The organism is Saccharomonospora sp. NPDC046836, from assembly GCF_040645195.1.
Classification (GTDB): Bacteria; Actinomycetota; Actinomycetes; order Mycobacteriales; family Pseudonocardiaceae; genus Prauserella_A.
Map to the genome: position 1 here is coordinate 113,493 of NZ_JBEYXW010000003.1, position 230,686 is coordinate 344,178.

At 67.7% G+C, this 230,686-nt stretch carries 148 protein-coding genes, 1 tRNA gene and 1 pseudogene (1 of these 150 running past the window's edge); 56 read left to right on the forward strand and 94 right to left on the reverse strand.

Annotated features, from left to right (window positions below; translation table 11 throughout):
- Positions 1 to 39 precede the first annotated feature (39 nt).
- The 3 genes from ABZ863_RS05645 to ABZ863_RS05655 are packed head-to-tail and all read left to right on the forward strand — an operon-like array spanning position 40 to position 2,855.
- The gene (locus tag ABZ863_RS05645) at positions 40 to 1,338 is read left to right on the forward strand and encodes a nicotinate phosphoribosyltransferase (RefSeq protein WP_358531445.1); all 1,299 of its coding nucleotides are present in this window, start codon (positions 40 to 42) and stop codon (positions 1,336 to 1,338) included.
- A gap of 12 nt (positions 1,339 to 1,350) precedes the next feature.
- Positions 1,351 to 1,923, forward strand: a complete 573-nt coding sequence (locus ABZ863_RS05650; RefSeq protein ID WP_358531447.1) for a nicotinamidase — start codon at positions 1,351 to 1,353, stop codon at positions 1,921 to 1,923.
- Positions 1,920 to 2,855: a sugar kinase gene (locus ABZ863_RS05655; RefSeq protein WP_358531449.1), complete on the forward strand. Its 936-nt coding sequence runs from the start codon at positions 1,920 to 1,922 to the stop codon at positions 2,853 to 2,855. Before ABZ863_RS05650 ends, ABZ863_RS05655 begins: the two co-directional genes overlap by 4 nt.
- Positions 2,856 to 2,863: 8 nt before the next feature.
- Here ABZ863_RS05655 and ABZ863_RS05660 read toward each other — a convergent pair whose 3' ends face one another.
- Positions 2,864 to 3,523: a choice-of-anchor P family protein gene (locus ABZ863_RS05660; RefSeq protein ID WP_358531451.1), complete on the reverse strand. Its 660-nt coding sequence runs from the start codon at positions 3,521 to 3,523 to the stop codon at positions 2,864 to 2,866.
- A gap of 138 nt (positions 3,524 to 3,661) precedes the next feature.
- On the reverse strand, positions 3,662 to 5,497 hold the full coding sequence (locus ABZ863_RS05665) for a glycerophosphodiester phosphodiesterase family protein (RefSeq protein ID WP_358531453.1): 1,836 nt from the start codon (positions 5,495 to 5,497) through the stop codon (positions 3,662 to 3,664).
- A gap of 163 nt (positions 5,498 to 5,660) precedes the next feature.
- Between ABZ863_RS05665 and ABZ863_RS05670 the strand changes: the two genes are divergently transcribed.
- Both ABZ863_RS05670 and ABZ863_RS05675 read left to right on the forward strand, forming a co-directional pair.
- The gene (locus tag ABZ863_RS05670; RefSeq protein WP_358531454.1) at positions 5,661 to 7,712 is read left to right on the forward strand and encodes an ATP-dependent DNA helicase; all 2,052 of its coding nucleotides are present in this window, start codon (positions 5,661 to 5,663) and stop codon (positions 7,710 to 7,712) included.
- Positions 7,713 to 7,766: 54 nt separating this feature from the next.
- Entirely contained in the window at positions 7,767 to 8,108 is a 342-nt protein-coding gene (locus tag ABZ863_RS05675) for a hypothetical protein (protein ID WP_358531456.1), read from the forward strand.
- A 100-nt stretch (positions 8,109 to 8,208) separates the two neighbouring features.
- On the opposite strand, the gene ABZ863_RS05680 is transcribed toward ABZ863_RS05675, so the two are convergent.
- From ABZ863_RS05680 to ABZ863_RS05705, 6 genes are all read right to left on the reverse strand, one after another.
- Positions 8,209 to 8,967 (reverse strand): peptidyl-tRNA hydrolase, encoded by a 759-nt coding sequence (locus ABZ863_RS05680; RefSeq protein ID WP_358531457.1) that lies wholly within the window; start codon positions 8,965 to 8,967, stop codon positions 8,209 to 8,211.
- On the reverse strand, positions 8,964 to 10,193 hold the full coding sequence (gene serB, locus ABZ863_RS05685; RefSeq protein ID WP_358531459.1) for a phosphoserine phosphatase SerB: 1,230 nt from the start codon (positions 10,191 to 10,193) through the stop codon (positions 8,964 to 8,966). Before serB ends, ABZ863_RS05680 begins: the two co-directional genes overlap by 4 nt.
- The gene (gene ctaD / locus ABZ863_RS05690; protein WP_358531460.1) at positions 10,190 to 11,971 is read right to left on the reverse strand and encodes a cytochrome c oxidase subunit I; all 1,782 of its coding nucleotides are present in this window, start codon (positions 11,969 to 11,971) and stop codon (positions 10,190 to 10,192) included. The genes serB and ctaD overlap by 4 nt, the downstream gene beginning before the upstream one ends.
- A 296-nt stretch (positions 11,972 to 12,267) precedes the next feature.
- Positions 12,268 to 13,014, reverse strand: coding sequence for an alpha/beta fold hydrolase (locus tag ABZ863_RS05695; protein ID WP_358531462.1), 747 nt, complete (start codon positions 13,012 to 13,014; stop codon positions 12,268 to 12,270).
- 33 nt (positions 13,015 to 13,047) lie between these two features.
- Positions 13,048 to 13,335, reverse strand: coding sequence for a hypothetical protein (locus tag ABZ863_RS05700; protein WP_358531463.1), 288 nt, complete (start codon positions 13,333 to 13,335; stop codon positions 13,048 to 13,050).
- A 34-nt stretch (positions 13,336 to 13,369) separates the two neighbouring features.
- A complete protein-coding gene (locus tag ABZ863_RS05705; protein WP_358531465.1) occupies positions 13,370 to 14,503 on the reverse strand; it encodes a nucleotide pyrophosphatase/phosphodiesterase family protein in 1,134 nt (377 codons plus the stop codon).
- Between the two features lie 46 nt (positions 14,504 to 14,549).
- On the opposite strand from ABZ863_RS05705, the gene ABZ863_RS05710 reads away from it, so the two are divergent.
- Together ABZ863_RS05710 and ABZ863_RS05715 are read left to right on the forward strand one after the other, a co-directional pair.
- Positions 14,550 to 14,762 carry a zinc ribbon domain-containing protein gene (locus ABZ863_RS05710; protein ID WP_358531466.1) on the forward strand — a complete coding sequence of 71 codons (213 nt, stop codon included), beginning with the start codon at positions 14,550 to 14,552 and terminating at the stop codon, positions 14,760 to 14,762.
- A 137-nt stretch (positions 14,763 to 14,899) separates the two neighbouring features.
- Positions 14,900 to 15,286 carry a hypothetical protein gene (locus tag ABZ863_RS05715; RefSeq protein WP_358531468.1) on the forward strand — a complete coding sequence of 129 codons (387 nt, stop codon included), beginning with the start codon at positions 14,900 to 14,902 and terminating at the stop codon, positions 15,284 to 15,286.
- Positions 15,287 to 15,359: 73 nt separating this feature from the next.
- Here ABZ863_RS05715 and ABZ863_RS05720 read toward each other — a convergent pair whose 3' ends face one another.
- The 9 genes from ABZ863_RS05720 to ABZ863_RS05760 all read right to left on the reverse strand — a co-directional run bounded on the left by ABZ863_RS05720 (position 15,360) and on the right by ABZ863_RS05760 (position 23,346).
- A complete protein-coding gene (locus ABZ863_RS05720; RefSeq protein WP_358531470.1) occupies positions 15,360 to 16,364 on the reverse strand; it encodes a hypothetical protein in 1,005 nt (334 codons plus the stop codon).
- Positions 16,365 to 16,374: 10 nt separating this feature from the next.
- On the reverse strand, positions 16,375 to 17,325 hold the full coding sequence (locus ABZ863_RS05725; RefSeq protein ID WP_358531471.1) for a hypothetical protein: 951 nt from the start codon (positions 17,323 to 17,325) through the stop codon (positions 16,375 to 16,377).
- A 73-nt stretch (positions 17,326 to 17,398) separates the two neighbouring features.
- Entirely contained in the window at positions 17,399 to 18,073 is a 675-nt protein-coding gene (gene dhaM, locus ABZ863_RS05730; protein ID WP_358531472.1) for a dihydroxyacetone kinase phosphoryl donor subunit DhaM, read from the reverse strand.
- Positions 18,070 to 18,693, reverse strand: coding sequence for a dihydroxyacetone kinase subunit DhaL (gene dhaL, locus ABZ863_RS05735; protein ID WP_358531473.1), 624 nt, complete (start codon positions 18,691 to 18,693; stop codon positions 18,070 to 18,072). The genes dhaM and dhaL overlap by 4 nt, the downstream gene beginning before the upstream one ends.
- Positions 18,693 to 19,694, reverse strand: a complete 1,002-nt coding sequence (dhaK, locus tag ABZ863_RS05740) for a dihydroxyacetone kinase subunit DhaK (protein ID WP_358531475.1) — start codon at positions 19,692 to 19,694, stop codon at positions 18,693 to 18,695. Before dhaK ends, dhaL begins: the two co-directional genes overlap by 1 nt.
- A gap of 86 nt (positions 19,695 to 19,780) precedes the next feature.
- Complete coding sequence (locus tag ABZ863_RS05745) at positions 19,781 to 20,773, reverse strand: hypothetical protein (RefSeq protein WP_358531476.1); 993 nt, start codon at positions 20,771 to 20,773, stop codon at positions 19,781 to 19,783.
- 64 nt (positions 20,774 to 20,837) lie between these two features.
- On the reverse strand, positions 20,838 to 21,125 hold the full coding sequence (locus ABZ863_RS05750; RefSeq protein ID WP_358531478.1) for a hypothetical protein: 288 nt from the start codon (positions 21,123 to 21,125) through the stop codon (positions 20,838 to 20,840).
- A gap of 12 nt (positions 21,126 to 21,137) precedes the next feature.
- A complete protein-coding gene (locus ABZ863_RS05755; RefSeq protein ID WP_358531480.1) occupies positions 21,138 to 22,838 on the reverse strand; it encodes a sodium:solute symporter family protein in 1,701 nt (566 codons plus the stop codon).
- A gap of 136 nt (positions 22,839 to 22,974) precedes the next feature.
- The gene (locus ABZ863_RS05760; RefSeq protein WP_358531482.1) at positions 22,975 to 23,346 is read right to left on the reverse strand and encodes a helix-turn-helix domain-containing protein; all 372 of its coding nucleotides are present in this window, start codon (positions 23,344 to 23,346) and stop codon (positions 22,975 to 22,977) included.
- Positions 23,347 to 23,409: 63 nt separating this feature from the next.
- Between ABZ863_RS05760 and ABZ863_RS05765 the strand changes: the two genes are divergently transcribed.
- Positions 23,410 to 24,108: a DsbA family oxidoreductase gene (locus ABZ863_RS05765; RefSeq protein ID WP_358531484.1), complete on the forward strand. Its 699-nt coding sequence runs from the start codon at positions 23,410 to 23,412 to the stop codon at positions 24,106 to 24,108.
- Here ABZ863_RS05765 and nucS read toward each other — a convergent pair.
- Entirely contained in the window at positions 24,060 to 24,719 is a 660-nt protein-coding gene (gene nucS / locus ABZ863_RS05770) for an endonuclease NucS (protein ID WP_358531485.1), read from the reverse strand. The genes ABZ863_RS05765 and nucS overlap by 49 nt on opposite strands.
- 35 nt (positions 24,720 to 24,754) lie before the next feature.
- Between nucS and ABZ863_RS05775 the strand changes: the two genes are divergently transcribed.
- Positions 24,755 to 25,288, forward strand: a complete 534-nt coding sequence (locus ABZ863_RS05775) for an NUDIX hydrolase (RefSeq protein WP_358531487.1) — start codon at positions 24,755 to 24,757, stop codon at positions 25,286 to 25,288.
- 4 nt (positions 25,289 to 25,292) lie between these two features.
- On the opposite strand, the gene ABZ863_RS05780 is transcribed toward ABZ863_RS05775, so the two are convergent.
- The 10 genes and pseudogenes from ABZ863_RS05780 to ABZ863_RS05825 all read right to left on the reverse strand — a co-directional run.
- Entirely contained in the window at positions 25,293 to 26,066 is a 774-nt protein-coding gene (locus tag ABZ863_RS05780) for an enoyl-CoA hydratase-related protein (RefSeq protein WP_358531489.1), read from the reverse strand.
- Positions 26,067 to 26,088: 22 nt separating this feature from the next.
- Positions 26,089 to 26,868: an ectoine/hydroxyectoine ABC transporter ATP-binding protein EhuA gene (ehuA, locus tag ABZ863_RS05785; RefSeq protein ID WP_358531490.1), complete on the reverse strand. Its 780-nt coding sequence runs from the start codon at positions 26,866 to 26,868 to the stop codon at positions 26,089 to 26,091.
- Positions 26,869 to 26,881: 13 nt separating this feature from the next.
- Positions 26,882 to 27,541, reverse strand: a complete 660-nt coding sequence (gene ehuD / locus ABZ863_RS05790; RefSeq protein WP_358531492.1) for an ectoine/hydroxyectoine ABC transporter permease subunit EhuD — start codon at positions 27,539 to 27,541, stop codon at positions 26,882 to 26,884.
- Positions 27,538 to 28,224 carry an ectoine/hydroxyectoine ABC transporter permease subunit EhuC gene (gene ehuC, locus ABZ863_RS05795; RefSeq protein ID WP_358531494.1) on the reverse strand — a complete coding sequence of 229 codons (687 nt, stop codon included), beginning with the start codon at positions 28,222 to 28,224 and terminating at the stop codon, positions 27,538 to 27,540. The genes ehuD (ABZ863_RS05790) and ehuC (ABZ863_RS05795) overlap by 4 nt, the downstream gene beginning before the upstream one ends.
- A gap of 10 nt (positions 28,225 to 28,234) precedes the next feature.
- Positions 28,235 to 29,152, reverse strand: a complete 918-nt coding sequence (gene ehuB, locus ABZ863_RS05800; protein WP_358531496.1) for an ectoine/hydroxyectoine ABC transporter substrate-binding protein EhuB — start codon at positions 29,150 to 29,152, stop codon at positions 28,235 to 28,237.
- A gap of 231 nt (positions 29,153 to 29,383) precedes the next feature.
- Positions 29,384 to 30,151 (reverse strand): ectoine/hydroxyectoine ABC transporter ATP-binding protein EhuA, encoded by a 768-nt coding sequence (gene ehuA / locus ABZ863_RS05805; protein ID WP_358531793.1) that lies wholly within the window; start codon positions 30,149 to 30,151, stop codon positions 29,384 to 29,386.
- Positions 30,152 to 30,170: 19 nt separating this feature from the next.
- The gene (gene ehuD, locus ABZ863_RS05810) at positions 30,171 to 30,827 is read right to left on the reverse strand and encodes an ectoine/hydroxyectoine ABC transporter permease subunit EhuD (protein WP_358531498.1); all 657 of its coding nucleotides are present in this window, start codon (positions 30,825 to 30,827) and stop codon (positions 30,171 to 30,173) included.
- Positions 30,827 to 31,540, reverse strand: a complete 714-nt coding sequence (gene ehuC, locus ABZ863_RS05815; protein WP_358531500.1) for an ectoine/hydroxyectoine ABC transporter permease subunit EhuC — start codon at positions 31,538 to 31,540, stop codon at positions 30,827 to 30,829. The genes ehuD (ABZ863_RS05810) and ehuC (ABZ863_RS05815) overlap by 1 nt, the downstream gene beginning before the upstream one ends.
- Before the next feature lie 76 nt (positions 31,541 to 31,616).
- Complete coding sequence (gene ehuB, locus ABZ863_RS05820; RefSeq protein ID WP_358531502.1) at positions 31,617 to 32,513, reverse strand: ectoine/hydroxyectoine ABC transporter substrate-binding protein EhuB; 897 nt, start codon at positions 32,511 to 32,513, stop codon at positions 31,617 to 31,619.
- Between the two features lie 185 nt (positions 32,514 to 32,698).
- A pseudogene (locus tag ABZ863_RS05825) lies at positions 32,699 to 32,933 on the reverse strand (hypothetical protein); the annotation flags it as partial.
- 139 nt (positions 32,934 to 33,072) lie between these two features.
- Between ABZ863_RS05825 and ABZ863_RS05830 the strand changes: the two are divergent.
- Positions 33,073 to 33,696, forward strand: coding sequence for a LysE family translocator (locus ABZ863_RS05830; RefSeq protein ID WP_358531504.1), 624 nt, complete (start codon positions 33,073 to 33,075; stop codon positions 33,694 to 33,696).
- Here ABZ863_RS05830 and ABZ863_RS05835 read toward each other — a convergent pair.
- Together ABZ863_RS05835 and murA are read right to left on the reverse strand one after the other, a co-directional pair.
- Positions 33,693 to 34,268 carry a Uma2 family endonuclease gene (locus tag ABZ863_RS05835; protein ID WP_358531505.1) on the reverse strand — a complete coding sequence of 192 codons (576 nt, stop codon included), beginning with the start codon at positions 34,266 to 34,268 and terminating at the stop codon, positions 33,693 to 33,695. The genes ABZ863_RS05830 and ABZ863_RS05835 overlap by 4 nt on opposite strands.
- Positions 34,269 to 34,330: 62 nt before the next feature.
- The gene (murA, locus tag ABZ863_RS05840; protein ID WP_358531507.1) at positions 34,331 to 35,605 is read right to left on the reverse strand and encodes a UDP-N-acetylglucosamine 1-carboxyvinyltransferase; all 1,275 of its coding nucleotides are present in this window, start codon (positions 35,603 to 35,605) and stop codon (positions 34,331 to 34,333) included.
- Between the two features lie 152 nt (positions 35,606 to 35,757).
- Between murA and ABZ863_RS05845 the strand changes: the two genes are divergently transcribed.
- On the forward strand, positions 35,758 to 36,384 hold the full coding sequence (locus ABZ863_RS05845) for a cob(I)yrinic acid a,c-diamide adenosyltransferase (RefSeq protein ID WP_358531509.1): 627 nt from the start codon (positions 35,758 to 35,760) through the stop codon (positions 36,382 to 36,384).
- A gap of 78 nt (positions 36,385 to 36,462) precedes the next feature.
- On the opposite strand, the gene ABZ863_RS05850 is transcribed toward ABZ863_RS05845, so the two are convergent.
- The 22 genes from ABZ863_RS05850 to argS all read right to left on the reverse strand — a co-directional run bounded on the left by ABZ863_RS05850 (position 36,463) and on the right by argS (position 58,350).
- Positions 36,463 to 36,756, reverse strand: a complete 294-nt coding sequence (locus ABZ863_RS05850) for a nucleotidyltransferase domain-containing protein (RefSeq protein WP_358531511.1) — start codon at positions 36,754 to 36,756, stop codon at positions 36,463 to 36,465.
- 47 nt (positions 36,757 to 36,803) lie between these two features.
- The gene (locus ABZ863_RS05855; protein ID WP_358531512.1) at positions 36,804 to 37,238 is read right to left on the reverse strand and encodes a DUF2550 domain-containing protein; all 435 of its coding nucleotides are present in this window, start codon (positions 37,236 to 37,238) and stop codon (positions 36,804 to 36,806) included.
- 26 nt (positions 37,239 to 37,264) lie between these two features.
- Entirely contained in the window at positions 37,265 to 37,630 is a 366-nt protein-coding gene (locus ABZ863_RS05860) for a F0F1 ATP synthase subunit epsilon (RefSeq protein ID WP_358531514.1), read from the reverse strand.
- 121 nt (positions 37,631 to 37,751) lie between these two features.
- Positions 37,752 to 39,176: a F0F1 ATP synthase subunit beta gene (atpD, locus tag ABZ863_RS05865; RefSeq protein WP_358531516.1), complete on the reverse strand. Its 1,425-nt coding sequence runs from the start codon at positions 39,174 to 39,176 to the stop codon at positions 37,752 to 37,754.
- A gap of 3 nt (positions 39,177 to 39,179) precedes the next feature.
- On the reverse strand, positions 39,180 to 40,118 hold the full coding sequence (locus ABZ863_RS05870; RefSeq protein WP_358531517.1) for a F0F1 ATP synthase subunit gamma: 939 nt from the start codon (positions 40,116 to 40,118) through the stop codon (positions 39,180 to 39,182).
- A gap of 12 nt (positions 40,119 to 40,130) precedes the next feature.
- A complete protein-coding gene (gene atpA, locus ABZ863_RS05875; protein ID WP_358531519.1) occupies positions 40,131 to 41,771 on the reverse strand; it encodes a F0F1 ATP synthase subunit alpha in 1,641 nt (546 codons plus the stop codon).
- Positions 41,772 to 41,834: 63 nt separating this feature from the next.
- A complete protein-coding gene (locus tag ABZ863_RS05880) occupies positions 41,835 to 42,656 on the reverse strand; it encodes a F0F1 ATP synthase subunit delta (protein WP_358531521.1) in 822 nt (273 codons plus the stop codon).
- Positions 42,657 to 42,668: 12 nt separating this feature from the next.
- Positions 42,669 to 43,229, reverse strand: coding sequence for a F0F1 ATP synthase subunit B (locus tag ABZ863_RS05885; protein WP_358531523.1), 561 nt, complete (start codon positions 43,227 to 43,229; stop codon positions 42,669 to 42,671).
- Positions 43,230 to 43,260: 31 nt separating this feature from the next.
- A complete protein-coding gene (locus ABZ863_RS05890; RefSeq protein WP_358531524.1) occupies positions 43,261 to 43,518 on the reverse strand; it encodes an ATP F0F1 synthase subunit C in 258 nt (85 codons plus the stop codon).
- A gap of 89 nt (positions 43,519 to 43,607) precedes the next feature.
- Positions 43,608 to 44,399, reverse strand: coding sequence for a F0F1 ATP synthase subunit A (atpB, locus tag ABZ863_RS05895; protein WP_358531526.1), 792 nt, complete (start codon positions 44,397 to 44,399; stop codon positions 43,608 to 43,610).
- Positions 44,400 to 44,671: 272 nt separating this feature from the next.
- The gene (locus ABZ863_RS05900) at positions 44,672 to 45,109 is read right to left on the reverse strand and encodes a hypothetical protein (protein ID WP_358531528.1); all 438 of its coding nucleotides are present in this window, start codon (positions 45,107 to 45,109) and stop codon (positions 44,672 to 44,674) included.
- Positions 45,106 to 46,269: an MraY family glycosyltransferase gene (locus ABZ863_RS05905; RefSeq protein ID WP_358531530.1), complete on the reverse strand. Its 1,164-nt coding sequence runs from the start codon at positions 46,267 to 46,269 to the stop codon at positions 45,106 to 45,108. Before ABZ863_RS05905 ends, ABZ863_RS05900 begins: the two co-directional genes overlap by 4 nt.
- A 70-nt stretch (positions 46,270 to 46,339) precedes the next feature.
- The gene (locus ABZ863_RS05910) at positions 46,340 to 46,990 is read right to left on the reverse strand and encodes an L-threonylcarbamoyladenylate synthase (protein WP_358531532.1); all 651 of its coding nucleotides are present in this window, start codon (positions 46,988 to 46,990) and stop codon (positions 46,340 to 46,342) included.
- Positions 46,991 to 47,061: 71 nt separating this feature from the next.
- Positions 47,062 to 47,925 carry a peptide chain release factor N(5)-glutamine methyltransferase gene (prmC, locus tag ABZ863_RS05915; protein WP_358531533.1) on the reverse strand — a complete coding sequence of 288 codons (864 nt, stop codon included), beginning with the start codon at positions 47,923 to 47,925 and terminating at the stop codon, positions 47,062 to 47,064.
- A 198-nt stretch (positions 47,926 to 48,123) separates the two neighbouring features.
- Positions 48,124 to 49,194 carry a peptide chain release factor 1 gene (gene prfA / locus ABZ863_RS05920; RefSeq protein WP_358531535.1) on the reverse strand — a complete coding sequence of 357 codons (1,071 nt, stop codon included), beginning with the start codon at positions 49,192 to 49,194 and terminating at the stop codon, positions 48,124 to 48,126.
- Between the two features lie 94 nt (positions 49,195 to 49,288).
- On the reverse strand, positions 49,289 to 49,516 hold the full coding sequence (gene rpmE, locus ABZ863_RS05925) for a 50S ribosomal protein L31 (RefSeq protein ID WP_358531536.1): 228 nt from the start codon (positions 49,514 to 49,516) through the stop codon (positions 49,289 to 49,291).
- Between the two features lie 146 nt (positions 49,517 to 49,662).
- On the reverse strand, positions 49,663 to 51,564 hold the full coding sequence (gene rho, locus ABZ863_RS05930) for a transcription termination factor Rho (protein WP_358531538.1): 1,902 nt from the start codon (positions 51,562 to 51,564) through the stop codon (positions 49,663 to 49,665).
- Between the two features lie 343 nt (positions 51,565 to 51,907).
- Complete coding sequence (gene thrB, locus ABZ863_RS05935) at positions 51,908 to 52,786, reverse strand: homoserine kinase (RefSeq protein WP_358531540.1); 879 nt, start codon at positions 52,784 to 52,786, stop codon at positions 51,908 to 51,910.
- Positions 52,783 to 53,856, reverse strand: a complete 1,074-nt coding sequence (gene thrC, locus ABZ863_RS05940; RefSeq protein ID WP_358531542.1) for a threonine synthase — start codon at positions 53,854 to 53,856, stop codon at positions 52,783 to 52,785. The genes thrB and thrC overlap by 4 nt, the downstream gene beginning before the upstream one ends.
- Positions 53,857 to 53,861: 5 nt before the next feature.
- On the reverse strand, positions 53,862 to 55,175 hold the full coding sequence (locus ABZ863_RS05945; protein WP_358531544.1) for a homoserine dehydrogenase: 1,314 nt from the start codon (positions 55,173 to 55,175) through the stop codon (positions 53,862 to 53,864).
- Between the two features lie 70 nt (positions 55,176 to 55,245).
- Positions 55,246 to 56,685, reverse strand: a complete 1,440-nt coding sequence (lysA, locus tag ABZ863_RS05950; protein ID WP_358531546.1) for a diaminopimelate decarboxylase — start codon at positions 56,683 to 56,685, stop codon at positions 55,246 to 55,248.
- Positions 56,686 to 56,694: 9 nt separating this feature from the next.
- Positions 56,695 to 58,350: an arginine--tRNA ligase gene (gene argS, locus ABZ863_RS05955; RefSeq protein WP_358531547.1), complete on the reverse strand. Its 1,656-nt coding sequence runs from the start codon at positions 58,348 to 58,350 to the stop codon at positions 56,695 to 56,697.
- Between the two features lie 144 nt (positions 58,351 to 58,494).
- Between argS and ABZ863_RS05960 the strand changes: the two genes are divergently transcribed.
- Both ABZ863_RS05960 and ABZ863_RS05965 read left to right on the forward strand, forming a co-directional pair.
- Positions 58,495 to 59,316 carry a DUF3105 domain-containing protein gene (locus ABZ863_RS05960; RefSeq protein ID WP_358531548.1) on the forward strand — a complete coding sequence of 274 codons (822 nt, stop codon included), beginning with the start codon at positions 58,495 to 58,497 and terminating at the stop codon, positions 59,314 to 59,316.
- 13 nt (positions 59,317 to 59,329) lie between these two features.
- Positions 59,330 to 60,022 (forward strand): DUF305 domain-containing protein, encoded by a 693-nt coding sequence (locus ABZ863_RS05965; RefSeq protein WP_358531550.1) that lies wholly within the window; start codon positions 59,330 to 59,332, stop codon positions 60,020 to 60,022.
- A gap of 4 nt (positions 60,023 to 60,026) precedes the next feature.
- Here ABZ863_RS05965 and ABZ863_RS05970 read toward each other — a convergent pair whose 3' ends face one another.
- The gene (locus ABZ863_RS05970) at positions 60,027 to 60,953 is read right to left on the reverse strand and encodes a cation diffusion facilitator family transporter (protein ID WP_358531552.1); all 927 of its coding nucleotides are present in this window, start codon (positions 60,951 to 60,953) and stop codon (positions 60,027 to 60,029) included.
- A 191-nt stretch (positions 60,954 to 61,144) separates the two neighbouring features.
- On the opposite strand from ABZ863_RS05970, the gene ABZ863_RS05975 reads away from it, so the two are divergent.
- A tRNA-Arg gene (locus ABZ863_RS05975) sits at positions 61,145 to 61,217 on the forward strand.
- 214 nt (positions 61,218 to 61,431) lie between these two features.
- Here the strand turns inward: ABZ863_RS05975 and ABZ863_RS05980 are convergent.
- Positions 61,432 to 66,855, reverse strand: a complete 5,424-nt coding sequence (locus ABZ863_RS05980) for a type I polyketide synthase (RefSeq protein ID WP_358531554.1) — start codon at positions 66,853 to 66,855, stop codon at positions 61,432 to 61,434.
- A 596-nt stretch (positions 66,856 to 67,451) separates the two neighbouring features.
- Between ABZ863_RS05980 and ABZ863_RS05985 the strand changes: the two genes are divergently transcribed.
- The 5 genes from ABZ863_RS05985 to ABZ863_RS06005 all read left to right on the forward strand — a co-directional run bounded on the left by ABZ863_RS05985 (position 67,452) and on the right by ABZ863_RS06005 (position 75,500).
- Positions 67,452 to 68,540, forward strand: coding sequence for an SDR family oxidoreductase (locus tag ABZ863_RS05985; protein ID WP_358531556.1), 1,089 nt, complete (start codon positions 67,452 to 67,454; stop codon positions 68,538 to 68,540).
- A 150-nt stretch (positions 68,541 to 68,690) separates the two neighbouring features.
- Entirely contained in the window at positions 68,691 to 69,935 is a 1,245-nt protein-coding gene (locus ABZ863_RS05990) for an acyltransferase domain-containing protein (RefSeq protein ID WP_358531558.1), read from the forward strand.
- A 9-nt stretch (positions 69,936 to 69,944) separates the two neighbouring features.
- Positions 69,945 to 70,427: an SDR family NAD(P)-dependent oxidoreductase gene (locus ABZ863_RS05995; RefSeq protein ID WP_358531560.1), complete on the forward strand. Its 483-nt coding sequence runs from the start codon at positions 69,945 to 69,947 to the stop codon at positions 70,425 to 70,427.
- Complete coding sequence (locus tag ABZ863_RS06000; protein ID WP_358531562.1) at positions 70,345 to 74,625, forward strand: SDR family oxidoreductase; 4,281 nt, start codon at positions 70,345 to 70,347, stop codon at positions 74,623 to 74,625. Before ABZ863_RS05995 ends, ABZ863_RS06000 begins: the two co-directional genes overlap by 83 nt.
- A complete protein-coding gene (locus tag ABZ863_RS06005; RefSeq protein ID WP_358531794.1) occupies positions 74,577 to 75,500 on the forward strand; it encodes a hypothetical protein in 924 nt (307 codons plus the stop codon). The genes ABZ863_RS06000 and ABZ863_RS06005 overlap by 49 nt, the downstream gene beginning before the upstream one ends.
- 5 nt (positions 75,501 to 75,505) lie before the next feature.
- Here the strand turns inward: ABZ863_RS06005 and ABZ863_RS06010 are convergent, their stop codons facing one another.
- Both ABZ863_RS06010 and ABZ863_RS06015 read right to left on the reverse strand, forming a co-directional pair.
- Entirely contained in the window at positions 75,506 to 76,537 is a 1,032-nt protein-coding gene (locus ABZ863_RS06010; protein WP_358531563.1) for a hypothetical protein, read from the reverse strand.
- Positions 76,538 to 76,575: 38 nt separating this feature from the next.
- On the reverse strand, positions 76,576 to 77,562 hold the full coding sequence (locus ABZ863_RS06015; RefSeq protein ID WP_358531565.1) for an SseB family protein: 987 nt from the start codon (positions 77,560 to 77,562) through the stop codon (positions 76,576 to 76,578).
- A gap of 225 nt (positions 77,563 to 77,787) precedes the next feature.
- Here ABZ863_RS06015 and ABZ863_RS06020 point away from each other — a divergent pair, with 225 nt between their 5' ends.
- On the forward strand, positions 77,788 to 79,398 hold the full coding sequence (locus tag ABZ863_RS06020) for a right-handed parallel beta-helix repeat-containing protein (protein ID WP_358531566.1): 1,611 nt from the start codon (positions 77,788 to 77,790) through the stop codon (positions 79,396 to 79,398).
- A 95-nt stretch (positions 79,399 to 79,493) separates the two neighbouring features.
- On the opposite strand, the gene ggt is transcribed toward ABZ863_RS06020, so the two are convergent.
- The 4 genes from ggt to ABZ863_RS06040 all read right to left on the reverse strand — a co-directional run bounded on the left by ggt (position 79,494) and on the right by ABZ863_RS06040 (position 146,347).
- Positions 79,494 to 81,308 carry a gamma-glutamyltransferase gene (gene ggt, locus ABZ863_RS06025; protein WP_358531568.1) on the reverse strand — a complete coding sequence of 605 codons (1,815 nt, stop codon included), beginning with the start codon at positions 81,306 to 81,308 and terminating at the stop codon, positions 79,494 to 79,496.
- Between the two features lie 88 nt (positions 81,309 to 81,396).
- Positions 81,397 to 145,482 carry a hypothetical protein gene (locus ABZ863_RS06030; protein WP_358531570.1) on the reverse strand — a complete coding sequence of 21,362 codons (64,086 nt, stop codon included), beginning with the start codon at positions 145,480 to 145,482 and terminating at the stop codon, positions 81,397 to 81,399.
- 101 nt (positions 145,483 to 145,583) lie between these two features.
- A complete protein-coding gene (locus ABZ863_RS06035; protein WP_358531572.1) occupies positions 145,584 to 145,931 on the reverse strand; it encodes a hypothetical protein in 348 nt (115 codons plus the stop codon).
- Positions 145,928 to 146,347, reverse strand: coding sequence for a YbaB/EbfC family nucleoid-associated protein (locus ABZ863_RS06040; RefSeq protein ID WP_358531574.1), 420 nt, complete (start codon positions 146,345 to 146,347; stop codon positions 145,928 to 145,930). Before ABZ863_RS06040 ends, ABZ863_RS06035 begins: the two co-directional genes overlap by 4 nt.
- A 92-nt stretch (positions 146,348 to 146,439) precedes the next feature.
- On the opposite strand from ABZ863_RS06040, the gene ABZ863_RS06045 reads away from it, so the two are divergent.
- Positions 146,440 to 147,726 (forward strand): S8 family serine peptidase, encoded by a 1,287-nt coding sequence (locus ABZ863_RS06045; protein ID WP_358531576.1) that lies wholly within the window; start codon positions 146,440 to 146,442, stop codon positions 147,724 to 147,726.
- 91 nt (positions 147,727 to 147,817) lie between these two features.
- On the opposite strand, the gene ABZ863_RS06050 is transcribed toward ABZ863_RS06045, so the two are convergent.
- From ABZ863_RS06050 to eccD, 4 genes are all read right to left on the reverse strand, one after another.
- The gene (locus tag ABZ863_RS06050; protein WP_358531578.1) at positions 147,818 to 148,117 is read right to left on the reverse strand and encodes a WXG100 family type VII secretion target; all 300 of its coding nucleotides are present in this window, start codon (positions 148,115 to 148,117) and stop codon (positions 147,818 to 147,820) included.
- The gene (locus ABZ863_RS06055; protein ID WP_358531580.1) at positions 148,110 to 148,463 is read right to left on the reverse strand and encodes a hypothetical protein; all 354 of its coding nucleotides are present in this window, start codon (positions 148,461 to 148,463) and stop codon (positions 148,110 to 148,112) included. Before ABZ863_RS06055 ends, ABZ863_RS06050 begins: the two co-directional genes overlap by 8 nt.
- Before the next feature lie 148 nt (positions 148,464 to 148,611).
- Entirely contained in the window at positions 148,612 to 150,030 is a 1,419-nt protein-coding gene (gene eccB, locus ABZ863_RS06060; RefSeq protein WP_358531582.1) for a type VII secretion protein EccB, read from the reverse strand.
- A 15-nt stretch (positions 150,031 to 150,045) separates the two neighbouring features.
- Positions 150,046 to 151,446, reverse strand: coding sequence for a type VII secretion integral membrane protein EccD (eccD, locus tag ABZ863_RS06065; RefSeq protein WP_358531583.1), 1,401 nt, complete (start codon positions 151,444 to 151,446; stop codon positions 150,046 to 150,048).
- A gap of 125 nt (positions 151,447 to 151,571) precedes the next feature.
- Here eccD and eccCa point away from each other — a divergent pair, with 125 nt between their 5' ends.
- The 3 genes from eccCa to ABZ863_RS06080 all read left to right on the forward strand — a co-directional run bounded on the left by eccCa (position 151,572) and on the right by ABZ863_RS06080 (position 158,843).
- A complete protein-coding gene (gene eccCa / locus ABZ863_RS06070) occupies positions 151,572 to 155,552 on the forward strand; it encodes a type VII secretion protein EccCa (protein WP_358531585.1) in 3,981 nt (1,326 codons plus the stop codon).
- Between the two features lie 208 nt (positions 155,553 to 155,760).
- Entirely contained in the window at positions 155,761 to 156,876 is a 1,116-nt protein-coding gene (locus tag ABZ863_RS06075; protein WP_358531587.1) for a hypothetical protein, read from the forward strand.
- Positions 156,877 to 156,932: 56 nt separating this feature from the next.
- A complete protein-coding gene (locus tag ABZ863_RS06080) occupies positions 156,933 to 158,843 on the forward strand; it encodes a hypothetical protein (RefSeq protein WP_358531589.1) in 1,911 nt (636 codons plus the stop codon).
- 67 nt (positions 158,844 to 158,910) lie between these two features.
- Here ABZ863_RS06080 and ABZ863_RS06085 read toward each other — a convergent pair whose 3' ends face one another.
- Both ABZ863_RS06085 and ABZ863_RS06090 read right to left on the reverse strand, forming a co-directional pair.
- Positions 158,911 to 160,065: a hypothetical protein gene (locus ABZ863_RS06085; RefSeq protein ID WP_358531590.1), complete on the reverse strand. Its 1,155-nt coding sequence runs from the start codon at positions 160,063 to 160,065 to the stop codon at positions 158,911 to 158,913.
- Complete coding sequence (locus ABZ863_RS06090) at positions 160,062 to 161,039, reverse strand: type VII secretion protein EccE (protein ID WP_358531592.1); 978 nt, start codon at positions 161,037 to 161,039, stop codon at positions 160,062 to 160,064. The genes ABZ863_RS06085 and ABZ863_RS06090 overlap by 4 nt, the downstream gene beginning before the upstream one ends.
- Positions 161,040 to 161,775: 736 nt before the next feature.
- Here ABZ863_RS06090 and ABZ863_RS06095 point away from each other — a divergent pair.
- Both ABZ863_RS06095 and ABZ863_RS06100 read left to right on the forward strand, forming a co-directional pair.
- Complete coding sequence (locus ABZ863_RS06095) at positions 161,776 to 162,684, forward strand: sigma-70 family RNA polymerase sigma factor (protein WP_358531594.1); 909 nt, start codon at positions 161,776 to 161,778, stop codon at positions 162,682 to 162,684.
- A gap of 238 nt (positions 162,685 to 162,922) precedes the next feature.
- Entirely contained in the window at positions 162,923 to 165,766 is a 2,844-nt protein-coding gene (locus ABZ863_RS06100) for a hypothetical protein (protein WP_358531596.1), read from the forward strand.
- A gap of 61 nt (positions 165,767 to 165,827) precedes the next feature.
- Here ABZ863_RS06100 and ABZ863_RS06105 read toward each other — a convergent pair whose 3' ends face one another.
- From ABZ863_RS06105 to adh, 3 genes are read right to left on the reverse strand one after another with little or no spacing between them, the layout of a single operon-like run.
- Positions 165,828 to 167,717 carry a propionyl-CoA synthetase gene (locus ABZ863_RS06105; RefSeq protein ID WP_358531598.1) on the reverse strand — a complete coding sequence of 630 codons (1,890 nt, stop codon included), beginning with the start codon at positions 167,715 to 167,717 and terminating at the stop codon, positions 165,828 to 165,830.
- Positions 167,718 to 167,736: 19 nt separating this feature from the next.
- On the reverse strand, positions 167,737 to 168,111 hold the full coding sequence (locus ABZ863_RS06110; protein ID WP_358531600.1) for a DUF779 domain-containing protein: 375 nt from the start codon (positions 168,109 to 168,111) through the stop codon (positions 167,737 to 167,739).
- 5 nt (positions 168,112 to 168,116) lie between these two features.
- Entirely contained in the window at positions 168,117 to 169,640 is a 1,524-nt protein-coding gene (gene adh, locus ABZ863_RS06115) for an aldehyde dehydrogenase (protein ID WP_358531602.1), read from the reverse strand.
- 196 nt (positions 169,641 to 169,836) lie between these two features.
- On the opposite strand from adh, the gene ABZ863_RS06120 reads away from it, so the two are divergent.
- Complete coding sequence (locus ABZ863_RS06120) at positions 169,837 to 171,348, forward strand: GAF domain-containing protein (RefSeq protein ID WP_358531604.1); 1,512 nt, start codon at positions 169,837 to 169,839, stop codon at positions 171,346 to 171,348.
- A gap of 7 nt (positions 171,349 to 171,355) precedes the next feature.
- Here ABZ863_RS06120 and ABZ863_RS06125 read toward each other — a convergent pair whose 3' ends face one another.
- Positions 171,356 to 172,264, reverse strand: coding sequence for an MIP/aquaporin family protein (locus ABZ863_RS06125; RefSeq protein WP_358531606.1), 909 nt, complete (start codon positions 172,262 to 172,264; stop codon positions 171,356 to 171,358).
- Positions 172,265 to 172,492: 228 nt separating this feature from the next.
- On the opposite strand from ABZ863_RS06125, the gene ABZ863_RS06130 reads away from it, so the two are divergent.
- The 6 genes from ABZ863_RS06130 to ABZ863_RS06155 are packed head-to-tail and all read left to right on the forward strand — an operon-like array spanning position 172,493 to position 177,898.
- Positions 172,493 to 172,921, forward strand: coding sequence for a diol dehydratase small subunit (locus tag ABZ863_RS06130; protein ID WP_358531608.1), 429 nt, complete (start codon positions 172,493 to 172,495; stop codon positions 172,919 to 172,921).
- Between the two features lie 22 nt (positions 172,922 to 172,943).
- On the forward strand, positions 172,944 to 174,626 hold the full coding sequence (locus ABZ863_RS06135) for a propanediol/glycerol family dehydratase large subunit (RefSeq protein ID WP_358531610.1): 1,683 nt from the start codon (positions 172,944 to 172,946) through the stop codon (positions 174,624 to 174,626).
- A gap of 11 nt (positions 174,627 to 174,637) precedes the next feature.
- On the forward strand, positions 174,638 to 175,228 hold the full coding sequence (locus tag ABZ863_RS06140; RefSeq protein WP_358531612.1) for a propanediol/glycerol family dehydratase medium subunit: 591 nt from the start codon (positions 174,638 to 174,640) through the stop codon (positions 175,226 to 175,228).
- Between the two features lie 11 nt (positions 175,229 to 175,239).
- The gene (locus ABZ863_RS06145) at positions 175,240 to 177,084 is read left to right on the forward strand and encodes a diol dehydratase reactivase subunit alpha (protein ID WP_358531614.1); all 1,845 of its coding nucleotides are present in this window, start codon (positions 175,240 to 175,242) and stop codon (positions 177,082 to 177,084) included.
- A gap of 5 nt (positions 177,085 to 177,089) precedes the next feature.
- Positions 177,090 to 177,467, forward strand: coding sequence for a glycerol dehydratase reactivase beta/small subunit family protein (locus ABZ863_RS06150; RefSeq protein WP_358531616.1), 378 nt, complete (start codon positions 177,090 to 177,092; stop codon positions 177,465 to 177,467).
- A complete protein-coding gene (locus ABZ863_RS06155; protein WP_358531618.1) occupies positions 177,464 to 177,898 on the forward strand; it encodes a heme-binding protein in 435 nt (144 codons plus the stop codon). Before ABZ863_RS06150 ends, ABZ863_RS06155 begins: the two co-directional genes overlap by 4 nt.
- On the opposite strand, the gene ABZ863_RS06160 is transcribed toward ABZ863_RS06155, so the two are convergent.
- Positions 177,895 to 178,803, reverse strand: coding sequence for an alpha/beta hydrolase (locus tag ABZ863_RS06160; protein WP_358531619.1), 909 nt, complete (start codon positions 178,801 to 178,803; stop codon positions 177,895 to 177,897). The two genes, ABZ863_RS06155 and ABZ863_RS06160, sit on opposite strands and share 4 nt — an antisense overlap.
- On the opposite strand from ABZ863_RS06160, the gene ABZ863_RS06165 reads away from it, so the two are divergent.
- Both ABZ863_RS06165 and ABZ863_RS06170 read left to right on the forward strand, forming a co-directional pair.
- Positions 178,802 to 179,440, forward strand: coding sequence for a TetR/AcrR family transcriptional regulator (locus ABZ863_RS06165; protein ID WP_358531621.1), 639 nt, complete (start codon positions 178,802 to 178,804; stop codon positions 179,438 to 179,440). The two genes, ABZ863_RS06160 and ABZ863_RS06165, sit on opposite strands and share 2 nt — an antisense overlap.
- Positions 179,441 to 179,522: 82 nt before the next feature.
- Positions 179,523 to 181,010, forward strand: coding sequence for an MFS transporter (locus tag ABZ863_RS06170; RefSeq protein WP_358531623.1), 1,488 nt, complete (start codon positions 179,523 to 179,525; stop codon positions 181,008 to 181,010).
- Here ABZ863_RS06170 and ABZ863_RS06175 read toward each other — a convergent pair.
- Positions 180,994 to 181,482, reverse strand: coding sequence for a GNAT family N-acetyltransferase (locus ABZ863_RS06175; RefSeq protein ID WP_358531625.1), 489 nt, complete (start codon positions 181,480 to 181,482; stop codon positions 180,994 to 180,996). The two genes, ABZ863_RS06170 and ABZ863_RS06175, sit on opposite strands and share 17 nt — an antisense overlap.
- A 535-nt stretch (positions 181,483 to 182,017) precedes the next feature.
- Entirely contained in the window at positions 182,018 to 182,359 is a 342-nt protein-coding gene (locus ABZ863_RS06180; protein ID WP_358531626.1) for a helix-turn-helix domain-containing protein, read from the reverse strand.
- Between the two features lie 94 nt (positions 182,360 to 182,453).
- Here ABZ863_RS06180 and ABZ863_RS06185 point away from each other — a divergent pair, with 94 nt between their 5' ends.
- The gene (locus tag ABZ863_RS06185) at positions 182,454 to 183,251 is read left to right on the forward strand and encodes a hypothetical protein (RefSeq protein ID WP_358531627.1); all 798 of its coding nucleotides are present in this window, start codon (positions 182,454 to 182,456) and stop codon (positions 183,249 to 183,251) included.
- Between the two features lie 35 nt (positions 183,252 to 183,286).
- On the opposite strand, the gene ABZ863_RS06190 is transcribed toward ABZ863_RS06185, so the two are convergent.
- Positions 183,287 to 184,390 (reverse strand): MFS transporter, encoded by a 1,104-nt coding sequence (locus ABZ863_RS06190; RefSeq protein WP_358531629.1) that lies wholly within the window; start codon positions 184,388 to 184,390, stop codon positions 183,287 to 183,289.
- Between the two features lie 177 nt (positions 184,391 to 184,567).
- Between ABZ863_RS06190 and ABZ863_RS06195 the strand changes: the two genes are divergently transcribed.
- On the forward strand, positions 184,568 to 184,948 hold the full coding sequence (locus ABZ863_RS06195; RefSeq protein ID WP_358531631.1) for a nitroreductase family deazaflavin-dependent oxidoreductase: 381 nt from the start codon (positions 184,568 to 184,570) through the stop codon (positions 184,946 to 184,948).
- A gap of 3 nt (positions 184,949 to 184,951) precedes the next feature.
- Here the strand turns inward: ABZ863_RS06195 and ABZ863_RS06200 are convergent, their stop codons facing one another.
- The 3 genes from ABZ863_RS06200 to ABZ863_RS06210 are packed head-to-tail and all read right to left on the reverse strand — an operon-like array spanning position 184,952 to position 188,064.
- A complete protein-coding gene (locus ABZ863_RS06200; RefSeq protein ID WP_358531633.1) occupies positions 184,952 to 185,356 on the reverse strand; it encodes a CoA-binding protein in 405 nt (134 codons plus the stop codon).
- Positions 185,357 to 185,381: 25 nt separating this feature from the next.
- Complete coding sequence (locus ABZ863_RS06205) at positions 185,382 to 187,016, reverse strand: thiamine pyrophosphate-binding protein (RefSeq protein WP_358531634.1); 1,635 nt, start codon at positions 187,014 to 187,016, stop codon at positions 185,382 to 185,384.
- A 46-nt stretch (positions 187,017 to 187,062) separates the two neighbouring features.
- Positions 187,063 to 188,064 carry a glutathione S-transferase C-terminal domain-containing protein gene (locus ABZ863_RS06210; protein WP_358531636.1) on the reverse strand — a complete coding sequence of 334 codons (1,002 nt, stop codon included), beginning with the start codon at positions 188,062 to 188,064 and terminating at the stop codon, positions 187,063 to 187,065.
- A 74-nt stretch (positions 188,065 to 188,138) separates the two neighbouring features.
- On the opposite strand from ABZ863_RS06210, the gene ABZ863_RS06215 reads away from it, so the two are divergent.
- The gene (locus ABZ863_RS06215) at positions 188,139 to 189,506 is read left to right on the forward strand and encodes a wax ester/triacylglycerol synthase family O-acyltransferase (protein ID WP_358531638.1); all 1,368 of its coding nucleotides are present in this window, start codon (positions 188,139 to 188,141) and stop codon (positions 189,504 to 189,506) included.
- A gap of 3 nt (positions 189,507 to 189,509) precedes the next feature.
- On the opposite strand, the gene ABZ863_RS06220 is transcribed toward ABZ863_RS06215, so the two are convergent.
- Positions 189,510 to 190,919 (reverse strand): amidase, encoded by a 1,410-nt coding sequence (locus ABZ863_RS06220; protein WP_358531640.1) that lies wholly within the window; start codon positions 190,917 to 190,919, stop codon positions 189,510 to 189,512.
- Between the two features lie 27 nt (positions 190,920 to 190,946).
- Complete coding sequence (locus ABZ863_RS06225; RefSeq protein WP_358531642.1) at positions 190,947 to 191,921, reverse strand: D-2-hydroxyacid dehydrogenase; 975 nt, start codon at positions 191,919 to 191,921, stop codon at positions 190,947 to 190,949.
- Positions 191,922 to 192,018: 97 nt separating this feature from the next.
- Between ABZ863_RS06225 and ABZ863_RS06230 the strand changes: the two genes are divergently transcribed.
- The 3 genes from ABZ863_RS06230 to ABZ863_RS06240 are packed head-to-tail and all read left to right on the forward strand — an operon-like array spanning position 192,019 to position 194,254.
- A complete protein-coding gene (locus ABZ863_RS06230; RefSeq protein WP_358531644.1) occupies positions 192,019 to 192,768 on the forward strand; it encodes an Asp/Glu/hydantoin racemase in 750 nt (249 codons plus the stop codon).
- A gap of 44 nt (positions 192,769 to 192,812) precedes the next feature.
- On the forward strand, positions 192,813 to 193,535 hold the full coding sequence (locus ABZ863_RS06235) for a maleate cis-trans isomerase (RefSeq protein ID WP_358531646.1): 723 nt from the start codon (positions 192,813 to 192,815) through the stop codon (positions 193,533 to 193,535).
- A 2-nt stretch (positions 193,536 to 193,537) separates the two neighbouring features.
- Positions 193,538 to 194,254, forward strand: a complete 717-nt coding sequence (locus tag ABZ863_RS06240) for a GntR family transcriptional regulator (RefSeq protein ID WP_358531648.1) — start codon at positions 193,538 to 193,540, stop codon at positions 194,252 to 194,254.
- Positions 194,255 to 194,259: 5 nt separating this feature from the next.
- On the opposite strand, the gene ABZ863_RS06245 is transcribed toward ABZ863_RS06240, so the two are convergent.
- From ABZ863_RS06245 to ABZ863_RS06255, 3 genes are all read right to left on the reverse strand, one after another.
- Positions 194,260 to 198,519, reverse strand: coding sequence for an HAD-IC family P-type ATPase (locus ABZ863_RS06245; protein WP_358531650.1), 4,260 nt, complete (start codon positions 198,517 to 198,519; stop codon positions 194,260 to 194,262).
- A gap of 181 nt (positions 198,520 to 198,700) precedes the next feature.
- On the reverse strand, positions 198,701 to 199,762 hold the full coding sequence (locus ABZ863_RS06250) for a tartrate dehydrogenase (protein WP_358531652.1): 1,062 nt from the start codon (positions 199,760 to 199,762) through the stop codon (positions 198,701 to 198,703).
- A complete protein-coding gene (locus ABZ863_RS06255; protein WP_358531654.1) occupies positions 199,759 to 201,222 on the reverse strand; it encodes an NAD-dependent succinate-semialdehyde dehydrogenase in 1,464 nt (487 codons plus the stop codon). Before ABZ863_RS06255 ends, ABZ863_RS06250 begins: the two co-directional genes overlap by 4 nt.
- Before the next feature lie 131 nt (positions 201,223 to 201,353).
- Here ABZ863_RS06255 and ABZ863_RS06260 point away from each other — a divergent pair, with 131 nt between their 5' ends.
- The 3 genes from ABZ863_RS06260 (at position 201,354) to ABZ863_RS06270 (ending at position 205,052) form a co-directional block, all read left to right on the forward strand.
- The gene (locus ABZ863_RS06260; protein WP_358531656.1) at positions 201,354 to 202,607 is read left to right on the forward strand and encodes an aminotransferase class III-fold pyridoxal phosphate-dependent enzyme; all 1,254 of its coding nucleotides are present in this window, start codon (positions 201,354 to 201,356) and stop codon (positions 202,605 to 202,607) included.
- A 10-nt stretch (positions 202,608 to 202,617) separates the two neighbouring features.
- Complete coding sequence (locus ABZ863_RS06265; protein ID WP_358531658.1) at positions 202,618 to 203,115, forward strand: DUF3830 family protein; 498 nt, start codon at positions 202,618 to 202,620, stop codon at positions 203,113 to 203,115.
- A gap of 563 nt (positions 203,116 to 203,678) precedes the next feature.
- Entirely contained in the window at positions 203,679 to 205,052 is a 1,374-nt protein-coding gene (locus ABZ863_RS06270) for an FAD-binding oxidoreductase (RefSeq protein WP_358531660.1), read from the forward strand.
- A gap of 92 nt (positions 205,053 to 205,144) precedes the next feature.
- Here ABZ863_RS06270 and ABZ863_RS06275 read toward each other — a convergent pair whose 3' ends face one another.
- Positions 205,145 to 205,933, reverse strand: a complete 789-nt coding sequence (locus ABZ863_RS06275) for a hypothetical protein (protein ID WP_358531662.1) — start codon at positions 205,931 to 205,933, stop codon at positions 205,145 to 205,147.
- Between the two features lie 348 nt (positions 205,934 to 206,281).
- Here ABZ863_RS06275 and ABZ863_RS06280 point away from each other — a divergent pair, with 348 nt between their 5' ends.
- Positions 206,282 to 207,835 carry an acetolactate synthase large subunit gene (locus tag ABZ863_RS06280; RefSeq protein ID WP_358531664.1) on the forward strand — a complete coding sequence of 518 codons (1,554 nt, stop codon included), beginning with the start codon at positions 206,282 to 206,284 and terminating at the stop codon, positions 207,833 to 207,835.
- Between the two features lie 241 nt (positions 207,836 to 208,076).
- Positions 208,077 to 208,787 carry a protein phosphatase 2C domain-containing protein gene (locus ABZ863_RS06285; RefSeq protein WP_358531796.1) on the forward strand — a complete coding sequence of 237 codons (711 nt, stop codon included), beginning with the start codon at positions 208,077 to 208,079 and terminating at the stop codon, positions 208,785 to 208,787.
- A 51-nt stretch (positions 208,788 to 208,838) separates the two neighbouring features.
- Here the strand turns inward: ABZ863_RS06285 and ABZ863_RS06290 are convergent, their stop codons facing one another.
- Entirely contained in the window at positions 208,839 to 211,010 is a 2,172-nt protein-coding gene (locus tag ABZ863_RS06290) for a 3-hydroxyacyl-CoA dehydrogenase NAD-binding domain-containing protein (protein ID WP_358531666.1), read from the reverse strand.
- Positions 211,007 to 212,218 (reverse strand): acetyl-CoA C-acetyltransferase, encoded by a 1,212-nt coding sequence (locus ABZ863_RS06295; protein ID WP_358531668.1) that lies wholly within the window; start codon positions 212,216 to 212,218, stop codon positions 211,007 to 211,009. Before ABZ863_RS06295 ends, ABZ863_RS06290 begins: the two co-directional genes overlap by 4 nt.
- Positions 212,219 to 212,335: 117 nt before the next feature.
- On the opposite strand from ABZ863_RS06295, the gene ABZ863_RS06300 reads away from it, so the two are divergent.
- From ABZ863_RS06300 to ABZ863_RS06310, 3 genes are all read left to right on the forward strand, one after another.
- On the forward strand, positions 212,336 to 213,535 hold the full coding sequence (locus ABZ863_RS06300; RefSeq protein ID WP_358531670.1) for a TetR/AcrR family transcriptional regulator: 1,200 nt from the start codon (positions 212,336 to 212,338) through the stop codon (positions 213,533 to 213,535).
- 78 nt (positions 213,536 to 213,613) lie between these two features.
- On the forward strand, positions 213,614 to 214,879 hold the full coding sequence (locus ABZ863_RS06305) for an acyl-CoA dehydrogenase family protein (protein ID WP_358531798.1): 1,266 nt from the start codon (positions 213,614 to 213,616) through the stop codon (positions 214,877 to 214,879).
- A 10-nt stretch (positions 214,880 to 214,889) separates the two neighbouring features.
- Positions 214,890 to 216,098: an acyl-CoA dehydrogenase family protein gene (locus tag ABZ863_RS06310; protein WP_358531671.1), complete on the forward strand. Its 1,209-nt coding sequence runs from the start codon at positions 214,890 to 214,892 to the stop codon at positions 216,096 to 216,098.
- A 350-nt stretch (positions 216,099 to 216,448) separates the two neighbouring features.
- Here the strand turns inward: ABZ863_RS06310 and ABZ863_RS06315 are convergent, their stop codons facing one another.
- Positions 216,449 to 217,639 (reverse strand): RtcB family protein, encoded by a 1,191-nt coding sequence (locus ABZ863_RS06315; RefSeq protein WP_358531673.1) that lies wholly within the window; start codon positions 217,637 to 217,639, stop codon positions 216,449 to 216,451.
- Positions 217,640 to 217,856: 217 nt separating this feature from the next.
- Between ABZ863_RS06315 and ABZ863_RS06320 the strand changes: the two genes are divergently transcribed.
- The gene (locus tag ABZ863_RS06320) at positions 217,857 to 218,954 is read left to right on the forward strand and encodes an LLM class flavin-dependent oxidoreductase (RefSeq protein ID WP_358531675.1); all 1,098 of its coding nucleotides are present in this window, start codon (positions 217,857 to 217,859) and stop codon (positions 218,952 to 218,954) included.
- Between the two features lie 15 nt (positions 218,955 to 218,969).
- Here ABZ863_RS06320 and ABZ863_RS06325 read toward each other — a convergent pair whose 3' ends face one another.
- From ABZ863_RS06325 to ABZ863_RS06355, 7 genes are all read right to left on the reverse strand, one after another.
- Positions 218,970 to 220,034, reverse strand: a complete 1,065-nt coding sequence (locus ABZ863_RS06325; protein WP_358531677.1) for an alpha/beta fold hydrolase — start codon at positions 220,032 to 220,034, stop codon at positions 218,970 to 218,972.
- Positions 220,035 to 220,050: 16 nt separating this feature from the next.
- Positions 220,051 to 220,581, reverse strand: a complete 531-nt coding sequence (locus tag ABZ863_RS06330) for a GNAT family N-acetyltransferase (RefSeq protein WP_358531679.1) — start codon at positions 220,579 to 220,581, stop codon at positions 220,051 to 220,053.
- Positions 220,578 to 221,345, reverse strand: coding sequence for a type I methionyl aminopeptidase (map, locus tag ABZ863_RS06335; protein WP_358531681.1), 768 nt, complete (start codon positions 221,343 to 221,345; stop codon positions 220,578 to 220,580). The genes ABZ863_RS06330 and map overlap by 4 nt, the downstream gene beginning before the upstream one ends.
- A gap of 70 nt (positions 221,346 to 221,415) precedes the next feature.
- Complete coding sequence (locus ABZ863_RS06340) at positions 221,416 to 222,570, reverse strand: acyl-CoA dehydrogenase family protein (RefSeq protein ID WP_358531682.1); 1,155 nt, start codon at positions 222,568 to 222,570, stop codon at positions 221,416 to 221,418.
- The gene (locus tag ABZ863_RS06345; protein WP_358531684.1) at positions 222,567 to 224,540 is read right to left on the reverse strand and encodes a biotin carboxylase N-terminal domain-containing protein; all 1,974 of its coding nucleotides are present in this window, start codon (positions 224,538 to 224,540) and stop codon (positions 222,567 to 222,569) included. Before ABZ863_RS06345 ends, ABZ863_RS06340 begins: the two co-directional genes overlap by 4 nt.
- A 7-nt stretch (positions 224,541 to 224,547) precedes the next feature.
- Positions 224,548 to 226,161, reverse strand: a complete 1,614-nt coding sequence (locus tag ABZ863_RS06350; RefSeq protein ID WP_358531800.1) for a carboxyl transferase domain-containing protein — start codon at positions 226,159 to 226,161, stop codon at positions 224,548 to 224,550.
- A gap of 53 nt (positions 226,162 to 226,214) precedes the next feature.
- A complete protein-coding gene (locus ABZ863_RS06355; RefSeq protein ID WP_358531685.1) occupies positions 226,215 to 227,003 on the reverse strand; it encodes an SGNH/GDSL hydrolase family protein in 789 nt (262 codons plus the stop codon).
- A gap of 140 nt (positions 227,004 to 227,143) precedes the next feature.
- On the opposite strand from ABZ863_RS06355, the gene ABZ863_RS06360 reads away from it, so the two are divergent.
- From ABZ863_RS06360 to ABZ863_RS06370, 3 genes are all read left to right on the forward strand, one after another.
- Positions 227,144 to 227,734, forward strand: coding sequence for a TetR/AcrR family transcriptional regulator (locus ABZ863_RS06360; protein WP_358531687.1), 591 nt, complete (start codon positions 227,144 to 227,146; stop codon positions 227,732 to 227,734).
- Positions 227,735 to 227,857: 123 nt separating this feature from the next.
- Complete coding sequence (locus tag ABZ863_RS06365; protein ID WP_358531801.1) at positions 227,858 to 228,280, forward strand: hypothetical protein; 423 nt, start codon at positions 227,858 to 227,860, stop codon at positions 228,278 to 228,280.
- Positions 228,281 to 228,375: 95 nt separating this feature from the next.
- Complete coding sequence (locus tag ABZ863_RS06370; protein WP_358531689.1) at positions 228,376 to 228,906, forward strand: hypothetical protein; 531 nt, start codon at positions 228,376 to 228,378, stop codon at positions 228,904 to 228,906.
- Here ABZ863_RS06370 and ABZ863_RS06375 read toward each other — a convergent pair.
- Positions 228,886 to 229,275: a VOC family protein gene (locus ABZ863_RS06375; protein WP_358531691.1), complete on the reverse strand. Its 390-nt coding sequence runs from the start codon at positions 229,273 to 229,275 to the stop codon at positions 228,886 to 228,888. The genes ABZ863_RS06370 and ABZ863_RS06375 overlap by 21 nt on opposite strands.
- A 62-nt stretch (positions 229,276 to 229,337) precedes the next feature.
- Between ABZ863_RS06375 and ABZ863_RS06380 the strand changes: the two genes are divergently transcribed.
- The 3 genes in view from ABZ863_RS06380 to ABZ863_RS06390 are tightly spaced (each overlapping or abutting the next) and all read left to right on the forward strand, a layout consistent with a single transcriptional unit that may run on beyond the window.
- A complete protein-coding gene (locus tag ABZ863_RS06380; RefSeq protein ID WP_358531692.1) occupies positions 229,338 to 229,694 on the forward strand; it encodes a PadR family transcriptional regulator in 357 nt (118 codons plus the stop codon).
- Positions 229,691 to 230,137 carry a VOC family protein gene (locus ABZ863_RS06385; RefSeq protein WP_358531693.1) on the forward strand — a complete coding sequence of 149 codons (447 nt, stop codon included), beginning with the start codon at positions 229,691 to 229,693 and terminating at the stop codon, positions 230,135 to 230,137. Before ABZ863_RS06380 ends, ABZ863_RS06385 begins: the two co-directional genes overlap by 4 nt.
- Positions 230,137 to 230,686: the 5' end (the start) of a helix-turn-helix domain-containing protein gene (locus tag ABZ863_RS06390; RefSeq protein WP_358531694.1), read on the forward strand. It continues 1,019 nt past the right edge of the window; only the first 550 of its 1,569 coding nucleotides appear in the window; it begins with the start codon at positions 230,137 to 230,139; its stop codon lies off the right edge, out of view. Before ABZ863_RS06385 ends, ABZ863_RS06390 begins: the two co-directional genes overlap by 1 nt.

Here is a 230,686-nt window from a genome sequence, read left to right on the forward strand (position 1 = left end):
GCAGTAGGTCACACCCCGCGGGTGAATACGCTGTGCCGCATGGCCGCTGCGGAACAGAGTGCGAGCAGCACAGCGCTGCTGACCGACCACTACGAGCTGACCATGCTGGGCAGCGCCCTCGCCGATGGCACCGAGCAGCGGGACTGCGTGTTCGAGGTGTTCGCACGCAGGCTGCCGGCGGGGCGGCGCTACGGCGTCGTCGCGGGTACCGGCCGGGTCCTCGACGCGATCGCGGACTTCCGCTTCGCCGATGCCGAGCTCGCACAGCTTGAAGCCACGGCGGTCGTCGACTCCGACACACTGAACTGGCTCGCGGGCTACCGCTTCTCCGGCGACATCGACGGCTATCCCGAAGGGGAGCTGTACTTTCCGGGCTCGCCGATCCTCACCGTGCGCGGCACCTTCGCCGAGTCGGTGCTGCTGGAGACCTTGGTGCTGTCGATCCTCAACCACGACAGCGCGGTCGCCTCCGCCGCGGCACGCATGTCGAGCGCGGCACACGGCAGGCCGATCATCGAGATGGGCAGCAGGCGCACCCACGAGGACGCCGCGGTCGCGGCGGCGCGGGCCGCCTACCTCGCCGGGTTCGCCACGACGTCCAACCTGGAATCGGGGCGGCGCTACGGAATTCCCACGCGCGGCACCGTCGCGCACGCGTTCATGCTGCTGCACGACACCGAGGAAGCCGCTTTCCGGGCACAGGTACAGAAGATGGGTGCCGACACCACGCTGCTGGTGGACACCTACGACATCACCGCGGGCATCGAAGCGGCCGTCCGCGTCGCGGGACCGGAGCTCGGCGCCATCCGGATCGACTCCGGCGACGTCGGCGTTCTCGCCCGCAAGGCGCGCGAACAGCTCGACTCGCTCGGCGCCAAGGACGCCCGCATCGTGGTGTCCGGCGATCTCGACGAGCACTCGATCGCGGCGCTGCGCGCCGAGCCCGTCGACGCCTACGGCGTCGGGACCTCGGTGGTCACCGGCTCCGGGGCGCCCACCGCCGGGATGGTCTACAAACTGGTCGAAGTGGACGGTAAGCCGGTCGCCAAACGTAGTGAGGACAAGGCGTCCCGTGGTGGCCGCAAGTCGGCGCTTCGCAGGCACAAGCCGACCGGCACCGCGCTGGAGGAGGTCGTCTACCCCACGGCGAACCCGCCGGAGAAGGGCAGGTACGACCGCGAGCTGCACATCCCGCTGATGCGCGCTGGACAACCGGTGGACGACCTGCCCACTCTGGAGGACGGGCGGCAGCGGCTGCGTCGCGCGCTGGTCAGCCTGCCGTGGGAAGGCCTGAAGCTGTCCAGCGGCGACCCGGCTGTCCCCACGACCTTCAGCTGAGGAGGAACGACCATGACGAGCGCGCTGATCGTGGTGGACGTGCAGAACGACTTCTGTGAGGGTGGTTCCCTCGCCGTGCGGGGTGGCGCCGCGGTCGCCGAGGCGATCTCCCGGCATCTCCATGCCGACGGCTATGCACACGTCGTCGCCACGCGGGACTATCACATCGACCCCGGTGCGCATTTCAGCGACGACCCGGACTTCGTGCGGTCCTGGCCACGGCACTGCGTGGCGGGGACCGCGGGCGCGAGCTTCCACCCGCAGCTGGACATCGCCCCGATCACCGCGGTGTTCTCCAAGGGCCAGTACAGCGACGGCTACTCCGGCTTCGAGGGCACGACGGATACCGGCGAGCGTCTCGCGGACTGGCTGCGTGAGCGCGCCGTCACCGCGGTGGATGTCGTCGGGATCGCGACCGACCACTGCGTCCGCGCGACCGCGCTGGACGCGGCGAGGGCCGGCTTCTCCGTGCGCGTGCTCGCCGATCTCACGGCCGGCGTCGCACGCTCCACTGTGGACGCCACGCTCGCAGAGCTCGACGCGGCGGGTGTCGAGATCAGCGGGACGCCGAGAGTCGCTTCGTGAGCGTGCGCGGGCTGTTCACCTTCGGCGAGTCCCTTGCCGCGTTCAGCACCACCTCGGGCAAGCTGCGCCACGCCGGCACGGTCGACGTGGGGATCGCAGGCTCGGAGGCCATGGTGGCCATCGGCGTGGCGCGGCTCGGCATCGCGTCCGCCTGGGCGGGCCGGGTCGGCGCCGACGAGCCGGGCGCGCTGATACTGGCGCGGTTGCGCGATGAGGGGGTCGACACCTCGGCGGCCACCACCGACCAGGAGGCGCCGACCGGGCTGGTGATCCGCGACTTCCGCACACGCGACTCGACGCGGGCCGCCTACTACCGGCACGCCAGCGCGGCCGCACGCCTGTGCCCCGAGGACATCGCGGAGGACCGGATCCGCGAGGCCGGCGTACTGCATGTCACCGGCAGCACAGCCGGTCTCTCCGACACCGCGGCCAAAACGGTGTTCACGGCCATCGAGATCGCGCGCGCCGATGACGTCACGGTGTCACTCGACCTCGGCTACCGGCATGCGCCGTGGTCGCCTGAGGAGGCCCGCGACGTCCTGCGCGACCTGGTGACGCAGGCCGACATCGTGTTCGCCGGCGACGATGAGGCCCGGCTGCTCGGTTTCGCCGGAACCGCCGAGGAACTGGCCGAGAGCCTCGCGGCGCTCGGCCCCGAGGAGGTGATCGTCACGCTCGGGCCGCGCGGCGCGGTCGCCGAGTTGCACGGCGCCCGCTACGACGTGCCGCGCTACCCGGTGCGCGCCGTCGACGCCGAGGGCGCCGACGAGGCCTTCGTCGCCGGGTACCTCGCGGACCACCTCACCGGAGCGCCGCCCGAGCGGCGCGTGCGCACGGCCGCGGCCTGTCGTGCGCTCGCGCTGTCGGTGGCAGGCGACTGGGACGGCCTGCCCGACCGGGAGGAGCTGATCCAGCTCGCCCGTCCCCGCTGACGGGCCGGTCAGCCACCGTAGGGGTCGCAGCTCGCGCTGCCGACGTAGATGTCGCCGCTGCCGGGCCCGCCCTCGGGGAACAGCTTGATGTGCAGGGCATGGGTGGTGAGGCTGCCGTCCGGCGGGGTCGGCGCGACGAACTCATTGAGTACCAGCTCCGCCATCGGCGGGTCCCCGGCCGTGGGGCTGGGGATGGTGATGCTGTGGTTGGGCGGGATGCTCGACGGCATGGTGAAACCGGATACGCCGCCCAGCTCGACATAGCCGCTGCTGCCGTTGTCCGTGGTCTGGCACTCCGCGGTGTAGGTGCGCACCCGGATCGTCGGCCCGCCGAACTGCCGCAGCACCGACGTCTCGAACCGCTGCCCCGTCACCTTCGCGCTGGACACCCCGTCGGCTCCGCGGGTGCACGTCGTCTCGCCGCGGCCGTACTCGGTGGTGGTACCCACGTCGGCACCGCGCGAGTTTCCGGCCTCCGGCCCGGCGACGTCGCACGGCGCGATCGGCGCGGCCTGCGCCGGCGTGCCCCCGACGACGATGTCGACCTCACCGAGCGAGGCCGACGCGGTCGAGGGGGTCGAGGTGGGCGCTGCCTGCGCGGGGGCCGGAACGGCCAGCGCTCCCCCAGCCAGGATCGCCACCACCATCGCCTTGTGGATCTTCGTCATCGTCAGCTCCTCCCGACATCGCCATCGCCTCGCGGACCGCACTGGTCCGCACACGACATCGGCGAGCCCGCGCCGGCCCCTGACCCGGCGACGCCCACACCACCCACTCGTGTGAACGCCGCCGGCAGTGACGGCGACTCAGCCCTCGCGCAGGGTACGGATGTCGCCGAGGATCACCTGCTTCTCGTCCGGGATGAAACCGGCGCGCCGCACGGCCTGCTCGGCAAGCCGCCACCTGCTCGCGTCGAGGTGCCGCAGGATCTCGGCGGTCGCCGTCGGCGAGACTCCCGCCTCGGCGACCAATACCCGGACCCCGGTGACATCGACGACCACCTCGAACGTCGACGAGGTCTCGACCGTGCCGCCAGGACCGCTGGCGACCGCGGTCAGCTTGTGCTCCCCTGCGGCAAGGCCACGCAGGTCGAGTGGCTGCGCCGGGTCGAGTGGGCTGCCGTCGAGGGTGACCGTCACGGTCTCGGCATTGCGTGCGTCGACGGCGACGGCCGCCGAGGCGTACCGGCGCAGCTCCGCCCCGTTGGCCGGTGCGGTGATCGTCACTGCCGGTTCTGCGGTCTCCTCCTGCTCCGCACGCTGCCGCCAGCCAACGTGCTCACCTGGCTTGTTGGTGATGACCGCGTCCACGCCGAGCTCGGCCAGCTGCCGCCAGCTGGCGGGGTCGTCGATCGTGTAAGGCATGACAGCGATACCGGCGTCGTTGAGCCGGTCCACCACGTCCGGCCGGGTCCGCAGCGCCGCCACCGACGGGTTGTAGGCGACAACGCCGAACGCCTGCGCCGTAGCCAGCGGATCGATGTCCAGCACCGAGCGCAGCAGGCCCCGTGGGATCTCGGGAGCGAGCTCACGCGCGTCGCGCAGCACCTGCTCGTCGAAGCTCTGCAACAGCACCTGGTCGGCCATGTCCCGTTCGCGCACGGCGGAGACGATGCGCTCGGTCTCGGCTCGCGTTTCCGGCCCCTTGATCTCCAGCAACAGTGTCGGGCCGCTGTTGTCGATGGCATCGAGCACCTGGTCCAACGTCGGCACACGCTGGCCTGCGAAGCCCGGCGAGAACCACGATCCGGCGTCGAGGCTGGTGACGTAGTCGGCGCTCAGCGCGGACACCACGCCGGAGCCGTCCGTCGTACGGTCCACTGTGGAGTCATGCATGACGACGGGAACACCGTCGGCGGTGCTGTGCACATCGATCTCGACGTACTCTGCGCGGGCCCGGATCCCCGCCTCGATGGCGGCCAGTGTGTTCTCCGGTGCCACCGACGAGTAACCGCGGTGCGCGACGGTCAGCGGCAACGCGCCGTCCGGCTGTGTCACCGGCAGCGGCTCCAGTTCGGTGACCACGACGTCGTCGATGCTGATGCGCGCCCCGTCGGCGATGAACCCGAGCACGCCGCCGCTGCTGCGCTGCACCTGGGTGGTCGTCAGCACGGTCTGGCCGTCGAAGGTCCACGTCGCGCGGCCGCCGTGCACCTCGATGCTCACCCGGATGTCCCGCCCGGTCCCGGCGTCGTGCGGGGCCGAGGCGGTGTCGGTGACGTCCCAGGTGTTGCCCTTGGTGCGGCCGGCGAACTCGATGCCGTTGTTCGCGGTGGACTGCGAGCGCATGATCGCCTGGCTCCACGGCACGGCACCCGCGGGATCGGTGTCGAGCACGATGCCCGCCCACCGGCTCGCGTTGTTCACGGCCTCGAACCGGATGGTGGCCTCGGCGCGGAAGTCGTTCAGATGCCGGCCGAAGGTGATCCGGGACAGCGTGCCGGGTGCCGTGTTGACCAGGCGACCGTCGCTGACCTGCCAGGTGCCTGCGACCGGCGTCCAGCCGGCCGGCACCGTCGGGCCGTCGAACGACTCGCGGACCACGACGTCACCGGGTGCGGCGGCCGCGACCTGCGGTAGCGCGGGGCCGACGAACGCCAACGCGAGCGCGGCGGCAAGCAGCCGGACAGATCTGCGTCTCATCACGGGGGTTCCTCGCTGGGGTCAAGGGAGACGGACTCGCCGACGTTATGTCCGGTTCCTGACGTATGGGTGAGCTGCGAATGGCCCTTTCGTGATCACTGCGCGACGGGCAGGCGGCGACCGCGGACGGTCTTGACAGTGGCTACCGGTAACGTCTGTTGCCGTGCCCGGTGACCGCTCCCGACTCCCCAGCGTTCGCGAACTCCTCGTCCACGCCGTCGACGCCGTGGGCGGCGCCGAGCGCGAGGGACAGGTGGAGATGGCCGAGGCGGTGGGCAAGGCGATCCGCACCGGAGAGCATCTCGCCGTGCAAGCCGGCACCGGGACCGGCAAATCGCTGGCCTATCTGGTGCCCGCGATCCGGTACGCCGTCGAGCGCGAGGCGACCGCGGTGGTCTCGACCGCCACCATCGCCCTGCAGCGGCAACTGGTGGACCGGGATCTGCCGAGGCTTGCCAAGGCACTGAAGAAGCCGCTGGGGCGCGAGCCCACGTTCGCGATCCTCAAGGGCAGGCGCAACTACCTGTGCATGCACCGGGTGCACACCGGAGCGCCGGAGGAGCCGGAGGACACGGCGCTGTTCGACGCCTTCGCGGCGTCCCGGGTCGGGCGTGAGGTCAAACGACTGCACGAGTGGTCGTCCGACACCGAGACCGGCGACAGGGACGAGCTGGTGCCCGGTGTGTCGGAACAGGCCTGGCGGCAGGTTGCGGTCACCGCCAAGGAATGCCTTGGAGTCGCACGCTGCCCGGTCGGCACCGACTGCTTCGCCGAGCAAGCCCGCGCCGAGGCGGGGCGGGCGGACATCGTGGTGACCAACCACGCGCTGCTCGCGATCGACGCGCTGCAGGAGTACCAGGTCCTGCCCGAGCACGAGCTGGTGATCATCGACGAGGCACACGAGCTCGTGGACAGGGTGACGTCGGCGGCCACCGCCGAGCTGACCACGTCGATGATCTCGGCAGCCACCCGGCGCTGCGGCAGGCTGATCGACGCAGGCATCGCCGACCGGCTGCTGGAGGCCGGTGACGGGCTCGCACTCGTGCTCGACGATTCGCCTGCGGGCCGGATGGACGCACTCCCGCAACCGCTCGGCGGTGCCCTCACGGTGATCCGCGACGCCGCCCACGCCTGCCTGACCGCACTGGGGTCGGAGCGTAAGGAGGACGTCGACGAGGCGACGGCGCGCAAGCTCGCCAGGTCGCTGCTCGACGACGTGCACGACACCGCGGTGCGGCTGCTGGACGCATTCGACGAGGACCAGGCGCACCGGCACGACGTCGTCTGGCTCTCCAACGACCGGTACTCGGCCTCACCGCGCCCGCCCGCGGTGCACGTCGCGCCACTGTCGGTGGCCGGCCTGCTGCGGGAACGGGTGTTCGCCCGCAGCACCACGGTGCTGACCTCGGCGACGCTGGCGCTCGGCGGTGCGTTCGACACACTGGCCCGGCAATGGGGCCTGCCACCGTCACCCAAGCCGACGGTGAAGGCCGAGGGCACCGCGACGGACAAACCGGCGCCTGCCGACAGCGACGGCCCACGGTGGAGCGGCCTCGATGTCGGCTCGCCCTTCGACTATCGCCGCAACGGCATCCTCTACGTCGCCAAACACCTGCCGCCGCCGGGCAGGGACGGCCTCGGCGAGCCCACCCTCGACGAGATCGCCGAGCTCATCGACGCCGCGGGCGGCCGCGCGCTCGGGCTGTTCTCGTCGATGCGAGCCGCCAAGCAGGCGACCGAGGAGCTACGCGATCGCGTCAAGTACCCGATCCTGTGCCAGGGCGAGGACGCCACGGCACTGCTGGTCGGCAAGTTCGCCGACGATCCGCGCACCTGCCTGTTCGGCACGCTGAGCCTGTGGCAGGGCGTGGACGTGCCGGGACCGGCTCTGCAGCTGGTGCTCGTGGATCGGCTGCCGTTCCCGCGACCGGACGATCCGGTCGCCTCGGCCCGGCAGCGTGCCGTCGAGGCTCGTGGCGGCAACGGTTTCCTCACCGTGGCGGCCACGCATGCGGCGTTGTTGCTCGCGCAGGGAGCCGGTCGCCTGCACCGCGCGATGGCCGACAAGGGTGTGGTCGCAGTGCTCGACTCCCGCCTGGCGACCGCGCGGTACGGCGGGTTCCTGCGGAACTCGCTGCCGCCGCTGTGGCCGACGCACGACCCTACGGTGGTGCGGGACGCGCTGCGCCGCCTTGATGCCGCCGCCCCGAACTGAGCGCCAACGGGCGAGGCACTACGGTGATCGGAACCAAAGGGTAAGGGAGAGAACTTGTTCCCCGACTCATCCAACGCACAGTCGCGGTCGGTCAGCGTGGACGACACCGGTGTGCGCCGCCAGCTGGCTGACGGTACCGAGGAGTCCGTCACCTGGTCGGAGCTTTCCGCGGTGGTCGTTCGCGTCATCCCGGAGGGTCCGTGGAACGAGGACGTCTTCCTCATGCTGGCGGGGGCCAACGGCACGGGAACCGCGGTGCCCAGCGGCGATCCCGCGGCGAACGCCCTCATCGAGCGGCTGCAGGCGCTGCCCGGCTTCGACCACGACAAGTTCGTCGAAGCCATGACCACCGACGCCGACGAGGCCTACGTAGTCTGGCAAGCCAGCAGCCAGTAGGTTCTTGTTGGTGGTTTGCTTGGCGGTGCAGGTAGCGGCGCGGGCTGCGTGCCCCACAGCAAACGGCTGGCGCCGCTTGCAAAATCAATACGAGCTGGCTTCACCGTCGCCACTGGGCCAGCACCGTAACGGTGCCAGGAGCGATCTCGGTGTAGCCGGCATCGCGCACGACGACGACCGTGCGGTCCCGCCAGGCGGCAGCCGGATCAGTCGGGTACAGCCTCGCCCATTCGGCTGGCGTGGCCGGACGCACCGCGCACCGGAAGCCGCGGTCGCGCCAGGACGCCAGGTCGTCCTTGTCTAGTAGCGCAGCCAGCAGCATCGTGCCGTGCCCGACCTGCGCCGCGGCCTTGCCGACGGTCATGGTGATCTCCGGGTTGAGCAGCAGCCGCGGCAGGTCAGCCGGCGCCGGACCGGGCTCGTCGAGGGGCAGGTCGCTGCCGGAGACCTGCAACCTGGCCACCTCCTTCGGCAGGTCGGCGACCCGGCAGGGCAGCAACGCACGCGCCTGCGCTCCGGCCACCTCCACCGTCACCCCCGGCAGGTCCTGCACGGCACGCCAGTGCGCGCCACGCGCCCGCCGGGCGACCTTGCGGATGTGCCCGGCGAGCCACGTGCGCACGGGCTCATGCCACTCGCCGCCCTCGGCGGCACGCTCGTCGAGACACACCGCGAGCGCCGCGGTCGCCGCCGCCTCCAGCAGCGGGGTACGCGACGGTGGCTCGGCCTTCTCCATCCGCAGCACCACCGGCATCGCACGCACCTGGTCCGGCGGGGCGTCGGGAACGGCGGTCTGCTCGGCGGACAGCCCGAGCCACGAGGCGTACCGTCCCGCGAGCGGTTCGAGGATGAACGTCACGGCCGCACGAGCGGAAGGCCGTCCGCGGCGTCCGCCGCCTCGACCTCCGCACGCGTCACGCCGAGCATGAACAGCACGGCGTCGAGATACGGGTAGGACAGCGCGGCATCGGCGACCTCCCGCAGCGCGGGCTTGCCGTTGAACGCGATGCCCATTCCAGCCGCCGACAGCATGTCGATGTCGTTGGCGCCATCACCGACGGCAACGCACTGTCCAATGGGGATGCCGTAACCCGCCGCGAACCGGCGCAGCACCTCCGCCTTCCCAGCGCGGTCGATGATCTCGCCGGTCACCCGGCCGGTGAGCTTGCCGTCGACGATCTCCAGCTCGTTCGCGGCAGCGAAGTCGAGGCCGAGATCGGCGACGAGGCGGTCGATGATGCGGGTGAAGCCGCCGGAAACCACACCACACCGGAAGCCGAGCCGCTTCAGCGTGCGCACGGTGGTCCGCGCGCCGGGAGTCAACGTGATGGCATCGGCCACCTCGTCCAGCACGGACTCGGGCAGGCCCTCCAGCAGGCCGACACGCCGTTCGAGCGATTCGGTGAAGTTGAGCTCGCCACGCATGGCGGCTTCGGTGATCTCCCGCACCTGCGGCTCGACCCCGACGTAGGCGGCGAGCATCTCGATCACCTCGCCCTGGATGAGCGTGGAGTCGACGTCGAACACGACGAGCCGCTTCGCGCGGCGCGACAGGCCGGCACGTTCGATCGAGACATCCAGACCACCGCGCGAACCGACATCGGCGAGCATCGAGCGCAGCTCGGCGTCCGCCTCCGGAGTGTCCTTGGCCACCGAGGCGTACACCTCGAGACCGGTCACCGGGTAGTCGGCGATGCTGCGGATCGTGTCGATGTTGGCGTTCACCGCGGCCAGCCGGCGCGCCACCTCGGTGAACGCACGTGCCGTCACCGGACGGCCGAGCAGCACCAGAACGTGCGTGGAGCCCTGCCGGCCTTGCGCGAACGGGTCACTGCCAATGGCCGCGCCGATCCGGACCTCGACCTGCATGGACACCGACGCCATGGCCTGCTCGACCGCTTCCTGCAGCGCCTCGGCATCACTCTCTACACCGACCAGCACACCGAGCACCAGCTGTCCGCGGATCACCACCTGCTCGACGTCGAGAACCTCGACCCCGTGCCGCGTCAACGCCGCGAACAGCACCGAGGAGACGCCCGGCTTGTCCGGCCCCGTCGTGGTGATCAGGACAGGCGTGCTGCTCACTGTTCGGCCGTGTCCTTGTCAGGTTTGCCCTGGCTGGCGGCCCCGGTGAGCACCTCGGTCGATGCCGGTTCGCCATCCGGATGTGGCAGGGCCTTACCGGTGAAGCTGATGTGCCCTTCGCTGTGCAGCCGTTCGACCATGTGCGGGTAGTGCAGCTCGAACGCAGGACGCTCGGAGCGGATCCGCGGCAGCTCGGTGAAGTTGTGCCGTGGCGGCGGGCAACTGGTGGCCCATTCGAGCGAGTTGCCGTAACCCCACGGGTCGTCCACCGTGACGACCTCGCCGTAGCGGTAGCTCTTGAACACGTTCCAGATGAACGGCAGCGTCGAGGCGCCCAGGATGTAGGCGCCGATCGTGGAGATCGTGTTCAGCGTGGTGAAGCCGTCGGTGGTCAGGTAGTCGGCGTAGCGGCGGGGCATACCTTCCGCGCCCAGCCAGTGCTGCACCAGGAACGTCGCGTGAAAGCCGACGAACGTCGTCCAGAAGTGCAGCTTGCCCAGCGGTTCGTCCATCATCCGGCCGGTGATCTTGGGGAACCAGAAGTAGATCCCGGCGAAGGTCGCGAACACGATCGTGCCGTAGAGCACGTAGTGGAAGTGCGCCACCACGAAGTAGCTGTCCGACACGTGGAAGTCGATGGCGGGCGCAGCGAGCAGGATGCCGGTCAGGCCACCGAAGAGGAACGTGACGATGAAGCCGACGGAGAACAACATCGGCGTCTCGAAGCTGAGCTGGCCCTTCCACATCGTGCCGATCCAGTTGAAGAACTTCACACCGGTCGGCACCGCGATCAGGAAGGTCATGAAGGAGAAGAACGGCAGCAGCACCGCGCCGGTGGCGTACATGTGGTGCGCCCACACCGCCACCGACAGCGCGGCGATTCCCAGCGTCGCCCAGACCAGGCCCTTGTAACCGAAGATCGGTTTTCGGCTGAACACAGGGAAGATCTCCGACACGATGCCGAAGAACGGCAACGCAACGATGTAGACCTCGGGATGGCCGAAGAACCAGAACAGGTGCTGCCACAGGATGACACCGCCGGTGGCGGGGTCGAACACGTGCGCACCGATGTGCCGGTCGGCCAGCAGGCCCATCAGCGCCGCGGTGAGGATCGGGAACGCGAGCAGGATCAGGACGCTCGTGATCAGGATGTTCCAGGTGAAGATGGGCATCCGCCACATCGTCATACCGGGCGCGCGAAGGCACACGATCGTGGTGATCATGTTGACGGCACCGAGGATCGTGCCGAGACCCGAGACGATCAGGCCGGAGATCCACAGGTCGGCACCCGCACCCGGGGAGTGGATCGCATCCGACAGCGGCGTGTAGGCGAACCAGCCGAAGTCGGCGGCGCCACCCGGGGTGAGGAATCCGGAGACCACGATCAGGCCGCCGAAGAGGTACAGCCAGTACGAGAACGCGTTCAGCCGCGGGAACGCCACGTCGGGCGAGCCGATCTGCAGCGGCAGAATGAAGTTGGCGAACCCGAACAGAATCGGCGTCGCATACAGCAGCAGCATGATCGTGCCGTGCATGGTGAACAGCTGGTTGTACTGCTCCTGGGACAGGAACTGCTGTCCTGGCTGGGCCAGCTCGGTGCGGATGAGCATCGCCATCGCGCCGCCCACCATGAAGAAGGCGAACGACGTGACCAGATACATGATGCCGATCTGCTTGTGGTCCGTCGTGCGGAACAACCGCAGCAGGTACGAACCCTTCGCCGTCTTCTGCGCCGGGTATGGGCGCGTCGCGATCGGCTGGGGGGCTACGGCCGTCACTCCTGCCTCCTGCACTCGATAACCCCGCGTTCCTTGCTCGCCACGGGCGGGGACCCACGTTGGCTAGGTGGATCGTAGCCCGCATGGTTTTCCGACCTGCGCACCGGCTGGAGTGATCCGCCCCATCCGGGTCGGGTATGTCGCTTCCGGAACACGCCCTGGCGACACGTCCGGCTGTCTGCCGGACCGGGCCGCGCTACCCGCCGGACAACCGAACGTGCTGGTGAGGCTCGTCCCGGCAGCGCGAGCGGTGTCCCACACGGCCCAGCGGTGTTAGCTGTGTCACGGCGCAGTGCCTACGGGAGCCAGTCGAGGATGGCGCCTGCCACCCGATCCGGCGCCTCGAGCGGGGTCAGGTGACCCGCGCCGGGAATCTCGACCAGCCGTGCGCTCGGCAATGCCTCGGCCATGGCGCGGGCGGCATCCGGCGGTGTGACGGCGTCCTGCTCCCCCACGATCACGAGCACGGGCACGTCTGCCCCGCGCAGCGCGTCCATCGAGTCCGGCCGGGCCGCCATCGCCCGCTGTGCCCAGGCCACGCCGGCCGGTTGCTGGGCTTCGATCAGCTCACGGGTGGCGCCCACGACCTCGGGCCTCGACCGGAGCGTCTCCGCGGCGAGCAGGTTGGGCAGCATGGCCTCCGCGAGCCAGCTCGCGACACCCTCGGACTCGGCTCGCTCGGCGGTGGCGAGCCGGGTGGCCCTCGCCTCGTCGGTGTCCGCCGTCGCCCTGGTGTCGATCAGCACCAGCCCGCCAATGCGCTCGGGTGCCGTCCTGAGCACGGCCAGCGTGACGTACCCGCCCATCGAGCAGCCACCCAGCACGACCCGGTCCAGTTCGAGCCGGTCGAGCAGTGCGACGACGTCGCGCGCGGCGTCGTCCAGGCTGGGCGCGCGGTCGGTGCCGGGCAGCTCGGTCCGGCCGAGTCCACGCTGATCGGGTGTGATCACGCGGGTCCGTGCGGCCAGCGGCGCGCGCACCCCGTTCCACATTCGAGCGTCGAGTGGGTAGGCGTGCAGCAGAACCAGGGGGAGATCGGTCATGGGCCGAATTCTGTCGCCAAGCAGCCCGGCAACTCAACGGCGCCGGGTCGGCCTGCGCCGGGCCCTCGCCTGCCAGCACGCGCGGTGCCAGTGCCGCCGGTCGGCGACCGAGCCGGTCTCGTCAGCAGGCCAGGCGACCACATGCGGGACCCCGGGCTGGATCTCGTGGTCACAACCGGGGCACCGGTAGGCCTTCACCGCCTGCGCACCCGGCACGGTGCGCACCAGCCACTCTCCATCGGCACCCGACTCCGCCTGTGCCCAGCCCGCTCGGGCACCGGGCTCACGCGCGTCGCGGCGCTGGCGGTTACGTCGGGGCATACATCCCACGGTAACGGGCGCCGGACACCGCTACTCAGCCGTAGGCGACCGCGAACGGGACCAGTTGCTCGGCGGTGGTGAACGAGCCGTGCTGGCCGATCAGCGCGGACTCCTTGGGTTCGGCCTGGCGGCGCAACATGCCGGAGTTGCCGCGCGCGGCGGCCACGACGTCGCCGATCCGCGGCCGCACCTGATCGGCCACCCTGGGGCCGAACCAGCCCTGCTCGATCGCCTCGTCCCGTTCCAGTACCCAGGCCCGCGTGCCCAACGTCTCCCGCCAGGCGGCCAGCACGTCCGGCGCCGCCCCGTCCTCGGCATAGACGTGCCGGGCCCGCGGCTCCCCCGCCACCACACGCACCCCGGTGGACAGCTCCGGTTCGGCATCCAGGTCGACCACGGTGTCGTCGAGCTGGACCATGCCGTGATCCGCGACGACCGCGAACAGCGATCCCGCAGGCAACCCGGCCACCAGCGACTCCACCAGCCGGTCGACCTGGCCGAGCTGCAGGCGCCAGGCGGGTGAGCCGGGGCCGTAGATGTGGCCCATCGTGTCGAGGTCGGCGTGGTAGGCGTGGCAGAACGCGCGGTCGGGGCGCAACGCCGCCAGGGTGGCGGCCGCGAGATCGCCGAGCGCGCGCACACCGACGTACTGCCCGCCACGCAGCACCGCGCGAGTGAACGAGGTGCCGTCGAATGCCTTCGACGAGACCACGCTGGTACTCACTCCGGCCGCCGCGGCGCGGGAGAACGTGGTCGTCAGCGGCTGCACCTGCTCGGCGGGCAGGGTGTCGGTCAGATCCGGACCGCCAGGATGGTGGCGCCAGCTCAACGTGTTGAGCACGCCCACGCCGGGAACGTCGAAGGTGTAACCCGCCATGCCGTGCTCACCCGTCGCGACGCCGGTACCGATCGCCGCCAGGCCCGCCGCGGTGGTCGCCGGGTAGCCGACCCGTAGCGGGACGCGGCGCAGGCTGTTCAACACCGGCGCAACATCGGCATGCGCGTCGAGCAGTTCCCAGCCGAGACCGTCGATCAGCAGCACGCACGCGCGGGAGAGCTCGGGTACGTCGAGCGTGCTCGTGAATCCGGGGACGCCGAGGGCGTGCAGCAACGAGGGCACCACCTCGCTGAGGTGCGGTGTGTCGCGCGCGATGACGGGAAGATCCACCAGCCAAGCTTCCCACCCCGCTCGGGTAGACGCGATAATCAGCGGCATGCCGACCTACGCCTACCGCTGCCGCGAATGCACGTCCACGTTCGAGCTCAGCCGGCCGATGAGCGAGTCGGGTGCACCGGCGAGCTGCCCGGACGGCCACGGCGACACCGTCAAGCTCCTCACCACCGTTGCCCTCACCGGTTCCGCGAGCGCTCCCACTCCAGCCGGAGGCGGAGGCGGTTGCTGCGGCGGCGCCTGCGGCTGCGGCTAGCGGCTGAGCCGATGGGGTTCCGCCGTCGCCGCGAAGTGAAGCGGTTCTGGAAGTACTACGCGGGCGTGCAGACCATGATGCGCGAGGCTTCCGCGACAGCGCCTATGTGGGGTGTTTCCGGATGGACGGGGCTTCGCATGACCGCGCAGTGGTCCTTCGCCGATAGGGGCGAGTTGGCCACGGGCGGACTTCAGCACGGTGATGCCGAAGACCCGGACGCGGCACTGGTGCTCGTGTTCACGACGCGACAGTCCCCCGGTCAGCTCGTGAAAGAGCTCCAGTTCGGTCACGTGCTGGAAGGTCGGCCGCTGGACCGCGAGCTGGCGATGCGCTTTCGCCGGAGGGCTCCTGAGCCGGCGCCGACCTCCGGAGTCGAGATTCCGGTCGACGGGCGGCCGCGTGGTTTCCGGTACTGGGAAGCCGATACGGGGTGGCAGGCCGCGTGGCGGTTCGATGACCGTTACGCGTTGGTACTGGACACACGGTATCGATCCGGCCGAGCTTGCCTTGATCTCCGTGCCTGACATCGAGCCCTACCTCGCCGGCCAGCGAGCCTGGATTCACGACCGGCACGACTGCTGAGCTCGAGTCGCCGGATCAGCTCGCCGGCAGCTTCGGCCAGACCGCACCCGCCATGGCGCGGGCAGCCTCGCAGGGAGGCTTGCGAGTCACGCCGCGCACGAAGATGCCCGCGAACTCCACCTCGCCGTTGCTCGCGCCCGCGAAGGGTTGATGCGGCAGCTCGATCACGCACATCTCGCCGCCGCTTTCGTACACGAACGCCTCCCGGCCCGCGATCGACTCCCGCACGGTCCCCGCCCCCTCCTGCGGGGGCACGCCGACATACATGGCCACCGAGGCGTAGGCCTCACCCAGTTCCCAACGGCAGTAGTGCCCACTGGGAACCGGGATCTGCTGTGCCTCGCCCTCTCCCAGCACCGCGGCCAGCTGGCCGCCGTCCAGCATCGGCGCCCCGTCCCCGCAGGCGTCCACGCTGCCGAAGGAGTTGTCGGCAAAACTGAAATGCCGCACCGGCTTCTCCTCGGCCAGTGACTCGACCACCAGGTCCAGAACAGTCTCCGACAGCAGGCACAGCTGTTCCTCCGGGATGTCACCCGGCTCGGCCCCCGCCGCGTAGGTGGTCGCGTGGACCTGCAGCTGGTAGTCGTCCGGGAACACGATGTACAGGTAGCACTCCCCTGCGCCCGGCATCCGCTCCATGGTCAGCTGGCGCGGCAGTTCCTTGTCAGGGTCCACGACCTGGCCCGTCCCGGTCTCCCGTTCCCGCAACATGCCGACACTCACCGTCACGGTGGAACCGTCCATGGTGACCGGCAGATCGCAGTACTCGAACGACGGGAGCGGGTCACCGTCGATCCGCATGGGCGGGGCAAGAGCTTCCACGTCGAGCAGGCTGCAGTAGTCGACGGTCGTGAAGTCACCGAGCGCGTCCTGCGCCGACAGCGGCTCGTTGCGCTGCCGCTCCCGCTCGATCTCCCGCAGCACCTCGGGATCCGGGGCGGCCATGCCTGCGACCGGGCTCGCGCAGCCCGCGAGCAGCAGGAGCACAGCCGCGAGCCAGCCCCGGACGAGCTTGTTCATCAGACCGCCTTCATCTCGGCGTCGGCGGGAGCCGAGGCCAGATCAGTTCCGCGAGCCGGCGGGCGACGGGACACGCATCCGGCACACCGGGGAGGTAAGCGTAGACCGAAATGATCTCTATTGCGTAGGGGTCGTTCTCGGTGAAGGCGATGTGCGGCGACTCCACCGCACAGTAGCCCGCAGCCAGTGGCACCACGCGCGCCTGCCTGCCGCCGATCGCGTCGTCGTAGGCCGGACTTCCCGGCGTCCGTACGTCGTGCAACGCGTACTCGATCTTCACCGAGGGCGCATCGGCTTGCGCACCTCCCCACTGGCACCAGTGACCGATCAGCGGCTGCCACGGTGCCGCGGCTGCGCCGACGATCGCCGCAACCTCGTCTGCACGGGCCAGCGAGCAGGCATCCGTCCGGCCGAGCGAGTTCTGCCGGAAGGTCAGCCATTCGACCTTGCCGGTGACGATGTTCTGCCGCACTCCGTCCACCGCGGCGCCTGCGACCAAGCACAGCGTCTCCCTGGCCTGCCCCTCGCCCCGGGCAGCGACCTCCAGGTTGACACCGTCGGAAAACAACAGGTACTTGAAGCACCAGCCGGGTTCATAGGTGTCGTAACTGCGCACGGACAGCTCACGCGGGAGGGCACGTACCTCGTTGACGTTCCCTGCGAACTGGCTGTGCTCGGCGTCGTCGAGGTAGCCGATGGTCAGCACAACCGGACCTGACGCAGTGGCGACGTCCACTGTGCACGTCAGAAAACTGCTCTCGGCTGGCCCGGTCCTCGCGTTGATGGCGCGCAGCGGCGCCGGTTGGAACAGGCTGCAGTAGTCGACCGTGTTCAGGTCGCCGAAGACCGCGCGACCCCGCAACGGCCCGGCTTCGCCGGGCATGGGTGTCCCCTGCACACGGATACAGCCGGCCAGCAGCAGAAGGGCGGCCAGCAGGACGACGACGAGCCTTGTCGGCATGCCGGTTTATCGGCGATGACAGGCGAATTGTCACATTCAGAGGTCGCGACGCCGGGTCGAGCTCACCGGCGCGTCACTCGTCGAAGTTCCGCGCGGCAAGTGCCTCGATGCGGTGGATGGCCTCGTCCGCCTGCGGGCCGGTGGCCGCGATCTCGATCAGGTCACCCTTGCGCGCGGACAGCGACATCAGCGCGAGAACGCTGTGCCCATCAGCCTCTTCAGTGCCCAGCCGGATCCGGACGTCGGCGTCGAGACCGGCGATGCTGCGCACGAGCAGGGCCGCGGGGCGGGCGTGCAGGCCGATCTCGTTCTGCAGGGTCAGCCGCGTGCGCTGTGCCGCTCCCATCTCCGGGGCCGGCTGCCCCAGCTCGGCGGGTGCGCCGGCCGAGGCCGCCGCCTCGGCGACGGCCGCCCGGTCGGCACCGCCCTGCGCTGCCACCGCGGCGGCCACCGCGCCCTCCACCAGCGGCGCGTCGACCACCACGGCGGCGCCGGGATCGGGCAGCGACTCCACGGCCAGCTCCGCGGTCATCTGCGCGCTGCCGAGGTCGTAGAGCAGGACCACGCCGGCACCGACGTCGGCCCGCTGCACGGCCGCGACCGTCAGATCGAAGTCGGTACCGATGCCGCCACCGGGCAGCCCGCCCGCGGCGAGCAGGGTGACGTCCGGGGCCATCTGCCCAGCGAGCTCCGCCACGCCCTCGGCCAGCTGGCGGCTGTGCGCCACGATCACCAGGCTGACCCTCATCGCACGGCCTCGGCGAACGCGCGTAACAGCAGAGCGGTGGAACGGGCACCGGGGTCGAGGTGACCGATGCTGCGCTCGCCGAGGTAGGACGCCCTGCCCTTGCGGGCGATGAGCGGAATGGTCGACTCGGCACCGGTGCCGGCGGCATCGGCGGCCGCGGCGAGGAGCCCAGCGATACCGTCGGTCTCCGCCGCCTCGGCTGCCACGACCGCGGAGGCCAGCGCGTCGACCATCGTCGCGTCGCCGACGTCGGCCTTGCCGCGCGCGACCACGCCCGCCAGCGCCGCCCGCAGCGCGCCAACCACTGCCGCAGCGTCCAATTCGGACTTGTCTCCGAGTGTGGTGGCGGCGCGCAGGAAAGCGGTGCCGTACAGCGGCCCCGCTGCCCCGCCGACCTTCGAGATCAGCGTGCTGGCGGCGATCTTCAGTACTCCGCCTGGTGTTTCCGGCACCGCAGAGTCCAATGCGGACATTACCGCGGCGAACCCACGGTTGAGATTCTCGCCGTGGTCGGCATCGCCGATGGGGCGGTCCAAATCGGTCAGCTCCACCCGGTGCAGCGCAACAGTGTCGGCACCGGCTCGCAGCACGGCCACGACATCAGTGGCACCGCACCCCATCACATCCGCCAACGCAGTGCCGGCGTGTTCACCGGGGCATCCCACAGTTCGGTCAGCTCATCGTCCATACGCAACAGTGTCACGCTGATCCCCTGCATTTCCAGACTCGTGATGTAGGGCCCGACGAGCCTGCGAGTGACCCGGATGCCGCGCTCGGCCAGCAACCGCTCGGCGATGCCGTGCGCGAGGTACAGCTCGATGAGCGGCGTGCCACCCATCGAGTTCGTGAACAGCAGCACCTCGTCGCCGTCCCCGAACGGCAGGTCCTCCGCGACCGCCGAGATCATGCGTTCCACCAGCGTGTCGGCCGGTTCGGCCTTGATCCGCTCGCGGCCCGGCTCGCCGTGGATACCAATGCCGAACTCGATCTCGTCGGCACCGAGGTCGAAGCTCGGCTCGCCGACGTGCGGCACCGTGGGTGCCGTCAGCGCCACGCCGATCGAGCGCACCTGGCCGATCACCTTCCGTGCCAGCGCCTCGACCTCATCGAGCCGGGCACCACGCTCTGCCGCTGCACCGGTGAGCTTCTCCAGCAGCACGGTGCCGCCGACGCCCCGCCTGCCCGCGGTGAACGTCGAGTCGGCAACAGCGACGTCGTCGTCGATCACCACGCTGCGCACGTCGAGCTCCTCGGCCGCGGCGAGCTCCGCGGCCGTCTCGAAGTTCAGCACGTCGCCGGTGTAGTTCTTCACGATCAGCAGGGCACCCGCCGCACCCGTGGTCGCCTGGACCGCGGCCTGCACCGCATCCGGCGTCGGCGAGGTGAACACGGCGCCCGGCACCGCCGCATCCAGCATGCCCGGGCCCACGAAACCCGCGTGCATTGGTTCATGCCCTGAGCCGCCGCCCGAGATGATGGCGACCTTGCCATTCACGGGCGCATCCGCGCGGACGACATGGTTCGGGTCGTATCCCACGCGAAGCAGGTCGGAATGCGCGGCGGCCAGCCCCCTGAGCGACTCGGTGACCACGATCGCCGGGTCGTTGATGATCTTCTTCACGACGTCCTCCCAGCCACGGCATTGTGCGGGTAGCAGCCCCTCAACCTAACTACGCGGGGCGGGCCGGCGCCAAGTGGCGAAAGACCTCAGGCACGCGGCAGTTTCGGGATGACGGTCTTGGCGACCTCGACGGCCCTGGCGCAGGCGTCGTCCTTGGTCATGCCGTCGGAGTAGTCCGAGTAGGTCACCGCCGCGAGCTCGCCCATGCCTTCCTCGGCACCGGGCCGGTGCAACCAGCTGACATCACACTCGGCGAGATCAATCGTGCTCTGCCGCTGCACGGCCTGCGTGCCGCCGAGGTCCACCGGCGCCACACCCTCGTCGTCCGTATCCGGAAGGTAGCCCTCGCGGAAGCGGACCATGACCGCACTCTGACCGCCGTCGGCCAGCCTGCATTCGTGCAGCCCCATGGGGGTCCTGCGCACGGTGCCATTGAGCACGTCGGAGAGCACTGCCTCGTCAACGCTGGTGCACGCATCGACCTCGACGAGCGAACCTGGCTCCTGCTGGTACTGCGGCGGGCCTGCCCGCAGTGCCTGCACCACCCGCTGCAGCGTGCCGTAGCCGGCGTCGCACGCGTTGCCGCCCTCGTACCCGACCTGCGCGGACACCCCCAGGTCCGGGTCCCTCGACGTGACCGCCGTGACGATGCAGGTCGTGTCATCGAGCTTGCTCTCCACGAGCGGCAGTCCCTCGATGGAGCCGCTCGCCCGGCTCGCGAGCACGAGCGACTCGCCGAGATCGAGTGAGACGCTGATGGTCTTGCCGCCCGCGTCCTGCACCTCGACCCGGCAGGCTCCCCAGTCGGACTCGTAGAAGTCGGCGGCAGTGCCGAGCTGGTCCACAACGCCACTGCCGAGCAATGCGCACGGATCCACGGTGCGCAGTGTGGAGACGCCGACGGCCGGGTCGGAGATCGGCCCCGTCGGCACGTCACCCTGGCCGCTGCCCGGCTCTGCGCTGACCGTGGTGCGCTCGAAGTTGGCCCGCGACAGGTCCTCCCCTGCGCAGCCACCGACGAGGCCGAGCAGGATGACACCGAACGCGAGTACCGGACGGCGGTGCGCAGCTTTCAACACGAGTGCACGTTATCGGGGCGGGCCGCACGCCGCGCGCGCAACCTGACCTTGCGCCTGCCTGTGGCTAGTCCGCCGCGGCAGCTGTCGCGGCTCGCTCGGCGGCAGGCTCGGCCTCCACCGGGACCAGGATCGGCCGCAGCCGTGCCCACAGCACGAACAGCGCCGCGAACACGAGCATGCCGATGCCGGCCCACAGGTTGATGTTGATGCCCGCGCTCTTGGCGATGTCGGAGTCCGTCATGAACCCGATGCCCAGCACCGTCAGCACCGCGCCGTAGACGCCGATGAGCAACGCGATGACCAGCCTGATGTCGAAAACGCCTGCGCGGCGCTCGCGCGATCCGTTCGCCATGCTTACCGCCTCCTAGAAGATGATGTTGAACGCAATGGTCAGGACCAGAACGATGCCTGCGAGCAGCCCGGGCTTGCGGTACCACCCGGCGTCATCGCCCGTCGTCGAGTGCTGCAACGTGTCCCTGGGGGTCAGCGAGTAGACCAGGCCGACGAGCTGGCCGGCCGGCTTGGGCTGGGTCGCGTAGGTCACAGCCACACTCACCACGATGTCGACCACGAACGCCGCACCGGCACCGACGAACGAGGCACCCTGACCCGGCAGGTCCCACACACCGGTCTCGGCCAGCAGGAAGACCGCCACCGCGGCCGCGGTGCCGCTGACCAGCCCGGTCCAGCCGGCTGTCGCCGTCATCCGCTTCCAGAACATGCCGAGGATGAACGTCGCGAACAGCGGCGCGTTGAAGAACGAGAACAGCTGCTGCAGGTAGTCCATCAGGTTGTTGTAGGTGGACGCGATGAAGGCGGTACCGATCGCCAGTACGGTCGCCGCAGCCGTCACCACTCGCCCTGTGCGCAGGTAGTAGTCGTCGGACCGCCCCTTGCGGAGGTAGGCCTGCCAGATGTCGTAGGTGAAGACCGTGTTGAACGAGCTGAGGTTCGCGGCCATGCCTGCCATGAACGACGCGAGCAGGCCGGCGATGGCGATGCCCAGCATTCCGTTGGGCAGCAGATCCCGCATGAGCAGCAGCAGCGCGTCGTTGTAGGTGGCACCGCTGGGCGCGGACTGCCCGTTCATCAGGGCGGCATTGTTCTCGCCGGCGAGCTCGGTGACGGTGACGCCGGCGATCATGCCCGGGATGATCACGATGAAGGGCATCAGCATCTTCGGGAAGGCGCCGATGATCGGTGTCCGCCTCGCCGCGGACATGCTCTTCGAGGCCATCGCGCGCTGGACCTCGACGAAGTTGGTCGTCCAGTAGCCGAACGACAGCACGAACCCGAGGCCGAAAACCAGGCCCAGCACGGAAAGGAAGTTGCTGCCGAACCCGGTGAGCTGGTTGCCCGGCCAGGAGCTGAGCTGGCCGGCGCCGCCCGGTCCCCCGGTGACCTTCTCGACCAGACCGTTCCAGCCACCGACCTTGTAGAGGCCGACGATCGTCAGCGGCAGCAGTGCGGCGACGATGACGAAGAACTGGAGCACCTCGTTGTAGATCGCGGCGGACAGGCCACCGAGCGCGGTGTAGGACAGCACGATCACCGCGGCGAGGACGACCGAGACCCAGATCGGCCAGCCGAGCAGCAGGTTGACGACGCTGGCGAGCAGGAACAGGTTCGCACCGGCGATGAGGATCTGCGCGAGCGCGAAGCTGATGCCGTTGACCAGGTGGGCGGGCTTGCCGAAGCGGCGCAGCATGAACTCGGGAACACTGCGGACCTTCGAGCCGTAGTAGAACGGCATCATCACGATGCCGAGGAACAGCATCGCGGGTACCGCGCCGATCCAGAAGTAGTGCGCCGTGGGCAGGCCGTACTGGGCACCGTTGGCCGACATGCCCATTACCTCGATCGCGCCGAGGTTGGCGGCGATGAAAGCCAGCCCCGTCACCCAGGCCGGCAGCGACCTGCCGGACAGGAAGAAGTCGAGGCTGGTCGAGACCTGCCGGCGGGCCAGATAGCCGATGGCGAGCACCAGCGTGAAGTAGAAGGCCAGCAGCACATAGTCGACCGCGTTCGCATCAAGCCGCAGATCCGCCTGGGCGAGGACGTTCATCGGCCCACCTCCGGATTAAACAAGAGTCAACGTCATCCAGCAGAGCAACGCACAGTACCGCACGATATTCCACTGCCGGTACCGCGGCAACGGGGATCGACAACACTTGGTGACCGGTTTACGGCGAACGGCGGAGTCACCCTTGCGCGCTGGCCTGGTCGTGGCGGCGCTGCGCGGCGAGGATGTCGGGAGTCCGCCGCTCAATCCACTCGACCAGCTGCCACAACGGGTCGATCAACTCCGCACCGAGTGGCGTGAGCCGGTAGCTCACCTTCGGCGGCCGGGAGTTCTCTACCGAACGCTCGATCAGCCCGTCCCGGCACAGCACACCGAGGTTCTGGGACAGCATCTTCTCGCTGATGCCACCGATCCGGTCCCGGAGCTGGGCGAAGCGCAGCGGACCAGACCTCAGCGCCGCCACGATGAGGATGCCCCAGCGACCGGCGAGGTGACCGAACACCTCGCGGCCGGGGCAGTCGGCAGTGAAGACATCGGTGACCGGTTCCACGGTAAGGAGCTTACGTCAAAGTAGGTACTTACGAAAAGTCAGCTCGTTGCCTAGTCTGGCTCCATGAGCACCCTGACTGTCGACATCTGGTCCGATCTGCTGTGCCCGTGGTGCTACATCGGCAAGCGCCGGTTCGAGAAGGCGTTGTCCGCCTTCCCACATCGCGACGCCGTGCAGGTGCGCTGGCGCAGCTTCGAACTGGATCCGAACCTGCACACCGAGCCGCGGGTGACCCTGCCCGAGCGCCATCGCCGTGATCTCGGTGGCACTCCCGCCGAGGCGGCACAACGATTGGCGGCGGTGGCGGACCTCGCCGCCGCGGAGGGCCTCGACTACCGCCTCGACCTGGCATATCCCGTCAACAGCTTCGATGCTCACCGGCTGACTCACTATGCCGAGCAGGCGGGCCACGGCGAGGCCGTGCGCGAGCGCCTGCTGCGTGCCTACACCGGCGAAGGCGCGGTCCTGTCCGACCTGGAGACGCTCATCCGCCTCGGCACCGAGGCCGGGCTCGAGCCGGATGCCACCCGAGATGTGCTGACCGGCTCCGAGTTCGCCGACGCGGTACGCGCCGACGAGAACGCGGCGGCCCGAATGGGTATCAACGGCGTGCCCACATTCGTCTTCGCCGGCCGATACGCGGCCTCCGGCGCGCAACCGGCCGAGGCGCTCACCGAACTACTGACCCGAGCCTGGGACTCGCCGCGCCCCGGTCAGAACAGGCGGAACTCGTCGGACTCGATCCCGCGCAGCGCGTCGTAGTCCAACGTCACGCAGCGGATGCCGCGGTCCTCGGCCAGCGTGCGGGCCTGGGGCTTGATCTGCTGCGCAGCGAACACACCTGCCACCGGCGCCAGGAGCGGATCGCGGTTGAGCAGTTCGAGGTAGCGGGTGAGCTGCTCGACACCGTCGATCTCGCCTCGCCGCTTGATCTCCACGGCGACCGACGAGCCGGCGGCGTCCCTGGCGAGGATGTCGACCGGGCCGATCGCGGTGGGGTACTCGCGGCGGACCAACGAGTAGCCGTCGCCGAGCGTGGTGATGTGCTCGGCAAGCAGTTCCTGCAGATGCGCCTCGACGCCGTCCTTGACCAGGCCGGGCTCGGCTCCGAGGTCGTGCTTCACCTCGTCGATCACGCTCTCGATCGTGATGACCAGCTTCTCGCCCGCCTTGTTCTCGACGATCCAGAGGTTGCCGTCCTCGATGAGCCAGCACGGTGGGCTCATCCAGTTCAGCGGCTTGTAGGCGCGGTCGTCCGAATGCACGGATACCGAACCGTCCGACTTGACCAGCAGCAACCGGGTTGCCATGGGCAGGTGAGCGGTGAGGCGGCCGGCGTAGTCGACCTGGCAGCGAGCGATGACCAAGCGCACGGGGGAGAGACTAAGGGACTTGGCAGACTGAGAGTGTGGACCCCATACAGCGCGTGTCGACCCGCGAGGTGTACCGCAACGACTGGATGACCGTCCGCGAGGACGCGATCCGCCGGCCGGACGGCTCGGCCGGGATCTACGGCGTGGTCGACAAGCCCCACTACGCCCTGGTCATCCCGCTGGATGGCGACCGGCTCACGCTCGTGGAGCAGTTCCGCTACCCGCTCGGCATGCGCCGGTGGGAGTTCCCGCAGGGCACAGCGCCGGGGCAGGCCAGGCTGGATCCGCGCGAGCTGGCCCGGCGGGAGCTGCGCGAGGAGACGGGACTGGTTGCGGGTTCCCTCGTCGAGCTGGGTGTTCTCGACGTCGCGGCCGGCATGTCCAGCCAGCGCGGCACCGCCTACCTGGCCACCGAGCTGCGGGCGGGGGTACCCGACCGCGAGCACGAGGAGCAGGACATGCGCACCGGGTGGTTCACGCGCGGCGAGTTCGACAAGATGGTCCGCTCCGGCGAGATCACCGATGCCCAGTCACTGGCCGCCTACGCCCTCCTGCTGCTCCACCAGTGATAGGTCAGTCCGGCCAGACGGGGTGCCGCTTCTCCAGGAAGGCAGCCATCCCCTCACGTGCGCCGGGGAGCTGCGACGCCGCCGCCATGACCTCGATCGCGATGGCGTAGGCGTCCTCCTCGGGGCGGTCCAGCTGGGCGTACAGCGTCTGCTTGCCCAGCGCCTTGCCCGCCCGGCTGCCCCGGGTGGCGCGGGCCAGCAGCTCGGCGATGGCCTCGTCCAGCGCGGCGTCGGGTACCACCCGGTTGACCAGTCCCCAGTCCAGCGCAGTCGCGGCGTCGATCGGGTCGCCGGTCAGCGCGAGCTCCATCAGCCGCTTGCGGCCGACCGAACGGGCGACCGGGACGGCAGGCGTGTGGCAGAACCAGCCGCCCTTGCCACCCGGCAGCGCGAAGCCCGCCGACTCCGCGGCAACGGCCAGATCGCACGACGCCACGAGCTGGCAACCCGCCGCGGTGGCCAGGCCGTGTACCCGCGCGACCACCACCTGCGGCACCGCCTGGATCGTGCGCATGACCTCGGTGCACAGCCGCAGCAGCTCCCGCACCCCGAGCAGATCACGCGCGGCCACGTCGGCGAAGTCGTGCCCGGCGGAGAAGACCGGCCCGGCGGCTGCGAGCACGATGCCCGTGGCATCGGACTCGCCCGCCTCCCGGAACGCCGCCAGAAGTTCCCTGAGATGGTCCTCGGACAGGGAGTTCCGCCGTCCTGCCCGGTTCATCGTGATGGTGATCGTGTCACCCTCGCGCTTGACCAGCAGATGTTCGTACTCGCCCATGCCCTGACGGTAGCGCCGCGGCTCAGGTCTCGTCGATGACCGAACGCAGGAAGGAACGCGTTCGGTCGTGCTCGGGTTCGTTGAAGAGCTTGTCCGGCGCGGCGTCCTCGATGATCTTGCCCTCGTTGAACATCAGCACCCGGTCCGACACGTCCCGCGCGAACCGCATCGCGTGGGTCACCAGCAGCATCGTCACGTCCGTCGACTTCGCGATGTCGCGCAGCACGTCGAGCACCTCGGCCGCGAGCTCGGGGTCGAGCGCGGAGGTCACCTCGTCGAGCAGCAACACGTCGGGGTCGACCGCGAGCGCCCGCGCGATGGCGACGCGCTGCTGCTGGCCACCCGACAGCTGCGAAGGGTGCGCGTCGAGCTTGTCGGCGAGACCCACCATCTCCAGCAGTTCCCTGCCCCTGGCCTCGGCCTCCTCCTTCGGCCTGCCCAGCACATGAATCGGCGCCTCGGTGACGTTGCGCAGCACCTTCATGTTGGGGAACAGGTTGAAGTGCTGGAACACCATGGTGATCCGGCTGCGGACCTTGCGGATGTGCGCCTCCCCCGCGGGCACGAGGGTGTCACCGCGTCGCTCGTGGTACAGGTAGTCGCCGTCGACGCCGATCGTGCCCCGGTCAGGGCGGGTGAGCGTCATCAGCATCCGCAGGATGGTGGTCTTGCCGGACCCACTCGGCCCGATGAGGGTCACCCGCTCGCCCGAACCGACCGAGAACGACAGGTCATCGAGCACCACGTTGTTACCGAAGCTCTTGTGCACTCCGTCGAAGGTGATGAATTCACCGTTGGTCACGGGGATTTCCTCTCTAGACACGGACCTGCCCGAACCGGCGCTCGACGATCCGCGCCAGCCAGGCCATGAGCAGGGCGACGAGCAGGTACACGATGCCGGCGGCCGCGATCGGCTCCGAGTAACGGAACGTCTCGGAGCCGAGGGCGATCGCACCACCCAGCATCTCGACGACCGTGATCGCCAGCAGCTGTGGCGTGTCCTTGAACATCGCGATCACGTAGTTGGCGAGCGCGGGTATCACCCGCGGGATCGCCTGCGGGAGGATGACGTTGGTCCACGTGCGCCGCGTCGACAGGTTCAGCGCCGTGGCGGCCTCCCACTGCCCCGCGGGCACACCGTCGATGCCCGAGCGGTACACCTCCGAGGTGTAGGTCGCGTAGTGCAGGCCGAGGGCGAAAGCACCGGTGACCAATGGCGAAGCACTGATTCCGATCAGCGGCAGCACGTAGAAGAAGAAAAACAGCTGCACCAGAAGCGGTGTCGACCGGATGAACTCGACGAGGAAGCCCACCGGCGCGCTCACCCAGCGGTTACCGCTGCGCCGCAGGAACGCGAAGACGAGGCCGAGCACGAGCGCGATCACGTAGCCGATGCAGGTCGCGAACAGCGCGACGACCAGGCCGTCCAGCATCGTGGGCACGGCGTCCCACACGAGATTCCATTGGAAGTTCACGCCGCCACCTCCGCGCGCCCGAACAGACCCTTCGGCACGGAGCGCCCGAGAGAGCGGGCGGCCATGCGCTCCAGCAACTTCATGACCACGGTGAAGCCGAGCGCGATCACGCCGTAGCCGACGAGCAGACCGAAGAACACCAGAGCCGTCTCACCCGTGGACGCACGCAGCAGCTGCCCGGCGAACGTCAGATCGGAGATGTAGACCAGCGACACCAGCGAGGTGGCCTTGAGCAGCTCGATCAGGTTGTTGGTGAACGGCGGGATCATCGCGACTATCGCCTGCGGGAGGATCACCTTGCGCAGCCGCTGTAATGGGGTGAAGTTCAGCGCGATCGCAGCCTCGAGCTGTCCTGGTGGGACCGAGCGAACCGCGCCGCGGACCACCTCCGCCGCGTAGGCGCCGATGTTCAGCGCGAGTGCAAGCACCCCGGCGAACAGCGGGTTCAGCTGGAAGCCGAACTGCGGGACGATGAAGATCAGTGCGAAAAGCAGTACCAGCGCGGGGAAACCGCGGAACACCTCGGTGTAGACCATCGCGATACCGCGTACGACCTTGCGTTCGCTCGAGCGGGCGAGGCCTGCGACGAAGGCGAACACGAGTCCCAGCAGCGCGCCGAAAACGGTGAGCAGGAGGGTGTTCAGCAGTCCCTCCCAGACATAGGCCATCAGGCCTGCGGACATGGGTGGCCTCCTACGCTGCCGTTCCGGAGCAGAGCTGCGCTGCCGTGAGGTCGGTCATCTCGTCCTGCGAGAACCCGAACGGCCGCACGATCTCCAGCACCTCACCGCTGCCCTTCATGGCAGCGAGCTGGCGATTGAACTCACGGACAATGCTGGTTTCGCCCTTACGGAAACCGAAACCCCCTGCGCCGTACTGTTTCTCGCCCTGCACAACGGGAATGAACGACTCACCGAGCTCCAGTGCCACTCCGGGCCGCTCGTTCAGCGCCGACAGCAGCGACAACCGGGTCAGCATGAGACAGTCGGCGCGACCGGCGAGCACACCGTCGAATCCGGACGACTGGTCGGGAAACACGACCACGCGCCCGGCAGGCATTCCGATGTCGTGGGCGTAGCCTTCCTCGACCGATCCGGTGAGCACCCCGATCCGCGCCCCGCCCTGCCCAACACTGTCCAGATCGGACAGTCCAAGCGGGTTCCCTGGCGGGAGCAGCAGCGCCGCGGGCGCGTTGTAGTCGGGATCGGTGAACTCGATCTCCGCACACCGTGCGGGCGTGATGTACATGCCTGCTGCGATGACGTCGAACAGCCCGGCCTTCAGGCCCGGGATCAGCGAACTGAAGTCGGCCAGCTTCGGCTCGAACGAGTCGATGCCGAGCCTGCGGAAGATGGCCTTGCCGATCTCCGGCGCCTGCCCGGTCAGGTTCCCTTCTCTGTTGATGAAGCCGAAGGGCCGCTCATTGGCGAAACCCATGCGTACCGTTCCGGAATCTCTCAGCCGTTGCAGCAGATCCCCGCCAGCACCGTCCGCGGCCACGCTGATCGACGTGCATCCGCTGGCCAGCGCACCGCCCCCCACCGCAATACCAACGGTCACCCCAGTTGCGCCGCGGAGAAAACCACGCCTGCTCAGGTTGGAGTTGTTCACCTACCCGTAGCTCCTGTCCTCGGACACCGGCGTCCGCTCACCGAACGTGAGCGAACTTCGATTGGCACACACCCTAGGCAGTTCGGATGAACGTGCGCAATCGGATCGGAAATTTTCCGTCCGCCACAACGATCGGTTGCGCACCGTCCACACCGCTCTGACGTGGGGATTCGGCACGAGCTACAGACGTGTAAATCTTTTCTTTTCGCTACGGCGCGAAGCGCCTGGCGATCACGCGGACCTGTCGATCACGGCCTGCAGGAACGCGCGCGTACGTTCCTGTTCCGGCTGGGTGAAGAGCTTCTCCGGCGCCGCGTCCTCGATCACGCGCCCCTGGTCGAACATCATCACGCGGTCCGAGACGTCCTGGGCGAACTGCATCTCGTGCGTCACGCACAGGAACGTGATGTCCGTCGTCTCGGCGATCTGCTTCAGCACATTGAGTACACCGGCGACGAGCTCGGGGTCGAGCGCCGAGGTCACCTCGTCCAGCAGGAGGATCTCCGGCCGCATCGCCAGCGCACGGGCGATGGCCACCCGCTGCTGCTGCCCGCCGGAGAGCTGCATCGGGTGCGCGTCGACCTTGTCCGAAAGCCCGACCATGTCGAGCAGTTCTCGCGCGCGCTGTTCCGCCTCCGCTTTGGACAGCCCGAGTGCCCGAACGGGCGCCTCGGTGATGTTCTGCAGCACCTTCATGTTGGGGAAGAGGTTGAACTGCTGGAACACCATGCCGATGCGCTTGCGCATGCGGCGCAGGTGTTTCTCGTCGGCGGTGACGAGCCGGCCGTCTCGCTCCTCGTGACTCAGGTACTCGCCGCCGACCTGGATGGTGCCACCGTCCACTGTCTCCAGTGTCATCAGCAACCGCAGGATCGTGGTCTTGCCGGATCCGCTCGGACCGATGAGGGTGACGAACTCCCCTGGCTTGACCGTGAAGCTCAGGTCGCTCAGCACCACGTGGTCACCGAACTTCTTGACCACGTCGTCGAACTGGATCATGGCGCTGGTCAAGGGCGTCCTATACGGTTCCGACACGGCGTTCCAACCTTCTCACCAGGATCGAGGCCGGATAGCTCACCAGCAGGAAGAACACCCCCGCCAGCGTGTAGGGCTCGATCACCCGGAACGTCTCCGCCCCGACCTCCTTGGCACTGTTCAACACGTCAACGACTCCGATCGCGAGCAACAGTGGCGTCTCCTTGAACATCGAGATCGTGTAGTTGCCGAGCGCGGGCAGCACGCGTGGCACGGCCTGCGGCAGGATGATGCCCGTCCACACCCGCATGCGTGGAATACTCAGCGCCCTGGCTGCCTCCCACTGTCCTTTTGGGACAGCCTCGATACCGGCGCGGTACACCTCGGAAGTGTAGGTGGCATAGTGCACGCCCAGCGCGATCACACCGGTGACGAACGCCGAAAGCCTGATGCCCAGTGCCGGCTGCAACAGGTAGAAGAACACGAACACCTGGATCAGCAACGGGGTGCTTCGCACACCTTCCACGAACAGGTACACGGCCTGGTTCAGCACCGGCACCCGCAGCTGACGGATCAGCGCGAACACCAGCCCGAGAACGTAGGCCAGCAGCGAACCCAGCACCGTCAGCTCGACCGTGACGAGAATGCCTTCGGCCAACAGCGGCAACGCGTTGATCGCGTTCTGCCAGTCCCAGTCCATCACGCACCCCCCGCTGCGGACGAGGCGAAGACCTTGCGCCGCGCCGGTGGCCGCCGGCCAAGCCGCCGCGCGCCGGCGCGCTCCAGCGCTCGCATCACGACCGTGATCAGGATCGCGAGCAGCAGGTAGAAGAGGAGCTCAACGCCGTAGATGACGGTGAGCTGCGACATCGGCAGCGCAGGCCGCAGCAGCTCGCCCCGCTCGGTCATCTCCCCCGCCGAGATGAAGTACAGCAGTGCCGTGCTCTTCAGCAGCTGGATGAACAGATTGTTGAACGGTGGCAACATTTCCACCACGGCCTGTGGCAGGATCACCCGCCGCATCCGGTCCGCCGGCCCGAGATTCAGCGCGATGGCGCCCTCGTACTGCGCCCTTGGCACCGACTGCACCGCGCCGCGCACGATCTCCGCGCCGTAGGCACCGTGGTTGAAGCCGAGGACGAGTATCCCGGCGAACAACGGAATGATCTGCAGTCCCACGAGCGCGGGAAGCACGAAATAGATCCAGAAGAGCTGGACCACCTCGGAGGTGCCACGGAAGCCTTCGACGTAGACCCGGCTGATGAACCGGATCGTGCGCGACTTCGACAGCATGGCGAGCCCTGCGGTGAATGCCAGCACAATGGTGAGCGCGACCCCACCGACGGTCGCCGCAACGGTGACCGGCAGTCCTTCCAGGATCGACGAGACGATCTGACCGAGGTTGTCGAACACGGCCGCCTCCTAGGCTGTGCTTTTCACACCGCGCTCACGGTTCATTGTCCTCCGTCATCGCAGTGGGCACAGCCCATCAGGTGCTGCACAACCTTTGCGTCGTGACGTCGGGTTGCGGCACATTGGCCGCGGAGAACCCGAACGGCTCCGCGATACGGACCCAGTCCCCGCTCTGGTGCAGGCTGCCGAGCTGCTGGTTGAACGCATCGCGCAGCGGCTCGTCACCCGGCCGGAAGACGAACCCGCCAGCAGAGATGACCGGCTGACCGTTCTCTGTGGGCTGGAAGCTCTGGGTCACCTCGACCGCCGCGCCGGGGTTCTGCCTGACCAGCCACTGCAGCGAGATATCCGTCAACGCCGCGGCGTACACCCTGCCGTCGATGACGGAGCGCAGCATGCTGTCCTGGGTGTCGAGTGTGGAGATGTTGCCCTCGGGCACGCCCGCCGAGGTGGCGTACCCCTTCTCGACCGCACCCGAGAGCACCGCCAGCTTCACGTTCTTCTGCGCGACGTCGGTGAAGTTGTTGACCTGCTGCGGATTTCCCCGCGGTACCAGCAATGCCGACAGGGCCGTGTAGTCCGGGTTGGAGAACAGCGCGGCGCTGCAGCGCTGCGGGGTGATGAACATCCCGGCGGACACCACGTCGTACTGGCGCGCGTTCAGCGCCGGGATCAGCTGGTCGAACGTGACGACGCTGTTCTGCACGTTGTTGATGCCCATGCCCCGGAAAACCGCCCTGGCGACCTCAGGCGCCTCCCCTGTGACGTTGCCGCTCGAGTCGGCGAAGCCGTACGGCTGCTCGTTGGCGATACCGATCCGGATCGTGCCGGAGCTCCGTGCGGCATCGAGTGTGTTCTGCCCACCGCCAGTGCTCTGGCACGCCGACAACAACGTCGGCCCGCCGACTGCGACCGCCCCCACGGCCGCGGTACGTCTGAGGAATTCGCGCCGGGTCCATTCGCTGTGCGCCATTCCGCACCCCTCTTCGATCGACCTCGCCGTCAATCCCCCATGCGAAAGCCCGTTCTAGTGCCAGCACACAGGGGCGTAGTCACCGAACGTAGGAGCGAGGCCCGAACGGGTCAAAATCATCAAAACTATCCCCGAAGGCTGTTACCAGAACGAGATCACAGCCGATTATCGGTCAGAATGCGCCGTCAACGCGGTAAACCACGGGAATCCCGGACGAGCGTCACGATCTCGTCCATGATCGCGGTGAGCGCGTAGTCCTTGGGCGTGAAGACGCGCGCGATGCCCCGCTCGAGCAACAGCGCGGCGTCCTGGGCACGCACGGCGACCTGAACGGCGCCGTTGGAGTGCCCGTCGAGCCCTGGTTTTGCCGACCAGGATGCGCAAACGCTCGCCCAGTTCCTCGCCGGTCGCCCGAACGCGCTGCGCCAGGGGCAGACCGCCCTTTCCGTGGCCTTCGACTTGCTGACCCAGACGTGCACCGTGGAACTCGCCACGTTCGCAACGCCATGGCGGAAATCCGCGCGCCCGGTTGACGGGTCAGCCGATAGTGTGTGCCTGCGTGACGTGGAGTGCGTACAGCAGCTATCTGGTCTTCGTGATCGTTGTGGTGCTTGCCCCCGGGCCCGACACCATCGTGACCCTCAAGAACTCCTTCGCGGGCGGGTTCCGTGGTGGCCTGCTCGCCGCATTCGGCATCGCCGTCGGCAACCTCGTCCAGGGCACAGCCGTCGCCTTCGGGCTCGGGACGCTCATAGTGCGCTCGCAGCCGGTGTTCCACACGGTGCGCTGGCTCGGCGTCGCCTACCTCTGCTATCTCGGGGTACAGGCCATCCGAGCGGCCTGGCGCGGCGACTACGGTGCACTCGACGAGCGGGGTGCGCGGGCGAGCGGCTTCCGGCGCTGGCGCGAGGGGTTCCTGTCCAACGTCACGAACCCGAAGGTCCTGGCGCTCTACCTCTCCGTACTGCCCCAGTTCCTCGACCCGGTCCGTAGCAGCACCCTCGACGCGCTCCTGCTTGCCTACACCGTCGCCGTGCTGGGCACGCTGTGGTTGCTGCTGCTGTTGCTGTTCGTCAAGCGGGTGCAGCGTTGGCTCAAACGGCGGGCAGTGCGCCGCTCGCTGGACGTGCTGACCGGCGGGACACTGATCGGCTTCGGCGCGGTACTCGCCGCCGGGGACTAGAGGAGACCGGTCAGGTCGAGGGACAAGTCGAACGGATCGACCACGGCCAGCGATTGGGTGTCGACACCGGCCGAGGAGTACCAGCCGAGCGTGGGGTCGAGGCGATACCGGAACAGCGTCAACGCCTTGGGGTCGTCGGCCGGGTTCTCGACACGCCAGTAGTGCTGGATTCCCGCGCGGGCGTACTCGGCTGGTTTGTCTGTCTGGTCGGCGGTGACCGAGCCTGCCGACATCACCTCGATCACCAGGAGGCAGTGCTGGGGACGCAGTACTGCATCCGCATCGAGGCCGGAGTCGTAGACGACCAGATCGGGGCGGCGGTTGAGCAGTGGCACGTCACGCAGCCGCAGGTCGACGTCGAAATCGACCGCCCAGTGTGGCCCGCATGCGGCTTCGAGCGCATAGGACAGCCGCCGGATGATCGTCTGGTGAGGGCGGCGGGGTGCGGGGTTCACGACGATGGCTCCGTCGACGATCTCGATGTGCCGGCAGATCTCTTCCGGGAGTTCTTGGTAGTCCTCGACGGTCAGCCCGCCAGGCGGCAACACCATCCAGTCCGGTAACGCCGTCACGTCTCACCTCCGCCCCTCACACGGATAGTCAGACTACCGGACTCCCGGGGCCTCCGGCCCTGTCACGACCGGTCGGGTTCGGTGGCGACCCGCTCGATGCTGGCGCCGAGCCGGTTGAGGTTCTCCACGAAATGCGGGTAGCCGCGGTCGATGTGGAAGACGTCCCACACCTCGGTCACGCCGTCGGCGCAGAGGCCGGCCAGCACGAGGCCGGCACCCGCACGGATGTCCGAGGCCCAGACAGGTGCGCTCGACAGCGTATCGACGCCCCTGACCACCGCATGGTGGCCGTCGGTCCGGGCGTCGGCTCCGAGCCGCACCATCTCCTCGATGAAGCGGAACCGTGCCTCGTAGACGTTCTCGGTGATCATCGACGTTCCGTCGGACACCGATGACAGCGCGACCGCGAACGGTTGCAGATCGGTCGCGAAGCCGGGGTACGGCAACGTCACGAAGTCGACCGAGCGTGGCCGGTCGGGCTGCACGATGCGGAAACCCTTGCCGTCGAGCGTCGTGACATCGGCACCTGCCAGCCGCAGCTTCTCCAGCACGAGCTCGAGATGATGCGGATTCACACCGGTGACGGTGAGGTCGCCACGAGTCATCGCGCCTGCGAAGGCCCAGGTGGCGCCGACGATGCGGTCGCCGATCACGCGGTGCTCAGTGGGGTGCAGCGAGTCGACGCCCTCCACGGTCAGCGTGGACGTGCCCGCTCCCTCGATCTTGGCGCCCATCTCGGTGAGCATGGTGCAGATGTCGACGATCTCGGGCTCGCGCGCGGCGTTGTCGATGATCGTGGTGCCCTCCGCGAGCACCGCGGCCATCAGGATGTTCTCGGTCGCGCCGACGCTCGGGAAGTCCAGCCAGATCTGTGCGCCGTGCAGGCCGTCGGCCTCGGCGACCACGCAACCGTGCTCGATGGTGCTCGTGGCGCCCAGCTTGCGCAGCCCGTTCTGGTGCATGTCGAGCGGCCGAGAGCCGATCGCGTCGCCACCGGGCAGGGCCACGACCGCCCGCTTGAGCCGCCCGACGAGCGGACCGAGCACGCACACGCTCGCCCGCAGCTTGCCCATCGCCGGCGAGTCGGCACGGTGCGACAGCTCCGACGGCGTCGTGATGTGTGCGGCGTCGCCCTCCAGCACGACGTCGCACCCCACGCTGCGCAGGACATCGGCCATCAGCGGAACGTCCAGGATCTGCGGGCAGTTCGTGATCGTGGTGGTGCCCTCGGCGAGCAGTGCCGCCGCCATCAGCTTCAGGACACTGTTCTTGGCGCCGACAACCTCGACCTCGCCGACCAACCGCGCGCCGCCATGCACGTCGAAGTGCTCGCTCATGGTCGCCAATAATGCCTGCCGTCGTCGGCGCCGTCGCGAAGGGGCAGGCATTGCCGCAACCGCAGTCACAATCCGGCAGCGGAGTGAAACAGATGACACCGGCCGCGCGATAACACCCATCCGGCAACGGAAACTGCGCCTAGACTCCTGACATGCCCGTTCGGATCAATCGCGTGTACACCAGGGTCGGCGACAACGGCACAACCGCGCTCGGCGACGGCTCGCGAGTGCCCAAAACGGACGCTCGGCTCGGCGCCTACGCTGACGTCGACGAGACGAACTCCGTTGTGGGCGTTGCGATCGCGCTCGGCGGGCTCACGGACGAGATCGCCGAGGTGCTGCGTGCCGTGCAGAACGACCTCTTCGACGTCGGAGCGGACCTGAGCACACCGATCGTGCCGGACCCTCCCTTTCCGCCCACCCGTCACCCGACCACCGCCCCCCAAGGAGGCGCTGCGCGCCGCAGCTCCCCATTGCGCATCACGGAGCCCTACGTCGACCGTCTGGAAGGCTGGTGCGATCAGTTCAACGACCGGCTGGGCAAGCTGACCTCGTTCATCCTGCCCGGCGGCACGGCGGGCGCCGCGCTGCTGCACCAGGCCCGCACGGTCGCGCGCCGCGCCGAACGTTCCGCCTGGGCGTTGGTCGAGGCCGAGCCCGAGCGGACCAACGCGCTGGCGGTGAAGTACCTCAACCGGCTGTCGGACCTGCTGTTCATCCTCGCCCGGCTAGCGAATCCGGACGGGGACATCCTGTGGAAGCCAGGCGGCGACCGCTGACCATGCGGGCATGAGGTCCCCCAAGGCCACCTTGGTTGCGTTGAACGCAACCAAGGTGGCCTTGGGGGCTTTTACCGGTCACGCTGCATAGAGTGGCCTCGACTCGGCCAAGACTGCGTCCTTGAGCAACGGGTGCAGAGCTTTGCGGGACACCAGATCCACCGGCCTGCCGAACAGGTCCGACAGGTCCTTGTTCAGATCCTCGATCTCCCAGCCCAGCCTGGCGCCCGGCTGGAGCTCGTACAACACGTCGATATCGCTGTCGTCGCGGTCGTCTCCTCGCGCGGCCGAGCCGAAGACGAGCAACATGGCGATCCCGTAGCGAACACAGATGTCACGGAGCCGACGCTCGTCCACTCGTGGAAGAATCATCGGCGCGGCTCCTTTCCAGGCGCTACGCTGCATTCTAGCGCCTGGAATCAGCTGGCTCGCGGGATTCGGCGCCCCGGTGGGGCGGATTCCAGCCACGACAGGAAGCCGGTCAGCGCACCTGGCCCCATGGCGATCTCGATGGGCTCCTGCACGTCGGACTCGAACCGCAGCACCGTGGAGCCGGCGGGAACCGCATAGGACTCGACGCCGACCGGTTCACGGCGGTCGGCGATCTCGAGGCCGTCCCGTTGGAAGATCCGGTCCGGACCGGTTCGCAGGCTCCACACGCGGTACCAGACGAACTCCTCGCCGCGGTACCGGCCGATACCGAGATGCCAGCCCGAACGCTCCCGGTCCGGTTGCCAGCGCAACGCCACGCTCACGCCGCCAAGCCGCCGCATTCGAACCCAGCGCAGCGCGTACCAGACGGCGACGACGAGCAGCGCGAGCAGGAGGGCGAGGACCACAATCGCGATGTCCATGGCCGGCTCCTGCTCGTCGTTGCCAGTTAGGCCGACTGCCCCGCCGCCCGCAGTCGCGCACTCGCTCTGGCGCGCTCTGCCTCGTCCTCGGCCGTCAGCGCCTGCTTGGCCGCCTCGACGTCGATCTCCTCGCCGAGCTCGGCGGTCTCGGCGAGAACACTCACCGAGTCGTGGGTGATGGACAGGAACCCACCGTGTACGGCGGCCGTGACCGCGTCCCCGTCGGTGGTCCTCACCTTGACGACACCGCCCTCGACCAGCTGGCCGAGCACGGGCTCGTGACCGGGCATGATGCCGATCTCACCCTCGGTCGTTTGCGCGACGACGAACGAGGCCTTGCCAGACCACAGACGACGCTCGACGGCCACCAGCTCGACGGACATCTCAGCCACGTAGGTCTCCTTCAGATCGCGCGTCCCATCAGTGTAATGGGCGCGCCGTCAATCCTGGGTGTGAGTATGCGAATGACGGGGCCAGATCCACTGTGGACGCCGGCCCCGCCGTTCACCCGGATCACTTACCGGTGATTTCCTTGTACTTCTTCTCGAGGTCCTCGAGGCCACCAATGCCCAGGAACGCCTGCTCCGGGTAGTGGTCGAACTCGCCCTGCGAGATCTTGTCGAAGGCCTCGACGGTCTCTGCCACCGGCACCGTCGAACCGGGCTGGCCGGTGAACGTCTCCGCCACCAGCATGTTCTGCGACAGGAAGCGCTCGATCCGGCGAGCCCGCTTCACCGTCAGCTGGTCTTCTTCCGACAGCTCGTCCATACCGAGGATCGCGATGATGTCCTGCAGTTCCTTGTACTTCTGCAGGATCCTGATCACCTCGGCGGCCACCCGGTAGTGGTCCTCACCGACGACGGCCGGGTCGAGGATCGTCGAGGTCGACGCCAGCGGGTCCACCGCAGGGAAGATGCCCTTCTGGAACACCGACCGGGAAAGCTCGGTGGTGGCGTCCAGGTGGGCGAACGTCGTCGCCGGAGCCGGGTCGGTGTAGTCGTCCGCCGGCACGTAGATCGCCTGCATCGAGGTGATCGACCGGCCCTTGGTCGAGGTGATCCGCTCCTGCAGCTCACCCATCTCGTCGGCCAGCGTCGGCTGGTAACCCACCGCCGACGGCATGCGGCCCAGCAGGGTCGACACCTCGGAACCGGCCTGGGTGAACCGGAAGATGTTGTCGATGAACAGCAGCACGTCCTGGTTCTGCACATCGCGGAAGTACTCCGCCATGGTCAGCGCGGACAGCGCGACGCGCATACGAGTGCCCGGCGGCTCGTCCATCTGACCGAAGACGAGCGCCGTGTCGTTGATGACGCCGTCCTCGCTCATCTCCAGGAACAGGTCGGTGCCCTCACGGGTGCGCTCACCGACACCGGCGAACACCGAGGTACCACCGAAGTTCTTGGCGACACGGGTGATCATCTCCTTGATGAGCACCGTCTTGCCGACGCCGGCACCGCCGAACAGGCCGATCTTGCCACCCTGCACGTACGGGGTCAGCAGGTCGATGACCTTGAGGCCGGTCTCCAGCATCTGCGTCCTGCCCTCGAGCTGGTCGAAAGCAGGCGGCTTGCGGTGGATGCCCCACCGCTCCAGGTCGACGCCGTAGCCCGGCTCGTCGAGGCACTCGCCGAGCGCGTTGTAGACGTGACCCTTGACCTTGTCGCCGACCGGCACCGAGATCGGCCCGCCGGTGTTGGTCACCTCAGCACCGCGGACGAGGCCGTCCTGCGGCTGCAGCGAGATCGTGCGCACCAGGTTGTCACCAAGGTGCTGGGCGACCTCGAGAGTCACAGTCTTACGGAGCTCTTCGAACTCGATCTCGACCTTGAGGGCGTTGAACAGGTCTGGGATCGCACCACGCGGGAACTCCACGTCGACGACCGGGCCGGTTACGGAGACGATGCGCCCCTTGGCGGCAGCTTCAGTGCTAGTCATAGCTCAGTCATCACTTCCTACTGCGGCGAGCGCGTCAGCCCCACCGACGATTTCGCTGATCTCCTGGGTGATCTGGGCCTGGCGGGCCTGGTTCGCCAGCCGGGTGTAGGTCTCCACGAGTTCGCTCGCGTTGTCCGACGCCGACTTCATGGCGTTGCGCTGTGCGGCCAGCTCGGACGCCGCCGACTCCAGCAACGCCGCGAAGATCCGCGTGTTGATGTACTTCGGCAGCAGCGCGCCGAGCAGCGTCTCGGCGCTGGGTTCGAAGTCGTAGGCCGGCAGCAGGCCCTCGGGGGGCTGCTCCTCGGTGTACTCGACCTCCAGCGGCGCCATGCGCTTGGCGACCGGCGCCTGGATGAGCATCGAGCGGAACTCGGTGTAGACGATGTGCAGCTCGTCCACGCCCAGCACGCCGTCCGCACCAGGCGACTCGCCGTGGTCATCGGCACCGGCCAGGAACGACTCGACCAGCGTCTCGCCAACGGCCGCCGCGTTCTCGTACCGCGGCTGCTGGGAGAACCCGGTCCAGCTGCCCGCGATCTCGCGGCCACGGAACCGGTAGTAGTTCACGCCCTTGCCGCCGATGACGTAGAGCAGCGGCTGCTTGCCCTGCTCACGCAGCAGCGACAGCAGCTCCTCGGTCGCCCGGAGCACGTTGGCGTTGTAACCACCGCACAGGCCCTTGTCACTGGTCACCACGAGCACCGCGACACGGCGTACCGTCTCGCGCTCGACCAGCAGCGGGTGGTCCAGGTTGGCTGCCGCACCGGCCAGCGCGGAGAGCACGTTGGTGATCTCCGACGCGTACGGCCTGGCGGCCTCGACGCGCGCCTGCGCCTTGCTGATGCGCGAGGTGGCGATGAGTTCCATCGCCTTGGTGATCTTGCCGATCGACTTGGTAGCCCGGATCTTCTGCCGGAGCTCACGAAGCTGTGCAGCCATTGCGTCAGTCCGTTACTTCTTCGGAGCCGGACGGTGCACCTTGACCGATTCCTGTCCGACCTTCTCGGCGTCCATGGCATCGGCCTCGGCCTCGTTCAGCGTGCGGCCCGCGGAGGTCGTGAAGCCCTTCTTGAACTCGTCGACGGCCGAGATGACCCGCTCGGCGAGCTCGTCGCTCCACTTACCCTTGTCCCGGATCTCGGCGAGGATGTCGTCGTGCTTGTGCCGGATGTTCTGCAGCAGCTCGCTGTTGAACCGGGCGGTGTCCTCGATCGGCACCTGGTCGAAGTGACCGTTGGTGCCCAGGAACACCGTGAGGACCTGCTGCTCGACCGGCACCGGTGAGAACTGCGGCTGCTTGAGCAGCTCGTAGAGGCGGGCGCCACGGTCCAGCTGCGCCTTCGAGGCGGCGTCCAGGTCCGAGGCGAAGGCGGCGAACGCCTTGAGCTCCTCGTACTGGGACAGGTCGATCCGGAGCGAGCCGGAGACCGTCTTCATCGCCTTGATCTGCGCGTCACCACCGACTCGCGACACCGACGTCGTCACGTCGACGGCGGGGCGCTGACCGGAGTTGAACAGGTCCGACTGGAAGAAGCACTGCCCGTCGGTGATCGAGATGACGTTCGTGGGGATGTAGGCGGAGATGTCGTTGGCCTTGGTCTCGATGACCGGAAGACCGGTCAGGGAGCCCGCACCCAGGTCGTCGGACAGCTTCGCGCAACGCTCCAGCAGGCGGGAGTGCAAGTAGAACACGTCGCCGGGGAACGCCTCGCGGCCCGGCGGACGGCGCAGCAGCAGCGAGATTGCGCGGTAGGCCTCGGCCTGCTTGGTGAGGTCATCGAACACGATCAGGACGTGCTTGCCCTGGAACATCCAGTGCTGGCCGAGGGCGGAACCGGAGTAGGGAGCCAGCCACTTGAAGCCTGCGGAGTCCGACGCGGGGGCGGCGACGATGGTCGTGTACTCCAAGGCGCCCGCGTCCTCGAGCGACTTGCGCACCGAGGCGATCGTCGAGCCCTTCTGGCCGACCGCGACATAGATGCAACGCACCTGCTTGCTCGGGTCGCCGCTCTCCCAGTTCGCCTTCTGGTTGATGATCGTGTCGACGCAGACGGCGGTCTTACCGGTCTTGCGGTCGCCGATGATCAGCTGACGCTGGCCACGGCCGATGGGGGTCATCGAGTCGATGGCCGTGATGCCGGTCTGCAGCGGCTCGGACACCGGCTGACGCTCCACCACCGAGGCGGCCTGCAGCTCCAGCGCGCGACGCTCGGTCGTCTCGATGTCGCCAAGCCCATCGATGGGCCTGCCGAGCGGGTCGATGGTCCGGCCGAGGAAGTTCTCGCCGACCGGGATCGACAGGATCTGGCCGGTGCGCTTGACTTCCTGGCCTTCTTCGATGGACTCGTAGTTGCCCAGGATCACGACACCGATCTGGCGCGGCTCCAGGTTCTGCGCCACACCCAGGATGCCGCCGGGGAACTCCAGCAGCTCGTTGGCCATGGTGGACGGCAGGCCCTCGACGTGGGCCACACCGTCACCGGTGTCGACGACGACGCCGACCTCTTCCCGGCTCACATCCGGGGAGTAACTCGAGACGTAGTTCTCGATCGCACTGCGGATCTCATCCGAGGAGATCGTCAGCTCCGCCATGTCGTTCCCGCTCTCACTTCGTTCTTGCCACTGTGCAAAGTATGTGTTATGTCGCCGTCTGGGTCAGCTGGCTAGCTGCCTGCGCAGCGCCTCGATCCGGCCGGCTGCACTACCGTCGATCACCTCGTCGCCGACCCGTACCACGAGTCCGGCGCCGATCGCGCGGTTGAGCTCCACGTGCAGTACGACAGGCCGCCCGTAGATCTGCGCGAGCTTCGCGGCGAGCCGGTCGCGCTGTTCGGCGGTGAGCTCGGTCGCGCTGGTCACGTAGGCGACCGAGCGGTCCCGTCGCGCGGCGGCGAGCTTCACCAGCTCGTCGATGCCGATGGCGATACTGCGGCCGCGCGGCCGCACGACGACCTGCTCGACGAGGATCCGGGTGACCGGATCCACCTTGTCTGCCGTCAGGTTGCGGATCAGAGTGCGCTTGCCCTCGACCGGCCCCACCCGGTCGGACAGGGCCCGCTCGAGCTCCGGTTCACGGTCCACGATACGTGCGATCCGGAACAGCTCATCCTCGACCGTGTCCAGTTTGCCGCTTTTCTCAGCACTGGTCAGCAGCGCCGTCTGCCCGACGGACTCGAGCCCGTCGAGCAGCTCCCTCGGGCTGGACCAGCGGCTGCCCACCACGGCGTCGAGCACCTGAAGTGCGGGTTCCGACACCTTGCTCTGCAGCAAGGTCCTGACGAGCCGCGTGCGGGCCTCGGGGTCCGACGAACCGTCCCCGACGGCCCGCCGCAACCCGACCTCCCTGGTGAGCAGGCCCACCACGGAGAGCAGCTCTTCCCCGACGGCGGACGGGTCAGTGCCCGCGTCGCCGAGTACCTCGTCGAGACGGGTCTCGGCGAAGCCAAGAGCCTCCCGGCTCGCAGCATGCAGCGTCATCTACGCCTACTCCTAGTTCCTGGCTCCGGCGGCACCGTTGCCACTGACCTCGAGTTCGCTCAGGAACCGGTCGACGGTGCCGCGGCGACGAGCCTCGTCCTCGAGTGCCTCACCGACGATGCGGCTGGCGAGCTCGATCGAGTTGCGGCCCAGTTCGGTCCGCAGCTCGGCGACGATCTGGGCCCGCTGCGCCTGAAGCTGCGCATCGCCCTGAGCGACGATGCGCCGCGCCTCCTCCTGAGCCTCGGCCCGGAGTTCCGCCTTGATCTGCTCGGCCTCGAGCCGGGCGTCGTCGCGGATCTTGGCAGCCTCGGTCCTGGCCTCGGCGAGCTGCGCCTTGTACTGCTCCAGCGCCTGCTCGGCCTCGGCCTGGGCCTTCTCTGCCTTCTCGATGCCGCCCTCGATCTTGGCGGTCCGCTCCTCGTAGAGCTTCTCGAAGCGCGGCACCGCGTACTTACGCAGCACCCACAGCAGAAGCAGGAACGCGATCAAGCCGAGGATGATCTCCGAGGGGTGCGGCAAGACCGGGTTCGGCGTGCCTTCGGCCGCCAGAACCAATTGGGTGTTCAGCACAGCATCTCCCTAATGCGATGAGCGAGAAGACTCAGCCACCGGAGGCGATGAAGTAAATAACGATGCCGAACAGCGCAAGCACCTCGACCAGGGCGAAGGTCGTCCAGGCGATACCCATGAGCTTGCCCTGGGCCTCAGGCTGGCGAGCCGTACCGTTGATGACCGCCGACCAGATCAGACCCACACCGATACCGGGGCCGATGGCGCCGAGACCGTAGCCGATCGCGGCAAGACCCGGGTTGATGTTGACCGCGGCCTCCGCAGCCTGGGCGAGAACAATGTTGCTCACTTGCATTTCCCTTTCAACTCGGTCCGCGCCTACGCGGATCGGGGGCTTGGGTTGTTACGTACTTCGGTGAACTGCCTGATCTCGATGACTCAGTGCTCGGCGGCCAGCGCCGCTCCGATGTAGTTCGCCGAGAGCAGGGCGAAGATGTAGGCCTGCAGCACCTGGATCAGTGCTTCCAGGAACGTCAGGATGATCGCGAACGCAAAGCTCACGATCGACACCGGCTTCAGCGCCGCGCTCGCCTCCAGCAGCAGGTACTCACCGCCGAGGGTGAACACCAGCAGCAGCAGGTGGCCCGCGAACATGGCGGCGAACACCCGGAGCGCCAGCGTGATCGGGTTGATCATGAACTTCTGCAGGAACTCGATCGGCGTCAGCAGCGGCAGGATGAAGCCGGGGGCGCCCGCGGGCACCGTCTCCTTCTTCAGGTAGCCGACGAAGCCGTGCCGCTTGAAGCCCACGTAGTGGTAGACCGGGTAGACCACGAGCAGCGAGAGCGCCAGCGGGAACCCGATGTGCGACATCACGGGGAACTGGATCAGCGGGACGATCCCGAAGATGTTGTTCACCAGGATGAAGCTGAACAAACCGAGAATGAGCGGCACGAAAGGCCGGAAATCCTTGGCGCCGATCTGCTCACGCGCGATGTTGTTGCGCCCGAAGTCGTAGATCGACTCGGCCGCGAACTGGAACTTGCTGGGGACGATCTTGAGATTGCGCGAAGCGATCAAGAAGAAGGCACCGACGATCACGGCCGCCAGCACGGCGAGCACCATCGGCTTGGTAACGAATGTTCCTTCACCGAAGATAGGACCGAGGTTGAAGTCCTTCGCGCCTGGGGCGACGAACCCATCGCCTTGGGCTAGTACCAGCGCGCCCAACTGGGCTCCTTCCGGTTCTCCCGGCCGGCGTTCACTCCGCCGGGGGAATCGTCACGATCAGGACTTAACGTACCTGATTCAGATCGAGTACTCGAAGGCGGCTACCACAAAGCGTAGGACTCGACCGGGCTACCCGGGTTCGTGACGGGCACCGCACACCGGGGAGCACGACCGCGACCGCCTCCACGGCGCGGACGATACCAGCCGTCCGGAACACTCCGTACGCCCGTACTCCTGAACGGAGCCTGAGAGCTCGCCTGAGAGAGTCTTCCCTAGTCGGGAATGATGGTGGGGATCTTGGCCCGCTTGAACGCGACCATCTCGGCCCCTGCCCACACCAGGATGACGGCCATCATCGTCAACGCCAGCGAGAGCGTGTGCAGGCCGTCGACGCTTCGCAGCAGCACCATGACCCCGAAGATCACCAGCATCTTGAAGACGTAGCCGCCGAGCGCGATGCCCATGACGGCCATCGGATCCATCGCCGAGGACTTGCGCATCATGAACAGCGTCGCGAACGACGACGCGAATGCGACAGCACCGCCGACGAGCGCACCAAGAAGACCGGAGACACCAACCCACACGGTCGCGACGACGGCGCCGGTCACCACGACGCCCACGGCGGGCCACAGCGCCGTCCGCAGCATCGCATCGGCCAGCCGCTGCACCTGTTCGGCGTGCGGGTTGCGCTTCTCGGTCTGCTCAGTCATGGGGCTCCCTGCTGGTTTCGCGACCTCAGTCTAGGCACTACCGAGATCAGGGCCGCGATCAGCAGGCCCGCGCATGTGATCCAGAACACGGCGGTGGTGTCGAAGAGGGTCACCGCGACCGCCCCGAACGCCAGCAGCCCGGCCCACAGGTAGATCAGCAGCACAGCACGCCGTTGCGAGTGCCCGATCTCCAGCAGCCGGTGGTGCAGGTGCATCTTGTCGGCGGCGAACGGGCTCTCCCCGCGCCTGGTGCGCCGGATGACGGCCAGCACCAGGTCGAGCAGCGGCAGGAACAGCACCGCCGCGACAACGAACAGCGGCGAGAGCAGCGCGACGACGTCGGTCGCGTCGAAGGAGGTGTAGTTGATCTTCCCTGACGCCGAGGTACTGGCCGCGGCCAGCATCAGCCCGATCATCATCGAGCCCGAGTCGCCCATGAAGATCTTCGCGGGCTGGAAATTGTGCGGTAGAAAGCCGAGACACGCCCCGGCCAGCGTCGCCGCGATCAGTGCGGGCGGATAGGTGCCGACGTCGCCGCCAGAGGAGGCCAGCAGCCCGAGCGAAAAGGCACAGGTCGCCGATGCCGCGATGAGGCCGAGGCCGCTGGCGAGCCCGTCGAGTCCGTCGACGAAGTTCATCGCGTTGACCATCACCACGACCAGCAGCACGGCGAGCAGCCCGCCCTGGTTGCGGTCGAGGATCAGCACCTGGCCGATCGCATCGCCGTCGCCGCCCCACGGTACCCAGAACGACACCCACTGCAGTCCGAACAGGACCAGGATGCCTGCGCACATGACCTGCCCGGCGAGTTTCGTCCAGGCATCCAGCTCGAACCGGTCGTCGAGCGCACCGATCAGCACGATCACGGCACCGCCGATGAGGACGGCTACGGGGTCGTAGGAGTAGTCGAACGCGCGGCGCAGCACCGGCAGCTGATGGGCCATCGCCATACCGCCGAGCACGCCGATGTACATCGCGAGCCCGCCCATCCGCGGGATCGGCACGACGTGCACATCGCGCGCTCTTGGCACGGCGACCGCCCCGACCTTGATGGCGAACCGGCGCACGAGCGCCGTCAGCAGGAAGGTCAGCGCGGCGGAGACGAGTCCGACGAGGATGTACTCGCGGATGGGAAGACCGGCGGTCACGGTGGGGGTCACGGAGCGGTCATCCCCTGCGGTGGAAAGACTGCGGGGTCACAGCGCGCAACGCTATCGCTACGGCGCACCGTCACTGCGGGAGGCCGACCTCGACACCGAGCACATCCGACACGGCATCGGCCCGCACCGCACCTTCCCGCAGCAGGACCGGCCCGTCACCGGTGAGATCGACGATCGTCGACGGCACCGGCTCGCCGCTGGGGCCGCCGTCGAGGTAGATCGACACGGAGTCGCCGAGCTGTTCCTGTGCTTCCTGCGCGGTGGCCGCAGCCGGCCTGCCGGAGACGTTCGCACTGGAGACCGCCATCGGACCCACCTCCCGGAGCAGCTCGAGCGCCACCGGGTGCAGTGGCATCCGTAGCATCACCGTCCCCTTGGTGGTGCCGAGGTCCCAGTTGAGGCTGGGCGCGTGTGGCAGCACCAGCGACAGATCGCCGGGCCAGAACGCCTCGATGAGCGCGCGGGCCTGCTGGGAGACGCCGAGCACGAGTCCGTCCACTGTGGACCATGAGCCCACCAGTACACCTACCGGCATGTCGGGACCGCGGTGCTTGGCCTGCAACAGCGAACGCACGGCGCCGGGGTCGAACGCATCGGCGCCGATGCCGTACACGGTGTCGGTCGGCATGACGACCAGTCTGCTGGACCGTACCGCCGAGGCCGCGGCACGCAGGCCATCTGCCCTGGTATCGGCTTTGCTGCAGTCGTACACCGCGCTCATGCGCGTGAGCTTAGCCCTGCTGCGTTTCAGAGGTTGCGCGGATAGGGGCTGGCCCCTATCCGCGCGACCTCTCAGCCGCGGCGCGCGGTGACGAAGCGCGGGCGGCCGGTGAGATCGGGATGGTCGCGCACATCGGTCAGCACACGACGGGCCTGCAGCAGGCCGGGGACGGCACTGCCGTGGGTGTCGTCGTGCTCGATGGCAACGCCGCCGCCCGGCCGCAGCAGCCGCGCCGCCGCGGTCACGACGTGCCGGATCACGGCGAGGCCACCGCCGGAGGCGAAGACGGCCTGCGGCGGGTCGTAGTCGGCGACCTCCGGCGGCACCGCGGTGCCCTCCGGGACGTACGGCGGGTTGCACAGCACGAGATCCACCAGTCCGTCGAGTTCGGCGAACACGGTGGGGTCGGTGACATCACCGGAGTACAGCCGGATCTGGGTGTCGCCCGCCTCGGCCCTGGCGTCGGCATTGTGCCGCGCCCAGGCGAGCGCATGCGCGTCGTTGTCGACGGCGTAGACGACGGCGTCCGGCCGGGCGTTCGCCACGGCGAGCGCGAGCGCGCCCGACCCCGTGCACAGGTCGACGACCACGGGGAACTCCCGGCCCTTGAGAACGTCGAGGCCCCATTCCAGGAGCAGTTCCGTCTCGGGTCGCGGCACGAACACGCCGGAGCCAACGGCGACGGTGATGTCGCCCAGCGCGGCCCAGCCGATGAGGTGCTGCAGCGGCACGCGTTTCGCGCGCTGGGTGACGAGCTGGCCGATCGCGTCCACAACGGAGGGGTCCACCAGGGGCACGAGCGGCAGCCGCCCGCGCTCCACGCCGAGCACGTGCGCGGCGATCAGTTCCGCGTCGTTGCGCGGCGAGGCCACACCGGCCTGTTCGAGGATGCGGGTCGCCTCCAGGATCGCCAGACGCAGCGGCTGTCTCTTCACGGTGTCCAGAGTCCCACAGGGCTCCCTGGTCGTGGGGGACATATGCGGCGAGCGCGCTTCGCGTCCGGCGGAGGGGCCGGTACCCACCTGCCGGCGCGCATGTCCGGACAACGGGCTCACGCTCGTTGCGATCCGTTGACACACAGGCGAAACGGGTCGCCATTCACCGACTGGGACCACAATGGACGGTTACCGCGCTCAGGACTGGGCCGCGGCGAGGCGTTCCTCCCGGTCGGCCGAGATGAGTGCGTCGAGCACCCCGTTCAGCTCGCCGTCGAGCACCTGATCGAGGTTGTAGGCCTTGTAGTTGACCCGGTGGTCGGAGATTCGGTTCTCGGGGAAGTTGTAGGTACGCACACGCTCGGAGCGGTCGACGGTCCGTACCTGGGAGCGGCGGGCGTCGGCTGCCTTGGCGGCCGCCTCCTCCTCCGCGAGGGCCTGCAGGCGGGCCTGCAGCACCTGGATCGCCCGCGCCCGGTTCTGGATCTGCGACTTCTCGTTCTGGCACGACACGACGATGCCCGTGGGCAGGTGCGTCACCCGGACCGCGGAGTCGGTGGTGTTGACGCTCTGCCCGCCCGGCCCCGACGAGCGGAACACGTCGATGCGGAGGTCGTTCTGGTCGATCTCGACCTCGACCTCCTCCGGCTCCGGGTAGATCAACACGCCTGCCGCGGAGGTGTGGATGCGCCCCTGCGACTCGGTCGCCGGCACCCGCTGCACGCGGTGCACACCGCCCTCGAACTTCAGCCGCGCCCACACACCTTCGGCGTCGGTGCCCTTGGTCTTGATGGACACCGTGACGTCCTTGTACCCGCCGAGGTCGGATTCCGTTGCGTCGAGCACCTCGGCCTTCCAGCCGTGCCGCTCGGCGTAACGCAGGTACATCCGGAGCAGGTCACCGGCGAACAGGGCCGACTCCTCGCCGCCCTCGCCGGACTTGATCTCCATGACGACGTCGGAGCTGTCGTAGGGGTCCCGTGGCAGGAGCAGCTCGGTGAGCCTGGCCTCCAGCGCCGGAATACGTGCGGCGATCTCGTCGGCCTCCGCGGCGAACGCCGGGTCCTCCGCCCCGAGCTCCTTCGCGGCGTCCAGGTCGGACCGGGCGCCGTTGAGCTCGTTGACCGCCTTGACGACCGGGGCCAGCTCGGCGTAGCGGCGACCCAGCTTGCGCGCACGGGCCTGGTCAGCGTGCACGGACGGGTCAGCGAGCTGGTCCTCCAGCTCGGCGTACTCGTCGAGTAGTTCCTGCAGGGCGACCGATTCCACTTCCGGCCACTCCCCTCTCGTCTCTGGCACCGGTGCTGGCAAGACAACGGCGCCCGCACTGCCACGAAGGCAGGTGCGGGCGCCGTCGGCGAAGCTACTTGGCGTCGGCGTTCTTCTGCCGCTTGCCATAGCGGGCCTCGAACCGCGCGACCCGGCCACCGGTGTCCAGAATCTTCTGCTTGCCGGTGTAGAAGGGGTGGCAGTTCGAGCAGATCTCGACGTGGATCGAGCCGGACTTCTGCGTGCTGCGCGTGGTGAAGGTGTTACCGCAGCCACAGGTCACGTTGGTGACCACGTACTCGGGGTGAATACCGCTCTTCATGGGGTCCTCTCTCGATGGCCGCCGGGTCCTCCCGCGGGAGGTGAACCGGAGCCGGACTTCAGCGGGCTGATTCTGCCAGAGCAGGCAGCACCACCAACAACGCACCCCGACCGCCGGCTATTCCTCACGCCGTAGAGCCGGCAGGCTCAGTCGACCTCGTTGCCCGGTGCGGTCTTGGAGACCTGCATCAGGAACTCGATGTTGGTCTTCGTCTTGCGCAGCCGGTCCAGCAGCAGGTCGATCGCCTGCTGCGAGTCGAGCGCGTGCAGCACCCGGTGCAGCTTGTGCACGACCGCCAGCTCATCCGGCGGAAGCAGCAGCTCCTCCTTACGGGTGCCGGACGGGTTGACGTCCACCGCGGGGAAGACGCGCCGCTCGGCGATCTTGCGGTCGAGCTTGAGCTCGGCGTTACCCGTGCCCTTGAACTCCTCGAAGATCACCGTGTCACCCGTGGAGCCGGTCTCCACCATCGCCGTGGCGAAGATGGTGAGCGAACCGCCGTCCTCGATGTTGCGTGCCGCACCGAGGAACCGCTTCGGCGGGAACAGCGCCGTCGAGTCGACACCACCGGAGAGGATCCGGCCGGACGCCGGAGCCGCGAGGTTGTAGGCGCGGCCGAGCCGGGTGATCGAGTCGAGCAGGACGACCACGTCGTGCCCCATCTCCACGAGACGCTTGGCGCGCTCGATGGAGAGCTCGGCGACCGAGGTGTGGTCTGACGGCGGGCGGTCGAAGGTCGAGGCGATGACCTCACCGTTCACCGACCGCTGCATGTCGGTGACCTCTTCCGGCCGCTCGTCGACGAGCACGACCATCAGATGGCACTCGGGGTTGTTCGTGCTGATCGCGTTCGCGACGTCCTGCATGATCGTCGTCTTACCGGCCTTCGGCGGCGAGACGATCAACGCACGCTGCCCCTTGCCGACCGGCATGACCAGGTCGATCACACGCGTGGTCAGCTTGTTCGGCGTGGTTTCCAGGCGCAGGCGCTCGTTCGGGTACAGCGGGGTCAGCTTGTGGAACTCGGGCCGCTTCTTGGCGACCTCCGTGTCCAACCCGTTGACCGAATCCACCCGGACGAGTGGGTTGAACTTCTGGCGCTGCTGCTCCCCCTCACGCGGCTGCCGCACCGCACCGGTGATCGCGTCACCGCGGCGCAGGCCGTGCTTGCGCACCAGGGACAGCGACACGTACACGTCGTTCGGCCCCGGCAGGTAGCCCGAGGTGCGGACGAACGCGTAGTTCTCCAGCACGTCCAGGATGCCTGCGACCGGGAGCAGAACGTCGTCCTCGCGGACCTCGGTGTCGGAGTTGCCACCGCCGCCCTCGCTGCGGCCGCCGCGACGGCGCCTGTCACGGAAACGCCGGCCACGGCGCCCGCCGCGCTCGTCGTCGTCCTGGGCAGGGCCCGCGTTGTTGTTGCTGTTGTTCTGCTGGCCGCGCGGGTTGCCGTTCGACTGCCTGCGCTGCTCGCCGCCCTGCTGTTCACCGGACTGCTCGCCACGCTGCTGACCGGCGTCCTCGTCGCCGCCCTTCTGCTGCGAACCGCCATCAGGGCTGCCCGCGGGCCTGCTGGCGCCGCGGCGGCGGCGCGGCGACCTGCCGCCGTCCTCCGGCTGCGCTGCCTCCTCGCCGCGGTTGTCCGCGGGCGCCTCACTGTCCTGCTTGGCGCGGGAACGCTGCCGCTTCTCGGCCGGAGCGGCCGCCTGCTCGGCGGGGGCGGGATTCGCCTTCTCGGCGGGCTTGGGGACACCAACGCCCTCGAGTGGCAGGGTGTCGCCGTCGGCAGCAGCCCCACGACCTCGCTTGGTCTTGCCCTGACGCTCCCGGATCGCGGCGATCAGGTCGCCCTTGCGCATCCCCGTCGTATCGCCTACGCCCAGCTCGCTCGCCAGCGAGCGCAGCTCGGCGATGACCATCCCGGACAGGCCGCCCGGCCGACGTTTCGGCGTCGCGGCCTCACCATTGGTGGCCTGCGGCGCCTGCTCCCCGGTACCCGGCGCAGTCGCCTGGGCGTTCACGCCGCTCAAAAGATCGGTGTTGCTCACACATGTCCTTCCTGACCGATCCACGCCTCCAGGTGGACCAGCGGACCGCCGCCCGCGTCCGAATTGCGAGACGGCGTTGTAGTTCCCGGTGCACGAGATCCGGCTGAGACATGCGAGTCGCAGCAGCGGAGCTGCCTGCACGGGATTAGGGTCGACCACCGTGTCTACCGGAAACCCGCGTCGAAAGAACGGAAGATGCGACCGGGAAAAGATCCCGGGACCATCACCGGGTGCGGAATGTGCACGGTGACCTAACGCCCCCGAGGGTAGACCGACCAAGGTCGCGGTGCAACAACCACCCCCGTTGTGGTGGGCCACACACGGTGTATTGCGACCCCTCCCGCTACCTGGCGGTGACGTTCACGCCGGTCAGGTCGACGGGCAGTTCGGTTACCTCGAAAGGTGCAACGTCGACCTCGGGCGGGAGTATTCCCGTCGTGGTGAGTGCGAGCACCGTAGGGCCCGCACCGGACACCGTGGCGGCTACACCGTGTTCACGCAGCGCGCGCACCAGCCGCATCGTGTCCGGGTAGGCCGGTGCGCGGTAGTCCTGGTGCAATCGGTCCTCGGTGGCCGTGAGCAGCAGCTCTGGCCGACTGGTGACGGCGTGCACGGCCAGCGCGGCGCGGCCGGCGCTGAACGCGGCGTCGGTCAGCGGCACCCGTTCCGGCAGCAGCCCCCTCGTCTCGTGTGTCGACGAGCGCTGCGCGGGTACCGCCACCACGGGGCGGATCGCGGCGTGCGGCTCCAGCCGTTCGGCGTGGAAACGCTCCCCCACGCCCCAGGCGATCACGAACCCGCCGAACAGGCTCGCGGCGGCGTTGTCGGCGTGCCCCTCGAACTCGGCGGCGAGCTGCAACGCCGTCTCGTCGGTCGGCTGCCCGGCCAGCGCGTAGCCCGCCGCGATCCCGGCCACGGCCGCCGCGGCCGAGGAACCCAGCCCGCGGGAATGCGGGATCGCGTTGTGGCAGCGCAGGTGCAGACCGGGTACCTCGATGCCGAGGTGCCTGCACGCGCGCCGCAAGGCACGCACCACCAGGTGCCGCTCATCGGTCGGCACGTCCGCCATGTCACCGCCACCGGCGTCGATGACCTCGACCTTCAGCCCGGAGTCGGTGACCTCGACCTCCACGACGTCGTGCAGACCGAGCGCCAGGCCGAAGGCGTCGAACCCGGGACCGAGGTTCGCCGTGGAAGCCGGCACGGTGACCGTGAGCTTCATGAGAGTTCGAGTGCGGAGGCCACAGCGCGGGGGTCAACAGCGAGAGGCTCGACCTCGACGTTGCCCTCCAAAGCCGTCGCCGGGTCCTTGAGGCCGTGCCCCGTCACCGTGCACACAACGGTGGAGCCGCGCGGGATGCGGCCGTCGGCCGCGGTCAGCAGGAGGCCCGCGACGCTGGTGGCCGAAGCCGGCTCGACGAACACGCCTTCGTGGCGCGCGAGCAGCCGGTACGCCGCGAGGATCTGCTCGTCGGTGACCGCCTCGAACAGGCCGCCGCTGGCGTCGCGCGCCTTGACGGCGCCGTCCCACGACGCGGGACTGCCGATGCGGATCGCGGTCGCGATGGTCTCGGGCGCCTGCACCGGCTCGCCGTGCACGAGCGGCGCCGCGCCGGCGGCCTGGAAGCCGAACATACGTGGCGTGTTCTCCACCACACCGTCGGCGGCGTACTCGGTGTAGCCCGCCCAGTAGGCGGTGATGTTGCCCGCATTGCCGACCGGAAGGCAGTGGATGTCCGGGGCGCTGCCGAGCACGTCGCAGATCTCCCACGCCGCGGTCTTCTGTCCCACCAGCCGCACCGGGTTGACGGAGTTGACGAGCGTGACCGGGTAGTCGGCGGCGGTCTTGCGGGCCAGTTCGAGGCAGTCGTCGAAGTTGCCGTCGATCTGCAGGATGCGGGCGCCGTGCAGGATCGCCTGCGCGAGCTTGCCCATCGCGATCTTGCCCTGCGGGATGAGTACCGCGGAAGTCAGACCGGCCCGCGCGGCGTAGGCGGATGCGGAGGCAGAGGTGTTGCCTGTCGATGCGCAGATCACCGCCTGCAGGCCGCTGGCAAGCGCGTGCGTGATCGCCAGCGTCATCCCGCGGTCCTTGAACGAGCCGGTGGGATTGGCACCCTCGACCTTGAGATAGACGGTGGAGCCGGTGAGCTCGGACAGGTGCGGAGCCAGGAGCAGCGGTGTGTTGCCCTCCCCCAGCGTGACGACCTCGGCGCCGTCCGGGATCGCGATGCGCGCCGAGTAGGCGTGGATGATCCCGGGCCAGCCCGGCGTGCTACCCGCAGCGTTCACCAGAGTCACGAATCCTCGCCTTCCACCCGCATGACGCTGACCACCTCACGCACCACGTCCAGCTTGCTGATCTCGTCCACAGTGGCCTGCAGAGCCGCGTCCGGCGCCAGGTGCGTGACGATGACCAGGCTCGCCGTGGCAAGCCGGTCACGCTGCCGCACCGCGGCGATGCTGACCCCGTGGACGGCGAACACCTGCGCCACCTGGGCGAGCACGCCCGGGCGGTCGGCCACATCGAGGCTGATGTGGTAGCGCGTCGGCGTCTGTCCCATCGGGCGCACGGGCAGCGCGGCGTGCGCGGACTCGCGCGGACCGCGCCCGCCGACGACCCGGTTGCGGGCGGCGGCGACGAGGTCACCCAGTACCGCGCTCGCCGTCGGCGCGCCACCGGCGCCCTGCCCGTAGAACATCAGCTGACCGGCGGCCTCCGCCTCGACGTAGACGGCGTTGAAGGCACCGCTGACCCCGGCGAGCTGGTGACTGCGCGGGATCATCACCGGGTGCACGCGCGCCGACACAGACTCGGTGCCGTCATCCGCGGTCACCCGCTCGCAGATGGCCAGCAGCTTCACGGTCCGGCTCAGCAACCCGGCGGCCGCGATGTCCGAGGCGGTGATCCCGGCGATGCCCTCGCGGTGCACGTCGGCTGCCGTGACGCGGCTGTGGAACGCAAGCGACGCAAGGATCGCCGCCTTCGCCGCTGCGTCGTAGCCGTCGACGTCAGCGGTCGGGTCCGCCTCCGCATAGCCGAGGCGCGTCGCCTCGTCGAGCGTCTCGACGTAACCAGCGCCGGTGGAGTCCATTGCGGACAGAATGAAGTTGGTGGTGCCGTTGACGATTCCCATCACGCGTGTGATGCGGTCACCGGCAAGTGACTCCCGCAGCGGGCGCAGCAGCGGGATGGCACCCGCGACCGCGGCCTCGTAGTAGAGGTCCGCACCGGAGGTGTCGGCGGCCTCCGACAGCTCGGCCGCGTACTCGGAGAGCAGCGCCTTGTTCCCGGTGACGACCGACTTTCCCTTGCGTAGCGCGGTGAGCAGCCAGCCACGCACCGGCTCGATGCCGCCGATCAGCTCGACGACCACGTCCACATCGGACTCGACCAGCTCGCCTGCGTCGGCCGTCAGCAGGTGCTGGGGAAGCTCGGGATGCTTGGCGGGACGGCGCACCGCGATGCCGGCCAGCTCGACCGGCGCCCCGACCCGCGCAGCCAGCTCGTCGGCGTCATCGATCAGCATGCGGGTGACCTCGCTGCCGACCGTGCCACAGCCGAGGAGCGCGACCCGGACGGTACGCCCATCAAGCGTGTTGACGCTCACGACACCTCCCTGCCCTGCGGGACGCCCGCACCCGATCGGCTTACGTGAGCGGAGGCTCCGCAATTATCGCTCACGACACCTCCAGACGCAGCATGTCCTCGTTCGTCTCCCTGCGCAGCAGCAACCGGTGGCTGCCGTTGCGGACAGCGACCACCGCCGGCCGCGGCTGCCGGTTGTAGTTGCTGGCCATCGAGTAGCAGTACGCGCCGGTCGCCGCGACGGCGAGCAGGTCGCCAGGAGCAAGAGTGTCGGGCAACCAGCAGTCGCGGACCACGATGTCACCGGACTCACAGTGCTTTCCCACGACTCGGGACAGCACGGCCGGAACCGGCTGCGGCTGCCCGTCGTCACTGGCCCGCGACACGAGCCGGACGTCGTAGGCCGCGTCGTAGAGCGCGGTCCGGATGTTGTCGCTCATCCCGCCGTCGACGCTGACGTAGCGACGCATGGTGTCGTCGCCGAGCGCGACGTCCTTGATGGTGCCGACCTCATACAGCGTCACGGTGCCCGGCCCAGCGATCGCGCGGCCCGGTTCGCCCGCGATCCGCGGTTCCGGCAGGTCGGCGAACGCGCATTCCTTGCGCACGATCTCGCGGATCTGGGTCACCAGCTGGGCGGGCGGCGGCGGGTTGTCCCGGTCGGTGTAGGCGATGCCGAAACCACCGCCGAGATCCACAGTGGACAGATCGGCCAGCGCCTCGGCACCGTGGTCCTTGCGCAGCTCGGCGAGCAGGCCGATGACGCGGCGGGCGGCGACCTCGAACCCGTCGGCGTCGAAGATCTGCGAGCCGATGTGACTGTGCAGGCCGACCAGCCGCAGTGATGGCGCATTGAGCACCCTGCGCACCGCCTCGGCCGCATCGCCCGAGGCGAGTGAGAAGCCGAACTTCTGGTCCTCGTGCGCGGTCGCGATGAACTCGTGCGTGTGCGCCTCGACCCCCACCGTCACGCGGACGAGGACCGGCTGCACGACCTCGTGCCGTGCCGCGACGTCGGCCAGGCGGGCGATCTCGTAGAACGAGTCCAGCACGATCGTGCCGACACCGGCCTCGACGGCCGCCTCGAGCTCCGCGACGGACTTGTTGTTGCCGTGGAAGGTGATGCGCTCCGGCGGGAAATCGGCACGCTGGGCGATCGCCAGCTCGCCACCGCTGCAGACGTCGAGGCTCAGCCCCTGCGCGGCGACCCAGCGCGCGATCTCGGTGCACAGGAACGCCTTGGAGGCGTAGTGCACGAGTGCGGGATCGTCGAACGCCTCGGCGTACTCCGCGCAGCGCGACTTGAAGTCGGCCTCGTCGACGACGAACAGCGGCGTGCCGTAGGTGCGGGCCAGCTCCCGCACGTCGACACCGGCGATCCGCACGACGCCGTCCGGGGCGCGGTAGGTGTTACGTGGCCAGACCTTCGGGTAGAGCCGGTCCAGCTCGTCCGCTGTGGACGGTGGGAACCCGGCCTGGTCGGCGTGCGGGTATACCTCGGCGTGCCGTGGCCCGGCGGGGTGTGCACACATGGCAGATCACTACATCCGTTCCGGGGCGGAGACCCCGAGCAGGGAAAGTCCGTTCGCGAACACCTGGCGCGCGGCATCGCACAACGCCAGGCGGGCGTGGGTCAGCGGGGTCGCCTCCTCATCGCCCTGCGGCAGAATCCGGACCGCGTCGTAGAACTTGTGATACGCCGACGCGAGGGACTCCAGGTAGCGGGCGACGCGGTGCGGTTCGCGCAGCTCCGCCGCCTTCTTGAGCACCGAGGGAAACTCGCCGATCGTCCGGATCAACTCGCCTTCCCTCGGCTGGGTGAGCAGGCTGAGATCGGCGTCGGACGACGGCTCTATCTCGAGTTCGGCCGCGTTGCGCCGCAACGAGGCGAGGCGCGCGTGCGCGTACTGCACGTAGTACACCGGGTTCTCGTTGGTGTGCTTGCGCAGCAGGTCGAGGTCGATGTCGAGGCTGGAGTCCACCGAGTACCGCGTGAGCTCGTACCTGGCGGCGTCGACACCGACCGTCTCGACCAGGTCCTCCATCGTCACCACGGTGCCCGCACGCTTGCTCATCCGCACCGGCTTGCCGTCGCTGACCAGGTTCACCATCTGGCCGATGAGCACCTCGACCACATCCGGGCTGTGTCCCATCGCGGTGGCCGCGGCCTTCAGCCTGGCGACGTAGCCGTGGTGGTCGGCGCCGAGCATGTAGATGCACAGGTCGAACCCACGCTCGATCTTGTCGCGCAGGTAGGCGAGGTCGCCCGCGATGTAGGCGGGGGTGCCGTCGCTCTTGATGACCACCCGGTCCTTGTCGTCGCCCTGGTCCGTCGAACGCAGCCACCAGGCGTTGTCGGCGAAGTAGAGGCTGCCCGACTCCTTGAGCTCGGCGACGACGGCGTCCACGGCGCCGGAGCTGTGCAGCGAGTCCTCGTGGAAGTAGACGTCGAAGTCCGTGCCGAAGTCGTGCAGGCTCTTCTTGATCTCCTCGAACATGAGCCCGACACCGATGCGGCGGAACAGCTCCTGCCGCTCCTGCTCGGGTTTGGCCAGCGCGCTGGGTTCCTTGCGGATGACCTCGGCGGCGATGTCGTTGATGTAGGAGCCGGCGTAGCCGTCCTCCGGCGCGGGCTCACCCTGCGCGGCGGCGATGAGTGACCGGACGAACCGGTCGATCTGGGCGCCGGCGTCGTTGAAGTAGTACTCGCGGGTCACCTCGGCGCCCTGCGCACCGAGTAGCCTGCCGAGCGCGTCGCCGACCGCGGCCCAGCGGGTCCCGCCGAGGTGGATCGGGCCCGTCGGGTTCGCGGAGACGAACTCGAGGTTGATCTTCTTGCCGGTCAGCGCGGTGCCACTGCCGTACGCCTCGCCTTCGCTGAGCACACGGCTCAGCAGCTGGCCCTGCGCGTCCGCGGCGAGCCGCAGGTTCAGGAAACCGGGGCCGGCCACCTCCACGCCGGCCACACCGTCTGCCGTCGCCAGTACCTCGGCGAGCGCCTCGGCCAGCTCCCGCGGTTTCATGCCGACCTTCTTCGCCACCTGCAGTGCCACGTTCGTGGCGTAGTCCCCGTGCTCGCGGTTTCGGGGTCGCTCCACCGTGACCTGTTCCGGCAGGACGCTGTGGTCGAGGCCACGGGCCGACAGCACCTGGACGGCGGAGGAACGCACGAGGTCAGCAAGGGCGGAGGGAGTCACCAGCCGAGTGTACGGCCGGGCACGGCGACGCTGAGTCACCACCCGGCAGGCCCGAAACGCCTGGAGGGCAGGTGCTACGCAGCCCTTACAGGGAGGTCCTTACACTGCACACCCAGTACTGTTCGGCGACGGAAAACAGGAGCCATGGCGAACGGCACGAAGAAAAAGGGCAACTCCGGCAAGAGTGCCGTGAAGGCAGCACGTGGTTCGGTCGTCAGCAAGAAGGGGCCACCCTGGGGCACGATCATCTCGGTCGTCGCCATCTTGCTGCTCGCCATCGGCGTCTTCGGCTACTACTACGTGGCTTCGAGCGACACCCGCGCCCAGCGTGGCCGTGAGGAAGCGGCCGCGTCGTTCGCCCCGTCCGAGCAGAACCCCGACCCGTCGAAGAACATCGAGGGCGTGGTCACCGCAGAGTACGGCGGCGGTGCGCACGTGCTGCCGACCGAGCGGGTCGCCTACGACAAGACCCCGTCATTCGGCGGCCCGCACGACGGTTTCTGGGCCGCCTGCAACGGTGTGGTCTACCCCAACGCCGTCCGCACCGAGAACATGGTGCACTCGCTCGAACACGGCGCCGTGTGGATCGCCTACAACCCACAGCGGGTGACCGGGGAGGCACTGGACTCGCTTAAGGTGCGCGTCGAGAACAAGCCGTTCCTCATGATGTCGCCCTACCCGGGTCTGGACTCCCCCATCTCCTTGCAGTCGTGGGGCCACCAGCTCAAGCTCGACAATGCCGACGACGCGCGCATCGACCAGTTCATCGCGGCGCTGCGGACCAACCCGAACACCTACCCCGAGGTCGGCGCCTCATGTGACGCGCTCGGCCCCGGCCGGTTCGACGTGGACAACCCGCCGCCGTTCGACTCCACGCAGCCGGGTCCGGACGCCAAGCCGATGGACTACCAGGGCACCGAAGGCACCCAGCAGGACCAGTCGACGAGTGGCCAGCCCACCCAGTAGAGCACCGGAAGCCATGCCAACGCCCGACACCGACGAGGACATCGAGTTCCGGTCCCCGCACTGGCCCCGCGTGGTGATCTTCGGCGCCGCGACGTTCGCGGTGCTGCTGATCGGCGCGACGATCGGGATGCTGCTCGCACCGACCACCACCGAGCAGCCGCAGACCACACCTGGTGCCGGGTCGGTCGAGGTCGGTTTCGCACAGGACATGTCGGTGCACCACCTGCAGGCCGTCACGATGGCCAACTGGGCTCGTGAACACAGCACCGATCCGGCGATCGCGCAGCTGGGCTTCGACATCGGCAGCACTCAGACCGAGCAGGTCGGCCGGATGAAGGGCTGGCTCATGCTGTGGCAGCAGTCAGAGCAGCCACTCGGTGAGTACATGACGTGGATGACCCAGGCCGGGGGGCACCACGCCATGAGCTCCTCCGGCGGCAGCGCCGCGATGCCTGGCATGGCCACCACGGCTGAGCTGTCCAGGCTGCGCTCGCTGTCCGGCAAGGAGCTGGACGTCTACTTCCTGCAGCTGATGCTGCGCCATCACCAGGGCGGCACCGACATGGCGCAGTACGCCTACGACCACGCGTCGGTGGGTGCGGTCCGCACGCTCGCGAAGAGCATCCTCGACTCGCAGGGCCCGGAGATGGTCCAGATGCGCCAACTGCTCCGCGAGCGGGGCGCCGAACCGCTGCCGTATCCCTGACGACTCACCAGGACAGCTCTTCACACCTTCGCGCCGACTCGCGGGCCTCGATCTGCAGAGTCGCGTGCTCGATCGAGTATCCGGTCGCGAACAGCTTCTGCGCGGCGGCCAGTACCTCCGAGGACTCGGCATCGGGGCCGACGGTGAGGTGCGCCGAGGCGACCTCCATGCCCGAGGTGAGCGTCCAGACATGCAGGTCGTGCACGTCCTCCACGCCGTCGAGCTCGCCGAGCTCCTTGTTCAGCTGGGCGACGTCGACGCCATGTGGGGCGTGCTGGAAGAGGATCCGCAGGGTGCGCCTCGCCAGTGAGACGGCCCTGGGCAGCACCCACAGGCCGATGGCGACGCCGATGATCGGGTCGGCGTAGCGCCAGCCGGTTGTCAGCGTGATGACAGCGCTGATGAGCACACCCACCGAGCCGACCAGGTCGGCGAGTACCTCGAGGTAGGCGCCCCGCATGTTGATGCTCTCCTTGGCACCGGAACGCAGCAGGAAGAACGCGACGAGGTTGGCGGCCAGGCCTGCGAGTCCGGCGAGCAGGACGGGCACCCCTGGCACCTCGGGCGGCTCGCTGATCCGGGCAAGGGCCTCGTAGGTGACGTACACGGCGACGCCGAAGAGCAGGAGCACGTTGCCGAGCGCGGCGAGGACCTCGGCCCGGTACAGGCCGAACGTGCGGGTGTGGGTCGGCCCGCTGCGACGAGCCAGCAGCACGGCGGTCAGCGCCATCGCCACGCCCACCACGTCGGTGAGCATGTGCGAGGCGTCGGAGATCAGCGCGAGCGAGGATGTCGCGAACCCGACGGCGAACTGCAGCAGCATGAACGCGGCGCCGATCGCCAGCGCTGCCCCGAGCCTGCGCACGTAACGGCCTGATGCGCTGCCCGCACGTGCGGTGTCCACATGCCCATGCCCATGTCCCTGCCCCATGTACGTCGCCTCCTTCCCCGGCCCCTGCCGGCCTCCAGCAACATATAGTCACATGCGCATAAGTGCAATACAGGTGAGCCTAACCTCGCATACGGTACTGCCGACGCCCCCGTGTCGCATACCGTGAGCCGACCCGCCGCTCCGACCTTCACGGGGCATGCGCTAAGCTTCACGGGTCGCGAAAGCGGCGGGCCCTTGTAGCTCAGGGGATAGAGCACTGCCCTCCGGAGGCAGGTGTCGCAGGTTCGAATCCTGCCAAGGGCGCCCACAGTTGAAGCGCATAAAGCCGCGTCGACCAGCACATATGCCGGTCGGCGCGGCTCTTTCTGTTGTCCGGCGGTGTCCAGCCAGCACGGGGTTCTACGGCCATTCGCGGCCAATGCCCGGCCACGCTGACGAAAGCTGCCGACTCGAGCAACGTGGACGAGCGCGCAACCTCGAGCGCGCACAAGTATCAACGGCCACTACTACCTGACGTTCATGTGGCGACCGAACTGTCCGCCCTGGCGATGGTTTCGACGAGAAACTTCGCGGTCTCGGCCGCGTTCTCGTTCATGATCGACAAGTGATCACCGGGTATCCGGATAACTGGCGCCAGTTCTTCAACGTCCCACATGGCCCGCCAACCGTCGTCGGTGAACTCGCTGGCGAACGCGGGCAGCTCCGCGACTCGGTCGGTCGCGCGAGCCAGCAGGACCGGCGCGCGTACCGGTTCGGGCTTCCAGTGCAGTGCGAGTTCGCCATAGGCGGACATCGCCGTGAGCTGTTCGTCTGTCATCTGCTGGAAAAGATGATCGTCAGCAGCCATCAGCGGCAGGAACGCGCCAAAGGCGTGGGCGAGTTCCGTGCCCGCCCTCGGTGAGTCCAGCAGGACAACGGACCGTACGTCGATTCCATGAGTCTCGGCGTGTGTGGCCAGTCCGTGGCTGACCCAGCCACCAGACGAGTAGCCGGCCAGCACAATAGGCCGATCGGCGAAATGCCGGATAAGCGTTTCGAGATGGTACTCGAACAGCGCATCTACAGTGGACGGTACGGGGCCGGTGTCACCGAATCCCGGATGTGGAAGCACATAGACATCGCTGCGGCCGTCGAGGTGGCGAGCCAAGGGTAGGTAGTTCTGCGCGCCGCTGGGGGCGACAACCGGCGGCACGCATACCAGCCCGAGCCTGGAAGCTCCCTCGGTCAGCAACACCGGCTCAGCGGGATTAGCGCGGCTACGTACGTTCGCCGCGTCGAAGGTTTCGCGTAGTGCGGCCGCAGCGGCGAGCAACGCGAACCCCTGTGGGAGCATTTCCTGAGCACAGGCATTTCGGTACAGGTCGCGGATTCCGCCGCCGGGCCGGGAGATCGTCCCGCGTTCACTGTCCGCAGTTGGCCGGGCCATCGCCGACCCCTGCCGGAACTGTGAATTGAGGTGGGTTGCGAGTTCCGCCGCGGTCGGATGGTCATAGACCACCTTGGCCGGCAGCTTCAAGCCTGTAGATCGGCCCAGGCTTGTCGAAAGATCCACAAAGGCCAGCGAATCAAATCCCAGTTCGGCGAAATTGGCCTTCGAGTCCACTTCAGACGCCGAGGAATACCCTAGCACTGTCGCGGCCTTACCACGGATCTGCTCCAGGAGCGCCCGGTAGCGGTCGTCGTCATCAAGTTCAGCGAGTGCCGGCCCGCGCCCGCGGTCGGATTCACTTGGCGAAGCGACAAGTACCGGCCGCTCGGTCACCTCATCGAACAGCTTGGTAGCACGTTGAAGTTGAAGGGTTGAACTGAACCTGGGCCAGTCGACATCAGCGAGGATTCGCGCGGTCGCACCGCCGGAAACGATATCCCACATAGCCGCTGTCACCATACGTGGTGCCATGGCGATCATGCCGCCTCGAGACAGGCTGGTCTCGGATGAGGTGTCGGCGGCCATCCCGCCATCACCCCACATTCCGAAGGCGATCGCCGTAGCGGCGTTCCCGCGAGCCCGGCGCTCGCGTGCGAGACCATCCAGGTAGGCATTGGCCGCCGAGTACGCGGCCAACCCCTTCGCGCCGACCACAGCCGACATCGACGAAAAAAGCAGGAACACCTCAAGGGAATCGTTGTCCAGTAACGAATCCAGATTCATCGCACCGAGCACCTTGCCTGCCGCGACCCTGCCAATCTCGGCGGGTTCCAAATCGAGCAGCCGCGTCGGTGTGCCGGGCACCCCTGCGGTGTGCACAACCGCCCGGGGTGCCTCGTCCAGCCCGGCGAGCAAGGCGGCGACGTCAGCTCGCTTGGACACGTCACAGGTTGCAATCGTCACCCTGACGCCTAATGTCTCGAGCGCCGCCTCTAATTCGGCGATACCAGGTGCGCTCTTGCCACTTCGGCTAGCCAGCACGACGTGTTCGGCGCCGTGCCGGGCGAGCCAGCGGGCCGCGTAGCCGCCCAGCGCACCGCTTCCTCCGGTGACGAGCACTGTTCCTCGGGGCCGCCAAACCCGTGTTGGCTGCTGCCGGGTCACCTTCACTATCCGCCGCGCATACGTCCCGTCGGCTCGGAGTGCGATGTCGAACTCGCCACGCCGGTCACGGAGCAGATCACATAACTGCTGGAAGGTCGACTCGTTCGGGTGGCGGGGAAGGTCCACCAGGCCACCCCATAGTTCAGGCTCCTCCAGCGCACCCGTGCGCACCAAACCCCACAACATGGAACGAACCGGTGCCGGTGGTTCATCAAAGTCGTCGACCTGAACTGCCCCGCGAGTGACACACCAAATCGGCACCCGCAGCCCGACATCCGACGCGGCCTGGGCCAGCGCCAGCGTCGCCGTCAGTCCACCGTCGACAGCCTTCCGTCGTTCGTCGGGCAAGTCATCGACAGCGAGTAACGACACTATCCCCTGTGGACGCTCATTCACGTCCAGCTCCCGCAGAGCTACCGCCACAGACGCACGATCGGCGGCGCTGTCATCGATCGGAAGAAGACAGACCTCGACACCGGCCGCGGTCATACTCCTCATCACAGTGTCCGCAAGCTCGCTTCCGGCTAGCCTCCCGGTGACCGCAATCAGCCAGCGGCCGGACAATTCAGCCCGGGCCAGCCGCGCGTCAACCAAGGATATGGGGCGCCAGATCTCCTCATACCGCCACGACTCCGTCGCCATAGGCGAGCGGTCATCAGCGGACAAGCCGGACTGTGTCAACCAGAATCGTTGTCCCTGAAACGGATAAGTCGGCAAGGCGATGGTGCGGGCACCGACGTCGCGCGTCGCCGCATCGAGGTCCACCGGGGCTCCGTGCACCTGAAGTTCGGCGATGACACGCCGCACGGTGTCGCGTTCGGATTGCCCCGCACGCAGTGTGGCGACCAGGCGCGGCTCATTGTGGTCTCGGTCAGCCAGCGATTCTTTGGCAGCCGAGGTCAGCACCGGATCCGCTCCGAGTTCGAGATACTCACTGATGCCAAGGTCATTCATGTATCTAACGGCGTCGTGGAACCGCACCGCCTGACGGAGCTGGCGCACCCAGTAGTCCGGGGAACACAGTTGCTCAGCCGCCACGATGTCACCGGTCACGCTGGAGACAATCGGGATCTCCGGAGGACGGAACGTGAGGCTCTCAAGTTTCGTACGGAGTGGCTCCATCAACTCGTCCATGTGCGGTGAGTGAGCCGCACAGGCAACCTTGAGCCGAGTCGTCTTGCGTCCATGCATTCGCCAGATTTCAGCGATCCGCGCAGCCGCATCTCGGTCACCGGAAACAACCACCGAAGCCGGGCCGTTCACGACAGCAAGGGACACGTTGTCTGCCCAGCGTTCAAGCGACGGAAGGATCTCCTGTTCGCTGGCCTGGATCGAGATCATCGTCCCATCAGAGCGCGCTGAGTGCATCAGCCGCCCGCGTTCGACAACCAGAGCACACGCGTCTTGAAGCGACCAGACGCCCGCTGCCCGCGCCGCGATCAGCTCACCAAAAGAATGTCCGAAAAGGACGTCGGGGACGAGGCCCCAATCAAGGATCGCGCGATAGAGTGCGATCCCCAAGGAGAACAGCGCTGGTTGGGCGAAATCTGCCCGATGCAGTTTCTGCTCCTCGAGCGATCCTTCGTCAGCGAAGATTATGGGCCGCAATGGGAATGGCAGCAGTTCATCGAAAATCGCGGTGACTTCGTCGAAAGCCTTCCGGAAAACTGGGTTCGCGGAGTAGAGCTCTCGTCCCATCCCCGCCCGCTGACTGCCCTGTCCGGTGAAGAGCATCGCTAATCCGGGACCCGTTCGACGTTCGACATCGTGCGTGAACCGCTTGTTCAACGCCGATCGAGTCCGCGAGAAAGACTTCACCATTCCTTTGCTCACCGCGGGGTGTGCTTTCCCCGCCGCGAGTGCCCGCAGTCCGGACATGAACTCATCGCGGTCGTCAGCAAGCAGGACCGATCGATGCTCGAATTGGCTGCGACCTGCAAGCGTACGACTGACGTCAGCCAATACCGTTTCCGGTCGCGCCCGGAGATACTCGTGCAGGTTCGCGGCCTGAGCCCGGAGTGCGACCTCGCTGCGTGCAGATAATGCGAACATCAAATCGCTCACCGTGATGTCCGCGATCGGCGCTGGCGCTTCCGCTGGGGCCTGTTCGAGGACAACATGTGCATTGGTGCCCCCGATGCCGAACGCGGAGACTCCAGTTCGCCGTGGTCGATCAAGCTCCGGCCAGGGCCTCGCACCCGCCAATACCTCGACCCCGCCCGTCCAGTCCACCCGCTTATTGGGCTCCCGCACATGCAAGGAGCAAGGCAGTACGCCGTGATCCATCGCGGCGATCATTTTGATCACGCCGGCAACCCCAGCGGCCGCCGCGGTGTGCCCGATATTGGACTTCACCGATCCTATCCACAGTGGACGATTGGGATCGCGGTCCTGCCCATAAGCCTGGAGCAAGGCACGGGCCTCGATGGGATCCCCGAGTTTGGTGCCAGTGCCGTGCGTCTCGACGGCATCGACATCCTGCGGTTCGAGCCCAGCGTTATCGAGCACTCTTCTGATGACCCGCACCTGCGCTGCCTCGCTGGGTGTGGTGAGGCCGCTGGCGACACCGTCGTGGTTGACCGCCGTGCCACGCACGAGCGCCAGTACTGGATGGCCGTTGCGCCGCGCGTCATCCAGACGTTCCAGCACGAGCATCCCCGCGCCCTCAGCCCATACAAGTCCATCAGCATCGGAAGAGAACGGCTTGCAACGACCATCTGATGACAGCGCACGTTTCGGGCTGAACTCAATGAAGGCTCCGGGCGTTGCCAAGACCGTGGCTCCGCCGGCAAGCGCCACCGAGCATTCCCCGGCCCGGAGCGACTGGCAGGCGAGATGAATAGTTGTCAGCGACGACGAACAGGCCGTGTCCAGGGTGACAGCCGGACCTTCAATGCCGAGCGTATGGGCAATCCGGCCGGACGCCACAGCTATTACTGTGCCCGTGAGCACCTGACCGGCGACCTCCTGGGGTGCCTGGTGCCAGCGCGGACCGTAGTCCTGGTGGGCTATTCCGACGAAGACCGCGCCCGGCGTGCCGCGCAGAGAATGCGGATCGATGGCCGCGTTCTCCAGGGCCTCCCATGTGATCTCCAGCAGCAGCCGCTGCTGCGGGTCCATGGCCGTTGCTTCGCGCGGGCCGATTCCGAAGAAGCCAGCGTCGAACAGGTCGACGTCGTGGACGAAGCCGCCGACTTTGAGGTAGCTCGTACCGTGGTTTCCGGGATCAGGGTGGTACAGACTCTCGGTGTCCCAGCCGCGGTTCTCCGGGAACTCGGTCAGTGCCTCCCGCTCGTTAACGACGAGATCCCACAGGTCGTCGGCCGAGCGCACGCCGCCCGGAAACCGGCATCCGACTCCGACGATCGCAATCGGCTCTGTCCGGCGTGACTGACTCGCCTGGTCCACTTTGGTCGCTCCCGCCCAGATGGCACATATGGCAGATGACGCGGCGAGTATGTCAAGCGGTTACACCAAGTTTCCCGACCGCAATTCAGCGAGTACTGTCCGAAAAAGTGATCTTGACCTGTAGAGCTGAGGCTCGACACCAATCCGGGTACGGGAGAGGTACGGGAAACGCACGGCAGCTGCACCCCAGCTCATGTAACGCGCCGCAGGTCACGTTTTCGGGCGAGGTCCCGCCCTCCGGAGGCAGGTGTCGCAGGTTCGAATCCCGCCAAGGACGCACGCAAACAGAATGTCGAAAGGCGGCCTCGACCAGCGGAAACGCCAGCCCGGATACCTATCCGTCCTGCGTGCACCGAACAGGCCCGAACCTCGCAGGTGCAGCTCGCCGGCCTCGCGTGTTGAACATCGAGCTCCCCCGAACAGCTGATTGGAACCAGGCGCAAGGCTGACTACATTTAGTTTCTCGAAGATCACCAAGTGTTACCGACTCGACTCGCTCCGGCGGCAGTTCAGGCGCCGTCCCTCAGCATTCAACGAGATCCCCATCAGCACCGTCCACCAGTTCGCTCAGCCCCTGGAGAAGGGTGAGGCCATCGATGCGCATTACCTTGACCGGGGCCACGGGATTTCTGGGTCTGCGGTTGCTGACTGAGTTCCTCGACCGTGGCGACGAGATCACTGTGCTCTCGCGCATGGACTCGCAGCGGACGGTCGCGCGCCTTCGACGCGGCCTGCGAGCACTGGGGCGCCCGGAAGGCGATCTTGACGACGAGTTGCGGCGGGTGGCCGCCTGCCAGATCGACCTGGCGGCGGAATGGCTGGGAGTCGGCGCCGATGCCTTCCGCGTCTTGGCCGACCAGGCGGACCAGGTTTGGCACTACGCAGCACAAACCGCCCTCAGCGGCGCCGCCGCCAAGCACTCGATCAATGTGGAGGGCACGCGGCGGATACTGGAGTTGGCGGCACAGGGCAGGCGGCGCCCCGAAGTTCACCACATCAGCACGGTCCACGTCGCGGGCAGGCGAGAAGCCGGAGTAGCACTCGAATCGGACTTGGACCCCAGCGGCGGCTTCGTCAACCACTACGAGGAATCGAAGTGCCGAGCCGAGCTGATGGTCCGCGCGTGGTCGCAGGCCCTGTGCCGCCCCGCGGCGATCTATCGCGCGGGCGGTCTGGTCAGCGACCGGGAAGTGCACCCTGGGCTGCCCCTCCACCCCCTGGCGACGCTGACGATGCTGGTGGAGGAGGTCCTCGGCCCCCGCCCGGCCGACTCGCCACCGCCTCCGCTGCGGATCCCGGCCACTCCCGGTGGCCACCTCAACCTGCTGCAGGTAGAACACGCCGCGCGCGCCATGGCGCAACTGTCCCTGACAGCACGACCTCCAGCGGAAGCGGTCACCTACCACATCGTCCACCCACTCGACACCCCGGCTGAGCGTGTGGCGCGGATGCTGGAGGCCGCGGCCGGAGTTCGGGTCGTGTTCGCAGGCCCGCACGACCCGGCCGCCTGGCAACCGGCCGGCCAACCGGAGATCGCCGGGTTCCTCCCCTACCTGTCACAGCGACGCCGGTACGACACCCGCAACGTCCGGTCGGCGGGTGTCGCCATCGATCCTCCCGAGATCACTACCGAGTACCTGCTCCGCGGAGTCCGCTGGGCCGACGTGCCCGCCCGAGTGAAGTGAGGAAGCCATGAGGCCACCTATCGCGCTGCTGTTCCCCGGCCAGGGCGCCTATTTGCCTGGCGTGCTCGCCGCTGTGGCAAGCAAGTACCCGGAGTCCTGGACATTCTGCACACCATCGACGCGGTAGCCCGCGAGCACGGCAGAGCGCCCGTGTCGCCGCTGCTGCTGGACCACGCCGCGCCCAGCGCCGAAGAGCTGGTCGCCCATGACCCGGCTCGCTCCCATCTGGCAATCTTCACCTGCTCGATGGCGGCCCACCACATCCTGACGCAGGCGGGCCGGCATGCGGCCGATGTGCTGGTGGGGCACAGCTTCGGCGAGATCGCGGCGCTGACCGCCGCGGGCGCGCTCACTGTGGAGGGCGGGGCACGCGTGGTGGCCGAGCGCGACACCGCTTTCGAGCAGTGCCTGCCGCAACCCGGCGGAATGCTGAGTGTGGAGCTGTCCGAGCCGCGCACGCGTCACCTGCTGGCCGCGCTGGGTTGCTGGCGGGTGGAGATCGCCGCGGTCAACGCGCCCACGCAAACTGTGGTGTCCGGGCTCCACGACGATCTGGCCCACGTCGAATCGGTCGCGTCCGCCGCCGGGTGGGGTTGCCGAAGGGTGCGCGCGCCCTACCCCTTCCACCATCCGATGCTGCTTCCGGTGGCCGAGCAGTTCGCCAAAGCACTGGCTGGCATCCCGTTCGCGCCACCCCGCACACGCGTCTACTCGCCTGTCGCGCAGGTCTACTACCGCCCGGACGACGACCTGCGGGCCGCCGTGACGGCGCACCTGTCCCAGCCCGTGTGGTTCGCCGACGCCGTGCGAGCGCTGCACGCGGAAGGCGTCCACATCTGGGTCGAGTGTGGCGCCCGGTCGATCCTCACCGATCTGGCCGCGCGGACCATTCCGGGCCTCGCGGTCTGGGCGCCGCTGCGGCACCGCGCCAGCGCCGTCTCCCCTCTGGACGCGGCCGCCGAGGAGGCCACACACGGTGACACCTCGCCCATCCGGCCGACAACGCAGCCGACCGCGCCGCAACCGCAGCCGCGCGCTACCCCGGCCCTCGACACCAATGGCCACCACCTGCCCGTACCGGCGCAACCCCCGGTCTCCGAGCAGCAGGCAGCGGCAGTCTCCCTGCCCCCACGCGACGAGCTGGTCGAGACGCTGCGCCGGGAGTACGCACAGGCGCTGGACTACCCCGAGGACGTGTTCACCGACGACGCCGACCTCGAGGCGGACTTGGGGGTGGATTCACTGAAGCAGTCAGAAATGTTCGCCCGGCTGCGCCGCCGGTACAGCCTGCCGGCGCCCGGCGCGGGAACACGCCTGTCGGTCTACCGGACGCTCCCCTCGGTCGCCGACGGCCTGCTGGAGCTGGCCGCCCGCGACTCGGTGGCAGCCGGCTGAGGGGCGGCGATGAACGGACAGTTTCGCGGCAAGACTGTGCTGGTCACCGGCTGCGGGCGAGGCGTGGGCAGGACGATCGCGCGCCTGTTCGCCGCGCGTGGCGCCCATGTGATCGTCAACTACTTCCACTCCACCGATGCCGCCATGGCCACGGTGGCCGAGATCGCCGCCGCGGGCGGTTCAGCCGAGGCGGTCCGCGCCTCGGTGGCCAAGCCCGAGCAGGTGCGGCGCCTGTTCGCCGAGGTCGCGGAACGGCACGGCGGGCTGGACGTTCTGGTCAACAACGCCGCCCGCGGCGTGTTCACCACGCTCGACGAGGCTGCCGACGAGGACTGGGCGCGGGTGCTGGATACCAACCTGCACGGGGCGCGATGGTGCGGCACGGCCGCGCTGCCCCTGCTGCGCGGCCGTGCGGACAGCATCGATCGTCAATGTGTCCTCGGCCTTCGGCGCTCGGGTACTCGACCACTACGCGGTGATCGGCGTCAGTAAGGCGGCCCTGGAGGCGCTCACCCGCTACCAGGCCGTCGAATACGCGCCCCACGGTGTGCGAGTCAACACGGTGTCGGCTCCGATGATCGACAACCGGGTCGCGGCGCTGTTCCCCCACTCCGAGGCGATGCTCGCCGCGACGCTCGCATCGACCCCAGGCGGGCGGTTGACCACGGAGGAAGACCTGGCGCGCCTCGTGCTGCTGGCGGCATCGCCGGACGCCGGCTGGGTCACCGGGCAGACCCTGGTCGCCGACGGCGGCCTGTCCCTCGACGGGATCCAGGTATCCACCCGTGCCCGGCGCCCGGACACGGCCACACAGGCCGAGCCCACCCCGGACGCAGAGGATGCGATCGCGGTGGTGGGCATGGGTGTCGTGGCGCCAGGCGCCGACGGCGTCGATGAGTTCTGGGACAGGCTCTGCCGGGGCGAACCGGCATTCACCGAACCCGACGAGCGGTTTCCCCTCGCCGACTTCCACTCCGACGACCCGGACGCGCCCGACCGCACCTACGCGCTGGTCGGCGGGGTGATCCACGAGCCAGGGCGGCCCGACCCGGACAACGACTACGCCGCCGAATGGCTGCGGCGAGCACTGCGCGAGGCAGCCGCAACCACCCAGACCCGCCCCGTCGACAGGCACAGTTTGTTCGCCGGAATATGGGCCGACGGCAGCCAGCATCTGGAGGAGTCCATCGCCGTGGGCCTCGCCGCCCAAGGCATCGCCGAGCAGACCGGGGACCCCGAGGTGCCACGCACGCTGTTGCGCGAACACTACCCGCGGGCGAGCAGGCAACCAGGCGAGCACACGCCGGACCGGATCGCGCGAGCGGCGGCGCGGGGAGTGCTACCCGAGGATACGTCCGTGTTCACTGTGGACACCGTGTGTTCGTCGTCGCTGTACGCCATCGACCTCGGAGTGCGAACACTGCTCGACGGCGAGGCGGACATCGCCTACTGCGGAGGCACCTTCACGCTGTGCCCGCGCACCCTGGTGCTGTTCGCCAAACTGCGCGGGTGGTCGCCCACCGGAGCGCTGCGCAGTTTCGACGCCGCCGCCGACGGCACCATCTTCTCCGACGCCGCCGGAGTGGTCGCGCTCAAACGGCTGTCCCGCGCCAAGGCCGACGGAGACGAGGTGCTGGCCGTGCTGACCGGCTTCGGCGGGTCGGCCGACGGGCGCGGCACAGCGATCTACGCACCCAACCCCGCAGGGCAGCGCCTGGCCCTGCGCCGTGCGCACGAGATCAACCGGCTACGCCAGGACGACGTCGACCTCGTCGTCGCGCACGCCACCGGCACCGTGGCCGGCGACAGCGCCGAGCTGGCCGCACTGGCCACCGAAGCCGGGGCACGCGAGGTGTTGTGCGTGTCGAACAAGACTCTTTTCGGTCACGGTGGATGGGCCGCCGGCGTCCTGTCGGTCATCCACGCCATCCTGTGCCTGCAGCACGAACGGATCCCCGCGCAACCAGCCTTCGCTGAGCTGCCCGAGCCGGCGAACGCGCTGCCGGTGCGGGTGCCGACACACCACGTCCCTTTTCCCCGTAAGCAAGACGCACCGCGCATCGTGGGAGTGTCCTCGTTCGGGTTCGGCGGCACCGACGCGCATGTGCTCCTCCAGGACCCGGCCGGCAGCGCGCCGCCCTCGGCTCGGCCCGCCATCGACGACGAGCTCGTGCTGGTCGCCTGGAGCGCCCACCTGCCAGGGAACCCGAGCCGGGACACGGTGGCCGAGCGTCTCGCTGACGGCTTGGCCCCGGCAGCCGAGCGCAGGTTCGGCGAGCCGTATCCGGAACCGCCGTTCGCCCAGGTGCGGATGTCCCGCAAGACCGCCCGCGCCATCGACCGCTGCCAACTGATGGCTCTGCAGGCCACCGACCGATTCGCCGACGAGCACGGCGCACTGTGGGACGGAATGACCGAGCGCACCGGCGTGTTCTGCGCACACGCCGACCCGACCCGCGCCTCGATGGAGGCCACCGCCCGCAGCTATGCACACGGTATCGAGCGCGTCCTCGCCGACCGACCCGAGGCCGACACCTACGCGCAATGGCTCGCCGGCCTGCGCCGAACGGTCCCGCCAACCAGCGAGGGCACCATGCCCGGGGTGATGGCCAACGTCATCCCCGCACGCATCGCCAACCAGCTGGACCTGCGCGGGCTCACCATGACCCTGGACTCGGGGATCGACAGCGGCCTGGCCGCCCTTCACGCCGCCTCGGCCTACCTGCGGCGAGGCGACCTCGACCTCGCGCTGGTCCTCGGCATCCACGGCAACACCCTCCGGCTCGGTCCCGGGCCGGAGACAGCCGAGGGCGCCTTCCTGCTCGCCGTTACCCGGGCCGGCGTCGCGCGTGATCGTGGCTGGCCCGTCCTGGCCCAGCTGCGCACCCACCTCCGCCCGCCTGCCCAGCCGGATGTGGCCGACATCCGGCACGTCGCCGCCGGCCGGCCGAGCTACGGCGGGGCCGACTCGCTGTTGGCGGTGCTGCACGCCGCCAACAGGCCCGGGGCCGGCGTCACGGTGCGCGGTGAGGACACCAACCCCAGCGTCGACATCCTCCCCGCACCGGCCGCCGGGCAGCGGGCGCCGGAGCGCGATGAGCACCGGCAGGCCCGCCGCCACCGAGCGGTGTTCCGGCCCGCTCCCCCGCTCTCCCCGGACACAGCGACGATCCCGGCGATCCCACCGCACTACGTGGTGCTGGCCGGCTCGGCCGGGCTGGCAGCCGCACTGGCCGAGCCAGTTGGCCAAGCCGACGGGATACTGGTCAGTGTCGACCCAGCCGCCGCACCGCACGCCACCGTGATCACGGAGGTCGACGAGCACAGCCTCGACAGCGTGCTGCGCCAGTTCGGCGGCGCCGCCGAACACATCCGGCTGTTCTGCGACTTTTCCGAAGCCGCATGGCCCGCGCCACCCGGACCGGGCCTGCTCGCCCTTCAGGACCTGCTTCTTGTGGCGTGCAAACACAGCCACGCCCGGCTCGCAGCCGGGGGCTCGATGCTGCTCGCCCTGCTGGACCCTGCGCACGGCGGCCATCCGCACCCGAACGTTGCGCTGTTCACCGGCTTCGTCAAGAGCCTCGCCTGGGAACTGCCGCAGGCGACGATCCGGGCGCTCGTCACCGACAGCCCCGCGATCCCGGACATCCTCGCCGAGCTGGCCGCCGAGTCCGGCAGCCGGCTCGGGCTGCCGGTGGTCCACCGCCACCGGGGCTCCCGCCTCACCGAGCGGATCGAGCTCCTCCCCAGCCCGTCACCAACCGCCACAACACTGTTGCTGGACAAGGACTGCACGGTGGTGGCCGTCGGCGGGGCGCGCGGGATCACCGCCGCCGTCCTCACCGCACTGTTGCGCCGCTGCCATCCCCGTGTGTGGGTGCTCGGCAGCCTCGACCTGGCCGCCTTCGACCCACACGACCTCGCCACACCCGCCGAGGAGCTCCATGCCCGCCGCGCCGCGCACATCGCCCACCAGCGCAAGGCCGACCCCAGCCTGTCGGTGGCGCAGATCAACCGGGGTTTCCAGCGGCTGTGTGACGCGAACGAAGCCTGGCACAACCTGCGCCGCCTGACCGAACTCGCCGGACCGGACCGAGTCCACTACCTACATTGCGACATCACCGACCCGGCCGCCCTCAGTCTCGCGACCCGCCAGATCGGCACCGCAGCCCAGCGCGTCGATCTGCTGATCAACGGCGCCGGCCAGCACCACGCCGCCGGGATCGCCGCCAAGACCCTCGAGGAGTTCCGCCGAGTTCGAACGGTGAAAGTGCTCGGCTACTGCCACCTGCGGGCCGCTTTCGCCGAGCTCGCGCCACACCGCGGTACAACTTCGGCTCGCTGGTCGGCCTGTTCGGCCTCCCCGGCGAGACCGACTACGCACCGGCCAACGAGTTCCTCGCCCACGCCGCGCGAGCCTCCGCCACCAGCATGCCGGGCGAACACACGCTGGAATGGCCGCAGTGGGCCGAGTCCGGCATCGTCACGCGCGACTTCCTGGACAACGCGGGCCACGACGGGGACGTGTTCACCGCCATCGGCGACGCCGAGGGCGCCGCCCACTTCCTCGCCGAGCTCGCCTCCCAGCGCGACCGCGACGCGCCCGTCACCGCCTTTCTGGGCGACCGGGAGCTGGCCGCCCTGCGCCGCCGATCTCCCGGCTTCGGGGTCCCTGACCCGGCCTCGGTAGGCAGGTATCTCGGGCAGCCGGAACAACATAGCGGCGACCAAGCACAGTGGACTCTCATGCTCGACGGCCGTCACGACCCAGTGCTGCGCGACCACACCGTCGACGGCCTACCCACCCTCCCCGGAACCTTCGCCCTGGAGATCGCCGCGGAGGCCGCTACCGTCCTCGTACCGGGCACTCGCGCTCGCGCCTTCCACGACACGAAATTCGAGGCGTTCATCCACGCCCGTACCGACCACCCCAGCAGCTACACCGTGCGCGCCGCGGTGACCCAACGCGAGAGACTCGACACCACGGTCCGCGTGGTCATCACGTCCACTGTCACTCGCCATGGCCGGGTGCTGCGCGCCGACCGGCCCCACTTCGAAACCGACGTCACCGTCACCCGCAGCCCCGCCCGAGCGCCCGCTTTCACCCCATGGCCCAGACAACCCCTCGCTCCGGCCGAAGATCCCTGCTACAGGGACGACGGCATCGTCCGGCTGAGCGGCATGTTCCGCAACACCACCGAATGCCGCACCGACAACCGCTACGCAGCTGCCCGCTGGTATCCCAGCCCTCAGCTACCGACCGAACGCCTCGGCCATACCGTCATCCCCGCGCTGCTGCTCGACGCCCTCATCCGGACCACAGCCCTTCCCACCGCCGTCCAACACGGACCCGCAGTGCCCCACCGGCTCGGCCATGTGGGCATCCATCTGTCCACCAACGACCTCGACCTTGCCGCCCAGCACCCTGAGGGGATCCGCCTCGTCGCTGACACCACCCGCGGACACGCTGTCGCGCTCGGTCCCGACGACAGCATCCTCGCCGAAATGACCGGGCTGACGTTGGCCGGCCTCGGCAGCCCCGCGCTGTCAGCGCACTCTTGGTGACTGTCCTATTGGCCGAGTCCATCATGTAGCCGGTTGTGCAGCATTCGGGCGACTTCGCCGAGGCACATCTCGAGCAGCCGTGGGCTCTCTGGTGCGCCAGACCCGGCCGCGTGGACCGCGAGGTCGTGGCGGCCGTGCCGGCCGACGATCTGTCGGACGTCGTCGAGTGTTCGAGCCGTGTGCGGGTTCCCGGAGAAGAGCAAGACGGCGGCGCCGCGCGGCGGCGGTAGGTGCCGCAGCCACTCCTGTGCGCAGCTTGCCGTGGTGTGCCGGGGCGGGCCCTGCAGGCGGGGCTGCGCGGCAGCGTTGAGCGCCACCAACTGCTGTCCGTCGGGTGTGCGGAAGCGCTGCCACAACAGCGTCCGAGCGGGAACGGTCGGCAGGCTCGGCACCCCGATGACGGTCCTGGTCTCAACCAGACCGAGCCGGGGACCGAGCACAGCCAGCGCGGCAGCGACCGCGACCTCGTACTCGGTGGCGAATGGGCGGCGCCACGGGTCGGGGTCGGCAGGATCTAGTCTCAGCTGTGCCAGCATCCATGGGTGGCTGGTCAGCGCGGCATCTCGGATGCGCAGCCGCTCCACAATGTCATCGGCTGATCCATCGCGGCTTTCTCGCAGGCGCTGTCCGCACCACAGGTTGATCGTTCCCAGCTGGCAGCCGTGCTGGCGGCGCAGGGCCAGCACCCGGCGCAGCCGGTTCTCGTTGGCCGCCCAGGTGCCGCACACGATGTTGGTCTCGGCGAACTCGCTGCTGTGGTTGGGCAGTGTCGGGGTGAGCATGCCGATCTTGTCGAACACCGCCAGGGCGCGGCTGCGCCGTTTGTCGTCGTAGGTGGCGATGATCTGCCCGTGCTCAGGGCCAAGCCACAGCCGCCTGGTGAGCTCGACGCGCTCTGTGAGATCGCCCCGCCACGGAACCCCCAACACGGCGAACAGCTCAGGAAGATGATCGTCCAGGCGCGACATGGGACATGCGAGCGCGGCAACGGCATGACTATCGAGCGGTGACTCCATGCCGTTCCCCGACAACGCCATACCGAATCCTCCGTCCGTGAACCGCACCGACTACAGATTCACGGTGAGGCTTGTCGTATGGTCTCGGACAACGCGGCCAGCTGGCCTTCCTGCATCGCTGATTCCAAGGCATCCTGCACCGTCGAGATGAGTTCCAGCATGCCCTCACCCGGCAGTACCAACTCGGTCTGCGATCCCGGATTCAGGCACAGCAGGAACTCCTCGCCCGGCCAGGCAGCGAGGATCTCGATGAATGGAACTTGCGCATGATCGACGCCATCCGGCGCGACCCGGCGTAGCTCAGCCTCCGAAGTGAACATGGGAATGGCCTGCAAACTACCGCAGGAGATGACCCTCCAGGGCAGTTCATCGTCCTCGACATCGTCCACATCGGATAGCGAGCCGGTAATCGGGACAACCACATCCGAGCTGCTCAGTACCCACAGGAAGGTCCCCATGTCGCCGGCCTCGGCTGCCTCCGCCAGCGCCTCTTCGAGCTCGTTCTCGGGTTCACTGTGAGCATCTGCCTTGGGCAGAGCGTCACGCGTGAGTTGCTCGATCCCGACCGGCTCCGTTCCGGAGAGTTCAGCCATGCAGCGGTACCTGATCAAGGCAGCGAGATGTTCGCTCATGGCCGCCTGGATGTCGTCCGTTGGAATCACGGTGTGCTGTTCTTCAATGAGCTGGTCCACGTTGTGGAAGGGCAGAGCAGCGCCGATCGGCAAACCAGGATTGACGGCGAGCATCTCATGCGGCTCGGGCCGTGCTGGGCGCAGCGCTTCGAGCGTGGTCTGGCGATGGTCACGCACGACGTTCCCCAGTACGGTGTGCAGCGCCTCCGGGGACGTGAACGCGAGCACCGGTTCCGGGTCGAACGGCAAGGTCTGCTCGAATAGTTCCCACTCCGGCGTGCCGCGTTCCGGCAGCACGGGGCAATACAGGACCGCCGCCATCAGGGTTTGCACGTAATGCTGAATGTCCCCCTCATCGAGGGCCTTCGTCAGCGCATGCTCGACGTCGTTCGCCGGCTGCCAGTCGGTGCTCATACTCCACCCCGTTCTACTGCCTGCCCCCATTCAAGTAGGTCGCCGCAACCCGGCGAGCACAACGTTGTTGGCACTTTGACGCACCGTGATGCGCTACGCTGAACCACCGGCGCCCGCGCCCGCTGGGACGCCTCGTCTCGGATCATTCCTGGAGCCATGACTCGCACACTGCTCGTTTCCCCAGACCAGCCGGGCGCACTGCCGACGATCGGCGACGCGTTGAGCGTGGCGGACAACGGCACCGTTATTTCCATCGCTCCCGGCCAGTATCCAGAGCATGTCGTCATCAAGCATCTGAACGTGACCCTCGCCGCCCGCGAGCCGGGAACGGTCGTGATCGAGCCGGCTGCGGGAGACCGGGCTGCCGTGGTGTGCCTCGCGAGCGAGTCGATCTTGGACGGCCTCGTGGTGCGGACCGTGGCACATCCCGCGATTCACGTGCGCGGTGGCCGGGTGCGCGTCTCCAACTGTACGGTGTCGGCTCGCTTCAGCGACGGCATCGCCATCACCGACGGTGCCACCGCCGAGGTGGCGGGCGCGAAGATCACCGATTCTCAGCGCGGCTTGATCGTCGAAGACGCGGACGGCACGTTCGACCGTTGCGAAATTCGCAACATCGTCGATGACGGGATCATCGTGCGTCTCGGTGCTCGCGCCACCATCCGGGCCAGCACGGTCACCGACTGCGGTTTCCGCGGCATTTACATGTACCAGGCCGGCAATTCGGTCGTCGAACGCTGCGATATCGCGCAGTGCGGAGACAGCGGTGTTTCCGTGGCGGACCAGACCTCGCCCGTTATCACGCAGTGCTGGATCCACGACACCCAGGGTGCTGGCATCAACGTCGGCAGGGGCTGCGGCGGGGTGATCGAAGGCTGCCGGGTGGAGAACACAGCTCCGCCGGGGGTGCTGCTTGCGGACGGCGCCCATGCCGAGGTACGGGAGGCGGGCCCTGGATCCATCACGCAGCTCGTCGGCGCCGGCCAGACCAAGGAGAATCGGTCGGATCCCGAACGCGTCGAGCAGTTGCTCGCCGATCTCGAGGAGATGATCGGCCTCGACGTCGTCAAGCACGAGGTCCGCGCGCTGATCGACGAGATCCAGGTCAATGAGTGGCGACGCAATGAAGGCCTCTCGGTGAGCGCGGTGAGTAACCATCTGGTGTTCACCGGCGCGCCAGGGACCGGTAAGACCACAGTGGCCCGCACTTACGGCCAGCTACTCAAGGCGCTCGGAATTCTGCCCAACGGCCGGTTCAAGGAGGTATCCCGCCGGGATCTGGTTGGCCAGTACGTCGGGCACACAGCAGAGAAGGCAGCCTCGGTGTTCGACGAAGCTCGTGGCGGCGTTCTGTTCATCGACGAGGCCTACACGCTTGCCCGTACCAGCGGCAGTGGAGCGGATTTCGGGCAGGAAGCCATCGATACCCTCGTCAAGCTCATGGAAGATCACCGGGACGACATCGCGGTCATCGTCGCAGGCTACACCGACGAGATGGCAAAGTTCCTCGACGTCAACCCCGGTCTGGCCTCCAGGTTCGCCAGGACCATGGAGTTCGAGAACTACACTCCCGAACAACTCGTCAAGATCAGTGATCGCATTGCGAACAACGACGACTACGAACTCGCCGACGATGTCGAGCTTGGATTGCTGGAGTGGTTCGCGCAGATGAAGAAGGACGAGAGCTTCGGCAACGCACGCGAGGCACGCAAGTTGCTGGAAAGGATGCGCAAATCGCAGTCCACTCGGCTTCGATCACTCGGCCGGCGTCCCACCCGCGATGATCTGCGCAACCTGACGCTTGACGACCTGCTCGACGCAATCCGAACCGGATGACGTGGCATGTGAGCCTGGTTTGAAGCCAGAGGCGGGTGGGTCCGCCCGCCTGGTCCACACTCGGGCAAGTGCCGACCAGACGGGCGAGACGGTTTTCACTTCCGGTGCGGCCATTCCCACGGGAGCACTACTTGTGCTGAGCCGCCACCACGACGGACCGGCTCGGCAGCGGCCAGCCAGCGGCCGTCCCGCAACCGCTCGATACCGGTCACCGCGCCGATCTCCGTTGCCTGCGCGGCGAACCCTTGGCCGTACTCACGCAGCTGCGCCGTTTCCGGCTGGTCAAGGAACTCCTGCTCCACCTGGGCAGCGTTGGAGTTCCGCTGAGACGCCCGTGGTGCCGCGATGGCGTCTACAAGGGAGAGTCCACGATCCAAGCGCCCCAGCAGTACTTGCGAAACAGTGGTGATGATCGACGCGCCACCTGGGGAACCGACGGCAAGCAGTGGTACGCCGTCTTTCAGGATGATGGTCGGCGACATCGACGAACGTGGCCTCTTGCCTGGCGCCGGAAGGTTGGGGTCAGGCACGCCAGGAGTGACCGGGGTGAACGAGAAGTCGGTCAGCTCGTTGTTGAGTAGGAACCCCCGGCCGGGGACCACCATGCCGCTACCGCCCTCCTGCTCGATGGTGAGGGTATAGGCGACCATGTTGCCCCAGCGATCCGCCGTGGTGACATGCGTGGTGTTCTCGCCCTGAACCGGTGTCGGCGCCGGCAAGGCCTCCGCGGTACACGGCTCGGGATCGTGCGGATTGCCAGCCGGGACGGGGCTGGTCAATGCCTGTGCCGGGTTGAGCAGGCAGGCCCTGCTGTCGGCGAACTCCTGGCTGAGCAATTGTTCGCTCGGCACATCAACGAACGCCGGATCACCGATCCACCGGTTACGATCGGCGAAGGACAGCCGGGTCGCCTCCAGAAAGTGGTGCAGGTGGTCCGCTGTGGACATTGACCCGAGGTCGTAGTTCTCCAGGATGTTCAGCGTCTCGGCCACCGTGATGCCGCCGGACGACGGGGCCGGCATGCCGTACACGTCCAGGCCACGGTATTCGGTGTGCGTTGGAGCCCGCTCGACCGTCTCGTACGCCGCGATATCCGCAGTGGTCATACCACCAGGCCGGACGTTGCGTCCGGAAGCCGGGTCAACGGGCGGATGCTGCACGGTGTCGGCGATATCGGACGCGATCGCACCCTCGTAGAAGGCATCCACGCCCTTCTTCGCGACCAACCGGTAGGTGCCGGCCAGATCGGGATTGGTCAGCCTGGAGCCAACGGCCGGAGGCTCGCCGCCCGGCAGGTAGAGCTCTCGCGTCGCGGGAAACGCCGCGAAACGCTCAGCGTTACTGGTCACCTGCCTGTTGAAGGCCGCGTCAACGGTGAATCCGTCACGAGCAATCCGTTCCGCGGGCTTCAGCACGGCAGCCAGATCCTTGTTGCCCCATCGGCTGATCGCGTCCTGCCACAGTGCCGGCGAGCCCGGCACACCAACGCCCAAACCGCTGGTGACGGCTTCCCCGAAGGGGATCGGCGCACCGTCTTCCACGAACATGGTCTCGTGCGCACTGGCCGGTGCCGTCTCGCGGCCGTCGAGGGTCTGCACCCTGCCGGAGCGCGCGTCGTAGTACACCAGAAACCCTCCCCCGCCGATGCCGGCGGAGAACGGATCGGTCACACCCAACGCGGCCGCCGTGGCCACCGCGGCGTCCACCGCGTTGCCACCCCGGCGCAGCACGTCGATCCCAGCCTGTGTGGCGTCGACATCCACACTGGACACGGCGCCGAAGTAGCCGACCGCCTCCGGCGACTTGGCCGGCTGCCTAGGACCGGCGTGCGCGGCCGGGGCTATCAGTGCGGTCGCACACGCGGTGGCGGTCAGCACACTAGCGAGGGCTCGTGGGGTCCTTGCCGTCATCTTCCCTCTCTCCAGGTCGTCTGCACCTTGGGCAGCGTAAGTACCTTGAAAGCCAGCAAATTGCACCTCAGGACATCGTTAGGGTATTTTAATCACCCTTTAAGCTCGAGCTCTCATCTTCGTTTTCAGCGGACGACCCGGACGACAGCTGAACCAGAGCTTCTAGATCGTCCCAGTCCCAGCGCTTCGGCAACCGGGCGTAATCCAACCCAAAGTCGGCGAACAAAAGTTCCGGTGTACGGCCACCGGCAGTGGCTGGGGGCTCGCTCAGCGACGCGATCAGCACGTCGGCGGTCAGCGGTGAGTACCAGCCGACGATCTTCGTGAACTTCAGGAAACGGATCGACAGTTCGTTGAAAGCACGGTCGGCGTGTTCAGCCCAGTACTGGCCCAGTTGCAGCCAGCTCGGAGAGGCCAGGGCCCCTTCGTAGGCGTACCGGTACAGCAGCTGCTCCCAGGTGAGAAAGTTCCTTCGGCGGTACCACTGCTCACTCAGCACGCCACCAGTCAGTGACGCGGCCTCACTGGCCGCCTGCACGCCCATGGTGCCCCAGGTAAGTGTGCCCTCAGCGGCACCGGTAGTCCCGCGATAGACGAGGTTGGAAACATTTCCGGTACCGACCCTCTGCCGAACCAGATCGGACAACCCAGGAATACCGGTAGGGCCATGGTGGAACCTCGGCACCAAGGCCCCGCCAACCTCACGAGCGACAGCCCTCCCATTATTGCCAACCGCGATGACATGAGAGTCGCCGGCGTTGGGCATGACGATGGTCTCCTTCATCCCCGGAAGCCAGATGTCAGGGTAGCGAAGGATCTCCTCCCGCGGGTGTCGGCCTGTAGCCCACTCGTTCACACGGGCGAATCCCGGCGTCGCCGCTTTACGGGTGCGGAGCAGATGCTCACCCCGACCTGTGTTGTCGACGTCGTGCAACAGTGGGTAGGCTTTCTTGAAATTACCACTGCGCACCATATCTGTGAAATCGCCGGGCCCTCGATTTGACTCCGGAAGCGGAGCACCCATTTCGGCCAGCAACTGTTGGAGCTCGGTTCGGTACCGACGATCAGCGGAGTACTGCTTAATCAGTTCGCGAAGAATCTTTTCGGTTTCATAATATTCCGAAGTACCCTCGGTCATCAAGTCTTCCAGTGCCCGCGCGGTCATGGCTGGATCTCGCAGTGCCTTACCAAAAGCGTTCGCCGCACGCTCCCTGAATGAGATCCAAGTCGAGGTGGACATAATCTTCTCGCCAACGGATCGCACCATCGACACCATATCCTGGGCGACAGGCGTATAGTCCGATTCGGGCGGTTTCTGCGCCGCTTCGCCTTGCACTGCTTCAGCTTCTGCAGCGTCAGCCGGCTCGCGGGCGAGTTGCATACCGACCGCCACGTTAAGCCCACCGTTGCTGATTGCCTGGTAAGCGCCCCACCGTGCGAGTACGCGTTTCCCGAGGATGTGCTGGGTAATCTCTCGGGTTATCAAATCATCCGCGTGACGGTTGATCCACAAGCGCAGCTTCGCGATTGTCAGCCGATCGTCACCTTCGACCGAGTTAGCGGGAAGCGTGTAGCTGAATTTGCGGAGATCCTTCGTTATACCAGTTCGAACGAGGACTGGCACCGAATCGTCCGGCAGATCAGCGTGCTTTACTTCTATTTCGATAGAAGCAAGTTTGGGTTTCCTGGCCCGCCGATGAGGACGAACCACGACCGTATACATCCGCTTACCATTGGGGTCGCTCTCGGACTTCTTCACATCGACCCGCGCCCAAGCGACCTCGCGTCGTCGTGCGATCCGCTCGCACAGCATGTCGGCGGAAAGCTTCTCCAACTCATCGATATTGTCAGGCACCAACTCAAGACGACTATGGGTACGTAGTGCGATCTCACGGTGGCGTCGTTGGATTTGGTCGCGGAGGAAGGAGCCCTTCGCCCTGGGCACCTGCACAAGATCAGTCGTCTTCTTGGCGATCTCCAGCTTGTCGCCGGTTCCGCGCAACTGGCGGTTCCCGAGCCGATCTTCAACGCGGGCGAGCGCCTCCGCACTGGCTATCGCGTACAGCTTGCCCGCCAACAAGTGATCATAAGCGATACCAGCTGCCCGCTCTCCACCGCTGCCCAGTAGCATCGGCGCGATCATGGCGGGGGAGCCAGCGGGCAGCAACCCGAAGACGATCCCCGCGCCGGCCTCGAACAGATACATCGAGTTTGCTTTAACTTTCGACCAAATGCTGGGTTGAACCAATAGGGTTGTGCCTTTTTCAATCACGTCCATCATTTTCTCGGCGATCACATCGCGAACCGCTGACTCGCCCTGCTCATAGTCGTTGGGCGAGACGGGGATCCAGTACCGCAACTCACCGGGCTTGAGATTTCCTCCCCGGAAGCTCAGGAACGTATGCGGCGTCCACCCGAACAGGGTCGGCACCAGCAGAGATTCTCCGTCATCGCGCTGGATCAGGAACGAGCCGAATTCGTCAACCTGCTTACCCTTGGCGTCCTGCTCAGCTACGCCGGGTTCCTGCCAACTGATCTTAGTAATGTTACGCAGGGTTGAAAAGAGAGCGGGCTGCAGGTATTTTGCCGGGAACGTGTAGTCGGCGGGGAGTTCGTCAAGGATTGCTGCTCCGAGTTCGTCGATCCTCGTCTCGTCCAGCTTACGCAGATGCTCCACGAACTTGTTGAGCTGTTCAGCAAGGTCGCGACCGTTTTCAATGCACCATTGTCTGAACTCGTCCCGTTGCTCGGCAGTCAACTCCACCAGCGACTCAAACGGCTTCGTCTGCGGCACGACGACATCGAACGCCGCCGCCGAGGTCGACATTGCTGTGCCGATGTCATGCGCCGCTTGGGTGAGCCGACCGATGTCAGCTCCACCTCGGCTGCCAATAATTTGTCTTTGGAACTGGCGATTCTCATCAATTGCCTCGAGGTAGGACTGGTTGCCGGCATAGTTGAATCGGGTGCCGACGGTGGCCATCCAAATTCCAGAAGCGGTTCGCCCGAGGAGATAAACCCCCGGAACACCAAAGAGCGGACCGGTTATCGCGGAGCCGGCCAGGACTCCGAGAAGACCGCCTGCGATCTTGATCCCGGTCCCTGCGGCCTGCACACCGAAACTCGCCTGCTGCGGCACGTACTGCTCGAAACCTCGGGCGATTCGCTCCTCCAGGGCCGCCGCGCGGTCCTCTGGCGAGGCGTCTTCGGCCAGATCTACGAGGAGCAGGGTGTTCTCTCCCCAGCCATCGACCAGCTCTTCGTCCTTGAGCTTTCCGCGCGGTCGCGCCGCATCGCCTCCACGTTCCGACGTCGTGGAGAGCCCGAGTGCGTAGCCCGCGCGCGACACGCGCAACCACCGCCACTTGCTTGTGCCCGAGCGGGACTTGGCGAAGAGGACTGGGTTATCCAGCGATATCTCAGGTTCGGCGGCGGTCGTCTCGTCCGGATAGGAGTACGTCTCGACGTCCTCACCGAGACTCTCGATCGGAAGCCGCGTTGTCTGCCGGATCTCGACCTTACTGACCCTGCTGGGCTTCTCCTTGGTGCCGTAGCTGTCTTCGACTGGCCGCCCAGTCCATGGCTTACCGCTGAGCGACCGAATCTGCATCAGAGCCTCGGCCAAGGCGGGATTGAAATGTTCGGACGGCTTCCGGAGCTCGGCGAGGAACCGCAGGAGCCCGATCGTGCGAACTCGGTCCTCGTGAGTGGCGACCCAGTGGCGGAGCTGAGGATGGTTGAACACCAGCTCTTCGAGCCGCACAAAGAGCGTGTCGCTACCCTCATAGGCTTTGTTGAAGCGCCGGAACAAGTACCGCAACAGCCGCTTGACTCGTTCGTGCTCAGCCGCCTTCTCCCGATCGGCGCGCGGGACGGTCGTGTCCAAGAGCAGGTGCGTGAAGTCCACGAGCAGACGCTCGAAGTCCCCGGCACGATCACCTTCGTGCCCCGCCGCCTTGAGGTCCCCCGACAGCGTCTGGAGGTCGACCACCAATCGGAGGAGATGGTCGGCCAGCGCCACATCGCGTCTCGCGTACTTTTGCATCGGCGGCCGGAGCACGCCGGGGTTCGGCACGGCACGGAGGCGGCGAGGCCGGTCGGCTCGCGGGTCGATCATCTCCTCCGGAGCTCCGACGAGCGGGAATCGATCATGGACCGCCTGCAGAGCGTCGGCAACGGCTTCAAGCCGGGCCAGCATCGGCGGCAGCTCTTCGTTCAGCTGGTCGATCTCGGCGATCGTGGACGCCTGGCGTTGGCGAGCCGTCGCGTGCCTCGCTGCGACGCTCTCGAGGGTGATCTGTTCACCGTCGAGCTCAAACTGCTCATCACCCGCTTTCGCGACACGTTTTGCCAGCTCCCACAAGGATTCCATTTCGGCCCATGCTTCGTCACCCGTGAAGAACAGCTCAAACCGCCTGTCAGCCCAGTCCAGCACGGCGTCAAGCGCCTCGGACAACCGCTGAGAGTCCGCGGCCAAGGCCGCATGAGGCTCGGCCAGTCCGAACTTGACCGGCCTCGTCAGCAACTCACGGACCGTCGCGGCAAGCTCGCCGGCAGTGGCGCTGATCGACTCGAACAGTCCATGTGGCTCGCTAAGCACCAATGGCCAGGTGTCATCGCCGTCAGCGGAATTCCACGCCGCAATGAGCCCGTCGATGTTCGTGATCAGCTGACGTAGCCCCAGCAGCACCACGCGATCAGCCTCGAACTCGGTAGGAGAAGCCACGGTTTCGGCTGTGAGCTCCACGGTCATGTCGCGGTCAGCGAATCCAACGGTGACCTTCGCGTCCGGCTGTTGGCCTAGCCACCAGGCCGCGAAGTCGATGCCAAGCGCATTCACCATGGCTGCGACTCGTTCGGCTAGACCGTCCGGCTCCCGACCAGAGAACACCTCGCCGGTAGGCAGTCCATGGAAGACTCGATCCATCAGAACACGGGCCTCGAGGCGGAGCCGCATCTGCTGCGAATCGGGCAACCGGGTGAGGTCGTCGAGCATTTGGTCCACGACCTCTGGGTGAAGAGGCCTAGGCAGAAGGCTCTCGGGAAGCTCGACCGGCCAGACATGCACGATATCGCGCAGGTAAGCCGATTCGTCATAATCGAAGGTCCGCCAGTGATCAATGTTGAGACCGTCGTGAAGGTGGGCGAGCACGGCCGCCACCTGACTCAACCGGGCCAGTTCCTCTGGTGTGGGATCGAGCGCAATTCCGACTCGGCTGAGAAACTCGACAAACCGTTCCACCTCGCCCCGGCTGGCTATATCAAATTGGGTGATCCCCAACGCCGTGACCACGGCGTGCAGCGATTCCGGTGGCGTCCACAGAGCTGGCTTCTCACGAATCTTGGTTCCGGTGATGACCACGTCGGCGCCGTCGACAGTCACCGTCGGCTCGTCACCGTCCACAGCGACTACCCCATGTGCGGCCAGGGTCGCGGCGGTCTCGGCGCCGTCGATGTCATCGCTGGTCTGGATCCGCAGACGTCCGTTGGCCGGCATCGCATCGGCGAGTTCTGCGATGTCGAGGCTCCCGTGTGTGTTCCACTCGACGTCCGCGGTGAACGGGTTCGCGAGCCGGCCCGGGCCGAACCTCGTTGTCCCATACGATGCGCTGACCCGGTAGTCCCCGTTCGGCAGCTGTTGGTACTCGACCCCGGTCAGGCCGAGGTCGGCCAGCGATTTCACGATGTCGGCGAACTCGCCGTCGAACTCCGTTCCGCTGACTATCGACAGTGCGTTGCCTTCCGCCCAAATCGTACGAGAAGTGTTTGCGATGACTTGGACGATCGTCGCGAGTTGTCGCGCTTCGTCGGCGCCACCCCCGGCTTCTGCCGCATGTGTGCGGATCACGAACCGTGGCGATTCGGCTGTCGTATCGACACTGACGTCCTGGCCGAACGCCTGGAGCATTCGATCGCCAATCGACTCGGCCACTTCGAGCTGATCCTGCGGGTCCAACTCGACGACGATCTCGCCGTCCAGCCTTCGTATCCTCACCCAAGCATCGGTTTCCTGGAGGGCCGCTGCGGCTTCGGCCGCGTCTCGCTGGAGATCTGCCAAAGCTTCCGGAGCCGCGTGCTCCAGCAAGCGATGCGCCATCATCGCGAAGGAAAGCGAGAACGTCCCACGCTCATCAGCAACGCCCGAAACACGCACCACGATCGTGCGGTCCGGAAGAACCAGAACCTCGGGCGGCTCGACGACCGTGCGGTCGGGATGTGGCAGGGTCAGCACGCGCACCTGGTCACCATTGGCCAGGCGCATGTCCCACACACCGTCCGCGATTCGGGTCGTCACACCAGGCCGCCGGGTGAAGCCCTGGTCCATCGCGGCGTTCAGCGCGACCATGGCGCCGTCGATGTCCACTGGCTGGACCAGGTGCTCCGTCGGCAGGTCGAACGGAACGTCCAACCGTGCGTATCCGATGGCGTCAGGGTCCAGGCCGTGCGGAACCGCCGAATCGGTCGCGGGGAATGGCGCCGACGGCGCAGCCGGGTCGCCAGTCACCCTGGGCGGGTCCGCTGGGCCCGGCGGCGCAGCCGCGTCGCCGGTCACCCTGGGCGGGTCCGCTGGGCCCGGCGGGTAGGAAGGCGGCGGGGGATACGACGGGGGCGGGGGTGCGTCCATCCGCGCACGGAACTCGCCGCCGAGCAGGTTCGGATCCGCGGCCAGATGAGTCCAACGCTCGTCCGCTGCGAGCAAGCCGAACCGTAGCGCCCAATCCGTCGCGATTGCCCTCAGGGTCTCCAGTTCGGTGACCGACGGCTCGGTCGGTACACCGGCGCGACGCAACATCTCGGTGAAGACCAGTTCGTCTGGAGCGCCAAACCACCTGCGCGCAGCCGCGACAGTCAGTTCTGGGGCCGGCGGGACTTCTCCTCCCCTCGCCGCTCGCTGGACTTTCAGGGCGACGCGGACCCGGGCGTCGTCTTGCGGCGGTTCGGCCGGCGGGTTGCTCCACGAATGACCGGTCCAACGCTCGTACGGCTCATGAAGTGACTCCACTCCGTGCTCGATCGCGATGGTGAACGCGGTGTCGAGTTCGGAGCCGAACCGCTGATACAGCTCACGCAGCAGCGCATGCGGGTCCGCATCCCCTTGGTAACCGAGGAATCGATTAACACTGTCGGGATTGGACAGCATGTCCCACAGGGCGCGACGGAACCCGGCCTCATCGATTTCGACGGTCCCGTCGTCGGGTGAGTCCGAGCCAGGCGTCTCAGGAGCCGCGGCCTTCTCACCGGTCTCCGTCGGCGCGGTGGGCGAGACGGCCTCGACGACAATCTCGGTGTCATGGGACCGGGACCGCTCGGCCCAACTGTGCAGGCGACCGTCAACGAGGTCGAGATCGTCCTGCGATATCAGGCTGTCGGCAGTGGCCTGACGTCGCACCCGGATGCTGTTGTCGGAGCGGCGGAACTCAATGCGCAACACCGGTTGGTCATGGCCGGCCAACAGCACCTCAACCGCGGCGAAGTGCCCATCGCCGTTTTGGCCCACCGAAGCGATTGCGCGACTCACCGGCGCGCCATTGAGAACGAGACCGCGCAGCGTCCTGAACACGGCTCCAGCCATGCGTGATTCATCGCTCGGCAGCCATTGCTGCTGTAGCTTCGGCATCAACAGGCCGAGCGGTTTCACGTGATCGGGCGGGAAGGTGCCGTAGTCCCGGTCGCGAACCTCGCCGCCATCGGAGTCGTCGTCCGAGTACCGGGCTATTTCCCCGCTGCGTCGCACCCGCCGGCGCGTTTCCTGGGGGTTCATGGATTCCAAGGCAGCTATTTCGCGCAGCATTGTCCGAGCGCGGCGGGACAACGTGCGCCCGAGGAAATTCCTCCAGTCGCCGTCGTCCGACATGGCGACCGGCGCGAAGATATTCCCCCAGTCTTCCGGCATGATGGCCAGCAGCCGGAGCTGGTCGGCCACCTGTAGGGCATTTCTTCGCAACCCGGGTGCTCGTTCGGACCACAACACAGGGTTGGTCCGTGCCATACCCTCCAGCACTTCCCTTTGCGCCGCGATGATCTCGATTTCCATCAGCATGCCGCTGACAATGGCGTCGACCCCGGCGTGCCGGCTACCGGAGAGGCCAAATCGCACCTTCCCGACCGCGCGGCCGATACCGCGCACCACGAGGTCGAAGTCGTCGGGAACCTGGACTAGGACGTGATTGTCGGGCGTCAACCGGCCGATGGACACGCTGCGCGCGCCACGCCGAATCTGGAGATCGACGACGAAACGGTCCTTCGTTCCGAGGGAAGGCTTCCTCACAGGGAAAGCGACAGACAACTCCCCGGCATCGAGCGTGCCGCCCAGCAGCTCCACTACCTTGGTGAGCTCCTCGATTTCCGCCGCACCCAGCTCGAAGGGCTCCGGTTGGAGCGGGGTGGCCCGCGCTCCCAGTGCTGCCAGTTCCCGGCCCGGAGTCGTTCGGTGCCACCCGGGGTCTGCGAGGTCGGAATGAATGAGATCGCCATCGATCCGGTGCAGGAACTCATCCACGGCCAGGATTGTGCCTTCGTCCAACCACACCTTTAGTTCGCCCTCGCGGACCAATGGAATGGCGGCGACCCTGCGGCTGCCCGTGGGGAAGGCCAGTCGTGTGATCACCCACAATCCGTGGTTCGCCAGACGGCGCAGCAGTTCCCCGGCAGCCCGCTGGCCGCGGGGCGACCAGCTCGCCGGTGTCAGCGTGACCGGCAACCCGTAAATCCGCACCACGATGCTCGCGACTTCCACATCGGAAAGGGCATCCAAGTACGAGTACCCCGTCCGGCCTGCTTGCTCCGCGTCCTTGCGCCAGTGCCGCCTCCGGATCTCGTCGAATACCCCGGCCAGGATCTTCTCCCAATAGTGAAGATCGTCGGTCCGGTCGCGGCCAGGGACGTCGATGGCCTTGGATCGCGGCAGGTCGCTCGTGGTCAGGATCCGCCGGCGCGCCGTTGGCAGCCACCGGCCCCCGTCCCGGACGGCGCCATAGAGCTCGGTCCAGCGATAGTGCCGGCCGTCGTCGGTGTGGCCATGGCCGATCCAGGGCAGCTGCTGCGGCCGGGTCGACAGCAGCACTCCTAGGAAGCGCTCTACCTCCGCACGAGCCGACTCCAGCTGCTCCGGCCGCTCGATGTCATCCCCGGTGAGCAGCACACCATAAGCGGTCATGGTCCGCCACAACCCCGGCGCCCGCTCGGCGAGCTCCTGGAGATCAGCCCTGTCCGCCGGCCCCAACTGGTCTGGCCAGACCGCCCGTGGCTCCTGCGGATCGGTGAGCCGCCGCATCACCTCACCCCAGGGCAACGGTTCCCATTGGACGAGTTGCCGGGTGATCTGGGAGACGACCCGTGAGACATCCTGGTCGGGCTCCACCGTGATGAGTACACCGCTGATCGTTCCGTCGGCGGTTTCCTTGGTGGCCACGCCATGCGCGTCGACCACCAGGTCATGTCCACGTCGCTCGACCAGATACGCACGAGAACCCACGTGCAGCAGCAGGCCGCCCGGCCGGCCGGTGACCTTCACTACGTGGAACGCACCGTCCAGCGCCAACACCGCACGATCCTCAATGGACACCCCCGGAGCCGGCTGGTGATAGGGCTCTGGGAACTTGACCGTGTTACGCGGCGCCAAGTGTGCGAGGAACCGCGCCCGCGGCCCCAGTAGCTCCCGCAGCCGCGCGGAACCACCGTCGAGCAGCTCTCCCCAGACCGACCCCGGCAGGGTTTGGGCGAGCGTGGTCGCGAGGGCCATGGCGCGATAGGACAGGGAATCCCGTACTTCGCTGCGTCGCGCGGCTTCGTGCTGTCGGGCCAGAACCTCCAGCACCACCTGGCCCGCGCGATGCGCATCGTCCAGCCCGAGCCATTTGTTATTGCGATCTGCCCTGACGAAGGTGGTCAGCAGGAACGCGGCTTGCCGAACCTGCTCGTCGGCAGGCAGCGCGCTGTCGACCCGAACGTATAATTCGCCGTCCTCAATGGACACACCCACCTGCTCGGCAGGCACGTGCGCAGTCCGCACCCAGTGCCCCCAGGGACCACCGAGCCAGTAGCCATTCCCGCGGCGCCCCCGCGGCAGGTAGTGATCATCCAGCCAGGGAACAACTTCCACCAGCTGGGTGAGAATCACATCGGAGCCCGTCTCGTCGCGGGCCACCTCGGCGACCGGGTCGACCTCGCCACGTACGGCCGACGGCAGAGCCGGCTGGTCAGTTGCGCCAGGTCGGTGCCGGTCGAGAATCCTCAACAGCGCACCGGGCACCAGAAGCATCCGCGTGCCATCGGCATCGACGGGGAGGAAGTCATCGTCCGTACGCCTCCGTCCGGCACCCGTGCCGCCCACCAGCTGCGCCGACGCCGCAGCTGCCCGATAGCGAGCGAGCCGCTCCTCGGTAGTCCTGTGCGCGGATTTGGCCGGCTGGTTCGGTAACCGCACCACCGCAAGGCTGGAATCGAGATGCACTAGTGCCTCGACGTCAACCGCCCGTGACGTCGAATACGCCCAGTGGGCAGGCAACGCCGGGTTCTTCAGCACGAGGGCGCCTTCGGCAGGCGAGTCGCTCGCCGGTACCGGCAGAAGGTCGTCCTTTAGGACAAAGTGGACGATGGGACCGTCAATGGAGTCCAGGAACTTCTTGAGGGAGAACACGTGCGTGTAGCCCTCCCCGGTGGTCCTCCGATAGCGGCCCATCACCTCCCGCGGGACAAACCGCATGTTCAACCGCGGTGTACCGTCGCCGCCAATTTCCGCAATAGCTATGTAGTAGGCCTCCGAAAGCTCGCGGAATCGGAAGAACACGAGCTCGCCCCCCTCGGCGAGCTGTTTCAGCATCGCCTCCATCTGAGAGCCACCGGTCACGGTCGCCGAGTTGCCCCACAGGTGCGTCAGAATCTCAGCGAGCTCGATCGGCGGTATCTCACCGACGAGGCGCTCGTATCCCCGGCGTTCGGCATCGTCGGCGACGGCACTTCGCTCACGGCTCCAAATCTGGTCCAGCGCGGCGATCGCCGCTTCGAACCACCGGAACGTGTCGGCGTTCCCATCTGGGTCGTAGCCGATGTCCGGCAGCTGATTCGGCAGCGCCAGCCGGAGCATTTCGCCATTGGGCCGCGCGGTTCGCCCGTCCGGGGAAATCTCCGTCCCGAACAACGTGACCAGCGAGAACCCCGACGGATGAGCATCCACGGCAATTTCGCGGTGATCCGGCGGCGTGAAGTACTTGAGCGCCTTGGCCACGCTGGCCATGGTTTGGCTAACCATGGCGTCCACTTCCGGGTCGCCCTCGTACCAGCGATCCTCCGAGAGCTGGTGCGGTTCGGTGGTGCCGGGCGGCTCCGGGAGCGCCTGGTCCTGATCGCCCGGGTACTCCAACCCCGCTGGCAAGGCCGGGCGCGACACCACGATGTATGGGCTCTGCGGCGACCGGGGGTCGTTCGGGCTGACATGGACGACGAGCACCTCAGGCAGCGCACGGTGCACGAGCACCATGTCACCGTGAGGATCGTAGTAGAACCGGTACTCCGGATCGTCCAGCAACTCCAGCAGGTCGGGACGGTCGTGGTAGCGACGACGGAACTCGGCCGCGGCCAGCTCCCGATCACGTTCCAGCCGCTCATACGGGTAGAGGTCAAGTCCGATGCCGATGGGTTCACCCTTGATAGGCACCGAGGACACACCAGCGGGTTGGAGCGGCCGCAGGTCGACCTTGCCGTCGAACGGGATTCCGTGGCGACGTACCGGTGCCGCGACCCGCAGGGTCTGCTGTTCCAACCAGGACAGTTCATGTTCAGTCAGGAACAGTCGGGTGCGCGAGGGCGGGAACCGGCCCACATCCGGCACGAGATCATCGTCGACGTCCAGCTCGACGAGGACCGAGTCCATACCGAGCGACCCGAGCCAGTTCGCCAGCCACGCATGTAGCGCTTCGATGAGATCGCCCGCACCGGACAGCCCTGGCGCCGTGTACCGGACGTCGACGAGGCCGTGCCTCACCCGAGCAACCCGCAGCTCCAACCGGCCCCAGCCGACCAACTCCAAGTCGAAGTGCATTGCCGGCTGCGCCGAATCCGGTGTGCCCGGTTCAGGCGTGCAGCGGACCCCGCGAATCCGGACCGACTCCCCGTTGTACGTGAATCCCTTGACAGCCGCGGCGAAGGCGGTCGCGGCAGCGGATGAGCCGGTTGTCGGCCATTGTCCATGCTCCGGAAACAGGCCAAGCGGCAGCGGCAGGTCCCTCGAGGGCAGCACCGCATCGAAAACGAGCCGGTCCGCTTCTTCAACTGGCGGCGGGACGACCAGGGCACGGCGTAGCAGCGCGTTCCGGATCTCCCTGCTGTTGGCCCCCGACCCGGTCTCGATCCGCAGCAGGGTCTCTGCCGGCAACACGAGTCCCGGCAGCACATCCCGAGCCATGCCGAAGTGCCAGGTTTCCAAACGCACCGTCGTCGGCGCCGTGGTGCCCGGGTCAGCTTTTCGGACGGATACCAGGATCTCATCCGGCTCCGCACGCAGCACGATCTCGCGTGCGCCAGCAGCCACCAGGGCATTGAAGGCAGCCATCACGTCTGTCACGTTCGGTACCAGTGCGAACCGCAGCGAACCACCGGGCGGCAACTCGGCCAGGCTCGGCCCGAGCTGCCCGAAGTGGGTGGTCAGCGGATATTCGACGCCATCCCGATGCGCGGCGGTCTCGCGCGGCGAGCGGGCGACGAGCACGTCCCGGCCCTGGCGCTGCTCGACGTGCACCTCGTCGAACCACTTGGCGAACGCAGCCTGCACGTGGTCTCGCCGGTCGTAGACCAACACCTCGCCACCAGGGGCGAGGGCGGCACCCGTCCGGCGGGCGACCACGGTCCAGCTGCCGGTGTACTGGTCCGGTTCGAGGGAGTCACGCTGCTCGCTTCGCCCGACCAAATGAATCCGGTCGTACCTTCCTTGCTGATCGGCGCGGGGGATCCAAACACCCCGCTCCCAAGTGGAGACGAAATTGTCCGATGTAGACGCCAGCGGTGACGCCTCGTCCTTCACCTCCGGCTTGCGACGGGGGCGACCCCAGCTCCACAGCCCCTTCGGGGATATGTGCGATTCAGGACTAGGTCGCCGGCTGGCTCGCTGTGGTCGTTCCCCGTCAAGGTCGCCGGGGTTGAACCCCACGTCCGGGCCAAGGCCAAGATGCATCTCGGACGCTGGTGCCGCTGGCGGGGTCGGCTTGGTGGCAAGCGGATTCGGTGCGGGCAGCCGGGTGGTGGGGATCGACGTAACGTCGTCCGCGCCGGCCTTCGCCTCGTTCCCGGGCTTGCCCTGAGCGTCGTCGTTGGTTGCCACCGGTTCGGTGAGATGTACCAGGTCGCCGGTCATCACGGCGGCCAGCGCGCGCACATCGGTGATCCTTCGCGGGGCCCGGTCTTCCGGCCGCCCGGCCGGCACCGGGAACACGGTGACCGCCAGCTCGCCGTCCACAAGCGACGAAATCAGGCCGATCCATTCGCCCGGTACCTGCAACCACACTGGGACACCGGCCCACTCACGCAGGAACCGCTCTAGCCTGGCCGTACGCTGTTCCACATCGGCCAGCGACCCCATGGGGAAGGTCGTCACCACCGGCCGTGCCCCCCACGCGTGAACCAGGAGCTCGGCCATCCCCCGCGCGTCCAGTTGCTGTCCCGGCCGGATGCCAAAGGTTCTCAGCGCCTCGGTCATGGCATGCTCGGCACGCCCCGTGCCGTGGTCAGCCGCCGGAACGTCGATCCGCACGAGGAGCGGAATCCGTTGCCCGGGCGCCAGTTTCCCGTCCTCGAGCTCGAACGCGATGACGAGGAACTCCTGCGTCCCAATTCGCTGATCGTTGCCGGAAACCATCAGCTCGGCACCGGCGGCGGCCATCGTCCGGTACGCCTGGAAGTGGCCGCCGGAAACCTTGTCGTCCGGGCGCATCGTCTCGGCGTCCTGCGTCGGGATCGGCAACGCCGGTGGTACGGCCGGGGCATCATCCGCCGGTACCCCCACGTCCGCGGTCAGCGGATGATCCGGCAGCCGTTCGGCCAGTGTTCGGCGCAGGTCGCGGTTCAGGTGCCGGTGGGTGAACTCACGCATGACGGGACGCTGGCGTAGTGCGTCGACGATCTCGTCGGCGACCGCGAGCAGCGACAGGTCTCCCTGGCCCGCGGCCAGATACAGCATGCCGACAAATCCGGCCAGATGCTCGGCAGGCGCGTCCCTCAGGTTGACGCGCAGCACGCTGTCGAGCTCACCCCGGTGAGTCCGCTCACCCGGCTGGAGTTTGAAGAACACCCACCGGCCGATGTTGTAGGCCATGTCGAGCGCGACTTCGTCCTGGTCGCGGTTGTCGGCGGGACGCATGAGCACGTCCACGCTGTGCCGCTCGGCCCGTGCCGAGGGCCGGCGGTCCAACCCGTGTAGCGGCGACCGATCCGTCCACCGCGTACCGGACAGTGAATCGGCGTCCGTGGGAACGAAGTAGAGGGTCTTACCGGTCGCGGGCACGAAGATGGTGGTATACGCGTTCTCTCCGTTCACATAGCCGTCGTGGACGACCGGCTCGTTGCTCCAGCGGAGCGAGACCCCCGGCAGGCGGCCATCCAGCTGCCACAACGCACGGGCCTCGCGCGACATTCCGGCGACATCTCGGTACGTAACCTGAGTAGGGGTCGCGGGACGAGCGGGCGGGAGTTCCTTACCAACAAGCAAGTCCCGAGCCTGCGGGGTAAGCGCTACGGCGAACAGTTCGTCGCGGTACCGAGGGGGAACGGCGTCGTAAGCGTCAGCGGCGAGTTGGAGGAAGTCCTCGAGTTGCTTCGCCCGCGTACCCGGGTCGGTGAGATCGGCCAGTCGTCCGGCTCGCGCGTTCAGCACAGCGAACTGCCCCAGCACGTGGCCACCGACGGCCGCGGGTGTCTCACCGACCGTCGGATGTCCGCTGTGGACCTGCGATGCGACGACGTGGTAGACGAGCTCATAGCCCATGTCGTCCGGCGGCTGCTGGAAATCGAGCTCGATCATCGGCGAACGCCGCTCGATCCGGCTTCGGCTCGGGCGCTCAGGTTTGTAAGCCGAAGTGACTTTGAACGACTGTCCCAGATATTTGAATTCAAAATAGCGGCTATCGCTACCGCGAAGATCCTGGACCGGCCCCTCAATTCCGGGCAAGAACCGCGATGCTCGGCTTATCGCGGTCCGAACTCTGTCCGCCGCCGACTGCCGTTTGGGCGGCTGGTCATGATAGACCGCGTAAGGCCGGATCTCCTCGGTGTGCCCGAGGTTCCGCCACTCGGCCAGCAACGCGTCCGCTTCAGGCACGAGCTCGCCGGTCAGCAGCAGCCATTCTGGCCACAGCAGACGGTCCATGACCTGCCCCGCCAGCAAATGGAAGTCGCGCAGAACGCGGTGTCGCAGCACATCGGCGACATCGGGGAATGCGGCCAGCTGGGCGGCCAGCACGCGCAGCACGTACAGCTGTCTCATGGCGCGTCGGCCGACTCGGTCCAGTAACACCCGAATCGATTCGGGCAGATCCGCCGGAATGCCTTCGCCTGCGAACGCGTCGGCGAGAACGGGCGCGGTACTGACGATCCCGCTGTCCGCGACGACGAGCTGAGTGTGCGACCCGCTGGTGCGCCGTGAATAGTCTCCGGAGCCCGGCAGTGAGGATTCGAGCACGACAATCGACTGCGAGCCAGTGGTCAGCGCGAGCCTGCCTTGCACTCCCTCCGACAAGCTGTGCCTGACCTCGGTCGCGAGGCCGGGAATGACGCCAGCGAGCTGCAGCATCGCGCGTCCCGCCGTGGAGAAGGGAACACTGGACGGCGCATGGTAGAGCGTTAGGTAGATCGGATCGGGATTGTCTCCGTCGTTGGGCAGCAGGAGATCGGAGCGCCAGCCGATCGCCGCAACAGCGTCCCGCGCGGTCTCCTCGGTCCAGACACCATCGGGTGACCCGTTGTGCAGGGCACGCAGGGCTTCAGCGAGCTGGGTCCGGACCTCCGGACGAACGTACTCAAGCGCCTCCCGCCATTGTCCCGGCGTCAGACCGGAGGCGATCAGGTGTGCCAGGGACAGCAGTTCCTGGCGTAGCCGGGCGACGTTGTCCGAGCCCGTTACGGCCAACTCGAACGCGATCACTTCCAGCACGTGCAACTGGCCGGCCACGCGCCCGTTGTTTCGTTGCAGCGCCTCGGTCGTCAGCCCGGACAGGGCCGGTCGTGGCGGCGCCCCGGGCAGCCTGTCCTGTACTTGCAACGAACCAAGGCCTCGCGCGATCTGCCTGGGGAGATCACGCTCGGAGGTACCCGGCTCGACGTGGATTTTCACCTCACCGTTCGCGGTCACTTCGGTGAAGCCGCCCCCGGCACGGTCGATCCAAACTCTCGCCTCGCCATAGTAGAGGCCGGGATCGGGGTGGACCTTGTACTGCAAACCCGGCACAAGTCCCGCGATCGCGGCAAGATCGGATTCGTTCTCGGCTCGTCCGGGTTGCGCCACCCCGGGCGTCGTTGCCGGGGACCCTGGCTGGTTCCAGTTAGACGGCGCGCCCTCTCCCTCAGGACGAATATTCCAGATCGCCCCGGTCGGTACTCTCCGGCGGTTCGTCGTCCACCTGCGCCCGTCCGGATCACCACTGTCCCACCGGCCCAAGGCGTCGAGCGGCATCGGCAAACCCGCGGCTGGGTCGGGGACGCCGCCACGCCGGGATGCCGTCTTAGCCTGGTTCCGCTGCTCAACAGGCGCCGGAGCGTTCGGGTCGACCAGCACCGGAGGTACTGATCCACCGGAACGCTCCGACGGCAACTCAGGCATGTAGTGGTGGTTCCCGGTACGCAGCAACGCGATCTCGGCCACCACTGGGTGCCCCGGTTCGTGCACGACCTCGGTGCCCTGCTGCTCGACGACCAGGATTCGCCAGCCGTGCCGTGCGGCCAGCAACTCGGGCAGCCTTGAGTGGAGCGGGCTGCCGGCGGCACCGTCGCCTTCCAAGGCCTCCAGGGCAGCCCGCCGCTGGCCGTCGTTACGCAACTCCGGAACCAGTGTCCACAACGGACGGCCGAGTTCCCGCTCCTGCCTGTTCGCGGGAATGACGTCCAGCTCGGCATGTAGGGCACGGATGAGATCGGCGTGCAGCGCGACCGGCGAATCGATGCCGTCGAACCCGCGCAGGAACGATCGGGCGTGGTCGGGCAGTGCCTGGAACACCGCGTCGAACACGGCGTCGGGGCTGGGCGCGATCCACCGAGTGCCGGATTCCGTGTCGGCGAGGTACCTCTGCTGCGCGCCGGTCAGCACAGAGGATGTCGCCGTCTCCTGCGCTATGTCGATCTCATGGAGGTCACCGGTGAACCTCGACCCCGAGGAGTGCGCGGCGACATAAGCGCCGGCGCCTTCGCCCCAATTCAACCGAGCCGCCGCGATCGCCGCGCGATCGCCCGCGTCGACAATGTCCGCTCCTCTGAACACTTGCCCCCTGGGCAGGTTGTGGATGAAGCGCCGTTCCACCTCCTGCTGTGTCCGCCCGAACGCCTCGGCGGCCGGTCCGCTCAGCGGGGTGGCGGCCGGCGCAGGATCGTGGACGAGCGACAGCGGGCTCACCTGGACCGGCCTGGTGGCGACCGCCCCGGCCAGTTGCGACGGGGCCATTGCCAGCACGCGGCGTCGTTGCTCGGCTCGGAACAGCCCGTGCCGGAGGGCGAGGTCACCGGCGAAGTTGGCCACCAGCGCAATGTCGGTTTCGCCTTGTATGGGAATGCCGGCCTCAGCCAGCCGCTGCTCGAAGCCGTTCAGCTCCCGTTGTTTCGCGGGGTCGACGCCGAACAGCTGGGCGAGCTCGGCCGGTGTCGTAGGTGCGGAGGCCGGTGAGCGAGCCGACAGGTCAGCACGCGCCCGGTCGGCGAACTCGCCAGGGTTCTCCCGGAACATGGCGGCCAGGTCCACCTCATGGGCGAGTGCGGTCCACAGATCGGCGTCTGTGATTCCCGCGTCGGCCAGTGCCTCCCGGAAGCCGCCCCACGATTCGGCCCACCTCTCTCGGGCATCGTTGGCCTCGCTGACCAGGTCGTCCCCGGCGACCAGGGTCGCGTCGACGTCCACGCCCCACAGCGCGGCCTGCTCGATCTCATCGCTGCGAGACTCCGCGACAACCATGGCGAACGGTTTGCCGGTGCGGGTCGCGTACTCGTACAACTCGGCCCCGGACGCGGCCAGGCGGCTCCGCACGTAGTACCGCCACAGCTCGGGATTCTCCTCCGCCAGCGAGGCCAACGCCTCGATGAAGGCATCCCCCTCTCCGCGTTGCGCATCGGGCCGGAACCGGGTCACGGACCGGTACACCCCGCCGTCCAGAGCGATATCTGCGTGGGTCTGGCTGCCGTCGAGATTGGTAACGGTCAACTTGATCTCCGCACCGGCGGCGTTGGCAAGACCACGCGCCTGCTCGACGGGACCCAACGCGCGGTAGGCCGGGCGCGGCTTCAGCTCAGCGATCGTGCTCTTTCGCTCGGGGCTGCCCTCATTAAGTCGTTCCGCCTCCTGGGCCAGCGAGCGCAGCTCGTCGACCCGCGCGCTCACGGAACGCCACGCTGCCTCGGCAGTGGCGAACGCTTCTCTCGCCTGTGTGACCGCATCGAAGTCCCGACTACGTGCCCCCAGCGCCGCGGGCAATGCGTCCGGATCGCGTTTGTCCTCGGCCTGCCGTGCCTGCTCGTGGGCATCCTCGACCGCCTCGAGCCAGTCCTGCTCCGCGCGCATCCGGCGGGCACGCCGGTTCAGCAACTTTGTACCGGCATTCCGGAGCTCCTCGGCTAGCTCCCATGCCTGCTGGGCCTGAGCATGGCTCTGTCGCAGCGGCCCCACCACGTTTTGGATCTCTGTGGCGAACCCGCCCAGGTCGCTCACCTCGGCCCTCGTAGGGTCGGCCCGCAGGTCGATCAGCACGTGGCCGGCGAGATCGCGGCCTTGCTCGCCCTTCCTGATCAGTTCCTTGCGCAATGCCTTCGGCAGGCGTTCCTGCATGAGCCCCACGAGTCCGATATGGACTCGGTCTGGGTGAAGCCGGCCCGTGTTGGCCGCCTGATCGCACAGTTCCTCCAGTGTGCTCTCGGGCCGGAGCGCGTTGCGCCTGCGGGTTTCCAGCAACCGCATAGCGGTCGCCTCGTCGAGCTCGTTGAGGCCGAGCGCCTCGTCCCGGCTCCAGGGCGTGGCCTGATCGAACTGCGCCAGGAAAGCGGGGAGCTCGTGCGCTTCCATCCGGACGACCAGCACCCCGGATGCGGCGTCGTAGCGGATGATCTTGCCGAGCAGTTTGTCGTCTTTACCGAGCTTGGTCGCCGTGATGTCGGCGTGGTAGCGCAGTTCGACGTCGATGAGCGCGCCATCGCTGCCGGCGACCTTGCCGGTGTGTTCCTTGCGGACACCGCCACCGGAGTCGACTCCTCGCGCCGCCTGGTCGCCGAAGGATATGACCGGACCCACGTCGGTTATGGGCCCCACGGATCCGGACTCTCGGCTGAATCCAAGTGTCGGTTGGAATGGCCGCCTACGGCGGTGGCTGACCTTGATCACGCCCTGCTGCCGACCGACACCTCCGTGCTGGAAGCCTTCGGGTAGCTCGCCGTACACGACGATCTCGTTGAAGTTCCACTTCATCGACAGCGTGATGAAAGGCTCGTCGGGCGCGTTCGGCGCCACCATGTGGTCCACGACCGGGCACCCGTCCGTACTGCCGAGTTCGGCCAGCCGCGACGCGAGGATGCCCGGGGAGAAGTTGGTCGCGATCAGGTCTTCGATCTTCTCGTGCTTGATGGCGCGGCCGAGCAGGCGCGAGTGCCCCAGGATGGCCGCTGCCGCGTTCTGCACCGGGTTGGCTTCGAGGAAGAGCGCGGTGGCGCTGGGGGCGAGCTGAGTCGCCATCCGTCGTTCCAGCCAGTCCGGCCGGGTGAACGGCGTGGCCCGAACCATGCCCATCGGCAGCCGTGCACCGATGGTGCCTTCCAGTACGACGGGCTCGACCCGCGGACGTCGCAGCCACGGCAGCAGGTTGGCGCCCCGCAGTGCAACGTTGTTGATCGGCTGGCCGCTCACGGGGTAGCGGGTCACTTCGAACACGACCGTGAACGGCACTTCCACCAGCACGGCCTGGCCGTCGAAGTTGGCCAGCACACGCATGGTCGTGGTCTGGTCGGACCTCAGCAGGGTGCTGCCCCAGCCACGGCCGGTGGCGAAGGTACTGCTCGCGCCATCGAGGCTGAACGGGCCAGCTACGCCGAGGTTCGTCCTGAGTGTACGGCCCTGGTTGGTCGACCAGTCGGTCTGGAGATAGGAGTAGTGCTGGTTCAGATCTCCGGCGTGGGTGGTGCCCACGATTTCCGGCCGCCCGAGCACCATCCGGCCTGTGAGCCGCTCGTGTTCGAGGAGCCAACCGAAGGCTTTGCCGACCGGAACCTGGCCGCTCCAGAGCGGGAACGCCACCCCGTCCACGACGTCGAGATTTTCGATATTGGATTGGACGAGGTTGTTCAGGACGCCCCAGAGCCGGTTGTCGTCGATGACCGCGCCCAGTCCCAAAGCCAGCTCGGGAGCGTTGCTGTATGCGTTCGGGTTAACGCTCTGGAACAGGCGGCGGATCTCATCCTGTAGTACGACCGGCCTCAGCGCCCCAGTCTCGTCGCGCCGACCGAGCTCGAGTGACGTGTACTCGGTATGCGCGCCGGGTCCCATCCCGTTCGCCAGGTACGGCGGCAGATGTAGTTCACGCAGGGCGTCCGGCGCCTTCGGCTGCTTCCGAAGCAGTTGGGTCAGCGCGTCCACCATCTCCTCGGCGCCGGCGTCGTCCTTCACCGTGGCGACGGCTGCCGGCCCGAACTGCCCTAGCACCTCCCGGAGGAGGTTGGTCACTACCTGCTCCGTGGGCTCGTCCTCCACCGCCAGGTGAACGAGCAACGCAGGATCTGGATCCGTCTGCAGATGCTCCCGCATTAGCCGAATCACGGCGCGGGTCAGCTCGGGGCGGTTGAATGTCGCATCACCTTCGCGCCAGCGTTTCACCGACTCGGCCATCACCGTGAACGGGAAGTTCCAGGTGCCGTTGCCGTCCGAATCGACAACGGAGTAGCGACGAAATGCCTCCTCTTCGGACAGAATCCAGACAATCTTGGTGCCGATCGAAACGAGCCGCGCCCCTTCGACGTTGATCTGCCCTTCGGTGATCAGCAGGTGCTGGTTGCCCTTGACCTTGAGGGAAATCTGCTCCTTGTCACCGATCACAGTCCGGGTCTGACTGGATCCCTCACTGTGTTCCCAACTGCCGCCGGCGCCAAAATCGCCATGCTCGATAACCGAGCCCTCTTCGTTGACAGAGCCGGACAACGAAAGGCTGCTCGTTTCACCGCTGCTGGCCGACGAGGACAGCAACGCGAACAGAATGTCGCCGAAGATCACATGATCCGGACCTTCACGCAGGGTGCCGAGATACTGCGTATCGCCCAGGTCCGCCACGTCTATCGTCAGACCGTACGACTCGGGTAGACCAATACTGCTTTCGACGAGTTGATCGATCTTGATTCCGGTACTCACCACCGTCTTGATCGCGCATTCGAGATACGACTGCGTACCGATCGCGGCGAGCACCGGGTAGCTGGACGCCCCTGGCCAGGTCACATGGTGCGGATACACCTGCTGGATGGCGCCGAAGGGGTTCTCGGTATCGACCGAGATGGGCACCGCCTCAGAAGAGGCTAGGAAGTCCCTTGGCGTCCCGCCGTTGGTGATCGGTACCGGGGTCATCTCGAGGGTGAGCCCGGATGGCAAGTGCAGCACGGCCCCTGCATCGAACTCCCGCTCGCCGTCCGCCACTGGTTCGCCCTCTGGCCCATCAAGGGTCAGGTACAACTTGCCTCTGGCTTGGAAAGCACGGGTCTGGGCCGATTCGACCACGAATCCGGTGTTCTCCCGGGCGCCGGTCGTAATCGAGGCCGAACTACCACTGGAACCACCGCCCCCTGCTACGGCACCGATCGTGGAGTTCTCTTCGCCAGCTTGCAGCTCCCCTCCGACACTGGCGCTCCAGGGCGTGTTCTGGTTGACCGTGGCGGTCGAGGAGTTGGTTCTGGTGACGATGCCGAGTCCGCATGCTCCCCGGTCCGGGTCGGTGCGGAGGTCCTCCAGATCATCCAGCGCGAGACGAAGCGTGACCCTGTAGTACTCCAGTTCATCGAGACCGCTGAGTGGCTTAAAGCGCGGGAACAGCAACCGGATGCCATCCTTGAGTACATCCTTCTTCCACGCCTCAACGGATGCAGCGGTCACCTGCTGGTTGATTGCCTCGTAACAAAACAGCTGTAGCTGCCGAACACTGACCGTTGGCAGGCCCGATCTCCTTGCCCGATCCATAAGGTCTGCGACTTCCTGTTTGGACACCGATTCCGGGATCACACCAAGCGGCCGAAGCAGGTTCCGCAGGGCTTCCCGCAAGGGTGCGGCACCGTCGTTGCCTCTGTCCGCCTCGTCGGTGATCGGTGGCAGTCCTTCCGGCCGTTCGACAGAGAAGTCGCGGATGAAGCCATGTGCGACATCAGCGGCGATCTTCCTGCCGTCTGGGGTGGTTCGTGTGAGCAAGTCCGGGTACGGCCGGTCCGGTTCACCGTCCTGCTTGCGCGGACCAACCAACAGGTTGCCGTTCTCGTCGACCACCTCCCTCGGCACCGGGCCGCCCTGGTTGAACATGTTCTGCAGACCGGTGCGGAGGATGATCCCCACCTCCAGATCTTCGGGTTCGCCCAGCGACTCTCCATCGGTATCTGTCACAGTCATGGTGAGAAGTGCCGTTGTCTCAGCCGCCTGGCTTCGGCGCTGCTTGTCGACGGTGACGTCAATCGTGGTGAAGTCCGCGTAGTTCGACCGCGTGCGGCTCTTACCCCTACCCGCGCCAAAGTCGAAGCCGACGTTCTGCATCCATTCGTTGATCTGGCCGAGAACATCTGGCTGGGTGTTGCCCCTGAGATCACGTGCCCGTCCGTATGCGGTGTTGAACCCGGTTGGGTTGTGTACGACACCGACCTGTTCCACGGTGATGCCCTCGCCCAAGTCACCCACCGCGGTGGCCGATTCGAACCGTATATCCTTCACCTTGATCGTGACCCGGTAAAGCCTGTTCCCACCATCATCGGTCACGCTGAACCCATAGCTGCTGTTGGTCGCAGTGGGCAGCATGCTTTCCAGCGTGCGCAGGTTGTCGTGTACCTGTTCCAGTAGGTAATCGTTCGCGGCTCCCTCGTCCTCCCGGATCTTGCGCCGGAAGGTCTCCTTGATCTCCTCTCGCCCAGTGAGTTTGATCGAGTAGACGTGCCCCAGTCGTGGTTTCGGCTCACCCTTAGGAAGCTCTTTGCGAACGGTTCCGGCGAGTCGCTGGGTGTAGGTCTGCGGCACCGCGATCACAGCCGTACCGGAATCCTGATTGGATTCGGTGGCTCCGCTGGTCGTCGCCTGCGCTGGCGCGAACGTCGTATCGTTCCGCAACTGCTGGGTTCTTGGATCGAACTCGGCTACGCGGAGGGTGACCTGAACGTTGAAGTTCACGGCCTTGCCGGAGGAGTTGTGCACGGGTGTCTCGGTCTCGGCACGACTACCACCGGACTGTTCCCGGGTGCGGGCCAACCGACGCCGACCCTCCGCTCCGCCGGGCAGCATCTCAAGGAACCAACGTAGCTTGGCCTGGCCGCCTACGGTGAGCTGGCTGATGTAGGTGGCCAGGAACTTGATCCACCGAAGGTCCTGGCTGAGGGTTCCGCTGATCCCCTCCACCAGAGTCAGATAGAACAACACCGGGCGCGGATCGGAGAACTGCAGCCAGGCACGGAGATTGATCTCAGCACCGTCCTTTGTGAACGTCCGGATCCAGGCACCGTCCTCGGATACCGCTTCGCTCCAGTTTGCCCGCAGCTCCTGCTCGAGAGTCACCGCCGACACGTCGAAAGCGGCACCCGCCTCAGTCATGTACGGCAGGGGTGTCATCGGGTAGCTCATGCTCGTGGCGGCGTCGGAGAGCGTGCCGGGAGGCGTGACCGACTCGAGAGCATCGTCGTAGACCAGTGGCACCACCCCCGGATTCGCTTCGACGATCTCGGTACTGGGAGCGGGCACGTCGTCGGTCGGAGCAGGAACCGGCCCAGGCGGCGGCTCGGCCGGTGTCACCGGCTCGTTCGGGGTTGACGGCCCACCACCGTTGGCCGGCATGAGCGGCATGTAGTGACCAAGCCGGTTCTGCAGCACGAACAGCCTGGGTGTGCCCGGCTCACCGAAAGTGCGCCGGGCGCCGGTGTGGTCGATTACGGTGATCCGCACCCCATGCGTCTCGGCGAGGTTGGCGATCACCTCCTCTTCGTTGTCCTCGCCGCGGAGCCAGTACCGGATTAGGTTGAATTCCGGCCACTCCTCGATACGGCCGGCACCCACGGTGTGCAGTGCATGAGCCAAGGCATCGGAGCCTTGCGTATTCCACTGCGCCAACAGGCCATAGCGGTTCAGGATTCGCCGCACAGTCGGAGGCACCACGTTCTTGTCACCGGTAAGGCCATGGAAGTCCTGCCCCGCCAGGTTTCCAACCCAGCGCGCGCCAGGCAGGAGGCTGACGAACAGCGCACCGACCTCCACCCCGCCGTGGAACGTCGCCCGGGTCGCAGCATCCACCCACTCCGTCGAGACCTGCGCGAGGTCGAACACGGCCTCGTCCGCCCGCAACCCGAAGTAGAAGAGTTTGAGCAGCTCCCGCACGGTGACGTGCAGTTGCTGCCGGTCGTCGCTGTCCAACACGCCCTCGGGGCGCTGTGCCAGGCGCCCGAACGGGTCGACGCGTGCCGGAAGGTTCCAGACGGCGTCGGCAAGCCTGCCTGTTGCCCGCCGCGGATCCCGATCAACCAGCCAAACGTCGTGGGGATCCACAACGCCCTCAGGCACAGGTCGCTGGTCGCCCCGCGGATCAAGGAACACCGGCAAGAAGCGGTACAACGCGCTGAGCCGACCACTGTCCATGAGAATTCCGCCGAGCTGCCAGGTCTCGGACAGACCGAGCCGGGCGACCAAGGTAGCGGCGATGACCACCAGTTGCCGGCGGCCCTCAAACCTTCGCAGGCGATCCCTTGGCGGCAGGGTGCGGTCGTCATCGAGCTCGGTTGGTATACCCGCCCAGCCCAGCAGCTCGGCGAAGGTCGACTCGTCGTGGCCGTACAACCTGGCAACGCCGGCCAGATCGTCCGGTATCGCCACACCGTGCAGTGACGCCTCGCCGGCGAGCTCGGCGAGGTAAGCGATGTCGCCGGGGTCCAGTGACGCAGTGGTGTCGGCACCCGAATCGGGCACCTCCTGCAACGCATTGTTCGCCGCGGCGACGAACCCGTCGGCACCGGCCTGCCGGTAGACCTCCCGCAGATTGATCTGGGGTCTACCCTCCGCGTCCGCGGCGACGTTGTGGGCAAGCAGCCGGAAGGGGTCCGCATGTGACCACAGCTCGTGCAGGGCCTGCTCGAAGCCGTCGTCCACAACCACCAACTCGTCAGGCCAGGTTTTGGGATCGGCTGGCAGCCCCGCCCGCACACGCTGCAGCACCTCTTCGTCGTAGTTGTCGACGATCAGCGACGCCAGTGGCTGGCCGGTCTGGTACTCCCCGCTTCTCAGCAGGGCATAGAGGTCGAGGTGGCGATACTCGGCCAGCCTGGCGTGGCGGCCGCTGAGCTTCTCCATCGGCGACGGGGTCGGGTCCGGCCGCACCTGGCCGTCCCTGATGACCAGCGTCCCGGTGACCTCGCCGTTGGGTGTGGTCTCCTCAAGCCGGACCTCCACCGCGGCGCCCGCCTCCGGTGTCAGCGCGGCGGCCAGCTCACGAGCGTCTTCCAGCGGGTTCCTGATCAGGTTGCCCGGCACCAGCTCGACACCACTCGGGGGTAGGTGCGCCAGCCTGTCGTCCGCCGATGCCACCCGAACGTTGTTGATCGCCTCGTTCCAGCGGTTCCAGTCCGCCTCCTGGTCACGGGCCGACAGCAGCTCTCGTGCCGCGGCATCGAGTTCGTCGAGAGCCGCAGACAGCTCGTCCAAGGCCGGACCGACGTCCGGTTCCCGCTCGGCCACGGCACGATAGCTGGCCGCCCAGGCACGCTGCGCACCGATCGCGCTTTCGCGATCGCCATCGCCGAGCTGGTGGCGAACGATCGCCGCGACCTGGTCACTGACCAGCAGGACCAAGCCACCCGGTTGGACCAGCTGGCTCCGGTTCTCGCGGAACCACTCCGCCAATGCCAGCACCGGTCGCTCCGGATCATGCCTCCCACGCAGGATCGCGGTCAGATCCGACACAGCTCGACCGGTGGCCTCCTTGGCCCCATTCCACTCTCGCAAAGCCGCATCCATTGCCGGAGTGGAGTGGGCGAGGCGAACCTCATTCGCCGCCTTGGTGAGCCGTTCCACCACCCCGGCCACCCGCTGCGCGGCCGCCTGCACATCCGGGTCAGAGGAACCGAGGTGGCGTTTGGCGAACTCCCCCGCAGCGTCGATCCCGAGCTGCTGCCGCACACGCAAATCCTCGGCCTCCTGCGTGGTGGCAGCCGGGGAAGCCTGCCCGTGCGGCCCCAACACGGCTGACCTGTTCTGGCCGAACCAGTCGGCCAGCGCGAACCCGGGATCATGCGGCACACTCGAGACTTCGGTCAACGCGGCTTGCAGGTCGACGGGGTTCTTCCGGGCAGCGGCTTCCCGCTTGGCCAGCAGGCGCTTGGCCCGCCTGGCAGTCTGTTCGTTGGAGACCTGCTCCTCATAGGACTGCCACGGCTGCTGGCCGGCCTGATCAGCGAGCCAGGCCGGGTAGTCGTCCTCGGGAATGGTGATGTAGAACCGGCTCGGCGACGCGTACGCGGATTTCCTGCCCTGCTGCCGCGGGTCGGCAACGAGCCCCTGGAACCGGCTCTTCTCGGCAATCACCTCAACCCACGTGGTCACCTCGACGAGCAGCAACCGGCCCTGGTAGACCTTCTCCACCATGCGCTGCCCACGCCTACCGGTCCGGGTGGCCTGGGTGGCCTCCCGGCCGGCGTGCCCGTGAACGTTGGCCTGCTGGTAGTGCCCGGCTACCTCGTAGCCGCGGGCAGCACTCCAGTGTGCGATGACGGCGCCCTCGCGGCGGTCGCTGTGCGCCATGCCCACTGCGGCGTCCGGGTTGTCCGGATCGTAGGACGAACCGACCACCCGGTGCGTCGTGCTGGCAACCCGGATTTTCAAGGCCAACCCGGACAGCCCGTCGCCCACACCACCAATCGTGACCTCGTCGCCGTGCGCCGTGGCGATCTCCGGCCACAACCCCTTGAGCTTCGTGGAAGTGAGCATCGCACGCAGCAGCGGCTCCAGGTTCCTGGGATCGTCCCCGACGAATTCCGCCACCAGCGGTACGAGAACCTTCAGGATTTGGTCGGCCTGCAGCACCACGGCCGCGCTCTCCGCAACAGCCGGATGGCCGAGGGTGCGCTGCAATGTCGCCGGCAGCCGTGGCCCGATCAGCTCCTTCGGCAGCTTGGCCGCCCGTTCCGGGATGTGCAGCTGCACCGCGCCCAACTGGAATGTGGTGTGCTCCCTGCGCGGCCCGGGGCTCAGCGTGTTCGCGATGTGGCCCAGGAAGCCGATTGGGGTACGAGTCGCCACCACATGGAATTCGAAACGAACGAGCTGCCGGAAAACAGCGGCTACCTTCTCCCAGTCGAGTTCACCCCGATCGTTCAGCTGGCTTTCCAGGAGGGTCAACGACCTGGTGAAGCGGCCTTCAACTGTTCCGGACAGGCCGGCGCCGAAAGCTGAGGGGCCTAGACCCGCCGCGCCGAGGAACGTACGTCCCTCGGTTCGCATCAGGAACTCCCAGGACCGGTTGCTGTACTCCGTGAGCTCACCAACCGTGTCCGCCAGCTCGGCCTCGCTCAGCGGCACGACTTTCCCGTAGAGGTACACGGTTTCGCCGTTGCCGAGCGAGTACCCGGGGATCACCGCGGTGCCCCCGGACTGGGTCATCGCGGTGAGGGTGGCCAGGCCTGTCCGCCCGGTCAGTAGCTTGCCAAGCTGGATGTACAACTCGGGATGGTCCTCGGGCCTGCCTGGGAGGGCCTTCAGCAGGGTGTCCCATGCCTGATCCACCAGCGCTTGCTCGGCCTCGCGCCGGCTCTGCCTGGTGGGTGACTCCGTCGGCCCCCCAATTTCGAACCCTGCGACCCTGCCGGACCCCATCCCGTACACCTGCCTACCCGGGGCCGGCGCATACTCCGGGAGCCTGGTGGTCTGGCGCATCGGCGCCAGCGGGTCGACCTCACGCCGTATCCGGGCCAGCTCCCCGAACTCGGCCAACGCGAGAGCGTCCGCGCCGACGTCGGCGACATCGGGCAGGTTCGCCTCGGGGTAGAGGCTCAGCGCCTTCTCCAGCAGCGCGCGGTTCAGTCGGGAACCGTCCGGGCTTTCCATGAGCAGCTGACCAGACCGGCGCAGCACCATATCGGCGGCGACCCCGCGGCTCAGGGTGAACCCACCGTCCAACCAGGACTTCAGCATCCAGTCGACCATGGCCGGGGTGAGCAGCCGAACAGTCTCGGCATCGCCCTTTGCGTAGGACCTCATCGCGTCAGCGGCCGGAACCAGAAGCTCTTCGTCGAAGTAGAGCACCTGTGATTCGCCGTTGCCGGCCTGCACGGTGGCCTTGTACTTCACGACCAGCTTCACCGCATCGCCGGTGACCAGCGCCGCCTTGACTTCGCCGCTGGAGCTGATTTCTTGCTGGGCCTCGCTTACTTGCCAGACGCCGTTGACCTCACCGTTGACACCAGGCGACGCATCGTGTGCGCCGCCCTCGTCCTGGCCCGACGGCACCTCGGCTTCTGCGCCAAACGCTACCTTGGTCCGTGCCAGTCCGGAGCTGGCCTCGTTATCGCCGAGAACCATGGTGATTGCGCCGCCCACAGTCGCCGACTCGATCTTTTTTGCCCGGGCTTCCACTGCCTTAGCGTGCGTCAGAACCGGGGCACGCCCGGAGACCGTCTTGCCGTCGAACAGGTTCACCCAGCCGGACCGCGTCTGCATTTGCAGCATGGCGTTGAACAGGGCCGAATTGCTACTCGCCTGAGCCAACGCTGCCACATTGTTCAGCGCGTGCTCGCCCAGCGCTTTCCTTATGGCGTCATACATGCCGCCGTGAACAATCGCGCCATTCTCATCGATGTGGTAGACATCGAGCGAAGACCGGGCGCTGTTCTCCGTGAGCTCATCGGGCAGCCCGTCTCGCAGCGGCACCACGGGCCCTGGCTCCCACGACGGCGCGTCGAGGTCGTTCGGATCGGTGATGTCGGCAGGAGTTTCCAGTTCCGCGTACTGGCCTGGGACGGTAAACGGCTTTCCCTCGGACCGACCATTGCGGAGCACCTGGACCTCAAGAGTGAGCCCTGTCAACCCCACCACGCTGTACGGGCCACGGACGTCCACCCGGCCACCCGTGTACTGCTGAACCTTTCTGCCATAGGCGACCGTGCGGGTGCCACCCCGCTGGGTTGAGGGATTGAACCCGAGTCGGCTCAACAACTGTGCGGCCACGTCGAAGGACCAGGATCGGCTCCGTTGCACGGCCCCCCCAATGGCCGCCACAGCCAGTTCCAGGTCTGCGTGGTGCCGGTGCTTACCGTCGGCCAGGAAAGTGGCATTTTCCGCAGCAAAGCCGTGCATCTTGAAAACGAACTCGATGACGTCGTCGAGCCTGGTCGCGGTGGGCTTGGTCACCTCAATCCGGATCCCGTCCTGGGTGGCGTCCTTGACGTCAATCCGAACGGATTCCTCGGTCAGCCTGCCGAGCACCTGGTCACGTACTTCGGGGGCAAAGCCATGGGCATCTAGGACGCCGCGGACGAACTCACGGATCGGGTGCAGCCCGGTGAGCAGGCGCAGGTGGTCGGCCTTGGTGGGACCGCCGGGATTGAGCTCGTTCTGGGTGGGGCGACGGGATGAGTCGAAGGGAGCCGGCCGCTCGCTGTGCGGTAGCACCGGACGCATACGGTCGACCATGATCGTTTGGCCGTTCTCGGACTCGGCCACGCCGTTCTCGTCCACCTTGGGCACCCTGGCCGGGACCATCTCGACGCCCTCCAGCAGACCACCCTCGACCTTCAGCCCGTTCTGCACCGCAAGCTGGGTCGGCAGCTGGAGGTAAGCATGGCCGGGCACCTCGATCGAAGGCGGATCATCACCGTCCTCCGTGGATGATGTCTTGTCGGACTTGATGAGCGTTGCCTTTACCGTCACGTCCACGAGGTAGGTGGTCGCTGGGTCGACGTGGATCGTCTCGATGAACGCCCCGTTCGCGTCGACGGTCTTGGCGCCGGCGATGCCACCGCGCACATAGGAGCCGCCGGGTTCGAAGATGGCCATCCCCTGCAACACCGCAGCCGCCATCGAGGCCCAGGGTCGGTCCACCGAGTACAGTAGATGCGCCAGATCGTTGACACGCTCCGAACTGAGTCTGCCGCCGAGTGCGAGCTCACGCTCGTGCCCGACCTCCTGCTCAGCGGGGTTGTAGCGGGTGTTCATGTACCCGTGGCCGAGCCCCGGGGCCGAGGGGTGCAGTGGTTCCGCTGACTGGTAGCGGAGCACGAGCCCCAGTCGAAGGGTGTACCTTTGCCCATCGCCGTCGACAACGACAACGTCGTATTTCATGGCGGGGTCGCCGGCTCGCCTGGCGTTGGCCGCCAGCCCCTCGACCGCGTCGAGCACCTGCCGGTACACGACACTGTCGTTCCGCAAGTGCTCCGGCAAAAGCTCCTGCGCGATTCGTGCTACCACCTGGTCGACATTGTCCACATCAGACACCAGGCCGTGGCGCCGCAGCTCGGCTTCATCAAGGTCGGAACCGGGCATGATGGCGGTCGAGCCCTTCAGCAGGGTCCACCGGAGCGCCTCTGGCACGGCCACACACAGTGGACCGTCCTTGCCCGGGTCCGAGACGAGGACCCATGGCGCAGAGTCGGACTCGCCTGCTGACCGCACCCGGTAGAACAACTCATACTCGGCCTCGAACAGGGCCTGGTCGCCGCGGTAGTCCTTGAATTGCCCAGGCCGGGTGTTCTGCGGATACTCCCTGTTGACGTGCGTTGTCTTGTTACCGCCGATCTCGACCGTCCCCTGCCAGGAGGCACCCATTCCGGCGGTCCGGCCGGAACCGACGAGTGACATCGGCGTGGTGAGCTCGATAGAAGCGCCCTTGTCCACGTCGAGGGTCGCGCCCATTTCCTGCACCCGGCGGATCCGGTACCCGACATCGACGATGGTCCCATCGCCGAGCACGACGGTCTTGAAGTTCTCGATGTCCTTGTCCTCGACAAGGTTGATCAGCTTGCCGAGATCGACCATGAGGACGGTGGACCACCAGGCCGCGTCATGCTGCCCAGCCTGACCCACCAGTTCGTTGATGGCACTGGCCAACTCGTGCATCAGCGACAGCATGGGCTGGATCGACACGGCATTCAGCCAAGCCAGCCGAGTAGGCACGCGTGAGCGGACCGGTTCCGGCCGCTCCGGTTGGGGTGGCGCGTCGTCCTTCTCCAGTAGGTCCTTGATCCGCTCCGGCGACTCCCGGAGCAGCTCACCACGTGCCGCCGGCTCCTTGATGCCCTTGCCGAGCTCCAGGATGTCGGCAAGCCGCTTCACCCTGGCGCGGTCCGCTTCCGAAGGATTGTCCTCGTCGAGCAGGCCCACCTCCCGCAACGCTGCGGTGAAGGCAGCCGAGTCCCCCGGGATGTCGAAGTCGTAACCGAACAAACCAGCGAGTTCAGCCATGTTCGGTATTGCCGCCAGCCCGGTAACCTCCGGACCTTCGGACCTCGGAACAGGCGTGCCCGCTGGTTCCGGACCGCTCTCCGGCGCCGCCGGAGCTGTCGGCTCAGGCGGCGCGGTCGTGACGCCACCCGGGCCGCGCAAGCCAGCCTCGATCATGTCGAGTGCTTCGATCACCTGGCCATGCGCCGCTTCATCGCTCACTGAGTTCGCGGTGACCGTGAATGGGTTCCGTGACCGCAACACCCGGCCGTTCGGGTGCGGCCCCCGCACCGGCATCTCCACCACACCGCGCGCACCGGGTACGAAGTGGACCTCGGCCATGGCGCCCGAGTCGAACAGCACCAGCACCCGAATACGCCCCAGCCCGTCGCTGGGGAGCATGTGCAGTTGGGGTGTACCGGGCCGTGCCCTCCGCCCCTCCGGACTGAGCCCTGCAAGCTCGGTCAGCACCGCGTTGATCGTGGCGGCGCCGTCCGACCACGGCGACGACGTCTCCGCCAGGGGCTCGTAGGACAGGGACCGCCGTTCCGCAGGCATCACCTCGCTGATCAACCGGGCCAGCGCCTCTTGCGTCAGCGAGCGACGGCGGCTCCTTGATCGCTGGTAGAAGTCCGATTCGGACAGCAAGCCCGCATCCGCGGAGATGTATTCCTGATACAGCGTGACCAGATCGGGTCGACCGGCAACCAGCTCAAGATTGTCCGATGTGGACTCAGAGCTCTCTTCCCTGTACAGGTGTTCGCCGATGACGCTGAGCGTTTCCAAAATCGCCTGCCGCGACACGTTCGTCGCCACCAGGATGGGCGAAATCGGCTGGAGCAACCCATGTGGACGCCGTGTCATCACCGGGAAGATCACACTGGTGCGCGGTGGCCGGGAGCTGGGTACGACCGGCCGCCAGTGGACCTCGGCCACCGCACCCGAAGCGAACCCCGCCGACACCCTGAGCACGCCGTCGGCGCCGTCGGACAACACCACTAGCCGAACCAGCCCGTACTGCGAATCCAGTCGGCCCGCGTCAGCGTCCCGGGCATAGCGGTCGAGCCAGAAGAACAGCTCCCGATCGGCCCGCGGCCACAGCCCACGCGACTCCCCGAGCAGGAAGCCGCCAAGCTCATGCGTGAGCATGATCCGCTCGGCCGGCTGGTAGATCGCCCGGGGAACCACGAGTTCAGTCGAGGTGCGAACCGGAATGGCCAGCTCGGTGGAATGCGATTCACCATTGCCCGGCCTGGCTACCCACTCGTCCGGTGTGGACACCAAGGCAGCGCCGTCGACGAGCCGCAGTGCGAGCACCCTGGCTGGATGTTCTTCGAGCATGTCCCGGATCGCTGCGGGCGACTCCAGCCCAAGCTGCTCCCGCATGGTGGAAGCCAGCCGCACCAGGGCCTGCCGCACGTCGGAAGGAACGCTCTGGAGCGCGGCCGAGTCCAGCTCGATACCAACCCAACCCAGCGCTTCGACGAAGGCGGTGACTTCGCCAGAGAAACCGAACCGGCTGGCGAGGTCTGCGAAGTCATCGCCCTGACTGGTGTCCGGAACGAGCTCGTCGCCCACTATCCGAAGTGCTTCCCGCAGCTGCTCAGCTAACGCGTCCGGATGAGCGAAGGCGCGGATCTGAACCGGATAGACCGTCCGAACCAGATGGTCCGAACCTCTTCCCCGATACGAGAACGTCAGCTCCGTGTGTGCACGAGGATCTGCTGGAGCGGCCGGAGTCCAGTGCATTTCGGCCATCGCGTCCGAGTTGTACCGCACCAGGATCCGTACGATTCCCCTGGACCGGTCCGGCAGCAGCTGCAAGCGGGCGACGCCGATGCGCGGATCCAGATATCCTTCTTCCGCGGCGCGCGCGATCTCCCACAGGCCTGCGACGAGCTGGTCCACCCGCTCCGACCACGGCTGCGCCGCATCCGGTTCGACGAAGAACCCGTGCGTGAGTGAGAGCCGACTGGCCGGAATGATCGACTGGATGTCGGCCTGGTCTTGGTACTCCGCGAATTCGGCACGCAGATCCGGGCCGTCGGCTCGTGTGTCGCCGACCGGTTCGGCGTTGTGCACGGCCCGCGGATCCGGCATCTGCTCGTCTGGAATGGGCGCCGACGAGGACGGTGGTTGTGAGACCACCGGTGGGGTGCTCGGCGGCGCCTTGTCCTCCGCGAGCAGAGCCCTGAACCGCCTTCGGTCCTTGGCCAGTACGAACTGCCGTGCCTGAGGTGTCACCAGGCCGAGCCGCTCCTGCATCTTGAACGCCAGGCGCGCCAAGGCTTCCCGGTCCGCTTCCGAGAGCAGTTCCGGCGAGTTCGGATCGGCCGGAATACCGACCCCTTGGATATCCGTGACAAAGGAATCCACCACGGTCGGGACACTGAGGTCATAACCGAACCAGTTGGCAATCTCCGCCACACCAGGAATCTGTCCGGAGAACACTACGGGCAGCGGCGGTCCTTGGGTGCCCGCAACGACGTGGGTGTCGGTCGATGGTTTCGTGGCAGCGGCATCGTCGCTGGAGACATCGGTGGCCTGCGCCGGACCACCGCCCGGGCCAAGGCGCTGGCCGATCCGCCGAAGTGTTTCGGGCAGCGCGTCGCCTGGGGCAATGGTGTCGATCGTGATCGGACCGTCGGGCACAGGCAAGCGCTCCGCCTGCCTGATCCCCATCGGCGGGATGCTTACAGCGGTGTGCGCGCGCGGATCTGTGGGTGCGAGCGGTCGCACCTGGAGCTGCACGACCGCACCCGACGTGTACTCCACCAGGACCGAGATGACCCGATCGGAGGAGGCCTGGAGCACCTGTAGTCGGCGGACACCGGTCCGGGGATCCAGGCGGCCTTCCTCGGCCGCTCGCGAGATGTCCCGCAGCCCGGCCATGATCTCCGCCGGGCCTTCTGTCCAAGGTCGCGTCTGGTCCGGGAGCTCGAAAAGCCCGTGCGCCAGCAAGAGTCGCTCGGGGTCGGTGCCCGTGCTGGACATCGGCTCCAGCTGGTACCCCGCGAAGGCCGACCGCAGGTCGGGCCCATAGCCGGTCTCTTCCGGAGCCGATTCTTCGGCGGTAGCCGGAAGCGGCTCTGGTGGGTTCGCGCCTTCGTTCAGCAGAGCAACGAACCCGTCGGGGTCGGTCTGCAGCACGGCCATCCGCTGCGAACCCATCCACAGGCCGTCGCGCACACCCATGGCGACGGCGGTCCGGACCAACGCGTCGAGGAGCGCCTCCGGCATCTGCCTCGCAGCGTTCGCGTTGGCCACGATGCCAGCCTGGACCAGCATCTCGGCGAAGACATCGGGTTCGCTGTTGAACCAGACAGTGGCGAGCTCGTCGAAGGTGGGCACCCCGATCTGGCCGGACGAATCACCCTCGGCCAGCGCTACGAACTCAGCGATCTCGGCCTGGTTCTCGGTGCCGTACCTCCGTTCGGCAACGAGCTGGGCGAGCGCGGCGGGCACCCTGGCCCGGCCGGCCGCGTCAGCGCCGAAGAAGGCGGCATGGAGGGCAGCGTCCAATGTGGCGCGCTGCATCGCGGCCTCGGCGCGCCACGCCGCCACCTGCTCGGCGGCCGCCAGGTTCTCCGCATGCGCCGATGACGAGCCCATCACATCGGCGTGCAGCTCGACCACGTAGTCCATGCCACGGGCGAGCACGGCCAACACCGCAGCCGGGAAGAGCCGTGGCCCAAACATCCGGTGCAGTTCTCGAAGGTCTACATCGGACCCGGTCTCGTTGCGCCAGAGCGGCCCCAGCAAGGCCAGCACTTCCTGCTCGGCCTGCCGGAATTCCACCTCGTCGGTCGCCGGCCGATCGTGCGGGCCATTCTGCTCCGAGGGCGCGGCGGCGCCCGGGCTCACCTTCCATGTTTCCGGGTTGAGAGGGTCGTCGCCGTCGCCAGGGATCGGCTTGCCGAAACGGTTGACCGTGAACGGGGCGTCACCGACGCGCCCCAGCCGCTGGGCCAGGTCCTCCTCACGCGGGTCCAGCCCCTCCTGCCAATCACGGCTGGGACGGTTGTCCCGGGCGGGCCGAGGCGCGGGGGCTCCGGGCGCGCGCACTATCTCCAGTGCCTTCCGCTCGGCCAGGTTGTCAGCCAGCGTGTCCGCGATAGCCGCGTTGATCAGTGCGATCAGGTCAGGGTCCGAGAAGCCCGGATGGCGACGGCGCAGCTCGTCGAACGCCTCTTGGTTCATCCAGCTCAGCACCACGGCGAGCAGGGCGTGTGGCGCGTGGAACGCGGCGGCGGCCCGCTCCTTCGCTGATCTTGCTCGCTCGACCAGCATCGACACGATTCGGTTCATGGAATCGGTCAGCTCCACGCCGGGTTCGCCACGCTCGGGGAGCTTGTCGTAGACGGCCGGCACCAGCATCGCCGCGAGATCCCGGAGCCGGATGCGGCCACCGCCGAGCAGGTCGGCGTGACCCGCCGCGACGAGGTCGTCAACGTGGTGAGCGAACTCGCCGAAGGACCGCACCACCGCGGCGTCCAAGCCCGGCGGCAGTGGGATCAGTCCATCTGCGAACGTGCCGTCGGAGAGGAACCCCGCATCAGCTAGCCAGTACTCGAAGCGGCCGCCTCCCCACCGACGTTCTGGGTCCGCATGGAGATCCGCCCAATCGACGTACCGGATGGCCTCGGCCAGCGCGATAGCGAACTCCGGAAGGCTGAGCCCGAATCGTTGCCGGCCATCGACGGTCACCGGCCTCAGCGTGACCAGACTGTCCAGTCGGGTGTCGTTGAGCGGGTTCAGTGGTTCGCCGACGTGGTGGTGGGTTTCGTCGATGTCCGTTCGATCATCGAAGCTATCGAAGCTGCCGATGGCCCTGCTGAAAGCGGCAAAGGTCCTTGACAGCGAACCAGCCTTCTGCCGCCATTCCAGGTTCCGTCTCGTCAGCGCGCGAAGGTCACCAGTACCCGGGCGGCGAACGACTAGGAGGCCGCGAATCTCCTCAACGGCATCCCGGAGATCATCGATCGCCTCCTTCAGGGACCATTCTTTGGTTTCGAGCATCGACTCGGACATCCGATAGCGGGCCTGCTCTCGAAGGGCGGGCAGCTGGTCGTTCAGCCGCCGGGTCTCCTCGTCGATCCATGCCAGCACGTCCTCGGCGACGGCCGAATCGAACAGGTCGGCTTCCGCGGCCGAAAGCGGCAGACGGTCCCCCGTATCGGATGAGTCTTCAGCCCGACTGGACTCGTCAGCAGGCTCAGCCGTGGGCACCGGCGCCGTGCTGGCGGTCGGCGGTTGTTCGTCGGCGGCCGGCACGGTCGGTTCGGCTGGGGTGGCCGTGGCATCCGGAGCGCCCTGGCTCGCCGGCTCGGCCGGGGCGGTGATCGACCTGGCGCGTTCGACGGCGGTAGCACCGTGTCCGGCCCACACCGCGTCGGCGATGTCCTCGTCGGTCTGGTTGACCCGCCAGGCGTCCTGGGCATCGGTGAGCAGGCCGTCGACCAGGGCCCGGTCGACCGCGCGCAACCCGATCTCCCGCGCGGCGAACGGCAACAGATACGCGACCGCAGCACGTTCTTCCGGCGAGTTGGCCCGCTCGATCAGGTTCGACAGGACCTTTTCCAGCGTCGCCGTCACCCACATTCCCTGCCTCTCATAGAGCCAGGGAATGTAAAGGGCGACCACGTTCAGCACGCTGGTTCTGCCGCCGGAATCGGCGAGCAGGTCCAGATAGCCGGCCTCGACGAGTTGGTCGGCGAACGCGGCATTGTCCCCGAGCGGCGCCCAGAAGTCCTCGTGCAGCTGAGGTGGGAGCGGGACCGTGCGGTCGGCGATCCCGAGTTTGGCCAGCGTGTCGTCGGCCAGTTCCGGCGACCGGATGAGACTCAACCGGTCGGCGATAAGGAACAACGCGGCGGCCACCAGCGCGTGCTCGCCCGGGGCCAGCGCGAATCGATTGCCGTCCAACCGGGCTAGCGTGACCTGGACCTCGACCAGCCGGTCGTGCTGAAACGGGTTCAGTGCCCCGATGTCGATCGCCGGATGCAGTTCGTTGAAGTACCCGTCGCCGCGTGCGAGCTCCCGTGCTGTGCCGCCATCGGTGTTGTAGGCGATCAGCAGTTCTTCGGTGACCCTTAGCCAGGAGATCAGCCAATCCACCTGGTCGCGAATGCTCGCAGCGGGGGTGGGCGCAAGTTCGAGCAACCGCCGGGCACGTTCGAGCAGCAGCTGCTTCGACCGGAAACCGTCCGTGATTCGCTGTTCGCCGTCGTCCGCCCTATCGAACAGCGCCTTGTTCGCGGTGGCAACGCGATCCAGGATCGCCGCGGCCTGGGCCGCATCGAGCACCCCAGTAGCCGCCACCGGCATCCACACCGCCGGGAGCAGTTCCGCTCGGGCCGACAGTACCGAGCGTAGTCGCAGCCGGCTGCCGGCCTTCCGCTTGCCGCGCACTGCCGCTTCGAGGGGCGCGTTGCCAACCCCGGCCAGCCACTTGTAGGCCTGCGCGGCGGGATTGTAGCCGTTGCCCTCGGCCGACAAGATGGCCTGCCGTTGGGCAAGCAGTGCCTCCAGCGCCACCTCTTCGTCGACCGCCAGATCGAGCTCGGCGAAAGTGGTGATGTCCTGTCGCCGACGCAGTTCGTCGACAAGCTCGGTGACCCAGCCGTTGACGTCCGCGTTGTCTATCACCAGCCGGCCGATGAGCGCGATGGCGAGGTCGGTCGGCAAGAAAGGACGTCGCGACAGCCAGACCTGGATCATCGCATCGCCGTTGCGGACGTCGATCGCGGCGTCGATCGGGTCGATGGACGAGCTGGTCTCAACGAGGAACCGGTTGCGTTGCGCGGCATCGGCCGCACGTTGGAATCCAATCCACCGTGGACCGATCTCCTCGGCAATACTCGCCAGCGCCACGATGCTGAGCGCGCCGAGCGGTCCCTCGTCGTAGCCGTTCACGAAGTCGACCGGGAAAAGCGCCTTGTCGGTGAACAGATCCCAGCTCGCCGGCCGAACACCTTCTTGCCACAGGGAGTCGGCCGGTTCCTTAGTAAGCGCGCGGCGGAATTGCGCAGCCTGCTGGTCGAACTCCCTCAGCTGGGTACGCAGCGACAGCAGCAGCTGGTTGCCCCGGTCGTAGTCGGGACGAGCCGGGCGGTCTGGCCCGGTCGCAGCACGGTGTTCGGCGATCGTGTCGGCGATCCGGTCAGCTCGCGCGTCGAGGTCGGTAATCGTGTCGAACGCCCGCGAACCCGCCCAGGGGCGGATGATGTCCCGCGCTCTCGCGATATCGCCGCTGATCGTGGAGAACCGCTTTTCGTGGGTGGCCGGCCTGGCCGGGCCGGAACTCTCCACAGCCGAGCCGCTCGCGTCGGTATCCGAACGGCCACCGAGCAGCCGCTCGAACCTGCTGCCCAGCGGGGGTTCCGGGCCGTAGCGCCGCCGGCCGAACATCTGCAGGGTGCCTGACGTGTCGTCGTCGCGGCCGTTCCGCCCGGTGTCGCCCTCCGTCGCCTCGGCGGCAACCCGGCTGAGCTCCTCGGCGACCGCTCGCGCCCGCTCGGCATGGGCGGCCACCAGGTCGGCCGCGATCGCCTCGTCCGTCAGGTCAGCGTTCGGTGTGTGACGTGGGTCCGCCAAGCCCGACGCCCTGGCGACCGCCTCGAGCCAGCGCTTCCCGGCTTCCCGCCGGACCCACGGCGGGAAGTAGGAGGCGGCGGCGCGGGTCGCAGGCGAGTGGGCGCGCTTGATGATCGCCATGATCCGATCAACGCCGATAATCGCGTCGACGTCATCGCGGCCATTCCTGGCGAACGCCCGCGGAAGAAACTCCGCCATCAGTTCCAGCACGCTGTGCTCGGCCTCGCGCAACATGTCCAGGTGGCCGACCCGGGCGAGCTCGTCGGCGAACTCCTGACGGGGCAGCACCGGATCGTCGAGCAGGTCGGCGAACGGATGGTGGCCGCCGTCCAACTGGAACACCAGCTCCCTGACGCCGTTGGCGGCGTCGAGGTGCAGGGCGACGCCCGCGATGACAAGCGCTCGTTCCCGTGGCCCAAGCCCGAACCACTGCCCGCCGTGCTCGTCGGTCACCGGGTTGAGCCGCAACCGCATGCCTGCCAACCGGGGGTGGTAGAAGGGATCGAAGGCCGCCCGGAAGTCGATCGCAGGGTCGATCATGCGTAGCCCGGCGGCGTCGCTGGCGGCAGCCAGGTCCCGCGCAACTCTCATGTGCTGGTGGTAAGCCCGGCTCAGCTCGCCGGCCACAGTGAACCATTCGATGAACCCGGCCGCCTGGGTACGCGCGTCATCCTCAGCCGACGTGGTCGCGATCGCCAGATTGGCACGGCGTATGGCGTCTTCGGCGAGATCCGGCACGAGTTCGGCAGCCGCTTGCCGCGTGGCTTCCTCTCGCAACAGAAACAACGACCGATCGAATCTGTCTATAAAGGACACTGCTTGGCGCGCATCGAAGGACAACCCGTGGGTGCCCACGCCATCGCCAGCACCGCCCCAGACCGCAGACCGCACCAACTCGGCACGCCTGTCCTGCTGTGCAAGGGGCAACAGGTTGTAGCCCCGGAACTCCCGCTGCCCGACCGCAAGGACGCGATCATCCGCCGTGGAATTTGCCAGCCACCAGTTGGCCGGTGAGGTGACAGCGTGTCCCCGTCCAGCGAGCCAGGCGATCACCGCGCGCTCGACATCCAGTGCCCGCCGGTTCAGCTCCCTGTGCAGGGCACGTTCGTAGCCGGAGAACCGAGCGAGGTCGGAGGCATTCGACATCAGGTCCAGCACCATGGCGGTATCGGCCCAGCCGGCCAAATCCGGTCGCGCGACCGTCAGTTCACCGGCGACCCGGACCGCCAGCTCGTCCAGGATGATCGGGCCGGCCGCCACGATGACGATCTCCCGCCCGCGGAGCAATGCATCCCGGGGACCAGCCGCGTGCCGGACCAGATCGTCGCCGGTGAGTTCACCGCTCGCGATCCGGAATCCGGCTCCTGCCAACAGCGTCAGCATGACCTCGGCGGTGTACGGGAGCCCGCCCCACGCCGAGAGCCGATCCACGAGTCGCACCAGCGAGACGGGCGACAGCCGGCCGTGCGTGTCACTGGCTAGGAACTCGGCCGCCGCATCATCCGCTAACAGGCGCCAGTTCGACGGATCAGCCGGCACCGCCGGATGGGCGGCGAGTCCGGCCACGCCATTGTCGAATTCGGCCAGCCTGCTGCGCAGGTCATCCAGCAGGGCGAGGACGGCGGCGGGCTCGCTCGACATCAACACGGTCGCCTCGTACCTGGTGCTGATCTCGTCAATCGTGAGCAGTTCGGCGCGCAGCCGCCACAAAGCCGTGGCGAGCTCGTTGTCGGCGACCACGTCCGGTCGAGCGAGCAGGGCTTCGATCCCGGTCATGGCCAGGCGGAAACGGTCACTGAAGGTGGATGGGGGTGGCGGAATCCGACCACCGCCACCACCGGCCCCCGCCGCCTGGGGCTGCTCGATCCGCGAAAGCCGCACCGGAGCGGGCAGTTCCCCGGTGTCACCCCCGGCCGACAGGAAGACAACGACGTCCGCCTCACCGTCCCTGGTCGCCGCGCCGGCCGGCGCCAGCCGAACGGCGGTGACGGGGTGGCCGGCGGCCTCCAGCTGTTTCGCGACGGAGACCGTCGCGCTCATTTCCGGGTTGACCTTCGCCGCGATGCCGGGCACCCACACGCCAATCCGGAGCGCCTGGCCATCCTCCGCGTCGCGGCGGGCGTGAACCCGCTTCGCGACCCGTACTGACAGTTGGGGAAGGCGATGTTCGACAACGAAGTCGACCGACATGTCAGCGTTCGCCAGTTCCTCGCCGAGTTGGCGGTGGACGGCGTTCAGCATCGGATTCGTCCATGCGATGACCACGTGGTCGAGGTTCAGCTCCGACGCGTGCGCAGCCAGGTGCGCGGCGGCGCGAACGGCGTCGGCCACGTCGCTGGGCATGCCGAAAACTGCGATTCGGCCGTCGCCGAGCAACTCGCCGTAGTTGACGAACACCGGCGCCGCATCGAGGTCGAGTCGCGTGGGGACGACGGTCGCCGCCGCTGTCTCGGGTCGTCCGATCACTGTGTCCGCCCGGGACGCCAGCGCCGCGAAATCACCCGGGCTGGCCAGTGCCAGATCTGGCCGATCAAGCTCGGCGCGCAGGGCCTCGACCTGCCAGGCAATGACCCCGGGCAGCCGGCGCCTGGTCTCCCGCAGCGCGCTGGCAACCTGGACCATAGCCAGGTCCGGCCGCGCAGGCAGGGTGGGCAGGACCACCCGCAACCGACCGGGCGCCAGGAATCCGGAGTCGTCCAGTTGGATCCCGGGCACGATCAACGTCGGGTTGTTGACGCGCTGGCCGCCGATGTCGAACTCACCGATGAACAATGCGGTTTCCACCGGCGGCAGGCCAGGCAACCGCAGCAACCAGAGGTCCGTTCTCTGCCGGGTCCGGATGTGGATCGCCTGCTCACCGAGTTCGGTGAGGACGGCGCGGAAGGCGTCCACCGCCGCCGCCCGCAGCGCGGCCACGTCATTGGTAACCGGAACTTCCGAGCTCGCGGAGAGGGTGGGCAGCGCGAATCGCCTCGGCTTGCGCGGGTCGATCTCGGCGGACGGCCCCGGCTCGGGGCCTACCACAATGCGAGGCTCGTCACCCAGGTCCGCTGGGACGGTGCCGTGCCAATCCTGCGCGGCCTGCAACACGTCCGGCAGCACGTTGACCCAGCGCGGATCAATTACGACCCGCACCGCTGACACCGGCTGCCCGGGCGCGTCGGCCCGGTCCACCGTGGCAGGAAAGTCCAGTAGTGCAACCACATCGGAGCCCGGGGGCGCCATCAGGGTGAACTCGAACGACACCACCGCGCCATCGGGGAACATCACCTGCACGGGCAGGATGCCCAGCGAGTTCACCGGCCAAATCTTCACGTCGATGGCAGTGGCAGCGCCGAGCCTACGCAGCTCGTGGATGACCAGTTCGGCACCCTGTTCCGGTGAAACGGGCTCCGCGGTCAGCGGGGACCTGTCACCGGTCGGAATTGCCTGAACCCGTCCCGGGTACGGCACGTCGGGCCGGCGGGAACTCCCCTTGCGGGCGACGGGATCTCCGGCCCGGTTCCCGACGCCCGGGTTGGGCAGGTCCCACCCGGGCAGCCGGTCGGGATTGTGATGCCAGACGAACCCAATCCGCTCCGGCTTCCGCGCTCCCTTCCGGGGACGCCCAATACCCAGATCGCCGACGGGATCGAACTCGCCATGCTCGTTGAGCCCCATCGGCATCGGCGCGGCGGGATTCCGTTCCGCTCCGGGAGAATTCTCGCCACCGGATTCCAGCGGGTCCTGCACGGACGGGGCACCATCCGCCGTCGCATCCGATGATGTCGGCGCTTCGGGGGTTCCCGGGGTATCCGGATCGGTTGTGGTACCGCCACCGCCACCCACACCGAGCAGCTCCGTCACACCGTCGTCGCCGGTGCCGCGGGCCGGGCCGAGGAAATCCCCTACCAACAGCAGACGGTGGGGGTCCTCGTGGAGGAACAGGTCATTCGGTGCCTGTTGGAAGAATCCGATCTCGGCCCGCTGCTGGTCGATGTGGTCCACCCGGCCGTCCTCGAGCAGCGGGCTTACCGAGTCCGGTACCTGTTCGACGTACCGGCCATCGTCGGCCCTGGCCAGCAACTCCAGCGCAGTTCCCACGGTGAACAGCGCCGCCTTCTTGCGGCGGTCGAACAGGTTGGCGGCCAGCTGCTCGAACTCCAGCGGATCCCGGGCGTCGCGGGCGAGCTGCCCCAGGGCCGATCCGAGCCGGAGGTGGTTAAGGCCGAGCTCGTGGCCGCGGGTATCGATCATGCGCAGGCCGAGTGCCTCGGCCGTCAGAACGAACGCCTCCATGATGGACACATCGGAACGGAGCATCAGCGTGCCCGTGCCGTCCAACGCTCCCCCGCTGTCCTGATTGGCCCGGTAGAAACCACCGGTGCGTGGCTGGATGAGGAACGCCTGCGCTGGTCGGCCTGCAGGTTCCGAGTCCAGCCACTCAGCGCGGGCCAGCAGGTCGTGCGCAGCCGCAGCCAGCTCCTGCACATCGACCTGACGGTCCGAGGTGGTCTGCTGAGCTGCTCTGGTGAACAGGGTGCCGACGACGGCGAGCGACCATCGCGGCAGTACGCCGTCCTCCCGGAGACCCACCGGGGCAGCGACCATCGCCGGGTTGAGCGGAGCCGCTGACCGGATTCGTTCCGCAGCTTGCGCGGCGTCGGCGTCGCCGAGGTTGGCGCGCCGCTGCGCGGCGAGGCTCACCGTCGTTTGCAGCACGAGCAGCGCCTCGCCGTAGTCATCGCTACTGGGCTGCTCGTGCGTGGCCTGGTCGACGGCCCGCACATCGACCAGCGCGAAGGCAAGGGCCTGCCGAAGTGCGCCGTCGAGGTGGTCCCGCATCGCCGGATTGCCGAGCACGACGTCCGACTGGGCTTCCTGCCGGAGGGTCTCGACCAGCACCAGCGGCGGTGCTCCAGCTGGATAGTGCACCCGGACCTGCAGCAGCTGCCGAGCCAGCACCGGATCGATCGGCGGCCCGAAGACCTGCTGGGGAACCACCAGGCCGGGCTCCGGGGTTGCCAGCGCGGCCTTCTCAACAGCCTGGTCGCCGTGCGTGGCGAGTAGCTGGTCCACCAGTCGCTCCGGCCCCTGGAAATCGAGCACCTCGCCGCGCAGCAGCGTCCGTTCGGCCACCGGGTCCGTCTCGGCCGGGCTGATCAACGCGTCCACGCCCACCACCAGCAGGACTTCGGCGGCCAGGTGCAGTACCGCCCGACGGCCAACCGCCGAATCGGTACGCACGATGAGCAGTTCCAGCACCTGGCGCACCCACTGGTGCGACTCGTCGGTCTCGCGGCTTACCACCGGCGCCAACAGTTCCGACTGGACCAGTGCCGCGATATCGCGCACGGTCAGCGTTCCGGCCCGCGCCTCCAGCGTGTCCGCGACAATGCCCACAGCGTCATCGGCGTCCTCACCGACGAGTTGCTCGAAAAGGTCACCGAGACCGCCGAGCACGATGGGGTGTCCCGGTTCCCCGAACAACTCAGCGAACCCGGGATACCGGTCGAGCGCGAACGCCGGGTTCACCGGTATACGCAGCAGGTGCTGAGCACGTGAGCCGATCAGGGCCATGACGAGCGCGTGGGTTCGCTCGTCCAGGTGCACCACGAGTTCCCCGTCGGTATGGCTGATCTCGGTGACCGTGGCCGGTAGTTGGCTGAGGTTCGCCAGGCCCAGTGCTAGAGCGAGCTGCCCCTGTGGGGGTGCGACCTCGTCCAGGTCTGGGCTTCCCTGCAGGGCTTCGGCCGCCTGCGCCGTGTAGTCGGCGTAGGCCTGGTCCAGCTCACTCGCCGCCCGTTGCAGCTCCCGCAGCGTGGTGAGGAACGCGGCGGGTTCGGCGCCGGCCAGCTCCGACAGTGCCGACCGCACCACCGACACGGCGGTCGCCACCGCCGGATCGTCGACCAATTTGGCGAGCTTGGCGAACTGCCGCGGCCCCTCGATGGCCGTGATGAAATCGGACAGTACGGCATCGACGCCGACCCGGCTGATGCGCGCCCCGTCGCTGAACAGTTCGGCACGCGCGGCGGCCAGTAGCCGACGTGCCTGCGCGGCCTCGGCCTCCTGCCAGCCGATCGGCCTGACCGCGATCTGGTGCCGCATCGCGGCCTCCAGTTCCCGGCCTGTCGCAAACATCAGTACCCGGTGTGCCCGCAGCACACCGGCCGGCGTGGCCTCATCGGTTTGGTCATTCGACAGTCCATTGAGGAAATCTGCCATCGCCCTGGCAGCCCGGGCCGTCACCAACCGACCGCGCGCGGTCAGGTACTCGGCCGGGGTCGACGTGCTCTCCAGTTCACGCCACACCGTGTCGTCCTCGACCGCGGTCTTCGCGACGACCGTCCGCAGGAGGGGGGCGGCGAGGGTGATCACCGGGACCGCTTCGGGATCTCCCTCGGTAACCGGGATGACGATCAACTCGTCGGCGAGGTCCTCGTCGACCAGCGCATCCGCGACGTCGATGACCTGACGCAGCAGCTCGGCGTCCGTAGCCGTTTCCGTGACCTCCCGCAGCTCGAAGACGCCAAGCTGTGCCTCGTCGAGCAGGCGCTCCTGGTCGATCCTCAGCTCACCCAGGTCCACTGTGGCCACCACGGCGATCGTGGCCAATGCCGACAACGGACCTCCGGCGACGGTTCCGAGGTCCAGCTCCCACCGCTCCGGGGTGAACTCCGCGGCGAGCAGGTCCGCGAGCGCGACCTCGTCGGAACCGGGAGCGGCGTCCTGGCGGAGCTCGGCGACCACACCGTCCAACTGGCGCCCGAACTCGACGAAATCCTGGTACAGCCGTTGCAGGTCCGCCCGCTCGATGTCATGCGCGGGCACGGGGCGGAGGGAGATCGGGTCCCAGAACCGGCGCGCAAGCTCCTGCGCGGCCATGTTCAGCTCAGCCAACCCCCGCAGCTCGCCGATGGAGCCGACGGCGCGGCCGATGTGCTCCCGGATGCTGTCGAAGCGGTCTTCCAGCCGCGGCACTCGCTCCGCCGGAAGGCTCGTGGTGCCGGCTTCGACGAACGTGCCGAAGCCGTCGTCATCGGCGCCTCCCTCAGCGGCCGCCGCGAACTCGGTGGTGCCGACCCCAATCAATGCACGGATATCGGAATCGGCGACGGACAGGAAGGCCAGAAGTTCGGCTCGGCCCAGCGTTAGTGCGCCAGTCAGGTAGTTACGGGTCGCGCCGACCAGATCAACCAGCTCTCCCTGCTCGGCGATCGCCTCCAACTGGACGATGATGCCCTCGGCAAGGTCGGCTGCCAGCTCCGCGAAGGTCGCGCCGTCCGCCCGTAGCGGAAGTCCCTGCTGGGCCAGCACATGCGGCAGGAGGAGCGCCGCGACGTCGAGCACCTGCAGATTGGCCACCAGCTCCTGCCAGGCCTGGTCGGCCACGACGCGGGCATCCTCACCGGTCAGGCCGAGCCGGTTGACGAACTCGTCCAGCCCGGGAAGTCGAGCCAGCGCTGAGTTCTCGAAGATGGCGTCCAGTTGCGGAATGAGCGCGGGCGGTTCGGCGGCACGGTCGAGCAGCAGCCCGGCGATGACGGCGAGTGCGTGGGCCCGCGCCCGGTCACCGAGCTCGACCGTGGGCCGGTCGCCGACGTAACGGGCTGAGCCGTCCCACGCGGGCACGGTCACCGCGTCATAACCCCAGGGATCCCAAGCGAAGACATCCGACAGCCAGACAAGGTCGGCGATCCGCGAGTAGTCGTCGGCCTGCTCGATGACCTCGTTGAGGTAGCGAAGATGCGCCCGTGCGAATTCGGCGAGCCTGTCATGCAGTGCGTGGAGGGCGACGGCCAGCTCGCGCATCGGCAGCTCGTCCCGGCCAGCCAGTTCGACAGCCTCGACCAGCGCGTCCAGCTCCGCGTTCAGGTCGGCCCCCACCCAGTCGTCGGTGGACGTGTCCTCCAGCTCGGCCTGGGCCTGGTCGATCGCAGCGCGTGCTGCGTCTCGATATGCCTGGACCAACGAGCCATCCGGCCGGAACCCGGCGGTGTCGGCGTTCAGCCCGCGCGCGCGCGCGAGCCAGTCGAACCGGCGCCGGACATCCAGCTCCAGCCAGGCCATGGGGTCCAGCGCCGACTGCCGGGCGTCGTGTTCCCCGGCCCCCATGCCGCTCTCCAGTTCGAGCAGCTCCCGGTTCACCGGCGAGGTGAACACGTCCTCACGATCCAAGCCGACCTGCCGGGCGAACACGTCCATGACCCGCAGCCGTTCCTCGAACACACGTTCGCGGATGAGGTGCGCGCGCCGGAGCAGGAAGTCGACAAAGGACTCGGCATCGCGGGCCGCCTCGGCGTCGACCTGGTCAAGTGGAAGCACGGCGACCATGACCTCACCCAGGGCCCGCACCAGCACATCCGGCACCAGCAACGAACCGACCAACGGCATCGCCTGATTGGTCTCCCGGACGAGAGCCCCAGTGACCGATCCCGCCAGCTGCCGGATGTCGACATCGGCCGCCGAAGGGAGGAACGTCGAGCGGAGGGTCGCGAAGAACGCCAGCGGCTGGGTCGTGTCCGCGCCGTTGGGTGCGATGGCGGCGAAGCCGGCGGTCAGCGCGATCACGCTCAGGACGGACAGCGCTTCGCCGTCGACCAGAGTCACCTCGACGGAACGCACCTGGTGCGGGCTGAGGAAACTCCAGGTGGCCACGTCGATTCCAGCCGCCTCGAAGTCGGCGAGCAGCGTCTGGCCGCCGGCATCGCCGGCGAGCCCGGCGCTGAACCGGGCCGCATGCTCATTGAACTCGCTGGCCTCCTGGTACAACTCGGTCAGCTGGGCAAGCTCGAGCCCGCGCGCGGGGATCGGGCCTTCCAGGCCTTCCGGCAAGTTCTGCAGCAACTCTCGCGCCGCGTCGTTGAGCCGGTCCAGGGCCGAGATATGTGCCAACAGGTCCGCCGGGGACTCAACGAGCGCATACGCGACGCTGATGCGCAGCATCTGGTGTATCTGCTGGGCAACGGTATGCAACCTGGTCTCGACCGGCTCCGGGACGAAATCCCCGCCCGGTGCCACCGTAGCGCCGTCGCCGCCGGCCCCGCCGCCGTCGGCGTCGGTTGGCTGGTCGACGTCATCCGGCGCCCCGGGGACTGGTTCGGACCGTGAACCGTCCTCGCGCGCCCGCTCCGGAACCGCGTTCGGGCCGCCATCGATAGCCTCCAACGCCCGGCGGAAGTCGGACATCACGTCGCGAACCTCGGCCTCGGCGGCCGGTTCTCCTTCCTCGGGAAGGGAAATCTCCTCGAAGATCTCCAACATTTCCTGGGCCAGTGCATCGTTGGCTGCAGCCTGTGCCGGACTCCACTGCACCCCTTGGGGAACCGCTACGGTGAGGGCACTGCTGCTGTCGGCGCCTCCGGGATCGGCACCGTTGGAAACGTCTGGTTCGCCATCGAGCGCTGGCCGTGGTGCGAGGAGCTCCCCGAATTCCCCTGACAACGGATCCCCGTCGACGAAATGCCGCACAGCCTGCTTGGAGAGTCCGATATCGGCACCGGATTCCAGCACCTCCCACGCCTGTATCAGCACGCCTTCGCCCGCGTCCCTCGGCACGAGCCGCACACCGGGGAACAGCGAGTCGAGCTCGGCATCGGTCAGTTCGGGGAACATGTAGCCCCACAGTTCACTCGCCCGATGCTGAGCTTCCATCTGGACCTGCGCCGCGTACTTGGCGCGCTCACGCACCAGCTGACCACCCAGCCAGGCGAACTGGTCCGGGTCCCCGTTGGCGGTCACCGCATGGTCCCGCAACGACTCATACAGCCGCAACTGCGGATCCACAGTCGTCGGACCGTCAAGGGACATCAGCGCGAGAGTCGCCGGACCGTAGATTGTCGCCGCATCGAACAGCGTGACATTGCCGAGCACCAGCGTCCTGGACACGCCGCTCAGGTACGCCTGGTTCCTCCTGTCCAGCAGCAGGAAGTCAAACGCGTCCGGCTCGTACGCATGTGCCTCTACCAAGGGGTCCAGGGCGTCGGCGCTCATCGGGATGGTGTTCGGGAACAGGCGACTACGGCCGTAAAGGGCGCTGACCTGGCTGACCCAAGCGGCCGGGGTATAGCCCGTGACCTCCGGCGGTCGCTGCTTGTCGAGGAACTCGAAGAAGACCGTCAGTGTCGCGAGATCGGACAGCGCGAAGGTCTCCAGCGAATCCGCGGTCAGGTTCCTGGCGAGGTTCACCGGATGCAGGGGGTGGGCCTGCCGCAGTTGTGACCACGCCTGCTGGCCGGCCACATCGCGTTGGCTCGGATCAACCTCGTTGGTGTAAAGGGCGATGGACCGAGCCAGACTGCGCACCGTACCCACTGCACGATCATGCGCCTCCTGCAGCCGCGCACTGTCCGCATTGTTCGCGGCCAGTGTCCACGCGGTGGCCTCCTCCACGGAGAGTCGCTTCGCCAGGGTCTCGATTTCGTCGAGTGAGACGGCCCGAACTACGGCCTCGTCCGATCTGTCGTCGGTGGTCGCCGCGCGCTCGGCACTGACCGCTTCCAGGATTCGGGCAGCAAGCGAGCCGGGTCGTACCAACTGGCCGATCAAATCGGCGCCGACTGCGAGTTCCCGATCAGGGGCGTCGGAGCTGTCCTGCGTTATCTCCGGTGTCTGCTCAGCTGCTTGCTCGACCTCGGGCTCTCTGGTGGCCCGGTGCTCGGCGAGCAGCCGCTCGGCGACAGCACCTGGCGAGCCGTAGGCGAGCGCCCGGTGTTCGGGTGACAACACGCTCGCCGGCACGGCCCCGTTGGCTCCGACAGCTTGGCTTGCCAGCGCCCGCAACAGTTCCCTTTTCGCGGCGGCGAACTCGACCTGGTGGCGCAGTGTCTCGTCGATCTCAGCGGGTGAGTCCACGAGCTCGTCGAGCGCCGCAAAGATCGCGTCCACATCAGACACTTTCCGAAAATCGAAGTTCGCGGCGTCAACGGACACGAGCGCATACCATGCCGACAGATCCAGGGCGTCGATGCGCTCTCCCGGCGTTATCGCCGCCGGGATCGGCGCTTCGGTTTCGGAGAATTCATCCGTGAACCGATCAAAAGAAACGAAGAGTTGTACTTCATCCACGATCTCGGAAACTGTGATCGAGTGCAGCCACGTCTCAACCACAGCCCTCGACAGCTTTCTTATGTCGTATTCGACGGAGGCCGGATTGGTTACCGCGCGGCCAAGGAAGTCGATTCCTGTCGGATCGATGCGGAAGAAGTCGTAGCTCTGGTGAAACTCACCAAGGTGTTCAGAGGTTCCGGATAGCTCGACAAGAGCAAGGCCGTACTGGCGATATTCCTGGTCCAGTTCGGCCACGGCGTCGTGGAGCTGTCTGATGTGTTCCGACGACTGGTCATGCTCGTCTGGTCGGTGAAATTGGTCAATCAGTCGGATGATCTTGCTGATTCGGCCGCGCACACCTTGGATGCGGTAGTACAGAACTTCTTCCGCTGAAGGCGGCCGACCGGGCCGCCAGGAAGGCCAGGATGGTGGCGGGCCGTCCTGGGAGATCAGTCGGCGTGCAGCCTCATCGACGGTCTGGGTGACCTCCAGTAGGCCGGAGCGCATGTCCTGGGTGAAGAGAAACCCGGCAGCGTGGAAGACCAGCTGGAACATGTCCTGCCCCAGCGAGGCCCGGTGTTCGACGCCGGCGGCCAGCGGCAACGGCCCGTTACCTAGCTGCCACTTCGCCAGCTGCGCATCAAGGTATCGCTGATCCCCCTCGAATAGATCTTGGTCGGCGAACTGGACTATCTCGCCGAATCGGTCCACAAACCGTTTCCTGAGCGCGCCGACTTCGCGCATCGCCGGAGCGAGCATAGCCCTGTCGCGCCGTGACTGAAGCTCAGTGAAAGTGGCCACCCCGCCGAGTTCGTTCACCATCGCATCGGCGTTGACCGTCCACAATGTGAAGCCACCGAACAAGATCGTGGCCCCATGAACGACACTTCGCTGATCGCCGACAGCAGGCAGGTCGAACCGCGTCACATTCCTCGCAGGGAAGGCCGCGCCATGCATGGCCGACACCAGCCGACCCAGGTTGTCGACGAGGGTCAGGGTCGGGTCGACAACAGCACCGACCGGAACCATGGCGGCGTAGGCCAACAGTAGTTCTTGGTCCACCCCGTCCGGCCGAAGATTCGTGATGACATCGACCATGGCCAGCATTGTCAGCGGACGCAAGCGGCCGGTCTCGTCGAACTCCATATCGGACCGCGCTGGCACGTGAGTGGAGAGTCCACCATCCCAGGCAACGCCTGGCATCCGCTCCTGCAACTGTTCAGCTAGTTGCCAGAACTCATCCACTCCAGCACGGAGACGCCGAAGACGCTCGGTCTGCGCCCCAAGTCGTTCGGCAACCAGGTCCGGATTCGACCACTCGGCCGAGTCGACGGTAGCTCGTCGACGTTCAGCTTCGATCTCGGCGATCTCGACCAGAATCTCCTGGCCCCGAGTGTGCAGAGCTTCCAACTGCGCCAGCGGCTCGTTTGGAACCTGCTCCGTTATGAGTCTGGCCACCTCGTCCACGACGGCCTGGAACCGCTGCTCTACAGTGGCGTGCCGATCAGTGCTGCTGCCGCCGAGCTGCGCAACATTGCCGTCAACCGTATTGGTTGCCGAGGGGATGGCAGCGTCACTATCGGCACCCGCCGTGGCGCGCTCCGTGTTCGCCCGGTGCTCGGCAAGTAGCCCGGCTGCGATGGCGTCCGGCGACGAACTGGCAATAGCGCGATGCCGCGGGGACAGGCTCCGCTTCGACGCCCCCCAGGCTTCGGGAAGCTCGGAATAGTTCGCTGGCAGCAACCGCACCAGTTCCCGCAGCGCCGCAGCGATCGCGGCCTCATGGTATGGAACGTCGGCGACGGTCGGCAGCAAGTGCCGCAACTCGGTGACAATGGCTGTCCACTGCGAATCCGCCGCGAAATCAAGGCCCAGAGCGCGCAGGGCGACTGGCAGATAAGTCGCCGTCAGCTCCAGCATGCTGATGTCGGATCGGTCGAACATTCGCTGGTGTCCCTCAGCCAGCAGCCGATCAGCCACCTCAGCTGGATTCCGTGTGTACCCAGTGAGGTGAACGGCGACACCGTGCGGACGTGGTATCTCCGGGTTGTCGAAAACCACAGCGAGTCGTTGCGCGACGTCACGAACAAACTTGTCGAATAACTCAGGATTGCGGCCGTCCATATTCGGTACGGCTCTGGTCGCCCATTGTTCGTGATTGCGCAGCAGCTTGATGATCGCTGCCAGCGCCAGGGCGCGTGCCTCGTCACTGGTCTGGAGAACCTGCCGACCATCGTCCTCGGTGCGCACCGTGACGGGCACCCGGGTACCAACCTGATAGACGAGGCTGGTCGGATCGAGATGTTCGAACGTCATCGCAGGGAACAGGGAGTCGAACGCCGGCGACGAGGAATCAACAGAGCTAGCGACGAAGCCCTCGATTGCAGAGTATCTGTCCGCCAGGTGGGCTACGTTCCACCCGAACCCGCTGAGAGCCGCCGCCAGTTCGGTGACGGTGCTACCCCCCTGGTGGATTCGTTGGGCCGTCTCTCGAAGATCGTCTAGCAGACGGTCGAGCGACCACATAAGGAACTCAGCGACGCCGTCCTGATCATGCTCGGAGTTGTCGAAGATACTTCTGATCCGCTCGACCGCTTCCCCGAGCCGCGTAAACCCAGCATTCATGACATCGGGATCGAACAGACGGCCTCGGTCGTCGAACTTCCTGCCCCACTCCGGGGCGCCTTGCCTGGCGACGGTCTCGACGTCGGTAAGCCACAGCCCTTGCCCAGAGAACAACTGAGATACGGCCTCGCGCTGAACCTCAGCCTCCGAAGCGGTTAGCAACCATCGATGGGACGGCAGCGTGATGGCGAAGCCGCGGCGACGAAGGTCCTTGGCGATCGCCCGTTCGGTCAGCATTGCCCGCGTCGCCGCCGTCTTGTCGGTGTGCCGTTCGACCTCGGCGAAGGACGCTTCAGTGGCCTCGGCCTCTCGCCTGACGATCTCGGCCTGCAGGCTCAGAGCCAGCTCGCCGGCGAACCGGATGAACACATCGCCGGCACTGAACACCTGCGTGGTAGCAGTCAGAACGAGGGGCAGGCCCCGGTGCAACGATCCTTCCAGCCTTGGAGGAGCCGGAGTGTCGTCAAGTTGATACCCGGCCAGCCAGAACCGGGTGTTGTAGATCAGCTCAGCCAAATCCGTCGCGGGCAGGTCGAACCTGGCCTCGGCGAGCGCCAGCAGCCCGAGCATGCTCATCGGCATCAGGTACGCGCGATCGGGGCCGTCGCCGCGATCGTGCCCCGTTGCGTAATCGGCCAGTAACTCTCGGACCAGCGGATCCATCCACGCAGTGCGATCGAAACCGAACTCGGAATCGGCCAGCACCTCTATGGCGAGTGGGTTCACCCAGTTGGCATTGGTCACGCCCATGCCCAGCTGCAACCATGCCTGCAACTCAGCCGCGTCGCCATCGGTTGCGGCATCGAGCCGTGCCCAGAACTCTCCAACCTGCCGCCAGAAGTCGTCCAGCTTCTCCCTGAGCTCGAGCAGTTGACGGCCACCGCCGGACGGACGGGCCCATACGTCAGGACCATCCATGGGCGAAGTGTGCCGCCTCTGCGAAATAAGTCGCCAGAGATCAGCAACTTCTTCCGCTGTTTCGTTCAGACCGCTCAGCTCGACGAAGTACTGGTTGTCAGCTCCGCTTTCCGGCCACTGCGCCACAAGATCCTGAATGGATCGGAGAATGTTGGCGAACTGCACATCGGCCGAGACCCGCGTAGGCGGCGTCGAGCTACCGTCATCCGCGCTGTCGCCACCTCCTCCTCGACCGCCGTCGCCTCCGGTGCCTGCCCCACCGTCTGCAGGGCGGGCCACGTGATCGGCTTCCGGCGGCTCCGACGACTTACGCGGCACATCCGCGTCGAATCCCCACTCCCGGCCATCGCCACCGGGCTCGGTGTGATAGCTGAATGGGTCTGGTGTTCCTGGTTTTCGGTTCTGCCGGGCCGAAGGTGGAACCCCGAACGGATCGCGGCCGAACTCGTCGTTGCTGGGCGGTTCGGGCAGCCGCCGGGTTGGTGGCGGGCTTGGCTTGCGCGCCGCCACGACCACATCCGCGGCCTGCAATAGCTGCATAGCGTAATAGCCATGGGGCGCCGCTTCCAGAAGCCCCGACATGTTACGTACGGCGTCCCGGACGTCGTGCAGCGCGTTGGTGACCTTTAGTACCGCGCCGGATGGCTGGGTCTGTTGCAACAGATCGCTCAGCCGTTCCGCGGCAGCACGCAGCTCTGTCAATGCAGCCGACTCCGCCGACTGGGCCGCTTCCACCGCGGCGACCGCCTGAGGTACCCGAGCACGAGCGTCCCGCAGCTTCGCTTCCCTCGCCGCTTCCGCGCGATCCTCAGCCGCGTTCCCGGCCGAAGTCGTGGGGCTATCGCCGCCCCAGCCCCTACCGAGGTAGTGGGCCCCACCAGCAGAAGGCCACCGCCTATCGGTTTCGCGCCAGCGCAATCGGGTCTGCGCATCGTCAAGGTTCTGTTCCGTCTGCGCGTGTGCCGCCCTCGCGCTCTCCCAGGCGGCAGCCGCGTCCACCAGAGCGGCACGGGCTTCCACCAGCTTGGCCGGCATGCCGTTCCACGCCGACTGATCCGCAGCCGGCTCCGCACTAGCTGATCCCGACGCAGAGCCTTCGGTGACGGTGGGCACCATATTCGCGGTGTCGTCGGCGGAAACAACCACTGCGGCCTCCACAACCGCAGCAGCTTCCCCCGCTTCAGAATCAACCTGCCCAGCTGACGGTGCGCCGACTGTCACCTCAACCTCGGGAAACTCCGCAGCTACCGCATCCCGGAAGGCAGCGACCTCATCCACGCCCCAACGGCCGCCCTCCAGCGACACCACCCGAATCGGCCCACCCACCCACCGCACATCATTCGCAATGGCCCCCGCAACCTGAACCCCAGCCTCCCCCGGCACCACCCCCACCACGGCAGCACCGACAACGACCACAAAATCCTCATCGCCCTGACCAAAAGTGCGATCCACGAACAGCTGACGCACACCCGCCAACTCGTCCCGACCAACCCCGACAGCGACCCCACCCGGCATCGACCACAGGGCAACATCCCCAGCCGCGTCAGCCGTACCAGGTAATCCCGACGCAGAGCCTTCGGTGACGGTCGACACCACATCCACGGCGTCGTCGGCGGAAACAACCACTGCGGCCTCCACAACCGCAGCAGCTTCCAGGGCGCGGCGCCCGGCCTCGGAATGGACATGCCCAGCCGGCATCCTGGTTACGAGTTCAGCGAACTCACCAGCGTTACGCATCAGCTCGGCGGAGTCGCGCAGGATATAGGCGAGGTCATTCACCTGCCGGACAGCTGGCGGCACCTGCTGGTACTCGGCTTCCGCCGCACGCAGTTGCGGCTCGGCGTCAGCCAGTTCGCGTTCGGCGTCCGGCCTCTCGGCCACGTCATCCGGATGTTTGCTCTCGAGTTTCCGCCGGAACCGGTCAACACGCGCCCGCGCCGCGTGGACCCGCTCCCGAACCGGCCCGAACTCCTCTCCAGCCGCGGCTACGGCCGCATCCTCCAGCAACCGCCCTAATTCGTGACACAGGCCAGCGAATTCCCTGTCCGCCAGTCGTGCGTCGCCGCTGGCCTCGGTCTGCGCCAAAAATGCGGCAGCGTACCGTTCGCCAACCTCCTTCTTGCGTTGGTCGAGCGCAGCAACCTCCTCCGCACCCGCATTGCCACTCAACAAATCCTTACGTTGCCGGCTCACGGCCTCGGACTCACGCCCCAGACCGTCGAGCTCAGCCTTTGTTTCCCGAAAACGCTGTAGCACGGTCGCCGCTTCCTGTCCGGACGTGACCGCCCGCTGGGCGACCGCCGCGACCGCTTCATCCACCACCAGCAGGGGCAAGCCGGCGCCAGCACTGCTGATCGCATCGAGATCCGTGTCGCTCCGCGCGCTCGCCGAACCATCATCGTCGAGCGGTCGCGGTGCATGCTCGGCAATGATCCGCTCGGCGAGCGTCTTCGCTGACGCGCCGACCAGTCGCTGGTGTTCCGCTGACAAAGTGCTGCCACCCACGGCGGTCAGCGCGGCGGGGACGGCGACGTCGGGATCCGACAGGCCAGTGAGCAGTGCTCGCAATGCCGCGATGAACCGGGCCGCGGCGACCAACTCGTCAGCGAGTTCGGCCGAGCCGGTTTGTGCGTGCAGCTCGGTGAGGATTTCCTCGAGGTTCGAGACAGCGCTCAGCTCGGTACCAAGGGCCCGCAATGCCACCGGCAGATAACGCGCCGCGAGGCTGAGCCCGTCAATCTCCCCGTCTTCGGTCGGCGGGATCGGCGCTTCCGAATCGTTGAACACATCCTGGAATTTCTCGGCGTGCTCAACCGTGACGCGCAGTTGGGCCAACCTGGGATCGAGGTCCAACCAGGTCTCGATCACTGCCTGCATCAGGGCACGCGCGGAATCACTGACCTCGACGTCGCCACCCGCGCGTGCCAGCTGGAACTGGGCGTTGGCTAGAAACTCGGGACTCAACGGTGCCAGAAACGAGAAGTCGGCCTCGTGGAAGAATCTGGACAGCAGCTCGTCATTGAACTTGTTGTCAGCTACGAGAAGGACACCATACTGGTGGTAACTCTTGTCTAGTTCCGACACTTCGCTATGCAGATTCTTGATCTGCTTGGCGTACTGGCTCAGTCCGTCCAGAACGACATCGTCGACGCCATTATAAACATTTTCGACCTCTGTCCCGACCTTGATCAGACGTCGCTGCACATCTCGAACCGCTCCAGCTAGATCCGGGCGCAGTCGCGCAGCCTCCTTGGTCGCAATGTCTATGAGTAGCAGCCCTCCAGGGACCTCGCTCATATTCAGTAACCGCTCGATGTTGGTGCCGACTGAATTCGGCACCCCCTCGACCTCGACTGGCAATCCCCAAAAGTCCATGCCGAGCATCGTCCGATGCTCCGTCACCGCGGTCAGGGGGAGCGGACCTCGTTCGAATTGCCACCGCGCCACTGACCGGAGCGCGTATGGGGAGTCGACGTTCATCAGCAATTGATCGGTCTGCGACGAGAAGACGCCACCGAACTGATGCACGAGGGCCACCATCAACGCGACCTTGTCGTCCAGAGCCTGCTTGAAGACGACGCCGTCGCTGGTGAGAACCAGCTCGGTGTAGTTAATCGCGTCGGGTCGTGCAGCACGGACTATGTTGTCGGCATCCGCTGTATAGATCGAGAAGGCACCGCGGAGGATCGCGGCCCCCTCCGCCACCCTGATCCGCTTCTGGCTCACCGATTCCGGGTCAACGATAGGGCTGTTGTGCACCACCCGGACGATTTCGCCCAGATTCCAGACCGGCTCCGCGTCCGAGCTGAAAACGGCACCCAGTGGGACGGTGTACACGTACGCAGCAAACGCCGCAATGTCTACGTCAGCACTCACCTGGTGGACCAGGTCGATAAGGAACGCAGCAGTCAAGGGTTGCGGCCGGCCGTACTGGTCGAACGCCATATCGGAGCGGACAAAAGTTCTGGCGTTCAGCGCGCTAGTCCATGCGGACGGATCGATATTTACGCGGGCGAAGGCATATGCTAGTTCGGGCTTTTCGTCGCTGGCGGCCTTGAAATTGTCCTGGAATTGTGCGACCTGGGCGGCGACCTCATTCAGCAGCTCGCCCAACCGAAGTAACCGACGGCCCTGCTCGCCCGTCGTATCCGACGGCGATCCGTGTGCTTCGGTCAGCTCAGCTACTTCGCGCTCGATTCCCTCTAGAACAACGCGGAGCCGGTCCAGTCCCGTCATCAGCGGACTCGACGGATCGAGCCCCTGGTCGGCCAACGCCGCGATAGCCTGGCCAATCTCTGCGGCGACGCCCTCGAATCGGTCTTCGATCGTTGGTCGCCGCCGACGAGGCGCCGGGGCACCGCCACCGTCGGCATTAGGCGGCGTCGTCGATGCCGCCGCTGCTTCCTTCCGGGCGCGATGATCGATGATCAGTTGCTCGGCCAGCGTCGCAACAGAGCCGGGCACGAGGTCGTCCCCTAACAGCGCAGCCAAGTACCAAGCCGCCAGCTCGAGCCCGGTGATCTCGGTGGCCCCCTCGACCGCACCGGCTGGCATGGGGACAGCCGGATCGGCGAACAGCTCGTCCAGCTTGGCCACGACGTCTGGCGACTCCGGCCATCCCGCGAGCGTGGGAATGGCGTCGGCATTGGCATTGAGCCACCGTTCGACCGCAAGCCTGGCCAAGGCCCGTGCGGAAGTGTCGACCGTGACCGGCGAGCCTTCCTCCGAGGTGACCCGCAGCGGGAACCGCGCATTAGCGAGGAATTCCGGGCTGCCGGGAGCCAGCCGGACGAAATGGAACAGCTGATAGAAGTCATCCAGCTGCGACGTTGGAATCAATGTGGCGACGCGTGCCCCGTAGCGGAAGTACGCGTCGTCCAAAGCCCACACCGCGTCATCTAGCTGCCCGAGCCAGTCCGCGAACTCCCGGACAGTGCCAAAGCCCTCGTGTACGAGATCGACATGCATGCGCATGGCAAGCAACTTGTTCCGCAGCGTCTCAATGGCTTCCTTGAGCTCCTGCTCCGCTGGAGTCAGGGTTAGCTTGTCATCAAGGAACCTTTCACTCGCGAGGTAGGTCAGCTGGTCGATCTCCGTGAGCCTGGCACGCACCACGTCCAGGGCAAACAGGCGGCCGGTGTCATCCGCGCCCGGGCCCCACACGTCTGTGCCGGTCATCGGTGTTGCCCGCCATGCCTGCGTGGCCGCAATCTGCCACACCAGGTTGGCCACCGCGACCATGCTCAGATCATTCCCAGGTCGGAACCGCAACGTGAAAGCTGTCGTCAGCTGCAACAGTCCTTCACGGAACGAACCGGCGCGCCCCCGGATCGCGTGGACCGCGGCCATCGCGGTCATCGCCTGCAGATAACCGGCTTCGTCGAACTCTGGTGCGCTGCCGTCGAGGCCCAGAACATCTGCTCCGAAGAGCTGCTGCAAGTCTTCGAGATTGAATCCCGCGACGTCCAGGACCAACTGCAACGCGAAATCGGGCTCCTGATGGCCCTTGTCGAGACTGTTTCCCAGCAACCGCAAGGAGTCCGTCAGCTGGGAGATTCTGTCGTACAAGGCCCTGAGCTGCTCGGCCGTGTCATCCAGCGAACCCTGCGCATCCGGACTGTGCGGAAGCGACTGCCTTTGCTCGGCAAGGTCCGCGATGTTGTTCGCGATCTGGTGGGCTTTCCTGCGTGCGTCGAGCAGATTTTCCGGACGGCGGCCCTGACCGCCCTGCGCCTCCCATATCGAATCGATCAGCTCGGTAAGTTGCCTGAACCTCGTGTGATGACCCGGCTGGCTCGGTTCGCCGCTACTACTGTCACCGTTGTCGCCGTGGCTGCCACGGCCGCCATCCCAGCCTCCGCCACCGGCGGCCCCACCGCTTGTCCCACTTCCCCCGGCGCCGAGCCCGTCGCCCATGAAAACGTCGCGCTGACTCGGTGACTCCGGCCGCCCAGTGCCCGAGGAATGCCCACCCGCTTTCAGCGGCTGGCTCTGCTGGCCCTCCTCATCCTCGTCTTCCTCCTCATGCCAGTCGTCTTGCGGATTGGCTGCGTGAGGCTTCTTGGCCGCTTCGCGGCTGTGGGCCCGCGACTCGGCCAGTACTTTCGCGATCGACTCGATATCGAACCTTGCGCCTTGGCGGGGAGCGACCATTGCGCCTGGCTGCGCGGCTACCAGATCGGAGAGCAGCCGCGCCAGCACGACCCCCGCCAGCGGGCCTTGCGGCATTCTCGCGCGTGCCGCGGGAGTTGCTGTCGGCGGCAACTCGGGGCGCTTCGGGCCGGGAAGGCCGTCACCCAGCCCGTCGGGATCTGGTCCCCCTTCGGGCAACCCCAATGTAGTCTCGGCGTCCGCGGTGTCCGCGGTGTCCGCGCTGTCCGCGGCGTCCGGCAAGTCCGCAGCGAGCTTGGCCAGCATCTGGCTCAAGCCGTACGGCGGAATCGCGCTGGTCAGGATCTCCTTCCTGAGGTCCGCCGCGGCAGGATCGTCCGCGTTGAGCTCGGCAGCGTGCCGGTGGGCCTGATGCGCCTGCGGGGTTTCCAGGCGCAGCACCACCGTCCTGCCGGTTGCGGGGTCATACCACGTGGTGACCACACCGGGATTCGGATCATTGCCTGCCCAGCCGTTGTCCACCCGCAACAGTACGTACCCGCGCTCTTTCAGGGCAGCGTGCAGTTTCAGGACGTCACCCGTGTAGGTCATTGCGCTGGGCAGGCGCACGGAGACCGGGTCGGTGCTCGGGTCACCCTCGCCCAGGAAGGTCTTCGCGCCACTGACGGCCTCGGCGATTGCGTCAGCCACCGGACGGATCCGGACATCGTGTGCGGCAGCGACGAGTCCGTCAGCCAGATCGCCGAGACCACGGAGCATGCGGTCGAGGCTCCACATCGCCGCGAGGAAGGTTAACGCCGTGGCGTCGGGGCCAACGGTGAAGGTGGCTGGTGAGATCTGCTTGCCGTCAGGCCCGAACTGGGGTGGCTCGGCCTTGAAATCACGCTCGCCCATGCGCTGGTCGACCACGGTGCGGACGTCCACGGTCAGGGTGTAGCTGTGCAGCCGCGCCAAGTCATGGGCGAGCTGCTGAATCTGTCCATTTTGGGCAAACAGAGCCAGCAGCTGATCGGCCGCGTCGTGAACTTCCTGCGGCTGCTCCGGCAAGCTGCCCCTGACCGGTGGGTGCTCGGACGCCTGAGTGAGGTCAGCGAGGTTGTGGCTCGGCGGTGTGCTGTCGTCCGGAACCGTCGCCTGCAGCGCCTCGTAGATCGACTCGAGGACTTGAGTCGCGCTCGCGTCGGTGATTCCTTCAGCCGGAAGATGCACAATATGCGGGCCGCGTTGCGTGAGCTGCCCAGTGGGACGCTGGAACCACTCGGCCGGCTCGACGACGGCCTCCCCCGCCGGCACCCTGGGGCTGAACCGGAGTTCGAAGGCGACCGCGGTGCCATCCGGCATACGGGCCAACATGGGGCCACGGGACTGACCGCTGAGGCGGCCTGCCGCGCGTAGCCGATCGAGCTCCTGTCGAATGGCTCGCTCGGTTTCCGTGACACCCGCGCTGCCCGATGTGGACGGCGCCGGCACCTGAGTACTGATTCGACGCGGCGGAGGTGTCCACACGTTGTAAGACTTGGTTGACGAGCTCGGCGCCGTGGCGCGGCCGGATGCATTCGTCGGTATGGTCGCCGACGCGATATCGAGCATCTGCGACCACGCGGCATTGACCTGCTCCGCGACCTGACTCACCACCAGAGCTGTCGCCTTGTGCTCGTCAGTTACGGATACGAGAACACCGGCGGAGACGCTGACGACCAGGACCGAGCCGTCCTTCGGCCGCCATCCCTCAGGGGTGAGTTCGAACTCCGGCGACTTGACGACCATCGCACCGTTCGGCAGGCCCGCGTCCACCACCGCCTGTGCCGGGACCGTGGCTCCGTTCGGCAGCGTCAACTGGAAGGTCTGCGTTTCCTGGTCGATCTGGCCCGGCGTAATACCGTGCGAGGCCATCGCATGCGCCAACGCGTCAGCCACGAGCCCTGGCGAACTCGTCCACTTTACACCGTACGAGGGGAGCGCACCACCGGTCTGTGCCCCGACGCTCTCCCCCTTCCACGTGGACTCGGCCTGGTCTGTCGGGGGCGGCTGGGTTTCGGCCGTGGCACTATCGTCCGAATCCGAGCTCGGCGCGGCGTCCATTATGGCCGGTTGCGGGGTGGCTGAACTTTCCGGGACCGCGACGACCTCCGAACCACCCTCGTCGCCAACGACCGCGCGCAGCGCGCTCTGCTGGGCGGGCGCCTCCCCTGGCTCCGCGGTCGCCGCGCGATCCACCGCCGGCTGGCTGGGTACCGCGGTCTGCCCGGTAGCCGGGACAGCGGCAGCCGCGCCGACACCATGTTCGGTTTCCTGCTTCTCCGCCGTGGCGGAGTTCGCGTTGGTTTGGTCCTGCTGCGTTCTCTGCGGCGAGGTACTGGCCGTCGTCGTGGACGCCGCGTGGGTACTGGTGCCCTGACCGGTGACGGTCGCTGGCACGGCGCTGGCGGCGTTCTGTGCAGTCGTCGCTGCACCGCCGGCGGCGGAGTTCTGCGCAGCCGCCGACGCGGCACCACCATTGGCAGCGGCTGCTGCCGACATCGACGCGGCCGTGAACGAGCCGGCGCCCGCCGTTCCTGGGGCGAACCCGATGATGTTGCGTATTTGTGGGGTACCAGCCTGGGAAGAATTATGAAGGTACGCGGATTGGCGAATGTTGTCGGCCGCGGTGCTCCAGTCGTGCCGGCCAATCGCCCATTCCCACAGAGCGCCGCTGACAAGGTTTTCCACCGTGGACGCCCACACGCCGTCCCAGGACAGTTCCTGCCCTTCGCCGGCTGCCTTCGCGCTCTCCCCCGTGCTGGCCGGCGCGTTGCTGTACAAGAGATTGGTCGCGGCGGTCGACACGACCAGTCCCGACGGGCCACCAATGACGCCGAGCGCCGCATAGTCGACGAACCGGCCGTTCCGCGCGAACCCCAGCCACGCCGCGGTGCCCACCGTCGCGACGAAGGTGACCGCGGTTCGTTTGAGGTCGAAATCGTACCTGAAGTTGGTGGATATTTCTGTACGCGTCTGGGCGTAAAGGTCGGTCAGCACCGCGAACTTCAACGCGCTGTTGACGCCCATCCCGTAGACACTCTTCCAGACGACCTTGCCGGCGCTCGGAGCGCTGGCAACGGCATCCCTCGCCGCGGCCCAGGCAATATCGTCCAAATAGGACGGCAATACGTGGCGTGCGCCGACCGTCGTACCGCCGTAGAGGGCGCTCGCGCGAGCTGCCACGGCACGCTCGAAACGCCCCGTTCCCACCTCTCGCAGAATCTCCCTCGCCGCACCGCCCCTGATCAGCTGGGCGCGGATATTGCGCGCCGCTTGTGCGCCGGTGTGCGAACCGGCGACAGCAGCTCTCGCCCGCAGAATTGGATTTCGCAACGGTGCGCTTGGCAAACCGACCGGTACCCGAACAGGCGGCTTGGGCTTCATCGCACCAAGGCGTGTCGCGATATTCCGTATCGTGATCGGTACGTCCGCGGAATTCATCAGCGCGGTACGGAGAGCGGCCCGCAATGCCGCGTTCTTCGCCATCACCCGCTCGAGGACGACCGACAGAAATCCCAAGGAGGCACCGAAGGACCAGACCGCGTTGATCAGGGCGCGCACGACCTCGTACATCAACATGACGAGGTTGGCTTGCATCATGTACAGGCTCAGCAAGAAATCGGTGAGCGCGGCGACGTTGTTCTGGCTGAGATCTTGGTAACCCGTCGAGACATCGCTCGTGTCACGAGCGATGTCGTGCAGAGCGCGGTCCCGTTCGATCGGCGCGCCACTACCGGCCCAGGCACCACCCTCCCGCTCCTGCCTATTGACCTCCACCAGCTCATCGGTGTGCGCGATCCTGTCGGTGGACGCTTCGAGAAGCAGCTCGACGAGTTGCTTCAGCTTCGCAAAATCGGCGTGTGGCAGCGGCCCGAGGATCAGGTCGACCAACGGGCTGAAACGAAGGTTGAGGTACTCGAGTGCCAGTCCAGTTGGCGTAAGATTAATTATCCCGAGGTTCCTCATCCACGATTCAACTGTGTCGAGGGCCTCGTCTACTTTGCCGAAGAAATCCTTGATCGAATCGGCGAACGCCAGGGTAGCCCTGTCGAACGGATCAGTCACTGGTCACCGTCCCCGCGCACAACCAGTCGCCCTTCCCGACCGCCACAGCGGAAACGAGAAGGCGACTGAGTAATCGACGCCGTACGTGACCATGTAAATGGTTATTTCTCCGCTTCAAACCCACTCAATTGGGTAAGCTGGTATTCCTCGTTCTGCAGGGACAATCCGCTGGAAGCGCGGCCGGCGGACCCGAGTTGGCCAGCCTGTTGCGCGAGCGCGTCATCAACCGCCTGCAAAGCTTCGTAGGTTTCGACCTGGCCGAGCGCACCACTTCGAATGTCGTTACCGTAGTCATCATCACCGAACGTAGCCACGTCCGCGACCAGCTCCTTGATCGTCTCCATCCGGCGGTGGCTCCGCTCCCGGTATTCGGCGCTGAGGGTCTCGTAACGCCCGGACAGTGCCTCCAGCTCGAGTGGGTTCATATCTGAACTCATGGAGCCACTCATCGTTCGACCTCCTTCCGCTTCAGCAACTCGGCATCGCTTTTGAGCATGCTGTCAGTGGTGTCGGCACTGTCGTCCCAGCCGACCTTGGCGCTGACTTCACTGATGCCAGCCGGAAGCTGGTCGCCCATGACGTCCTGCATTTGAGCCATGACATTGGCCACCGCGTTCCCTGATGCGGCAAGAATGTCTGCGGCGAGCGCCCGGACATCGGGCTTGCGCAGAACCCGGGGATCGATCTCCAGATCAACAAGTTGGCCACGCGGCCCGACAACGACCTTGACCATACCGTCAGCCGACCAGGCGACGCCGGTCAAAGACAGCAGTCGATCCTGCGTTTTCGGCATTTCCTCCACAGCACGTTTCAGATCGTCCATGAGCCCCTGTAACGCGCCCATACTCGCGGAAAAGTCCTCCATGAGTCCCTCCATGAACCCGCAAAGTACAATGCCAACTTAAATCTGTCTCAACGATCTGGTTCCACGTTGCCCAACGGGTATAGCATTCCGTTATGTACCAGAGACCGCTGCTTCGATCACTGCCCGTGGTGATCACGCTTGGTGCTGCCTTCACCACGTTGGGCCCTGTCACGCCGCTGGCATCCGCCCAGCAAACGAACGGCGAGCAGTGCGTTTCTTCTGGCACCACCTCCTCGGCCTCGGCGGTCTGGCCGCAGGACATGCTCGCTGCCGAGCGGGTGTGGCCCCTGGCGACCGGTGCTGGGCAGCGGGTCGCCATTGTCGGGACCGGCGTCGCTGATACTCCTTATCTTACCGGCAAGATCATCGCCCGCCGCGATTTTGCGGGACAGATCACCAATCGTGACTGCCTTGGAATCGGCACCGGTGTCGCCGGTGTCATCACGGGCCAGAGTCCCGATGGAGCCGGATTCCGAGGGATCTCTCCCGAGGCCACTGTGCTGGCGGCCAAAGTGGTGGGAGATCGGTTCCCCGCCGATCAGCCGTCCAGCTCGGTCGCGGCGGACCAGATCGCGGACGCCATCAACTGGGCGGTGGATCAGCGAGCCACGGTGATCGCGGTGACCACGGTGACCTATCAGGACAGTGCTGGACTCGCCACCGCAGTCCGTCGAGCACAGGACAGCGGCGCGGTGGTCGTAGCGTCGGTGGAAGCAAGCGATCAGGCCGGCACGGCGGAGAGCCCCAGCTACCCGGCGGCTTACGACGACGTCGTCGGAGTCGCCGCCATTGACGCGACCGGCACCGTCACCGAGCAGGTACCAGCCGGAGTGGTTGATCTCGTCGCACCGGGAACGGACATCATCACCACCTACCCCGGCGATGGCCTCGGCCCCGCATCGGGCTCCGCCTTCGCCGCCGGTTACGTGGCGGGTGCGGCAGCACTGGTGCGCGAGTACCGGCCGGAACTGTCCGCATTGGACGTGACGAACAGGCTGTTCCTCACCGCCACTCCGGGGCACGAGGGCGCCGGGAGTCCGCGTTACGGCTACGGCATCGTCAACCCGCTGCGCGCCGTCGCGGACCAGGTAGTTCGCGGCGAAACCGCTGGGCTGCCAGGGATGCCGCCAAGTGAGACAAGTCCGGAGGATCAGGCCAGAGCGGCGGGCCGAGCCGACAGCAACGCGCTGGCGTTCCAATTGGCCGCCGTCGGAGCCGTCCTGATCGCGGGTGCTGTGGTAGCGATCGTGTTGGGTCCGAGCGGTCGACGTCGCCGCTGGCGCAGCGGTTTCGCCTCGCGGCCGACGGAACATCCCGAGCGGGAGCGTCCCGAGCCACCGGTTGAGCTGTTCGCGGATCAGCACCGGACTCACCAGTGATTCAAGGCCGAGTTGAGCATGGCGTGCTTCCAAACAAATACAGTGGAACGGCCCCGGAGCGAGAAGTCCGGGGCCGGTGTCACGAAAGATGTCAGGCGTACAAGGCGCGCTGGGACCGGTCTGTGTCCTCATAGTTCCGAGCGAAATTCTTTGTCATGTGACCTATGCGGCGGTCGGTCTCACTCTGTTCGCCGGCATCGCGGTCCACCAGCGCGTGCTCGCCCAGGAAACCATCGGCGGCCAGACCTGACCAACCTTCGCTGCCGACGATCCCACGAACCTTGGCCATCAGGTCGTCCCGGATGGCGTCCAGCTCGTCACCGTGTCCAGCGGTTCCGGTGCCCAGGCTGTCGATCGCCTCGGAGTACGCGGTAATTCGATCATTAAACATTGGCGGCTCCGTTCATTCGACCGAAATTCATGCCGCCACTCTCGATCTGCGACATGGCGGCCCGGGCTTGCTGCTCCTGGTTTTGGTCCAATCCGACAAACGCGTTCTCGCTGGCCAGGACTTTCGCTTCCAGCTCGTCGATGAACTGACGCAACCGCCGCGACTTCTCATTGCGGCTGTCGTTCAGCCCGATCATTCCTCCGACAGTCGCGCCGCGCCATTGCACTCCGGCAATGCCGTCGAAATCCGAGTTCGCCCTGTTCCGGATCGCGGCTTCCCGCTCACGCGCCTCTGTGAGAGCTTGGCGGAGCAACCTCGTCTGATCCGGTGTGAGTTCCAGTGCCATCGTCTACTGCTCCGTTCACACGGCTACTTGGTCACAGCGTGAGCCAACGGGCTGGCACCGGCCAGCCACCGACCTAACCGGATATGGCGAGGCCAGGCAGTGCGTGTGCGGATGGACTACGGGAGCAGGTTCTCTTAGGGAAGCCTGCTCAACGGCTCTGCGCGGAGTCCTGGCTGGCCGGGCGTAATGCCGCACCCGGATCCAATGTCGGCCCGGCCGGGATGCGTTGGACAAGCGCGGCGGGAACCGGAGTCGCCGACGCCGGGTCATAGCCTAGCGTCGACAACACCTCATCGGAGGGCACGGGAAAGCGCAGACCGTTGTCGGTCACCACATGCAACGAGCCAGCGCTACCTCGATCGTCCGACGGCATGGCCCGGACCACGGCAACCTGACCCGGTGGCACCAGCACCTGGTCAGCCAACACGACGCCGGTGCCGGACATCCCCGTGGTGGGTATGCCGCCGCCGAGCTCAACAGTGTCACCGCCAACGGAGATCGTCGGCGGTGCGCTGACATCCGTTGTTTCCGCGCAGATCGCGTCCGCGCCATCCGGCACGGTCACCAGCTGCGGTGGCTCGGCCGGCGGCGCCGTGTCACCCGACGGAGGCGCCAATGCATCGCTGACCGGCACCGAGTTGGCAAGTGATACCCGGATTTCGGTCGGCTCCACCGAGTATTGCCCGCGCAGAATCGACATCTGCAATTCGGTGAGATAGGCGAGCCCGTCAGAACGTACCAGATAATACTGGTTTCCTCCGCCGATGGCGTGGTACACGAGGTCCCCCACCTCGTGACCAGGCACAGCGTCGGATTCCGCACCGAGTCCAGGCACCTCGATACTGCCGATGTCCTGCCCGGCAGGTAACCCGTTCAACCACGCACTGCCGACATCGGTAATGGACTGCTGAAACCCGAAAAGGGAACGGATGATTCCGTCCGCGTCGTCGGTGATCCGGTATCGGTGGTTGTGCCACAGCAAGTATCGGCTGCCGTCCGCCGCGTCCCGAACCAGCATTCCGCTTTCCGCCAGTGGAGCTCCACCGGACAACCGGTCACCGACGAGCAACGTCGTCGTCGTTACCGCTCTCCGGCCCTCCGCCACGACCGAACACAGTGTCCACGGCAGACCAACCACCCGGTCCGCGGCCGGCAGGGAATCCGGTGCACCGGGAATTCCCACGGTCACTTGCCGGGGAACGCCCGCAAGACTCTCACCCGATACCCGGTGCACCTCGGCGGCGGCGTTTCCGCTGGTCAGGCGTGCCGAAGTGAAGTTGAGCATGGGCCACAGGCTGGCATTGCGGTAGACGAAAGTAGCGCCGGTTTCCCGTTCGATGACAATCGCACCGTCAGCGCGCCATGAATCGCCGCCCACGCCGGTGACCACCCCGTACACTCCGAATCCAGCGGCGACCAGCGCGGCGATCATCACGCTGGCGAACACGGCACCCACCCCGCGTCGCAGTGGGGTCTGCTCCGGATCGGTCTCGTGCACGACAAGCGCGGAAACAACCCGTTGCATCATGAACTGATACGAATGCAGCTGGTCCCGACGACTCGGCACTGTGTTGTCTACCCCTCAACCGATCGACGCCATCAAACCCTGCACATAGCCGAAGAAACCGGTGATGTAACAGGTGAACGGAATGAGAGCGAGAATGACCAGCACGTCGACGATGTCGGCGACCCGCCCCAAATACGGTGAAGGATTCGTCCTGCTGTAGGTCATGCCGACCGCCGCCGCACCGACGGCGACCAACCCGACGAGCAGTAACACACCGACAAGCCCGCCGTTTCCCGACACAGCGGCGGCCAGCGACGTCGCCAGCACCGTCACAGCAAGGATTCCGGCCACCAGCAGCGGAATTCGTTGCCTCGGAACGGGAAACAGGCGCGCCCGCAAGAGCAGGGCGAACGCCACACACGCCAGCATGATCAAGCGGGAAACGCCGCCGTGTGCCGCGAGGTAGACCCCGCACACCACACTGACGATCGACAGACCCAGCAGCAAGCCGGACAGGATCTCATCGGTTCGGACCGCGGCCGCGAACACCGATGATGTCGGCGGGCTGGGGGTGTCCTCGAGCAACTCGGCCGGACGCTGCGGTAACGCCGGCAACGGCAGCCGTCCGGACCGAGCGGCGAGCAGCGGATACACTGGTAAGAGCGCGATTCCCACTGTGAGCACCAGCGACGCGGCCGCGTCCGGATCCATCGCGGCGGCGAACAGACCACCGAGCAATCCCAGAAGCCCGACGTGCACCGCGGCCACGAACACCCGGCCGAACCCGCCGACGCCGACATAGCCGAGCAAACCGAAGACCACGAGCGAGGTGGCACCCAGCATCAACTGGGGGCCGCCCAAGGCCAGCAGTCCGGCGTGTTGCGGGCCGGTCAGCAGGTAACCGCCGAGAAAGGCGTACGGAAGTGAGCTGCCCGCGAAAACCGCGCCGGCCTGTGCGTCCGGCACCGTCCGCGCGACGATCACTCCAATAGCCGCCAGTACGAATGCCGCGGCAAGCATGATCAGCCCGGGTCCGCTCCACGGCGGTCGAAACAGCAGCGTGACCACTGTGCCGCTCACCAGTACGGCGGCACAAATCGCCAGCCCGGCCAGGCGGGTCGCGGCCCTGTCCCAGCTACGCCCATACCGCCTGGCACCACTGGCGATCGCTTCGACCAGGTCGTCGTACTCGAGCTCCGGCCATTCCACCCGCCCGGGAACGAGGTAGAGCACTTCGCCGTCGAGAACGCGTTGGGCGGCAAGCGTCTGGCGGGAGTCGACCGTATCGCCGGTGGGCCGGCGCAGTGCCCAGCCGCCATGCCGCTCACCCTCGTCCGGCACCTCCTCACCGGCGTGCCGGAGCAGGTACGGCAGCAACTCGGCAACGACGACGTTTTCCGGCAGCGCGACGTCGATCGAGCGCTTCGGCGCCACGATGGTCACCTTCGCCAGCGCGATGCTCAGGACTGCGGTCATGAATGTGTCTTTCCGGAAAGCGTGCACGGGACTACTTCAATGTTAGAAAGCCCGCGCAAGCGTCAGACACCAGCGTTAACGTTGCGCTACCGTGGCGCGGGGAAGTCAGCTCGGAGGGGTCGAACGTGGCAACGGTGATCGTGAAGCGGCCATTGCGGCAGCCCGCGCCAGAACTACCTTCGGGTGAGGTCGTCCTCGAAGCGCCACCCGAGAACCCACCTCCGGCGGGGCGGTCCTGGGGCCGCATGCTCATGATCGTCCCGTCGCTCGGCATGGCCGCGGGCATGGCACTGATGATCGGCTTCGGGTACGGCTCGGGCGCCTCGAGCCCGGTCATGTACGTAGCGGGTGGCCTCATGGGCATCGGCATGCTCGGCATGCTCGGCGCACAGTTCCTGAATCAGGGCAACCAGGGTGCCGGCAAGCAGGAGACAATGCTGCAGCGCCGGCAGTACATGCGGCGGCTGAGTCAGCTGCGCGCGCAGGTGCTCGACACCATCGAACGTCAGCGCGACGCCATGTTCTATCGGCACCCGAACCCCGACCGGTTGTGGTCCACGGTGCAGTCGGCGCGGCTGTGGGAACGCCGCCCCAGCGACTGGGACCATGCAGTGGTCCGGATAGGGCTGGGCGCACAGGGCTTGGCGACGCCGCTCGTGCCACCCGAAACCAAAGCGGTTGACGAGCTGGAGCCGTTGTGCGCGATGGCGTTGCGCCGGTTCGTGACGACCTACTCAACCGTGCCGGACCTCCCCATCGCGGTGGCACTTCGTGGCTTCTCACATATTTACCTCAGGGGCGACACCGACGCGACACGTGCGCTCGCCCGCGCCATGACGATGCAACTCGGCGTCTTCCACGCTCCCGGCGACGTGATCATCGCGTTCTGCGTACGAGCTGAGGACCGGGACGTGTGGGAATGGGCCAAATGGCTACCGCACGCACTCCATCACAACAAGCTCGACGCCGTCGGCCAGATCAGGCTGGTCGCCCCGAGCGTGACCGCGCTGGAAGCCATGCTGGACGACGTGCTGGCCAACAGGCCGCGGTTCAGCGCGGCGGGCGCACCGGCCGGGGGCACGTCGCACGTCGTGGTGTTCCTCGACGGCGGCGACACCAGTGGTTCAGAGCACCTGATGGTTGACGGTGGGGTCGCCGGGGTGACCGTGGTCGACCTCACCGGGGAACCGCCGCGACTGCTGGATCCAACCACCCTCGTGCTGTCCATCGGCGAGGACGGTTCGCTGACCAGCCGTACGGTCGACGGCGAGAACGAGATCGGCCGCGCGGACGCGCTTGACCTGGACGACGTCGCCGGCGTGGTGCGCGCGTTGGCCCCGCTGCGCCTTTCCGCGCTGTCCACAAGCGAACAGCCACTGTCCGGAACGCTGGAGCTCACTGATCTGCTCGGAGTAGGCGACCCGCTCGAGTTCTCACTGTCGGGGAGCTGGACCGCGCGGTCGAACCGGGAGCGCCTGCGGGTCCCGTTCGGGGTGCGCGCCGACGGACGTCCGATCGAGCTGGACCTGAAGGAATCCGCGCACGACGGAATGGGGCCACACGGCCTGCTTGTGGGGGCGACCGGTTCCGGCAAGTCAGAGTTGCTGCGCACCCTGGTGCTCGCGTTGAGCGTGAAGCACGACCCCGAGATCCTGAACTTCGTGCTGATCGACTTCAAAGGCGGAGCGACCTTCACCAAGCTGGATCGGCTTCCGCACACCAGTGCCGTGATCACCAACCTGGCTGACGAGCTGCATCTGGTGGACCGGATGCGCGACGCGATCCAGGGTGAGCTGATGCGCCGGCAGGAGCTGCTGCGTAAAGCCGGCAACTACGGTTCCCAGCACGACTACGAGCGGGCCAGAACCGCAGGCGCGCCGCTGGAGCCGTTGCCGACACTGCTGGTGATCGTCGATGAGTTCTCCGAACTGCTCACGGCCCGGCCGGACTTCGTCGACATGTTCGTCCAAATAGGGCGCCTCGGCCGGTCACTGGGCGTGCACCTGCTACTGGCGTCGCAGCGTTTGGAGGAAGGGCGGCTGTCAGGTCTCGACTCGCATCTGTCGTATCGGATCGGCCTGCGCACGTTCTCGGCGATGGAGAGCCGTGCGGTGCTTGGTGTACCTGATGCCTCACAGCTGCCGCAGGCACCCGGCAACGGCCTGCTCAAGATCGCATCCGGCGAGCTCACCCGGTTCAAAGCGGCCTACGTTTCGGGTGTGTATCACCGTGGCGCGGTGTCCCGGACCGACGCCGAGGGGCGGCATATCGACCCTGTCCAGGACTACTCCACGAAATACCTGGCACCCCGGATCTCCGAGGAGATTCCGGTCGAGCAGGAGCCGTCCGGCGCCGAGGAAGCCGGGCAGACCCTGCTGGACCTGCTGGTGGCGCGGATGGAGGGTAACGGCACCCCGGCCCATGAGGTCTGGCTTCCGCCACTGGCCGAACCACCGACCCTAGATCAGCTGCTCGGCACACTAGTCGCCGATCCGAGCCGGGGCATGACCACAAAGGACACCGGACCGCATGGCACGCTGCGGACCATCGCCGGCATCATTGACCAGCCGTTCGAGCAGCGCCGGGACGAGTACTGGCTCGACCTGGCGGGTGCCGGTGGCAACGTCGCGGTCGTCGGCGGCCCGCACAGTGGCAAGACCAACGCGATCCGGACCATCATGGGTGCCCTCGCCCTCACCCACACCGCCCGTGAGGTGCAGTTCTTCTGTCTCGATTTCGGTGGTGGCGGGTTGACCGCGATGCGCGATCTCGCCCACATCGGTGGTGTGGCCACTCGCCGCGACGCGAACCAGGTCCGGCGCGCTGTGGCCGAGACCCGCACACTCCTCGCCGAACGTGAACAACGGTTCGCCGATCACGGCATCGACAGCATGGCCACCTATCGGCGAATGCTCCGCGAGGGCCGGTTCCCCGAGGACAGGTTCGGCGACCTGTTCCTTGTCGTGGACGGCTGGGCGACTCTGCGCATGGAGTTCGAAAGCCTCGAGGACTCGTTGTCCGAGCTGGTCAACCGAGGTCTGGCTTTCGGACTTCACGTGATCGTTTCCGCCAACCGGTGGATGGACCTGCGGATGAACATCCGGGACATGTTCGGCACCAGGCTGGAACTGCGGCTCGGTGATCCCGCCGACTCCATGCTGGGCCGCCGCCCCGCCGCGACGGTGCCCGAGCGCACGCCGGGCCGCGGTCTCACCTCCGAAGGTGCCCATTTCCTCACCGGCGTCCCTCGGATCGACAACGCGGCAACCGACGACGGCCTCGCCGATGCCGTCAAACAGTTCATCGCCGCGGTCAACGAAGCCTCGCCGGTACCGCCAGCACCGAAGGTACGCCTGCTGCCAGCCGAACTGCCCTATTCCGAGCTGCCCTCGCCGGATTCCGACACTCAACCGGGCGTGCCCATCGGCATTTCGGAAAGCGACCTGCAGCCGGTCTACCTCGACTTCGACGCGGAGCCGCACTTGCTGCTGCTCGCCGACGTCGCCAGCGGCAAGAGCTCGTTCCTCCGCGCGCTCACGACCAGCATTATGGCCCGGTACCAGCCCGAACAAGCGCAGATCGCGCTCATCGACTTCCGCCGCAGCATGCTCGGACTCGTACCGGATGAGTACCTGGTCGGGTACGCCGGGAACGCGGGCACGGTACGCGAGATGGTCGAGCTCACCCTCAGCGCGCTGAGCCAACGGCTGCCGAGCGGCAAGATCACTCCTGAAGAACTGAAGAACCGCAGCTGGTGGTCCGGCCCGGACCTGTACCTGCTGATCGACGACTATGACCTGATCGTCGGGCAGCAGGAGAATCCGTTGCTGCCGTTGCTCGATTTTCTGACGCAAGCCAGGGACATCGGCTTCCGGATGATCGTGACTAGGCGTACGGGCGGCGCCGGCCGCGCCATCTTCGATCCGGTGCTCTCCCGCATCCGGGACCTCGCCTCGCCCGGCATCCTCATGTCCGGCAGCCGCGAGGAGGGCCCGTTGTTCGGCAACCGTCGAGCCGAGCCACTGCCGCCCGGCCGGGGCTGGTTGATCACCCGGCGGCAGGGCAGCCAGCTGGTTCAGTTGGCTCACCTGCCACCAGCGGACTGACCACAGCGCCTGCGGACCAGCTCCCAGAGCGGAACTCAGGACGCCCGCACATCGTCTCACTGTCATGAGTGACGCCACCGCTGCAAGAGATCTCCATATTCCCCGGCTGGGGTTGACAGGCTGTACTTCACTGGGAACAGGCACGGGGCTGGCCGCCCCTCACCAGCCCCGTGCTCAGGTTCTTCACTGACCGCCTGGGAGGGACAACGTGAGCGACAACGACTCGCAGCGGCAACCATCCGACCAGGAATTGCTGGACCAGTACTCCGGTCAGACCGTGGCGCCGAGCTGGCCGGTCGAGGGCGCCAAGCTCGACATGGACCCCTCCTCGCTGCGGGGCTGCGCGACGAACTTCGCGACGATCTACGCGAACCTGGAAAGCGATGCCATGGGCCCGGCCCAGGATGTCAAGGGCGCTGGCAAGGAAATCGCCATAAGCCTGTTTTTCGACGAAGGCCGGATCGCCGACCGCAGGTCCCAGAACAACGCGGACGCCTTCCTCGCTGGACTCGAGAACCTCAAACAAGAGGTGCTCGCGCACTGTTCGGCGCTGTTCACCTGCGCTGACCTCGCCGAGCTCAACGAGACCGTCAACCTGGACATGATGCGCTGGATCTACGACACCCCCGGCGCGGAGATGCCCGACGGCCTACCGAGCTACCTCGCCGAGGGCGAGACGATCGAAGACATGATGGAGGAGGCCGGGATCGGCGACGGCGAGGTCCCGACCGAGGAGCAGTTGTACCACGGTGCGCTGACGCTTGGCGGGGGAATGTCCGGTCCACTCGGCACTCAAGCTGTGCTCGGTCAATACGGCATCAATCTGGCCTCACTCAACCTGCCGCAGGGCGCTCAAGGCGCCATTTACCGGACCAGTGAAGGCGGAATCCGGATCATGGTCCAAGGAGAATCGGAGAACGCCTACACGCAGTACTACTTCAGGGACGGCGCGCGCATCTACGACTCGGAGGTCGAGGAGAACGGCAACTCCACAAACACGGTGTACGACGCCGACACCGGTGAGGTCGCCCACGAAATCATCGAGACCAATACTTCGGAGACCAACGGCTCCATCACGCACCACACGTCCGAAGCCGTGAGACGCGATCTGGCAACCGGCGAGACCACGACGACCTCGCAGCACACGCTGATCCGCGATACCGAGAACAACCTTCAAGAAACGCTTACCTACGACGTGGACGAGGAAGGTAATCGTCACAACGAACGCTACATCCCCGAACAACCTGAACCCGATACCGATTTTACTGAGGTTTACGAGGAAGCCGAGGCAAGGAACGAAGAACTGCTTCGGCGACTCGGGTAGGACTGCGCGAGATGCACGATCGAATTCTCTCGCCGACCTGAAGGGGGACGCCGCGGATGAGCGATGATCCGTATTTCGGATATGACTTCGACTCGCTTCGCGAGTTACAGACTGGTGGTAGCACCTACGGCCGGTCCAGCTCGTCGCCCTGGTACACCAGTTCCGAGGCCGAGCCCACAGCGGCGACACCCGCGCCGGACGACTCGGACATGAATTTCCGGCTTATCTACCAAACGATTAAGAACGAGAGGCCCGGGACCGCAGAGAATCGCGGGCGGCAATGGGCCGCCGTCGCCACCATGCTCAACACGCTGAAGACGCAGGTGCGCGATCAGGTCTCTGCGCTCGACCCGGACTGGGCGTCGCCCACCGCGAAAGAAGCCTTCCTGGAGAAGATCGGCAGAACACTCGCCTACGTCGAGCTGTGGCGACAGGCGGCATGGGCCAACGCCGGCGCGCATCGTGGTTTGGCCGAAGTCATGCGGGAATACCAACTAAGAATCGAAGCGCTGAAAACAGAATACGATTCTGACCTTGCACAAAGCAGGCGGGCAATCTGGCGCTATCTTGATGAATATACCACTCCGGAAACCACCATGGAGGACATTGACCAGCTTGCTCGTGAGCACAACTGGGAACATGAACTCCCGCACGACGAGTTCGACCAGCGGGCACGACAGTTACTCAGTGAGATGGCCGGCGAGTACCTTCCGTATCTGAGTCAGCTGAACGATGGCCGCCCGTTGAAGCTCGAGCCGTTCAACGCGGTGTTGCATCCCACCGCGCTCGGTACGGCGATTCCTGACCTCACAGTGCCGGGGCTACCGCCGACGGACGCTCCAGCGGTACCCGTCGAGCTCATGTCGGCGCTCTCGGTACCGCCTCCGCCTGCGGTCGCGAACGGGGCCGTCCCCACCCCGCCGTCGGTACCGACTCCACCCCCAGTGTCCACGTCGGTGCCAGATGTGCCGGACGTTCCCACCGCCCCGAGTGTCCCTGTCCCGCCCGTCCCGACAGCACCCACGGTGCCCACGGTCGGCGTTCCGGGCGGCGTGATGCCGCTCGGATTCGGTGGCGCCGCGATGGCCGGGTTGATTCCGGGAATCACCGGCCTGACAACACCGCGGGTAGCCCCGAATGTCACGGCGCCGAGGCCTGCCGGTGGGCTTGGCCAGGGCTTCGGGTCGCAGACGCCGTCCGGACTCGCTTCCCCGGCTTCCGGCCTGCCGCCGGGCACGCTGCGGCCCCCGATGCCACCCGGCATGCCGGGTCAGCAAGCGCAACGAAAAAAGGACGACAAAAAGCCACAGGTGCCGCCGGGCACCATTGGCGGCCGGCCACCCGGCGGCATGCCGTCCAGCCCACAGGCGCCCGCACAAGAACGGCAGCCGACGAACAACCGCGGCGCGAGGCCGAACTCCGGGGTGCCCGCCGCGTTCCAACCGCCGTTACCACCGACCTCGCCGGTCTTCAACGCACCGGACCGGAAGCGGAACCGTCCTGGCGGTCGGCACGAAGCGCCGTTGAGCACCGGGCGGCCGATAGCAGGCGCACCTGCCGTGCTGGCGAACCCGCAGAGTGCCGGCAAACCCGCCACGGAACAGATCACCCCGGCGCACCCGACCGAGACCAGTCGTCGACAGCAGGGCCTGCAACCGGAGTTCGATGTGGAAGCGCCCGCCGCTGGGCCTGTGCTGGAAAGCCGAGAGACGGCGGCCCCGCAATCCGTTGGTGAGATCCCGGTGGTCTTGCGCACCGCACCGGCCGCGCCGGAAACCCCGGACCACCAGGTCAGGCCAATGGTGCCGGCCGATCAAGCACCCCGCGTGGCCGGTGAGAAGCCGCTACCCGCGAACGTCGACCAAGCGGCGTGGGAGGTTCAGACGCCGGGTGGGCCGGTCGTATCGGGCGAGCGAGAAGTCAAACGCCCCGCCAACAATCCCGCGGCGACCCTGGGCAGGACCTGATCGAGCGGCGACCCGGCCCCCGATCCACAGATGATCAGGGGCCGGGTCAAGTCACGGCCTCATACCCCTAGTTCCGGCTCGGCAGGCCGAGGGCGCGCTGCTCCGCCGGGGTAGGATTGGTCCAGATGTAGCGGCTGCCCTCACCGGTCAGTGTCGCCACCATGTCATCACGCAGCATCTGCAACAGCTGCGCGGTACGTTGCGAGAATCCCAGCTGACGGGTGATGGTCGCGGCCTCCTCGAGGCCCAGACGCTGTGTCACCACCAGGTCCGCCTGCCATACCGCGGTCATCGCTGCCGGAGTGAACCGGCGCAGCAGCGTCAGCTGTGTCTGCCACTTGGCAGGCTGCGGCCCGCTCTGCGGGGCGATGGGGTTTTCCAAATCCAGCACTCTAAGGACCGGCATGTCCGCGGAGCTCGTTACGGCCATTGTGGATCGCGGCGCGATCATGACCACCCGGTCTTCATAACCGGCCGCCCATTGTTCGACCCGTGCCCAGTCCCATGGCCAGTCGGTGGAGACGACAACCTTGGCACCAAAGTCCAGCGCCCGCAGGGCGAAGAGCCTCGCCGCCCACGCTCCACCGATGATCATCGCACTTGTGGGTTCGGGGCGGAACAGGGTCACTGTCGCTACCCGGCCGCCTTGGTCCCGGCCAACGGGAAAACCGAATGACACGCCGGTCAATTGCAGCCGGTCGAGTGCGTCGTCGGCGGCGACATGGTGCCCGATGCTGAGCTTGGGGATTCCCCGGTAGCGCCGCGCACGCCAGGTGCGCCGTTCCTCGGCCGGTGCGGGGATGCTGTCACTTGGGCGGGGTCCGCCCGTTGGAGCGGGCGCCGGCGCCGCACTCGTGGTCGCCGCCGCTGCCGGTGGTGGCGGGCCTGCCGCTGTCGCGGCCGCACCGGACGTGATCAGGTGACTCCGCGGAGCGGCAACCGGGTAGGGAACCGCGACGGTCCTCTCCGTCGCCTCGCTGGCGGGGGGTCCCGGATTCGTGGCCTGTCCAGATGCGGGCTGGTTCGGAGCGTTCTGGCTCTGTGGTGGTGGTCGCTGCCCGCTCGCGTCCGTAGCCGCAGGGTCGGCGTGACCACTGTGGATGGTGCCGCGCTGCGCGGGATCGGGCGCCGCGTTGCCCGGCGGCTGGTGCGGCGCTGCCGGTGACGGGTTCGCCGCGGCGGCCGCCGCCTGCCCGGGCTGTGGTCGTTCACCGCTGGTCACCGCGCACCTCCTCCGCTTGGAGCCGATGCGTACACCGCTGGCGCGTGTTCACCGTCGAGCCGACGCAAACGAGCGCCCATCCGTTCGGCGAGTGCCATCGCCTGGGCGCAGACCTCGGCGGACTTCCCCGGCTCCGCGGCAATACGTACCAGACAGCGTAGATTGGTTCCCTCACCCGAGGGTTCCAGCAAGACTGCCACGGTGACCCGCGCCGAGGGAAGATCGTCCAGCGCGGCGAGCAGTGTCGTACCCCGCTCCGGATCTGGCCATCGGTCAAGCCAGAAGCACACCTGGCTTGTCCCTGCCGTGTGCCAGGCGTCCCAGCTCTCGCGTACCCGGATCGGCCGGCCGAACGGGACGAGATCACAGGAACGGGCGAGTGCGTCGATCATCTCGTGTGCTTTGAGACCGCGAGCTGCCAGGCCACGCCGTCGCAGGACCTTGCCTACTCTGCGCACCAGTTCAACGAGCACGCCGGGAACGTCGACCTTGCCGTCCTGGGCATCGATCATCGACTCAGCGACCGCGTCCGCGTCCAGTCGTAAGGCGATCCACAACACCCTGCTGCCATCGGTTGCCGCGCGGCCCTGGACCACTTGCAGCACGACACCACTCTGTTCGGCCTCGGTGGCCAGCCGGGCGAGAGCGGTCACCGGCACTGGCGGGCGAACGACGCTCGCTGTGGAGCTCTCCAGTTCGAGGACGGCGAACCAGCCTGCCCCGTCGCTGCCCATCCCGATCTCTCGATCGGTTTTTACGGCGATGTTCTCGAACACGACATCCGGTGCGAGTTCACGGAGCGCGACAAGCCGGGGATCGTCGCCCCGCTCGCCCAGCGAACCGCTGCGCCGCCGGTACCGCAACCACCGCCAGCCGAGCTCGGACCACCAAGTTCCCTTTGACCGGCCGAAGGTCAACGCGATGGCGAGCACACCCAGCACACAGCCGAGGATGACCGCCCAGACCCTTTGCACGACAACAAAGAGCAGATATACCTGGACAACCTCGAAGGCGATGAGACGACCGACTCCCGCGGCACCGAGGTAGCCCGGCCGACGGCGCAGCGGAAACCACGCCGGCCGTTTGCTTCGAGCACGCCAGTCGGGCCTTCCGGTCGCGTGCGGCATGGACGCAAGGTCCCCTTTGGACGCTGCTGCTGCCGCTACCCGGCTGACACCTGCCACGGTGAAACGATAACCTCGCTTGTTCAGTTACCCGGCCCTTCTTCGACAACTCCAACATGGCAGCCCGTACTCTGCCCCGTACTCGGGTACCAGTGGATGCGTGCCAGCCAGAGCGACCAGCATCTTTCCCCCAAGCCCTGCGCGAGATGCTTTGACAGCGGAATGAGACCGCCTTCGTTCATGGTGAACGCTGGTTCAACCTCTCCCAAGACCGCCGCGGTCCGGCATGCCACACCGTCGACACCCACCCCGCCGGGTGCAATCGCCTAACCCGTAGCCAACCCGTACGGACAACCGATCACGATCCGGCGGGCAAGCGGACCTGCACATCCCATCGTGCGTCTTGTCCGGCAGTTGCCAGCACGCTGCGAATTCCGTGCTCCACTATGAACAACTAGGTAAGTGCGGCCTGGAACCAGCACGCTACGCCAGAAACGCTAGGAGAATCGTGGCTCTAGCACTCGTCGACACAGAGCGCGAGCAAGCGCGGGACGGCACTGGCAGGCCCAACGGGGAGACCAGGTCCTTGGACCTGGTCCGCACTTACCTGAACCGGATCGCTCGTACCAAGCTACTCACAATTGAGGAAGAGGTTCTGCTCGCCAAGCAGATCGAGGTCGGCCTCTTTGCCGAGGCACGGCTGGTCGAACTGGGAGCCGACGGCGACGAACAACTGCGGTCGGATTTGCGCCACATCGCGTCCGAGGGAGTCAAAGCCAAGAACCATCTCCTCGAAGCAAACCTGCGGCTGGTCGTGAGTATCGCCAAACGCTATACCGACCGGGGCCTTCCGCTGCTCGATCTCATCCAAGAAGGCAACTGCGGGCTGATTCACGCGATCGAGAAATACGACTACACACCCGGCTTCAAATTCAGCACGTACGCCACCTGGTGGATCCGCCAAGCCATCAGCCAGGCCATCAGCCAGCAGGCCCGAGTCATCCGCCTGCCTGCCCACATCGCCAGCCAGCTGAGCAGGGTCGAGCGCGCTCGTCGAGACCTGTTGAATGAGCTCGGCCGCGACCCGCACCTTCGCGAAATAGCCGACGCCGCCGAAATGGATCCGGCGAAGGCACGGGAACTACTGTCGTACAACGAAACACCGCTGAGCTTGGACCAACCCGTTGGCGATGACGGTCACCAGACGCTGACGTCGTTGCTGCACTACGTTGACTGGCTGACAGGTTCCGAAGACAACGTCTCCGACCGGCTCCTCCGTCGCGAGATCGACACTATTCTCGGTGCACTGAACCCGCGTGAGCAGCAGGTGGTGCGCCTACGCTACGGGCTCGACGACAACTGGCAGCGCACACTGGAGGAAGTCGGCCTCGAACTCGGCCTGTCGCGGGAGCGAGTCCGGCAGATCGAGAAGCGCACCATGACCAAGCTACGTGAGCCGGCCAGGATCCAGCGTCTCCAGGAGTACGTGTCCTAACCGGACGATCGTGTCATCGGCTGGCTACGCGAGTGCGAGCACCTGCCGGATGCGCGAAAGTTTGTCCCGCTTCACGTCATTTGCCCGAACCGGCCCATAGCCCAAGAGGGTGAAACAACCAGGAAACAAGATCGCCCGAATCGCTTCACAGATCGGCCATACGCTGCGGTCCGCTCGGCATCCGCCAGTGATCCCCACCGGACGTGGGCTCGACGCCCGTCACGAGTAAGGCCGTCATTTGTCCAGATCCACACGCCGCGCGAGACGCCTCGCCGCGCTACTGGCAGCCGTCAGCTGCCTGTCCATCACCCTCACTACCGGGTCCGCCTCGGCGGCCCCCGCCCCCTCCACCGACGTGGCCTCCGGTTCGCACTGGTCGGTCACCCGCGTGGCGGGCGGTTTCCAGGTCACCCTCCGCCTCGACAAGCAGCTCCCCGTCACGGCCAGTGCCCCCACGCTGTCGGCCGACGGCAGGGTGCTCGGCCCAGCGACCGAGTCGGCCGACGGCAGGTCGCTGTCGCTGGTCACGACCGACCCCTCCGTGGTGAGCGCGAACTCGGTGACCACCGATGCTTCCGGGTCACCGTCGACCACAATCCCGGCAAACCCGGCGCCACACAAAGCAAAGCCCGAGATCAGTCCCGAGAGCTTGCAGGCCGACCCCTCAACGCCGGGCCCGTACCACGTCTCCGAAGCCGTCTACGACTTCGGGGACCGGGCGATCCCGCTGCTCAACATCGGCGGCATCCGCGGCGAGCTGACCGGCAAGATCTACCTGCCCGACGGTGACGGCAAGTCGCCTGTCGTGATCTTCATGCACGGCCGCCACACCTCCTGCTACGGACCGGGCAGCGCCAACCCGGCACGGTGGCCCTGCCGCGCCACCCCGGACAGCGCCGAACAACGCTGGACGATCCCCAGCTACCTCGGCTACGAGGAGCCGGCCCGCGCCCTGGCAAGCAACGGCTACGCGGTGATCTCCGTTTCGGCCAACGCCATCAACTCCAACGACAACCAGCTGGCCGCCGACTACGGCGCGCAGGCACGAGGCCGGCTGATCCTGGACACCCTCCAGATGCTGAAGAACGCCGACGCAGGCAATGAGGTCGTCTACCACGACGCCTTCACCGACCGGAACGTCGATCTCGGCACGGCGCTCACCGGCGACATCACCCCGGCCGCGCTGGTCAGGCGGCTCGATCTCGGCAATGTCGGGATCATGGGGCACTCCCGCGGCGGTGAGGGAGTGGTGGCAGCCTCGACACTCAACGACGCCCTGCCGGTCTCCCAGCAGTTCGGGATCAAGGCGGTGCTCCCGCTCGCGCCGGTCGACTACGACCGGATCTCCCTGCCGAACGTGGCGACGGCGACGATCCTGCCCTACTGCGACGGTGACGTGGAGAACCTGATGGGCCAGCACATCGTCGACGACTCGCGGCACAGCTTCGACGACAACGTGCTCCGCTCGGCGGTCCTGGTCATGGGCGGCAACCACAACTTCTTCAACACCATCTGGACTCCTGGCGGCTGGCCTGCCGCCACCGCCGACGACTGGTTGTCCTTCGCCACCGGCGCGAACGATCCGGTGTGCCACCCCGGCGCGGCCACCACGACGCGGCTCTCCGCCGCCCAGCAGGTGCAGGTCGGCGCGACTTACCTGGCGGGCTTCTTCCGGCTCGTGCTCGGCGGCGACAAGCGGTTCCTGCCGCTGTTCGACGGCTCGAACGTGACCGCGCCCTCGACGTCGTTCGCGACCATCACCTCGACCGCCACCCAGCCGGCGAAGTCGCGAATGGACATCGCCACCTTCGAGGAGCACGACCCGGCCGTCAGTGTTTCCGGTGACGCCGTAGCCGAGGTGTGCGCCAGCATGGGCGGCACCGGCGGCGTGACGCTGCCGCAGTCGTCGCCGTTCTGTTCCACCACACTCAACCAGGCGGCAGCCCCGCACTGGTCGCCTGCGCTGTGGGCGTTCAACATCCCGTCCTCGCCGATGCTGCACCTGAAGTGGACGTCGTCGAATTCACGCGTGAGCGTCGCCGTCTCGCCAAGCAACCGCAACATCAGCCGCTTCGAGCAGCTGTCGGTGAAGATGGCCGCCGACGAGTTCGTGTCCACGAACACGGACCTCACCGTCACCGTCATCGACCGCGCCGGGCGCACCTGGTCGTCGCCGGTCTCGAAGCTGAACCCGTCCGCGGTCATGCGCATGCCAGGCGTCAGCTCACCCTGGTTGCGCAAGGTGATCCTGCAGCAGGTGACGATTCCGATCACGTCGCTCACCGGACTGGACACCACCAGCATCCGTGAGGTGCGGTTCAGCGCTCCGGCGGGCACTCCGTCGGGCGGTGTCTACCTCTCCGACCTGTCGGCCGAGACCCCGGCCGTCGGCGGGCGGGTGCCCGCACGACAGGCCACTGTGGACATCGTCCCGGCACGAGTGGACGAGGGGTCCGGTCCTGGCGCGGCCCACGTAGCGGCCGTGCTGTCCCAGCGGCTCGGACACCCGGTCACGGCGTATGTCAGCGTGTTCGGCACCACCACCGGCAAGGCAGGGGTCACGATGCGGAAGGTGACCTTCGCTCCCGGGCAGACCTGCGTTGCGGTGCCGGTGGCAACCTACGGCGACACGCTTCCCAGCGCCACACCGTCCACATCGTTCAAGGTCTCGGCGACCAATGTGATGGGCGCGGTCATGGGAGACAAGGGTTTCGGCACCCTCACCGTGCGCGAGGACGACGGGGTCACCGGCGGCTCCCCGACCCCCGAGGTCGGCAGTCCCGGCGACGTCTGCGCCGAATACCAGGCGTCCCTGACGCCCGGTCGGCTCAAGGTCACGGGCACCATCGTCATCGGGGAGTCCACAATGCTCGGCTCGGGTGGCTACCGGGCCGGTGAGAGCGTGGAGTTCCGGCTGGGCTCGACCTCACTCGGCCGAGCCCTGGCCGACGCCAACGGGAACGTCTCGTTCGAGGCGACGATCCCCGACGGCACCCCGAGCGGCAAGGCGCAGCTGACGGCTGCCGGTGCCGGTTCCGGCTACACCACCCAGGCGGAGGTGGTGACACGGGCGGCCGGCTGACGGCCGCTGGCGGTGCGGGCCGCCAACACGAGTGTTGGTGGCCCGCACCAAGCATGCTCCGTCAGTGGTCCGCGCTGACGGGACGCAGCACGTTGCGCAGCGCTTCGAGGACGGCCGGGTCCTCAATGGTCGACGGGACGGGCTCGGTTCGGCCCTCGGCGATGCCGCGCATGGTCTTGCGCAGGATCTTTCCCGAGCGGGTCTTGGGTAGCGCCTCCACGACGGAGACATCGCGGAACGCCGCGACCGGACCGATCTCGGCGCGCACTGCCGCCACCAGTTCGGCGCGCAGCTGTTCCGGTTCGATGTCCACACCGGACTTCAGCACGACGAGCCCGCGCGGTAGTTGCCCCTTGACCGTGTCGTGCACGCCGATGACGGCGCATTCGGCGACGGCGGGATGTGCGGCGAGTACCGCTTCCATCGAGCCGGTGGACAGCCGGTGCCCGGCGACGTTGATGACGTCGTCGGTGCGGCCCATGACGAACAGGTACCCGTCCTCGTCCACGTAGCCGCCGTCGCCGGTGAGGTAGTAGCCCTCGAAGCGGGACAGATAAGACCTGACGTAGCGCTCGTCGTCGTTCCACACGCTGAGCAGCGTCCCCGGCGGTAACGGCAGCTTGATACAGATGGCGCCTTCCTGCCCGCGCGGCAGCGTTTCACCGCTCTCGCCGAGGATCCGCACGTCATAGCCCGGCATGGGCACTGTCGGGGAGCCTGGTTTGATCTGCAACGGCTCCAGCCCACGCGGGTTGGCGGCGACGGCCCAGCCGGTCTCCGTCTGCCACCAGTGATCGACCACGGGCACGCCCAGCTTGTCGTGCGCCCAGTGGTAGGTCTCCGGATCGAGCCGTTCCCCTGCCAGGAACAGCGTGCGCAGAGTCGCCAGGTCGTGGCCGGCGAGCGCCTCCGCCCACGGGTCGGCCTTCTTGATCGCGCGGATCGCGGTCGGCGCGGTGAACAACGCCTTGACGCCATGTTCGGCGATGACCCGCCAGAACGCGCCCGCATCGGGTGTGCCAACCGGTTTGCCCTCGTAGACCACCGTTGTGGCACCGGCCAGCAACGGCCCGTACACGATGTAGGAGTGCCCGACGACCCAGCCCACGTCCGAGGCCGACCACCACACGTCGCCTGGCCCGATGTCGTACACGTTGGCCATGCTCCAGGACAGCGCCACCGCGTGCCCGCCGTTGTCGCGGACCACGCCCTTCGGTTTCCCCGTCGTACCGGAGGTGTAGAGCACGTACAGCGGGTCGGTCGCGGCCACGTCGACGCAACTTGCCGGGTCGGCTGCGATCATCAACTCGTCCCAGTCGTAGTCCTCCGGACCGAGCTCAGCACGCAGCCGTTCCCGCTGAAGGACCACAATGGACGGCCGGGTTACACCAGAGAGTGTGATCGCCTCGTCGACGATCGGCTTGTAGGCGATCACCCGCTGCGGCTCGATGCCGCACGAGCCGCACACCACCACCTTCGGCCGCAGATCAGCAATACGCACCGCCAGCTCCCGCGCGGCGAAACCGCCGAACACCACCGAGTGCACCGCACCGAGCCGGGCGCATGCCAGCATCGCGATCACCGCCTGGGGCACCATCGGCAGGTACAGCACCACCCGGTCGCCCTTGCCAACGCCCAGGTTCCGCAGTGCGCCGGCGAACCGGGCGACCTGGTCGAGCAGCTCCGCATAGGTGTAGCGCGAAATCTGCCCGGTGACGGGTGAGTCGTGGACGAGCGCAAGCCGGTCACCATGGCCGGCCTCGACATGCCGGTCCAGCGCGTTGTAGCAGGTGTTGAGCTCCCCGTCGGGAAACCAGCGGTACCAGGGTGGTCGCCCGGCGTCGAGTGCACGTTGCGGCTTTCGCGACCAGGTCACGGTTTCGGCCGCGGCGAGCCAGAATCCTTCCGGATCCTTCATGCTCCGCGCATAGGTGTCGGCATAGTCGCCCATCGGCAGTCCTTTGTAGCCTCTAGCTATCCAGTTCGGTCAGTTCGTCGTCGGTGAGCAGTCGCGAGCGGATCAGGAAGCGCACGCCTTCCGGGGCTTCCAGGGAGAAACCGCTGCCCCTGCCGGGCACCACGTCGATCGTGAGGTGCGTGTGCTTCCAGTACTCGAACTGCGCGGCGGACATCCACACCGGAATCGGCTGCGGCACCTCGGCGACCGTGAGGTCGCCGAGGTGCACATCGGATTGACCGGTGCGGAACTCGCCTGCCGGGTAACACATCGGTGCACTGCCGTCGCAGCATCCGCCGGACTGATGGAACATCAGCGGGCCGTGTGTCCGCGCGAGCGTGCGCAGCAGCTCCGCCGCGGCAACGGTGAGATCCACCCGCCTGCTCATCATGATCAGAAGAAGCCCTGGGCGTTGGGCGAGTAGGACACGAGCAGGTTCTTGGTCTGCTGGTAGTGGTCGAGCATCATCTTGTGGTTCTCCCTGCCGATGCCCGACTGCTTGTACCCGCCGAAGGCGGCGTGCGCGGGGTAGGCGTGGTAGCAGTTGGTCCACACACGACCCGCCTGGACCTCGCGGCCCGCACGGAAAGCCGTGTTGCCGTCCCGCGTCCACACACCGGCACCCAGCCCGTAGAGGGTGTCGTTGGCGATCTTGATGGCGTCTGCGTAGTCGTCGAACTGCGCCACCGACACGACAGGGCCGAAGATCTCCTCCTGGAAGATCCGCATCTTGTTGTCGCCCTCGAACACCGTCGGCTTGATGTAGTAGCCGCCGGACAACTCGCCGCCGAGGTCGGCCTTCTCCCCGCCGGTGAGGACCTTCGCGCCCTCCTGCTTGCCGATGTCGATGTAGGAGAGGATCTTCTCGAACTGGTCGTTGGACGCCTGCGCGCCGATCATGGTGTCGGTGTCGAGCGGGTGCCCCTGCTTGATCTGCTCCACCCGCCCCACGGCGTCGCCCATGAACTGCTGGTAGATCGACGACTGCACGAGCGCGCGGGACGGGCAGGTGCACACCTCGCCCTGGTTCAGCGCGAACATCGCGAAGCCCTCCTGCGCCTTGTCGTAGAAGGCGTCGTTGGCGGCTGCGACATCGGCGAAGAAGATGTTCGGGCTCTTGCCGCCCAGCTCCAGGGTCACCGGGATGATGTTCTCGCTGGCGTACTGCATGATCAGGCGGCCGGTCGTGGTCTCGCCGGTGAACGCGACCTTCCGGATGTCGGAGTGTTGGGCTAGCGGTTTGCCCGCCTCGACGCCGAACCCGTTGACGATGTTGAGCACCCCTGGCGGCAACAGGTCCGCGATCAGCCCGAGCAGCACATGTATCGAAGCCGGCGTCTGCTCGGCCGGCTTGAGCACGACGCAGTTGCCGGCCGCAAGCGCAGGCGCGAGCTTCCAGGTCGCCATGAGGATCGGGAAGTTCCAGGGGATGATCTGCGCGACGACACCGAGCGGCTCGTGGAAGTGGTAGGCCACGGTGTCGGCGTCGAGCTGCGAGATCGAACCCTCCTGCGCCCGGATCGCACCCGCGAAGTACCGGAAGTGGTCGATCGCCAGCGGGATGTCGGCGGCGAGCGTCTCGCGTACCGCCTTGCCGTTCTCCCAGCTTTCGGCAACGGCCAGCGCCTCGAGGTTCGCTTCCATCCGGTCAGCGATCTTGTTCAGCACCACGGCCCGCTCGGCGGGAGCGGTGCGGCCCCATGCTGCGGCGGCACCGTTCGCGGCCGCGACAGCACGGTCGACGTCCTCGGCGGTCCCGCGCGCGATCTCGGTGAACACCTTGCCGGTCACCGGCGTCGGGTTCTCGAAGTACTGCCCCTTCGCCGGCGCGACGTACTCGCCGCCGATGAAGTGGTCGTACCGCGGCTCGAACGCGACAACGCTGCCGGATTCACCCGGCGCGGCGTATTTCGTCATCTGGAGTGCCCTCCTGCTCAACGCTTCGTGCGCGCCCCGTTACACGCACGCAGCGAAGCTAGGCTGATCGACGTTGCAGGCGCGTTGCATGCCTGGCCAGGCCGCCTTGCCGAACAGGGGGCCACAAGGCATGCTCCCTGGTGGGCCGGAGCCCGCCTGTCCAGCCGCCCCGTCAACGCCGCCGCGGGAGTGCCTGATGAACACCGAGACAGCCCACAACGCCGGTCCGACCGCACTACGCCTGTCGTCGGACCCGGTGACACAGTTCAAGCTGCTGCAACAAGTCCACGAGGCGACACTCAGTGGTGCGACGCCCCCCGCGTCACCTCGTTCGGTGATTTCCGAGTCCTGGCAGCGGTCGCTGGCCGCGCGCGTGAACCCGGAGGAATATCAGCCACCGGTGGTGTACGCGCCCGACGAGCTGCCCGACATCCGTGCGGCACATCCCCTGCGTGCAGTGCTGACTCCCCTGCGCGAGCTTCTGGTGAGCATTGCCGACGAGTCACTGCACATCATGATCGTGACCGACGCCGAGGGCACCATCCTGTGGCGGGAGGGACCGCCGACGCTGTGCCGCCGCGCCGATCCGGTCGGGCTGCGCGAGGGCACCAGCTGGTCGGAGCACGCGATCGGCACCAACGCGATGGGCACGTCGCTGGCCGTGGACGCTCCGGTACAGATCTACTCGGCGGAGCACCTCGTGCGCACCTACCACGCCTGGACCTGCGCCGCCGCGCCCATCCACGACCCGGACACCGGGCAGCTGCTTGGCGCGATCGACATCAGCGGCCAGCTCGACGCACTGCACCCGGCAATGGTGTCGCTGGTCAACGCCACCGCACAGGTCGCGGAGAGCCGCCTGCGGCAGCTGATGGAACGGCGCGACGAGAAGCTACTGGCAGCGAACCTGTCACACCTGGCACGACTGCGCGGCGAGCCGGGCGCGTTGCTCACGCCCACCGGCCGCGTGATCGCCGCCGAGCCGCTCGGGCGCTGGCCAAGGCGGATCGCGGTGGCTCCCGGCACCGAACGCGTCGTGCTCGACGACGGGCGGGAAGCGCTCGTCGAACCGCTGGCCGAGGGCTATCTGCTGCGCCTGCCGCGCTCGGCACGGGCACGCCTGCGGCAACCACGGCTGTCCCTGTCGTTCCTCGGCGCCACGCCGGCGGCCCGGCTGGACGGCAGGGAACTGCCGCTGACACTGCGCCGGGCCGAGATCCTCGCTCTGCTCGCCCTGCACCCGGCCGGGTTAACCGCGGAGCAGCTCGCCCTGCACCTGTACGGCGAGGACGGCAACCCCACAACGGTGCGCGCCGAGATCCACCGCCTGCGGGCCCAGCTCGGCGAGGACACCATGCTGGCCAAGCCCTACCGCTTGGGCGCCGACGTCGAGGCCGACTTCCTCACCGTCCGCACTGCGCTCGCGGCCGGTGACGTCGACTCCGCCGTCGCGACCGGTACGGCGCCGCTGCTGGCCCGCTCGGAGGCCCCGACGATCCGGGCCGAGCGGGACCAGCAGGTCGCGGCGCTGCGTGCGGCGGTACTCGAACACGGCGAGGTGGGCGCCCTGTGGTCGTTCGCCCACAGCGAGCTCGGCCACGACGACATCGAGGTGTTCGAGCTGCTGACGCGCATCCTGCCGGTCGGCGATCCGCGACATGCAGTCACGCTGGCGCGGCTCTCCTGGCTGCTGGGCGAAGAGTTCTGACGGGCCCTTACGACGAGGACCGCTCGAGCTCGCCGGGTAGGTCCGCCAGCGCGCTCTGCCGCGCGTGCAGCACGTCGCCGATGAAGAAGTCGTAGGCGTACGCGCCGATCGCCGCGCCCAGCAGCGGGCCGACGATCGGGATCCACAGGTAACCGCCGGTGCCCGGGATCGCCGTCTCGCCCCATCCTGCGAAGAATGCGAACAGGCGTGGGCCGAAATCGCGGGCCGGGTTGACGGCGTAGCCCGCGTTGGCTCCAAACGACAACCCGATCGCCGCGATGGTGAACCCGATCAGCAGCGGAGCCATTTTCGGGGACGCGGCTTTGATCCGGCCGTCGATCAGTGCGAGCACAGCCACCAGCAGCACCGCGGTGCCGACGACCTGGTCCAGCAGCGGGCCGAACCAGCTGCCGTCGAAGTAGGCCGCCGGAGCCGTTGCGAAGATGGAGAAGGTGGCGGCCGCCTCCTCACGCGGTGTGCCAGCCGCGGCTTCGAAGGCGCCGATCGCCGGGTGGTAGACGGCGTACACCAGGGCCGCGCCCGCGAACGCACCGGTGACCTGCGCGCCCCAGAACCCGGGCAGCCTGCGCCAGGGGAACCGGCGGCGCAGCGCCATCGCCAGCGTCACCGCGGGGTTGAGGTGGGCGCCGCTGACGCCACCGGACACGGAGATGGCCAGCGCGACGGCGAAGGCCCAGCCCCACACGATGAGCAGCCAGTCGCCGGTACCTTGGAAGATCACGGTGGGGCCAGCGGTCCGGCCCGACCCGGGGAGGCCGGCGACCGCCATGGCGACACAGGCGTTGCCGAGTGCGATCAGCAGGAAGGTCCCGAAGAATTCGGCGAGCAGATCGCCGTAGCCGCCGCGGATGCGCTGCAGCGCCCGTGGCCTGCGCAGGGGTGCGGTATCTGTCACTGGTCCTCCTCGACCTCGGTGACGATGGGTGCCGGACACGATGCGCAGGCCGACGTTGCACCAACGTTGCTAGAGGGCCCCCAAGGCCACCTTGGTCGCGTTCAACGCAACTAAGGTGGCCTTGGGTGCCAATCACCCACCCTTGACATGCAACGTCGATGCAACGTCGGCCTGCCTACCGTCCTCGGATCGAGTTGGCTGTTCGACGAAGACAGGCAGGTGGCAGCGGTGACGACGCTGAGCCAGGTGGACCTCGATCCGGACCGGGACTACCCGCTCGCCGCACGGCGGCCGGAACTCCTCAAAACCCCGACCGGCAAACGCCTTGACGAGCTCACCATGCAGGCCGTGCTCTCCGGTGACCTCGCCCCGGAGGACCTGCGAATCGCGCCGGAGACCCTGCGCCTGCAGGCCCAGATCGCCGATCGAGTGGGCAGGCCGCAGCTGGCGCAGAACTTCCGCCGCGCGGCCGAGCTGACGGCGCTGCCGGACGAGCTGGTGCTGTCGATCTACAACGCGTTGCGGCCACGGGCCTCCACCAAGCAGGAGCTGACCGACATCGCCGAGCAACTGGAACGCGACTACTCGGCGTCCCTGTGCGCGCAGTTGGTCCGCGAGGCGGCCGACGTCTACGAGCGCCGCAACATACTGGCCTGACCCGCACGATCGAGAGGCGGACATGACGAAGCAATCCCGGCGCACCGAGATCCTGGAGCAGCGCCCGGTCAACCTCGACGGGTTCGTCGAGGAGTGGCCCGAAGTCGGCATGGTCGCGATGGACAGCCCGTACGATCCGGAACCGAGCGTGCGGGTCGAGGACGGCCTGATCGTCGAGATGGACGGTAAGCCCCGCGCCGAGTTCGACTTCCTCGACCAGTTCATCGCCGACCACGCCATCGACGTGGCGACCACCGAGCAGGCGATGGCACACCCTGCCGTGGAGATCGCCCGCATGCTGGTCGATCCTGCTGTGTCCCGCGGCGAGGTGCTCGACATCTCGCGCGGCCTCACGCCGGCCAAGCTGCTCGAAGTCGTCAAGACGATGAACGTCGTCGAGATGATGATGGCGCTGCAGAAGATGCGCGCCCGCCGCACCACCGCCAACCAGGCACACTCCACGAGCGCGCGGGACAACCCGGTGCAGGTCGCTGCCGAAGCCGCCGAGGCCTCACTGCGCGGCTTCCGCGAGTTGGAGACCACACTCGGTGTGGTGCGGTATGCGCCGCTGGTGGCGATCGCGCTACAGGTCGGCGCGCTCGCGGGTACCCCGGGTGTACTGACCCAGTGCGCGCTGGAAGAGGCCACGGAGCTGGAACTGGGCATGCGCGGCATCACCGCCTACGCCGAGACGATCTCGGTGTACGGCACGGAGCCGGTGTTCTGCGACGGGGACGACACCCCCTGGTCCAAGGCGTTTCTGGCCTCCGCGTACGCCTCGCGGGGCATCAAGATGCGCTTCACCTCCGGAACCGGCTCCGAGGTGCAGATGGGCAACGCCGACGGCAAGTCCATGCTGTACCTGGAGATCCGCTGCATCCTGGTGACCAAGGGTGCGGGCGTGCAGGGCCTGCAGAACGGGTCGATCAGCTGCATCGGCGTACCCGGCGCCGTGCCGGCGGGAATCCGCGCGGTGCTCGCCGAGAACCTCATCGCCAGCACGGTCGACCTGGAGTGCGCCTCCGGCAACGACCAGTCGTTCTCGCACTCCGACATGCGCCGCACCGCGCGGCTGCTGCCACAGCTGCTGCCCGGCACCGACTTCGTCTGCTCGGGCTACTCGGCCGTACCCAACTACGACAACATGTTCGCCGGGTCCAATTTGGACTCCACGGACTACGACGACTGGAACGTCATCCAGCGTGACCTGCAGGTCGACGGCGCGCTGCGGCACGTCCCTGAGGCCGAGATACTGGCCGCACGCGGCCGGGCGGCCCGCGCGCTGCAGGGTGTCTTCGCCCAGCTCGGCCTGCCCGCCATCACGGAGAAGGAGATCGAGGCGGCCACCTACGCGCACGGCAGCAAGGAACTGCCTCTTCGCGACGTGCTGGAGGACCTCAAGGCCGCACAGTCCGTGATGGACCGTGGCATCACCGGCCTCGACATCATCAAGGCACTGGAGGCGTCCGGGTTCACCGACATGGCGCACAGCCTTCTCGCCGTGCTCCGGCAACGGGTGTCCGGCGACCTGCTGCACACGTCGGCGATCCTGACGCCCGAGCTGGAGACCCTGTCCGCGGTCAACGACGCCAACGACTACGCAGGCCCCGGCACCGGCTACCGGCCGAGCGGTGCACGATGGGAAGAGATGAAACGGCTCCGGCACGTGGTCAGCGCGCGCAACCCCGAGCAGGAAGTCGGCTGAGGGAGAACACAATGGCGAAGGTCAGCGTAGGGAACCGGCGCACGCTCCAGCTGAGCGAGCGCGGCGAGGCGAAGCCGGGCACGAGGCCGGACGAGGTGGTCATCGGTATCTCCCCCGCTTTCGGGGATTTCTTCACCAAGACCATTGTGGACATCCCGCACCCAGAGGTACTGCGGGAGCTGCTCGCCGGAATCGAGGAGCAGGGCGTGCATGCGCGGGTGATCCGCTATCGCGGCGGTTCCGATCTCGCGGTGATCGCCCACTCCGCGGCGAAACTGTCCGGCTCGGGGATCGGGATCGGGATACTGTCCCGCGGCACGACGATGATCCACCAGAAGGACCTGGTTCGACTGTCCAATCTGGAGCTCTTCCCGCAGGCTCCGCTGATGGACACCGAGACGTTCCGCAAAGTGGGCCGCAACGCCGCCCGGTACGCGAAGGGCGAGTCGCCGGAACCGGTCCCCTCGCGCAACGACTACATGGCCAGGCCGCGCTGGCAGGCCAAGGCGGCCCTGCTGCACATCAAGGAGACCGAGTTCGTGGTGCCCGGCGCGGCGCCGGTCGAGCTCGACGTCCGTATCCAGCTGGCCGACGCCGGCTGAGGGGCGCGGCTGTGGCACTGGTGATCGGCGTCGACATCGGCAACTCGACCACCGAGGCCTGCGTGGCCGACATCGGCCCGGACGGCAGCACCGGCTACCTCGCCGGGGCGCTGACCGCGACGTCGGGGGTGAAGGGCACGGCCGACAACGTGGCAGGCGTGGTCAAGGTCGTACAGGAGGTGCTCGGACGAGCGCGGCGCGACCCGGCAGAGCTGGCCGCGGTGCTTGTGAACGAGGCAACACCGGTGATCAGCGGCCTGGCGATGGAGACGATCACCGAAACGATCATCACGGAGTCCACGATGATCGGGCACAACCCCGACACTCCGGGCGGCGCCGGTCTCGGGGTGGGCACCACGGTGGCCTTCGGCGCGCTCGGCACCTGCGCGCCGGGTAACACGGTGATCTGCGTGGTCGGGGCTGGCACGGACTTCGAGGACGCCGCGGCGGGGATCAACGCCGCGGCTGCTCGCGGGGTCACAGTCACCGGCGCGATCGTGCATGCCGACGACGCGACCCTGATCGCCAACCGCCTGCGTAGCCCGATCCCGATCGTCGACGAGGTCACGCTCGTGGACAAGGTGCCGCTGGGGATGCCCGCCGCGGTCGAGGTGGCCGAGCAGGGACGCACGATCCGCACCCTGTCCAACTCCTACGGCATCGCCACGATCTTCGACCTCGACCCCGAGCAGACGCGGATGATCGCCCCGGTGGCCAGGGCGCTCGTCGGCAACCGGTCGGCGGTGGTGGTCCGCACGCCGTCCGGGGATGTGGCCGATCGCCGGATCCCGGCCGGGACGCTGACGCTGATCGGCGAGCACGCACGCCGGTCGGTGGAGATGGACGCCGGGGCGCGGGAGATCATGCGCACGCTCAGGCGCGTGCAACCGCTGGTCGATGCCGCAGGCGAACCCGGCACGCACGTCGGCGGGATGCTCGCCACCGTGCGCGACACCATGTCGGAGCTCACCGACAGCGCCGTCGACGGCGTCCGCATCAGGGACGTCCTTGCGGTCGACACGTTCGTGCCGCAACGGGTCACCGGCGCGCTGGCCGGCGAGTTCGCGCTGGAGAACGCCGTCGCCCTCGCCGCGATGGTGCGCACCAGCCACGGCCCGATGCAGGCGCTGGCCCAGCGGCTGCGCGAGGCGCTGGAGGTGGAGGTGCTGGTCGGCGGGGTCGAGGCCGATATGGCGGTGCTGGGCGCGCTGACCACCCCGGGTACTGACCGGCCGGTCGCGATCCTCGACCTCGGTGGCGGTTCGACCGACGCCGCGCTGGCCACCAGCGGCGGCGTGGTGCGCTCCGTGCACCTGGCGGGGGCCGGTGATCTCGTCACCAAGCTGATCGACTCCGAGCTGGGGCTGGACAACCGCGAGCTGGCCGAGGACATCAAGAAGTTCCCGCTGGCCAAGGCGGAGAGTTTCTTCCACATCCGGATGGAGGACGGAACAGCACGGTTCTTCGAGGAGCCGCTGCCGACCGAGGCGTTCGCGCGGGTCGTCGCACTGTCCGACGCCGGGCTTCGGCCGGTGCCGACCCGGCACAGCCTGGACAAGATCCGCGAGGTGCGCAGGTCGGCGAAGCACAAGGTGTTCGTGGTCAACGCCTTGCGTGCGCTGGAGCAGGTTGCGCCAGGCGGCAACCTGCGCCAGATCGGGTTCGTCGTCCTGCTCGGCGGATCGGCACTGGACTTCGAGATACCGGACATGATCGCCGAAGCCGTCGCCGGACTCGGGATCGTGTGCGGCACCGGCAACGTGCGGGGCAGCGAGGGCCCGCGCAACGCGGTGGCGACCGGCCTCGTCGCCAGCCACGCAGCGGCCCGCTCGCTCGGTGTCGCGGTGGGAAGCTGACCGCAATGCACCAGCGTCCCAGCGCCGAACGGCACCGGCCATCGGTCGTCGTGCGCTGCACCGTGCCCGGCGCCGACAGCGTGCGTGGTATCCGTGCCGGCCTCGAAGAGGAAGGTGTGCCGGTGCGGGTCGAGCCCGCGCCGTCCGACGATGCCGCGGTGCTGGCATTCGCGGCGGCGCAGGCTTCGTCGCTGGGCGTCGGGATCGGGGTCGACGACGCCGGCACGGTCTGCCTGCACCATGCCAAGCGACCGCCCGGCTCTCCCGTCCTGTCCGGTCCCCCCGCTGTTGCCCGCGTGCTCGGGCACAATGCCGCCCGGCTCGTGGTCGGGCTCCCGCTGAAAACCCTGCCGGACTGGCAGGGTGCACCGTTCGAGGAATGAAGGAGAACACGACCGTGGCCGCAGAACTGACGCTCACCGACGCCCAGCAGGTACTCGAGGCCGCGCTCGGCAAGGCCGACGGGATCGGCCAGCCGATGAACGTCGCGGTGGTCGACGCCGGTGGACACCTGCTCGCGTTCGCCAGGCAGGAAGGGGCGATCCTGGGCAGTATCGACATCGCGATCCGCAAGGCTCGCACCGCGGCGCTGCTCAAGATGACCACCGCCGCACTCGGGGAGGCCGCCGCCCCAGGAGCCCCGCTCTACGGGATCGAGGTCACCAACGGCGGTCTGGTGATCTTCGGCGGCGGCATTCCCCTCACCCGGGGCTCGGACAACGCTGTCATCGGGGCGATCGGCGTCAGTGCGGGCACCGTCGACCAGGACATGACTGTCGCCGACGCGGGCGTCGCCGCGTTGCCCATGGGCTAAGCACTCTTGCCGACAGCCAGGCAAACCTCGCGTGCGACGGAGATGAGCTCACCGAAGCCGGGTTGTTCGATCGGGAAGTGCCCGCAGTTCTCGAGCAACACCAGCCTGGTCTCAGCCGCGATGCGGCCGAGGAACTCCGCACTGAGCCGCGGCGGCGTCCAGGTGTCCTCGGCAGGGTGAACCAGCGTGACCGGCGCCTGGGTAAACCGCTCCGGGCGGGTGTGCGCGAAGGTGAAGTAGCTCGCCAGGAACCCCACCGGCATCCGGACTCCCCCGCCACGCGGATCGGCCGCGCACTGCCGGGCCAGCGCGCGATCGGCGCTCATCGCCTGCATGTCCACCGCCAGCGCGATCGGAATCCGCAGGCGGCCGGCAACCCGATCCAGCTCGCCGAGCAAGCGGGGAGCAGGCCCGCCCAGCACGGGGAAGCGCGACGCGGCCCGGCGCGCCTCGCGGCCGCTCGGGTCGAGCAGGCACGTCGCCAGTACATGCGTGACCCTGCCGGTTCGTGCCGCCACCTCGTAGGCGAGCATCCCGCCCATACTGGCCCCGACCAGGACGAGTGGCCTGCCATCGTCCTCGGACTCGACGAAGTCGCAGAGCAGCTCGATCCAGTCGGTGTAGCGGATGCCTGCCGGATCGGGCACGACCGTGCGCCCGTACAGGGGCATGTCCGGCGCGGCCAGGTCGAAGGTCTCGGCGGCGATCAGCGATGCGATGGGCCACAACGCCCCGGCGTGGCCGCCCGAACCGTGCAGCAGCACAACGCGGGCGGGTGCGTCCGGCCGCCGGGCCCTGGCGACGTGCACGCGGCAGCCGGCCCAGTCCCACCAGGTGTGCTCCGGCTCCGCCGTCGGCTGCCGGAACTCGCGGGGCAGGAAGGGCGCATAATCCGTGTGGTCCATGGCTTTCATCGTTCGGTACCCGACAACGGCCATCAACTCGCATTGGATACCGGTGAGCACGTACCGCAAAAGACCACGGCAACAGCGTTCCCGCGACATGGTGGAGTACATGCTCGAAGCCGCTGCTCGCATTTTCGAACGCGACGGCATCGACGCGACGACCAACCGGATCGCCGCGCAGGCCGGAGTGTCGATCGGCTCGCTCTACCAGTACTTCCCGGACAAGCACTCGCTGCTGCACGAGTTGGCCCTGCGCCATCTCGACGAGGTCGAGACCACGGTGGCCGACGTCTTCACGCCCGAGTACAGCGACCTACGGGCCCTCGTCGAGGCTGTCGTCGCCGGGGCGGTCCGGCTCCACGAGCAGCGCGGCGACCTGCACCGGATGATGCGCGAGCATGCCCCGCGCACTCCGCAGCTGACCGCGCGGTTCACCGAGGTGATGGGCGAGCTGCACGACCGGTTCGCCAAGGCACTTGCCGACGACGGCGTCGAGGACGCCTCCGGCAGGGCATGCCTTGCCATCACCACAATCGACGCGCAGGTTCACGCGGTACTGGCCGGCACGAAGGAAGCGGCTGAGCGGGAAGCTCGGATGGCGCTCGTGGTCGAGCAGGTGCTGACGGTCGCTCGCTGATCTACTGCGAAAAGGGTGAGGTGCGGCTCGCATCGCCGCGCGGATGCTCTCCTCGTTCAGCAACTGACGGGGGAGAACGTCGATGAACACCACCCAGACGGCACGGGTCACAGGCGTGCTCGGGACGGCCTGCGTCTCGACGTTCGTGGTCAACGTCAACACCTCGGCGGTGAGCATCCTGCTGCCCTCCATCGGGGCCGACCTGCATACCTCGCTGGATGCCCTGCAGTGGGCGGTGACGGGTTACATGCTGGTCGGCGCGGCCACCATCGTCACCTCCGGCGCGCTGGGTGACATCTTCGGCAGGCGGAAGATCTTCCTGTACGGGCTGGCGCTCTTCGTCGTCTCGTGCGTGTTGATCGCCTTGGCCTGGGCGGGCTGGATGGTCATCGTGGGCAGGGCCATCCAGGGCGCCGCCGGTGCGGCGATCCTGGCGTCCGGGCTGAGCCTGCTCTCCGCGGGAACGAGCGGACCCGCACAGATGCGGTCGGTGTCGTTGTGGGGCGCCGCCGCGGCCGCAGGAGCCGCGGCCGGGCCCCTCGTCGGCGGTGTACTCAACGTGGCCGCCGGCTGGCAGGGCCTGTTCTGGCTGGACGCGGCGATCGCCGCCGTCTGTATCCCGTGGACCCTGCGCACGAACCCGGAATCGCGGGACCCGTCCCGGCCGCGCTCCATCGACATCGGCGGAACCCTGCTGGTGGCAGCCGTCCTCGTGCCGTTCGTCTTCGCCATGTCCGAAGGCGGAACATGGGGCTGGCTGTCCGTGCCGACCTTGCTGTGCCTGGCCATCTCCGTGCTCGCGGCGTACGGTTTCGTCCGGGTCGAGCGCCGGAGCGCCGCGCCGCTGGTGAACCTGAGCCTGCTCCGCAACGCGCTGCTCGTCGGCTCGACGATCGCCATCCTGATCGGGGCCGGCGCGGTCGCGGGACTGTCACTGCTGATCAGCCTGTACTTCCAGGACCCGGCAACGCTTGGAATGAGCAGTCTCGTCGCCGGGCTCGCCTCCCTGCCGGTGGCCGCCGGGGTTGTCATCGTCGCGCCCACCGTGACCCCGCTGGCGCACAAGTTCAGCGCCCGCATCGTGATCCTGAGCGGCTTCGCGCTCATGACGGTCGGGTTCGCCGTACTCGGCGCCACACGCGCGTCCTGGTCGTACTGGGTGTTCCTGCCCTGCCTGCTGTGCATTGCCGTCGGGCTCGCACTCTCCAACGGGCCCGCGTCGTCCATCGCGACGGATTCGGTGTCCGACGAAGAGATCGGGGCGGCGTCGGGCATCTCCAACATGGCGCGCTACGTCGGCGGTGCCGTGCTGACGGCCGTCGTCGCGAGCATTTACGCCTCGGTGAGCGCCTCACACGCCGCGACCGGCGGCGCGCCGGCGGACGCGCTGGCCATGGGGTTCTCCCGGGCGTCCATCGCGCTGGCGATCTTCTCCGCCGCCGGTGTCGTGCTGTGCGTGCGGGTCACCAAGCGGCTGCGGGCGCCGCGTGCCGCGGACCGGGTCGCGGCGGCCGCGGCAACCGTCCACACGGTCCCCGCGGCACCCGTTCCCGTCACGCAAAGTCCTTGACGTACCGGCGACACGGCACCGCGACGAAGCCGTTCCCGACCAGTGCGGCGTGGGTGAAGGAGCCGGCGTCGACCCAGCCGTGCCGCTCGTAGAAACGGCGCGCTCGTGTGTTTCCCGGCACCACAGCAAGCCAGGTGCTCGGGTGGCCAGCCGCTCTGACCTGCCGTTCGGCCTCCTCGAGCAGGACGTCGGCCACGCCGCGACCTCGATGGTTCGCAGCAACGAAAACCTGTTCCACCTCGTCACCGTCGACCATGATGAAGCCCGCCACCTCACCATCGACGACGGCGACCGTCGTATCGCCGGTGCGTTGCGCTGCCCGGGTGGTAAAGGAGCTCTCGTCGCGGGCGGCGACGAGCTCCGCCGGAACGTTCCCGTCGTGGCCGTCATGCCAGGCAGCCCGCCAGATCTCGGCGATCACGGCTGCTTCATGCGGTTCGGCCCTGCGGATGTGGATCTGCTCAGTTGCCATGGTGTTCCCCTCTCACGATGGCAGTCTGTGTGGCGAGTCCGTCCTCGATATCGGCCGGCGTGTTCGCCGCACAACCAAGTACCAACCCGGCGGTCCCGGGCCGCTGTCGGTGCCAGGACAATGGCTGAACCTTGATGCCCCGGTCAAGCACGGCCGCCGCTTCGCGAGTCCCCCGCTCCAGCACGCGAGTCCCCCGCTCCGGTCGGCGAGTCCCCCGCACCGGTCGGCGAGTCCCCCACACCGGTTCGCGAATTGCGCATTCCGCAGCCATGACGCGGCCGTCCCGAGCGGGCAACTCGCGGGCCCGAGCGGGCAACTGGTGCCCCCGAACGCGCAATTCGCGCCGAGCGTGGGGCTCGTGAGTTGGAGCGTGGGACTCGCGCGCCTGGACGGGCAACTCGCGGGCCCGAGCGGGCAACTCACGCGCCTGGACGGGCAACTCGCGCACCTGGGCGGGGGACTCGCGGGCCCGGGCGGGGGACTCGCGGGCTTGGACGGGCAACTCGCGGGCCCGGGCGGGGGACTCGCGCGGTGGTTACCTTGGCGCAGGGTCGGCGTCGGCGGCGGCTGCGTGGAGGATTTGGTCTACCAGGCCGGGGAAGCGGGTATCCAGCTCAGCGAGGCGCAGCGTGTTGAAGCGCTGCCTGCCGTTGTCGTACTGCCGGATGATGCCGGCTGCGCGCAGGGTCCGGAAATGGTGGCTCAGCGTCGACGCGGCGACATCCAGGCCGAACGTTCCACACGGGCGGTCACCCTCCGCGATGAGCATGCGCACGATCCGGCGCCGGGTGGGATCGGCGAGTGCCTGCAGCACGTCGTCCAGCCTGACGTCCGCAATGTCCGGATGGCGCAGTGGTGCCCATCGTCCCAGCGGCACCGCGTTCTCCTTGCACGTCTCTTCGATACTTCACGAAAAGACTACCCCGGCCATGGTCTATTCGATGCCCGTCGAAGAGACAGTGAGGAGAGCCATGCCACGTCAGAAGCTCACCGCCCTGGTGTCCGCGCTAGGTGCCGTGACACTGCTGATCACGCTCGCGGCCACCCCGGCATCCGCCGCCAGCTGGCCGCTGCCCACCCCTGGCGGCCCGGCGGCGCCCGACGAGCCACCGGCGGATGGTCCCGCCAACATCGACCAACTCGCGGTGACCGTGCACCAGGACGGCGGCACCCGCAACGGCATCGAGGTGGCTTTCGACCGCACCAGCCGCACCGCGACCGGCGAGAAACCGGCAGCGGCAAGCCAGTTCGTGTTCCTGTTCGACGAGTCGATCCGGTTCAACCCCGAGCGCTTCCCCACGTGCGAGCGTGAACAGTTCGAGGCAGGCGGCCCGGATGCGTGCCCCGCGGGCTCCCGCGTCGGCTCGGGCACGGCGCGCGTCTACCCCGACACCACCGCGGAGGTCGCGGTGTTCAACACGCGTTACGCGAGCGGCATGCGGGGCGTGCTGATCACGATCCCGGCGACGGGCGGCGTGCTGGAGAACACGTTCGAGCCGGTGACCGGCCTGTACCGCAAGGACTACCGCTGGGCTTCCGACGAGCTGCTCCCGTCGGCACTTCCACCTGGGGAACGTACGGCCACCACCCGCTTCCAGGTCTCCTTCGGCGCGACCTTCACCGATGCCAGGGGCAGGACGCACAGCTTCGTCGAGAGCGTCGCCAGGCCGGGTAAGCAGCTCGACTTCGGCCTGTGGAGCCGGTTCGTCACCGGCCAGGTGCTGTTGCCGACCACCGAGGCGACCCGCCCCGCCCGTAACACCGTGTAACCGCGGGAACCTCCAGAGCGGGCTGGCCGGCTCGGTCAGCCCGCTACCGGGTCCCGGGCACGCAGGCCGAGCGGCAACGCCGCGGCGACGGCGACCGCCAACAGCAGGGCGGCGGGCAGGCCCGCCACCGCCCATGCCCCGAACAGCAGGAGCCCGGCGAGATCGGTACCGAGCCCGGCGACCGAGGTGATCGTCGCTCGCGCACGGCTGTCGATGCGCTGCTGCAGCCGCGCGTTGCCGACCACCAGCACCGCCCGGTACAGCGCGTAGAACAGGGCCACCGCCGCCAGGCCGGCCGGGTGCGCAACCATCCCCGCCAGGCCGAAAAGCGCCACGCCGGCGAGCAGCGCCGCACTCAATGCGCCGGCGGGCAACCTGTCCAGCCTGCCTGCCAACGCCGCACCCACGGCACCCACCAACGGGATCGCCACGACCGCGAGCGGCACCCAGTCGATCGGCACATGCCAATCCCGGGCCAGCAGCGGGAAATACTCCTCGATGCCGTCCAGCGACGCCAGCAGGGCAACCGCGATCACGGCGCTGCGCACCGCGGGGCTCGTGACCGCTTCCACCACACCGGACCGCAGCGTGGTGAAGTAACCGCGTTCTTCCTCCGGTTCGTCCTTTTCGGACAACCCACGAGGCCCCTCGGGTAACCGTGACGCGACAAACGCGGCGGCGAGGCACGTTCCGACGCTCGCCCAGCCGACGATGGGATAACCGCCGAGCGAGAACAGCACGGTGGCCGCCAGTGCGGCGGGAACCTGCGCGATCAGCTCGAACGCGTTGACCTGGCCGTACAGCCGGGTGAAGTGCTCGGCGGCATTCGCGGCGGCCAACCCGTCGTAGAGCAGCGCCTCGACGGCACCGGACACGAGCGTGCCACCGATGCCCCACAGCACGAAACCGGCGGCGAACGCGGCGAAACCCGGCGTCGCCGTCCACAATGCATAGCCGGCAGCCTGCAGGATGCCGCCCGCGACAAGCGATGCCTTGCGGGAGAACCGGTCGGCGAGCGCACCGGTGGGCACCTCGGCGACAACGCCCACCACCGACCAGATGGCGAACAGCGCCGAGATCTCGGCGTCGGACAGGCCCGTGTCGGCGAACAGCAGCGCATACAGCGGGTACAGGGGCACCGTGTCGGCGAGCAGCGCCCAGAGCCGGATCAGCCGGGCGAGCGGACGGGCCGCCTCAGGTAGAGGTGTTGGGCGTCAACGGAAAGGCATGCCCAGACCATAGCCTGGATCGCGAGAATTGTCCCCTGCCTTCGCTCACGCATGGCCGGGAGTCCCGCGCTGGGGGAGACTCGAACCATGCCATTGCCATCACGCCTCGCGCGGTTCAACCGCGTCGTCACCAACCACATCACGCGCCGCGGTGCCGAGTGGCTGCCCGGCTTCGGCGTCATCCGCCATCGGGGCCGCAAGTCGGGCCACCTGTACTCGACACCGGTGAACGCCTTCCGCACGCAGGACGGCTACGTTGTCGCCCTCGCCTACGGCACGCGCACGGACTGGGTCCGCAACGTGCAGGCAGCCGACGGCTGCCAGCTGCGCACCCGCGGCCGCACGGTCCGGCTGAACAAACCACGCATCGTGCACGACGAGCGGAGGGACGCGATGCCCGCGGCCGTGCGCGGCTTGCTCGGGCTGGTGGACGTGAACGATTTCATGTACCTCACGGAGAAACCCTGACCATCACTTGCGAATAGCGGCGACCGCCCGCACCACCGCAATGCACCGGTCCTCGACGTAGGCGAGCCCCGCCTCCTCGGCGATCGCCCGCGCCTCCGCCGAGACGATGCCCTGCTGCAACCACAGCGCCTTCGCGCCGATCCGCACCGCGTCGCGAGCGACAGCAGGCGCGTCGTGCGACGGCCGGAACACGTTCACCACGTCCACCGCCTCCGGGATCTCCGTCAGCGACCGGTACACCCGCTCGCCGAGCAGCGTGTCCGCCACCGGGTTGACCGGGATCACCCGGAAGCCCGCCGCCTGCATGGCGGCCGGCACGGAATGCGCCTCCTTGGCGGGGTCACGGCTCAGTCCGACCACGGCGATCGTGGCCGAATCACGAAGAATGCGTTCCGCTGTGTCGTCCATACCGCCATTATCCGCGATCGCCACCTCACCCGGCCCGGTACCAGCGGGGAGACGTGTTGAGCGGCGGGCTCAGTTCGGCGCTCACCACCAGCACGTTCGGTTCGTCGGCGCGGGTGAACTCCCGCAGCAGCCTGCGAAACGCCCTGCCGAAACCGTCCACCCGGTCGGCGTAGACACCGAACGACTTGGCCAGCCCGACGAAGTCCGGCGTCACCAGGTCGACGCCACAATGCGGCAGACCTGCCCGTGTCTGGTCGTAGCGCAGCATGCCGTACCCGCCGTCGTCGACGATCACGACGGTGAGTGGCAGGTTCTCCTGGATTGCCGTGGCCAGTTCACCGACGCCGTAGAGGAACCCGCCATCGCCGGTGACGCACACCGCACGGCCGGCGCCGGCCGCGGCCACCCCCAGCGAGGCCGGAAAGCCGAAGCCGAGCGTGCCCCAGCCCATCGGGTAGGCGAGCTTGCGTGGCGCGGCGATCCGGTAGAAACCGCCCACCCAGTAGCCCGCAACGCACATGTCCGGCACGAGTACCGCGTCGTCCGGCAGCGTTTCCCCGAGCGCTGCGAGGAACTCGGCCGCCTGCGGCTCCTCCTTGCGGACCCGGCGGCGTACCTTCAACTCGATCTCGTCGAGCCGGCGGCTGAGCTCGTCCAGCCCGGCCCTGGGCGCGAGCCCGACGAGCAGCCGCTCCACGACATCGCGGGCGTCGCCCTGCAGCAACAGGTCCGGCGGGTAGTTCTTGGCGGCGTCGGCGGCATCGACGTTGACGGCGATGAGGCGCGGTGGCTGGGGCATCCGCCAGTTCTGCGTCATCAGCCCGTCGAAGTCCGTACCGATGGCGAGTACGACGTCGGCCTCGTCCCACAGCGCACCGACCTCGGGGGTGTGCACGGGGTTCGACGCGCGGCACGGATGGTCGGGCGACACGATCCCCCGAGCGGCGAAGGTCGTGACGATCGGCGCCGCAAGCGTTTCCGCCAGCTTGCCGATGGCCTCCCCCGCACCGGCGCGCAGCGCACCGCCACCTGCCCAGATCAGCGGGCGCCGCGCGGAGCTCAGTGCCTCACGCGCCCGGTCCAGGTCCGCCATGGCCACCGTGTGCAGCAGTTCGGTGGGCTCGAGGTCGGCGCTGTCAGCCGCCTCCTCCCGCAGGAAGTCGGTGGGGACGCCGACGTACACGGGGCCACTCTGCGGCCGCAACGCCAGTTTGGCCGCACGCCGGATGGTCGGCGCGATCGCATCGGGATGGTCGACCGTGAACCCGGCCTTGGTGACCGGCGCGAACATCGCCTGCTGGTCGCTCGTCTCGTGCAGCACCCCACGCACCGTGCCGGGCCTGCGCAGCGCGGCGGGGATGTCGGTGGCGATCACCAGCACCGGCGAGGCCGACGCCCGCGCCTCCCCGACCGCGGCGAGGGTGTTCGCGGCACCGGGGCCGGTGGTCACCAACGCGACGCCGAGCCTGCCGGTCGCACGGGCGTAGCCGTCTGCTGCGAAGCCGGCCGCCTGCTCGTGGCGCACGCCGATGAGCCGGATGCTGGTCGCCGACAACGCCTCCCAGATGGGCAGGTTGTGCACGCCGGGGAGACCGAACGCCACGTCGACTCCGAGTTCGGTCAGTGCATCGACGAGACGCTGCGCTCCGATCTGGGTCACCCGGCGAGGATACGAGCCCCCCGATCACGGTGTCGCGCAGACCTCGTCACCACTGCGGCGGCAGGGTTTCCGCCTGCGGCGGCGGACCCGGCGGTGTGCCGTCGCCGAAAGGCCTTCCGCCGAGCGACTCCCGCCCGTGCGGCGCCGCCCACAGCGAAAGGTCTGGACCTTTCGGCACGATGCGTGTCGGGTTGACCTGCTCGTGCACCTGGTAGTAATGGCGCTTGATGTGATCGAAATCGACGGTGTCACCGAAACCCGGTGTCTGGAACAGGTCGCGCGCGTAGGCCCACAGCACCGGCAGCTCGGTGAGCTTGTTGCGGTTGCACTTGAAATGACCGTGGTACACCGCGTCGAACCGGACGAGCGTGGTGAACAGCCGGATGTCGGCCTCGGTAATGGTGTCGCCCACCAGATAGCGCTGCCGCGCCAGGCGTTCGGACAGCGCATCCAGTTGGGCGAACAGCCGGTCGTAGGCTTCGTCGTAGGCATGTTGCTTCGAGGCGAAACCGGCTTCGTACACCGCCGCGTTGACGTCTGCGTACACAGCACGGTTGACCTCGTCGATCTCGGCTCGTAATGCCTCGGGGTACAGATCAGGGGCGCCCTGGCGGTGGTGGGCGGTCCATTCGGTGGCGAGGTCCAGCGTGATCTGCGGATAGTCGTTGGTGACCAACCGTCCGCTGGGGATGTCCACGATGGCGGGCACACTGATGCCACCGGTGTAGTCGGGGTCGGCCAGCGTATAGGCCTCGTGCAGGTACTTGATGCCGAGCACCGGGTCGACGCCACCGGGGTCGAGTGTGAACCGCCAGCTCTGCTCGTCCTGAATCGGGTCGGCGACGGCAACCGAGATGACCGGTTCGAGGCCGAGCAGCCTGCGCACGACGAGCCCCCGGCTTGCCCACGGGCAGGCCCTGCTGACCACGAGCCGGTAGCGGCCGGGTTCCACCGGCCAGCCGTCCCGGCCGTCGGCGGTGATGCGGCCCGCGAACCGATTGGGGGCGCGGTGAAATTCCCCGGTTTCCGGGTCCGTCGGAATGGTCATGTCATGGACAGTAGTACGTAGACTCGGCATTCGGCGTGCCCGAGCGCCGGCTCAGCGAGGCGGGGTGAGGCGGGATGCCAATGATGCCGGTGACGGACTCGATGTTCCTGTTCATCGAGACCCGCGAGCATCCGATGCATGTCGGCGGGCTCCAACTGTTCAGCAAACCCGACGCAGCCGGGCCGGACTACCTTCGTGATCTCCGGCAGGACCTGCTGCGCAACACGAGTGTGCGCACGTTGTTCCGGCGCAGGCCCGCACGGCCGGTCAACACGCTGGGCTATGTCGCGTGGGCCGAGGACGCCGAGCTGGAGCTGGACTACCACTTCCGGCATTCCGCGCTGCCCCAGCCCGGCCGGATCCGGGAGCTGCTGGAGCTGACATCGCGCTGGCACAGCACACTGCTGGACCGGCACCGTCCGCTGTGGGAGGTCCACCTCGTCGAGGGGCTCAACGACGGGCGGTTCGCGATCTACAGCAAGATCCACCACGCGCTGCTGGACGGTGTGTCGGCACTGCGCCAGCTACAGAACACACTCAGCGACGACCCCGACGCGCGCGACTGCCTGCCGCCGTGGGGGTCCCGCACGCCGCAGCGAGCGGCGCGCGTGCCGCGCGGCCCGATCGCCCTGCTGCACTCGGCCAGCAGCGCTGCCGCACAGCTGACCAGGGTGCCGCAGAATGCGGTGAAGGTGGCGACGGAGGCGTTCCGGGCGCATACCCTGACCCTGCCGTTGCAGGCGCCGAAGACGATGTTCAACGTGCCGATCGGCGGGGCGCGCCGGTTCGCGGCGCAGTCCTGGCCACTGGACCGGGTGCGCGCGATCGCCACCGCCGCCAAGGTATCCCGTAACGACGTGGTGCTCGCGATGTGCGCCGGTGCGCTGCGGGACTACCTCATCGAGCACAGGGCCCTTCCTGACGCGCCGCTCATCGCCATGGTGCCGGTGTCATTGCGCAACCGGTCCCGCGGTGCCGACACCGGGGGCAACCAGATCGGCGCTCTGCTGTGCAATCTGGGCACCGACAAGGCCGATCCGGCCGAGCGGCTCGCCGTGGTCACCCGTTCCATGGCCGACGGCAAGCGGATCTTCAAAGAGCTGTCGCCGCTACAGGTGCTGCTGCTCTCGGCACTGAACGTCGCCCCGCTGGGCGCATCACCGGTTCCCGGGTTCGTCAGTTCCACGCGCCCGCCGTTCAACATCGTGATCTCGAACGTGCCAGGACCGCGCAGGCAGATGTACTGGAACGGCGCCGCTCTCGAGGGCATCTACCCCGCGTCGGTGCTGCTCGACGGGCAGGCACTCAACATCACCCTGACGAACAACGGCGGCAACCTCGACTTCGGCATCACCGGTTGTCGCCGCAGCGTCCCCCACCTCCAGCGCCTACTCCTCCACCTCGACACCGCCCTCACCGAACTCGAATGCGCCGTGAAGTGACTGTTACCGGGGCGGGCCGGCGGGACGGCCGGTCGGCCACGGCTGCACTTCCTCGACCAGCCGCGCGACCGCCAGCACCAGGTCGTCCGAGTGCCTCGGGCCGACGATCTGCAGCCCGACCGGCAGGCCGCGGGACGTGAAACCAGCAGGCACCGTGATCGCCGGCTGCTGGGTCAGGTTGAACGGGTAGGTGAACGGTGTCCACTGTGGCCAGTCACGTAGACCGGAGCCCGCCGGTACGTCGTGGCCGACCTCGAAGGGCTGGATGGGTACGGTCGGGGTGAGCAGCACGTCGTAGCGGGTGTGGAACTCGCCCATGTGGATCCCGAGCGCCGCCTGCTCGGCCATGGCGTCGAGATAGTCACGCGCCGAGTAGGTCCGGCCCTGTTCCCACACGGCGCGCAGCCCCTGGTCGATCCGCTCCGCCGAGCCCTCCGGGAACGTGTCGAGCAGCTTCGCGGCGCCCGCCGAGCGCAGCACGTCGAACGCCTCGATGGGGTCGGCGAACCCGGGGTCGGCCTCCTCGACCACGAGCCCGGCCTCGTCCAGCATCGCGACAACCGACACCACCGCCTGTGCGACCTCGGGGTCGACGTCGACGTAACCGAACGCGGGCGAGAACGCGGCGCGCAACCCGCGCACGTCACGACGCACCGCCTCCCGGTAGGTACCAATGGGAGGCGGCAGTGCGCTGGGGTCGCGGTGGTCAGGCGTGGCGAGGACGTCGAGCAGCAGCGCGACATCGTCCACCGAACGCGCCAGCGGCCCCGCATGAGGGAGCTGGCCGAACGGGCTCGGCGGGTACATCGGGACGCGCCCCGCCGTCGGCTTGAACCCGACGATGCCGCAGAACGACGCCGGAATGCGCACCGAGCCACCACCGTCGGTGCCCACCGAGAGCTCGCCCATCCCGGCGGCGACGGCGACCGCGCTACCACCGCTGGAACCACCGGGTGTGAGCGCCGGGTTCCACGGGTTGCGGGTGATGCCGTCGAGCGGGCTGTCGGTAACGGCCTTCCAGGCCAGTTCCGGGGTCGTGGTCTTACCGAGCAGCACGAGCCCGTTCTCGCGCATTCGCGCGGTGACCGGGCTGTCGGCGTCCCACTGCTGGTCGCGGTCGATGCACACCGAGCCGCGCAGCGTCGGCCAGCCCTGCGTGAGGAACACGTCCTTGATGGACGCCGGGACACCGTCGAGCCAGCCGATGGGATTGCCTTCGCGCCAGCGCTCCTCCGACGCACGGGCGTGGTCGAGCGCCACCTCCGGGTCGACCAGCGTGTAGGCGTTGTACTCGCCGTCCCGCTCCTCGATCGCCTCGAGGGCGAGCCGGGTGGCCTCCACCGGCGACAGCTCTCCCGAGGAGTAGGCGGCGACGAGTTCGCTCGCGGTCAGCAGGGTTCCCGTGCTCGGCATAGTTCTCCTCGGTGCTGTCGGTGTGCGTCAGCTGGACGGAACGTAGCCGAGGCGCTTGTCCACGACGTTGTGCAACGGCTCCCCCGCCAGCCAGCGCCGGAAGTTGTCGGCGAACACCTCGACCAGCGCAGTGCGCCAGCCGGCGAAGTCCCCCGACATGTGCGGCGATATGAGCACGTTATCCATGGTCCACAACGGACTGTCAACCGGCAACGGTTCGGTGTCGAACACGTCGAGCGCTGCTCCGCCGAGCTGCCCCGAGCGCAGCGCCTCCACCAGGTCGCCGGTGACGACGAGCTCACCGCGGCCGACGTTGATGAAGCGGGCTCCTTGGCGCATCGCGGCGAACGCCGTGACGTCGAACATGCCCTTGGTCTGCTCGGTGAGCGGCGCCACCGCGACGACGTAGTCCGCGGTGGGCAGGCATTCGGCCAGCCGGTCCGACGCGTGGACGGTGCCGAAGTCCGGGTCACCGGTACGCGGCGTGCGGCCGGCCCCGGCGACGGACATGCCGGCAGCACGCAGCAGTCGCGCGATCGCGCGGCCGATCGGCCCGGTGCCGACCACGAGCACGGACCGGCCCTGGATGCGCTCGCTCTCCCGGTGCCGCCAGGTGCGCTCGTCCTGCAAACGCAGCGAGGTCGCGAAATCCTTTGCGAACGCAAGGATCTGACCGAGAACGTACTCGGCGATGGCGCCGTCGAAGACGCCCCGCGAATTGGTCAAGACCACATCACTGTCCCGCAGAGCCGGGAACATCACCGGGTCCACGCCGGCACTGGCGATGTGTAACCAGCGCAAACGGTTGGCCGAGGGCCAGGCGGCGCGCACGGCGGTGGACAGGAAGTCATAGACGAAGAGCGCATCGGCGTCGCGCAAAGCACCCGGTAACCCGGTGGCATCGGTGTAACGAACGAGGGCGGCTTGTTCGATGGGCTGCATATCCGGGGGATGCTGGCCACCACACAGCACCGCGAGCACCGGTGATTCCGTGCCACTCACGTTGACACGGTATGAGCCAGTCGTATGATTGTCAACAATCCGAGGAGTCACCCCGGAGGCGCACTCCTGCAAAGAAAAGCCGTCGGAGGGTTGAGCCTTGGATTTCGCAGCGCTGGACTTCCCCGCGTTCGACGGCCCGCTGGCGCAGCGGGGAATCGGCATCATCGCGCCCTTCGATCTCGCGCTCGAGCGCGAGCTGTGGCGCTGGGTGCCGATGGAGGTCTCGCTGCACCTCGCCAGGACGCCGTACGAACCGGTGCCGGTGAGCATGGAGATGGCCCACCTGGTGAGCAACGCCCACCACCTCGCCGCCGCCACCCGCGACGTCCTGCACGTCGAACCGGAGGTCGTGGCCTACCTGTGCACCTCGGGCAGCTTCGTCAGCGGCGTCGATGCCGAACGCACCCTGCGCAAGGTGATCTGCGATGCCGGGGCACCGGCCGCGGTGACGACGTCGGGGGCGCTGGCCGAGGTACTGCACCAGCTCGACCTGCACCGGGTGTCGGTGCTCACGCCCTACGACGCCGACCTCACCGGCAAGCTCCACGAGTTCCTCACCGAGCTCGGCGTCCACACCGTGTCCAGCGATCATCTCGGTCTCGGCGGCGGCATCTGGAAGGTCAGCTACCGCACCATCGTCGAGCGGATCATCGCGGCCGACCACGACGCCGCCGAGGCGATCTTCGTCAGTTGCACGAACCTGCCGACCTACGACGTCATCGAGCCACTGGAGAACGCGCTCGGCAAACCGGTCCTGACCGCGAACCAGCTCACCATGTGGGCCTGCCTCAAGCGGATGGGCCTGCCGATCGTCGGGCCGGGCAAATGGCTGCGTGAAGTATCGTGAACGTCTTTACTAGGATTGTCGACAATCCTATCTGGAGGTGCTGATTGGCCACCGTCGGTTTCATCTATCCCGACCACGCCGCCGAGGACGACTACCCGCTCGCCGAGCGCATGCTCGGCAACGGCGCGCGTCTTCCCGTCGAGCACATCTACGGCACCGACCTGCACGCCATCGCCGAGCTGTTGGACCTCGGCTCACCGAAGCGGCTCGCCGAAGGCGCCGCTCTGCTGGCCAAGCACGACCCCGCGGCCATCGTCTGGGCCTGCACGAGCGGCAGTTTCGTCTACGGCTGGGATGGTGCGGCCGAGCAGGTGGCGCAGCTGTCCGAGGCATCCGCCGGGCTGCCGGCCTCCAGCACCTCGTTCGCCTTCGTCCGCGCGGCAGCGGCGCTGGGGCTGCGCCGGGTCGCGGTGGCCGCGAGCTACCCCGACGACGTGGCCGCGCTGTTCGTCGAGTTCCTGCACCGCGGCGGGGTCGAGGTCACGGCCATGTCCGCGGCCGACATCGACACGGCAGCCGAGGTCGGCGACCTGCCAGCGGAGGCGGTCATCGAGCTGATCGTGAGCCGGGACCATCCGGATGCCGAGGCGCTGCTCGTGCCGGACACTGCCATGCGCACGCTCGCCCTCGTCGACACCATCGAGAAGCGGCTCGGCAAGCCGGTGCTGACGGCCAACCAGGTCACCGTGTGGGAGGGCCTGCGCCTCGCCGGCGCAGCACGGGCCGTCACCGGCCTCGGCGCGCTGTTCCGCACGGAGGTCGGGTAGCCATGCTCGCGGACATCGAACCGGTCAACCGGGAGTCCACCGCGGCCATCATCGCGCGCCAGCTCAGGGACGCGATCATGAACGGCTCGCTGCCACCCGGTGCGCAGCTCGGCGAGGCGGAACTCGCGGCCCAGTTCCAGGTCTCACGAGGACCTCTGCGCGAGGCCATGCAACGGCTGGTCTCCGAGGGACTGCTCCGCAGCGAGCGCCATCGCGGGCTCTTCGTGATCGACCTCGAACCCGGCGACGTCTACGACATCTACGCGGCCCGCTCCGCCATCGAGCGGGCCGCCGCGATCCAGATCGTCCGCGGCAACGACCGGGACGAGGTCGCCGCACTCCTCGATCAGGCCGTGAAGGCGATGGCCGAGGCCGATCAGCAGGACGACCCCGCCGCGTTGACGGAGGCGGACCTGCGCTTCCACGAGGCGCTGATCGATGCCTCCGGCAGCCGCAGGCTCGCCAGGATGGCGCGCACGCTGCTCATCGAGACGCGCATGTGCCTGTCAGCGCTGCAGAGCACGTACCACCGGGGCTACCAGGGCGTCGACGAACGGATCGCCGAGCACAACCGGATCATCGAGGCGCTGCGGGCAGGCGAGGAGGAATCGATGCTTGCCTTGCTGGAAGCGCACATGGAGGACGCGGTACAACGGCTCGCGCCCGGTACCAGCCTCGCCGCCGGCGGTCCGCCCGCGAGCGGTGTCGACATCGCCTGAGACGCTCAGCCGAACAGCGCACCCAGTACGCTCGCGGCCCCGGCGCTACCCAGCGCGATGCTCCAGGCGAACGGACCGAGCGGCGTGCAGCCGAAGAACTGGCTGACCCCCGGCGTCTGGACCACTGCGGCGAGCACCGCCGCCGATCCGGCGGCACTGACCAGGACCGAGGGGCTGCGGCCCGCGGTCAGCAGCGTCTGCGCCAGCTGCGTGCCCACGATCGCCGCCAGTGCGACGGTCCCCGCCCTGCGCCGCCGCCCGGTGAACCGCGCGATCGACCACGCCGTGGTCGCACCCAGTGTCGTCGACCCCGCCCGCACACCGATCTCCCGGTACAGCCGGGTGCCCAGCGAGCTCTCCGGCCCCTCCTGCAGCAGCTCCTCGACGGCCTCGCCGTTCGGCCTGCGCAACGCGATCGCCATCGACGGTGCCAGGTCGGTCAGCAGGTTCATCAGCAGCAGCTGCCGGGCAGTCAGCGGCGAGCGCCCTGTCATCGCGGCGCCGATCAGGCTGAACGTGATCTCGCCGACGTTGCCGCCCAACAGCACGCTGAGCGCCGAACGGACCGACGCCCACATCGCGCGGCCCTCCACGAGTGCGGCGATGATCGTCTCCAGGCGGTCGTCCGTCACCACGAGATCCGCGGCCGCGCGGGCTGCGGGCGTCCCGCGCCTGCCGAGCGCGATGCCCACGTCGGCGAGCCGGATCGCCGGTGCGTCGTTGGCGCCGTCACCCGTCATGGCAACGGTTTTGCCCAGCTGCTGATATGCCTTGATGATCCGGACCTTCTGCGCCGGCGTGCACCGCGCGACGACATCGACCTCGGCCAGTACCTTGCGCAGCCGCTCATCGTCCAGCTCCTCCAACTCGGCCCCGGTCACCACGTGTAGGTCACCACGGTTGTTGATCTCCGCGGCGATCGCCGCACCGGTGACCGGGTGGTCACCGGTGATCATCACGATGCGCACACCGGCGTTCTGCAGCCGCGCCGCCGCGGGTGCCGCGCTGCGGCGCACCGGATCGGCGATCCCGACGAAACCTCGGAAGGTCAATTCCCGCACGCACTCCGGCGAGATCTCCGCGCTGTCGACGAACCGCTCGGCGACCGCAAGCACGCGCTTGCCTGCCTTGGCCAGCGCGCGCATCCGGCTGAACAAACGCTTGCGCGTGCGCTCGTCGAGTGAACACCGCGGCAGGACCTCCTCGGGTGCGCCCTTGACGCTGAGCAGCAGGCCCTTGCGCGTACTGCCCACCGCCGCGTGATAGCCGCGCGAGGGTTCGAACGGCGCGGCGGACACCGGTCGCCAGCCCGACGCTCCCGTCGCCGCGGTCAGCGTGGCCTGCTGCCCGGCCTCGACGATCGCCCGGTCCGTGGCGTGCGGGAGGTCCTCGGGGGCCTCCTGTGGCGTTGCCCGCAGCGCCGCCGCCAGTACCGGTCGCAGTGCCCCGTCGAGTGCGTCGAGGCGGGCACGGCGACTGCCGTCGTCGACGTCGCTGACGCTGAGCCTGCCCTCGGTGAGGGTGCCGGTCTTGTCGAAGCACAGCACGTCGACGCGGCCGAGCGCCTCGATGCTTCGTGGGTTGCGCACCAGCGCTCCGTGTTCGGCGAGCCTGCGCGCCGCGGCCAGCTGCGCAGCGCTGACCAGGAACGGCAGCCCCTCCGGCACCGACGCGACCGCCAGGTTCACCGCCGCACCAAGGCTTTCCCGCAGCGGCACACCACGCAGCAACCCGGCACCGGCCACGGCGACCGCGGATCCGGCGGCCAGCGGCAGGCTCTGCTCGGTGAGCTTGCTCAGCCGACGCTCCACACCGGTCGGCGGCGCGCCTGCCCTGGCGATCGCCATGCTCTTCCCGGCCTCGGTGTCGTCACCGACCGCCACCACCACGGCCGTGGCCTCCCCAGCGGCGACCGTCGTGCCCTCGTAGACCATCGAGGTGCGCTCCGCGACGTTGCCGGCCACGACCGCCGCCGGGTCCTTGGCGACCGGCAGTGACTCGCCGGTCAGCGACGACTCGTCCGCCTCGAACCCTGTGGTCTCCAGCAGCCTGCAGTCGGCGGGCACGACATCGCCCGCGGCGAGCGAGACCACGTCCCCCGGCACCAGGTCGTCGGCGGTGACCACACGCTCGTCGCCGTCCCGCAGCACGGTCGCGCTCACCGAGGACTTGCTCAACAACTCGGCCAGCTCCCGCTCGGTGTGCACCTGCTGAAGACTGCCGATGAGGGCCGACAACCCGATCACACCGACCACCAGCCCCGCATCAACGAGCGAGCCGACCGCCGCCGACAGGGCGGCACCACCTGCCAGCACGGGCGTGAGCGGGTTGGCCAGCTCGGCCAGGAACGCGCTGCCGAGTGTCGTGCCGAGCGGGCCGACGCCACGCGCCCGCGCTCGTCTGCGTGCTTCCAGCGCGCTCAGGCCTTCCGCTGAACTGCCGAGCCTGTCGAGCACGGCCTGCGCCGGCATGAGGTGCCACGGCACCGTCTCCGGCGGCACCACATCGGGCGGCTCGATACCGCGTGCGTGCCGCCGTCCGTTGACCAGCGCGATCCCGGCGCCGACGTTGACGACCCGCTGACCGCGTACGGTCGCGCTCGCCCCTTCTGACTGCAGCGCCGTCACCACGCCCACACCGGTGGACGCCTGCGCGATCCGGATGCTCTCGGCGTTCACCCTCTTCGCGGTGACAACGGCTTCCACGAGCAGTGCCGCGGCGCCGACGTCGTCACCGACCAGCACATGCGCCCCCCACGGTGCCGCGTCTCCTGTCCGATGGACACCGATGCCGCAGTCGGCAGCGCCGAGCGCCTGCCGGTCGTCCGACACGAGCAGCACCCCCGCGCCCTGCTCCTGCAGCTCGCGCACGCGGTCGAACGGCTCGTCGGCGTACACCACCTTCAGCTGCGACCGCTGCGCGGCAGCAAGGAGGGTGTGCATGCCGGGCAGTGGTTCACCCGCCAACGCCAGCACAGCCTGCAGCCGCGGCCCACGGGCGAGGCCGAGCAGGCCGGTCGCACCGCGCCGCCGCATCCGGTCCCCTGCCTGGCGGCCTGTTTCGACGTCCACGTCGAGTGCGTCAAGGGGGCCGAGCCGCCACTCGCGCTCGCTGCGGACAGCGCCCGGCCAGGACGGATCGAACAACCGCCACGCCAGCTCCGCGATCGCGTGCCGGTCGCCGCCCGGCAAGGGCTCCAGGTCCCGCAGCACCGAACGGCCGGTCTCCAGCGCGGAGCGGTCCAGCACCAGCGTGTCGATGCGGTCCAGCCGCCGCAGCACGGCCCGGTCCATGACCAGCGTCCCGCGCCGCGCGAGCACGGTGCCCAGCCCCGTCGCGAACGCCGTCCGCCCTGCCTCGGCCGACTTCGGTAGCGCGGTCAGCCCGACCGCGAACGCGCGCCGCGCACCAACGAACGGTGCGGTGACAGCGGTCGCCGACGCCCCCAGTGCGAGCACGCGCCGCTCGTACTGCTCGACATCACCCTCCGGCAGCGGCACCGGCCGCGTGATCGCGCACGGCGCCGCCTCGGCCCCGTCGGGACCGGTGATCAGCTCGTCCTCCGCCGCGGCCCAGGCCCGCTCGTGCTCGCGCGCCTCCCGCCACTGCCCGAACCGCAGCGCCGTGTCCAGGAGCGTGCCTTCCGTGCCACCGGCCAGCCCCTGCGCGAGCGCGGTCAGCTGGGAGGTAAGCGAATCGGCCCGGTCGTGGCTGCCTGTGCGACGGGCGAGGCCTTCCTTCAGCACCGGGTGGTGGTCGACGAGCGTCAGCGCGGCGGCGACCTCTGGCGGCAACGGCGTCCACGGCGCGATGCGTGTCAAGGCCGAGAGGGCCAAACCGAACAAGTCAGTCGTCAGCGTCGGCAGCAGGCGCGTCCCCCGCGTGCCATCCGCCGGATGGTGCAGTTCGTCCTCGGCGGCCGCCTCCTCCGGGGTGGGGGGCTCGGCCTCCGCACACTGGACGATCTCGAGCAGCTCACCGGCCCCCACGGTGGGGTCGGCCAGTTCGATGATCACGCGCGAGGACGGGGCGTTGACCCGCGCCCACGCCACGGCAGGATGTTCTTCGAGCGCACGTTCGATCCGTTTCGCCACGAGCTCGCTGCCCTGCGCGTGCACACCGTGCGCCTCGATGTGCAGCCGCGACTTGAGCGTCCGGTCGATGCGGCGTGGCCGCAGCGTGATCTCGGCCAGTCCACGCGCGGTTCCCAGGGTCGCGCCGACGACGGCCAGTGGACCTGGGACTCCCAACCCGAAGAGATTCATGGCGGAGGAAGTGCCCAATCCGGCGGGAAACTATGCCGCTGGAGCCGCCGGTTCCTCCTGACACGCTGGCTCCCCGGGTCGGCAATGTCCGGCTAAAGACCATTTGTGAAGGGCCTGCGTAGCGGTGCGGGTGGCAGAACCTCAGCCGCTTATTAGATACGGCCTGGACCGCCCTCGGGAATCAGATCGCCGCGGCGATGGCGGAGCCGAGCTCCGCTGTCGTGGCACTCCCACCGAGATCGGGGGTGCGGACAGCTCCCTCGCCGAGCACCTTCTCCACCGCGACGCGTACCGCCTGTGCCGCCTCGGCCTCGCCGAGCTGCTCCAACATCATCGCCCCGGCGAGCACCTGCGCGACCGGGTTCGCGATGCCCTGGCCCGCAATGTCCGGTGCACTGCCGTGCACGGCCTCGAACATCGACGGGTACTGCCGCTCCGGGTTGATGTTGCCGGACGGCGCCATGCCGAGCCCGCCGGTCACCGCGGCAGCCAGGTCACTCAGGATGTCACCGAACAAATTGGACGCAACGATGACGTCCAGCCTGTCGGGCTGCTGCACCATCCGCGCCGCGAGCGCGTCGATGTGCATCTGCTCCGCCTGCACGTCGGGGTACCCGGCAGCGATCTCGGCGAAGATCTCGTCCCAGAACGGCATTGTGTGGATGATCCCGTTCGACTTGGTCGCCGAACACACGCGGCCTGCGCGGGTGCGCGCGAGTTCGAACGCGTACCGGATGATCCGCTCCACACCGGTGCGCGTGAACACCGCTTCCTGCAACGCGAACTCGCCAGGCTGGCCCACGTTGTGCCTGCCACCGAGCGTCGAGTACTCGCCCTCGGAGTTCTCCCTGACGATGACCATCTCCAGGTCTTCGGCCGAGCGGCCGGCGAGCACCGAGGTGGTGCCCGGCAGCAGCCGCACCGGCCGCAGGTTCACGTACTGGGCGAACGCCCGCCGAACGGGAATCAGCAGGCCCCACAACGAAACGTGATCGGGGACGCCGGGAAACCCGACCGCGCCGAGCAACACCGCGTCGAAGGGCCGCAGCTGCTCGATGCCGTCCTCCGGCATCATGGCGCCGATCGTGGCGTAGCGCTCACAGCTCCAGTCGAACTCCGTCCACTCCAGACCGAAACCGAACGCCGTCGCCGCCCGGTCGAGCACCTTGCGGGCCTCGACCGTGACATCGACGCCGATGCCGTCACCAGGGATGGACGCGATCCGGTGCCCGCCCCCGCTCACAGGCTCACCGCGATGTACTTGGTCTCGAGGAACTCCTCGATACCGACGGTGCCGCCCTCCCGGCCGAGGCCGGACTGCTTGACACCGCCGAACGGCGCCGCCGGGTTCGACACGATGCCCTGGTTGAGCCCGATCATCCCGGTCTCCAGCCGCTCGCACACGCGCAGCGCCCGCTTGATCTCGCTGGTGAAGACGTAGCTCACGAGGCCGTACTCGGTGTCGTTGGCCGCGGCCAACGCCTCGTCCTCGGTGTCGAACACCGAGATCGGCGCGACCGGGCCGAAGATCTCCTCGGTGGACATCCTGGCCGCAGCGGGAACATCGGTGAGCACCGTCGGCCGGTAGAAGTGGCCCGGACCGTCCACAGTGGTCCCTCCGGTGAGGACCTTGGCCCCGCGCTGGGTCGCATCCGTCACGAGCGCGTTCACCTTCGCCACGGCAGCCTCGTCGATGAGCGGCCCGACGACAACGCCGTCCTCGGTGCCGCGACCGATCGGCAATGCCGCCATCCGCTCGGTCAGCCTGCGGGAGAACTCCTCGACGATGCCGCGCTGCACGTAGAACCGGTTGGCGGCAGTGCACGCCTCGCCGATGTTGCGCATCTTCGCCTGCATCGCACCATCGACGGCGGCGTCGAGGTCGGCGTCGTCGAACACGAGGAAGGGCGCGTTGCCGCCCAGCTCCATCGAGGTGCGCAGCACATTGCCCGCGCACTGCTCCAGCAGCTTGCGGCCGACAGCCGTGGAGCCGGTGAAGGAGAGCTTGCGCGCCCTGCCGTCCCGGATGAGTGGCTCCATGACCTCGCCCGCACCGGTGGTGGTGACGACGTTGAGCACCCCGTCCGGCAGGCCCGCGTCGGCCAGGATCTGCGCGAGCGCCAGCATCGACAGCGGCGTCTGTGCGGCAGGCTTGATCACCATCGTGCAGCCTGCGGCGACCGCGGGACCGATCTTGCGGGTGCCCATCGCCATCGGGAAGTTCCACGGCGTGATCAGCAGCGAGGGGCCGACAGGCTGCTTGGTGACGAGGAACCGGCCGACGCCGTTGGGCGCGACGGCGTAGCCACCGTCGATGCGCACGGCCTCCTCGGCGAACCACCGGAAGAACTCGGCGGCGTAGGCGATCTCGCCGCGTGCCTCCGCCAGCGGCTTGCCCATCTCGAGCGTCATGAGCAGTGCGAGCTCGTCCTGCCTCGCCATGAGCGCGTCGAAGGCCCTGCGCAGGATCTCGCCGCGCTCGCGTGGCGGGTGAGCCGACCAGTCGGCCTGTGCGGCCACCGCGGCGTCCAGCGCGGCGAGGCCGTCCGCGGGCGAGGCGTCCGCGACCTCGCACAGCACCTCCCCGGTGGCCGGATCGTGGACGGGGAACGTCCGGCTGTCAGCGGCGGCCGTCCACTTCCCGCCGATGAACAGCTCCTTGTTCACCGCGCCGACCACACCGGATTCGCTGACCGTGCTCATTCCACAGCTCCCCTAGTCACTGGCGTCCTCACGATCCCTGATTGCGCTGCTCCGAGCGCCATGCTACGAATATTGTTGACAATCTACAACCCCTGCTGTCCTACCGTCACGCCCGCAAGGAGGCCGCCGACATGGCCCAGCTATCCCCCGCCCTCAAGCAGGCCACTCCAGTCGTAGTCGACCACGGCGAGGGCGTCTACCTCTACGACGTCGACGGAAGGCGGCACCTGGACTTCACCGCCGGCATCGGCGTGACGAGCACCGGCCACTGCCACCCGCGGGTCGTTCGCGCCGCACAGGAGCAGATCGGCAAGCTCATCCACGGCCAGTACACGACCGTGATGCACAAGCCACTGCTCGAACTGAGCGCCCGGCTCAGCGAGGTGCTACCGGCCGGCCTTGACTCACTGTTCTTCGCCAACTCCGGCAGCGAGGCCGTCGAGGCGGCGCTGCGGCTGAGCAGGCAGGCCACCGGCAGGCCCAACGTCATCGTGTTCCAGGGCGGCTTCCACGGCCGTACCGTCGCCGCCGCATCGATGACCACATCCGGCACACGCTTCAGTGCCGGGTTCTCCCCACTGATGTCCGGCGTGCACGTCGCGCCGTTCCCGTTCGCCTATCACTACGGCTGGGACCAGCAGACCGCGACCGACTTCGCACTGCGCGAGCTGGACTACCTCTTCGCCACCCAGACGTCCCCCGCCGAGACGGCGGCGTTCTTCGTCGAGCCGATGCTCGGGGAGGGCGGCTATGTGCCCGCCAACCCCGAGTTCATGGCCGGCCTGCGGCAGCGCGCCGACGAGCACGGCATCCTGCTCGTCGTCGACGAGATCCAGACCGGTTTCGGGCGGACCGGGCGGTTCTGGGGTCACCAGCACTTCGACGTGCACCCGGACGTGATCCTGATCGCCAAGGGACTCGCCAGCGGTTTCCCGCTGTCGGGTATCGCCGCCTCGGCCGACCTCATGGCGAAGGCCTGGCCGGGTTCACAGGGCGGCACCTACGGCGGCAACGCCGTGGCATGCGCCGCGGCACTCGCCACGCTGGACGTGATCCAGGACGAGGGACTTGTCGACAATGCCGCCGCCCGCGGTCGCCAGCTGCTGGAGGGCGTACAGGCGATCGGCGACAAGACACCGGCCATCGGCGACGTCCGCGGCCTCGGCCTGCTCGTCGGCTCGGAGTTCACCACGCCGGAGGGCAAGCCCGACAACGCGACGGCGCAGGCCGCGCAGAAGGCCGCCGCCGAGCGCGGGCTGCTGCTGCTGACCTGTGGTGCCTACATGAACGTCGTGCGGATGATCCCACCGCTCATCGTCACGGCTGAGCAGATCGACGAGGGGCTCGAGATCTGGGCCGACGTCGTCGATTCCGTCACCAAGTAAGGAGTACCCCGTGGCTCGCTACATCACGATCACCCTCGACAAGCGCGGCGTCTCCTGCCGCGCCCGGCTGCTCGACGCCGAGGCGCCCCGCACGTGCCGGGCGGTGTGGGACGCGCTGCCGCAGAGCGGCTCGGCCTACCACGCCAAGTACGCGCGCAACGAGGTCTACACCCTGGTGCCGCCGTTCGCCGACCCGCAGCCGGGGCGGGAGAACCCGACGGTGACCCCCATTCCGGGCGATGTCGTGTACTTCGGCTTCGAGGCATGGGAGATCGGCAACCCGGCCTACGGCTACGACCAGGGCAGCGAGGCACACAGCGCGCAGGGCGCGACCGATCTGGCGATCTTCTACGGCCGCAACAACCTGCTCATCAACGGCGACGCCGGCTGGGTACCCGGCAATGTGTTCGCCACGATCGAGGAAGGCCTGGCGGAGATGGCAGCCGCCGCGCAGGACCTCTGGTTACGCGGCGTGGAGGGCGAAACGCTCAGCTTCGCGCGTGCCTGAGTCACTCGGACGGGTGGTTGGCGGCAAATCACCAATCGTGCCAACACGTTAACTCGATCGTGAGGGCACAGCCCCTGAATACCGGATCAAGATCACCGTTACATGAGGTGATGACCATCCGCGAAACTACAGTGCGTCACAGCACACTGCGACAATGAGCCCCGGGGCAAAACCCGAAAGCCTTACATGTTTAGACTGACGGGATTTCACCGGCCGGCTCGCTCCGGTGGCGGCTCTTTGACAGGGCGCCACACCACTGAAAGCCTTGCCTCGCTTTCGAAAGTTGGTGTGCGCGCACCCGGATTCCCTGTAAAACAATCCTCTTAAGGAGCCCCTCAATGCAGTTCTTCGCCACCGGTGGAGACATCGTCACCAGCCTGCTCGCCTCCGTGGTGCAGTTCCTCGGCTGGCTGCTCTGACGCTTCACGCGTTGATGGCATAGCCATAGCCAGGGTGGGGTCGGCACGTTGGCGCGGACCGGCCCCACCTCACGGCGAAAACCCCAGCAAGAACGTGAATCACCTTCATGGCCTGTCGGCATGATGCCGTACTAGGCTCTGCGCATGGGCAACGTTGCGCAGCGGCTGAGCGAGATCGTCGGCGAGCCGCATCTCCTGTCGGGTGCTGAGATCCCGGCCGATTACGCAAGCGATGAGTCTCTCACCGGCGAGCCGGTGAGCCCGCGATACGTGGTCAAGCCCGCCACCGCGGACGAGGTGGCCGCCGTACTCGCGGCAGCGTCGGAGCAGCGGATCCCCGTGACCGCACGCGGTTCCGGCAGCGGACTGTCCGCGGCGGCCCGTCCCCACCCGGACGGCATCCTGATCTCTTTCGAACGGATGAACCGGGTTCTCGAAGTCGACGCCGTCAACCACGTTGCGGTCGTACAGCCCGGTGTCACACTGTCCGAACTGGACGCCAGGACAGCGGAAGCCGGCCTTGGCTACACCGTCTACCCCGGCGAGATGAGCGCGAGTGTCGGCGGCAATGTCGGGACCAATGCCGGCGGCATGCGTGCCGTGAAATACGGCGTCACCCGTAACAACGTCCTGGGGCTGCAGGCCGTGCTGCCCACCGGCGAGATCATCCGCACCGGCGGCAAGATCGTGAAGACCTCCACCGGTTACGACCTCACCCAGCTGATCATCGGCTCGGAAGGCAGCCTCGCGCTGGCCACCGAGATCACGGTGAAGCTGCATCCGCGGCTCGCGCACGGTGTGACCGTGCTGGCTCCGTTCAACGATTTCGATCAGGTGATGGCTGCGGTCCCGGCAACCGTGTCGAGCGGGCTCGCCCCGCACATCCTGGAGTACCTCGACGCGCTGACGATGGCCGCGATCACCTACACCGCGCAGCTGTCGCTCGGCATTCCCGACGAGGTGCGCGACGCCTCGCAGGCCTACCTCGTCGTCGGGCTGGAGAACCGCGAGGCGAAGCGGCTCGACGGCGATGTGCAGTCGGTCAGCGAGTTGCTCACCGAACTCGGCGCCACCGATGTGTACGTGCTCGAAGGCAGCGCGGCACGCAAGCTGATCGAGGCGCGGGAGAAGGCGTTCTGGACGGCGAAGGCAGCCGGCGCCGACGACGTGATCGACGTCGTGGTCCCACGCTCGGCGATGCCCGAGTTTCTCGGCAGGGCTCGCGAATTCGCCGCCAAGACGGAGTCGGGCGTGGTGGGCTGCGGGCACGCGGGCGACGGCAACGTGCACCTCGCCATCTTCCAGAAGGACCCGGCCAAGCGCGCGAGCCTGCTGCACGGCATATTCGCGCTCGGCATGGAGCTCGGTGGCGCGATCTCCGGCGAGCACGGCATTGGCCGCGCAAAGAAGGAACACTTCCTCGAACTCGAGGATCCCGTCAAGATCGACCTGATGAAGCGCATCAAGCAGGCCTTCGACCCGGCCGGCATTCTCAACCCCGGTGTGCTCTTCGACTAGGCAGAAGGAAACCGACGGCACGGCAGGCGCATTGCCCCCTGCCGGCACGAACGCCAGGCAAGGGGCAATGCTGTTCTGCCGGTCACGTGGTTTCAGCGTCCATTGAGAACGGACAGACCACAGGAACCGTTTTGGTACAGGTCGCCTGCGACGACCTGGCGGCCGGGCGGCGGGTTGATTTCATACGGCTGGTTACCGGAGGGAGTCAGCTTTTCCTCGCAGGCGATCACGCCCTGGTCGGTTGCCGAGCCAGCCCACAGGTCGATGTGCCCGTCGCCGCAGGAGGCACAACTGTCTTCCATGATGAAGTAGCGCTGCACCAAGGGCACGTAGATCCGGGTGCCGGGTGCGAACTGCCCTTCGGCGGCGGCGAAGGTGAGCGGGTCCTCGTAGGTCCCGGTGCCGCCTGCCTCGTCGTGCAGCGTCGCCGCGCCGGACGACTTCGGGTAGGCGATGGCGCGACTGCCCGGCGGGTCGTTGTCCGCAGCGGCATAGAAGGTGATCTCGCCGGACGCCTGCGTGCCATCGGACGCCTGCGTGCCACTGGACGTCGGCGTGCCACTGGGCGTCGGCGTACTGGCGGATGCCTCGCCGGACGCTTCGTTTCCGGCGGACGCCTCCGCGGCAGCACTGGTGGGTGGCGTCTTCGCAGGTCGATGCTTCTTGGTGGTCGAGTCCTCGGAGTGTCGATGCTCCTTGGCCGTCCGGTGCCGGTCGGCTTTCGGCGTTTCCGTTGAGGTTACCGAGGTCGTCGTCGTGGTCGGGGATGTCGAGCCGGTGGCGTTGGTGAGCGCGGTAGGCGACGCCGCCGCAATGCCGGCGCCAGAAAGGACCAGCGCACCGACGGCAGTGAGCAGACCGGACTTGAGGGTCAACCGCATTTTCGCGAGGACACCTTTCTCTGCGGAAAATCGATCATGTCCGAAAGTAGATCAACAAGTATCTGAAATGTGATCTTTCCGTTATAGTGGTTGACGTTAGCCGACCACTCACCGCGCTGGCAATCCCCGGCACCATGGCCGTCGATGCCCAAGAAACTCCTTGACATTGCAAGGCATTTCGCGTAGGCGATGGGTTAGCGAAGGTCCACATCGGACAATGGAACTACCGGTCGGCCTGGTCACAGCACGCAGCGCGGATTCTCCGGCAGGCAGCGGTAGGGTTGGCCCGGTGTTGTCCGATTGACTCGGCTGCCGACGATGCCGCAGAAAGGACTGAGGGGCACAGACATGAACGGCGCGCAATCGCTGATCCGCACACTCGTCGACGCCGGCGTCGAGGTGTGCTTTTCCAACCCGGGCACCTCGGAGATGCATTTCGTCGCCGCACTCGACACCGTGCCGGAGATGCGCGGTGTACTCGGGCTGGCCGAAGGCGTCGTCACCGGCGCCGCCGACGGCTATGCCCGTATGGCGGGCAAGCCGGCGGCGACGCTGCTGCACCTCGGCCCCGGCCTCGGCAACGGGCTGGCGAACCTGCACAACGCGCGCCGCGCCAACACGCCGGTCGTGAACGTCATCGGCGACCACGCGACGTACCACAAGCGCTATGACGCACCGCTGGAGTCCGACATCGAGGCCGTCGCCGGATCGCTGAACGGCTGGGTGCGCCGCTCGGACAGCACCGCCGACGTCGGCGCCGACGCGGCCGCCGCGGTGGCCGCCGCGCAGGACGCACCGGGCCGCGTGGCCACGCTCATCCTGCCCGCGGACGTCTCGTGGGGCGACGGCGGCGCGGTCTGCCCGCCGGTACCGCCCCGCACGGCGAAGCCGGCCGCCGACACAACCGTCAAGTCCGTCGCCGAAGCCCTGCGCTCCGGCGAACCGGTCGCGCTGCTCCTCGGCGGCGCGGCGTGCCGGGAAGCAGGCCTGCGCGCGGCGAGCCGCATCGCCGCGGCAACGGGCGCGAAGCCGTTCATCGAGACCTTCCCGACGCGGCTGGAGCGCGGAGCCGGGCTGCCCACCATCGAGCGGCTCGGCTACCTCGCCGAGCAGGTCGCCTACCAGCTCGACGGCAGCAGGCACGTGATCGTCGCGGGCACCCGTTCCCCCGTGTCGTTCTTCGCCTACCCCGGCAAGCCGAGCGACCTGGTGCCGGAGGGCGCGCAGGTACACACGCTCGCAGCCGCGGAGGATGACGTGGTGCGCGCGCTGGAGGAGCTCGCTGAGCTCGTCGCACCGGGCACCGAACCTGTGCTGGCGCAGGCGGAGCGTCCTGAGCTGCCGGCGGGTGAGCTGACCCTGCAGAACTGGGTCCAGGTGATCGGCGCGCTGCTGCCCGAGGGCGCGATCATCTCCGACGAAGCCAACACCTCCGGTCTGCTGCTGCCCGCCGCGACCGCGGGCGCGCCGAGGCACGACGTCCTGACGCTCACGGGCGGCGCGATCGGCCAGGGTATGCCGGTGGCCACCGGTGCGGCGATCGCCGCCCCCGAACGGCCGGTGATCAACCTGGAGTCCGACGGCAGCGCGCTCTACACGATCGCAGCGCTGTGGACACAGGCGCGGGAGAACCTGAACGTGACCACCGTGATCCTCAACAACCGTGCCTACGCCATCCTGCGCATGGAACTGCAGCGCGTCGGAGCCGAGGAGTCCGGCCCCAAAGCACGGAGCCTGCTCGATCTGTCCACACCGGACCTGGATTTCGTGAAGATCGCCGAGGGCATGGGGGTTCCGGCCACCAGGGCCACGACCTGTGAGGAACTCGCCGACCAGTTCTCCAGGGCGCTCGCCGAACCGGGCCCGCACCTGATCGACGCAGCGGTACCACCCCTGCTCTGACCGCGAGTCCCCCGCTCCAGCTCGCGAGTCCCCCGCTCCAGCTCGCGAGTCCCCCGCCCAGGCCCGCGAGTTGCCCGCTCCGGCGCGCGAGTTGCCCCCTCCGGTCGGCGAGTCCCCCACTCCGGCACCGGCCCAGGATTCACAGGAAACTCTTGGAGTATGTGCGCCAGCGGCAACGTTGAATGGGGTAACGGCCGGTTGTCGGGGATCGGCCACCGCAACGAGGAGGGCGGCCGTGCCGATGCCGCACCAGACGTTGACCGTCCGCACGACATACGACACTGCGAGCGACCGCGGACCTCGTGACCTCAATGCCGATGCCGTCGCCGCGCACACCGACGAATCGACCGGACGCATGGCGTTCGTCGTCGCCGATGGCGTTGGTGACCAGCTGCTGGCGGCCAGGGCCGCCCGGCTGGTCGCCGAAACGGCCGCCGTCGCGGCGGCACGCAGTGGCGCGCTGAACGGCCTGCTCCAGGCACAGCAGGAACTACACAGGCAGTTCCCGCAGGCAGAGGCCGACTGCGTGCTGGTCGTCGCCGTGCTGCCGCCGGCAGGCAGCACCGAGGAGGTCGGCGATGTCGCCTGGGTCGGCGACTGCCGGGCCTACCGGTGGAACGGCAGGGTCCTGCACCAGATCACCGTGGACCACACGCTTGCCGAGTTCTGGCGGCTGCACGGCGTGACACCGGCGCCGCGGCTGGAGCACCTGGTCACCGACTCGGCACGCACCGCGAAGACCACCGACATCGGGCGCGCCAGGATCGGAGCGGGACCCGCCCGCCTGCTGCTGAGCACCGACGGCGTCCACAAGAGCCTGGACTTGGTGCAGCTCAAGGACATTCTGGCCGAACCGTTCACGGCCACCAGAGCCGCGACCGCGCTCGTCACCGCGGCACGGACCTTCGGCAGCCGGGACAACGCGACCGCCATGGTCATCGACCGCACCTGACAGCGCTGAGGGCCACCAACCCGACGGAAGGTGGCCCTCAGTGGCGTACCGCTACTCGAAGATCTCGCCCTTCTCGGCCTTGTCGACGAGGGACTGCGGCGGATTGAAGTGGTCGCCGTAGCGCTGCGCCAGCTCACGCGCCCGCGCCACGAAGCCGTTCAGCCCACCCGGGTACTGGTTGATGTACTGGATGACCCCACCGGTCCACGCCGGGAAGCCGATGCCGAAGATCGAGCCGATGTTGGCGTCCTGCACCGAGGTCAGCACGCCCTCGTCGAAGCACTTGACAGTCTCCAGCGCCTCGGCGAAGAGCATGCGCTCCTCGAGGTCCTCGAAGGGGACGGTGGCACTACCGCTGTTGAACGCCTCGCGCAGGCCCGGCCACAGGCCTGCCCGCTTGCCGTCCTCGTCGTAGGCGTAGAACCCCGCCCCGCTTGAACGCCCCTTGCGGTCGAACTCGTCCAGCATCCGGTTGATGACGGTCTCGGAACCGTGCTCCTGCCACACACCACCGGCGGCCTCCACTGCCGCACGCGTCTCCTGCCGGATCTTGCGCGGCAGGGTCAGCGTCAGCTCGTCCATCAGCTGCAGCGGCGGCGCAGGGTAACCCGCCTGCGCCCCGGCCTGCTCGATGCTCGCAGGCTCCACGCCCTCGCCGACAGCGGCGACGGCCTCGTTGATGAAGGTGCCGATGACCCGGCTGGTGAAGAAGCCACGGCTGTCGTTGACCACGATCGGCGTCTTCTTGATCTGCAACGTGTAGTCGAAGACCTTCGCCAGCGTCGCATCCGAGGTCTTCTCCCCGCGGATGATCTCCACGAGCGGCATCTTGTCCACCGGCGAGAAGAAGTGGATGCCGATGAAGTCCTCCTGGCGCCGCACACCTTCGGCGAGCCCGGTGATCGGCAACGTGGAGGTGTTGGAGCCGAGCACGGCATCCGGGTTGACGATGCTCTCGATCTCGCCGAAGACCTTGTGCTTGAGCTCCTGGCTCTCGAACACGGCCTCGATCACGAAGTCGACGCCCTTGAAGTCGGCCGGGTCCGCCGACGGCGTGATGCGTGCCAGCAGCGCCTCGGAGCGCTCCTTGGTGGTCTTGCCGCGAGCCAGCGCCTTCTCCTCGAGCTTGGCGGCGTAGCCCTTGCCCTTCTCGGCGGCCTCCAGGGAGACGTCCTTGAGCACGACCTCGATGCCGGCTTTCGCGCTCACATAAGCGATCGCGGCGCCCATCATGCCCGCGCCGAGCACGCCGACCTTCTTCGCCTCGTACTTCTCGTAGCCCGCAGGCCGCGAACCGCCCGAGTTGATGTGCTGCAGGTCGAAGAAGAACGCCTTGGTCATGTTCTTCGCGACCTGGCCGATCACCAGGCTGACGAAGTAACGGGTTTCGATCAGCGAGGCCGTGTCGAAGTCGACCTGAGCACCCTCGACCGCCGCCGCGAGAATGGCGCGCGGCGCGGGCATCGGCGCGCCCTTGAGCTGCTTGCGCAGGTTCGCCGGGAACGCGGGAAGGTTGGCCGCGAAGCTCGGGTTCGACGGCGTGCCACCGGGGATCTTGTAGCCCTTCGTGTCCCAGGGCTGTACCGACGCCTCGGGGTTGGCCTTGATCCACTCCTTGGCGCGGGGCACCAGTTCCTCGACCGTGTCCACCAGTTCGTGAACGAGGCCGAGTTCGAGCGCCTTGGCCGGCTTGTGCCGCTGGCCCTGGACGAGCACGTTGAGGATCGCGTTCTGGATGCCGAGCAGGCGCACGGTGCGGACGATGCCGCCGGCGCCGGGCAGCAGGCCGAGCGTCACCTCCGGCAGGCCGATGACGCTGCCCTTGGCGTCCGCTGCGATCCGGTGGTGGCAGGCGAGCGCGATCTCCAGCCCGCCACCGAGTGCGGCACCGTTGATGGCGGCGACCACCGGCTTGCCGAACGTCTCGAGCTTACGCAGCGCCGCTTTGAGCTCGGTGCCGAGCCGGGTGACACGCTCGGCGTCTTCGGGAGTCGCCTTGATCAGGTCGTTGAGGTCGCCACCGGCGAAGAACGTCTTCTTGGCCGAGGTCACCACAACACCGGTGATCGAGTCCTTCTCGGCTTCGAGGCGATCGGCGGTCCGCTTAATGGACTCCTGGTAGGCGTCGTTCATCGTGTTCGCCGACTGGTCCGGGTCGTCGAGCGTCAGCACGACGATGCCGTCGGAATCCTGCTCCCAGCGAATTGTCTTCGTCATTGTCACACCCGCTCGATGATCGTCGCGATACCCATGCCGCCGCCAATGCACAGCGACAGCAGTGCGCGCCGGGCCTGGCGGCGCTCCAGCTCGTCCACCATGGTGCCGAGGATCATGGCGCCGGTGGCGCCGAGCGGATGTCCCATGGCGATCGCGCCGCCGTTGACGTTGACCTTCTCGTCCGGCAGTTTCAGGTCCTTCATCCACTTGAGCACGACGGAGGCGAACGCCTCGTTGAGCTCGAACAGATCGATGTCGTCGGTGGTCAGGCCGGCGATGTCGAGCACCTTCCGCGTGGCAGGTGTCGGGCCGGTCAGCATGATCGTCGGGTCGGAGCCGGTGATGGTCGCGGCGACGATCCGGGCACGCGGGGTCAGCCCGAGGTCCTTGCCCACCTGCTCGTCACCGATCAGCACGAGCGCGGCGCCGTCGACGATCCCGGAGGAGTTCCCGCCGGTGTGCACGTGGTCGATCTTCTCGATCCAGTGGTACTTCTGCAGCGCCACCGCGTCGAAACCGCCGAAGTCGCCGATGCCCTCGAAGGACGGCTTGAGCTTGCCGAGCGCCTCCAGCGTCGTGCCCGGCCTGCGGTGCTCGTCGTGGTCGAGGATCGTCACACCGTTGATGTCCTTGACCGGCACGACGGACTTGGCGAAGTAGCCACCCGACCAGGCGGCCTCGGCGCGTTCCTGCGAGCGCACGGCGAAGCGGTCGACGTCCTCACGCGAGAAGCCCTCGACGGTCGCGATCAGGTCGGCACCGATGCCCTGCGGTACGAAGTAGGTGTCATAGTTGGTCGCCGGATCCATGAACGCGGCGCCGCCGTCGGAGCCCATCGGGACCCGCGACATGGACTCGACGCCGCCCGCGATGATCAGGTTCTCCCAGCCGGAGCGCACCCGCGCGGCGGCCTGGTTGACGGCTTCGAGGCCGGACGAGCAGAAGCGGTTGAGCTGCACGCCGGCGACCGTGTCGGGCAGACCAGCCGCTATCGCGGCAGTACGCGCGATGTCCCCGCCCTGGTCCCCGACCGGGGAGACCACGCCAAGAATGATGTCGTTGATCGCGGCCGGGTCCAGGCCAGGGTGGCGCGCCTTGAGTTCGTCGATCAGGCCGACCAGCAGGTCGATCGGCTTGGTCCCGTGCAGGGATCCGCCCTTGTTCTTGCCACGAGGCGTGCGGATCGCCTCGTAGATGAACGCCTCTGTACTCACACGAACGATCCTTCCTGGCCTCTTCTTTGATGCTAATCGCTACTAACATAATGCGCCCTCTTCCCATGCTGTCAACGGGTTGTTATGAGGTCAACTACCGCTAAAGTGGGATCACGTATGGCTGAGCAGAACTCGAAGAGCACGCGTCCACGCGACCGCAGGAGCCAGCTGGCGACTGTCGCGTCGGAGCTGTTTCGCGCCCGCGGCTACCAGGGCGTCGGCATCAACGACATCGCGGCGGCGGCCGGCGTGACCGGCCCGGCCCTGTATCGCCACTTCGCCGACAAGCAGGCGATCCTCGGGCATGTGCTACTCGCCAACCTCGAGGAGATGGCGGCAGCGACCGAGGCTGCGGTGGGGGTCGCCGAGCCGCCGACGCCTGAGCAGATTCACGCACTCCTGACGAGCCTGGCGACCAAGTCGGTCGAGCGGCGCGAGGTCGCCGCGCTGTGGCGGTGGGAGGGCCGCCACCTCAACACGGAGAACCAGCGCGCCATCCGCGAACGGTCCGCGGCGATGCTCGCGATGTGGGCCAAGGTGCTCATGAGCATGCGTCCCGAACTGGCCGCCGACGACGCCGAGCTGCTGTGCTGGGCGACATTGTCGGTGTTCGGCAGTGTCTCGGTGCACCACACGAGCATTGCGAAACAGCGGTTCGCGCAGCTGCTCGTCGACATCGCACTCCGGGTGCTGCACGCCCAGCTGCCGCGGCTCGCCGAGCAGGCGTCCCCGATCGAGGCCGCCCGCGCATTCGGCACGCCATCCCGGCGCGAGCAGCTGCTCACCGCTGCCGCCGAACTGTTCCGCAGGCACGGCTTCACGGCCGTGAGCATGGAGGACATCGGCAAGGCCGCCGGCATCGCGGGGCCGAGCGTCTACCGCCACTTCCCGAGCAAAGCCGCCCTGCTCGCCGCGATCGGAAGGCGCGCTGCCGACCGGCTGGCGCTGGCAGCCGACTACGCACTGCGGACGAGTGCGCCCCCGGACGAGCGGGAGGCACTGCGCAGACTCGCCGAGTCGTATGTCGCGACCCTGACCGGGCCACCCGATCTGCTGGCGTCGTTCTCGGTGGACCGCGTGCACATCGAGGAGCGCGACCGCGCGGACCTGCTCCGTATCCAGCGCGACTACGTCGCAAGGTGGGTGGGCCTGCTGGAAGCCGTGCATCCCGAGTTGAATGCCAGGGAGGCCAGGATCACCGTGCACGCCGCGCTCACCATCGCCAACGACCTCACGCGCACGCGCCGGGTCAGCTCGCGCCCCGCACTGGCAGCCGAACTGGTGACGGTCATGACGGCTGTTCTGCGTATCGCCTGACCTGCTAACCTACCCACGAGTAGGTAAGTGAAGGGGAGGATCGTGTCCGGACAGACGCCGCAGAACAAGCGCGACGCGATGGGCTTCGGCTTCGCCGCCCTCACTCGTCTGGCCGGGAGCACGCTCCTCGATCGGACTGGGCTGCGCAAACCCGTGCAGAACGCCGTTGCTGCGGCCACCCGCACCGGCTTCCGCGCGGCGACCCGGCTTGCCAAGCCCGCACGGTTGGCACCGGCCGAGGGCACCGGGCTGTTCGACCTGACGCCCACCGACGAGCAGCAGCTCATCGTCGACACGGTCGGCGAGTTCGCCGCCGAGGAGCTCCGGCCGGCCGCCGCCGAGGCCGACACGAAACTCGCCCCGCCGGACGGACTGCTCCGCAGGGCGGCGGAGCTCGGTGTGACACTCCTCGGCATCCCGGAGGAACTGGGAGGTGCCGGCACCGAACGGTCGGTCGTCACCAGCGCACTCATCGCTGAGGCACTCGGGCACGGCGATCTCGCGCTCACGGTGGCCATGCTCGCGCCGTCCGCTGTCAGCAACGCTCTCGTCCAGTGGGGCGATGCGGATCAGCAGGCGACCTACCTGCCGTCGTTCGCCGGCGACAACGTTCCGGCGGCCGCGCTGGCGTTGCAGGAGCGCACGCCACTGTTCGATCCGTTTCGCCCGGCGGCGCGTGCCAGGCGCACACCGAACGGCTACCGGCTCGACGGCGCGAAGTCGCTCGTCCCCCGCGCCGCGCAGGCGGAGCTGTTCATCGTATCGGCCGACCTCGAAGGGCGCGGCCCGGCTCTGTTCATTGTGGAGTCGTCGAACGCCGGTGTGACCATCGAGGCTGAGCCGGCGATGGGGCTACGCGGGGCCGCGACCGGAAGGCTGTTGCTCGACAAGGTCAACCTGCCGGCCGGCGCGCTGCTCGGCGGCGGGCGAGCGGAGGTGTTCACCGAAGTCGTGCGGCTGTCCCGGCTGGGCTGGGCGGCACTCGCCTGCGGCACCGGTAAGGCTGTGCTCGACTACGTGATCCCCTACGTCAACGAGCGAGAAGCGTTCGGCGAGCCGATCAGTCATCGCCAGGGTGTCGCTTTCCAGGTCGCCGACATCGCCATCGAACTGGAGGGCATGCGGCTGGTCATGCTGCGTGCCGCGGCGCGCGCCGAGCAGGGCCTTCCGTATGCGCGCGAGGTGGCGCTGGCACGCAAACTCGCCGCGGACAAGGGCATGCGGATCGGCAGCACCGGGGTTCAGCTGCTCGGCGGGCACGGCTTCGTCAAGGAGCATCCCGTCGAGCGGTGGTACCGCGATCTGCGCGCCATCGGCGTGCTCGAAGGCGTCGTACTCCTCTGAAAGGGCTGCCGTGATCAATCTCGAGGTACCGAAGAAGGCCAGGACGCTCGTCAACCAGGCGCACCAGGCCGCGGCCGAGGTCTTCCGGCCCATCTCGCGCAAGTACGACCGCGCCGAGCACGCCTACCCGGTGGAGCTCGACATGCTGGCCGCGTTGCTGGACGGGCTGAACACCTCCGGTGAAAGCGGAGCGGGTGCGGCGGGCGTACGGCGCAGGGACGACGGCGAAGCCACAGGCAACCGCAACGGCGGCAACCTCAGCACCGTGCTCGGCACGATCGAGATGTGCTGGGGCGACGTGGCGCTGCTGTTGTCGTTGCCCCGGCAGGGTCTTGGCAACGCCGCCATCGCATCGGTGGCCAACGACGAGCAGCTGCAACGCTTCGCGGGCAGGTGGGCCGCGATGGCGATCACCGAGCCGGGCTGCGGTTCCGATTCAGCTGCCATCACGGCCACCGCAGCGCTCGATGGCGACTCCTATGTGCTCAATGGCGAGAAGATCTTCGTGACCGCCGGCCAGCGCGCGGATGCCGTGGTCGTCTGGGCCACTTTGGACCGGTCGATGGGGCGTGCGGCGATCAAGTCGTTCGTCGTGGAGAAGGGCACGCCGGGTTTCGAGGTCGTGCGGTTGGAGCACAAGCTCGGGATCCGTGCGTCGGATACAGCGGTGCTGCGGTTCGAGAACTGCCGTGTGCCCAAGGAAAATCTGCTCGGCTCCCCCGAAATCGACACGCGCAGCGGCTTCGCGGGCGTGATGCAGACCTTCGACAACACGCGCCCGCTGGTGGCGGCGATGGCGATCGGGGTCGCGCGGGCCGCGCTCGAGGAGACCGCGAAGCTACTGGCCGAGGCAGGAATCACCGTCGACTACGACAAACCGGCGCACGCCCAGCACGCCGCCGCGGCTGCATATCTCGAGCTGGAGGCCGACTATGAGGCGGCGTACCTGCTGACGCTCGAATCGGCCTGGATGGCGGACAACCGCAAACCGAACTCGCTGCAGGCCTCCATGGCCAAGGCGAAGGCGGGACGCTCCGTTGTGGACATCACCCTGCGCTGCGTGGAACTCGCCGGCACAGTCGGCTACACGGAGGAATCGCTACTGGAAAAGTGGAGCCGCGACGCGAAGATCCTGGACATCTTCGAAGGCACCCAACAAATCCAACAACTCATCGTCGCCCGTCGGCTGCTGGGAAAGACGAGCGCGGAGCTGAAGTAGCTCCGCTACGCGCGAGTCCCCCGCCCAGGCGTGTGAGTCCCCCGCTCCGGTGCGCGAGTCGCCCGCTCCGGTGCGCGAGTCGCCCGCTCCGGTGCGCGAAAGCCCTCGGGCCCGATGCAACCCAGTGTGCCTTCGGCGCTTCCGATCAGGCTGCGATCGCCGAACCCGCAGTCCCGCCAACCGCAACGGTCCGTCGACGACAGTTCGTTCCCGCACTCGGGTGGCAGCGGCGAGCCCCCCTGCCACAGCGGCAACTCGCCTGCCAGAACGGGCAACTCACGCGCCACAACGGGGGACTCGCGCACCGGAACGGGAGACTCGCGCACCGGAACGGGGGACTCGCACGCTCGCTAGCCCTTCACGCAGACGACCTGCTTGAGATGGGCTACCACCTCGACCAGATCCGTCTGCGCCGCAATGACCGACTCGATATCCTTGTAGGCAGCCGGAATCTCGTCCACCACGCCGGCGTCCTTGCGGCACTCCACGCCGGTGGTCTGGGCCACTAGGTCCGCAGCGGTGAACGTCTTGCGCGCCTTGGTCCGGGACATCCGCCTGCCCGCACCGTGCGATGCCGACTGGAACGACTGCTCGTTCCCGAGCCCCCGCACGATGTAGGAGCCGGTACCCATGCTGCCCGGAATGATCCCGCGATCACCCAGGCCCGCACGGATCGCGCCCTTCCGCGTCACCAGCACCTCGACGCCGTCGTAGACCTCCTCGGCCACGTAGTTGTGGTGGCAGGAGATCGGTTCGTCGAAACGCACGCCCGGCACCGTGTCCGCCAGCGCGCGCTGCACCAGCGCGACCATCGTCGCCCGGTTGCGCGCCGCGTACTCCTGCGCCCAGAACAGGTCCCTGCGGTACGCCGCCATCTCCGACGTGCCGGCAACGAACACGGCCAGATCCGGATCCGGCAGATCGGCGTTGTGCCGCAGCCGCCGCGCCACGTCGATGTGCCGCTTCGCCAGCTCGTTGCCGATACCGCGCGACCCGGAATGCAGCATCAGCCACACCTGGCCGGCATCCGGGCCACCCTGCTCCAGGCAGACCTCGATGAAGTGGTTGCCGCCGCCAAGGCTGCCGAGCTGCGCCCGCGCACGCTCGCGCAGGTTCTGCACGCCGCCGTGCAGGTCACCGAAGGCGCCCCAGAACCCGTCCCAGCCACCGGTACCCGGCACGTGCGCCGGCGGCACCGGCGTCTTGTGCATCGCGAAACCCACCGGCACAGCCGACTCGATCCGCCGCCGGAGCCGCCCGAGGTCGTCCGGCAGGTCCTCCGCCGTCAGCGAAGTACGTACAGCGCTCATCCCGCAGCCGATGTCCACGCCGACGGCCGCGGGCGACACGGCGTCGCGCATCGCGATCACACTGCCGACGGTCGCTCCCTTGCCGTAGTGCACGTCGGGCATCACCGCGAGACCGTGCACCCAGGGCAGGTTCGCGACGTTGTTCAGCTGTCGCATCGCCGCCGGTTCGACCGACTGTGGGTCGGCCCACATCCGGATCGGCACCCTCGCGCCGTCGACCGCGGTGTGCATGTCAGTCCTTTCCTCGTCTGGATCAGGCGGACCAGCTTCACCGGTGTACCCACTTGCGAGCAACTGGATTACCCGCGGAGCCTGAACGGGCAACTCGCGCGCTGGAGCGGGGGACTCGCGCGCCTGAGCGGGGGACTCGCGGGGTGGGAACAAAACGGATCGGCGACCGGTTAGGATAGGTAGTTGAACAAGCAACTATCTGGAGCTGGTGAGTGCAATGCAGTTCGGGATCTTCACCGTCGGCGATGTCACGACCGACCCGACGAATGGCCGCACGCCGAGGGAACACGAGCGGATCAAGGCGATGGTGGCGATCGCGCTCAAGGCCGAAGAGGTCGGCCTCGACGTCTTCGCCACCGGCGAGCACCACAACCCGCCCTTCGTTCCCTCCTCGCCGACGACCATGCTCGGCTACGTCGCCGCACGCACCGAGCGGCTGATCCTGTCCACCTCAACAACCCTCATCACCACGAACGACCCGGTGAAGATCGCCGAGGACTTCGCCATGCTGCAGCACCTTGCCGACGGGCGCGTCGACCTCATGCTCGGCCGCGGCAACACCGGGCCCGTCTACCCCTGGTTCGGCCAGGACATCCGCCAGGGAATCCCGCTGGCCATCGAGAACTACGCCCTGCTGCACGAGCTCTGGCGCAAGGACGTCGTCGACTGGGAGGGGCGGTTCCGCACGCCACTGCAGGGCTTCACCTCGACGCCGCGCCCGCTGGACGGGGTGCCTCCGTTCGTGTGGCACGGTTCGATCCGCAGCCCCGAGATCGCCGAGCAGGCCGCCTACTACGGCGACGGTTTCTTCGCCAACAACATCTTCTGGCCGAAGGAGCACTTCATGCGCCTCATCGAGCTGTACCGGCAGCGCTTCGAGCACTACGGCCACGGATCGGCGGACCAGGCGATCGTCGGCCTCGGCGGACAGGTCTTCATGCGCAAGAACTCCCAGGACGCCGTGCGCGAGTTCCGGCCGTACTTCGACAACGCTCCCGTCTACGGCCACGGTCCGTCGCTGGAGGACTTCACCGAGCAGACACCGCTGACCGTCGGCAGTCCCCAGCAGGTCATCGACAAGACGCTGACGTTCCGCGAGCACTTCGGCGACTACCAGCGCCAGCTCTTCCTCGTCGACCACGCCGGCCTGCCGCTGAAGACGGTGCTCGAACAGCTGGACCTGCTCGGCGAGGAGGTCATTCCGGTGCTGCGCAAGGAGTTCGCGGCCAGGCGACCCGCCCACGTGCCCGACGCCCCCACCCACGCCTCGCTGCTCGCCGCCAACGCCGCGCCGGTCGGCGGAGGAACCCGATGAACGCGAGCGCGACCTCTAACTCGAGGTCAACTGCTTGTCGAGGAAAGTGTCGATGTGTCGCCAGGTCGTCGCACGCGCGCGGCGGCCGGTGAGCACGCCGAGGTGACCGCCGGGGGCAAGCTCGAAACGCACCTCCGGCGCATTCTCCAGCAGGGCCACCAACCGCTCGACGGACCGCCGCGGGGCGATCACGTCGCTGTCCCCCGCGATCACGAGCGTGGGCACCCGCACCGCGGACAGCGAGATCGTCCGGCCACAAAGGTCGATGCTGCCACCCACGAGATCGTTGGCACGGAAGAACCGATGGTACAGCTGCCCGAATGTACGACCCGGATAGGCGATCATGTTGTCCATGAAGTGATCGACGGCCTCGATCTGCGCCAGGAAATCGCGGTCGTCCAAATTGGACAGGATCGCCAGCGGCTTGGTGATCTCCTTGTGCAGTCCCGTCGCCTTGAACACTCGACTGACCACAGTGGACGGTGCGCCGCCGAGCAGCCGGTAGATCGGCGTGAGCAGATACCCGCCCGTCGCCTCGACCAGCGGCCGCAACGGCGCCACCAGCGGGATCGCCGTGACATCGAAGGGCGCCCCGATGGTGGTGATCGATGCGACCGGCAGCTCCTGCTGGTCGGCCGCGGCCAGCAGCGCGAAGATGCCGCCGAGGCACCACGCCACGAGATGCACACCCTCACCGCCCGCATCCGCGCTCACCTTGCGGATCGCGCGCGGCAGCACCTCCTCGATCCAGTGCTCGATACCCAGTCCGCGGTCGGCGAACGCGACGATGCCGTAGTCGACCAGGTAGGTACGCCTGCCGCCATCCACCAGATGCTCGGCGAGGCTGCATCCGCGGCGCAGGTCGAAGCACAGCGCCGGGGCCGCAAGCGGCGGCACCAGCAGGATCGGCGCCCCGGACAGGGTTGCGCCGCCGACACTGGTCATCCGGTAGACCGACCGGTTGGGGCCCTTGTCGATGACCACCCGCGGGATCGGCCGCAGATCAGCCACCCCGCCGTGGAGCACCTTCGCCGCGACGTTGGACGCCGCGGACACCAACCGCGCCGGTGGTGACGCCATCGTCCCTCCCTAGCTCCTACCCAGGGAAACGGTAACTGACCAGGCGGTCCTCGAAGACCTGGCCGACCCAATCGCCCACCTGGAACCGCTGCGTCGGCGTGAATCCCTGCCCGCTGTAGTAGCGCACCAGCGCGCCGTCACCACCGGCCCAGCAGTCGACGCGGACGAGGCCGACGCCGCGCCTTCGGGCCTCGAGCCTGGCCTGGCCGAGCAGGAGCGCACCAACCCCGCGCCCGGTGTGCTCTCGCGCTGTGATGAGCAGGTCGATGTAGAGCTCCCGCTCGTCGACGGGCGGAATGTGCGCGGGCGGCCGCTCGGCGAAAGCCGTCGCACCAGCGGGCTCCCCGTCGATTTCGGCGATCAGCAGGTTGCCGCCGGTGGCCCAGCCGTCTACCCGCGCGCGCCGCTTGGGATCGCCCGACCACTGCTCGGTGCCCCACTGTCCCTCGCGACCGTTGGCGGCCAGCCACGCCACCGCGCCGTCGAACATCGTCAACAGCGGCCCGGCATCGTCGGGGCCGCCCGGTCGAAGACGGATGTCCGTCATGGCTGCGTGAGGATACGCGGACCGTCGGCCGTGACGGCGATCGTGTGCTCGACGTGGGCGGCCCGGCTGCCGTCCGCGGTGTACAGCGTCCAGCCGTCATCGCCGACGCGGTAGTCGTCCCCGCCTCCGGCCACGAACATCGGCTCGATCGCCAGCACCATGCCGGGACGCAGCTGCAGGCCCTCGCCTGCCTTGCCCTCGTTGGGCACGTGCGGCTCCTCGTGCATGGCGCGGCCGACGCCGTGTCCACCGTGGTCGGCGAGCAGGCCGTACCCCGCTCGTCGGCCGATGGCGCCGATCGCGGCGCCGATGTCACCGAGCCGGTTACCCGGCTGCGCGGCGCCGATCCCGGCCATGAGCGCCCGCTCGGTGGTGGCGATCAGCTCCAGATCGCGTGGATCCGGGGTACCGACGACGAAGCTGATGGCCGAGTCGCCGTGCCAGCCGTCGACCTCGGCACCGAAGTCGATACCGAGCAGGTCACCATCGCGCAGCCGGTAGCCGGTGGGGATGCCGTGGACCACGGCGTCGTTGACACTCGTGCACAGCACGGCGGGGTACGGGCTGGGGGCGAACCGCGGGTGGTAGTTGAGGAACGACGACCGCGCGCCCGCCTGGGCGAGGACGCCGGCCGCTACCTCGTCCAGCTCCATGAGCGACGTGCCGACCGCCGCCGCATCGCGCACCGCGTGCAACGCCGTGGCGACCACCTTGCCCGCCAGGCGCATCGCGTCCAGCTCACCCGGGGTCTTCAGTTCGATCACGCATGCCACCTCAATCGGGATAGTTATACCGGTACATCTATCACATGCGGCGGCCCCGGCACAGCAGGCGTCACGGCAGTCCGAGCTCCCGCGCGATCAGCATGCGCTGGACCTCGCTCGTACCCTCGCCGACCTCGAGAATCTTGGCGTCCCGGTAGAACCGGCCGACCGGGAACTCGTTCATGAAGCCATAACCGCCGAAGATCTGCGTCGCCTCCCGCGCGTTGTCCATCGCGGCATTGGACGACACCAGCTTCGCGATGGCCGCCTCCTTCTTGAACGGCTCGCCACGCAGCATCTTCGCCGCCGCCTGGTAGTAGGCAAGGCGCGCCGTGTGCGCGCGGGTCTCCATGTCGGCGATCTTGAACTGGATCGCCTGGTACGTACCGATCTTGTGGCCGAACGCCTCCCGCTCGCCGACGTAGCGCAGGCACTCGTCGACACAACCCTGCGCCAGCCCAACGCTCAACGCCGCGATGGCGATCCGCCCTTCATCCAAAATAGACAGAAACTGCGCGTAGCCGCGGCCCTGCTCACCCAGCAGGTTCTCCGCAGGCACCCTGCAGTCGTCGAATGACAGCTCGTGGGTGTCCGAGGCATTCCAGCCGACCTTCGAATACTTCGGCGCCACAACGAATCCCGGTGTGCCCGACGGGACGATGATCGCCGAGATCTCCTTGTGACCGTCCGGCCGCGCACCGGTGACGGCGGTGACGGTGACCAGCCGCGTGATGTCGGTGCCGGAGTTGGTGATGAACGCCTTGCTGCCGTTGATCACCCATTCACCGTTCTCCAGCCGCGCGGTGGTACGGGTGGCTCCCGCGTCGGACCCGCCACCGGGCTCGGTGAGGCCGAACGCGCCGAGCGCCTCGCCCGCGCACAGCGCGGGCAGCCACCGCTGCTTCTGCTCTGCGGAACCGAAACGGTAGATGGGCATCGCGCCGAGCGACACGCCGGCCTCGAGCGTGATCGCCACGGACGAGTCGACCCGCGCCAGTTCCTCCAGCGCCAGGCAGAGCGCGAAGTAGTCACCGCCCATGCCGCCGTACTCCTCCGGGAACGGCAGTCCGAACAGGCCCATCCGGCCCATCTGCGCGACGAGGTCGTATGGGAACTCCTCGCGCTCGTAGAAACCGCCGATCACCGGCGCGACCTCCGCCTGCGCGAAATCGTGCACCGTCTTGCGCAGTGCTTCGTACTCGTCGTCGAGTCTGAAGTCGATCATGATGCCTGCTCCTCCGGGGTGACAAGGGCGAGTGGTTCGTCGAGGGCGACCTGTTGGCCGGCCTGGACGTGGAGTTCGGTGACGACGCCGTCGACCGGCGCGGTGATGGTGTGTTCCATCTTCATGGCCTCAACGACGAGCAGCGGTGCCCCGGCCCCCACGACATCGCCGCGAGCGACCTTGACCACGAGCACGGTGCCTGGCATCGGGCTGGTGACCGGTCCAGCCGCGATGTCGTCGGCGTGGCCGGCGAGCAGGTTCGGCCGCTCGCCGATCACGACGCCGTGCCCCTCCCTGGCAAGCCACAGCCTGCCGTCCGGCGCGTCCGCACGCTCGTAGTGCAGATAGGCACCGGCGCGGTGCACGGCGAGACCGGACGTGGTGCGCTCGGCCGACGCGGCAACCGGTTCGGCACCGTCCACACTCACCAGTGCATCGGCCGGCGACCCTTCGATGCGCACGAGTGCTTCGGTCTGCTCCGCGCGCAACCGGAACGTCACGCTCGCGCTCGCGCCGAGCCGCCAGCCACTGGGGACCTTCCAAGGGTCCACGATCGGACCGGCCGGGTACAACCCGAGCAGCCGGTCGAGCGCGGCAGCGATGAAGAAGTCCGCGGGCACGGTGTCGGCGACCAATGTGGACAGCTTGCGCTCCACGAGACCCGTGTCCAGGCTTCCTGCGCGCACCTCGCTGTCCCGCAAGAGTGCGCGCAGGAACGGCACGTTGGTGTGTACGCCGAGGATGGCGGTGTCCGCCAGCGCCCGGTCGAGCCGATGCAGCGCCGCCGCACGATCCGGCGCCCACGCGACGACCTTGGCGAGCATCGGGTCGTAGCGGGAGCCCACGACCGTGCCGGTGCGTAGCCCCGAGTCCACGCGCACACCGTCGCCACTCGGTTCGACCAGCCGCAGCACGGTGCCACCGGTCGGGATGAAGCCGCGGGCGGGGTCCTCGGCATAGACCCGCGCCTCGACGGCGTGCCCGTCAAGACGAATGTCGTCCTGCGCGAGCGTGAGTGCTTCCCCCGCGGCAACGCGCAGCTGCCATTCGACGAGGTCGATCCCGGTGACCAGCTCCGTCACCGGGTGCTCGACCTGCAGGCGCGTGTTCATCTCCATGAAGAAGAACTCGCCGGGGTTCGTTGCCGACACGATGAACTCGACGGTTCCCGCGCCGACGTAGCCGACCGAGCGCGCCGCCTCGACCGCGGCGGCGCCCATGCGGGCCCTGGTGGCGGCATCCAGCAGCGTCGACGGCGCCTCCTCGATGATCTTCTGGTGCCGCCGCTGCAGGCTGCACTCACGTTCCCCGAGGTGGATCACGGTGCCATGGCTGTCGGCGAGCACCTGGATCTCGATGTGCCGCGGGGAACTGACAAACCGTTCCACCAGCAGGCGGTCGTCGCCGAACGCACCTCTGGCCTCACGTTGCGCGGACTCGACCGCATCGGCCAGCTCCCGAGGATCGGTTACCAGTCGCATTCCCTTGCCGCCCCCACCCGCGGACGGCTTGAGCAGCACGGGGTAGCCGACCTCGGCGGCTGCTGCCACGAAATCGTCCACATCGGATCGTCCAGGAACGACGGGCACGCCGGCGGACGACACGGTCTCCTTCGCGCGGATCTTGTCGCCCATCGCCTCGATGGCGGGCACCGGCGGGCCGATGAACACCAGGCCCGCGTCCGCACATGCCTGCGCGAACCGCGCGTTCTCCGCGAGGAAGCCGTAACCGGGATGTACGGCCTGCGCGCCGCTGTCCACCGCAGCCCGCACGACGTCCGGAATGGACAGATAGCTTCGCGCCACCTCGGGCGGTCCGATTCGGACGGCGGCGTCGGCATCGCGTACGTGCCGGGCGCCGGCGTCGACGTCACTGTAGACTGCGACGGACCGGATTCCCATGCGGCGCAAGGTGTTTACTACACGGACGGCGATCTCGCCACGGTTGGCGACCAGAACGGTGTCGAACATCTCGCGATCACATCCTGAAGACGCCGTAGCCGATGGGTTCCAGTGGTGCGTTGGCCGCGGCCGAGAGCGCGAGGCCAAGCACCATGCGCGTGTCCATGGGATCGATCACGCCGTCGTCCCACAGCCGAGCGGTCGAGTAGTACGGGTTGCCCTGGTGCTCGTACTGGGCGCGGATCGGTTCCTTGAACGCCTCCTCGTCGGCGGCGGACCACTCCTCACCCCTGGCCTCGGAGGCGTCCCTGCGCACGGTCGCCAGCACCGAAGCGGCCTGCTCGCCACCCATCACGGATATGCGGGCGTTCGGCCACATCCACAGGAACCTCGGCGAGTAGGCACGTCCGCACATCGAATAGTTCCCCGCGCCGAAGGAACCGCCGATGATCACCGTGAACTTCGGCACGCGCGCGCAGGCCACGGCGGTGACCATCTTGGCGCCGTGCTTGGCGATCCCGCCGGCCTCATAAGCCCTTCCCACCATGAAACCGGTGATGTTCTGCAGGAACAGCAACGGGATCGAGCGCCGGTCGCACAGCTCGATGAAGTGCGCGCCCTTGAGCGCCGACTCCGCGAACAGCACGCCGTTGTTGGCGATGATCCCCACCGGATGTCCGTGTATCCGGGCGAAACCGGTGACGAGCGTGGCACCGTATTCCTTTTTGAACTCCCCGAACCGGCTGCCGTCCACGATTCGCGCGATGACCTCGCGTACGTCGTAGGGCGTGCGTGGATCGGTGGGCACCACGCCGTAGAGCTCACGCGGATCCACGGCGGGCTCCTCGGCGGGAACGACGTCCCATGGCCGCGGTGCCCTGGGGCCGAGCGTCGAGACGATCGAGCGAACCATGCGCAGTGCGTCGGCGTCGTCGGCGGCGAGGTGGTCGGTGACCCCGGACGAGCGGGCGTGCACGTCCCCGCCACCGAGTTCCTCGGCTGTGACCACCTCACCGGTGGCCGCCTTCACCAGCGGCGGCCCACCGAGGAAGATCGTGCCCTGGTTGCGCACGATCACCGCTTCGTCGCTCATGGCTGGCACGTAGGCGCCGCCCGCCGTGCAGGAACCGAGGACGGCGGCGATCTGCGGGATGCCGCGCGCGGACATCGTGGCCTGGTTGTAGAAGATCCGGCCGAAGTGCTCGCGGTCGGGGAAGACGTCGTCCTGGCGGGGCAGGAAGGCACCACCGGAGTCAACGAGGTAGACACACGGCAGGTTGTTGTGCAGTGCGACCTCCTGCGCCCGCAGGTGCTTCTTGACCGTCATCGGGTAGTAGGTGCCACCCTTGACGGTCGCGTCGTTGGCCACCACGACGCACTCGCGGCCGGACACCCGCCCGATCCCGGTGATGATCCCGGCCGATGGCGCCTCGTCGTCGTAGAGACCGGTCGCCGCGAGCGGGGCGAGTTCGAGGAACGGCGAGCCGGGATCGAGCAACGCGTCGACCCGGTCACGTGGCAGCAGCTTGCCGCGGTCCACATGGCGGGAACGAGCCTTCTCGGGGCCGCCGAGCCGCGCCGCGGCGAGCCGCTTGTGCAGATCCGCCACGAGTTCCGCGTGCGTGCCCGCGTTGCGCACAAAGGCGTCACTCTGCGGATCCGCGGAGCTGGTGAGCGCCGGAGTGTCCATCACGCCCTCAGGTTAGCAGCCGTTAACGTCCACGGCTGCCAACAAGGACGGGGTCAGCCGGTGACCGCCTGCAGGGCGGGCAGGTAGCCGCGCGCATGACCGTTGGCGTTGGGGTGGTAGGACTCGTCGACCGGCCAGGTCAGGCTGCGCAGCCACCAGTCACTCGAGCAGATCTCGTGCCCGGTGAAGGGTCCGCGGACGTCGACGAACGCGAATCCCGCGCCGGCGGCCCGCTGCCCGGTGACCTGGGCCAGCGTGTCGGCACCGGAGTTGATCGCCGCGCGCTTGGTCTCGCTGAGCCCACCGTTGCAGGAGCCCTGCAGCTGGTAGAAGCGCGGGTAGCCGAGCACGATGATCCGCGCGTTGGGTGCCTCGGCGCGCAGGGTGGCGTAGACATTGTCGAGCAGGCCGGGCAGCGTTGTCCTGACGTAGGCCTCGGCCTCCTCGACCCGTGCCACACACGCCTGGTCACCGCCGAGCGTGCACTCGATCATCACATCGGTGAAGCCGGCATCGTTGCCCCCGACCGACACAGTGACGTGTGTGGTCTCGGCGCTCAGCGCCGCCGCCTGGGTGAGCACGTCGGCGGTGCGAGCGCCGAGGCAGGCGACGAACTGGAAATCCGTCACGCCGTTGGCCTCCGCCCACAGCCGCGGATAGGCATTGGCGCTGCGCTTGCACCCGCCGGAGTCGCCGTACTGGCCCGCACCGACGCCGGAGGAGTAGGAGTCGCCGAGAGCGACATAGCGAAGTTGTGCCGCCGACGCGGTGACCGCACCACCGGCGAGGACGAGCGCGACGACGACGAACACCGAAAGCGATCGAAAAGTCTTCACCGACATGGCGACCCCCTCGTTAGCCGTTGGCTGGTAAGAAGAATTACCAGTACGAACGGCTGAGGGGGAAGCAATCCGGCGGTAGGTAACCCGACCGGATCAGCCGGATGTTAGCGGCCGCTAACCAGCTCGCCTAGAATGACGTGATGCCCCACAGTTCCACCCCGCTGGCCGGCGGTGAGAAGGCGAGCCGGCGCGACCAGATCCTCGCCGCGGCCGCCGAACTGTTCGCGCAGCACGGCTTTCACGGCGTCGGGATCGACGACATCGGCGCCGCCGTGGGGATCTCCGGGCCCGCGCTGTACCGGCACTTCCGCAGCAAGGACGCAATGCTCGGGGAGATGCTGACGTCCATCAGCGAGTACCTGCTCGACGGCGGGACCCGACACGCACAGGAGCCCGGTGAAGCGGACACGATCCTGGCGGGGCTCGTGCGGTTCCACGTGGACTTCGCGCTACAACAGCCCGCGCTGATCACCGTGCAGGAACGTAACCTCGCCAACCTCACCGACGCCGACCGCAACCGGGTACGGGCACTGCAGCGGCGTTATGTCGAGGTCTGGGTCGATGCCCTGCGCGCCGCCGTTCCGCGGCTCGACGAGCCGTACGCGCGCTCTGCGGCACACGCCGTGTTCGGGCTCATCAACTCCACACCCCACAACCGGCACCTGCCCGACGGCGAGCTCGCCGAACTGCTGAGCAGGCTGGCACTGGGCGCGCTCTACGCCGCGAAATGACGATCACTCCTGCGGGCGGCACCAAATCCGCCTGCCCTGGTGTTGGATGGGCACGTGCACGCTGACGACAGCGAGGGGGAGCCGACGGGGCTCGTCGAGAAGGCGCAACGCGCGCTTGTCGCGATGCGTTTCGGTGACGACGCCGAGGCGCTCGACGTCCTCGCACCGGCTGCCGGGGAGCGCGTTGCCGACACCCGCGAGCTGATGCTGCTGCTCTTCGGCGCGTGCAGCGCGATGGTGGCGACACTGGGCGACGGTGGCGCCGCGCCGGTCAGGGTGCAGGTGTTCGACGAGGCGGGCGAGGAGGTCTCGATCGACCAGGCCGACCCGCCCGTGCGGACTGCCGTGCGGACCCTGCTGGCCGAGGTGCACGGCAACACCGAGGCCGCGGAGGAGCAGGTGGAGATCGCGCTCGCCAACGCGGCACCGGACGAGGTCGACAGCCTCATCCTGCAGGCACTGCGCTGGACGCTGCGCCTTTCGGCGGAATGCCTCGAACGCGATCTGCCGGTGGCCGACTGGATCGCCGACGCGCTCGCCGACTGACGACAGGTCCGAACCGCCTACGACCGCAGGCGTATGCGCAGGTGTCGATCCGCGGCCGACGACGCGACGCAACGGCAGCGGCGACGCTTCTGGCCATGACGACCAAGACTCGGCAGGCTCCCCGGCTCACACTCGGCAGGCGGCAGCGCAAATGGGTGCTCTTCGTGCACATCGTCAGCTCGGTCGGCTGGATCGGCGTCGAGGCATGCCTGCTCACGCTGGGCATCGTCGGACTGTCCAGCTCCGATGAGGCGACCGCCACCGCCACCTACGTGATCGCCGGCGTGCTCGGCGGCACGTTCTACTTCCCGGTCAGCTCGATGGCGCTGCTCAGCGGGCTCCTCCTCGGAGCAGGCACGAAATGGGGCCTCGTGCGCTACCACTGGGTCGTGGCGAAGCTGGTCCTCACCATCGCGCTGCACCTCGGCGGGAACCTGCTCGTGATCCCGCGGTTCGTCGCGGCCGGACAGGCCGCTGCCGACGGCGGCGACGTCGGCGGCACCGCGACGCTGTTCATCACCGCGATGCTCGCCGGGCTGACGCTGCTGGTGGTCGCGACCCTGCTGTCGGTGTTCACCCCTGGCGGCCGGACGCCCTGGTACCGCTCACGCGTTGCGCTGCGTTAGCGCGAAGCGGTTGCCCTCCGGATCGGTGAACATCGCCCACCAACCCCAGGGCTGGTGCGCGGGCTTCGCGGGGAAGTCGACACCACGCGCCGAGAGCTCCGCATAGGTCTGCTCAATGTCGTCGGTGTAGAGGAAGAAGTTCGCGGTGGGCCGCTCACCACTCGCGGGGGCACGGAACCGATCCGCCGGATTCGTGCTCAGGACCAACGCGATCTGCCCGTCCGGCGAGCTGACCTCCACCCAGCGCCCGCCCTCACCGTAGGGATCCTCCCTGGTGACGGTGAAACCCACCGTCTCGGACCAGAACCGCTTCGCCATGTCCTGATCCTGAACGCCCACAATGACCTTGCTGACTCCGCGGATCGCCATGATGAGTCCACTCCCAATATATCCAGTACGGATACAACAGCGGTGGAGCGTATGCTCTGCCCATGGCGATGGGCAACCCGCCACCGCTCACTCCAGCCGCGTTCCAGGTCCTGCTCGCGCTCGCGCGCGGGAGGGCACACGGCTACGGCATCATGGGCTTCGTCAACGAGCTGACCGGTGGTTCCGTGCAGCTGGGACCCGGCACGCTCTACCGCACGCTGTCCCGGCTGGCGGCTGACGGCCTCATCGAGGAAGCTCCCGGCATGACCCACACCGGTCCGCATGACGCGCGCCGCCGTTACTACCAGCTGACCGAGCTGGGCCGGCAAGCCGCCGGGCGGGAGGCGGCGCTGATCGGACGGCTCGCGGTCGCGGCCGCCGAGGCCGGGTTGCTGGACCAGCGGGAGGCAAGCGCATGACGAGGCCCAGCCGGGCCCTCGGCCTGGCGCCGCACCTGTTCGTCAGCGATGTCGACGACGCGCTCTCCTTCTACCGCAGGGCATTCGGTGCCGTCGAGCTGTTCCGCAACGTCCTGCCCGACGGCACGGTGCTCTTCGTCGAGATGGCCGTCGGCGATGCCCGGCTGCTCGTCAGCCAGGAGATCACCGAGCTGAACGCGCTCGCACCGACCACACTCGGCGGGACTCCGGTCCTGCTCACGCTCGAGACCGGGGATCCCGACGACCTGTTCCGCAGGGCGGTCTTCGCCGGCGCCACGGTCGAGGCCCCGGTGGAGGAGATGTTCTTCGGCGAGCGCTACGGCCGCGTGGTGGACCCACACGGCCACCGCTGGGCGCTCACCACCAAGCGGGAACGGTTCACGCCAGAGGACATCGACGCTCGTACCCCTCGCGAGGTCTGATGGTCTCCGTGCGCAGTGTTGTCGACCGGGTGGGGCCGACACTGCTGCACGCGCTGTATCTGCCGGAGCCCAGCCCGGCCGTCGCCGATGTGGTGATCGCCGAGCCGGGATCACCGGCACCGCCCAGCGCAGGCGATCTCGTGCTCGCCGTGGCCGTCGCCGATGTCGCCGGTGCCACCGAGCTCATCCGTGCCAGCGCGGCCAACGAGGCCGCCGCCGTGTTGTTCAAGCCCCCGCTGGCCGCGAAGCCGTCGGTCCGCCGGGCAGCGCAGCGTGCAGGGATCGGGCTGATCCGGGTCCACGCCGCCACCTCGTGGGCGCAGCTGGTGTGGTTGCTGCGCACGGTGCTCGACGCGATCGCCGACGAGTCGGACACCTTGGAGAACGGCGGCGATCCGGCGGCGAGCGACCTGTTCCGCCTCGCCGACGCGGTGGCCTCCGTTGTGGACGCTCCGGTGACCATTGAGGACACCAACTCCCGCGTGCTCGCCTATTCGGCCCGCCAGGACATCACCGATCCCGCCCGCGTGGCAACGATCATGGGCAGGC

Bases quoted from the DNA above. Each gene is read 5' to 3' on its own strand.
- ABZ863_RS05910 (WP_358531532.1), bottom strand. From the start codon at position 46,990: ATGAGCGCGGTGTACGACTGCAGCAAAGCCGATACCAGGGCAGATGGC.
- atpA (WP_358531519.1), bottom strand. From the start codon at position 41,771: ATGGCGGAGCTGACGATCTCCTCGGATGAGATCCGCAGTGCGATCGAG.
- ABZ863_RS05960 (WP_358531548.1), top strand. From the start codon at position 58,495: ATGGCGAACGGCACGAAGAAAAAGGGCAACTCCGGCAAGAGTGCCGTG.
- ehuA (WP_358531793.1), bottom strand. From the start codon at position 30,151: ATGATCCAGTTCGACGACGTGGTCAAGAAGTTCGGTGACCACGTGGTG.
- ABZ863_RS05660 (WP_358531451.1), bottom strand. From the start codon at position 3,523: ATGACGAAGATCCACAAGGCGATGGTGGTGGCGATCCTGGCTGGGGGA.
- ABZ863_RS06155 (WP_358531618.1), top strand. From the start codon at position 177,464: ATGAAGGAGAACACGACCGTGGCCGCAGAACTGACGCTCACCGACGCC.
- ABZ863_RS06360 (WP_358531687.1), top strand. From the start codon at position 227,144: ATGCCCCACAGTTCCACCCCGCTGGCCGGCGGTGAGAAGGCGAGCCGG.
- ABZ863_RS06275 (WP_358531662.1), bottom strand. From the start codon at position 205,933: ATGCGGTTGACCCTCAAGTCCGGTCTGCTCACTGCCGTCGGTGCGCTG.
- ABZ863_RS06040 (WP_358531574.1), bottom strand. From the start codon at position 146,347: ATGGAGGACTTTTCCGCGAGTATGGGCGCGTTACAGGGGCTCATGGAC.
- ABZ863_RS05995 (WP_358531560.1), top strand. From the start codon at position 69,945: ATGAACGGACAGTTTCGCGGCAAGACTGTGCTGGTCACCGGCTGCGGG.
- ABZ863_RS06195 (WP_358531631.1), top strand. From the start codon at position 184,568: ATGCCATTGCCATCACGCCTCGCGCGGTTCAACCGCGTCGTCACCAAC.
- ABZ863_RS05765 (WP_358531484.1), top strand. From the start codon at position 23,410: ATGAGCACCCTGACTGTCGACATCTGGTCCGATCTGCTGTGCCCGTGG.
- ABZ863_RS06280 (WP_358531664.1), top strand. From the start codon at position 206,282: ATGAACGGCGCGCAATCGCTGATCCGCACACTCGTCGACGCCGGCGTC.
- ABZ863_RS06035 (WP_358531572.1), bottom strand. From the start codon at position 145,931: ATGAGTGGCTCCATGAGTTCAGATATGAACCCACTCGAGCTGGAGGCA.
- lysA (WP_358531546.1), bottom strand. From the start codon at position 56,685: ATGTGTGCACACCCCGCCGGGCCACGGCACGCCGAGGTATACCCGCAC.
- ABZ863_RS05720 (WP_358531470.1), bottom strand. From the start codon at position 16,364: ATGAACAAGCTCGTCCGGGGCTGGCTCGCGGCTGTGCTCCTGCTGCTC.
- ABZ863_RS06385 (WP_358531693.1), top strand. From the start codon at position 229,691: ATGACGAGGCCCAGCCGGGCCCTCGGCCTGGCGCCGCACCTGTTCGTC.
- ABZ863_RS06325 (WP_358531677.1), bottom strand. From the start codon at position 220,034: ATGGCGTCACCACCGGCGCGGTTGGTGTCCGCGGCGTCCAACGTCGCG.
- ABZ863_RS06220 (WP_358531640.1), bottom strand. From the start codon at position 190,919: ATGCCGAGCACGGGAACCCTGCTGACCGCGAGCGAACTCGTCGCCGCC.
- ABZ863_RS05645 (WP_358531445.1), top strand. From the start codon at position 40: ATGGCCGCTGCGGAACAGAGTGCGAGCAGCACAGCGCTGCTGACCGAC.
- ABZ863_RS06365 (WP_358531801.1), top strand. From the start codon at position 227,858: ATGCGTTTCGGTGACGACGCCGAGGCGCTCGACGTCCTCGCACCGGCT.
- ehuC (WP_358531494.1), bottom strand. From the start codon at position 28,224: ATGTCCGCAGGCCTGATGGCCTATGTCTGGGAGGGACTGCTGAACACC.
- ABZ863_RS06210 (WP_358531636.1), bottom strand. From the start codon at position 188,064: ATGACCATTCCGACGGACCCGGAAACCGGGGAATTTCACCGCGCCCCC.
- adh (WP_358531602.1), bottom strand. From the start codon at position 169,640: ATGACGAAATACGCCGCGCCGGGTGAATCCGGCAGCGTTGTCGCGTTC.
- dhaM (WP_358531472.1), bottom strand. From the start codon at position 18,073: ATGAGGGTCAGCCTGGTGATCGTGGCGCACAGCCGCCAGCTGGCCGAG.
- ABZ863_RS05715 (WP_358531468.1), top strand. From the start codon at position 14,900: ATGACCGCGCAGTGGTCCTTCGCCGATAGGGGCGAGTTGGCCACGGGC.
- ehuB (WP_358531502.1), bottom strand. From the start codon at position 32,513: ATGGCGCACAGCGAATGGACCCGGCGCGAATTCCTCAGACGTACCGCG.
- ABZ863_RS05755 (WP_358531480.1), bottom strand. From the start codon at position 22,838: ATGAACGTCCTCGCCCAGGCGGATCTGCGGCTTGATGCGAACGCGGTC.
- ABZ863_RS06055 (WP_358531580.1), bottom strand. From the start codon at position 148,463: ATGGCACTGGAACTCACACCGGATCAGACGAGGTTGCTCCGCCAAGCT.
- ABZ863_RS05900 (WP_358531528.1), bottom strand. From the start codon at position 45,109: ATGACTGAGCAGACCGAGAAGCGCAACCCGCACGCCGAACAGGTGCAG.
- ABZ863_RS05650 (WP_358531447.1), top strand. From the start codon at position 1,351: ATGACGAGCGCGCTGATCGTGGTGGACGTGCAGAACGACTTCTGTGAG.
- ABZ863_RS06330 (WP_358531679.1), bottom strand. From the start codon at position 220,581: ATGACGGACATCCGTCTTCGACCGGGCGGCCCCGACGATGCCGGGCCG.
- ABZ863_RS06320 (WP_358531675.1), top strand. From the start codon at position 217,857: ATGCAGTTCGGGATCTTCACCGTCGGCGATGTCACGACCGACCCGACG.
- ABZ863_RS06110 (WP_358531600.1), bottom strand. From the start codon at position 168,111: ATGAGCAGGCGGGTGGATCTCACCGTTGCCGCGGCGGAGCTGCTGCGC.
- ABZ863_RS06370 (WP_358531689.1), top strand. From the start codon at position 228,376: ATGACGACCAAGACTCGGCAGGCTCCCCGGCTCACACTCGGCAGGCGG.
- ABZ863_RS05965 (WP_358531550.1), top strand. From the start codon at position 59,330: ATGCCAACGCCCGACACCGACGAGGACATCGAGTTCCGGTCCCCGCAC.
- ABZ863_RS06380 (WP_358531692.1), top strand. From the start codon at position 229,338: ATGGCGATGGGCAACCCGCCACCGCTCACTCCAGCCGCGTTCCAGGTC.
- ABZ863_RS06215 (WP_358531638.1), top strand. From the start codon at position 188,139: ATGCCAATGATGCCGGTGACGGACTCGATGTTCCTGTTCATCGAGACC.
- ABZ863_RS06050 (WP_358531578.1), bottom strand. From the start codon at position 148,117: ATGTTTAATGATCGAATTACCGCGTACTCCGAGGCGATCGACAGCCTG.
- ABZ863_RS05855 (WP_358531512.1), bottom strand. From the start codon at position 37,238: ATGGACATCGCGATTGTGGTCCTCGCCCTCCTGCTCGCGCTGCTCGTC.
- ABZ863_RS06345 (WP_358531684.1), bottom strand. From the start codon at position 224,540: ATGTTCGACACCGTTCTGGTCGCCAACCGTGGCGAGATCGCCGTCCGT.
- ABZ863_RS05985 (WP_358531556.1), top strand. From the start codon at position 67,452: ATGCGCATTACCTTGACCGGGGCCACGGGATTTCTGGGTCTGCGGTTG.
- ABZ863_RS05695 (WP_358531462.1), bottom strand. From the start codon at position 13,014: ATGACCGATCTCCCCCTGGTTCTGCTGCACGCCTACCCACTCGACGCT.
- atpD (WP_358531516.1), bottom strand. From the start codon at position 39,176: ATGACTAGCACTGAAGCTGCCGCCAAGGGGCGCATCGTCTCCGTAACC.
- thrB (WP_358531540.1), bottom strand. From the start codon at position 52,786: ATGAAGCTCACGGTCACCGTGCCGGCTTCCACGGCGAACCTCGGTCCC.
- murA (WP_358531507.1), bottom strand. From the start codon at position 35,605: ATGAGCGAGCACTTCGACGTGCATGGCGGCGCGCGGTTGGTCGGCGAG.
- ABZ863_RS06045 (WP_358531576.1), top strand. From the start codon at position 146,440: ATGTACCAGAGACCGCTGCTTCGATCACTGCCCGTGGTGATCACGCTT.
- ABZ863_RS06175 (WP_358531625.1), bottom strand. From the start codon at position 181,482: ATGGCAACTGAGCAGATCCACATCCGCAGGGCCGAACCGCATGAAGCA.
- ABZ863_RS06300 (WP_358531670.1), top strand. From the start codon at position 212,336: ATGGCTGAGCAGAACTCGAAGAGCACGCGTCCACGCGACCGCAGGAGC.
- ggt (WP_358531568.1), bottom strand. From the start codon at position 81,308: ATGACGGCAAGGACCCCACGAGCCCTCGCTAGTGTGCTGACCGCCACC.
- ABZ863_RS06165 (WP_358531621.1), top strand. From the start codon at position 178,802: ATGGCTTTCATCGTTCGGTACCCGACAACGGCCATCAACTCGCATTGG.
- ABZ863_RS06240 (WP_358531648.1), top strand. From the start codon at position 193,538: ATGCTCGCGGACATCGAACCGGTCAACCGGGAGTCCACCGCGGCCATC.
- ABZ863_RS06170 (WP_358531623.1), top strand. From the start codon at position 179,523: ATGAACACCACCCAGACGGCACGGGTCACAGGCGTGCTCGGGACGGCC.
- ABZ863_RS06135 (WP_358531610.1), top strand. From the start codon at position 172,944: ATGACGAAGCAATCCCGGCGCACCGAGATCCTGGAGCAGCGCCCGGTC.
- ABZ863_RS05970 (WP_358531552.1), bottom strand. From the start codon at position 60,953: ATGGGGCAGGGACATGGGCATGGGCATGTGGACACCGCACGTGCGGGC.
- ABZ863_RS06350 (WP_358531800.1), bottom strand. From the start codon at position 226,161: ATGGACACTCCGGCGCTCACCAGCTCCGCGGATCCGCAGAGTGACGCC.
- ABZ863_RS06355 (WP_358531685.1), bottom strand. From the start codon at position 227,003: ATGTCGGTGAAGACTTTTCGATCGCTTTCGGTGTTCGTCGTCGTCGCG.
- dhaL (WP_358531473.1), bottom strand. From the start codon at position 18,693: ATGGGGTGCGGTGCCACTGATGTCGTGGCCGTGCTGCGAGCCGGTGCC.
- ABZ863_RS05880 (WP_358531521.1), bottom strand. From the start codon at position 42,656: ATGACGCTGCATGCTGCGAGCCGGGAGGCTCTTGGCTTCGCCGAGACC.
- ABZ863_RS06340 (WP_358531682.1), bottom strand. From the start codon at position 222,570: ATGATCGACTTCAGACTCGACGACGAGTACGAAGCACTGCGCAAGACG.
- ABZ863_RS06185 (WP_358531627.1), top strand. From the start codon at position 182,454: ATGCCACGTCAGAAGCTCACCGCCCTGGTGTCCGCGCTAGGTGCCGTG.
- eccD (WP_358531583.1), bottom strand. From the start codon at position 151,446: ATGACCGCAGTCCTGAGCATCGCGCTGGCGAAGGTGACCATCGTGGCG.
- ABZ863_RS06270 (WP_358531660.1), top strand. From the start codon at position 203,679: ATGGGCAACGTTGCGCAGCGGCTGAGCGAGATCGTCGGCGAGCCGCAT.
- ABZ863_RS05750 (WP_358531478.1), bottom strand. From the start codon at position 21,125: ATGGCGAACGGATCGCGCGAGCGCCGCGCAGGCGTTTTCGACATCAGG.
- ABZ863_RS06285 (WP_358531796.1), top strand. From the start codon at position 208,077: ATGCCGCACCAGACGTTGACCGTCCGCACGACATACGACACTGCGAGC.
- ABZ863_RS06305 (WP_358531798.1), top strand. From the start codon at position 213,614: ATGGGCTTCGGCTTCGCCGCCCTCACTCGTCTGGCCGGGAGCACGCTC.
- ABZ863_RS06150 (WP_358531616.1), top strand. From the start codon at position 177,090: ATGCACCAGCGTCCCAGCGCCGAACGGCACCGGCCATCGGTCGTCGTG.
- ABZ863_RS05845 (WP_358531509.1), top strand. From the start codon at position 35,758: ATGCCCGTTCGGATCAATCGCGTGTACACCAGGGTCGGCGACAACGGC.
- ABZ863_RS06010 (WP_358531563.1), bottom strand. From the start codon at position 76,537: ATGGCGTTGTCGGGGAACGGCATGGAGTCACCGCTCGATAGTCATGCC.
- ABZ863_RS06315 (WP_358531673.1), bottom strand. From the start codon at position 217,639: ATGCACACCGCGGTCGACGGCGCGAGGGTGCCGATCCGGATGTGGGCC.
- ABZ863_RS06140 (WP_358531612.1), top strand. From the start codon at position 174,638: ATGGCGAAGGTCAGCGTAGGGAACCGGCGCACGCTCCAGCTGAGCGAG.
- ABZ863_RS05850 (WP_358531511.1), bottom strand. From the start codon at position 36,756: ATGATTCTTCCACGAGTGGACGAGCGTCGGCTCCGTGACATCTGTGTT.
- ABZ863_RS06375 (WP_358531691.1), bottom strand. From the start codon at position 229,275: ATGGCGATCCGCGGAGTCAGCAAGGTCATTGTGGGCGTTCAGGATCAG.
- ABZ863_RS05870 (WP_358531517.1), bottom strand. From the start codon at position 40,118: ATGGCTGCACAGCTTCGTGAGCTCCGGCAGAAGATCCGGGCTACCAAG.
- ABZ863_RS06120 (WP_358531604.1), top strand. From the start codon at position 169,837: ATGAACACCGAGACAGCCCACAACGCCGGTCCGACCGCACTACGCCTG.
- ABZ863_RS05725 (WP_358531471.1), bottom strand. From the start codon at position 17,325: ATGCCGACAAGGCTCGTCGTCGTCCTGCTGGCCGCCCTTCTGCTGCTG.
- ABZ863_RS06080 (WP_358531589.1), top strand. From the start codon at position 156,933: ATGAGCGATGATCCGTATTTCGGATATGACTTCGACTCGCTTCGCGAG.
- ABZ863_RS05665 (WP_358531453.1), bottom strand. From the start codon at position 5,497: ATGAGACGCAGATCTGTCCGGCTGCTTGCCGCCGCGCTCGCGTTGGCG.
- ABZ863_RS06245 (WP_358531650.1), bottom strand. From the start codon at position 198,519: ATGAATCTCTTCGGGTTGGGAGTCCCAGGTCCACTGGCCGTCGTCGGC.
- ABZ863_RS06015 (WP_358531565.1), bottom strand. From the start codon at position 77,562: ATGAGCACCGACTGGCAGCCGGCGAACGACGTCGAGCATGCGCTGACG.
- ABZ863_RS06255 (WP_358531654.1), bottom strand. From the start codon at position 201,222: ATGAGCACGGTCAGCGAATCCGGTGTGGTCGGCGCGGTGAACAAGGAG.
- ABZ863_RS06160 (WP_358531619.1), bottom strand. From the start codon at position 178,803: ATGGACCACACGGATTATGCGCCCTTCCTGCCCCGCGAGTTCCGGCAG.
- ABZ863_RS06200 (WP_358531633.1), bottom strand. From the start codon at position 185,356: ATGGACGACACAGCGGAACGCATTCTTCGTGATTCGGCCACGATCGCC.
- rpmE (WP_358531536.1), bottom strand. From the start codon at position 49,516: ATGAAGAGCGGTATTCACCCCGAGTACGTGGTCACCAACGTGACCTGT.
- ABZ863_RS06105 (WP_358531598.1), bottom strand. From the start codon at position 167,717: ATGGGCGACTATGCCGACACCTATGCGCGGAGCATGAAGGATCCGGAA.
- ABZ863_RS05710 (WP_358531466.1), top strand. From the start codon at position 14,550: ATGCCGACCTACGCCTACCGCTGCCGCGAATGCACGTCCACGTTCGAG.
- ehuD (WP_358531498.1), bottom strand. From the start codon at position 30,827: ATGGACTGGGACTGGCAGAACGCGATCAACGCGTTGCCGCTGTTGGCC.
- ABZ863_RS05780 (WP_358531489.1), bottom strand. From the start codon at position 26,066: ATGGGCGAGTACGAACATCTGCTGGTCAAGCGCGAGGGTGACACGATC.
- ABZ863_RS06260 (WP_358531656.1), top strand. From the start codon at position 201,354: ATGGCCCAGCTATCCCCCGCCCTCAAGCAGGCCACTCCAGTCGTAGTC.
- ABZ863_RS05700 (WP_358531463.1), bottom strand. From the start codon at position 13,335: ATGCCCCGACGTAACCGCCAGCGCCGCGACGCGCGTGAGCCCGGTGCC.